Annotated in this window: 168 protein-coding genes, 2 tRNA genes and 1 other RNA gene (1 of these 171 cut by a window edge); 91 read left to right on the forward strand and 80 right to left on the reverse strand. The window is 69.9% G+C overall.

Going from position 1 to position 164,589, the window contains the following annotated elements; all coding sequences use genetic code 11:
• The 6 genes from ACFVTX_RS17165 to ACFVTX_RS17190 all read left to right on the forward strand — a co-directional run.
• Positions 1–94: the final stretch of a fumarylacetoacetate hydrolase family protein gene (locus tag ACFVTX_RS17165; protein WP_386902264.1), read on the forward strand. Its footprint begins 794 nt before the window's first position; the window shows 94 of its 888 coding nt (coding positions 795–888); its start codon lies beyond the left edge, outside the window; the stop codon is at positions 92–94.
• Positions 91–495, forward strand: a complete 405-nt coding sequence (locus tag ACFVTX_RS17170; protein WP_386902269.1) for a RidA family protein — start codon at positions 91–93, stop codon at positions 493–495. Before ACFVTX_RS17165 ends, ACFVTX_RS17170 begins: the two co-directional genes overlap by 4 nt.
• A 125-nt stretch (positions 496–620) precedes the next feature.
• The gene (locus ACFVTX_RS17175; RefSeq protein ID WP_386902271.1) at positions 621–1,634 is read left to right on the forward strand and encodes an ABC transporter permease; all 1,014 of its coding nucleotides are present in this window, start codon (positions 621–623) and stop codon (positions 1,632–1,634) included.
• 93 nt (positions 1,635–1,727) lie between these two features.
• Entirely contained in the window at positions 1,728–2,897 is a 1,170-nt protein-coding gene (locus tag ACFVTX_RS17180) for a sugar ABC transporter substrate-binding protein (RefSeq protein ID WP_386902273.1), read from the forward strand.
• On the forward strand, positions 2,894–4,570 hold the full coding sequence (locus ACFVTX_RS17185) for a sugar ABC transporter ATP-binding protein (RefSeq protein ID WP_386902275.1): 1,677 nt from the start codon (positions 2,894–2,896) through the stop codon (positions 4,568–4,570). The genes ACFVTX_RS17180 and ACFVTX_RS17185 overlap by 4 nt, the downstream gene beginning before the upstream one ends.
• A complete protein-coding gene (locus ACFVTX_RS17190) occupies positions 4,563–5,882 on the forward strand; it encodes a DUF3500 domain-containing protein (RefSeq protein WP_386902277.1) in 1,320 nt (439 codons plus the stop codon). The genes ACFVTX_RS17185 and ACFVTX_RS17190 overlap by 8 nt, the downstream gene beginning before the upstream one ends.
• A gap of 147 nt (positions 5,883–6,029) precedes the next feature.
• On the opposite strand, the gene ACFVTX_RS17195 is transcribed toward ACFVTX_RS17190, so the two are convergent.
• Genes ACFVTX_RS17195 through ACFVTX_RS17205 form a run of 3 tightly spaced genes read right to left on the reverse strand, consistent with a single transcriptional unit; the run spans position 6,030 to position 8,125 of the window.
• Positions 6,030–6,446, reverse strand: a complete 417-nt coding sequence (locus tag ACFVTX_RS17195) for an SMI1/KNR4 family protein (protein WP_386902279.1) — start codon at positions 6,444–6,446, stop codon at positions 6,030–6,032.
• Between the two features lie 24 nt (positions 6,447–6,470).
• Complete coding sequence (locus ACFVTX_RS17200) at positions 6,471–7,151, reverse strand: GntR family transcriptional regulator (RefSeq protein ID WP_386902281.1); 681 nt, start codon at positions 7,149–7,151, stop codon at positions 6,471–6,473.
• Complete coding sequence (locus ACFVTX_RS17205) at positions 7,151–8,125, reverse strand: LysR family transcriptional regulator (RefSeq protein ID WP_386902283.1); 975 nt, start codon at positions 8,123–8,125, stop codon at positions 7,151–7,153. Before ACFVTX_RS17205 ends, ACFVTX_RS17200 begins: the two co-directional genes overlap by 1 nt.
• 125 nt (positions 8,126–8,250) lie before the next feature.
• On the opposite strand from ACFVTX_RS17205, the gene hpaD reads away from it, so the two are divergent.
• On the forward strand, positions 8,251–9,246 hold the full coding sequence (gene hpaD / locus ACFVTX_RS17210) for a 3,4-dihydroxyphenylacetate 2,3-dioxygenase (protein ID WP_386902284.1): 996 nt from the start codon (positions 8,251–8,253) through the stop codon (positions 9,244–9,246).
• 15 nt (positions 9,247–9,261) lie between these two features.
• Here hpaD and ACFVTX_RS17215 read toward each other — a convergent pair whose 3' ends face one another.
• Entirely contained in the window at positions 9,262–10,053 is a 792-nt protein-coding gene (locus tag ACFVTX_RS17215) for a metal-dependent hydrolase (RefSeq protein ID WP_386902286.1), read from the reverse strand.
• Positions 10,054–10,121: 68 nt separating this feature from the next.
• Here ACFVTX_RS17215 and ACFVTX_RS17220 point away from each other — a divergent pair, with 68 nt between their 5' ends.
• Both ACFVTX_RS17220 and ACFVTX_RS17225 read left to right on the forward strand, forming a co-directional pair.
• A complete protein-coding gene (locus tag ACFVTX_RS17220) occupies positions 10,122–10,619 on the forward strand; it encodes a glutathione peroxidase (protein ID WP_386902288.1) in 498 nt (165 codons plus the stop codon).
• A 93-nt stretch (positions 10,620–10,712) separates the two neighbouring features.
• On the forward strand, positions 10,713–11,240 hold the full coding sequence (locus tag ACFVTX_RS17225; RefSeq protein ID WP_386902290.1) for a hypothetical protein: 528 nt from the start codon (positions 10,713–10,715) through the stop codon (positions 11,238–11,240).
• 115 nt (positions 11,241–11,355) lie between these two features.
• On the opposite strand, the gene ACFVTX_RS17230 is transcribed toward ACFVTX_RS17225, so the two are convergent.
• From ACFVTX_RS17230 to ACFVTX_RS17255, 6 genes are all read right to left on the reverse strand, one after another.
• The gene (locus ACFVTX_RS17230; RefSeq protein ID WP_386902292.1) at positions 11,356–12,810 is read right to left on the reverse strand and encodes a dihydrolipoamide acetyltransferase family protein; all 1,455 of its coding nucleotides are present in this window, start codon (positions 12,808–12,810) and stop codon (positions 11,356–11,358) included.
• The gene (locus tag ACFVTX_RS17235; RefSeq protein ID WP_386902294.1) at positions 12,807–13,829 is read right to left on the reverse strand and encodes an alpha-ketoacid dehydrogenase subunit beta; all 1,023 of its coding nucleotides are present in this window, start codon (positions 13,827–13,829) and stop codon (positions 12,807–12,809) included. Before ACFVTX_RS17235 ends, ACFVTX_RS17230 begins: the two co-directional genes overlap by 4 nt.
• Positions 13,826–14,953, reverse strand: coding sequence for a pyruvate dehydrogenase (acetyl-transferring) E1 component subunit alpha (gene pdhA, locus ACFVTX_RS17240; RefSeq protein ID WP_386902295.1), 1,128 nt, complete (start codon positions 14,951–14,953; stop codon positions 13,826–13,828). Before pdhA ends, ACFVTX_RS17235 begins: the two co-directional genes overlap by 4 nt.
• A gap of 109 nt (positions 14,954–15,062) precedes the next feature.
• Complete coding sequence (locus ACFVTX_RS17245; RefSeq protein ID WP_386902297.1) at positions 15,063–15,557, reverse strand: Lrp/AsnC family transcriptional regulator; 495 nt, start codon at positions 15,555–15,557, stop codon at positions 15,063–15,065.
• Positions 15,558–15,565: 8 nt separating this feature from the next.
• A complete protein-coding gene (locus ACFVTX_RS17250; RefSeq protein WP_386902299.1) occupies positions 15,566–16,411 on the reverse strand; it encodes an oxygenase MpaB family protein in 846 nt (281 codons plus the stop codon).
• On the reverse strand, positions 16,411–17,568 hold the full coding sequence (locus ACFVTX_RS17255) for a hypothetical protein (RefSeq protein ID WP_386902301.1): 1,158 nt from the start codon (positions 17,566–17,568) through the stop codon (positions 16,411–16,413). The genes ACFVTX_RS17250 and ACFVTX_RS17255 overlap by 1 nt, the downstream gene beginning before the upstream one ends.
• 79 nt (positions 17,569–17,647) lie before the next feature.
• On the opposite strand from ACFVTX_RS17255, the gene ACFVTX_RS17260 reads away from it, so the two are divergent.
• Together ACFVTX_RS17260 and ACFVTX_RS17265 are read left to right on the forward strand one after the other, a co-directional pair.
• Entirely contained in the window at positions 17,648–18,799 is a 1,152-nt protein-coding gene (locus ACFVTX_RS17260; RefSeq protein WP_386902303.1) for a glycoside hydrolase family 3 N-terminal domain-containing protein, read from the forward strand.
• Positions 18,800–18,934: 135 nt separating this feature from the next.
• Entirely contained in the window at positions 18,935–19,498 is a 564-nt protein-coding gene (locus ACFVTX_RS17265; protein WP_386902305.1) for a YceI family protein, read from the forward strand.
• Between the two features lie 89 nt (positions 19,499–19,587).
• Here the strand turns inward: ACFVTX_RS17265 and ACFVTX_RS17270 are convergent, their stop codons facing one another.
• On the reverse strand, positions 19,588–20,706 hold the full coding sequence (locus ACFVTX_RS17270; RefSeq protein WP_386902307.1) for a winged helix DNA-binding domain-containing protein: 1,119 nt from the start codon (positions 20,704–20,706) through the stop codon (positions 19,588–19,590).
• A 114-nt stretch (positions 20,707–20,820) separates the two neighbouring features.
• Between ACFVTX_RS17270 and ACFVTX_RS17275 the strand changes: the two genes are divergently transcribed.
• Positions 20,821–22,419, forward strand: coding sequence for an ABC-F family ATP-binding cassette domain-containing protein (locus tag ACFVTX_RS17275; RefSeq protein WP_386902309.1), 1,599 nt, complete (start codon positions 20,821–20,823; stop codon positions 22,417–22,419).
• 162 nt (positions 22,420–22,581) lie between these two features.
• Here the strand turns inward: ACFVTX_RS17275 and ACFVTX_RS17280 are convergent, their stop codons facing one another.
• From ACFVTX_RS17280 to ACFVTX_RS17290, 3 genes are read right to left on the reverse strand one after another with little or no spacing between them, the layout of a single operon-like run.
• A complete protein-coding gene (locus ACFVTX_RS17280) occupies positions 22,582–23,421 on the reverse strand; it encodes an SURF1 family protein (protein ID WP_386902310.1) in 840 nt (279 codons plus the stop codon).
• A complete protein-coding gene (locus ACFVTX_RS17285) occupies positions 23,418–23,672 on the reverse strand; it encodes a hypothetical protein (RefSeq protein WP_386902312.1) in 255 nt (84 codons plus the stop codon). Before ACFVTX_RS17285 ends, ACFVTX_RS17280 begins: the two co-directional genes overlap by 4 nt.
• Positions 23,669–23,995, reverse strand: a complete 327-nt coding sequence (locus ACFVTX_RS17290; protein ID WP_386902314.1) for a DUF3099 domain-containing protein — start codon at positions 23,993–23,995, stop codon at positions 23,669–23,671. The genes ACFVTX_RS17285 and ACFVTX_RS17290 overlap by 4 nt, the downstream gene beginning before the upstream one ends.
• A 134-nt stretch (positions 23,996–24,129) precedes the next feature.
• On the opposite strand from ACFVTX_RS17290, the gene ACFVTX_RS17295 reads away from it, so the two are divergent.
• Positions 24,130–24,840, forward strand: coding sequence for a beta-ketoacyl-ACP reductase (locus ACFVTX_RS17295; protein ID WP_386902316.1), 711 nt, complete (start codon positions 24,130–24,132; stop codon positions 24,838–24,840).
• Positions 24,841–24,923: 83 nt separating this feature from the next.
• Here the strand turns inward: ACFVTX_RS17295 and serB are convergent, their stop codons facing one another.
• Both serB and ACFVTX_RS17305 read right to left on the reverse strand, forming a co-directional pair.
• Entirely contained in the window at positions 24,924–25,571 is a 648-nt protein-coding gene (gene serB, locus ACFVTX_RS17300; RefSeq protein WP_386902580.1) for a phosphoserine phosphatase SerB, read from the reverse strand.
• A gap of 11 nt (positions 25,572–25,582) precedes the next feature.
• Complete coding sequence (locus ACFVTX_RS17305; RefSeq protein WP_386902318.1) at positions 25,583–26,830, reverse strand: glucose-1-phosphate adenylyltransferase; 1,248 nt, start codon at positions 26,828–26,830, stop codon at positions 25,583–25,585.
• A gap of 81 nt (positions 26,831–26,911) precedes the next feature.
• Between ACFVTX_RS17305 and glgA the strand changes: the two genes are divergently transcribed.
• The 3 genes from glgA to ACFVTX_RS17320 all read left to right on the forward strand — a co-directional run bounded on the left by glgA (position 26,912) and on the right by ACFVTX_RS17320 (position 29,351).
• Positions 26,912–28,099 (forward strand): glycogen synthase, encoded by a 1,188-nt coding sequence (gene glgA, locus ACFVTX_RS17310; RefSeq protein ID WP_386902320.1) that lies wholly within the window; start codon positions 26,912–26,914, stop codon positions 28,097–28,099.
• A 60-nt stretch (positions 28,100–28,159) separates the two neighbouring features.
• Positions 28,160–28,951: an ABC transporter ATP-binding protein gene (locus tag ACFVTX_RS17315; protein ID WP_386902322.1), complete on the forward strand. Its 792-nt coding sequence runs from the start codon at positions 28,160–28,162 to the stop codon at positions 28,949–28,951.
• Between the two features lie 151 nt (positions 28,952–29,102).
• Positions 29,103–29,351 carry a type B 50S ribosomal protein L31 gene (locus tag ACFVTX_RS17320; protein WP_386902324.1) on the forward strand — a complete coding sequence of 83 codons (249 nt, stop codon included), beginning with the start codon at positions 29,103–29,105 and terminating at the stop codon, positions 29,349–29,351.
• 84 nt (positions 29,352–29,435) lie between these two features.
• On the opposite strand, the gene ACFVTX_RS17325 is transcribed toward ACFVTX_RS17320, so the two are convergent.
• Complete coding sequence (locus ACFVTX_RS17325) at positions 29,436–30,137, reverse strand: 3'-5' exonuclease (protein WP_386902326.1); 702 nt, start codon at positions 30,135–30,137, stop codon at positions 29,436–29,438.
• A 122-nt stretch (positions 30,138–30,259) separates the two neighbouring features.
• On the opposite strand from ACFVTX_RS17325, the gene ACFVTX_RS17330 reads away from it, so the two are divergent.
• Both ACFVTX_RS17330 and ACFVTX_RS17335 read left to right on the forward strand, forming a co-directional pair.
• The gene (locus ACFVTX_RS17330; protein ID WP_386902328.1) at positions 30,260–31,156 is read left to right on the forward strand and encodes an alpha/beta fold hydrolase; all 897 of its coding nucleotides are present in this window, start codon (positions 30,260–30,262) and stop codon (positions 31,154–31,156) included.
• Entirely contained in the window at positions 31,153–32,259 is a 1,107-nt protein-coding gene (locus tag ACFVTX_RS17335; protein ID WP_386902329.1) for a glycosyltransferase family 4 protein, read from the forward strand. The genes ACFVTX_RS17330 and ACFVTX_RS17335 overlap by 4 nt, the downstream gene beginning before the upstream one ends.
• A gap of 39 nt (positions 32,260–32,298) precedes the next feature.
• Here the strand turns inward: ACFVTX_RS17335 and ACFVTX_RS17340 are convergent, their stop codons facing one another.
• Positions 32,299–32,904, reverse strand: a complete 606-nt coding sequence (locus ACFVTX_RS17340; protein WP_386902331.1) for a histidine phosphatase family protein — start codon at positions 32,902–32,904, stop codon at positions 32,299–32,301.
• A gap of 31 nt (positions 32,905–32,935) precedes the next feature.
• Positions 32,936–33,718 carry a Sir2 family NAD-dependent protein deacetylase gene (locus ACFVTX_RS17345; protein WP_386902582.1) on the reverse strand — a complete coding sequence of 261 codons (783 nt, stop codon included), beginning with the start codon at positions 33,716–33,718 and terminating at the stop codon, positions 32,936–32,938.
• Between the two features lie 156 nt (positions 33,719–33,874).
• Between ACFVTX_RS17345 and ACFVTX_RS17350 the strand changes: the two genes are divergently transcribed.
• Positions 33,875–34,693 carry a TrmH family RNA methyltransferase gene (locus tag ACFVTX_RS17350; RefSeq protein WP_386902333.1) on the forward strand — a complete coding sequence of 273 codons (819 nt, stop codon included), beginning with the start codon at positions 33,875–33,877 and terminating at the stop codon, positions 34,691–34,693.
• Positions 34,690–36,006: a D-alanyl-D-alanine carboxypeptidase family protein gene (locus tag ACFVTX_RS17355; RefSeq protein WP_386902334.1), complete on the forward strand. Its 1,317-nt coding sequence runs from the start codon at positions 34,690–34,692 to the stop codon at positions 36,004–36,006. The genes ACFVTX_RS17350 and ACFVTX_RS17355 overlap by 4 nt, the downstream gene beginning before the upstream one ends.
• Here ACFVTX_RS17355 and ACFVTX_RS17360 read toward each other — a convergent pair.
• A complete protein-coding gene (locus ACFVTX_RS17360; protein WP_386902336.1) occupies positions 35,988–36,773 on the reverse strand; it encodes an SGNH/GDSL hydrolase family protein in 786 nt (261 codons plus the stop codon). The two genes, ACFVTX_RS17355 and ACFVTX_RS17360, sit on opposite strands and share 19 nt — an antisense overlap.
• A gap of 88 nt (positions 36,774–36,861) precedes the next feature.
• Here ACFVTX_RS17360 and ACFVTX_RS17365 point away from each other — a divergent pair, with 88 nt between their 5' ends.
• The 4 genes from ACFVTX_RS17365 (at position 36,862) to ACFVTX_RS17380 (ending at position 41,964) form a co-directional block, all read left to right on the forward strand.
• Entirely contained in the window at positions 36,862–38,697 is a 1,836-nt protein-coding gene (locus tag ACFVTX_RS17365) for a DEAD/DEAH box helicase (protein WP_386902338.1), read from the forward strand.
• 7 nt (positions 38,698–38,704) lie between these two features.
• On the forward strand, positions 38,705–39,160 hold the full coding sequence (locus tag ACFVTX_RS17370; protein WP_386902340.1) for an RrF2 family transcriptional regulator: 456 nt from the start codon (positions 38,705–38,707) through the stop codon (positions 39,158–39,160).
• An 84-nt stretch (positions 39,161–39,244) separates the two neighbouring features.
• A complete protein-coding gene (locus tag ACFVTX_RS17375; protein WP_386902342.1) occupies positions 39,245–40,417 on the forward strand; it encodes a globin domain-containing protein in 1,173 nt (390 codons plus the stop codon).
• A gap of 152 nt (positions 40,418–40,569) precedes the next feature.
• Positions 40,570–41,964 carry an MFS transporter gene (locus ACFVTX_RS17380; protein ID WP_386902344.1) on the forward strand — a complete coding sequence of 465 codons (1,395 nt, stop codon included), beginning with the start codon at positions 40,570–40,572 and terminating at the stop codon, positions 41,962–41,964.
• On the opposite strand, the gene ACFVTX_RS17385 is transcribed toward ACFVTX_RS17380, so the two are convergent.
• Entirely contained in the window at positions 41,907–43,130 is a 1,224-nt protein-coding gene (locus ACFVTX_RS17385) for a trans-sulfuration enzyme family protein (protein ID WP_386902346.1), read from the reverse strand. The genes ACFVTX_RS17380 and ACFVTX_RS17385 overlap by 58 nt on opposite strands.
• Before the next feature lie 111 nt (positions 43,131–43,241).
• Here ACFVTX_RS17385 and ACFVTX_RS17390 point away from each other — a divergent pair, with 111 nt between their 5' ends.
• Positions 43,242–43,718 (forward strand): Lrp/AsnC family transcriptional regulator, encoded by a 477-nt coding sequence (locus ACFVTX_RS17390; RefSeq protein WP_386902348.1) that lies wholly within the window; start codon positions 43,242–43,244, stop codon positions 43,716–43,718.
• Between the two features lie 183 nt (positions 43,719–43,901).
• Positions 43,902–44,996 carry a VIT1/CCC1 transporter family protein gene (locus tag ACFVTX_RS17395; protein ID WP_386902350.1) on the forward strand — a complete coding sequence of 365 codons (1,095 nt, stop codon included), beginning with the start codon at positions 43,902–43,904 and terminating at the stop codon, positions 44,994–44,996.
• On the opposite strand, the gene ACFVTX_RS17400 is transcribed toward ACFVTX_RS17395, so the two are convergent.
• Together ACFVTX_RS17400 and ACFVTX_RS17405 are read right to left on the reverse strand one after the other, a co-directional pair.
• Positions 44,957–45,625: a VanZ family protein gene (locus ACFVTX_RS17400; RefSeq protein WP_386902351.1), complete on the reverse strand. Its 669-nt coding sequence runs from the start codon at positions 45,623–45,625 to the stop codon at positions 44,957–44,959. The two genes, ACFVTX_RS17395 and ACFVTX_RS17400, sit on opposite strands and share 40 nt — an antisense overlap.
• Positions 45,622–46,314, reverse strand: a complete 693-nt coding sequence (locus ACFVTX_RS17405) for a M15 family metallopeptidase (protein ID WP_386902353.1) — start codon at positions 46,312–46,314, stop codon at positions 45,622–45,624. Before ACFVTX_RS17405 ends, ACFVTX_RS17400 begins: the two co-directional genes overlap by 4 nt.
• Before the next feature lie 88 nt (positions 46,315–46,402).
• Here ACFVTX_RS17405 and ACFVTX_RS17410 point away from each other — a divergent pair, with 88 nt between their 5' ends.
• From ACFVTX_RS17410 to ACFVTX_RS17420, 3 genes are read left to right on the forward strand one after another with little or no spacing between them, the layout of a single operon-like run.
• Positions 46,403–47,167: a response regulator transcription factor gene (locus tag ACFVTX_RS17410; protein ID WP_386902355.1), complete on the forward strand. Its 765-nt coding sequence runs from the start codon at positions 46,403–46,405 to the stop codon at positions 47,165–47,167.
• The gene (locus ACFVTX_RS17415) at positions 47,160–48,239 is read left to right on the forward strand and encodes a sensor histidine kinase (RefSeq protein WP_386902357.1); all 1,080 of its coding nucleotides are present in this window, start codon (positions 47,160–47,162) and stop codon (positions 48,237–48,239) included. Before ACFVTX_RS17410 ends, ACFVTX_RS17415 begins: the two co-directional genes overlap by 8 nt.
• A gap of 35 nt (positions 48,240–48,274) precedes the next feature.
• Positions 48,275–49,045 (forward strand): SDR family oxidoreductase, encoded by a 771-nt coding sequence (locus ACFVTX_RS17420; protein ID WP_386902359.1) that lies wholly within the window; start codon positions 48,275–48,277, stop codon positions 49,043–49,045.
• 43 nt (positions 49,046–49,088) lie between these two features.
• On the opposite strand, the gene ACFVTX_RS17425 is transcribed toward ACFVTX_RS17420, so the two are convergent.
• From ACFVTX_RS17425 to ACFVTX_RS17450, 6 genes are read right to left on the reverse strand one after another with little or no spacing between them, the layout of a single operon-like run.
• A complete protein-coding gene (locus ACFVTX_RS17425) occupies positions 49,089–49,958 on the reverse strand; it encodes a DUF3097 domain-containing protein (protein WP_386902361.1) in 870 nt (289 codons plus the stop codon).
• A complete protein-coding gene (locus tag ACFVTX_RS17430) occupies positions 49,865–50,941 on the reverse strand; it encodes an MFS transporter (RefSeq protein ID WP_386902363.1) in 1,077 nt (358 codons plus the stop codon). Before ACFVTX_RS17430 ends, ACFVTX_RS17425 begins: the two co-directional genes overlap by 94 nt.
• Positions 50,938–51,294 (reverse strand): MFS transporter, encoded by a 357-nt coding sequence (locus ACFVTX_RS17435; protein ID WP_386902365.1) that lies wholly within the window; start codon positions 51,292–51,294, stop codon positions 50,938–50,940. Before ACFVTX_RS17435 ends, ACFVTX_RS17430 begins: the two co-directional genes overlap by 4 nt.
• Positions 51,295–51,332: 38 nt before the next feature.
• Complete coding sequence (locus ACFVTX_RS17440; RefSeq protein ID WP_386902367.1) at positions 51,333–54,779, reverse strand: error-prone DNA polymerase; 3,447 nt, start codon at positions 54,777–54,779, stop codon at positions 51,333–51,335.
• 27 nt (positions 54,780–54,806) lie between these two features.
• On the reverse strand, positions 54,807–56,351 hold the full coding sequence (locus tag ACFVTX_RS17445; RefSeq protein WP_386902369.1) for a DNA polymerase Y family protein: 1,545 nt from the start codon (positions 56,349–56,351) through the stop codon (positions 54,807–54,809).
• Positions 56,348–57,127: a hypothetical protein gene (locus ACFVTX_RS17450; protein WP_386902371.1), complete on the reverse strand. Its 780-nt coding sequence runs from the start codon at positions 57,125–57,127 to the stop codon at positions 56,348–56,350. Before ACFVTX_RS17450 ends, ACFVTX_RS17445 begins: the two co-directional genes overlap by 4 nt.
• A 96-nt stretch (positions 57,128–57,223) precedes the next feature.
• Here ACFVTX_RS17450 and ACFVTX_RS17455 point away from each other — a divergent pair, with 96 nt between their 5' ends.
• Positions 57,224–57,934 carry an SOS response-associated peptidase gene (locus tag ACFVTX_RS17455; RefSeq protein ID WP_386902373.1) on the forward strand — a complete coding sequence of 237 codons (711 nt, stop codon included), beginning with the start codon at positions 57,224–57,226 and terminating at the stop codon, positions 57,932–57,934.
• An 86-nt stretch (positions 57,935–58,020) separates the two neighbouring features.
• Here the strand turns inward: ACFVTX_RS17455 and ACFVTX_RS17460 are convergent.
• Positions 58,021–58,104: transfer RNA gene (locus ACFVTX_RS17460), tRNA-Leu, on the reverse strand.
• A 192-nt stretch (positions 58,105–58,296) separates the two neighbouring features.
• Here ACFVTX_RS17460 and ACFVTX_RS17465 point away from each other — a divergent pair.
• A complete protein-coding gene (locus tag ACFVTX_RS17465; protein WP_386902374.1) occupies positions 58,297–59,655 on the forward strand; it encodes a M20/M25/M40 family metallo-hydrolase in 1,359 nt (452 codons plus the stop codon).
• A 64-nt stretch (positions 59,656–59,719) separates the two neighbouring features.
• Positions 59,720–60,538 carry an undecaprenyl-diphosphate phosphatase gene (locus ACFVTX_RS17470; RefSeq protein ID WP_386902376.1) on the forward strand — a complete coding sequence of 273 codons (819 nt, stop codon included), beginning with the start codon at positions 59,720–59,722 and terminating at the stop codon, positions 60,536–60,538.
• 34 nt (positions 60,539–60,572) lie between these two features.
• Here ACFVTX_RS17470 and ACFVTX_RS17475 read toward each other — a convergent pair whose 3' ends face one another.
• On the reverse strand, positions 60,573–61,478 hold the full coding sequence (locus ACFVTX_RS17475) for a PAC2 family protein (protein WP_386902378.1): 906 nt from the start codon (positions 61,476–61,478) through the stop codon (positions 60,573–60,575).
• Between the two features lie 75 nt (positions 61,479–61,553).
• Between ACFVTX_RS17475 and ACFVTX_RS17480 the strand changes: the two genes are divergently transcribed.
• The 9 genes from ACFVTX_RS17480 (at position 61,554) to lnt (ending at position 71,555) form a co-directional block, all read left to right on the forward strand.
• The gene (locus ACFVTX_RS17480) at positions 61,554–62,234 is read left to right on the forward strand and encodes an HAD family hydrolase (protein WP_386902380.1); all 681 of its coding nucleotides are present in this window, start codon (positions 61,554–61,556) and stop codon (positions 62,232–62,234) included.
• Entirely contained in the window at positions 62,231–63,289 is a 1,059-nt protein-coding gene (locus ACFVTX_RS17485; RefSeq protein ID WP_386902382.1) for a tRNA (adenine-N1)-methyltransferase, read from the forward strand. The genes ACFVTX_RS17480 and ACFVTX_RS17485 overlap by 4 nt, the downstream gene beginning before the upstream one ends.
• A 43-nt stretch (positions 63,290–63,332) precedes the next feature.
• Positions 63,333–64,277: an FKBP-type peptidyl-prolyl cis-trans isomerase gene (locus ACFVTX_RS17490; RefSeq protein WP_386902384.1), complete on the forward strand. Its 945-nt coding sequence runs from the start codon at positions 63,333–63,335 to the stop codon at positions 64,275–64,277.
• A gap of 49 nt (positions 64,278–64,326) precedes the next feature.
• Positions 64,327–65,343: a helix-turn-helix transcriptional regulator gene (locus tag ACFVTX_RS17495; protein WP_386902386.1), complete on the forward strand. Its 1,017-nt coding sequence runs from the start codon at positions 64,327–64,329 to the stop codon at positions 65,341–65,343.
• Positions 65,343–66,341: a helix-turn-helix transcriptional regulator gene (locus ACFVTX_RS17500; protein WP_386902388.1), complete on the forward strand. Its 999-nt coding sequence runs from the start codon at positions 65,343–65,345 to the stop codon at positions 66,339–66,341. Before ACFVTX_RS17495 ends, ACFVTX_RS17500 begins: the two co-directional genes overlap by 1 nt.
• Positions 66,342–66,454: 113 nt before the next feature.
• Positions 66,455–66,676, forward strand: a complete 222-nt coding sequence (tatA, locus tag ACFVTX_RS17505) for a twin-arginine translocase TatA/TatE family subunit (RefSeq protein ID WP_386902389.1) — start codon at positions 66,455–66,457, stop codon at positions 66,674–66,676.
• A gap of 50 nt (positions 66,677–66,726) precedes the next feature.
• Entirely contained in the window at positions 66,727–67,485 is a 759-nt protein-coding gene (gene tatC, locus ACFVTX_RS17510) for a twin-arginine translocase subunit TatC (RefSeq protein ID WP_386902584.1), read from the forward strand.
• A gap of 12 nt (positions 67,486–67,497) precedes the next feature.
• Complete coding sequence (locus ACFVTX_RS17515) at positions 67,498–69,930, forward strand: DEAD/DEAH box helicase (RefSeq protein ID WP_386902391.1); 2,433 nt, start codon at positions 67,498–67,500, stop codon at positions 69,928–69,930.
• A gap of 29 nt (positions 69,931–69,959) precedes the next feature.
• Complete coding sequence (lnt, locus tag ACFVTX_RS17520) at positions 69,960–71,555, forward strand: apolipoprotein N-acyltransferase (RefSeq protein WP_386902393.1); 1,596 nt, start codon at positions 69,960–69,962, stop codon at positions 71,553–71,555.
• Positions 71,556–71,640: 85 nt separating this feature from the next.
• Here the strand turns inward: lnt and ACFVTX_RS17525 are convergent, their stop codons facing one another.
• The 4 genes from ACFVTX_RS17525 to ACFVTX_RS17540 form a co-directional block, all read right to left on the reverse strand.
• Positions 71,641–72,003 carry an RNA polymerase-binding protein RbpA gene (locus ACFVTX_RS17525; RefSeq protein WP_386902395.1) on the reverse strand — a complete coding sequence of 121 codons (363 nt, stop codon included), beginning with the start codon at positions 72,001–72,003 and terminating at the stop codon, positions 71,641–71,643.
• Between the two features lie 88 nt (positions 72,004–72,091).
• Positions 72,092–72,847 carry a glycerophosphodiester phosphodiesterase gene (locus ACFVTX_RS17530; RefSeq protein WP_386902396.1) on the reverse strand — a complete coding sequence of 252 codons (756 nt, stop codon included), beginning with the start codon at positions 72,845–72,847 and terminating at the stop codon, positions 72,092–72,094.
• A 10-nt stretch (positions 72,848–72,857) separates the two neighbouring features.
• Complete coding sequence (locus tag ACFVTX_RS17535; RefSeq protein WP_386902397.1) at positions 72,858–73,802, reverse strand: SPFH domain-containing protein; 945 nt, start codon at positions 73,800–73,802, stop codon at positions 72,858–72,860.
• Entirely contained in the window at positions 73,802–74,269 is a 468-nt protein-coding gene (locus tag ACFVTX_RS17540; protein WP_386902585.1) for an NfeD family protein, read from the reverse strand. The genes ACFVTX_RS17535 and ACFVTX_RS17540 overlap by 1 nt, the downstream gene beginning before the upstream one ends.
• A 138-nt stretch (positions 74,270–74,407) precedes the next feature.
• On the opposite strand from ACFVTX_RS17540, the gene ACFVTX_RS17545 reads away from it, so the two are divergent.
• A complete protein-coding gene (locus ACFVTX_RS17545) occupies positions 74,408–75,175 on the forward strand; it encodes an SDR family oxidoreductase (RefSeq protein WP_386902398.1) in 768 nt (255 codons plus the stop codon).
• Positions 75,176–75,254: 79 nt separating this feature from the next.
• On the opposite strand, the gene ACFVTX_RS17550 is transcribed toward ACFVTX_RS17545, so the two are convergent.
• The gene (locus tag ACFVTX_RS17550; RefSeq protein ID WP_386902400.1) at positions 75,255–75,866 is read right to left on the reverse strand and encodes an HdeD family acid-resistance protein; all 612 of its coding nucleotides are present in this window, start codon (positions 75,864–75,866) and stop codon (positions 75,255–75,257) included.
• A 133-nt stretch (positions 75,867–75,999) separates the two neighbouring features.
• Between ACFVTX_RS17550 and ACFVTX_RS17555 the strand changes: the two genes are divergently transcribed.
• The 3 genes from ACFVTX_RS17555 to merB all read left to right on the forward strand — a co-directional run bounded on the left by ACFVTX_RS17555 (position 76,000) and on the right by merB (position 79,333).
• Positions 76,000–76,176: a hypothetical protein gene (locus ACFVTX_RS17555; RefSeq protein WP_386902402.1), complete on the forward strand. Its 177-nt coding sequence runs from the start codon at positions 76,000–76,002 to the stop codon at positions 76,174–76,176.
• Positions 76,173–78,533: an ATP-binding cassette domain-containing protein gene (locus ACFVTX_RS17560; RefSeq protein WP_386902404.1), complete on the forward strand. Its 2,361-nt coding sequence runs from the start codon at positions 76,173–76,175 to the stop codon at positions 78,531–78,533. Before ACFVTX_RS17555 ends, ACFVTX_RS17560 begins: the two co-directional genes overlap by 4 nt.
• A gap of 119 nt (positions 78,534–78,652) precedes the next feature.
• Complete coding sequence (gene merB, locus ACFVTX_RS17565; protein ID WP_386902406.1) at positions 78,653–79,333, forward strand: organomercurial lyase; 681 nt, start codon at positions 78,653–78,655, stop codon at positions 79,331–79,333.
• Positions 79,334–79,350: 17 nt separating this feature from the next.
• Here merB and ACFVTX_RS17570 read toward each other — a convergent pair whose 3' ends face one another.
• Positions 79,351–79,806, reverse strand: coding sequence for an Lrp/AsnC family transcriptional regulator (locus ACFVTX_RS17570; RefSeq protein ID WP_386902408.1), 456 nt, complete (start codon positions 79,804–79,806; stop codon positions 79,351–79,353).
• Between the two features lie 125 nt (positions 79,807–79,931).
• Here ACFVTX_RS17570 and ACFVTX_RS17575 point away from each other — a divergent pair, with 125 nt between their 5' ends.
• On the forward strand, positions 79,932–80,567 hold the full coding sequence (locus ACFVTX_RS17575) for a LysE family translocator (RefSeq protein WP_386902410.1): 636 nt from the start codon (positions 79,932–79,934) through the stop codon (positions 80,565–80,567).
• A gap of 857 nt (positions 80,568–81,424) precedes the next feature.
• The gene (locus ACFVTX_RS17580; RefSeq protein WP_386902412.1) at positions 81,425–81,586 is read left to right on the forward strand and encodes a hypothetical protein; all 162 of its coding nucleotides are present in this window, start codon (positions 81,425–81,427) and stop codon (positions 81,584–81,586) included.
• Here the strand turns inward: ACFVTX_RS17580 and ACFVTX_RS17585 are convergent, their stop codons facing one another.
• A complete protein-coding gene (locus ACFVTX_RS17585) occupies positions 81,587–81,889 on the reverse strand; it encodes a hypothetical protein (protein WP_386902414.1) in 303 nt (100 codons plus the stop codon).
• 287 nt (positions 81,890–82,176) lie between these two features.
• Between ACFVTX_RS17585 and ACFVTX_RS17590 the strand changes: the two genes are divergently transcribed.
• Complete coding sequence (locus ACFVTX_RS17590) at positions 82,177–82,626, forward strand: NUDIX domain-containing protein (protein ID WP_386902416.1); 450 nt, start codon at positions 82,177–82,179, stop codon at positions 82,624–82,626.
• A gap of 52 nt (positions 82,627–82,678) precedes the next feature.
• Here ACFVTX_RS17590 and ACFVTX_RS17595 read toward each other — a convergent pair whose 3' ends face one another.
• The gene (locus tag ACFVTX_RS17595) at positions 82,679–83,329 is read right to left on the reverse strand and encodes an HAD family hydrolase (RefSeq protein WP_386902418.1); all 651 of its coding nucleotides are present in this window, start codon (positions 83,327–83,329) and stop codon (positions 82,679–82,681) included.
• Positions 83,330–83,491: 162 nt separating this feature from the next.
• Between ACFVTX_RS17595 and ACFVTX_RS17600 the strand changes: the two genes are divergently transcribed.
• From ACFVTX_RS17600 to ACFVTX_RS17620, 5 genes are all read left to right on the forward strand, one after another.
• Entirely contained in the window at positions 83,492–84,025 is a 534-nt protein-coding gene (locus ACFVTX_RS17600) for an NUDIX domain-containing protein (protein WP_386902420.1), read from the forward strand.
• A gap of 78 nt (positions 84,026–84,103) precedes the next feature.
• The gene (locus tag ACFVTX_RS17605) at positions 84,104–84,631 is read left to right on the forward strand and encodes a 2'-5' RNA ligase family protein (protein ID WP_386902422.1); all 528 of its coding nucleotides are present in this window, start codon (positions 84,104–84,106) and stop codon (positions 84,629–84,631) included.
• 223 nt (positions 84,632–84,854) lie between these two features.
• Positions 84,855–85,400 carry a hypothetical protein gene (locus ACFVTX_RS17610; RefSeq protein WP_386902424.1) on the forward strand — a complete coding sequence of 182 codons (546 nt, stop codon included), beginning with the start codon at positions 84,855–84,857 and terminating at the stop codon, positions 85,398–85,400.
• 139 nt (positions 85,401–85,539) lie between these two features.
• Entirely contained in the window at positions 85,540–86,415 is an 876-nt protein-coding gene (locus tag ACFVTX_RS17615; protein ID WP_386902426.1) for a serine hydrolase domain-containing protein, read from the forward strand.
• A gap of 229 nt (positions 86,416–86,644) precedes the next feature.
• Positions 86,645–87,190, forward strand: coding sequence for a hypothetical protein (locus ACFVTX_RS17620; protein WP_386902427.1), 546 nt, complete (start codon positions 86,645–86,647; stop codon positions 87,188–87,190).
• A gap of 405 nt (positions 87,191–87,595) precedes the next feature.
• Here the strand turns inward: ACFVTX_RS17620 and ACFVTX_RS17625 are convergent, their stop codons facing one another.
• Entirely contained in the window at positions 87,596–88,198 is a 603-nt protein-coding gene (locus tag ACFVTX_RS17625) for a helix-turn-helix domain-containing protein (RefSeq protein ID WP_386902429.1), read from the reverse strand.
• A gap of 76 nt (positions 88,199–88,274) precedes the next feature.
• Here ACFVTX_RS17625 and ACFVTX_RS17630 point away from each other — a divergent pair, with 76 nt between their 5' ends.
• From ACFVTX_RS17630 to ACFVTX_RS17665, 8 genes are all read left to right on the forward strand, one after another.
• Positions 88,275–89,201 (forward strand): NAD(P)/FAD-dependent oxidoreductase, encoded by a 927-nt coding sequence (locus ACFVTX_RS17630; RefSeq protein WP_386902431.1) that lies wholly within the window; start codon positions 88,275–88,277, stop codon positions 89,199–89,201.
• A gap of 20 nt (positions 89,202–89,221) precedes the next feature.
• Positions 89,222–89,506, forward strand: a complete 285-nt coding sequence (locus ACFVTX_RS17635; protein WP_386902433.1) for a hypothetical protein — start codon at positions 89,222–89,224, stop codon at positions 89,504–89,506.
• Positions 89,507–89,719: 213 nt separating this feature from the next.
• Positions 89,720–90,796, forward strand: coding sequence for a sensor histidine kinase (locus ACFVTX_RS17640; RefSeq protein WP_386902434.1), 1,077 nt, complete (start codon positions 89,720–89,722; stop codon positions 90,794–90,796).
• Between the two features lie 14 nt (positions 90,797–90,810).
• Positions 90,811–91,410 (forward strand): response regulator, encoded by a 600-nt coding sequence (locus tag ACFVTX_RS17645; protein ID WP_386902436.1) that lies wholly within the window; start codon positions 90,811–90,813, stop codon positions 91,408–91,410.
• A gap of 146 nt (positions 91,411–91,556) precedes the next feature.
• Entirely contained in the window at positions 91,557–92,084 is a 528-nt protein-coding gene (locus ACFVTX_RS17650; protein WP_386902438.1) for a hypothetical protein, read from the forward strand.
• A 122-nt stretch (positions 92,085–92,206) separates the two neighbouring features.
• Positions 92,207–92,341: a hypothetical protein gene (locus ACFVTX_RS17655; RefSeq protein ID WP_386902440.1), complete on the forward strand. Its 135-nt coding sequence runs from the start codon at positions 92,207–92,209 to the stop codon at positions 92,339–92,341.
• A gap of 5 nt (positions 92,342–92,346) precedes the next feature.
• Positions 92,347–92,826, forward strand: a complete 480-nt coding sequence (locus ACFVTX_RS17660) for a hypothetical protein (protein WP_386902442.1) — start codon at positions 92,347–92,349, stop codon at positions 92,824–92,826.
• A gap of 91 nt (positions 92,827–92,917) precedes the next feature.
• Positions 92,918–93,208 carry a hypothetical protein gene (locus ACFVTX_RS17665; RefSeq protein WP_386902444.1) on the forward strand — a complete coding sequence of 97 codons (291 nt, stop codon included), beginning with the start codon at positions 92,918–92,920 and terminating at the stop codon, positions 93,206–93,208.
• A gap of 787 nt (positions 93,209–93,995) precedes the next feature.
• On the opposite strand, the gene ACFVTX_RS17670 is transcribed toward ACFVTX_RS17665, so the two are convergent.
• Both ACFVTX_RS17670 and ACFVTX_RS17675 read right to left on the reverse strand, forming a co-directional pair.
• A complete protein-coding gene (locus tag ACFVTX_RS17670) occupies positions 93,996–94,562 on the reverse strand; it encodes a hypothetical protein (RefSeq protein WP_386902446.1) in 567 nt (188 codons plus the stop codon).
• 590 nt (positions 94,563–95,152) lie between these two features.
• Positions 95,153–95,731, reverse strand: coding sequence for a GrpB family protein (locus ACFVTX_RS17675; protein ID WP_386902448.1), 579 nt, complete (start codon positions 95,729–95,731; stop codon positions 95,153–95,155).
• Between the two features lie 96 nt (positions 95,732–95,827).
• On the opposite strand from ACFVTX_RS17675, the gene ACFVTX_RS17680 reads away from it, so the two are divergent.
• Both ACFVTX_RS17680 and ACFVTX_RS17685 read left to right on the forward strand, forming a co-directional pair.
• A complete protein-coding gene (locus ACFVTX_RS17680) occupies positions 95,828–96,490 on the forward strand; it encodes a hypothetical protein (protein WP_386902450.1) in 663 nt (220 codons plus the stop codon).
• A 29-nt stretch (positions 96,491–96,519) separates the two neighbouring features.
• Positions 96,520–97,275, forward strand: a complete 756-nt coding sequence (locus ACFVTX_RS17685; RefSeq protein ID WP_386902452.1) for a YcnI family protein — start codon at positions 96,520–96,522, stop codon at positions 97,273–97,275.
• 118 nt (positions 97,276–97,393) lie between these two features.
• Here ACFVTX_RS17685 and ACFVTX_RS17690 read toward each other — a convergent pair whose 3' ends face one another.
• The 5 genes from ACFVTX_RS17690 to ACFVTX_RS17710 form a co-directional block, all read right to left on the reverse strand.
• Positions 97,394–98,722 carry a DUF1254 domain-containing protein gene (locus ACFVTX_RS17690; protein ID WP_386902453.1) on the reverse strand — a complete coding sequence of 443 codons (1,329 nt, stop codon included), beginning with the start codon at positions 98,720–98,722 and terminating at the stop codon, positions 97,394–97,396.
• Positions 98,723–98,887: 165 nt separating this feature from the next.
• The gene (locus ACFVTX_RS17695) at positions 98,888–99,709 is read right to left on the reverse strand and encodes a hypothetical protein (RefSeq protein WP_386902455.1); all 822 of its coding nucleotides are present in this window, start codon (positions 99,707–99,709) and stop codon (positions 98,888–98,890) included.
• Positions 99,699–100,268: an RNA polymerase sigma factor gene (locus ACFVTX_RS17700; protein ID WP_386902457.1), complete on the reverse strand. Its 570-nt coding sequence runs from the start codon at positions 100,266–100,268 to the stop codon at positions 99,699–99,701. The genes ACFVTX_RS17695 and ACFVTX_RS17700 overlap by 11 nt, the downstream gene beginning before the upstream one ends.
• Before the next feature lie 96 nt (positions 100,269–100,364).
• Positions 100,365–100,766: a hypothetical protein gene (locus ACFVTX_RS17705; RefSeq protein ID WP_386902458.1), complete on the reverse strand. Its 402-nt coding sequence runs from the start codon at positions 100,764–100,766 to the stop codon at positions 100,365–100,367.
• Between the two features lie 38 nt (positions 100,767–100,804).
• Positions 100,805–101,107, reverse strand: coding sequence for a hypothetical protein (locus ACFVTX_RS17710; protein ID WP_386902460.1), 303 nt, complete (start codon positions 101,105–101,107; stop codon positions 100,805–100,807).
• 115 nt (positions 101,108–101,222) lie between these two features.
• Between ACFVTX_RS17710 and ACFVTX_RS17715 the strand changes: the two genes are divergently transcribed.
• Entirely contained in the window at positions 101,223–102,020 is a 798-nt protein-coding gene (locus tag ACFVTX_RS17715; RefSeq protein WP_386902462.1) for a thioesterase family protein, read from the forward strand.
• 24 nt (positions 102,021–102,044) lie between these two features.
• On the opposite strand, the gene ACFVTX_RS17720 is transcribed toward ACFVTX_RS17715, so the two are convergent.
• The 3 genes from ACFVTX_RS17720 to ACFVTX_RS17730 form a co-directional block, all read right to left on the reverse strand.
• Positions 102,045–102,383: a YciI family protein gene (locus ACFVTX_RS17720; RefSeq protein ID WP_386902464.1), complete on the reverse strand. Its 339-nt coding sequence runs from the start codon at positions 102,381–102,383 to the stop codon at positions 102,045–102,047.
• Between the two features lie 3 nt (positions 102,384–102,386).
• Positions 102,387–102,899: a GNAT family N-acetyltransferase gene (locus ACFVTX_RS17725; protein ID WP_386902466.1), complete on the reverse strand. Its 513-nt coding sequence runs from the start codon at positions 102,897–102,899 to the stop codon at positions 102,387–102,389.
• Positions 102,900–102,965: 66 nt separating this feature from the next.
• A tRNA-Gly gene (locus ACFVTX_RS17730) sits at positions 102,966–103,041 on the reverse strand.
• Between the two features lie 167 nt (positions 103,042–103,208).
• Here ACFVTX_RS17730 and ACFVTX_RS17735 point away from each other — a divergent pair.
• Positions 103,209–103,589, forward strand: a complete 381-nt coding sequence (locus ACFVTX_RS17735; RefSeq protein ID WP_386902468.1) for a YybH family protein — start codon at positions 103,209–103,211, stop codon at positions 103,587–103,589.
• 105 nt (positions 103,590–103,694) lie between these two features.
• Here ACFVTX_RS17735 and ACFVTX_RS17740 read toward each other — a convergent pair whose 3' ends face one another.
• Positions 103,695–104,222, reverse strand: a complete 528-nt coding sequence (locus ACFVTX_RS17740; protein WP_386902470.1) for an RNA polymerase sigma factor — start codon at positions 104,220–104,222, stop codon at positions 103,695–103,697.
• A gap of 96 nt (positions 104,223–104,318) precedes the next feature.
• On the reverse strand, positions 104,319–104,657 hold the full coding sequence (locus ACFVTX_RS17745) for a hypothetical protein (protein ID WP_386902472.1): 339 nt from the start codon (positions 104,655–104,657) through the stop codon (positions 104,319–104,321).
• A 71-nt stretch (positions 104,658–104,728) separates the two neighbouring features.
• Here ACFVTX_RS17745 and ACFVTX_RS17750 point away from each other — a divergent pair, with 71 nt between their 5' ends.
• Positions 104,729–105,493, forward strand: coding sequence for an SDR family NAD(P)-dependent oxidoreductase (locus tag ACFVTX_RS17750; protein WP_386902474.1), 765 nt, complete (start codon positions 104,729–104,731; stop codon positions 105,491–105,493).
• 31 nt (positions 105,494–105,524) lie between these two features.
• Here ACFVTX_RS17750 and dhaM read toward each other — a convergent pair whose 3' ends face one another.
• The 3 genes from dhaM to dhaK are packed head-to-tail and all read right to left on the reverse strand — an operon-like array spanning position 105,525 to position 107,931.
• The gene (gene dhaM, locus ACFVTX_RS17755) at positions 105,525–106,262 is read right to left on the reverse strand and encodes a dihydroxyacetone kinase phosphoryl donor subunit DhaM (RefSeq protein ID WP_386902476.1); all 738 of its coding nucleotides are present in this window, start codon (positions 106,260–106,262) and stop codon (positions 105,525–105,527) included.
• Complete coding sequence (dhaL, locus tag ACFVTX_RS17760) at positions 106,259–106,906, reverse strand: dihydroxyacetone kinase subunit DhaL (RefSeq protein ID WP_386902478.1); 648 nt, start codon at positions 106,904–106,906, stop codon at positions 106,259–106,261. Before dhaL ends, dhaM begins: the two co-directional genes overlap by 4 nt.
• Before the next feature lie 23 nt (positions 106,907–106,929).
• Complete coding sequence (gene dhaK / locus ACFVTX_RS17765) at positions 106,930–107,931, reverse strand: dihydroxyacetone kinase subunit DhaK (protein ID WP_386902480.1); 1,002 nt, start codon at positions 107,929–107,931, stop codon at positions 106,930–106,932.
• Positions 107,932–108,138: 207 nt separating this feature from the next.
• Between dhaK and ACFVTX_RS17770 the strand changes: the two genes are divergently transcribed.
• Positions 108,139–108,897, forward strand: a complete 759-nt coding sequence (locus ACFVTX_RS17770) for an MIP/aquaporin family protein (RefSeq protein ID WP_386902482.1) — start codon at positions 108,139–108,141, stop codon at positions 108,895–108,897.
• Between the two features lie 99 nt (positions 108,898–108,996).
• A complete protein-coding gene (glpK, locus tag ACFVTX_RS17775) occupies positions 108,997–110,511 on the forward strand; it encodes a glycerol kinase GlpK (protein WP_386902484.1) in 1,515 nt (504 codons plus the stop codon).
• Between the two features lie 96 nt (positions 110,512–110,607).
• On the opposite strand, the gene trpD is transcribed toward glpK, so the two are convergent.
• Complete coding sequence (trpD, locus tag ACFVTX_RS17780; protein ID WP_386902486.1) at positions 110,608–111,660, reverse strand: anthranilate phosphoribosyltransferase; 1,053 nt, start codon at positions 111,658–111,660, stop codon at positions 110,608–110,610.
• A 138-nt stretch (positions 111,661–111,798) separates the two neighbouring features.
• On the opposite strand from trpD, the gene ACFVTX_RS17785 reads away from it, so the two are divergent.
• Genes ACFVTX_RS17785 through ACFVTX_RS17810 form a run of 6 tightly spaced genes read left to right on the forward strand, consistent with a single transcriptional unit; the run spans position 111,799 to position 117,648 of the window.
• On the forward strand, positions 111,799–112,434 hold the full coding sequence (locus ACFVTX_RS17785; protein WP_157424496.1) for a heme-copper oxidase subunit III: 636 nt from the start codon (positions 111,799–111,801) through the stop codon (positions 112,432–112,434).
• 49 nt (positions 112,435–112,483) lie between these two features.
• Positions 112,484–113,278, forward strand: coding sequence for a c-type cytochrome (locus ACFVTX_RS17790; RefSeq protein ID WP_386902488.1), 795 nt, complete (start codon positions 112,484–112,486; stop codon positions 113,276–113,278).
• A gap of 37 nt (positions 113,279–113,315) precedes the next feature.
• Positions 113,316–114,392 (forward strand): Rieske 2Fe-2S domain-containing protein, encoded by a 1,077-nt coding sequence (locus tag ACFVTX_RS17795; RefSeq protein WP_386902490.1) that lies wholly within the window; start codon positions 113,316–113,318, stop codon positions 114,390–114,392.
• Positions 114,389–115,996, forward strand: coding sequence for a cytochrome bc complex cytochrome b subunit (locus ACFVTX_RS17800; RefSeq protein ID WP_386902492.1), 1,608 nt, complete (start codon positions 114,389–114,391; stop codon positions 115,994–115,996). Before ACFVTX_RS17795 ends, ACFVTX_RS17800 begins: the two co-directional genes overlap by 4 nt.
• Positions 115,997–116,028: 32 nt before the next feature.
• Positions 116,029–116,919, forward strand: coding sequence for a methyltransferase domain-containing protein (locus tag ACFVTX_RS17805; RefSeq protein ID WP_386902494.1), 891 nt, complete (start codon positions 116,029–116,031; stop codon positions 116,917–116,919).
• A gap of 21 nt (positions 116,920–116,940) precedes the next feature.
• Complete coding sequence (locus ACFVTX_RS17810) at positions 116,941–117,648, forward strand: SAM-dependent methyltransferase (protein WP_386902496.1); 708 nt, start codon at positions 116,941–116,943, stop codon at positions 117,646–117,648.
• 107 nt (positions 117,649–117,755) lie between these two features.
• Here the strand turns inward: ACFVTX_RS17810 and ACFVTX_RS17815 are convergent, their stop codons facing one another.
• The 5 genes from ACFVTX_RS17815 to ACFVTX_RS17835 all read right to left on the reverse strand — a co-directional run bounded on the left by ACFVTX_RS17815 (position 117,756) and on the right by ACFVTX_RS17835 (position 122,913).
• Positions 117,756–118,187, reverse strand: a complete 432-nt coding sequence (locus tag ACFVTX_RS17815) for a cytochrome c oxidase subunit 4 (RefSeq protein WP_386902498.1) — start codon at positions 118,185–118,187, stop codon at positions 117,756–117,758.
• Complete coding sequence (ctaD, locus tag ACFVTX_RS17820; RefSeq protein WP_386902500.1) at positions 118,187–119,923, reverse strand: cytochrome c oxidase subunit I; 1,737 nt, start codon at positions 119,921–119,923, stop codon at positions 118,187–118,189. Before ctaD ends, ACFVTX_RS17815 begins: the two co-directional genes overlap by 1 nt.
• On the reverse strand, positions 119,920–120,822 hold the full coding sequence (gene coxB / locus ACFVTX_RS17825) for a cytochrome c oxidase subunit II (RefSeq protein ID WP_386902502.1): 903 nt from the start codon (positions 120,820–120,822) through the stop codon (positions 119,920–119,922). Before coxB ends, ctaD begins: the two co-directional genes overlap by 4 nt.
• 198 nt (positions 120,823–121,020) lie before the next feature.
• Entirely contained in the window at positions 121,021–121,371 is a 351-nt protein-coding gene (gene erpA, locus ACFVTX_RS17830) for an iron-sulfur cluster insertion protein ErpA (protein WP_386902504.1), read from the reverse strand.
• Positions 121,372–121,470: 99 nt separating this feature from the next.
• Entirely contained in the window at positions 121,471–122,913 is a 1,443-nt protein-coding gene (locus ACFVTX_RS17835) for a dipeptidase (RefSeq protein ID WP_386902506.1), read from the reverse strand.
• Positions 122,914–122,949: 36 nt separating this feature from the next.
• Here ACFVTX_RS17835 and ACFVTX_RS17840 point away from each other — a divergent pair, with 36 nt between their 5' ends.
• Entirely contained in the window at positions 122,950–123,534 is a 585-nt protein-coding gene (locus ACFVTX_RS17840) for a DUF3043 domain-containing protein (RefSeq protein ID WP_386902508.1), read from the forward strand.
• A gap of 67 nt (positions 123,535–123,601) precedes the next feature.
• Here the strand turns inward: ACFVTX_RS17840 and ACFVTX_RS17845 are convergent, their stop codons facing one another.
• Complete coding sequence (locus ACFVTX_RS17845; protein ID WP_386902510.1) at positions 123,602–124,750, reverse strand: alkaline phosphatase family protein; 1,149 nt, start codon at positions 124,748–124,750, stop codon at positions 123,602–123,604.
• Positions 124,751–124,825: 75 nt separating this feature from the next.
• Here ACFVTX_RS17845 and ACFVTX_RS17850 point away from each other — a divergent pair, with 75 nt between their 5' ends.
• Complete coding sequence (locus tag ACFVTX_RS17850; protein WP_386902512.1) at positions 124,826–127,303, forward strand: DNA topoisomerase (ATP-hydrolyzing) subunit A; 2,478 nt, start codon at positions 124,826–124,828, stop codon at positions 127,301–127,303.
• Positions 127,304–127,426: 123 nt separating this feature from the next.
• Here the strand turns inward: ACFVTX_RS17850 and ACFVTX_RS17855 are convergent, their stop codons facing one another.
• Positions 127,427–129,505 (reverse strand): type IIA DNA topoisomerase subunit B, encoded by a 2,079-nt coding sequence (locus ACFVTX_RS17855; RefSeq protein ID WP_386902514.1) that lies wholly within the window; start codon positions 129,503–129,505, stop codon positions 127,427–127,429.
• Between the two features lie 141 nt (positions 129,506–129,646).
• On the opposite strand from ACFVTX_RS17855, the gene ACFVTX_RS17860 reads away from it, so the two are divergent.
• Positions 129,647–129,883 (forward strand): hypothetical protein, encoded by a 237-nt coding sequence (locus ACFVTX_RS17860; protein ID WP_022887733.1) that lies wholly within the window; start codon positions 129,647–129,649, stop codon positions 129,881–129,883.
• Between the two features lie 70 nt (positions 129,884–129,953).
• On the opposite strand, the gene ACFVTX_RS17865 is transcribed toward ACFVTX_RS17860, so the two are convergent.
• From ACFVTX_RS17865 to ACFVTX_RS17880, 4 genes are all read right to left on the reverse strand, one after another.
• Positions 129,954–130,691 (reverse strand): type 1 glutamine amidotransferase, encoded by a 738-nt coding sequence (locus ACFVTX_RS17865; protein WP_386902516.1) that lies wholly within the window; start codon positions 130,689–130,691, stop codon positions 129,954–129,956.
• A complete protein-coding gene (locus ACFVTX_RS17870) occupies positions 130,688–131,959 on the reverse strand; it encodes a Mur ligase family protein (protein WP_386902518.1) in 1,272 nt (423 codons plus the stop codon). The genes ACFVTX_RS17865 and ACFVTX_RS17870 overlap by 4 nt, the downstream gene beginning before the upstream one ends.
• A 7-nt stretch (positions 131,960–131,966) precedes the next feature.
• Entirely contained in the window at positions 131,967–133,265 is a 1,299-nt protein-coding gene (locus ACFVTX_RS17875; protein ID WP_386902520.1) for an RNA polymerase sigma factor, read from the reverse strand.
• Between the two features lie 269 nt (positions 133,266–133,534).
• A complete protein-coding gene (locus ACFVTX_RS17880; RefSeq protein ID WP_386902522.1) occupies positions 133,535–134,461 on the reverse strand; it encodes a proteasome assembly chaperone family protein in 927 nt (308 codons plus the stop codon).
• An 88-nt stretch (positions 134,462–134,549) separates the two neighbouring features.
• Here ACFVTX_RS17880 and ACFVTX_RS17885 point away from each other — a divergent pair, with 88 nt between their 5' ends.
• From ACFVTX_RS17885 to sucB, 3 genes are all read left to right on the forward strand, one after another.
• Entirely contained in the window at positions 134,550–136,022 is a 1,473-nt protein-coding gene (locus tag ACFVTX_RS17885) for a leucyl aminopeptidase (RefSeq protein ID WP_386902524.1), read from the forward strand.
• Between the two features lie 98 nt (positions 136,023–136,120).
• Positions 136,121–137,494 (forward strand): dihydrolipoyl dehydrogenase, encoded by a 1,374-nt coding sequence (gene lpdA / locus ACFVTX_RS17890; protein ID WP_386902526.1) that lies wholly within the window; start codon positions 136,121–136,123, stop codon positions 137,492–137,494.
• 70 nt (positions 137,495–137,564) lie between these two features.
• Positions 137,565–139,034: a 2-oxoglutarate dehydrogenase, E2 component, dihydrolipoamide succinyltransferase gene (sucB, locus tag ACFVTX_RS17895; protein ID WP_386902528.1), complete on the forward strand. Its 1,470-nt coding sequence runs from the start codon at positions 137,565–137,567 to the stop codon at positions 139,032–139,034.
• On the opposite strand, the gene ACFVTX_RS17900 is transcribed toward sucB, so the two are convergent.
• Entirely contained in the window at positions 139,031–140,692 is a 1,662-nt protein-coding gene (locus tag ACFVTX_RS17900; protein ID WP_386902530.1) for a hypothetical protein, read from the reverse strand. The two genes, sucB and ACFVTX_RS17900, sit on opposite strands and share 4 nt — an antisense overlap.
• 108 nt (positions 140,693–140,800) lie before the next feature.
• On the opposite strand from ACFVTX_RS17900, the gene lipB reads away from it, so the two are divergent.
• The 3 genes from lipB (at position 140,801) to ACFVTX_RS17915 (ending at position 143,233) form a co-directional block, all read left to right on the forward strand.
• Complete coding sequence (gene lipB / locus ACFVTX_RS17905; protein WP_386902532.1) at positions 140,801–141,442, forward strand: lipoyl(octanoyl) transferase LipB; 642 nt, start codon at positions 140,801–140,803, stop codon at positions 141,440–141,442.
• The gene (gene lipA, locus ACFVTX_RS17910) at positions 141,439–142,428 is read left to right on the forward strand and encodes a lipoyl synthase (protein ID WP_386902534.1); all 990 of its coding nucleotides are present in this window, start codon (positions 141,439–141,441) and stop codon (positions 142,426–142,428) included. Before lipB ends, lipA begins: the two co-directional genes overlap by 4 nt.
• A 91-nt stretch (positions 142,429–142,519) precedes the next feature.
• Positions 142,520–143,233, forward strand: a complete 714-nt coding sequence (locus ACFVTX_RS17915) for a DUF4191 domain-containing protein (RefSeq protein WP_386902536.1) — start codon at positions 142,520–142,522, stop codon at positions 143,231–143,233.
• Between the two features lie 155 nt (positions 143,234–143,388).
• Here the strand turns inward: ACFVTX_RS17915 and ACFVTX_RS17920 are convergent, their stop codons facing one another.
• Positions 143,389–143,823 carry an RDD family protein gene (locus ACFVTX_RS17920; RefSeq protein ID WP_386902538.1) on the reverse strand — a complete coding sequence of 145 codons (435 nt, stop codon included), beginning with the start codon at positions 143,821–143,823 and terminating at the stop codon, positions 143,389–143,391.
• Between the two features lie 137 nt (positions 143,824–143,960).
• On the opposite strand from ACFVTX_RS17920, the gene glnA reads away from it, so the two are divergent.
• Positions 143,961–145,385, forward strand: coding sequence for a type I glutamate--ammonia ligase (glnA, locus tag ACFVTX_RS17925; RefSeq protein ID WP_386902540.1), 1,425 nt, complete (start codon positions 143,961–143,963; stop codon positions 145,383–145,385).
• A gap of 174 nt (positions 145,386–145,559) precedes the next feature.
• Here the strand turns inward: glnA and ACFVTX_RS17930 are convergent, their stop codons facing one another.
• Entirely contained in the window at positions 145,560–148,574 is a 3,015-nt protein-coding gene (locus ACFVTX_RS17930) for a bifunctional [glutamine synthetase] adenylyltransferase/[glutamine synthetase]-adenylyl-L-tyrosine phosphorylase (RefSeq protein WP_386902542.1), read from the reverse strand.
• A 4-nt stretch (positions 148,575–148,578) separates the two neighbouring features.
• Positions 148,579–149,934 (reverse strand): glutamine synthetase family protein, encoded by a 1,356-nt coding sequence (locus ACFVTX_RS17935; RefSeq protein ID WP_386902544.1) that lies wholly within the window; start codon positions 149,932–149,934, stop codon positions 148,579–148,581.
• 100 nt (positions 149,935–150,034) lie between these two features.
• On the opposite strand from ACFVTX_RS17935, the gene panB reads away from it, so the two are divergent.
• Entirely contained in the window at positions 150,035–150,916 is an 882-nt protein-coding gene (gene panB / locus ACFVTX_RS17940) for a 3-methyl-2-oxobutanoate hydroxymethyltransferase (protein WP_386902546.1), read from the forward strand.
• Positions 150,917–150,920: 4 nt separating this feature from the next.
• Here the strand turns inward: panB and ACFVTX_RS17945 are convergent, their stop codons facing one another.
• The gene (locus tag ACFVTX_RS17945) at positions 150,921–151,106 is read right to left on the reverse strand and encodes an SPOR domain-containing protein (protein WP_386902548.1); all 186 of its coding nucleotides are present in this window, start codon (positions 151,104–151,106) and stop codon (positions 150,921–150,923) included.
• An 11-nt stretch (positions 151,107–151,117) separates the two neighbouring features.
• On the opposite strand from ACFVTX_RS17945, the gene map reads away from it, so the two are divergent.
• Together map and ppgK are read left to right on the forward strand one after the other, a co-directional pair.
• A complete protein-coding gene (gene map, locus ACFVTX_RS17950; protein WP_386902550.1) occupies positions 151,118–151,990 on the forward strand; it encodes a type I methionyl aminopeptidase in 873 nt (290 codons plus the stop codon).
• A gap of 43 nt (positions 151,991–152,033) precedes the next feature.
• Positions 152,034–152,786: a polyphosphate--glucose phosphotransferase gene (ppgK, locus tag ACFVTX_RS17955; RefSeq protein ID WP_386902552.1), complete on the forward strand. Its 753-nt coding sequence runs from the start codon at positions 152,034–152,036 to the stop codon at positions 152,784–152,786.
• Positions 152,787–152,811: 25 nt separating this feature from the next.
• On the opposite strand, the gene rnpB is transcribed toward ppgK, so the two are convergent.
• The 4 genes from rnpB to ACFVTX_RS17975 all read right to left on the reverse strand — a co-directional run bounded on the left by rnpB (position 152,812) and on the right by ACFVTX_RS17975 (position 155,220).
• An RNA gene (gene rnpB, locus ACFVTX_RS17960) (RNase P RNA component class A) lies at positions 152,812–153,189 on the reverse strand.
• Between the two features lie 20 nt (positions 153,190–153,209).
• On the reverse strand, positions 153,210–153,947 hold the full coding sequence (locus tag ACFVTX_RS17965; protein WP_386902554.1) for a zinc ribbon domain-containing protein: 738 nt from the start codon (positions 153,945–153,947) through the stop codon (positions 153,210–153,212).
• Positions 153,948–153,984: 37 nt separating this feature from the next.
• On the reverse strand, positions 153,985–154,803 hold the full coding sequence (locus ACFVTX_RS17970) for a Nif3-like dinuclear metal center hexameric protein (RefSeq protein ID WP_386902556.1): 819 nt from the start codon (positions 154,801–154,803) through the stop codon (positions 153,985–153,987).
• 27 nt (positions 154,804–154,830) lie between these two features.
• The gene (locus ACFVTX_RS17975; protein ID WP_386902558.1) at positions 154,831–155,220 is read right to left on the reverse strand and encodes a DUF1304 domain-containing protein; all 390 of its coding nucleotides are present in this window, start codon (positions 155,218–155,220) and stop codon (positions 154,831–154,833) included.
• A 104-nt stretch (positions 155,221–155,324) separates the two neighbouring features.
• On the opposite strand from ACFVTX_RS17975, the gene ACFVTX_RS17980 reads away from it, so the two are divergent.
• From ACFVTX_RS17980 to sph, 3 genes are all read left to right on the forward strand, one after another.
• Positions 155,325–155,912 carry a TetR/AcrR family transcriptional regulator gene (locus ACFVTX_RS17980; RefSeq protein WP_386902560.1) on the forward strand — a complete coding sequence of 196 codons (588 nt, stop codon included), beginning with the start codon at positions 155,325–155,327 and terminating at the stop codon, positions 155,910–155,912.
• A gap of 65 nt (positions 155,913–155,977) precedes the next feature.
• Positions 155,978–156,427 carry a GNAT family N-acetyltransferase gene (locus ACFVTX_RS17985; protein ID WP_386902562.1) on the forward strand — a complete coding sequence of 150 codons (450 nt, stop codon included), beginning with the start codon at positions 155,978–155,980 and terminating at the stop codon, positions 156,425–156,427.
• Positions 156,428–156,632: 205 nt separating this feature from the next.
• Positions 156,633–157,610, forward strand: coding sequence for a sphingomyelin phosphodiesterase (gene sph / locus ACFVTX_RS17990; protein ID WP_386902564.1), 978 nt, complete (start codon positions 156,633–156,635; stop codon positions 157,608–157,610).
• A gap of 104 nt (positions 157,611–157,714) precedes the next feature.
• Here sph and ACFVTX_RS17995 read toward each other — a convergent pair whose 3' ends face one another.
• The gene (locus tag ACFVTX_RS17995; protein WP_386902566.1) at positions 157,715–157,978 is read right to left on the reverse strand and encodes a hypothetical protein; all 264 of its coding nucleotides are present in this window, start codon (positions 157,976–157,978) and stop codon (positions 157,715–157,717) included.
• Positions 157,979–158,367: 389 nt separating this feature from the next.
• On the opposite strand from ACFVTX_RS17995, the gene ACFVTX_RS18000 reads away from it, so the two are divergent.
• Complete coding sequence (locus tag ACFVTX_RS18000; protein WP_386902568.1) at positions 158,368–160,296, forward strand: glycoside hydrolase family 5 protein; 1,929 nt, start codon at positions 158,368–158,370, stop codon at positions 160,294–160,296.
• A 110-nt stretch (positions 160,297–160,406) separates the two neighbouring features.
• On the opposite strand, the gene ACFVTX_RS18005 is transcribed toward ACFVTX_RS18000, so the two are convergent.
• From ACFVTX_RS18005 to rffA, 3 genes are read right to left on the reverse strand one after another with little or no spacing between them, the layout of a single operon-like run.
• Positions 160,407–161,453 carry a glycosyltransferase family 2 protein gene (locus ACFVTX_RS18005; RefSeq protein WP_386902570.1) on the reverse strand — a complete coding sequence of 349 codons (1,047 nt, stop codon included), beginning with the start codon at positions 161,451–161,453 and terminating at the stop codon, positions 160,407–160,409.
• A gap of 4 nt (positions 161,454–161,457) precedes the next feature.
• Positions 161,458–162,699 carry a glycosyltransferase family 1 protein gene (locus tag ACFVTX_RS18010; RefSeq protein ID WP_386902572.1) on the reverse strand — a complete coding sequence of 414 codons (1,242 nt, stop codon included), beginning with the start codon at positions 162,697–162,699 and terminating at the stop codon, positions 161,458–161,460.
• Entirely contained in the window at positions 162,696–163,853 is a 1,158-nt protein-coding gene (gene rffA / locus ACFVTX_RS18015; protein ID WP_386902574.1) for a dTDP-4-amino-4,6-dideoxygalactose transaminase, read from the reverse strand. The genes ACFVTX_RS18010 and rffA overlap by 4 nt, the downstream gene beginning before the upstream one ends.
• Positions 163,854–164,589 lie beyond the last annotated feature (736 nt).

Consider the following 164,589-nt stretch of genomic DNA (forward strand, 5'->3'; position numbering starts at 1 on the left):
CGTGCGGGCCGAGATCGAAGGGCTCGGCGCGATCGAGAACCGCGTGGTGCCGGAGCGCCGTGTCGAGGAGCCTGGCGTGGGGGAGCATCGATGACCCGCATCACGATCGAGATCGACGGATTCGCGCACGAGAACCCGGTCCCGGCCGCGTGCCGCATCGGCCCGCTCGTGCAGTCGGGCGTGCTCACGGCGCGCGACCCGGTCACGGGCGAGATCCCGGCCGACCTCGACACCCAGGTGACGCTCGTGTTCGCCCGGGTACGAGAGGTCATGGCCGCCGTGGGCGGGGGAGTCGGAGACATCCTGAAGCTGACGCTCTGGGTGGCGGACCACCGTGATCGCGAGGCCATCAATCGCGAGTGGATCGCGATGTTCCCGGATGCCGCAGACCGGCCGGCTCGCCAGGTGATGGCAGCGCCGCTCGACCGGGGCTGCCTCGTGCAGGCCGAGCTGACCGCGGTGATCGAGGAGCGCGCGGGAGGCGGCATCCGATGAACGCCGTCAAGCAGGAGATCGCATATGATCTCACACACGAAACTCACACCGGGCACCAGCCCGGCACGACCGACCGCACGACGAACGTGCGACGCAATGGCGCGAGGACGGGAGCAGGAACCCCCATGACGAACACGAAGACGAGCCCCAACGAGACCGTCGCCATCGCGACGGCCCGGGAGACGCAGCCCCGATCGTGGGTCGGCTGGGCATCGTCCCGCTTCTCGGTGATCGCCGTCTGGATCCTCCTGATCGCGATCTTCGCCGCGCTGCGGCCTCAGAACATGTTCCACGCCGGCACCTGGGCGTCCATCTTCGGCGGGCAGTCCGACCTCGTGTTCCTCTCGGCCGCCCTGCTGTGCACGATCATCGTCGGCGAGTTCGTCGACATGTCGGTCGCGTCGAACTTCGGCCTCGCGTCGATCCTCACGGTCGTGCTCAACGTGAACCACGGCTGGAACGTCTGGCTCGCCGCGCTCTTCGCCATCGCGATCGCGACCCTCGCCGGCCTCGTCAACGGGCTGCTGGTCGTACGGCTCGGCGTCAACACCATCGTCGTCACGCTCGGCATGGGCACGGTGCTGCTCGGCATCGCGAGCTGGGCGAGCAACCTGCAGCCCGTGAGCGGCCTGCCCGCCGAGTTCTCGAAGGTCGCCACGACCACGTTCGGCGGCCTGCCCACGACGTTCTACCTCGCACTCGTGCTCATGCTCGGCTTCGCCTACCTGCTGCAGTTCACGCCCCTCGGCCGCAACATGCGCTTCGTCGGCGAGAACCGCGAGGTCAGCCGCCTGGCCGGCGTGCGCGTCAACCGCATCCGCATCGGCGCGTTCGTCTCCGCGGGCATCATCGCAGGCCTCGGCGGCGTGCTCTCGGCCGCCTACTTCGGCGGCGCCGAGGCGATGACCTCGCAGACGTACATGCTCCCCATGTTCGCCGCGACGTTCCTCGGCACCGCGATCTTCCAGCCGGGGCGGTTCAACCCGCTCGGCACGCTCGTGGCCGTGTACTTCCTCGCAACCGGCGTGCTCGGCCTCAAGTTCCTCGGCGCGAGCCCCGCCATCTCGAACATCTTCTACGGCGGTGTGCTGATCATCGCGGTCAGCATCTCCACCGTGCTCCATCGCCGCACCAGGTAGGCGAGCCGCACCACCCCGCACCATCCCTGCACCACCTGGCACCCCCGCAAGTCCATGTCCGAACTGTCAACGTCGTCACGTAAGGAACACCGCATGAACGCATCATCCGCCCGCCGCATCAAGGGCCTCGTGGCCGCCGGCGCGGTCGCCGTCAGCGCCCTCGCTCTCGTCGGCTGCGCCGACTCGGGCAGCGCCACCTCGCCCTCCGCGTCGGCCTCCGCCGGCAGCGGCGACTCCGACCTCGACGCCGCGCTCGCCGCCGTGGAGGCGCCGCTCGACGCCTACCCCGTGCCGACCGAGGCGGTCGACGGGATCGACGCCTTCAAGGGCGAGACCGTCTACTACGTGCCCGTCACGCTGCAGTCGCCGCAGTTCAGCATCGTGAGCGCGCAGCTCACCGAGGCCCTCGAGACCGTCGGCATCTCGGTGCAGGTATGCGACGGAAAGGGCAACCCGAGCGACATCGGCTCGTGCATCGGCCAGGGCACCCAGGCCGGCGCCGCCGCCATCGTCACCGACGCGGTGCCGTACGGCCTCGCGGCCAACGCGCTCGATGCGGCCCAGGCGGCCGGCATCCCCGTCGTCATCTCGAACCAGATCCCCGACGACAGCCACCCCGCGTCCGAGACGCTCGGCTACGTGCCCGCCGGCGGCTCCGACCAGGAGATCGCGATCGCGCAGTGGATCACGAAGGACTCCGGCGGCACCGCGAACATCCTCATCAATCGCACGGCCGACGGCCCCTCGCAGAAGGCGTACGTACAGGCCGGGACCGACGAGCTCGACGAGATCTGCCCCGACTGCACGTACACGATCAACGACGTGTCGTCGTCGAACTTCCCCCAGGTCACCCCGTCGGTGAGTGCCGCGCTGCTGAACGACCCGACCATCGGCTACGTCGTGAACGACTTCGCGCAGTTCCTGCAGCCGACCCAGGGCGGCGTGCAGGCCGCGGGCATGATGGAGTCCGTCAAGGGCGTGACCGGCTCGGCCGGCATCGGCGCCCTCCAGGCGCTCGCGTCGAACACGTACCTCTACGCCGCGACGGGGCAGGCCAACGCCTACCAGGGCTGGGTCGAGGCCGACCTCGCGCTGCGGCTCATGACCGGCTCGACGGTGCCCGAGTACACCATCCCGGTTCGCCTCTTCACGCGTGAGAACATCGGCGACGTGACCCTCACCGAAGAGGCAGAGGCATCGGGCGAGTGGTTCGGCCCGACGACGTTCCGTGAGGACTTCGAAGCGCTGTGGGGTGTTGCATGACCCTCGGCACCGCGGTCGGGGAGCGGGCGGCATCGCCCGCTCCCCGGGGCGCCCGCCTCACGGTCGAATCGCTCTCGAAGACATTCGGCCGCACGCGGGTGCTGAAGGACATCACGTTCGACGTGCGCCCCGGCGAGGTGCACGCGCTCGTCGGGCAGAACGGGTCGGGCAAGTCGACCGTCGCGAAGATCCTGTCGGGCCTCTACACGCCCGACGAGGGCGGCGTCGTCTCGTTCGAGGGCAGCCCCTTCGACCTGCCCGTGACCCCGCACGACGCCCGCACCCGCGGTATGGCGATCGTGCACCAGAGCCTCGGCCTCGTCGACTCGTTCACGGTGCTCGAGAACCTGCGCGTCGGCCGCCTGTCGCCTACCGGCCCGTTCCGTCGCATCGACTGGAAGCGCGAGCGCGCGGCATCCCAGGCGGTGTTCGACCGCATCCAGCGCTCGGTACCCCTCGATGCGCTCGTCGGCGACCTCGGCGAGGAGGATCGTGCGATCGTCGCGATCGCCCGCGCACTGCAGGATGCCACGCCCTGCAAGGGCCTCATCATCTTCGACGAGTCGACCCGTGCCCTCGGCCGCCGCGCCCTCGAGGGCTTCTTCACGCTCCTCGACGAGATCGTCGCGACCGGCACCGCGGTGCTGCTCATCACCCACCGCCTCGAGGAGGTCGTCGACGCGGCCGACCGCGTGACCGTGCTGCGCGACGGCGCCGTGGTCGAGTCGGGCCGCGAGGTCGCGGGCATGACCGAGGCGACGCTCACGGGCCTGATCCTCGGGCGCGAGCTCATCGACCTCGGCGACCGCGCCCCGCTGCCCGGCCTGACGGGCGAGCCCGTCGCGGTCGCCGACGTCACCGGGCTCGGCGTGCACGACATCGCGTTCGAGGTGCGCCCCGGTGAGGTGCTCGGCCTCACCGGCCTCGCCGGCTCGGGCTACGACGACGTGCCGTACCTGCTCGCGGGCGTCTCGAATGCGACCGCCGGCGAGGTCTCGCTCGCGGGCTCGACCATCGGCCTCGCCGGGCTCACGCCGAGCACGGCGATCTCGAGCGGCATCTCGCTCGTGCCCGAGGGGCGTGAGCACAGCGGCATCGCGGCGGGCATGTCGGTCTCCGAGAACATCGCGTTCCCGCAGACCTCTCGCGCGAAGCGAGGCCTGCTGCCGTTCTCGGCACGCGGTGAGCGCTCGCTCGCCGACGAGTGGATCGAGCGCCTCGACGTGCGCCCGCCGCGCCCCGACGCCATGGTCGGCACGCTCAGCGGCGGCAACCAGCAGAAGGTGTTCGTCGCGAAGTGGCTCGCGACCGACCCGAAGCTGCTGCTGTTGCACGAGCCCACGCAGGCGGTCGACATCGGCGCTCGCCACATCATCGGCGCCGCCATCCGGGATGCCGCCGAGACCGGCACCTACGTCGTGGTCGCGGGTTCCGACGAGAACGAGCTCGCCCTCGTGTGCGACCGCGTGCTCGTCTTCGCCGACGGCGAGATCCAGCGAGAGCTCACCTCGCCCATGACGCCCGACGACATCGTCGCCGCGATCTACACGAACGGCGCGCGTGCGCGGCTGCGGCAGCGCAGCCGGGCGGATGCCGCCGGCTCCGCCGAAGGCGCTGCGCCCGCGGCGCCTGGTTCGAGCGCTTCGCCGACGGACGGCTCCGCTGATGACTGACGACCGCGACCTCGACGGCTTCTTCTCGGAGGCGCGCGTGAGTGCCCGCGACGAGGCCGTGGAACTCGACGACGGCAGCTTCCGCGACCACCTCTATCCGCTCGACGGCGACGAGCTCGCCCCCTGGCGGGGCATGTCCTACGAGGAGTTCACGGCCGCTCGGCAGGGCAACGAGTTCCTGCAGGCGCTGCTGCGCGACTGGGACGCGCTCTACGACGAGCCGTTCGTCGGGATCACGGCCGACGGCGTCGTGCTGGGCGAGGTGTGGGCGGATGCCGCATCCGCATCCGCATCCGCGCCCGCTGGTTCAGGCGACCCCGCCCTCGTGGCCGCCGCCGAGCGCGTGCTCACGTCCTTGCCCGACGACCTGCGCGAGCGCGTTCAGTACGACGTCGACGCCCCCGACTGGCGTGGCTGGAGCAACCCCGAGTTCGTGTTCCACCGAAACGGGCTGCGGCTCGAAGACCTCGCCGACCGGCAGGTCGCGTCGATCCTGGGCCTCGTCGAGGCATCCCTCAGCCCCGAAGGATTCGCGCAGGTCCGCGAGGCGATGGCCCTCAACGGATACCTCGGCGAGCTCACCGAGCTGCCGACGATCATGAACGAGCGCAGCTACTGGTTCTCGCTCTTCGGCACGCCCTCGACCGACGGGCCGTGGGGCTGGCAGCTCTTCGGTCACCATGTCGCGCTGAACTTCGTCACCGTCGGCGGACGCGACGTCATCGCGCCGGTCTTCATCGGCGCCGAGCCCGCGCTCTCCGACGGCGCCCGCCCGCCGCTCTTCGACGATCGCGAGGGCCTCGCGCTCGAACTGGCCGGATCGTTCACGCCCGAGCAGCGGGCCGAGGCCGTGGTGTTCGCCTCGGTGCTCGACCCGGCCATGCCCGATGGGCGCCTGCACCCGGCCGACGAGCGCCACGTCGCGGGCGCCTTCCGAGACAACCGCGTGGTGCCCTACGAGGGCATTCCGGTGTCGCGATTGGATGCCGCGCAGCGGGCGCTGGTGCGCCGCATCGTGGCCGACTTCCATGCGCTGCTGCGCGAGCCCCAGCGCGACGCGATGCTCGCACGCTACGACGCGCACCTCGACGAGACGTGGTTCTCCTGGTACGGCGCGACCGACCGCAGCGAGCCCGTGTACTTCCGCATCCAGAGCCCGGTCGTGATCGCCGAGCTCGACAACCACGCGGGCGTCTGGCTGGCGAACCGCCTGCCGGCGCGCTTCCACGTGCACACCACCCTGCGTCTGCCCAACGGCAACGACTACGCGCGTGCGTGGATCGCGCGGTGGCGAGCGGGCCGAGACGCCTGATCGTCGTTCGGCCGGCGCCGAAAGGCGTTCGGAATCGGTGTCCGGCTCACGACGGGCGCCACCTCGGTACTTCGGTACTGCCGCGCGCGGGCGTGGACTCGCTGGGTGCGACGTCAGAGATCGTGGTTCAGGCTCTTTCTTGCGCAGCTAGTGAGGGGGCAGGTCGCCGCGACACCAGGCTTTCCAGAATGACTCCAAGTCACCTGATAGCCAGGTGGACTCTGCGTTGATCTCGGACCAGTACGCGATGGCGCCGCCTGCGTCGATACAGAACGGGTTCCCGGTTCCGTCGTCTCCGAACGCCAGCCCGAATCTCCTAGCATCGGGATGACCGTTCCGCGCGATGCGTTCCTGCAGAGGCCAGATGACGTCCCACTGCCCGTCGCGATGCCAGACCCCATCCGTTTGAAGATAGAGCGCCCTGAGAGAAGGCGGCATCACTTCGTGAAGTCGGCCTTCCGCGTCATCGATCCGGGTCGGCGTCGCGCCTGGACGCGTCGAGATGTAGGGCAGGTCAAGGAGTACCGCCCAACTCTCGGCCTCGGATCCGCCGCCATTCACCATTCTGTCGTCCGTCGGCTCGGCGCTCTATGCCAGCTGCGACTCGCTCGGCGTGTGGCCCGCGAGGGCGGCGTCATAGGTCGTGACCGCGACGAGGGTGTTGATCTCGTGCTGGCGGGCGGCGGCCTCGATCTCGTCGGGGTCGGCGCCGCTCTCGATGAGGGCGACGAGGGCCTCGTGCTCGGCGACGGAGGCCTGGGCGCGGCCGGGCGCGTGCCAGTAGGCCGAGCGGCGGATGAAGTCGAGCCGCGCCCACTCGTTGGCGAGCAGCTCATTGAGGCGGGTGTCGTCGCTCTTCGAGCACAGCACCTCGTGGAAGCGCCGGTTGAGCAGGCCGAAGAGGTTGGTGTCGAAGTTCGCGAGGGCCTCGGCCATCTGGGCGTTGAACGCGCGGGCCTCTGCGAGGTCGTCGGCGGTGAGGTTCGGTGCCGACACGGCGGTCGCGAGCCCCTCGAGGCGGGCGAGCAGGCGGATGGTGCGCTCGAACGCCTGCGCGTCGAACGTGCGCACGAGGGCGCCGACGTTGGGCACGATCTCGACCCAGCCCTCGGCCTCGAGGCGTCGCAGCGACTCGCGCCACGGTACCGAGCTGATGCCGTGCTCGCGGGCGAGCTGGTCGATGACCAGCCGGTACCCGGGCCCATAGGTGCCATCGGTGATCCGCGCCTTCAGGACGGCGTACGCCTGCTCTGCCTTGCTCGCTGCCATCATCGGTCCTCTCGCGCGTCCTGCGATTGTATGGGAAATCGCACACGATCTGTGAGGTCGACCTCGGAATGGGCGGATGTCGCCCCGACGAGTTCGAGCAACCGGCCGACGACCGGGTCAGCAGCGGCGCCGCGGCGCGCGAGCACGAGCGCCCGCAGGGGTGCGGGGGAGGGATGCGTCGGCCGCACGACGAGGTCGAAGCGCCCGAGGCTCGCCTGGTCGGCGTCTGGCAGCAGAGCGGCCCCGAGGCCGGCCTCGACGAGCGGCACCATGTTCTGGATGGTCGCAACGGTGCGCACCTCGCGCGGCACGACCCCGAGCCGCAGGAACTCGGCGTCGACGAGCTCGGGCAGGCTCGGCACGGCGGCCGTGCGCTGGGGGAGCAGCACGATGCGGTCGTCGAACCAATGCAGGGGCAGCGGGTCGGGCGCCTTCGTGCCGGGCGGCAGCGCCGCCACGAGAGGCACCGCACCCCAGTCGCGGATCTCGAAGGCGTCGCCGTGCCTGGCGACGAATCGCCTGGGGTCGGCGACCAGGACGGCCGCGACATCCGCCCGCCCGTTCACGACGAGGTCGAGCGCGGTCCACGGCGGCGGGTCGACGAGCCGGATCTCGAGGTCGGGGGAGCTGGCCGCGACGTCGCGGAGCAGGCGAGGGATCCGATGCCAGATGAGCGCGGGCACGGCCGCGACCGTGAGCACGCCGTTGCCACGCCCGGCCGAGCGGCGCACGGTCGCGACGATCTCGTCGACCTCGCCGAGCACCCGGCCCGACGACTCGAGCAGCGTCCGGCCGGCGGTCGTCGGCTCGACGCCCCGCGACGTGCGCACCAGCAGCGGCATGCCGAGCTCGGTCTCGAGCTGGGCGACGGCGACGCTGAGCGGCGGCTGGGACATGTGCAGCGCCTTCGCGGCGGCCGTGAGCGAGCCCGCCTCGACGACGGCGTGGAAGTACCGCAGATGGCGAAGTTCCATGTGCGAAGCCTATCGTCGCATCCGTTCGATAGGTCTGGGCTATGACCGGCAGAGCGCATCGGTAGTACCGTGAACCGCCGCGCGTTGCGAGCCTTGAGGTGTTCGACACCCGGAAGGAAACCGCCATGCTGCCCACCTGGAACCAGACCCCGCCGTTCGCGATCACCCGCGCGAGCCACGTCGCGCTCGCCGTGACCGACCTCGCCGCGAGCCGCGACTTCTACCGCGACACCATCGGCCTCGTCGTCACCGAGGAGACCGACGACGTGGTCTACCTGCGCGGTCTCGAGGAGGCCTCGCACCACAGCCTGCGCCTCGAGCTCGCCGCCGAGCCGAAGGCGCTCGCAATCGGTCTTCGCGTGCGCACCGACGACGACATCGTGGCCGCGGAGCGGCACTTCACGGGCTCGGGTATCGACTTCGAGCGCGTCGACGTCGACCACCAGGGGCTGACGATCCGCTTCCGCGACCCGGTGGGCACGCACATCGAGCTCACCTCGTCGATGGACGTCGTCGAGCGCAAGATGCAGCAGTTCGACGAGTTCGTCGCGGGTGCGCCGCAGCGCCTCGACCACTACCAGGTCGTCACCTACGACGTGCAGGCCGCGACCGACTTCTGGACGGGCCTCGGCATGCGCATGAGCGAGTACACCGCGACCGACGGCACCGACGAGCTCTGGGGCACGTGGATGGAGGTCAAGGGCAACACGCACGACCTCGTCTTCACAAACGGCCGGGGCCCCCGACTGCACCACTTCGCGTACACGGTGCCGGATGCCGCGTCCCTCATCCATGCGGCGGATGTCGCGGGCGCGACCGGCTTCGGACAGGAGATCGACCGCGGCCCCGGCCGCCACGGCATCAGCAACGCACTGTTCCTCTACTTGCGCGACCCCGACCAGCACCGCATCGAGCTGTTCACGACGCACTACCAGTTCATCGACCTCGAGGCCGCGCCCATCAGGTGGGATGTCTCGAACCCGCGCCGCGCACAGCTCTGGGGCATGCCGGCGTCACGTCGCTGGTTCTTCGAGGCGAGCGAGTTCCCGGGCGAGACCGTGCACGAACCGTTCGTGACCGCGTCGCCGGCGACGCTCGAGGACTTCCTCGGGGTGCACTGACCGGCTTCGCCCGCCTCAGCCGGCGAAGTACCGGTCGAGCCCGACCCCTCGAAGCACCTCGTACCCGAGGCCGAGCGTGCAGTACAGCGTCAGCAGCCCGCCGAAGGCCTTCTCGCGCCACGAACCCGTGTCGCCGAGGATGGGCAGCGCGACGTAGCCGTTCTGCAGCCAGAGGCGGTTCAGCACGGGGATGTCGTCGACGATGTCGGGCGGCCGGGGCACCCACGGCCAGAAGAGGCCCGGCAGGCCGCCCGTGGTGAGGGCGTCGCCCGCGAGGTGCGCGACGAAGCCGAGGGTGACCGCGAGCGGGAACCAGGCGATCTGCTCGGGCGCGAAGACGACGATGAACAGCCCGAGCGCGACGCCGGCGAGCCACGCGGCGATCCAGGAATCGACGAGGTCGCGCGCCTTCAGGGCGAACGCGGTGAGGGCGGCGGTGCCGAGGCCGGCGCCGATCGCGACCGTGCCGGGATCGAAGCCGCCGATGGGCTCGACCGCCACCGTGAACACCGTGAGCGCCCATGCGGCGGCGGCCACCACGAGGACTCCGACGGGGGAGTGCGCGCCATGCCGGTGCCCGCCCGAGAGCGCCCCGACGAGGCGTGCGGTGAGCGGCCCGAGGACCGGCACCGAGCGTGAGATCGTCGCGCTGTGGTGGTCGGCGTCGGGGAGGAGCGCCGCCCCGGCGCAGACCGTCGCGCCGACGACGACCCCGATCGGGTCGAGGGGGTACACCCCCGTCGCGAGCAGGGGAGCGGCGCCGGTGACGGCGACCCAGGCGGCGGCGCCGCTGATCGCGTGATTCATGCCCATCATCGATCGACGATCGTATCGAGGGCCACCCACATCGCCCGACGGCGTCGTAGGCTCTGAGGGTGGAACTCCGAGACATCCCGCTCACGACCATCGACGGCGCGACCGTCACCCTCGCCGACTACGCCGACGAGGTGGTGATGGTGGTCAACGTCGCGTCGAAGTGCGGGCTCACCCCGCAGTACACGAAGCTCGAGGAGCTGCAGCGCGAATACGGCGACCGGGGGTTCACGGTGCTCGGGTTCCCGTGCAACCAGTTCGCCGGCCAGGAGCCGGGCGACGCCTCCGACATCAAGGAGTTCTGCTCGATGACGTACGGCGTGAGCTTCCCGCTGATGGAGAAGGCGAAGGTCAACGGACGCCACCGTCACCCGCTCTACGAAGAGCTCACCAAGGTCGAGGACGCACGCGGCAAGGCCGGCCGGGTGAAGTGGAACTTCGAGAAGTTCGTCATCCAGCCCGGGGGCGAGGTGTTCCGCTTCCGGCCGACGACCGAGCCCGACGACCCCGAGATCATCGCGGCGATCGAGCGCGGCATCGCCGAGCGGCGCGCCGCCTGAGGCATCCAGCCCGGCCCGGCGCGTTTCCTTGACCGCTCGTCGGGTGCGACCCACAATTGGGGGGTTATCCGATTGCAGGGGAGCGGAGACCCGATGTCCGACGCGTACGCACGTCCGAACCACGACGACCAGCCCACGGTGCCCGATTTCGCGCCGCCGCCGGTCGCCGCTGACGGCACCGCCCTCGCCGGAACGGCGGGCACTGCGCCGGCCGCGTCCGAACCGGGCGACGAGGGCCGGCACTGGAGCCGCGACCTGCGCTTCATGCTCGTCGTGCTCGCCGCGATCGTGGCGCTGTTCCTCGCCTTCGCCCTGCTGATCGCCTTCAGCCCGACGGGTGCCGCGATCAGCGCGCTCGCGATCATCGCCGCCCCCATCGCCACGATGGTCGCCGCCTACTACGGCATCTCGCTCGCGCTGCGGCAGGTGCGCGACGCACGCGACGCGGCCGAGGCGGCCGAGACCCGCGCACGTGCCGCCGAGACGAGCGCACGCGAGTCCGACGCATGGGCCGCGCAGATGGAGTCGGGGCTGCGCGTCGCCGTCGCGAAGCTGCGCGCCGCGGGCGTCGACACGCGCGACGTGGAGCGCGCGGCGGGAACGCCCGACGAGTTCTTCTGAGCGACCGCCTCCACGCAGGCGTACGAAAGGCCCCGCCCATTGGGCGGGGCCTTTCGTCATTGCTCCGGTGCGTTGCGGGCGCGTTCGTGAAGCGACCGCTCAGTGAAGCCGCCGCTCAGAGTTCGGCGAGCAACGACAGCGGCTGCTCGATGCAGCCGGCCACGAAGGTGAGGAACGCGGCCGCCTCCGCGCCGTCGCACACGCGGTGGTCGAACGAGAGCGTGAGTTCGGTGACGGTGCGCACCGCGAGCGCGCCGTCGACGACCCAGGGGCGCTCGACGAGCCGCCCGATGCCGAGCATCGCCGCCTCGGGGTGGTTGATGATCGCCGCCGAGCCGTCGACGCCGAGGGTGCCGTAGTTGTTCAGCGTGAACGTGCCGCCGGTGAGCGCCGCCGGTGCGAACACGCCGGTCGCGGCCGCCTCGGTCTGCGTGCCGATCGCGTCGCGCAGTGCGCGCAGGCTCATGCCGTCGGCGCCGTGCACGACGGGCACCATGAGTCCGCGGGGCGTCTGCGCGGCGAGACCGAGGTTGACGGCGCCGTGCAGCACGAGCTCCTCGCGCTCCGCGTCGAAGCTCGAATTGAGGCGCGGATGCTTGCGGAGACCCGCGACGACGAAGCGGGCGACGAGGGCGGTCGTGCCGAAGCGTTCGCCCGTGGCCGCGTGCAGCTGCTTGCGGGCCGCGACGAGGGCGGTTGCGTCGACGTCCATCCAGACGGTCGCCTCGGGGATCTCGCGGCGCGAGCGCGAGAAGTGGGTGGCCGCGGCGCGGCCGATGCGGTCGAGCGGCACGCGCTCGTCGCCGACGAGCGGTGCGAGCGGCGCAGCCTGCACCGCGGGTGCGGTCGCCGGGCCCGCGGGCTGTGCCATCGCCACGGATGCCACGTCGGGCGCCTGCGGCGCAGCCGCACCCTGCTCGCCGATGAACGACTCGACGTCGCGGCGCATGACGAGGTGGTCGGGGCCGGATCCGTCGAGCTGAGCGGCGTCGAAACCGTGCTGGCGGGCGAGCCGTCGCACGATCGGGGAGACGACGGGGGAGCGACGGGCGGGGTCGAGCCGCGAGGGCGCAGCGGTCGGCCCGCCGCTCGCAGCGGGTGCGCCGGCACCGCCGCGACGACGCCCGAACCGGGCGGGCGCCGAGGCTGCGCGCTTCGTCACCGTCGAGGCGCGGGTGCCGTAGCCGATGAGCACGGCGCCCGACTCCTCGGTCGCGACGTCGGTGGGGGCGGCGACACCGGGCTCGGCCGGAACCGGGCGCGGGGCGTCGTGCGAGGTCGGCGCCGTGGCATCCGGACCCGTGGAGGCGGGCGCTGCAGGCGTAGAGCCGGCCGCGGAGCCGAGGGTCATGAGCACCGTGCCCGCGTGGAGGGTCTCGCCGACCTGGCCGCCGAGCGACTCGACGACGCCCGCGAACGGCGTCGGCAGCTGCACGACCGACTTCGCCGACTCGAGCTCGACGACCGGCTGGTCGATCGCGACCTCGTCGCCGGGGGCGACGAGCCACGCGACGATCTCCGCCTCGGTGAGGCCCTCGCCGAGGTCGGGCAGGATGAATTCGCGCGTCATGCGTCCCACTCCCAGGTGTCGAGCGCGGCCAGGATGCGGTCGGCCGTCGGCAGTTGGTGCTCCTCGAGCTTCGGCGAGGGGTACGGGATGTCGAAGCCGGCGATGCGCAGCACCGGGGCCGCGAGGTGGTGGAAGTTGCGCTCGGTGACCCTGGCGGCGACCTCGGCGCCGTAGCCGCCGAACTGCGCGGCCTCGTGGATGACCGCGGCGCGCGAGGTCTTGCGCACCGAGGCGCCCACCGTCTCGTCGTCGAAGGGCGACAGGGTGCGCAGGTCGACGACCTCGATCGAGAGGCCCTCCTGCTCGGCGGCCTCGGCGGCCTCGAGCGCGGTGCGCACCGTCGGGCCGTAGGCGAGCAGCGTGACGTCCGTGCCGGTGCGCACGACTTCGGCGCGATCCATCGGCGCGGTCGTGACCGGCAGGGCGACGGCCGCCTTCGCCCAGTAGCGGCTCTTCGGCTCCATGAACACGACGGGGTCGTCGCTCTCGATCGCCTCGCGCAGCATCGAGTACGCGTCGGCCGGGTTCGACGGCATCACGACCGTGAGCCCCGGCGTCGACGCCCAGTACGCCTCTGACGAGTCGGAGTGGTGCTCGACGCCGCCGATCGCACCCGCGCACGGGATGCGGATGACCATCGGCAGGGTGACGCGCCCCTTCGTGCGGTTGCGCATCTTCGCGACGTGCGACACGATCTGCTCGAACGCGGGGTAGCTGAACGCGTCGAACTGCATCTCGACGACGGGGCGCATGCCGTACATCGCCATGCCGACGGCCGTGCCGATGATGCCCGACTCCGCGAGCGGCGAGTCCCAGATGCGCTCCTCGCCGAACTCGGCCTGCAGGCCGTCGGTGATGCGGAACACGCCGCCGAGCGGCCCGACGTCCTCGCCGTAGACGATCACGCGGTCGTCGGCGGCCATCGCATCGCGGAGCGCGGCGTTCAGCGCGCCCGCCATGGTGAGCTGCGTCGGTGCGGATGCCGCGGGGCCGGCGTCCTTCGTCGCGGTGGCGGTCATCGGGCGTCCTCCTGGTGGTGGCCTGCTGCGGCGAGTTCTGCGGCGAGCGCGGCGCGCTGGTCGGCGAGGGCGGTGCGGGGCCGCGAGTAGACGTGGTCGAAGATCTCGAGCGGATCGAGCACTGCCTCCGCGGTCATGACCTCGCGGGTCGCGGCGGCGAGCTCCTCGGCGGCGTCGGTGATCTCTGCGCGGAGGGACTCGGTGAGCGCCCCCTCGGAGACGAGGTACTTCTCGAGTCGCTCGATCGGGTCGCGGCGCTTCCAGTGCTCGACGTCGCGCGCGGCGCGGTAGCGGCTCGGGTCGTCGGAGTTCGTGTGCGGTTCGATGCGGTACGTGACGCCCTCGATGAGGGTCGGGCCGCCGCCCGTGCGCGCCCGCTCGACGGCGGCGTGCGTGACGGCGTACATCGCGGCGACGTCGTTGCCGTCGACGTGGAAGCCGGGCATGCCGTAGCCGACGGCCTTGTCGGCGAGGGTCGCGGCGCGGGTCTGCTTCTCGAGGGGGACGCTGATCGCGAACTGGTTGTTCTGCACGACGAAGACGGTCGGCGTCTGCCAGACCGCGGCGAAGTTGAACGCCTCGTGCGCGTCGCCCTCGCTCGTGGCGCCGTCGCCGAGGAAGGTGAGTGCGACGATCGGGTCGCGGCGCAGCCGCGCGGCGTGGGCGAGGCCGACGGCGTGGAGGGCTTGCGTGGCGAGCGGCGTCGCCTGCGCGGCGGTGCGGAACGCGTGCTGGTCGTAGCCGTTGTGCCAGTCGCCGCGGAACGACTGCAGGATGTCGGCCGGCGCGATGCCGCGCGTGAGCAGGGCGATGCTGTCGCGATAGGTCGGGAAGAGCCAGTCGACCGCCTCGAGCGAGGCGACGGCACCGATCTCGCAGGCCTCCTGGCCGTACGCCGAGGGGTAGGTCGCGAGGCGGCCCTGCTTCGTGAGGGCGGTCACCTGCACGTCGAAACGGCGGGCGATCACCATCTTGCGGTAGAGCCCGAGGAGCGTCTCGGTGTCGGGCAGCGAGAAGCCGCCGGTGGCGTGGCCGGTGACGGCGTGACCCGCGTTGTCGAGCAGCCTGAGCGGCTTCTCCGATGGCAGGGTTCGGGTCGGTGCGTGCTCGACATTGAGGCTCATGGAGCCATCGTGCGACATCGTCGACCCACGAGGTCGGGCGTGTCATCCAAGCGTGAACGAACGGCTGGCGAACGGCGAAACCCTTGCCATTCGTCCGCTTCCGCGGCGGTCAGCTGCGCCAGATGTCCAGGGTCTGCGCGGGCGGGTGACCCTCGATCTCCTCGAGGATGAGGTGCGACCTCGTCGACACCACACCGGGCATGTCGTGGATGTCACGCAGGATCGCCTGGCTCAACTGCTCGTGATCGGGCGCACTCACCGTGAGGATGATGTCGATGTCGCCCGACACCGCCTGCACCTTCTCGACGAACGGGAGGGTGGCGAGCTTCGCCGCGATCTCCTCCCAGGAGACCTCGCCGATGCGCACGACGACGAGCGCCGAGATGTGCAGGCCGATGGAACGGCGGTCGATCTGCGCGCCGAAGCCCGTGATCACCCCGCGCTGCTGGAGCTGCTGCAGCCGGTTGTGCGCCGCTGTGCGGGAGATGTGCACGCGATCGGCGAGCGTGCGAACCGAGAGACGGCCGTCACGGCTCAGCTCGGCCACGATTCTGCGGTCGATGCTGTCGAGCGGTTCGTTGCGGTTCGGTGTGTGCGGGGTCATCGTCGTCCTCATGCCTCACGCTCAGCGTAGCGGTTCGGGCGGCGCGCCCGCCGGAGCGAGGCGCGCATCGGGGCGTGCCGTACGACCCGCGGCAGGAGCGGCCAGACGAGGGCGATGGCGCGCAGCCAGGCGGCGCTCACCCGCTCGACGCGCTGGGTCCAGCGGAAGCCGTACGCGTCGCGGATCTGCGCGGGCAGGAGCGCCGCCGTCATGAGCCGGACGAGCGGCAGCAGCAGCCGCGTGCCTGGCGGCAGGGCCGCACCGCCGCCGAGGAGCGTGCGGGCGACCCCGCGCGCCTCGTCGCCGACCGCGAGCCCGGCGAGGCGTGCCGACCACCATGCGTCGAACTCGGCACGGCTCGCCGGCCAGCCCTCGCGGCCCGCCTGCAGGCTCGCGCCGAGCGGGGCGTAGCCGCGGACGATCGCGTCGGCGGTGCGCGTGTCGAGCGGGCCGGACAGGCGCTCCTCCAAGGCGAGCGCCGTGGCGAGCAGCGTCGAGGCGACCCATCGTTGCGCGTCGGCGTCGAACGCCGAGTAGCCGGGGGCCGGGGCGCCGCCTCGCACCGGCGCGTGTCGCGAGTTCACCCGACGCACCGCGGCCCGGACGACCGCCTCGTCGCCGAAGCCGACCGCGTAGACGTAGTCGAGGGTGCCGAACAGACGCTCGAGCGGACGACCCGCGAAGTCGCTGTGCCGCGCCACCCCGTGCGCCACGCGCGGATCCGCGAGCTGCAGCAGGATCGCGGCCCCGCCGCCGAGGAGCAGCACGCCTTCGGCGGCGTGACAGCGGAAGATCGCGGCGTCGGTGTCGGCGGCGTCGGGGTCGGTGTCGGTGTCGGGGTCTGCGTGGGTCATCAGTACCAATTGAACCGCTCGGAGTGCGCCCACGCACCGCACGGCGCCCCGTACCGGTTCGAGATGTACGACAGCCCCCACTCGATCTGGGTCGCCGCGTTCGTGCGCCAGTCGGCGCCGGCCGCCGCCATCTTGCTGCCCGGGAGCGACTGCGGGATCCCGTACGCGCCGCTCGAGGCGTTGTACGCGTCGGCGCGCCAGCTCGATTCGCGCGTCCACAACCTGACGAGGCAGTCGTACTCGCCCGTTCCCCAGCCGTACCGGTCGACGGCGCCGCGCGCGTAGGCCTTCGCCGCGGCGGGGTCGACGACGACGCCGGGCGGCGGGGCGCCCGAGCCGCCGCCTCCGCCGCCTGCTCGGGATGCCGCCGCGGCCGCCTCGGCCGCCGCCCGCTCGCGCGCCTCCGACTCGAGCCGGGCCTGTTCGCCGACCCGATAGCGACGCTCGAGCTCGACCGAGCGGTCGCGCAGGCTCGCGAGCTGCGCGTAGAGCGTGTCGAGCGCCGTCCGCTGCTCGGCGAGACGCGCCTCCGCCGCGGAGTGCGCGGCCTCCGCTTCCGCCGACGCCTGCTCGGCGGCCTCGGCGAGACGGGAGCGCTCCTGCTCGGCGACCTCGGCCTGTTCGCTCACCGCACGGTACTCGGCCCGGGCCGACTCTGCCGCGGCGGCCACGCTCGCATAGAGATCCGCGAGGCGGGCGCTCCGCGACAGTCCGTCGAGGAGCTCGGCGGCGTCGCGCTCGTCTCCCGTGAACAGCAGCTGCAGCGTGACCTCGGCACCGCCCGTGCGCGCGAGCACGGCGGTGAGACGGCCGAACTCCGTCCGCGTCGCATCGGAGGTCTGCGCGGCCTGCTCGGTCGCAGTGCGGAGGGCGGCGGCACGATCTGCGGCGGCGCTGCGCGCCGCCTCCGCGATCGCGGCGACGGAGGCAGCTTCGACGGCGGCGTCGCCGAGCACGGCGGCTTCCCCCTCGAGTCGGTCGACGAGCGACGTGATGCGGGCCGACTCGGCCTCACGGGCGGCGACGCTCGCCTTCGCGGCCTCGACCTCGCCCCAGCTGGGGTACTCCTCGGCGTGCGCCGGGGCGGCGACCGTCACGAGTGCGAGGGCCAGCACGAGCGCGCTCAGTGCGCGGAAGATCGGGCGTCTGCGGTGCATCGACTCACCCCCTCGAGGCCGCGAGTCTACCCACGGGGCCGCTCGGCGGTCGGTCGGACACGCAGCGTACACTCGGCGGGTGCGTCCGCCCCGTTCCGTCTCCTTCCTGCTCGTGCTCGCCTCGGCGATCGTGCTCAGCGGATGCGCAGCACCAGCCCCGACGCACTCGCCGGCGGCGCCCACGACCGCACCGTCACCGACTCCCGCCGACCCGGTCGCGGCCTGGGTCGACGAGCGGATGGAGCACCTCTCGACGGCGCAGAAGGCGGCCGCACTGCTCATGCTGCACGCGCCCGGCACCGACCCGTCGCCCTCGCGGGCGCTCCTCGACACGGGGATCTCGGGCGTCATCCTGATGGGCGACAATGTCGCGGGCGACCCGGCCTCGCTCGCCGCGCTCAGCTCGGCACTCGTCCTCGACCCCGAGCTGCCGCCGCTCATCGCCGTCGACCAGGAGGGCGGCGAGGTCGCCCGCCTCGGCTGGGACACCGCCGCGAGCGCGGCGACGCTGCGCGATGCCCCGCCCGCCGCGACGCAGGACGCGTTCGCCGCACGCGCCGCGGCCGTCGCGCAGGGCGGTGCGAACGTCAACTTCGGCGTCGTCGCGGATGTCACGGCCGACCCCTCCTCGTTCATCGAGGGCCGCGTGCTCGGGACCTCGCCGCAATCCGCCGCCGAACGGGTCGCCGCGGCGGTCGCGGGGGAGCGCGGCACGGTGGCGAGCACCCTCAAGCACTTCCCGGGCCACGGCGCCGCACCCGGCGACTCGCACACGAGCATCCCGGCGGCACCGCAGAGCCTCGCGGAGTGGCGGGCGGGCCCGGCCGTGCCGTTCACCGCGGGCATCGACGCCGGCGCCGATCTCGTGATGACCGGGCACCTCGCCTACCCGGCGGTCGATGCGGCACCGGCCTCGCTCTCGCCCGAGTGGCACCGGATCCTCCGCGACGAGCTCGGCTTCGACGGCGTTGTCGTCACCGACGACCTGCTCATGCTGCAGCACAACGGCCTTCCCGAGTTCGCCGACCCCGGGGAGAACGCGGTGCGGGCGATCGCCGCGGGAGCCGACCTGCTGCTCTACGTGCTGCCCGCCGACCCCTCGGCGTTCGGCATCTCGGTCGACGGGCTCGTCGCCTCGATCACCGCGGCCGTCGATTCCGGTCGCATCTCGGAGGAGCGTCTCGACGACGCCGCCCGGCGCGTGCTCGAGCTCAGGCGGTCGCTCGTCTGAGCGGGCCGGCTGCGGCCGCTTGCAGGTCCGTCGAGAAATTTTCTATGCATGGGAATAGATCTCTTGGTGGTTCGCGTTGACCCCTTGCATGGGCACCGACCGGGCCCACACCGAACATCTGGGAGCAACCGAAACATGACGACCACCGCCTCGACGATCGAGATCCCCGGCTACCGTGCGGGCACTTGGACCATCGACCCCGCCCACAGCGAAGTGGCCTTCACCGTCCGTCACCTCATGATCAGCAAGGTCAAGGGCAAGTTCGAGCGCTTCAACGCGACCTTCGTCACCGCCGAGAACCCCCTCGACTCGAGCGTCACCGCCTCGGCCGAGGTCGCCTCGGTGAACACGAACGAGCCGAACCGCGACGCGCACCTGCGCACCGGTGACTTCTTCGAGGCCGAGACCTACCCGACGATCGACTTCGTCTCGACCGGCGTGCGCGTCGAGAAGGGCGAGTTCAAGGTCGACGGCGAGCTCACGATGCGCGGCGTCACGAAGCCCGTGACCTTCGACTTCGACTTCGGCGGCTTCGGCGGCGACCCGTACGGCAACTACAAGGGCGGCGCCACCGCGAAGACGGTCGTCAACCGCGAGGACTTCGGCCTCATGTACAACGCGGCCCTCGAGACGGGCGGCGTGCTGCTCGGCGACCAGGTCACGATCACCCTCGAGCTGCAGGCTGCGCTCCAGCAGTAAGTCGAGTCCTCACGACGGGTCGGATGCCACGTGCCTCCGGCCCGTCGTCGTGTCTGCGCTCCCCGGGGTCGCCGACGACGGCGGCCGCCTCATCGGGCGCCGACGGTCAGCTCGCCGAGCGTCGTCGACCAGAACGCGGCCCATCGTGCGAACGCGGGCGCGAACTCGTCCACGTCGACCGCGCCGCCGAACGGATTCAGCTCGATCGCCGTCGCGCCTCGCCGCTCGGGCGAACGTCGCCAGGTGCCGACGACCTCGCCGCCGGCGACGAGGATCGGCAGGAACAGCCCGTTCTTGCCGGGCACGACCCGCGCGGCGTCGTCGGGAGAGCAGTACGGAGTGCGGTCGCCGTAGCCGAGGAAGTACTCGTCGAACGGCGCGAGCACGTGCCGGGTCGCGGCAGCGGCCGACACGGGAGCCGCAGCCCGGGCGCCGGCCGCGACGAACCGCTCGTCGTCGACCGCCACGACCGCTTCGCCCGCGGCTGCGACGGCGAGCCGCGCCTGGGTGAGCGTGAGCCCCGACCACCAGGCGAAGTCGCGCACCGAAACGGGGCCGTGCCCGCGCGCGTAGCCGGTGAAGAACCGCGCGAGCGTCTCGTCGACCTCGCCCGGCTCGTCGCGCCCCGCGGGCGACCACTCGTCGAGCAGCACGAAGCGCTGGCGCGCCCGCGTGTCGACCGGGCCGCAGCAGAGCACGCCCTCGATGGCGAGGCGCCAGATGAGGTGGTAGCCGCGCTGCCCCTCGATCGGGATTCCGGCGGCAGCCCACGCCGACTGCAGCTCGTCGCGCGACGCCGAGCGGCCGCCTTCGAGTTCGCGGATCGCCACCGTGCGCGCTGCCGCGTGCACTGTGTCGTCGATGCCCTCGCCCAGGTGGATCTTGGCCGCCCGCTGCATGAGCCGCGCGGCCGTCAGGCGAAGGATCGGCCGCAGCATCGACGGATGGACGAAGTGGAGTGTGCCGCGCATCGGCCACGACCGCAGCAGCGATCGGTCGTCGATCGCCGCATCGATCGTCGCCTCGGTCGCCCCGGGGAGCCGCGCGCCCAGCACCCATTTCGCCGCCGCGAGGTCTTGCGCCTGCACGCACACGAGTCGCTCGACCGCCGCCGCGGGGGAGTCGAAGCCCTGTGCGAGCCCCTGTGCGCTGAGGCGTGCGGCGCGCAGCGCCACGATCGAGGGGTCGCCCGTGGCATCCGTCGTCATGCTGCGATTCTGCCGGATACGACCGACCCTCGACTTGCGCTCGCCCCGCGAACGATAGACTGGTTGGCTGTGCCGTTCGGCACCGAATCCCCATGAAGCCCAGGAGGCCCTGCCGTGCTCGCCGTCCACGATCTCGAGATCCGCGTCGGTGCGCGCCTCCTCATGGAGCACGTGAACTTCCGCGTCTCCGACGGCGACAAGATCGGCCTCGTCGGCCGCAACGGCGCCGGCAAGACGACGCTCACGAAGACCCTCGCGGGTGAGACGATTCCGACCGACGGCAAGATCGACCGTACCGGCGAGATCGGCTACCTCCCGCAGGACCCGCGCTCGGGCGACCCCGAGATGCTCGCGCGCACCCGCATCCTCGACGCCCGCGGGCTCGGATCGCTCGTGCTCGGCATGCACGAGGCCTCCATGAACATGGGCAGCGACGACCCGGTCGTCGCCGAGAAGGCCATGAAGAAGTACGGCAACCTCACCGACCGCTTCAACGCGCTCGGCGGGTACGCCGCCGAGGCCGAGGCCGCCTCGATCGCCTCGAATCTGAACCTGCCCGACCGCATCCTCGACCAGCCGCTGAAGACGCTCTCGGGTGGTCAGCGTCGGCGCATCGAGCTCGCGCGCATCCTCTTCTCCGACGCCGACACGATGATCCTCGACGAGCCGACGAACCACCTCGACGCCGACTCGGTCGTGTGGCTCCGCGAGTTCCTGAAGAACTACAAGGGCGGCGTCATCGTGATCTCCCACGACGTCGTGCTCGTCGAAGAGGTCGTGAACCGCGTCTTCTACCTCGACGCCAATCGCTCGGTCATCGACATCTACAACATGGGCTGGAAGCACTACCAGCGTCAGCGCGCCGCCGACGAGGAGCGCCGCAAGAAGGAGCGCGCCAACGCCGAGAAGAAGGCCGACGTGCTGAAGCTGCAGGCGGCGAAGTTCGGTGCGAAGGCATCGAAGGCGGCGGCCGCGCACCAGATGGTCGCGCGTGCCGAGAAGCTGCTCGCCGGCCTCGACGAGGTGCGCGCCGTCGACCGCGTCGCGAAGCTGCGCTTCCCGACCCCGGCGCCGTGCGGCCGCACGCCCATCACCGCGAGCGACCTGTCGAAGAGCTACGGCTCGCTCGAGATCTTCACCGCCGTCGACCTCGCGATCGACCGCGGCTCGAAGGTCGTCATCATCGGCTTCAACGGCGCGGGCAAGACGACGCTCCTCCGCATCCTCGCGGGCGTCGACCAGCCCGACACGGGCACGGTCGAGGCCGGCCACGGCCTGCGGGTGGGCTACTACGCCCAGGAGCACGAGACCATCGACGTCAAGCGCAGCGTGCTCGAGAACATGGTGAGCTCGTCGCCGAACCTCACCGAGACCGAGGCGCGCAAGGTGCTCGGCTCGTTCCTGTTCACCGGCGACGACGTGCACAAGCCCGCCGGCGTGCTCTCGGGCGGCGAGAAGACCCGTCTCGCGCTCGCGATGATCGTCGTGTCGGGCGCGAACGTGCTGCTCCTCGACGAGCCCACGAACAACCTCGACCCCGCGAGCCGCGCCGAGATCCTCGACGCGCTCGCGCACTACGAGGGCTCGGTCGTGCTCGTCTCGCACGACCCGGGCGCGGTCGAGGCGCTGAACCCCGAGCGCGTGCTCATCATGCCCGACGGCACCGAAGACCACTGGAGCGCCGACTATCAGGAGCTCATCGAGCTGGCTTGACTCCGCGTGACCCCGCGTGACCCCGCGTGGCGCGAAGCACCACGCGGGGTCACGAAAGGCGGCGGCCCCGGCGTTCACGGCGCGACAGCGCCGGGCAGGGTCTTCGGCAGACCATGAACCGGACGTTCGCCCGGAGCCGCGCGCACAGCGAACCGCGCGGCCTCACCGCCGGTCGAGCACCCGGTCCTCGTAGTCGGCGTCCTCGCCGCCCTTGCTCTGCGGCTTGGGTCGCTTCGGCGCGCGAGGCGAGACCTCCGACTGGCCGGATGCCTCGGCGAGCGTCTTGCGCTCCTGGTTCGCCGCCCAGCCGAGCCCGATGAAGGCGAGCAGCGCGAACACGTACCACTGCAGCGCGTACGACAGGTGCGGCCCCTCGTCGCGCTCGGGTCGCGGCGCGGCGAGCGGAGGTTCGGCGGCGTCGTCGCCCGACTGCACGAGGATGCCGTACGCGCCCGTGTAAGAGGGCTCGCCGACGCGCTCGGCGAGTTCGTCGAGGTCGATCGTCGCGAACTCGATGCCGGTGCTCGTGCGTCCTTCGATGCGGCCCTCGCCGGCCTTCAGGCGCGCGGTCACCTCGACCTCGCCCTCGGGCGGAGCCGGGATCTCGCTCGGTCGCCCGTCGGAGTTCTGCGCGATCCAGCCGCGGTCGACCATGAACACGGTGCCGTCGTCGAGCTGGAACGGGGTGATCACCTGGAATCCCGTGCTGCCGCCCATCGGGCGGTTGCGCACGACGACCTCTTCCGCAGGCAGGTACTCGCCCGAGATCGCGACGACCTGCCAGCGCTGGTCGACGTCGAACCCGGCCGGGTCGGGCAGCGCCTCGTCGAGGGGGACGGGCGCGGCGTCGTAGTTCGCGTCGATGCGGGCGACCTCGGCGAGCGCCTCGGCGCGGCGGTTCAGCTGCCAGGTGCCGAGCGCCGAGCAGGCGATGGCGAACACGATCGTGAGCGCGAGATAGCCGGCCCAGCGCGGCGTGAGGAGGAAGCGCCACTCGCTCATGCGCGGGCCTCCGGCGAGGCGCCGGCCGCGTCGGCGGCGGTGTCGAAGGCCGCGACGGCGACCGGGAACGAGCGTGCCTCGAGGAACCCGCGGAGATAGTCGACGTGCTCGTCGCAGGCGAGCCACGTCTTGCCGCGCTCACCCGTGTGAATGCGCGGGTTTCGCCAGTCGATGCGCCATGAGGCCGCCTCGCGGCATCCGGATCGCGAACACGTGCCCTGCTCGGGCGCGCCGCCCAATCCGCCGATCATGCGGCTCCTCGCTCGTCGTCGCGACGGTCGGTGGTGTCTTCGCCGCCGGGAGCGGCGGACGGCGGGGGAGTGCGACGCACGATGCCGCCCGGTCGGAGCACCCGGTTCCTGCGCTTCGGGCTGCCGACGTTCGCGATGACGACCGCGAAGTAGGGCAGGAAGATGGCGCCGGCCGCGCACACCGCGAGCCACCAGCCGTCGACGAAGAGCATCGCGACGATGCAGAGCACGCGGATCGTCATCGCGATCGTGTACTTGATCATGCGCGAACGCCGCTCCGCCTCGGGCGAGGGCGGCAGCGTGGTGATCGACTGCTGCTTCATGCTGGTCGCCGCTGGCCGGGCGGCGCTCCTCTTCATACAAGACTACGTCGCTTCGGGCGGGTCGGATGCCCCGTGGAGCGAGCATCTATGCTGGGACGGGCCGCACGGCCGAACGCAGAGAAACGGAGTCCAGCATGACGACGAGCCGCACTGTCCTCGTGACCGGTGGCAACCGTGGCATCGGCTACGCGATCGCCCGCGAGTTCATCGCGCAGGGCCACCGCGTCGCCGTCACCGCCCGTTCGGGCGAGGGCCCCGAGGGCGCACTCACGGTGCGCGCCGACGTCACCGACTCCGAGTCGATCGACCGCGCCTTCTCCGAGATCGAGGCGGCGCTCGGCCCCGTCGAGGTGGTCGTGGCGAACGCGGGCATCACCCGCGACATGCTCCTCATGCGCATGAGCGACGACGACTTCACGAGCGTCATCGACACGAACCTCACGGGTGCGTTCCGCGTCGTCAAGCGCGCCTCGAAGGGCATGCTGAAGGCCAGGTTCGGCCGCATCGTGCTCATCTCGAGCGTGGTCGGCCTCTTCGGCGGTGCCGGCCAGGTCAACTACTCCGCGTCGAAGGCCGCCCTCGTCGGCATGGCGCGCTCGCTCACCCGCGAACTCGGTGCCCGCAACATCACCGCCAACGTCGTCGCCCCCGGCTTCATCGAGACCGACATGACCGACGAGCTCCCCGAGGCGCAGCAGGCCGAGTACAAGAAGAGCATCCCGCTCGGGCGCTTCGCCTCGCCCGACGAGGTCGCGCGCGTCGTCGCGTGGCTCGCCGGCGACGACGCGGCCTACATCTCGGGCGCCGTCATCCCGGTCGACGGCGGCCTCGGCATGGGGCACTGACCCGCCGCGCACGTCGATCGACGAAGGCCGGGAAGCGTCCGCTTCCCGGCCTTCGTCGTCGGCGAGCGTCCTGTCGCTCGCGTTCAGCCGCGGAGGCCGAGCACCGCGAGCACCGCACTCAGGTCGGGTCGGTCGATCGCGAGATCGGCCTGCGCACGCACCACCGGCTTCGCGCAGAACGCGACGCCGAGCGCGGCCCGGTCGAGCATCTGCAGATCGTTCGCGCCGTCGCCGACGGCCGCCGTTCGGGCGAGCGGGATGCCACCTGCCGCCGCCCACTCCTCGAGCGCCGCCGCCTTGGCCGCGGCATCGACGATCGGGCCGTCCACGAGGCCGGTGAGCCGACCGTCGACGATCTCGAGCCGATTGGCCCGGCAGAAGTCGAGGCCGAGACGCTCGGCGAGGGGGTCGAGCAGCTCGTGGAACCCGCCCGAGACGACGCCGACGAGGCCGCCCGCGGCGTGCACCCCGTCGATGAGGTCCTGGACGCCGTCGGTCGGCGTCATCCGTGCGCGGGCTTCGGCGAGCACCGAGGCATCCAGCCCGGCGAGCGTCGCGACCCGCTCGCGCAGGCTCGCCGCGAAATCGAGCTCGCCGCGCATCGCGCGCTCGGTGACGGCGGCGACGTGCTCGAGGCTGCCGGCCGCCTCGGCCAGTAGCTCGATCGCCTCCTCGCGGATGAGCGTCGAGTCGGCGTCGAGCACGACGAGGGGGCCGCTCGCGCGGCCCATGAGCGCGGCGCTCACGCGGCGCGCCGAACGCGTGAGCCCTTGCCCACGACGGTGATGCCGCTTTCGGTCACGATGAACCCGCGAGCCAGATCTTCGGCGCGATCGACGCCGATGCGCGCGCCGGCCTCGACCACGACCTCCTTGTCGAGGATCGCCCGCTGCACCGTCGCGCCCGCGTCGATCCGGGCGCGGTCGAAGAGGATCGAGTCGGCGACATGGGCTCCCGAGCCGACGACGGCCCACGGGCCGATCACGCTGCGCTCGACATGGGCGCCCGAGATGACCGAGCCGAGCGACACGATCGAGTCGATGACGGTGCCGAGCGTGCCGCGCGCGTCGCGGGTGAACTTCGCGGGCGGCGAGTTCAGCTGCTGGCTGAAGATCGGCCACTCGCGGTTGTAGAGGTTGAAGACCGGCATCACCGAGATCAGGTCCTGGTGCGCTTCGAAGAACGAGTCGATCGTCCCGACGTCGCGCCAGTAGTAGCGGTCGCGGTCGGTCGAACCGGGCACGTCGTTCTGCTTGAGGTCGTAGACACCCGCGTCGCCCTGCGCGACGAACGCCGGGATGATGTCTCCGCCCATGTCGTGGCTCGAATCGGCGCGTTCGCCGTCGCGGAGCACCGCGTCGATGAGCGCGTCGGCGTTGAAGACGTAGTTGCCCATCGAGGCGAGCACCTCGCCGGGGGAGTCGGGCAGACCGATGGGGTCGGTGGGCTTCTCGAGGAAGCGGTTGATGCGACCGGGCCGTTCGGGGTCGACCTCGATGACCCCGAACTGGTCGGCGAGCGAGATCGGCTGGCGGATCGCGGCGACCGTCGCCGAGGCGCCCGACTCGACGTGCGCGTCGATCATCTGCGAGAAGTCCATGCGGTACACGTGGTCGGCGCCGACCACGACGATGAGGTCGGGCCGCTCGTCGTAGATGAGGTTGAGGCTCTGCAGGATGGCGTCCGCCGAGCCCGAGAACCAGCGCTTGCCGAGGCGCTGCTGCGCCGGCACCGAGGCGACGTACGAGTTCAGCAGGCCGTTGAGACGCCAGGTCTGCGAGACGTGGCGGTCGAGCGAGTGCGACTTGTACTGGGTCAGCACCACGACCTGGCGGAGCCCCGAGTTCAGCAGGTTCGAGAGCGCGAAATCGATCAGTCGGTACTGGCCCGCGAAGGGCACGGCGGGTTTGGCGCGGTCCTCGGTCAAGGGCATGAGCCGTTTACCCTCACCGCCGGCGAGAACGATACCGAAGACCTTGCGCGAAACCATGAGGCAACTGTAACCAGCCCGCGCGACTTTGCGGCGTTCGGGTTTCGATGCGTGTCATCGGCGCTGCGCTACCGTTGCAGCATGCGCGTCGACCTCCTCACCCGTGAGTATCCGCCCGAGGTGTACGGGGGTGCCGGCGTGCACGCCGCAGAGCTCGTCCGCGCGCTCCGCACGAGCATCGAGGTGCAGGTGCGATGCTTCGGGGCGCCGCGCGACGAGGCCGACACCACGGCCTACCCCACGCCCGCCGAGTTCGGCGGGGCGAATGCGGCCCTCTCGACGATGGCCGTCGACCTGCTCATGGCCGGCGACGCGGACGGGGCCGACCTCGTGCACTCGCACACCTGGTACGCGAACTTCGCGGGCCTCACCGCGAAGCGCCTGCACGGCATCCCGCACGTCGTCACGGCGCACAGCCTCGAACCGCTGCGGCCGTGGAAGGCCGAGCAGCTCGGCGGCGGCTACCGCCTGAGCTCCTGGGTCGAGCGCACCGCGTTCGGCGACGCCGACGCCGTCATCGCCGTGAGCGGCGGGATGCGACGGGACATCCTCAAGGCGTACCCCGACCTCGACCCGTCGAAGGTCGAGGTCGTCGTGAACGGCATCGACCTCGTCGACTGGGCGCCGGTCCACGACGAAGATCTCGTTCGCTCGCTCGGCGTCGACCCCGACCGCCCCTCCGTGATCTTCGTCGGGCGCATCACCCGGCAGAAGGGCCTCCCGTACCTGCTGCGGGCCGCGCGCATGTTGCCGCCCGAGGTGCAGCTCGTGCTCTGCGCGGGCGCGCCCGACACCGCCGAGATTATGGCCGAGGTCACCGGCCTCGTCGACGGTCTCCGCAGCGAGCGCGACGGGGTGGTCTGGATCGACCGGCATCTGCCGCGCAACGAGCTCTCCGCGCTCCTCACGGCCGCCACGACCTTCGTGTGCCCGTCGATCTACGAGCCGCTCGGCATCGTGAACCTCGAGGCCATGGCGTGCGGCGCGCCCGTCGTCGGCACCGCGACCGGCGGCATCCCCGAGGTCGTCGACGACGGCGTCACCGGCGTGCTCGTCCCGATCGAGCAGGCCGACGACGGCACCGGCACGCCGCTCGACCCCGAGCGGTTCGTCCGTGACCTCGCCGACGCGCTCACCCGGGTCGTCGCCGATCCCGTCCGCGCCGCCGAGATGGGGGCGGCCGGACGCCGCCGCGCCGAGACGCACTTCGCGTGGGACACGATCGCCGCCCGCACGATCGAGGTCTATCAGCGCGTGCTCGCCCGTTGAGCGTGCTCGCCGGTGCCGTGTGCGCCGAACCGGTCTCCGGCTCCCGATAGCATGGTGGACATGGCGAGTGCGAGTACGGTTCTGCAGTTCCGCGACGTGTCGGTGGTCCGCGATGGCAACACCATCCTCGATTCGGTGTCGTGGAGCGTCGCCTCCGACGAACGCTGGGTCGTGCTCGGTCCGAACGGCGCAGGCAAGACCACGCTGCTGCAGATCGCCGCAGCCGCCATGCACCCGACCTCCGGCAAGGCCGAGGTGCTCCAGGAGGCGCTCGGCAAGGTCGACGTCTTCGAACTCCGCCCCATGATTGGCTTCGCCTCCACGGCGATGGCGCGTCGCATCCCGCGCGACGAGACCGTGCTCGACGTCATCCTGACGGCCGCCTACTCGGTGACCGGCCGGTGGAACGAGGAGTACGAGGGCATCGACCTCCGTCGTGCCGAGCGCGTGCTGAAGGAGTGGGGCCTCGACGGCTTCTCGGGCCGCCGCTTCGGCAGCCTCTCCGACGGCGAGCAGAAGCGCGTGCAGATCGCCCGGTCGGTCATGACCGACCCCGAACTGCTCCTCCTCGACGAGCCGGCTGCGAGCCTCGACCTCGGCGCCCGTGAAGAGCTCGTCGGCCTCCTCGGCGGCTACGCGGCGTCGCCCGCGTCGCCCGCGATCGTCATGGTCACCCACCACGTCGAGGAGATCCCCGTCGGGTTCACCCACGCGCTCCTCGTGAAGAAGGGCGGCATCGTCGCGGCGGGCCCCCTCGCCGAGGCGCTCACGGCCGAGAACCTCAGCAGTGCGTTCGACATGACGATCGAGCTCACCGAGCGCGACGGCCGCTACGCCGCGCGCGCCGTCTGAGAGTTCTCGCTGCGATTCTGCTAAACTCGTTAGCTGGCCCTCCGGGCCGCCATGCTTTCCTGTCTGTGAACAGCACCGCGAAGGTGCCACTCGCGGGGCGGGATTCCGAAAACCATCGTCCGCTCCCTATTTGAAATCCAAGGAAGTCTCCATGAAGACCGACATCCACCCCGAGTACAACGCCATCGTCTTCCGCGACCTGGCTTCGGGCGCCACGTTCCTCACGCGTTCGACCGCGACGAGCGACAAGACGATCGAGCTCGACGGTGCCACCTACCCGGTCATCGACGTCGAGATCTCGAGCGAGTCGCACCCGTTCTACACGGGCAAGCAGCGCATCATGGACTCGGCCGGCCGCGTCGAGAAGTTCAACCAGCGCTTCAAGAACTTCGGCAAGTAATTCTGCCGAACGAAGGGGCGGGCGACGCGAGTCGCCCGCCCCTTCGTCGTGCCCGGGAGCCGGATGCCGGGCGGGCCGGCGCGCTCAGCGCACCGGCCACGCCCCAGAAGTCGTGAACTCGGGTTCGCCGTTGCGGCGCCGCCAAGACTGGTAGCTCTCGGCCTGCTCACGGCTCCAGTCGATCTGGCGGGTGTGGAGTTCGGCGACGGCGACCGTCGCGAGCTGCGGGTACGCGCGGGCGATCGCCTGAGCGACCCGACCGGCGGCGATCGCGTCGGCCCCGGCGTTGTGCGCGTCGTCGAGCGTGACGCCGTAGTGCTCGGCAGTGGCCGAGAGGGTGCGCTTGCCGCGGCGGTACTTGTCGACGGCCTTGTCGATGACGAGCGGGTCGATGACGGGGCCGGGGCCTGGCAGCGGGGCATGCCCGTACCGGGCCGCCTCCCGCTCGAGCACCGTGAGGTCGTAGGCGGCGTTGTACGCGACGATCGGCAGCCCGCGGGCCGCAGCGTCGGCGAGCGCCGCGATGATCTCGGCGACGGCGGTCGCGGCCGCCTGCCCCTCGAGGCGGGCGCGCTCGGTCGTCACGCCGTGGATGAGCGACGCCGCCGTCGGGATCTCGACGCCGGGGTCGACGAGCCATTCGCGCTGCTCGAGCACCTCGCCGCCCTCGCCGATCACGCCGACGTGCGCGGTGACGATGCGGCAGACGTCGACGTCGATGCCGGTGGTCTCGAGGTCGAAGACGGCGAGGGTGTTCGCCCACTGGGCGGTGTTCGTGGCATCCATGTGCGAAAGGTTATGCAGCACCACCGTCATCGTCGCGACGCTGCGGCGCGTGTCCGCGGCATCCACCGGCTCGCGGGCGCCGGCGGGGGAGTCGGGCCGCCGCGAAACATAGAATGGCCGGGATGATCGAATCGCCCTACGCCGCCGCGCTCGCCCGCATCCCCGTCAGCGCCCACCGGGTCGAGGTCGACGGCACCGAGACCGCATGGTGGGAGTACGGCGAGTCGGATGCCCCGGTGCTCGTGCTCGTGCACGGCTTCCGCGGCGACCACCACGGCCTCGAGCCCGTCGTCGCGCAGCTGCCCGGCTACCGGATCATCTCGCCCGACCTCCCCGGCTTCGGCGAGTCGGCGACCTTCGCCGATCGTGCGCACGACATCGACGGCTACGCCCGCTGGCTCGGCGCCTTCATCGAGGCGGTCGGGCTCCGCGACGGCGCGTACGACCTGCTCGGGCACTCGTTCGGCTCGATCGTGTCCTCGGCGGCCGTCGCCGGCGGCCTCGCGCCCCGCCGCCTGGTGCTCGTGAACCCGATCGGCGCCCCCGCGCTGCAGGGCCCGCGGGGTGTGATGACCCGGCTCGCGGTGCTCTACTACCGGGCCTCGGCGGCCCTGCCCGAGAAGGCGGGTTTCGCCCTCCTCCGCAACGGTGCCGTCGTGCGCATCATGAGCGTGACGATGGCGAAGACGAACGAACGCGAGCTGCGCCGCTGGATCCACGACCAGCACGACCGCTACTTCTCCGACTTCGGCGACCGCGACCAACTGCTCGAGGCGTTCCGCGCCTCGGTCAGTCACGACGTCAGCGAGTACGCCGAGCGCATCACCGTCCCGACGCTGCTCGTCGCCGCCGAGCGCGACGACGTGACGCCGATCGAGGCCCAGCACCGGCTCGTCGGCCGCTTCCCCGACGCGAGGCTCGAGGTGATCCCCGAGGTGGGGCACCTCATCCACTACGAGACGCCCGGCGACGCGGCCGCGCGCATCGGCCGGTTCCTCCGGGCGGAGGCCGACGCGTGAAGATCGTCGTCGACTGCCGCTACACACGCATCGGGCACCACGACGGCATCAGCCGCTTCACCGCGGGCCTCGTCACCGAGCTCGCGAAGCTGCACCCCGTCACGATGCTCGTGAACGACCACCGGCAGCTCGAGATGCTGCCCGACCTGCCGTGGGAGCTCGTGAGCTCGCCGACGAGCATCCGCGAGCCGTTCGTCGCCCGCCAGGTGCGACGGCTCCGCCCCGACATCGTGTTCTCGCCGATGCAGACGATGGGTTCGTGGGGCCGCGACTACCGTTTGCTCCTGACCCTGCACGACCTCATCTACTACGAGAACCGCACGCCCCCGCGCGACCTGCCGGCGCCGGTGCGGCTCCTGTGGCGGCTCTACCACCTCGCGTGGTGGCCGCAGCGGCTGCTGCTCAACCGCTCGGACGCCGTCGTCACGGTGTCGGAGACGACCGCCGGGCTCATCCGCGAGCACCGGCTCACGCAGCGGCCCATCACGGTCGTCCCGAACGCCTCCGACGACCTCGGCGTGCCCGAACTCCCGCGCCCGAGGCCGCAGGGCCGCCGGCTCGTGTACATGGGCTCGTACATGCCGTACAAGAACGTCGACACCCTCGTCCGCGCCGCCGCGGCGCTGCCAGACCACGAACTCCACCTGCTCAGCCGCATCAGCCGCGAGGAGCGCGAACGGCTCACCCGGCTCGCACCCGAGGCTCGGCTCGTCTTCCACGACGGGGTGAGCGACGCCGAGTACGCCGAGCTCCTCGCCGGCGCGACCGCGCTCGTGCACGCCTCGCAGGCCGAGGGCTTCGGGATCCCGCTCATCGAGGCGATGCGCCTCGGCACGCCCGCCGTCGTGAGCGACATCCCGATCTTCCGTGAGATCGGCGGCGACGCAGCGCTCTACTTCGCGCCGGGCGATGCCGACGACCTGGTGCGTGCGATCGGCGACCTCGAGTCCGACGACGTCTGGCAGGAGCACTCGGCCCGGTCGGTCGAACAGGCCGCGAACTACACCTGGGCGGCGTCGGCCGCCACCCTGTACGAGCTCATGCAGCGCACCGTCGCCGAGCAGGGCGGGCGCAGGGCCGACGCACGGCGCACGCGGCGCTGACGCAGGCCATCGGGCCCCGAGCCCGCAGCTCGCCGGTGCTCAGCCGTCGGTGCCCGTGAGGAGGTCGGGCTCGACGAGCTCGAGCGCGCCGTCGGCGTGCCGCAGCAGGTGCACCGAGCCGTTCGTGATCGTGTAGCCGGCGCCCGGCAGGGTCCAGTCGCTGAGCTCGAGGATCATCGAGTGGATCACGCCGCCGTGCGACACCACGACGACCCGGCCGCCCGGGTGCGCCGCCGCGATCTCGGCGAGCGCGGCGCCGGCACGGGCGATGACGGTCGAACGGGGCTCGAGCCCCTCGATCGTCGCGGCCTGCGCCTCGACGGCCATGCGGCCGGCGTGGTCGAGGCCCTCGAGCACCCCGTGGCTGCGCTCGGCGAGCGGCCCGACGATCGCGGGTGCGGGCAGTTCGAGCACGCCCGCGATGATCTCGGCGGTCTCGGCCGCGCGCGAGAGCGGGCTCGAGTAGACGGCGTCCCACGACTCCTCTGCGAGGCGCTCGCCCGTCTCGGCGGCCTGCCGGCGCCCGGTGTCGTTCAGCGGGATGTCGGTCGTGCCCTGGATGCGACGCTCGCGGTTCCACTCGGTCTCGCCGTGGCGTACGAGCGCGATGAGCGTCGGTTCGAGGTGGGGCGTGGCATCCGTCATGTCGACGACTCTTGCACGTCGTGGGCCGCGTTCACGAACCGAGCGCCTCGGCGAAGGCGCCGAGCGTCTCGCTCGTGCCGGCGTCGATCTTGACGGCGGCACGAGAGTCGCCCTTCGTGGCGCCGCGGTTGACGATGACGATGGGGAGCCGGCGACGGCGGGCCTGCTCGATGAGGCGCACGCCCGAGTTCACGACGAGCGAGGAGCCCGCGACGAGCAGTGCGTCGGCGCCCGCGACGAGGGATGCCGCGGCCTGGAAGGTGGGCACCGGCACGAACTCGCCGAAGAAGACCACGTCGGGCTTCAGGATGCCGCCGCACACCGTGCAGACGGGGATCACCATCTCGTCCACGCCGTCGACGATCACGTCGCCGTCGGGGGCGGGGCGTACGGCCTGTTCGAGATCGATGCCGGGGTTCAGGAGGGTGAGCTCCTCGGCGATCGCCTGCCTGGCGTAGTGCTGGCCGCAGTCGAGGCAGAGCACCCGGTCCATGCCGCCGTGGAGTTCGACGACGTGCCGGCTGCCCGCGCGGCGGTGGAGGCCGTCGACGTTCTGCGTGATGACGCCGGTGACCGCGCCCGACGCTTCGAGCGCGGTGAGCGCGAGATGCCCGGCGTTCGGGCGGGCGCTGCCGAAGTTGCGCCAGCCGAGGTGGCTGCCCGCCCAGTACCGCTTGCGGGCCTCCTCGGAAGCGAGGAACCGCTGCACCGTCATCGGGTTGCGCGCGGGCGCACCCTCGCCCCGGTAGTCGGGGATGCCCGAGTCGGTGCTGACCCCGGCGCCGGTGAGCACCGCGACCCGCGCGCCGCGCATGAGTTCGATCGCCTCGTGCACCGACTGTTCGATGCCGCGTGTCGCGTCGATTCCGATCTCCACAGGAGCTCCCTTCGGCCGGGTGTGACCCTGATTGTAAACACCGTCGTTTTCCGGTTTGTTTCCGAGGCTGGCACTCTTGAGGTGAGGAGATCCATGCACATCGAACGAGTCCGCGACGCGGCATCCGATTCCGTCGCCGACTACGCGCGGCTCACCGACGTGACCCTGCGCAGCGCGCACGAGCCCGAACAGGGGCTCTACATCGCCGAATCGGCCAAGGTCATCGGCCGGGCGATCGCGGCAGGCCACCGTCCGCGATCGGTGCTGATGGAGGAGAAGTGGCTGGCCGGGCTCGAACCCGTGCTCGCGCCCTTCGACATCCCGGTGCACCTCGCCGACCCTGCCCAGCTCGAGGAGATCACCGGTTACCGCGTCCATCGCGGCGCCCTCGCCGCGTTCGAGCGACCCGAACTGCCCGACCCGGCAGCACTGCTCGCGGGCGCCCGCCGGGTGGTCGTGCTGGAGGACATCGTCGATCACACCAACGTGGGTGCGATCTTCCGTTCGGTGGCGGCGCTCGGCGCCGATGCCGTGCTCGTGACGCCCCGTTGCGCAGACCCGCTCTACCGCCGCAGCGTGCGGGTGAGCATGGGCACCGTCTTCCAGGTGCCGTGGACCCGCCTGCCCGAGTGGGGCGAGGCGTCGGTGCTGCTGCGCGAGGCCGGGTTCACGACCGCCGCCCTGGCGCTCGCCGACGACGCGGTGTCGCTGCGGCGCCTCGCCGCCGACCCGCCCGAGCGGCTCGCGCTCGTCTTCGGCGCCGAGGGCGACGGGCTCAGCCGCAACGCACTCGACGCGGCCGACGCGGTCGTCACGATCCCGATGCGTCACGGCGTCGACTCGCTCAACGTCGCGGCGGCCGCGGCGGTCGTCCTCTACGCGCTCGCCCTGCCCGAGGAGGAAGCCCGATGACGGGAGCGAGCGGCAGCACCGCCGGCATCGCGCCCGCAGGCGCGGGCGACGTCGCCGCCGCGCGCAAGCGCGTCTACCGGCGTCGCCGCATCCTGGTCTTCGGCAGCCTCGCGCTCGTGCTCGGCCTCCTCGTCGGCGGCGGGGTGTACACGGCGAACGCGCTCGGCGCCCCGGTTCCCGCCGCGGTCCCCGTCGTCGAGCAGCCGGCACCGATCGTCGCCGCACCGCAGCAGCTCGCCCTGCCCGGCTTCGGCGGGTACGCGGTCGGCGCGATCGGGTTCGACGGGCTGCTCGCCGCGGGCAACGCCGACCAGCAGATGGCCTCGGCGAGCATCACGAAGGTGATCACCTCGCTCGTGATCCTCGAGCAGCACCCGATCGCGGCCGGCGAGAACGGGCCCGACATCCAGTACACCGACGCCGACGTCGACATCTACTGGGACATGATCGCGCAGAACGGCTCGGTCGCCCCGGTCGAGGCGGGCGCCACGCTCAGTCTCCGCGAGAGCCTCGATGCGCTCCTGCTGCCCTCGGGCAACAACTACGCGATCTCCCTCGCGAACTGGGCGTTCGGCTCCGAGCAGGGGCTCGTCGACGCCGCCCGCGTCTGGCTCGACGCGCACGGGCTGGTGAACACGCGCATCGCCGACGCGAGCGGGCTCTCGCTCGACAACGTCTCGACGCCCGCCGACCTCGTGAAGCTCGGCGAGCTCGCCCTCGCCGACCCCGTCCTCGCCGAGATCGTCGCGACGCAGAAGGTCGACATCCCCGAGCTCGGCACTCTCGAGAACTCGAACAAGCTGCTCGGCACGCACGGGGTCGACGGCATCAAGACCGGGACGACCGACGACGCCGCGAACCTGCTGTTCTCGGCCGACTACGCGGTCGGCGACACGACGGTGACGGTCGTGGGCGTCCTCCTCGGCGGCGAGAACCACGCGATGCTCCGTGAGGCGATCGCGACCCTGCTCGACAGCGTCGCCCCCGGGTTCCACCAGGTGACGCCGCTCCAGGCCGGTCAGGAGCTCGCGAGCTACGACACCCCGTGGGGCGACTCGGCGAACGCCCGCGCCGCCGACGGGGCATCCGTCGTGGTCTGGAGCGACACCCCCGTCGAGGTGGAGGTGCGCGCCGAACCGCTCGCCCTCGCCGAGAAGGGCGCGGAGGTCGGCAGCGTGATCGTGCGCGCGGGGGCGCAGGAGATCACGGTGCCGCTCGTGCTCGACGCCGAGATCGACGACCCCGGCACGTGGTGGCGGCTCCAGAACCCCTCAGGGCTCGAAGCGCAGGCCGCTCAGTCGGGCAGCGAGTAGGGGCCGGCTTCGGGGCGCTTCGGCGTCACGTAGTCGCCCGATGACTGGTGCCGGATGCGACGCACCACCCACGGCACGAGGTACTCGCGGGCCCATGCGAGGTCTTCGACGCGGGCCTGACGCCAGGTCGTGTCGGGCAGCGGTTCGGGGCTCGAGGCTTCGAGCTCGTTCTCGACGTTGAGCGCGGCGAGCACCATGCGCGCGACCGTGTGGTGGCCGAGCGGATTGAGGTGCAGCCGGTCGGCCGACCACATGCGCTGGTCCTGGATCTCGGTGAGCGCCCACTGGTCGGCGACGATGCAGTCGTACTTCGCCGCGATCGTGCGGAGGTTCTCGTTGTAGATCGCGACCTTGCCGCGGATGCCGCGGAACACGGGGGAGAAGCCGACGTCGACGCCGGTGAAGATCACGATCGTCGGGTGCGAGCGGGAGAGCCGCTCGATGACGTACTCGAAGCGCGAGGAGATCTCGTCGGGGTCGGTGCCGGGGCGGATGACGTCGTTGCCGCCCGCCGAGATCGTCACGAGGTCGGGGCGCAGCGCGATCGCCGCCTCGAGCTGCTCGTCGATGATCTGCTGGATGAGCTTGCCGCGGACGGCGAGGTTCGCGTAGGCGAAGTCCTCGGTGCCCTGCGAGAGCTCCTCGGCGACCCGATCGGCCCAGCCGCGGTGGCCGCCGGGAACGGAGGGCTCGGGGTCGCCGATGCCCTCGGTGAAGGAGTCGCCGATGGCGACGTAACGCGACCAGGGATGCTGCGGGGTGACCATCACTCCATTCTGCACAAGGTCACGACGACACAGGGTCCGGCGCGGTTCGGTTCGAGGATGTCACCGGCCTCCGCTACCCTCGAATCCAGTGAGTACAGCGACACCATCCGGGGCCCATCCGGGCACCTCGGCGGCCGAACACCTCTCACCCTCGTTCCCCGAACGCGCCGCGTGGGGTACCGCGTCGAAGCTCCGGGCCTGGCAGGCCGAGGCGCTCGAGCACTACCTCGAAGAACTGCCGCGCGACTTCCTCGCCGCGGCGACGCCCGGCGCCGGCAAGACGACGTTCGCACTCCGCCTCGCGGCTGAGCTCCGGTCGCGTCGCGAAATCGACCGCATCACGGTCGTCGCGCCGACCGACCACCTCAAGCGCCAGTGGGCCGACGCCGCGGCGCGCGTGGGCATCCGCCTCGACCCGGGGTTCAGGAACGCGGACGGCGTCCGTACCGCGAGGCACTATCACGGGGTCGCGGTGACGTACGCGCAGGTCGCGATGCGGCCCGCCCTGCACCGCGAGCTGACCCTCTCGGGGCGCTCGCTCGTCATCCTCGACGAGGTGCACCACGGCGGCGACACGCTCTCCTGGGGCGACGCGATCCGCGAGGCGTTCGAGCTTGCGACGAAGCGGCTGTCGCTCAGCGGCACGCCGTTCCGCTCCGACACCGCGCCCATCCCGTTCGTCGAGTACGAGCCCGACGCGCACGGCGTGCGCCTCTCGAAGACCGACTACAACTACGGCTACGGCCGAGCCCTCGCCGACGGCGTCGTGCGCCCCGTCATGTTCATGGTCTACGCCGGGCACATGCGCTGGCGCACGAAGGCCGGCGATGAGATGGAGGCGAAGCTCGGCGAGGACAACACGAAGGACATCACCTCCTCGGCGTGGCGCACCGCGCTCGAGCCGAGCGGCGAGTGGATCCCGGCGGTGCTCCGGGCCGCCGACCGCCGCCTCACCGAGGTGCGCCAGTCGATCCCCGACGCGGGCGGGCTCGTGCTCGCCACCGACCAGACGGTCGCGCGCGCCTACGCCGACATCCTGCAGCAGATCTCCGGCGAGCCGGTGACCGTCGTGCTCTCCGACGACAAGGAGGCCTCGGCGAACATCGAGGAGTTCTCGGGCAACACGCGGCGATGGATGGTCGCGGTGCGCATGGTGTCGGAGGGCGTCGACGTGCCGCGACTCGCGGTGGGCGTGTACGCGACGAGCTCCTCGACCCCGCTCTTCTTCGCGCAGGCCATCGGACGTTTCGTGCGTGCGCGTCGCCGTGGTGAGACGGCGTCGGTCTTCCTCCCGAACGTGCCGGTGCTGATGTCGCTCGCGGCGCAGCTCGAGCGCGAGCGCGACCACGCGCTCGACCGGCGAGGCGGCGCCGACGCCGACGCGGACGGCGAGGGGCTCGACGACAGCCTGCTCGAGTCGGCGAACCGCGAGGAGCGCGCCTCCGAGGAGCTGCTGGAGTTCGGCACCTGGGAGGCGATCGCCTCCGACGCCTCGTTCGACCGGGTCGTCTACGACGGCACCGAGTTCGGCACGCTCGCCGAGCCCGGCAGCGACGAGGAGTTCGACTTCATCGGCATTCCCGGGCTGCTCGAGCCCGAGCAGGTCTCCGAACTGCTGCGCCATCGACAGGCGCGGCAGGCGCGGCGTGCGGGGGACCGGCGCAAGCACGCGGCGGCCGCCCAGGCCGACGGCGACGGCGATGGGGCGTCCGCCGAGCCGGTGGCCCTGTTCCGCACCCTGAAGGAGCAGCGTTCGCTGCTCAACAGCATCGTGGGGCTGTACGCCCGCCAGAGCGGGCAGTCGCACTCGAGCGTGCACGCCGAACTGCGCCGCGCCTGCGGCGGCCCCGAGGTCGCGCAGGCGACGGTGACCCAGTTGCAGTCGCGCATCGAGCTCGTGCGACGGCGGCTCTCGGGGCGATGATGGTCAGGTGAAGATCAACGGTTTCGCCGATGTGTGCCTGCGCACGCTCATGCTGCTCGCCGCGGCACCGGGCGAGCAGCTCACGAGCCGTGAGATCTCCGAGCGCATCGGCATTCCGTACAACCACGTGAGCAAGGCGGTGCTGGAGCTCCGCCGTCGGGGTGCGCTCGACGTCGCCCGGGGTCGCACCGGGGGAGCGCGCATCACCGAAGCGGGCCTGCAGCTCAGCGTCGGCGCCCTGCTGCGTTCGCTCGACGGCCATCAGGATCCGGTGGAGTGCATCACGAGCGACGGCGTCGCCTGCCCGCTCATCGCCGCGTGCCGGCTGCGGAGCGCCCTGCACCGCGCCCGTGAGGCGTTCTACGCGACCCTCGACGACCTGACGGTCGAGTCGCTCTCGGTGGCGCCGTCGTTCGTCGGGCTCCCGATGCCGACGCGGCGCGAGGCATCCCTCGACCGCTGACTTGCGGCGGCTTTTCTACAGGGTGTAGAACTGATCTCGGAATCTCGCATATGAGATGCGAGATACGACGCTCAGAGGAGAAACATGCTTTCCGAGAAGTCCCGCCCCGTGATCGAAGCGACGCTGCCCGTCATCGGCGCCCGCATCGGCGAGATCACGCCCAAGTTCTACGGGCGCCTCTTCGCCGCGCACCCCGAACTGCTCGACGGCATGTTCAGCCGCGCCAACCAGCAGAACGGCACCCAGCAGCAGGCGCTCGCGGGCAGCATCGCGGCCTTCGCCTCCCACCTCGTCGGGCACCCCGAGACCCTGCCCGAAGCGGTGCTCTCGCGCATCGCGCACAAGCACGCCGCCCTCGGGATCCCCGAGTCGGGCTACCCGATCGTGTACGAGCACCTCTTCGCCGCCATCGCCGACGACCTCGGCGAGGCCTGCACCCCCGAGGTCGCCGAGGCCTGGACCGAGGTCTACTGGCTCATGGCCGACGCCCTCATCAAGATCGAGCGCGGGCTGTACGCGAGCCAGGCGAACGAGGTCATGTGGGCCGAGTGGCGCGTCGTCGCGAAGGAGGCGGCCGGTGCGGGTTCCATCACCTTCCGCCTCGAGCCCGCCGACGAGACGCCCGTCACCCGGGCGACGCCCGGTCAGTACGTCTCGGTGCGCGTCAGCCTCGCCGACGGGCTCCGCCAGGCACGTCAGTACTCGCTCTCGGATCGGGTCGACTCGCTCACCGACCGCGTGTTCACCACCAAGCTCGACGAGGGCGGCGAGGTCTCGCCCTTCCTGCACGGTCAGGTGAAGGTGGGCGACGTCGTCGAGCTCTCGAACCCCTACGGCGACATCGAACTCGACGAGAGCGACGCCCCGATCGTGCTCGCCACCGCCGGCATCGGCTGCACGCCGAGCGCCTCCATCCTGCAGTCGCTCGCGGGTGCGGCATCGCACCGCCGGGTGCTCGTGCTGCACGCCGAGCAGCGCGCCGAGAACTGGGCGCTCGAGGCGCAGATGCGCGAATCGGTCGCGGCGCTGCCGAACGCCGAACTGCGCCTCTGGCTCGAGGAGCCCGCCGCCGCGGCCGACGCCGAGACCGGCTTCATGAGCCTCGACGCCGTCGAGATGCCCGCCGGCGCGAAGCTCTACCTCTGCGGGCCGCTGCCGTTCATGCGGTCGATCCGCTCGCAGGCGATCGAGGCGGGCGTCGCCGCGACCGACATCCACTACGAGGTGTTCGGGCCCGACGTCTGGCTCGCCGCGTAGACCAGCGCGTCGCAGGTCGCGCCGAGGGGCGCCGGCTGGCACATCGTGCCGTCGGCGCCCCTCGGCATGCGTGGCGTTCATTCGGCCGGATGCTCCGCCGCCGCGCGCGGGGGAGCCCCGTGACATCCGGGGCCGGGGATAGCATGGCGCACATGGCCCGCCGGACCCGCGTGCTCATCATCGCGATCATCGTCTCGTTCATCGCGTTCCTCGACGGCGCCGTCATCAACGTGGCCCTGCCCTCGCTCGCGGAAGAGCTCGGCGGCGGCCTCGCGCTCCAGCAATGGGCGGTCGACGCGTACCTCCTGACGCTCGGCGCGTTCATCCTGCTCGCCGGCTCGCTCTCCGACTCGTTCGGGCGGGCGCGCATGATCCGGATCGGGCTCTACGGCTTCGGGATCACCTCGATCGCGTGCGCTATGGCGCCCGACGGGGTGTTCTTCGTCGTCGCCCGCGCCCTCCAGGGCGCAGCCGGGGCGCTCCTCGTGCCGAGTTCGCTCGCGCTCATCGTCGCGACGTTCCCGCTCGCCGAGCAGGGGAAGGCCATCGGCCGGTGGACGGCGTGGACGACCGTCGCGTTCCTCATCGGGCCGCTCTTCGGCGGCATCCTCGTCGACCTCGTGTCCTGGCGGCTCGTGTTCTGGATCAACGTGATCCCGATCGTCGTCGCGCTCGTCATGCTGCGGGGCATCGCCCGCGACGAACCCGCCGGCGATCATGCCCCGATCGACTGGGTCGGCGCCGCACTCTGCGTCGTCGGCCTCGGCGGCACCGTGTTCGCGCTCATCGAGGGCGAACGGCTCGGCTGGGGTTCGCCGCTCGTCGTCGTGCCGCTCGTCGTGGGTGTCGTCGCGCTCGTCGTGTTCGTCTGGTGGGAGCACCGCACCCCGCAGCCGATGCTCCCGCTGTCGCTGTTCCGCGCGCGGAACTTCGCCGCCGGCAACCTCGCGACGCTCTTCATCTACGCCGCGTTCTCCCTCGGCCCGTTCGCGATCACGATCTTCCTGCAGGAGTTCGCCGGGTTCACCGCGACGGCCGCCGGGCTGGCGACGCTGCCGCCGACCATCATGCTCGTCCTGCTCGGCTCCTGGTTCGGCGGCCTCTCGACGCGGTTCGGCCCGAGGATCTTCATGACCCTCGGGCCGATGACCGTCGCCGTCGGCTACCTGATGACGCTCGCGGTGAGCGCCGAGCTCGCGTTCTGGACCGAGATGCTGCCCGGCATCGTCGTCTCGGGGCTCGGCATGGCGATCACCGTCGCGCCGCTCACCGCCGCCATCCTCGGTGCGGTCGACCCCGCGAGGGCGGGCATCGGCTCAGCGGTCAACAATGCGGTCGCCCGCATCGCCGGACTCGTCGCGATCGCCTCGATCGGCGTCATCGTCGGCTCCGCCCTCGACGTCGCCGGATACCATCGAGTCGCGATCGCGACGGCGGCGCTGCTCGTCGTCGGGGGCGTCGTCTCCTGGCTCGGGATCCGCAACCCGCCTCAGGCGGCGCGGGCCGCGGAGTCGTCTCCCGCGACGTCGGCATCGCCGGAGGAGTGAGCGAGCGCCGCCAGCAGATCGGCGGCGAGGTCGTCGACGTGCTCGAGTCCGATCGAGATGCGCACCACGGCGTCGCCGGGCTTCGCGTCGCCCGCGACCGGCCGGTGCGTGAGCGAAGCGGGGTGCTGCACGAGCGAGTCGACACCGCCGAGCGACACCGCGTGCGTGACGAGTTCGCATGCCTCGGTGAAGCGCACCGCCGCGTCGAACCCGCCGGCGAGCTCGAGCGCGATGATCGAACCTGGGCCCTCGAACTGCGTGCCGAGGAGGCCGTCCGGATCCTGTCCGGGAAGTCCCGGGTAGTGCACGCGCGCGATGGCTGGATGGCCGTCGAGGCGCTCGGCGAGTTCGCGCGCGGTCTCCTGCTGGGCCCGCACCCGCAGCGGCAGCGTGCGGAGGCCGCGGTGCAGCAGGTATGCCGCCATCGGGTGCAGGAGCCCGCCGGTGAGGGCGCGCACGCGACGGAGCCGCTCGACCCAGTCGCGGTCGGCCGCGACGACGCCCCCCATGACGTCGCCGTGACCGCCGAGGTACTTGGTCGCGCTGTGCAGCACGAGTGTCGCGCCGTGCTCGGCGGGGCGCTGCAGCACGGGGGTGGCGAAGGTGTTGTCGACGAGCACGGGCACGTCACCGGCCGCGGCGGTCAGACGGCGGAGGTCGACGAGCTCGAGCGTCGGGTTCGCGGGCGTCTCGACGATGACGAGTCCGGTGTCGGGGCGGAGGGCGCCGCCGACCTCGTCGATCGTCGCCCAGGTCACCTCGGTGCCGAGGAGGCCGCTCTCGAGCACGTGGTCGGTGCCGCCGTAGAGCGGGCGCACCGCGACGACGTGCGGCTTTCCGGCCGAGGCCGTCGCGATGAGCACCGCGGCGAGCGCGGCCATGCCGCTGCCGAACGCGACCGCGCCGTCGGTGCCCTCGAGGCCTGCGAGCGACTCCTCGAAGCGCGCGACGCCCGGCTGCCAGAGCCGCTGGTACACCGCCGAACGGCCCTCGCCGAGGTCGTGGCCGGTGGCGAGCTCCTCGTACGAGAGGCCCCCGGTCTCGACCGAGCCCAACGGGTTCGTGGTCGAGAAGTCGATGACGGGAACGTGGGATCCGCTCTCCCGGACTCCGCTCATTCCGCCGTGGACGGCGCGGGTCTCGAGGTGCGACGACGATGTCTGCATGGCTCGCACTGAAGCAGATTCTGCTGATTGTCTCAACTCGGCCTGCACGATCATTGCGATAGACTGGATGCCTCGCAGAATCTGCAATCTCAACCCGCTTGGAGTGCGACCGTGGCGCAGAAACCAGAACTCGATCGCGTCGACCGCGCGCTCCTCCAGGCGCTCTCGACGAACGCACGGGCCTCGGGTGCGGCCCTCGCCGCGGAGGTCGGCGTCGCCGAGTCGACGGTGTCGCTCCGGCTCCGCCGCCTGCAGTCGCTCGGCACCGTGCGCGGCTACCGCGTCGAGGTCGATCTCGCCTCGCTCGGGGTCTCGCTGCAGGCGCTCATCGCGGTGCGGCTCGTGAAGCACGATCGCAGCGAGATCGATGCGTTCCGCGCACAGGTGCCGCACCTGCCCGGCGTGCTCGGCGTGTTCCACATGGCCGGCGCCGAGGACTACCTGCTGCACGTCGCCGCCCGCGACGCCGAAGAGCTGCGCGAGTTCGTGCTCGCCCACCTCACCGGGCACCCCGCGGTCGCCCACACCGAGACGAACCTCATCTTCGAACACGTCGACGGCGACGGCTGGAACAAGCTCGTCGGCTGACCCGGCGCCTCCCGCCGGCGGTGGTGTTCGGCGATCCGAAATGCTGTCAATCGGGGCGGATCGGGCCGATCGCGGCTCCGGCGCCCGATAGCGTGAACGAGGCCGTGACCGCGGCCGCGCGATGATGCGGGTGCCGGAGCGGTCTCGACCCCGCCCGCGCGCGCCCGTGACGGAGGAGAGCAGATGACCGACGAGCAGCCCCAGGGCACCCCCGCCGATCGCGACCGCTGGCGCCGATACCTCGCCGCCGAGCGTGCCGAGGCCGCCGTCTACCGCGAGCTCGCCGCCCGTCGCGAGGGCGAAGAGCGCGAGATCCTGCTCGCCCTCGCCGCCGCCGAAGGCCGCCACGAGGCGCACTGGCTGCGACTGCTCGGCGGCGATGACACCGGGGTACCGCGCGCCGATCTCCGCACCCGCATGCTCGCCTCGCTCGCCCGCCGCTTCGGCTCGATCTTCGTCCTCGCGCTCGCGCAGCGCGCCGAGGCGCGGTCGCCGTATGCGAGCGACCCGCACGCGACCCCGGCGATGGCGGCCGACGAGCGCATCCACGGCGAGGTCGTGCGCGGACTCGCCGCCCGCGGGCGTCGCAGCCTCGCCGGCACCTTCCGTGCGGCCGTGTTCGGCGCGAACGACGGGCTCGTCTCGAACCTCGCACTCGTGCTCGGCATCGGCGCGACGGGCGTCGCACCGGGCGTGGTGCTCTTCACCGGCATCGCGGGCCTGCTCGCCGGCGCCCTCTCGATGGGTGCGGGCGAGTACGTCTCGGTGCGTTCGCAACGGGAGCTGCTCGAGGCATCCGCCCCCGACCCGACCGCGCGCGAAGCGCTGCCGCACCTCGACGTCGACGCCAACGAGCTCGCGCTCGTCTACCGCGCGCGGGGCATGAACGAACGGGATGCCGTCGAGCATGCCGCCCTCGTCGTGGCGCGGGTGCAGGCTGCCGAGCAGGTGGCGGCGCCGACCGACGCCCTCGCCGTCGCGGAGCACGACGACGAGGCCGTCGGCACGGGCATGTCGGCCGCGATCTCGAGCTTCTGCTTCTTCGCCTCGGGCGCGCTCATCCCGGTGCTGCCGTACCTCTTCGGCCTGACGGGCATCGCGGCGATCGTCACCGCGACGGTGCTCGTGAGCATCGCCCTGCTCCTCACGGGTGCGACGGTCGGGCTCCTCTCGGGGGCCTCGCCGCTCAAGCGCGCGCTGCGCCAGCTCGCGATCGGCCTCGGGGCCGCCGCCGTCACCTACCTGCTCGGGCTCGCGTTCGGTACGAGCCTCGCCTGATCGGCCGGCTGCGTCGATCCTGACGGGCCCACGGCGGGCAGGTCAGCGGGTGCGCTTCCCGGCCCGCCCTGCGGGCCGTAGCCCAGGGGAGTGACGACGACGACCAGGCTCGCGAGGACCGCGAGCGCGGTCCCGAGCGCGCAGAGCCGCACGACGACCGAGGTCGTTCGCGCCCCGAGGCGACGGCGGGCGAGCGCGAGGAGCGCCACCCCCGCAGCACCGCCCGCGGTGTTCGCGATCACATCCGTCGAGTCCGTGCTGCCGACGGCGAGCGCGTACTGCAGCGCCTCGAGCCCGAGGCTCGTCGCCGCGACGATCGCCGTGACCCGCCACCACCGCAACCCCGGTGCGAGCAGTCCGAGATAGACGCCGAACGGCACGAAGAACACGACGTTCGCGAGGACCTCGCGGGGCGCGCTCGCACCGAACTCCGCGGTGTCGGCGAACGGCACCAGCTTGATCACCCGGCGCGGGCCCTCGCCGATCCACGGCGCCTCGAACTTCCACAGCACGATCCACACGAGCAGCGCGAGGTAGCTCGCGAACAGCGCGACCACGAGTGCGCGGGTCGAGGGGCGCAGCCGGGATGCCCCCGCTGCGGGCGCGGCCGGTCGCGTCGCCGTCGTCATCGCTGCATCCTCGGATCCTCGGTGGGGTCCGCGTAGGGTGCGGGGCAGCCGTCGTCGACCGCCTCGGGGCGCAGCTCGAAGTGCCACGACTCGTTCGCGTAGATCTGGCAGAGGCCGTAGGCGGCGCCGTGCTCCGAGAGCCACGTCGTCGCCTCCCACCAGCCGAGATCGATCGCGTCGCCCTCGACGTGCGGCGAGGTCGTCGCCGTGGCGACCCAGCGCGCCGCCTCCTCGGCCGAGCCGTACTCCGCGATCGCGTCCTGCAGCAACTCGTCCTGGTAGGCGGCCGAACGCCAACCGCTGTTGACGACGAAGGCGATGCCCTCGGACTCGGCGTCCGTCGCCGCCCGGCGCACGGCGTCGAGGAGCGCGGGGTCGAGATTGGCGACGGCGGGCTCATCGTCGTCGAAGACGGTCACCCCGCCGCCGACGCGGCCGTCGCCCTGGTCGCCGAATGCCGACCCGGCACCGGCGCCGATTCCGGCGAACGGACCCCCGCCCGTCACCGGGGCCGCCGACGACGACGGTTCGCCGAGCGATCCGATGACCGCCGTGACGAGCAGCAACGTGCCGATCACGATCGCGCTCGCGATCAGGACGGCGAGCGGGTGGCCACGACGACGGGTGGCGGGGCGGTGCATGGCAGCCGTGCGGTGCGCGGTGGCCGTGGGATGGTGCTTCGAGTTCATGCGCCCCAGCCAACGCGGGCGCGTGTTGCCGGGGCGTATGCGGATTCGGATACGCCGGCGATATGCGCGGCCTCGTACCATCGGAAGCGTGCGCGTGCTGATCGTCGAGGACGAACCCCTCCTGGCCGGGGCGATCCGTGACGGACTGCGGCTCGAGGCGATCGCCGCCGACATCGCGGGTGACGGCGAGACGGCCCTCGAACTACTGAGCGTGAACGCCTACGATCTCGCCGTGCTCGACCGCGACATCCCAGGCCCCTCGGGCGATGAGGTGGCCCGACGCATCGTCGCCTCAGGAAGCGGCGTCCCGATCCTCATGCTCACCGCGGCCGATCGGATCGACGACAAGGCCTCGGGGTTCGAGCTCGGCGCCGACGACTACCTCACGAAGCCGTTCGCACTGCGCGAGCTGGTGCTGCGTCTTCGGGCGCTCGACCGACGGCGTGCGCACAACAGGCCGCCCGTCCGCGAGATCGCGGGCCTGCGACTCGACGCGTTCCGGCGCGAGGTGCACCGCGACGGGCGCTACGTCGCACTCACCCGCAAGCAGTTCGCCGTGCTCGAGGTGCTGGTTGCCGCCGAAGGCGGGGTGGTGAGCGCCGAGGAGCTCCTCGAACGCGCCTGGGACGAGAATGCGGACCCCTTCACCAATGCGGTGCGCATCACCGTCTCGGCGCTGCGGAAACGGCTCGGCGAGCCATGGGCGATCGCCACGGTGCCCGGCGTGGGCTACCGCATCGACACCGGGCCCGCCGCCGACGCTCCGCCCGGCAGCGGATCCGACGAAGGGCCGCACGACGAAGCGCCGCACGACGAAGCGCCGCACGACGGGCCGGATCGATCGCATGGCTAGACCACCGGGAATCAGCGTCCGCCTCAAGCTCACCCTGAGCTACGCCGGCTTCCTCATGGTCGCGGGGGCGCTGCTGCTCGCGGTCGTCTGGCTGTTCCTCCTCCGGTACGTGCCGGCCGAGGCGATCGCGACCATCAGCGGCTTCGTGCCGGGGCGCGACGACCTCATCCGGGCCTTCGCTCCGGCGGTCGCCTGGGCGCTGCTCTTCCTCCTCTTGCTCGGGCTCGGGGGCGGATGGTTCCTGGCCGGCCGGATGCTCGCTCCATTGCACCGCATCACCCGGGCCACACGGCGGGCCGCGAGCGGCTCGCTGTCGCATCGCATCGAGATGGAGGGACGCGGTGACGAGTTCCGGGAGCTCGCCGACAGCTTCGACGCGATGCTCGCCCAGCTCGAGGCCCACGTCGACGAGCAGCGTCGCTTCGCCGCGAACGCCTCGCACGAGCTGCGCACCCCGTTGGCGATCACCCAGACACTCCTCGACGTCGCCCGCGAGGACCCTCAGCGCGACACCTCGGCGCTCATCGAGGGGCTCCAGACCGTCAACACCCGGGCGATCGATCTCATCGAGGCGCTGCTCCTGCTCAGCCGCGCAGACCAGCAGTCGTTCGCGAGGGAGTCGGTCGACCTCTCGCTGCTCGCCGAGCAGGCCGCCGAGACCCTGCTGCCGCTCGCCGAGCAGCGGGGCATCTCGCTCGAGGTCTCCGGCGAGGTCGCCGTCGCCCTCGGTTCGCCGGCGCTCCTGCTGCAGCTCACCACGAACCTCGTGCACAACGCGATCGTGCACAACCTCCGTGCCGACGGCACCGTGCGGGTCACGACCTCGTCGCGCCCCGGCGCGGCCGTGCTCGTCGTCGAGAACACCGGCGAGCCGCTCGACCCCGCGCTCGTCTCGACGCTCACCGAACCGTTCCGCCGCGGCGGTGAGCGCATCAGGACCGATCGCAGCGGCGTCGGTCTCGGCCTCGCTATCGTGAGGAGCATCGTCCGAGCGCACGGCGGCACGCTCGACCTCGCGGGTCGCGACGGCGGAGGGCTGCGCGTCGTCGTGACGCTTCCCGCCGCGCCGTGAATCGGCTGATCCTCCCTTCACCTTCCAGGAGCCCCATGACCCGCCCCGTCGCCCTCATCACCGGCGCAGGCCGGCGCAACACGATCGCCTGGGCGATCGCGACTGCCCTCGCCGCCGACGGCTGGGACGTCGCGATCAGCCATCTCGGCGACTACGACCGGCGGATGCCACTGGGCGGCGACCCCGATCGCGACCCGTCGGCCCTCGTGGCTGAGCTCGAGTCGCTCGGCGCCCGGGCGATCGCGCTCGACGCCGACCTCGCCGACCCGGCGGTGCCCGCCCGGCTCGTCGACGAGACCCGCGAACGCCTCGGCCCCGTCTCCGCGCTCGTGCTCTCGCACGCGCAGGGCGTCGACTCCGGCATCCTCGACACCTCGCTCGAGAGCTTCGACCTGCACTTCGCCGTGAACACGCGGGCATCGCTGCTGCTCGTGCAGGCCTTCGCCGCGCAGGTCCCGAGCGGCGCAGACGTCGACGGCCGCGGCGGCCGCATCGTCGCCCTCACGAGCGATCACGTCGTCGGCAACGTGCCCTACGGCGCCTCGAAGGGCGCGCTCGATCGCATCATCATCGCGGCGGCGCGCGAACTCGCACCGCTCGGCATCACCGCGAACCTCGTGAACCCGGGCCCCGTCGACACCGGGTGGATGGACGAGCCGACCCGTGCCGCGCTCACCGCGCAGCAGCCCACCGGTCGTCTCGGCGCCCCCGACGATGCGGCCCGACTCGTGCGGTTCCTCGTCTCCGAGGAGGCCCGCTGGGTGACCGGCCAGCTGATGCACAGCGACGGCGGCTTCTCGATCTGAGCGGCGGTCGGTCGCGCACGGTCGGGCGCGAGGTGCGGATGCCTCAGGCGGGGGCCGTGACGAAGTCGATGAGCTCTTCGACGCGGCCGAGGAGCGCCGGTTCGAGATCGCCGTAGCCGCGCACCTGCCCGAGGATGCGCTGCCAGGCGCGGGCGATGTCGGCCTGTTCGGCGTGCGGCCACCCGAACGACTCGCAGATGCCGTGCTTCCACTCGGTGCCCCGCGGGATCGTCGGCCACTCGGTCTTGCCGATGCGGGCGGGCTTCACGGCCTGCCAGATGTCGATGTACGGATGCCCCACCACGAGCACGTGCGCCCCGTGCGGGCCGCGCGCGACGGCGTCGGCGATGCGCTGCTCCTTCGACCCCGGCACGAGGTGGTCGACGAGCACGCCGACCTTGCGACCGCGGCCCGGCGCGAACTCGGCGAGCATCTCGGGCAGCAGGTCGACGCCCTCGAGGTACTCGACGACGACGCCCTCGACGCGGAGGTCGGCGCCCCAGATCTTCTCGACGAGTTCGGCGTCGTGGCGGCCCTCGACGAAGATGCGGCTCGGCAGCGCGACCCGCGCCGGTGCCGCCTCGGCGACGAACGAGCCCGAGGCGGTGCGCAGACGCCCGGCGGGCGCCTTCGGCTTCGGGGCGACGAGCTGCACGGCGCGGCCGTCGACCATGAAGCCGTGCCCGAGCGGGAACATGCGGTGCTTGCCGAAGCGGTCCTCGAGGGTCACGGTGCCCTTCGCCACGCCGACGACGGCACCGCAGAAGCCCGACTCGGCGAGCTCGACGACGAGGTCGCGTTCGGCCTCGACGGTGGGGATCACCGTGCGGCCGCGGGCCTTCCAGTCGCCGGAAAGCACGTCGCTGCCGTAGCGGTCGGTGGGGTCTGCGTCGAAGGGAGGCGTTGCGGGCACCGGACGAGGGTATCGGAGGGGACTGCTCGACAGACGCCGACACGGCGAAGTGCGATGGCGCCGCGATGGGCCACCGTGATCCGCGACGTGCCGGTACCTGCTCCCGGGCGCGATCGCCTCAGTCGCCTCCCTGACCCGACGTCCTCGCGCGACGCCGGAGGGCGAGCGTCCAGAGTGCACCCGCGCCCCGCGATCGCAGCTCCCACGCCGAACGCCCACGGGATGCCTGCTGCATCGGCGACGACGCCGAGGATGATCGGCCCGATCCCCAGTCCGAGATCGATCGCCGCACTCGCCGTGCCGGATGCCACGCCGCGCTGCGACGGCGATGCGGTCGCGAAGATCGCGGCGAAGAACGCCGGTGTGCTGAAGGCCACGCCGACCGCGGTGACACCCGCACCGATCACGAGCCCCGCAGGCGTCGACCACGTCGCAGCGATCGCGAGGCCGAGGCCGATCGTCACGAGCGCGGCAGCGCCGAGGGCGAGCGACGGCACCCGATCGGGCACCTTGGCGAAGGCGATGCGGCAGACGACGACGACACCGCCGTACACGAACAGTGCGAGGCTCGCATTCTCGAGGCCGACCCGGATGGAGTGCAACGAGGCGAAGGCGAGGAACCCGCCCATCGCCACGAGCGAGGTGAGGAAGCCGAGCGTGATCGGCAGCGCCGGCCGGTGGATGAGATGGTGATCGGCCGCGCTGCCGCTTGTCGTCACCCGCGTCTCGCCGACGAGGAAGACGAGTCCGGCCGACAGCACGGCGAGGACGGCGGCACCCGCCCAGGCGAGAGGATAGCCGCCGCGTCCGATCAGGGCTTCGCCGATCGGGGGCCCGAGGGCGATGCCGAGGTAGAGCCCGAGCGAGTTGTACGACAGGGCCTCGCCGAGGCGTTCCTCGGGGGCGAGGTCCGCGAGGGCGGCGAACCCGGCGACGAAGAACGCGGCTTCTCCGACGCCCGCGAGCAGCCGCAGCGCGATCACCGCGGGAGATCGACGGCGAGGCTGAGGAGGGCGAGGCTCACGGCGGCGGTCACCGCACCGCCGAGGAGGAGCGGGAAGCGGCCGATCCGGTCGGCCATGCGGCCCGCGAGCGGGCGGAGGACGAGTGCCGACAGGGCGAACGCGCCGAATGCCGAGCCGGCCCACGCCTCATCGCCGCCGATCGGACCGGTCACGTACAACGGGAGGGCGAAGATGGCGACGCCGGTGGCGGTGAAGTAGCAGAGCTCGGCGACGCCGAGCGCGATGAATGCGCGCGTGAACAGGCGAGGAGCTGGGGACCGGCGGGTGGCCCGCCGCCCCGGACCCGACGACGGTGGATCGCGGCCCTCCACGACTTCAGGGTATTCCGATCGGCCCGGGTCGACGAGGTTCAGCGGAAGTCGCGCGACCTGGTCGGCGCTGCGACGCTGAGCGACTCGAAGCGGTCGACGATGAGGTTCGTCACCCCGTCCTTCGAACGCTCGAGGATGCCGCGGAGGACCATCGCAGGCGCCTCCCGGGCGATCCGGCGGTACCGGTTCCATACCCCGACCCCGGCGATGGCGTTGAGCGTGCCCGACTCGTCCTCCAGGTTGAGGAAGGTGATGCCCGACGCGGTCGCCGGTCGCTGCCGGTGCGTGACCACTCCGCCGACCTCGACCCGCCGGCCCGATTCGACCTCGGCGAGCCGGTCGATACGGAGCGCCCCGCGCTCGTCGAGCTGCGCACGGAGGTGCCGCATGGGGTGGTCGTCGGGGGAGATGCCCGTCGACCAGAGGTCGTAGACGACCTGCTCGGCGGGGGAGAGCATCGGCAGGAGCGGCGGCTGCACCACGACCACCGAGCCCGGCAGGAACTCGGCGCGGTCCTGCGCCGCCTCACCCGCGAGCCAGAGGGCCTCGCGACGGGCGAGCCCGAGCCCCTCGAACGCCCCGGCCGCGGCGAGCGCCTCGAGCTGCTCGGTGTCGAGACCCGCCCGCCGCGAGACGTCGGCCAGATCGCGGTACGGGCCGTTCGTCTCGCGCTCGTCGACGATTCGCTGCGCCACCGCCACGCCGATCGCCTGCACGTCGGCGAGGCCGAGCCGCACGGCGAACGCGCCGTCGCGGCGGTGCTCGGCGGAGCGGTCGGGCGCGGAGCGGTCGAACGGGCCGACCGGGGGCTGCTCGTCGGCGGTGCACGTGTGGAGCCCGCTCGGCGGGCGGCGGCGGTCGTGGGGCGACCACGTGGCATCCGGGCCGCCGTCGGAACCGAGCCCCTCGAGCCCCGCGTGCGCGCCCGAACGCTGGATGTCGGGTCGCAGCACCGTCACCCCGTGCCGCCGCGCGTCGGCGGTGAGGGTCTGCGGCGAGTAGAAGCCCATCGGCTGGGCGCGCAGCAGCGCCGCGAGGAACGCCGCCGGGTAGTGCAGCTTCAACCACGAACTCGTGTAGACGAGCAGCGCGAAGGCGAGCGCGTGGCTCTCGGCGAAGCCGAAGTTCGCGAAGGCCTCGATCTTCGCGTAGATCGCCTGGGCGTCGTCGTCGGAGATGCCGTTCGCGGCCATGCCCTCGAAGAGCTTCGCGCGCAGCTTCGAGATCTTCTCGACGCCGCGTTTCGAGCCCATCGCCCGGCGCAGCAGGTCGGCGTCGGCGGCGCTGCATCCGCCGACGGCGACCGCCATCTGCATGAGCTGCTCCTGGAAGAGCGGCACCCCGAGGGTGCGTTCGAGCACCGGCTCGAGGTTCGGGTGCAGGTAGCTGACCTCTTCTTCGCCCGTGCGCCGGCGGATGTACGGGTGCACCGCACCGCCCTGCACCGGGCCCGGCCTGATGAGCGCGATCTCGACGACGAGGTCGTAGTAGCGACGCGGCTTCAGCCGGGGGAGGGTGCCCATCTGCGCACGGCTCTCGACCTGGAAGACGCCGATCGAATCGGCCCGGCAGAGCATGTCGTATACGGCAGCCTCTTCTTTGGGAATCGACTGCAGCTCCCACACCTCGCCCGTGTGCTCGCGCACGAGGTCGAAGGTGTACTGCAGGGCGGCGAGCATGCCGAGCCCGAGCAGGTCGAACTTCACGAGCCCCATCCAGGCGCAGTCGTCCTTGTCCCATTGCAGGACGGTGCGATGCTCCATGCGGGCGTGCTCGATGGGGCAGACCTCGCCGACGGGCCGGTCGGTGAGCACCATGCCGCCCGAGTGGATGCCGAGGTGCCGCGGGAAGCCGAGCACCTGCTCGGCGAGCGCGATCACCGGTGCGGGGATGTCGTGGTCGTCGGTCTCGACGACGGCGCCCCAGCGTTCGACCTGCCGCGACCACGCGTCCTGCTGGCCGGTGCCGTAGCCGAGGGCCTTCGCCATGTCGCGCACCGCGACCTTCGGCCGGTAGCTGATCACGTTCGCGACCTGCGCGGCGTTCTGCCGGCCGTACTTCGCGTACACGTACTGGATGATCTCCTCTCGACGGTCGGAGTCGAAGTCGACGTCGATGTCGGGCTCCTCGTCGCGCAGCGCCGAGAGGAAGCGTTCGAAGGGCAGGTCGAACTTGATCGAGTCGACGGCGGTGATGCGCAGCGCGTAGCAGACCGCCGAGTTCGCGGCAGAGCCCCGACCCTGGCAGAGGATGCCTCGCCGCCGGGCCTCGCTCACGAGGTCGTGCACGATCAGGAAGTACCCGGGGAAGTCCTTCTGCTCGATCACCGCGAGCTCGTGCTCGAGCCGCGCGCGCACCGGTTCGGGCACCCCGGGGTAGAGCTCGGCGGCGCCCTGCCACACGAGTTCGCGCAGCCAGCTCATGGGCGTGTGCCCCTCCGGCACCTCTTGCCGAGGTAGCCGCGGGCGGGCGCTGCGCAGCGTGAAGCCGAGTTCGCGGGCGAGCACGACCGAACGTTCGACCGCCCCCGGGTAGCGGGCGAAGCGCGCCTGCATCTCGGCGCCGCTGCGCAGGTGCTGCCCGTCGGAGGCGGGCAGCCACCCGTCGAGCTCGTCGAGGCTGCGCCGGGCGCGCACGGCCGCGAGGGCGTTCGCGAGGCGATGCTCGGGCGGGGTGGCGTAGTGCACGGCGTTCGTCGCGAGGAGGGCGAGCCCCGTCCGTTCGGCGAGCCCCGCGAGCACGTCGTTCGCCCGCTGGTCGGCCGGCCCGCCGTGGTCGAAGAGCTCGACGACGACCTGCTCGCGCCCGAAGAGCGCGACCAGCCGGTCGAGCTCGCGCCACGCGGCATCCGCACCGCCTGCGTCGAGGGCGCGGCGTACCGCGCCCTTGCGGCAACCCGTGGGGATGACCCATTCGCCCCCCGCACGCTCGGCGAGGGCTTCGAGCTCGTAGACCGGGCGCCCCTTCTCGCCGCCCGCGAGCTGCCCGGCGGTGATCGCCGAGGCGAGCCGGTGATAGCCCTCCTCGCGGCGGGCGAGCACGAGCAGGTGCTCGCCCTCGGGATCGGCGGCCCCCATCTGCGGTGCGCTGAGCCCGAGCGAGAGTTCGGCGCCGAACACGGTCTCGAGCTCGGGGAAGCTCTCGGCCGCCTCGGCGAAGCGCACGATGCCGTAGAAGCCGTCGTGATCGGTGATCGCCATGCCGGTGAGGCCCAGACGGTGCGCCTCTTCGACCAGCTGCTCGGGCGCCGAGGCGCCGTCGAGGAAGCTGTAGTTGGAGTGCGCGTGCAGCTCGGCGTACGGCACCACCGGGCCCTCGGGCGCGGTGAGCCCCTCGCTCGGGCGGTACGGCTGACGTTTGCGGCTGAACGCCGGCCCGTCGCCGCCGTCGGCGATGAGCTTCGACGGGCCCGGGTTCGGGCGTCGCCGGTCGGAAAGGGTGCGCTCGAGCTCGGACCAGGGGATCTCGGGGTTGTTCCAGCCCATCAGGCCCGCTCCATCAGTGCTCGTCCATCAGTCGTACCTCGCCTCGGCCCACCAGCCCTCGGCGTCGCGCACGAGCAGCCACGCGCAGCCGTCGTGGTCGACGAGCTGGAACCGGTGCACGCGCCGTGCCCGCTCGGCGTCCCACCAGCGTTCGACGACGGGCCACGGCCCCGCCCACGCCCGCACCCGCTCGGGGGCGCCGCGGCCGACCGCGAAGCTCTCGGGCGGCGCCGAGACCGCCCCGCGTTCGTCGATCGCGACGGGGGCGCCCTGCGCATCGAGCAGGGCGACCGGATGCCGCTCGCGGAACACGCTCGCCGGTGCGAGTGCGGGCAGGCTGCCGGGCCACGGCGCCTCGCGCTGCTCGGGCGCTCGGTCGCCCCACGGCACGAGCACCTGCCGGTCGGCGAGCATGCGGCCGCCGCCGACCGCCGCTGTCACGACGCCCTCGTGCCCGAGCATGCTCTGCACCCTGGTGAGGGCGTGGTGCACCCGCTCGTCGGGGCCCTGGCCCCAGAGCCCCGTCTCGTGGTTCGCGGTGCCGTCGACCCGCTCGGGGACGACCCGCAGCTTCACGATCGGCGAGGCGAGCCCCGTGTCGGCGGTGCCTGCGCCCTGCAGCTGCCAGCGCACCCGGTCGACGACGTCGGCCGGGGTGAACCAGCGCGGGTGCAGCCAGCTGCGCGCCGAGCGGCCGCCGCGCTCGTCGTCGAGCTCGACCCGGATCGCCGTGCACACGAGCCGCGCCTCACGCAGCCGGTCGATGAACTGCTCGGCCCGCACCCGGAACGCGAACGCCAACTGGTCGATCCGGTCGAGCGGCGGCTCGAACTCGACGGCGACCTCGAACTCGGGCGGCGGGGTGCGGGCCGCGACCCCCGTGGCCTCGCGCCCCGCGGCCCGGTCGTGCCCGAACGCGCCCGCCGCGCCGAACCGCCGCCGCACGTCCTCGTGCGGCAGTGCCGCGAACTCGCCGAGGGTGCGCACCCCGAGCCGATTGAGCAGCGTGCGGGTGCGTTCGTCGACGACGAGCCCCACCGCCAGCGGCGCCAGGAACGCCGCGGAGCCGCCCGGCGCGACGATGCCGACCGGTGAGGAGCGCACCGCCCGTGCGGCCTGCTCGGCCGCGAAGGGCCCGTCGGCGATGCCGACCCGAGCCCCCGTCACCCCGAGCTGCTCGACGGTCGAGAGCAGTGCCCGCGCCGCCTCGTCTTCACCGCCGTAGTAGCGGGCCGGCCCGCGCGCACGCATCGCGAGCGTGCCGGGTCGCACGATCTGCACGCCGGGCACCGTCTCTTCGACCTGTCGCACGACCGGTTCGAAGGCGCGCACGTCGAGCACCGGGTCGTACGGCAGCACCGTGATCGCGGGGGAGCGGTACTGCGCCTCGCGCAGCCGCAGCCCACGCACGACGCCGTCGCGCCGGGCCGCCGCCGAGCACGAGTGCACCGCACCGCCCTCGGTCAGGGCGATGGGCGTCGCGAGGTCGAGCCCGGCCTCGCGGGCGGCCGCGAAGACCGGCCAGTCGGGGCACCAGAGCACGATCGCGCGGGCGGGGGAGACGGCGGTCATGCGAGCCGCCGGAAGTCGGCGCGGAGCACGGGGGCGAGTCCGCCCGCCGCGACGGCCGGATGCCCCGTGCCCGCCGTGTCGTGGGCGTCGGCACCGATTCGGGCCTCGCCCGGCCGCGCCTCCGAGAACCCGAGCCCTCGATCGGGCAGGCGCAGACGCGAACGCCGCCGCTTCGCGAACCCGCCGCGCCCCGCCGCGCTCACCACGACCTCGCGCTCGTCGAGGAGGCCGTGCCCGAGCTCGAGGCCGTGCCACTCGCTCGCCTCGACGTCGAGGCTCGCATCGGCCCCGGGCCAGGCGCCCGCCGCGATGAGCGTGGCCCCGCGCTCGCGCAGCCGTGCCGCGAGCCGCGAGGCCTCGGTCGGGGCGACCCGGGCGGGCGGCCGCACGGCGACCACGGGGATGACGTCGGCGAGGGCCGCGACCACCGCGAGCCACTGCCGCCCCGGTTCGGGCACGAGGACGAGCCGGTCGAGATCGATGCCGAAGCGCAGCGCCGCCTCGACCCCGAACTCGGGCAGGCCGACGACGGCGACCCAGCGCCCGCTCGCGGAGGGGGCTGCGAGCAGCGCCATGACGAGGGTGGTCGAACCGTGCGCCTCGACGACGGTGCCCTCGCGCAGGCTGCCGCTCGGCAGGAGACCCGCGAAGGCCGGGTGGGTGGGCACCGCGCGGGTCTCGAGCCGAGTGGACTGCATGCCCTGGATGCGCGCCTGCAGCTCTTCGACGCGCTCGAGGCGAGCGGTCGGAGCGGAGAGCGGAGCAGTCAGGGTCACCCCTTCAGTTTCGAACATTTGTTCGAATGCGGCAAGTCGGATGCACCGTCCGTCCACCCCTCGGGGAATGTCGCCGGTCGGGGTTAGCCTGACCCCATGTGCGGACGCTTCGTGATCTCAGATACCGCCCCCGACCTGGTGGCGCTCTTCGACATCGACACGGTGGGCGGGGGGCTGCCCGAGCCGAGTTGGAACGTGCGGCCCACCGAGCAGATCCCCGTCGTCATCGAGTCGAACAAAGAGGGGCCGGTCGTGCGCCGGCTCGAATCGGCGCGCTGGTCGCTCGTGCCCTCGTTCGCGAAGGAGCTGAAGCTCAAGTACCCGACCTTCAACGCGCGCTCCGAGGGGGTCGCGACGTCCTCGTCGTTCCGCGCCTCGCTGCAGGGCAAGCGGGCGCTCATCCCCGCCGACGGGTACTACGAGTGGCACACGGTCGACAAGCGCAAGACGCCCTACTTCATCCACTCCGGCGACGGGCCGATCGCCTTCGCCGGGCTGTATTCGTGGTGGCGCGACCGCTCGAAGGCCGACGACGACCCGGCGCGCTGGGTGCTTACTGCGACGATCCTCACGGCCGACGCGACGGGCGAGCTCGCCGGCATCCACGACCGCATCCCGGTGATGCTGCCACCCGAGTTCTGGTCGACCTGGCTCGACCCCGAGACGACGGGCGACCAGTCGCTCGTCGACCAGGCGGTCGCCGCCTCACGGCCGATGGTGCCCGAGCTGCGCTTCCACGAGGTCGCACCCCTCGGCGACAACGGCCCCGAGCTCATCGAACCGGTCGAGCCTACGGAATCGCTCTGAGCGCTGCCGGGCACGCCCGAGAAAGTCGCCCCCGAAACGCAAGAAGGCCGGATCAGAAATCTGATCCGGCCTTCTCGACACAAGCGTGCGCGAGGGGGGACTTGAACCCCCACGCCCGTTAGGGCACTAGCACCTCAAGCTAGCGCGTCTGCCATTTCCGCCACCCGCGCTTGTGTTTCTCCGCTGATCTCTCAGCGGCCGTAGAAGAGATTAGCACGGTTTCAGAGGGGTGTTTGACCAAACGGCCACCTGCGGTGCTCCACCCAGATGAAACCCCGGATGGCACGCCCAAAAACGAGTTTCGAACGAGTTGTTTCGGGCTCCTGGGCCGCGGATCGGGGCCAACGACTAGCGTGGAACGCATGGCCGAGGCATCCGAGAATTCAGTGACGAAGCACGTGACGGACGACGCGTCGACCCCGGCTGCGACCGCACTCGATGAGACGGCGGTGATCGCGCGCGATCTCATCCGCTTCGACACGTCGAACTACGGTTCGGGGCGGGCGAACGGCGAACGAGAGGCCGCGGAGTACGTCGAGGCGCGCCTCGCGGCCCTCGGTCTCGCGCCGCAGCTCTTCGAGCCCGAGCCTCGCCGGACGAGCGTCGTGGCCCGGGTACCGGGCCGCAACCCCGAGAAGCCGGCGCTCGTCGTGCACGGCCACCTCGACGTCGTGCCCGCCGACGCACGCAACTGGAGCGTCGACCCGTTCGCGGGCGAGGTCCGGGACGGCATGCTGTGGGGGCGCGGCGCGGTCGACATGAAGGACATGGACGCGATGATGCTCGCCGCGCTCGGCGACATCCTCGGCGCGGGTCGACAGCCCGAGCGCGACCTCGTCGTCGCGTTCTTCGCCGACGAGGAGGCGGGCGGGGGAGCGGGCTCGAGTTGGGTCGTCGACCACCACCCCGAGCTCTTCGCAGGCGCAACCGAGGCGATCAGCGAGGTCGGCGGCTACTCGATCACCGTCGGCGGTCGGCGGGCGTACCTCCTGCAGACGGGCGAGAAGTCGCTCCTCTGGATCAAGCTCGTCGCCCGCGGCGTCGCCGCGCACGGTTCTCGGCTCATCCGCGACAACGCGATCGCGAAGCTCGCCGAGGCCGTCGCCGCGCTCGGCCGCACCGAGTGGCCGATCCGGCTGACCGACACGACCCGCGAGCTCCTCGGCGAGATCGCGGGGGTGCTCGGCGTCGACCCCGAGCAGGTGTCGCCCGACGAGCTCGCGCTCGCGACGGGCTCGGCCTCGGGGTTCATCACCGCGACGCTCCGCACCACCTCGAACCCGACCCTCCTCGAGGCGGGCTACAAGCACAACGTCATCCCCGATCGCGCCGAGGCGCTCATCGACATCCGCACCCTTCCCGGCGAGGAGGAGGCGGTGCTCGCCGAGGTGCAGGCGATCGTCGGCGACGACATCGAGATCGAGATCGTGCACCGCGACGTGGGGCTCGAGAGCTCCACCTCCGGCCGGCTCGTCGACGCCGTGAAGCAGACCCTCGAGCGGCACGATCCCGGGGCCCCGGTGTTCCCGTACCTGCTCTCGGGCGGCACCGACAACAAGGCCCTCAGCCGGCTCGGCATCGCCGGCTACGGCTTCGCCCCGCTGCGGCTTCCCGAAGGCTTGGACTTCCCTGCGATGTTCCACGGCGTTGACGAGCGAGTGCCGCTCGACGCACTAGTCTTCGGGAGGCAGGTCCTCCGCGACCTGCTCCTCGAGTACTGACCGGCCCGGCCAGGGCCGAAGCAGAGATCCGCCGCGCGCGGAGACGGAAGGCGACAGCACCAACGTGATCGAAGCGCTCATCCTCGGATTCGTCCAGGGCCTGACCGAGTTCCTCCCGATCTCCTCGAGCGCACACCTGCGCATCCTGGGGGAGTTCCTGCCCGGAGCGCAGGACCCGGGGGCGGCGTTCACCGCGATCACGCAGCTCGGTACCGAGACCGCGGTCGTCGTGTTCTTCTGGCGCGACATCGTGCGCATCATCTCGCACTGGTTCGGCTCGTTCACGGGGCGGGTGCCCCGCAACGACCCCGACGCGCGCATGGGCTGGCTCATCATCGTCGGCTCGATCCCGATCGTCGTGTTCGGGCTGCTCTTCCAGGACGCGATCGAGACGACGCTCCGCTCGCTCTGGATCACGGCGACGATGCTCATCGTGTTCGGCCTCATCCTCGGCATCGCCGACTGGGTGGGCGCGAAGCGCCGCAAGCTCGACCAGCTCACGGTGCCGCACGGCGTGCTCTTCGGGTTCGCGCAGTCGCTGTCGCTGATCCCCGGCGTCTCCCGTTCGGGCGGCACGATCACGATGGGGCTCCTGCTCGGCTACGAGCGCGCGGCGGCGGCGCGCTACGCGTTCCTCCTCGCGATCCCCGCGGTGTTCGGCAGCGGCTTCTTCCAGCTCGTGAAGAGCCTCGACGAGCCCTCGGTGTACAACCCGATCGAGACCGCGGCGGCGACGCTCGTCGCGTTCGTCGTCGGCATCCTCGTGATCGCGTTCTTCATGAGCTGGATCTCGAAGCACAGCTTCCTGCCGTTCGTGATCTACCGGATCGTGCTCGGCGGGCTCATCTTCTTCCTGCTCGGCACCGGCGCCATCCAGGCCTGAGCGAGCGCATCGCCCGCGTGCTCGAGGGTGCCCGTCAGGGAGCGGCGGGGCCGCGGCCGTCGGCGCGCCCCTCCGGACCGTCGCCGCGGCGACGCAGGTAGCGTTCGAACTCCTGCGCGATCGCCTCACCGCTCGCCTCAGGGGCGTCGACCGCGTCGCGCGCCTGCTCGAGCTGGGCGATGTACCCGGCCATCTCCTCGTCGTCCGCGGCGAGCGCGTCGACGCCGGCCTCCCACGCCTGCGCATCCACCTCGAGGCTGCCGCGCGGGATCGAGAGCCCGGTGAGCTCCTCGAGCTTGCCGAGGAGCGCGAGCACCGCCTTCGGCGAAGGGGCGTTGTGCACGTAGTGCGGCACGGAGGCCCAGAGCGACACGGTCGGGATGCCGACGCGCTCGGCCTGGTCTGCGATCACGCTGAGGATGCCGACGGGCCCCTCGTACGTCGACCGCTCGACGCCGAGCGCACCGCGCACCTCGGGGTTCTCGCTCGAGGCGAAGACGGTCAGCGGGCGCGTGTGCGGGGCATCGGCGAGCATCGCGCCGAGCAGCACGACGCCGTCGATGTCGGCGGCGAGCGCCGCGTCGACGAGTTCGGCGGCGAAGCCCTTCCAGCTGCGGGCGGGTTCTGCGCCCATGAGCACGTGCAGTTCGGATGCCCCGGGGCCGGTCACCGGCTCGTCGAGCTCCTGCTGCCCGCTCGGGCCGAAGATCGCAGCGCCCGGCCATTCGAGGCGGCGGGTGCCGTCGTCGGCCATGGCGATCGTCGGGCGGGTGAACTGGTAGTCGAAGTAGATCTCGGGGTCGACGGCGGCGATCTCGACGAGACCGAGCCGGTCGCGCAGCAGCTTGGCGGCACCGGTGGCCGCCTCACCGGCGTCGTTCCAGCCCTCGAAGGCGACGACGAGCAGCCTTCGGCCCTCGAATCCGGCCGGCTGATTCACTGCTGGTGCCCCGCTTTCCGCCCCGGACGCCCGGGGTCCTCTCCACAATAGGCCGTGCCCGTAGACTTGGGGGTTGTGACTACACGCCTTCCCGCCGCCGTCCTCTGGGACATGGACGGCACCCTCGTCGACACCGAGCGCTACTGGATGGCCGCCGAGGAGGAGCTCGTCGGGGCGTTCGGCGGCGACTGGACCCACGACGACGCGCTCGCGCTCGTCGGCAGCGGCCTGTGGGAGTCGGCCAAGGTGTTCCAGGCGAAGGGCGTCGACCTCGACGCCGACACGATCGTGAACCGCCTGACCGACCGCGTCAGCGAGATGCTCGCCGACCACGGGGTCCCGTGGCGGCCCGGCGCCCGCGAACTGCTCGAGGCGCTGCGCGAGGCATCCGTGCCGACCGCCCTCGTCACCATGTCGCTTCGTTCGATGGCCGACGAGATCATCTCGGCGATGCCGTTCACCGCGTTCGACGCGATCGTGACGGGCGACTCGGTCGAGCACGCCAAACCGCACCCGCAGCCGTACCTGCAGGCCGCCGCTGAGCTCGGCGTCGACATCGCCGAGTGCGTCGCCTTCGAAGACTCGCCGACGGGCCTCGCCTCGGCGTACGCCTCCGGCGCGATCGCCGTCGGCGTCCCCAACATCCTCGACCTCGACGGCCTTCCGTCGAGGGCCATCTGGCCCACCCTCGACGGCACCACCGTCGCCGACGTCGCGTCGCTCCTCGACGCCCAAGCAGAAGAGATCGCACGATGAACGCGAGCCGTGGCGAGCAGAGCGGGCCCTTCCGCGTCGGAGACCGGGTGCAGCTCACGGGCCCCAAGGGCCGCATGCACACCATCACCCTCGAGCCGGGGCAGATGTTCCACTCGCACAAGGGGCTCATTGCCCACGACGACCTCATCGGCCTGCCCGACGGCTCGGTCGTGGCGAACCAGGTCGGCATCGAGTACCTCGCACTGCGGCCGCTCCTCAGCGACTTCGTGATGTCGATGCCGCGCGGCGCGGCGATCGTCTACCCGAAGGACGCCGCGCAGATCCTCGCGCAGGCCGACATCTTCCCGGGCGCGACGGTCGTCGAGGCCGGCGTCGGCTCGGGCGCCCTCTCGCTGTGGCTCCTGCGCGCGATCGGCGCGAACGGGTTCCTGCACTCCTTCGAACGTCGTGAGGACTTCGCCGAGGTGGCTCGCGGCAACGTCGCGACCTTCCACGGCCAGGTCCCCGAGAACTGGTCGGTCACGCTCGGCGATCTCGCCGAGGCACTGCCCGAGCAGGTCGCCGACGGCGGTGCCGACCGCGTCGTGCTCGACATGCTCGCCCCCTGGGAGTGCCTGCCCGCGGTCTCCGCGGCGCTCAAGCCCGGCGGCGTACTGCTCTGCTACATCGCGACCGCGACGCAGCTCTCGCGCGTGGCCGAGGCGATCCGGGCGACCGGCGAGTACACCGAGCCGCAGTCCTCCGAGACGATGGTGCGCGGCTGGCACGTGCAGGGCCTCGCCGTGCGACCCGACCACCGCATGATCGCGCACACCGGGTTCCTCATCACGGCCCGCCGTCTCGCGCCCGACACCGTGCTGCCCGAGCTCAAGCGCCGCCCGTCGAAGACCGAGTTCTCGGCCGAGGACGTCGAGGCGTGGACGCCCGGGGCGCTCGGTGAACGTCAGGTGAGCGACAAGAGCCTCCGCAAGCGCGTGCGCGCCGCGGCATCGGCCGCGCGCAAGTCCGAGGGCGGGGCCCCGTCCGAGGCTGCCGATCCGTCCGAATCCACAGGCCCCGCCGACTCCGCCGAACCGTCCGCCTCGGACGGGTAGGCTTTCATCGCCCCTCCGCGACCCATCGAAGAATCGAGGATCAGTGCGCTCGTCATTCGCGCTCATCGCCACGGCCGGCCTCGTCGCCGTCGCCCTCACCGGCTGCACCGCCCCGGCACCCGCTCCTGAGGCCACCGAGGGCAACGCCTCGAGCCTCGTCGAGGCGGGCGGCAAGTTCGGCGAGGCGCCGAAGGTCGACTTCCCGACGCCGCTCATGCCGAGCGAGACCGAGTGCACCGAGCTCATCGAGGGCGAGGGGCCGCTGCTCACCGAAGGGCAGATGACGCTCGTCGGCCTCGCGGTCTACAACGGCGCCACGGGCGACGAGCTGCAGGTCACCGGCTTCGGCAGCGAAGACGCCGTGCCGATCACCGTCTCCGACACGACCCTGCCCGGCCTCAAGAAGGGCCTCAGCTGCGCCCGCGAGGGCTCGCGCGTCGCGGTCGTCATCCCCGAGAAGGACGGCTTCGGCCCGAACGGCAACCAGTCGATCGGGATCAACCCCGGCGACAGCATCGTGATGGTGCTCGACGTGCAGCGGGCCTTCCCCTCGCGCGCCGACGGCGCGATCCGACTCAGCCGCGACGGCTTCCCCGCGGTCGTCCTCGCGCCCGACGGCCGCCCCGGCATCACCGTGCCGAAGAACGACCCGCCCGAGCAGACCGAGGTCGAGGTGCTGAAGGAGGGCTCCGGCGAGGTCGTCGAGTCGGGCGACACCGTCGTCGTGCAGTACACCGGCGTGCTCTGGAGCGACAACAGCGTCTTCGACTCCAGCTGGGAGAAGGGCAGCCCGGTGAGCTTCACGGTCGCCGAGGGCGAGGGTTCGCAGGTCATCCCCGGTTTCTCCAAGGCGATCATCGGCCAGACCGTCGGCTCGCAGGTCGGCGTCATCGTGACCCCTGAAGACGGCTACGGCGACCAGGCGAACGCCAAGATCCCCGCCGGATCGACCCTGTTCTTCGTCGTCGACATCCTGGGCGTCCTCTGACCGCGAACCTGCGCCCGGGCGGCCCGAGCGGTTCAGTATGATCGCTCGTGTGACCGGGGGAGAACGCAGGGGCGACGTGAAGGTACCGGTCGAAGACCGACTGTTCAGTCTGGTGCTGGCGCTGCTCGCGACGGAGGCGGGGCTGCTGAAGAGCGAGATCCTCTCGACGGTGCGCGGCTACGCCGAGCGCTTCGACCCCGCGGGGTCGAACGCCAACCTCGAGCGGCAGTTCGAGCGCGACAAGGACGACATCCGCGAGCTCGGCATCCCGCTCGAGACGGTCGAGTCGCCCGATCGCCCCGGTGACAACCAGTCGCTGCGCTACCGCATCCCGAAGGGGCAGTACGAGCTGCCCGACGAGGTGCGGTTCACCCCCGACGAGCTCGCGCTCCTCGGCCTCGCGGCCGAGGTGTGGCGCGAGGCATCCCTCTCGGCGGACTCGCAGCGCGCGCTCACGAAACTGCGCTCGCTCGGCATCGAACCGCGCGAGCCGGTCATCGGCTACGCGCCGCGCCTCCGGGTGCGCGACGCCGCGTTCGAACCGCTGCGGCAGGCGCTCGACCGTCGCCAGGCGGTGCGGTTCCGCTACTTCAAGCCGGGCGAGCAGGCGCCCCGGCAGCGCACGGTGAACCCGCTCGCCGTCGTGCTGCACGAGGGGCGTTGGCACCTGCACGCCTTCGACCGCGACGCGCAGGAGCCGCGCACCTTCCTGCTCTCGCGGATCGTCGGCGAGGTGACCCCGGTTCCCGGCTCGAGTTTCGACGCCCCGCCGCCCGGCATCCAGGACCAGGTGATCGCCGACCTCAGCGCGCTGCGTCTCGCGAACGCCGCCGACCTCGCCGTGACCGCGGGCAGCGATGCCGAGGTGCGTCTCGGCAAGCGCGCGGCCCTCCGCGACGAGGACGCCGGGGTGATTCGCCTGCACTACACCGACGCCGCGATCTTCGCCGACGAGCTCGCCGCCTACGGGCCCGAGGTTCGGGTGCTCTCGCCCGCCTCGCTCCGCGACGCCGTGACCGCACGTCTGCGCACGGTCGCCGACGCCCACCGGGACGGAGGTCGCTGATGGCCGCGAAGCGTGCGCGCCCGCTGAAGGCGCCCGACAAGCTCGTCTTCCTGCTCTCGTTCGTGCCGTACCTCCTCGAGCAGAAGGTCGTCGACGTGCCCGAGGCGGCCGCCCACTTCGGGGTGTCCGCCGAGGAGATCCGCGATGCGGTGCGCCTCATCGCGACCTCGGGCCTGCCCGGCGCGACGGGCACCTATCAGCCGAACGACCTCTTCGACATCGACTGGGGTTCCTTCGAGGAGGACGACGTCATCGTCATCGTGCACCACGTCGCGATCGACGACGCCCCGCGGCTCTCCGCGCGCGAGGCCTCCGCGCTCATCGCCGGGCTCCAGTACCTCTCGGCGCTCCCCGAGAACGCCGGCAGCGCCTCGCTCGCCGCGCTCATGCAGAAGCTCACGGCCGGCGCCTCGGCGGTGCCGAGCCGTCTGGCCGTCGCCGAGACCGAGGCCGACGCCTCGCTCGCACGCATCCGCGAGGCGGTCGCGGGCGGCCGTCAGCTCGAGTTCGACTACCGCAACGCGCTCGGTGTCGCCGGGCGGCGCCGGGTCGACCCGCTGCGCATCCTCTCGCAGGATGCCGACTGGTATCTGCAGGCGTACTGCCACACCCGTGAAGACGTGCGGAACTTCCGTGTCGACCGCATGAGCGGGCTCGTCGTCTCCGAGGTGCCGATCGACGAGCATCCAGAGCGGGAGGTTCCCGACACGCTGTTCCAGTCCTCCGACTCGGACTTCGACGTCGTGGTCGACGTCACGCCCGAGGCGCTGCCCCTGCTCGCCGACTACCTCGCCGATGCGACGACCGCAGCGGTCGACGGGCGGCTGCGCGTGACGCTGCGGCTCGCGCACGTGCACGGCCTCAAGCGGCTCGTCGCCGGGCTGCCTGGGCTCGTGACGGTCGTCGCGCCCGCGGAGGCTCGGGCTGCGGTCGCCGGATGGGCGGAGGCCGGCCTCGCGAACTATGCCGACGCCGAGGCATCCGACCCGCCCGACTGACCCGATCACCGGCCGGCTACCCGCCGTTCACCCATGCGTCCACACAGGTGAACGGGGCGAACCGGCAGACCGGTAGACTGTCGACACCATCCACTGAGAACGGACGAAAACCTATGTGGCAAGGCTTTACCGGTTGGCATGCGCTGATCATCCTCGTGGTCATCCTGCTGCTGTTCGGAGCTCCCAAGCTTCCCGCGCTCGCCCGCAGCCTCGGGCAGTCGATGAAGATCCTGAAGAGCGAGGTCCGCAGCGACAAGACCGACGGCGACGACGCCGCGGCTCCCGCTGACGAGTCGTCGAAGTCGAGCGAGCCGGGTTCCGGCAAGAGCGCCTGACCTCGATGACCGCGGTGAAAGATCGCGGGGAGAAGAACCGCGAGAAGCGGATGTCGCTGGGCGCGCACCTCATCGAGTTGCGCAAGCGGCTGTTCATCTCCGCCATCGCGATCGTCGTCGGAATGGTCGGCGGGTGGGTGCTCACCGACCTCTGGGTCTGGGACGCGATTCAGGAGCCTGTCATCCGCGTCGCGGAGGCCAGGGGCCAGGACGCCTCGACCGCGATCGTCTTCCCGACGATCTCGAGCGCCTTCGACCTCCGCCTGCAGATCGCATTGACGCTCGGTCTCGTGATCTCGAGCCCGGTGTGGCTCTACCAGATCTTCGCGTTCCTCGTCCCAGGTCTGAACAAGAAGGAGCGCAGCTTCACGCTCGCGTTCTTCGCGACCGCGATCCCGTTGTTCTTCGCGGGCTGCGCGGCCGGGTGGTTCGTGCTGCCGAACATCGTGAAGCTGATGACGAGTTTCGTCCCCGAGGGGGCGATGTCGCTGCTGACGGCGAAGGAGTACATCGACTTCGTGTTGAAGCTCGTCGTCGCGATCGGCGTCGCCTTCGTGGTTCCGGTGTTCATCGTGCTGCTGAACTTCGCCGGCGTCATCAGTGCGGCGTCGATCATCAAGTCGTGGCGCGTGGCGATCCTCGTGATCGTCCTGTTCACGGCGGTCGCGACGCCCTCGGCCGATGTCGTGTCGATGTTCATGCTCGCCATCCCGATGATCGGGTTGTACTTCGCCGCCTGGTTCATCGCGAGCCTGCACGACAAGCGTGTCGCGAAGCGCAACCGCTTGGAGTTCGGCGACGCTGTCTAGGCTGGAGGGGTGATGAGCCTCTCGCCGGCCGAACGCTACGCGCGTTCCCGCCAGAATCGCCGGCAGCCCCGGCTCGCCGAGTTCGCCGCAGCGCAGCGCTTCGAGCTCGACCCGTTCCAGCGGGCGGCGTGCGCGGCGCTCGACGAGGGGCGGAGCGTGCTCGTCGCCGCCCCGACCGGGGCCGGCAAGACGGTCGTCGCCGAGTTCGCGGTCTACCTCGCCATGCAGGAGGACGGTGCGAAGGTCTTCTACACGACGCCCATCAAGGCGTTGTCGAATCAGAAGTACCAGGAGTTCGTCGAGGCGTGGGGCGCCGAGAACGTGGGTCTGCTCACGGGCGACACGAACGTGAACTCGAACGCCCGCATCGTCGTCATGACGACCGAGGTGCTGCGGAACATGCTCTACGCAGAGTCGCCGCTGCTCGACCGGCTCGCGTACGTCGTCATGGACGAGGTGCACTATCTCGCCGATCGGTTCCGCGGCGCCGTCTGGGAAGAGGTGATCATCCACCTGCCCGAGCAGGTGCGGCTCGTCTCGCTCAGCGCGACGGTGTCGAACGCCGAGGAGTTCGGCGACTGGCTGCAGGCGGTGCGCGGCGACACCGACGTCATCGTCTCCGAGGACCGACCGGTGCCGCTCGAGCAGCACGTGCTCGTGAAGCAGAAGCTCGTCGACCTCTTCGACTCGTCGGGGCAGGCGGCGACGCACCGGGTGAACCCCGAGCTCAAGCAGCTCGCGCGCGTCGGCGGCGGCCGCAACACCGGGCAGCGTTCGCAGCGCGGTCGTCGGGGCAGTGATCGCGGGCGCTTCCATCAGGGCGGCCCCGGCACGGGCCGTCTCGACCGACCCGAGGTGGTCGCGCTCCTGCAGGGCAAGAACCTGCTGCCGGCGATCGTGTTCGTCTTCTCACGGGTCGGGTGCGATCAGGCGGTGCGGCAGGTGCTGCGCTCGGGCATCCGGCTGACCGAGGCGCACGAGCGCGCCGAGATCCGCGCGATCGTCGAAGAACGGGCACGGATGCTCCGCGACGAGGATCTCGCGGTGCTCGGCTACTGGGAATGGCTCGAGGGGCTCGAGCGCGGCGTGGCCGCCCACCATGCCGGAATGCTGCCCGCGTTCAAGGAGATCGTCGAGGAGCTGTTCCAGCAGAAGCTGTTGAAGGTCGTCTTCGCGACCGAGACCCTCGCGCTCGGGGTGAACATGCCCGCGCGTTCGGTGGTGCTCGAGAAGCTCGAGAAGTTCAACGGCGAGGCACGCGTGCCGATCACGCCGGGGGAGTACACCCAGCTGACCGGGCGCGCCGGTCGACGCGGCATCGACATCGAGGGGCACTCCGTCATCCAGTGGGTCGACGGCCTCGACCCCGAGTCGGTCGCGGCGCTCGCCTCGCGCCGCAGCTATCCGATGAACTCGAGCTTCCGCCCGACGTACAACATGGCGGTGAACCTCATCGACCAGTTCGGCCGTGAGCGCACCCGGCAGATCCTCGAGCTGTCGTTCGCCCAGTTCCAGGCCGATCGCGCCGTCGTCGACCTCGCACGCACCCTGCGCAAGCAGGAGGAGTCGATGGCGGGCTTCGAGGAGGCGATGCGCTGCCATCTCGGCGACTTCGCCGAGTACGCGGGCCTCCGCCGCGAGATCGGGCGTCTCGAACGCCAGTCGTCGAAGGGCAACCCTTCGCACGCGCAGCGCGAACGCATGCAGCGAGAGCTCGTGGCCGCCCGCAAGGCGCTGCGCGCCCACCTGTGCCACGGCTGCGCCGAGCGCGAGCAGCACGCGCGCTGGGCCGAGCGCTGGTGGCGACTCAAGCAGGAGCACGACGAGCTGCTGCGCCAGATCCGCACCCGCACCGGTCAGGTCGCGAAGCGGTTCGACAAGGTCGCCGAGGTGCTGTCGACGCTGGGGTATCTCGAGCGCGACCCGCAAGGTGCGGTCGTGTCGACCGCGGCCGGGCGCATCCTCAAGCGCATCTACGGCGAACGCGACCTGCTCGTCGCCGAGTGCCTGCGCCGCGGCCATTGGAACGGCCTCGATGTCGCCGGCATCGCCGCGATGGCGGCATCGCTCGTGTACGAGCCCCGCCGCGACGACCGCGGCATCGACTACCGGCTGCCGCGGGCCGGGTTCCGCGAGGCCTTCGACCGCACCCTCGACGTGTGGAGCGAGCTCGACGACCTCGAGCACGACCACCGGCTGCCCGGCAGCGACCAGCCGTCGCCGGCGCTCGCCTCGGCAATGCACGCCTGGGCGCGCGGCGCGGATCTGGGTGCGGTGCTCGAGGACACCGAGCTCGCGGCGGGCGACTTCGTGCGGCTCACGAAACAGGTCGTCGACCTGCTCGATCAGATCTCGATCGTCGCCGACGCCGAACTCGGTACGAACGCGCGGGCGGCGATCGACGCCGTCCGCCGAGGCGTCGTCGCGTACGGAACGGTCGTGTGAGCGGCATCCCGTTCGCTTAGGCTGATCTGGTGCCCGAGAGCCCCACGCGTCGCCTGCTGCCCCTGCCGCTCTGGGCAGCCCTGATCGTCGCCGCCGTCGGCGGAACCGTCTACGACCTGGGTTTCCCGGGCGTCGCGATCTGGCCGCTCGCCTTCGTCGGCATCGCCCTCGCCCTCGTGAGTCTCATCGGGCGGCGCTCGTGGGGGGCGGCGCTCGTCGGATTCGTGTTCGGCCTCACGTTCTACCTCCAGCAGGTGTCGTGGACCTCGCTCTACCTCGGGCCGATCCCGTGGCTCGCCCTGTCGTTCCTCGAATCCTTGTTCGTGGCCGGCGGCGGCGTGCTCATCGCGCTCGCCTACCGCTGGGTGCCGCGCGTCAACGACTCGAGGTGGGTGCGGCTCACCGTGCTGCCGCTGCTCGTCGCCGGGCTCTGGATCGTCCGGGAGACCGCGAACGGAACGCTGCCCTATGGCGGGTTCCCCTGGGCGCGCGCGGCGCTCAGCCAGGCCGAGAGCCCCTTCGCCGAGCTCGTCTCGTGGGCGGGGTCGACGGGGCTCGGGTTCGTCATGGTCGCGATCGTCGCCGGGGTCATCGAGTGGGTTCGGCTGCGCGGTTGGCGCGACCTCCGCACCGCCATCCCGGTCGCCGCGGTGCTGATCGTCGCCGTGCTGCTGCCGGCCTGGCCGACGACACCGGTCGGGGAGCTCCGCGTGGCGAGCGTGCAGGGCAACGGTCCGAGCGGCTACTTCGACGAGCGAGAACCGGGAGATGTGCTCGCCGCGCAGCTCGCGGCGACCGAGCCGATCCTCGATGAAGAGGGCGTCGACGTGCTGCTCTGGCCCGAGGGCGGCTCCGACATCGACCCGCTGCGCAGCGAGTCGGTCGCGGGCGTGTTCGACACGCTGAGCGCGCAGCTCGACGCACCCGTCGTGCTCAACACCGTCACGGTGCGCGGCGACGAGTACTTCAACACCTCGCTGCTGTGGCGCGAGGGCGAAGGCGCGGTCGACAGCTACGACAAGCGGCATCCGGTGCCGTTCGGCGAGTACATCCCCGACCGCTGGTTCTACGACGCGATCGTGCCGAACCTGACGGGGCTCGTGCAACGCGGGTACTCGCCCGGCGTGAGCGCTCCCGTGTTCGACCTCGGCCCGGCAGTCGCCGGTCTCGCGATCTGCTTCGACGTGATCTACGACGAGGTCATCTGGGAGGGCGCGCGCGACGGCGCCCAGGTCTACCTGCTGCAGACGAACAACGCCGATTTCCGCGGCACCGACGAGAACCAGCAGCAGCTCGCGATCGCGCGTCTGCGCGCGATCGAGACGGGGCGCTCGGTCGTCAACATCTCCACGGTCGGCACGAGCCAGGTCATCGACCCGTCGGGGCGCACGATCGACGCGTTGCCGGCCGACGAGCCGGGTGCGATGGTAACCGACGTCGAGCTGCGCGAGGGCATCACCCCGTCGGTGGCGCTCGCCGCGTGGGTGCCGACCGCGATCGTGTTCACGGCCCTCCTCGGGCTCATCGCGGCAGGTGTGCTCGCGGCGCGGACTCCGGCAGGTCTCCGGGAGGCGCCCCGCGCCCGACGAGAGGGCGGAGCATCCGCGAAGCCGACGGCGGAGTAGCCCCACCCGGGGCTTTCACGCGAACCGCCCCGAAACGCGACGATGCGCCGCACAGGGCGGCGCATCGGTGGTGCGTGCGTTCGGCTCAGGCCGACTTCTGCTGGCCGCGGCGGGCGCGCAGGTAGGTGAGGCGCTCTTCGAGGAGCTCCTCGAGCTCGGCGCGGGTACGGCGCTCGAGCAGCATGTCCCAGTGGGTGCGGGCGACCTTCTCGCCCGAGCGGTCGATCTCGACCGGCTTGGAGTCGACGAGCAGGGTGGCGGCAGCGCCGCACTGACGGCACTCCCAGGTCTCGGGGAGTTCGGCGTCGGCCGAGAACGTCATGATGGTCTCGTGGCCGCAGGTCTCGCAGCGGTACGTGTGCTCCGCGCGGTCGGCGAACACCACACCGTCTTCGCTCTGCAGGCTCTGTGCTCCGATTCGCATGCCTCGAAGGCTCCGGTCTGCCATGGTGTTCTCCCTTAACTCGATCGTCTGACATTGTCAACGATCAAGCTGGGCATTCCCTTTCCGCAGCCTGAGGTTTTGCGGGGAATTCTCAGCTTCGCTCGGCGAGCACCTGGATCGCGAGGTCGGCGCGGTCGGTGACGAGCCCGTCGACGCCGAGGTCGAGCAGCCGCGCCATGTCAGCGGGGTCGTTCACCGTCCACACGTGCACCTCGGCGCCGACGCGGTGCGCGAGGTCGATGAGGGGCCTCGTCACGAGCCGCAACGGCCCGCTGCGCTCGGGAATCTGCAGTGCGACGCCGCCGTGCAGCGCGCGGGCGGCCGAGCCGGGGGAGCGGAGGTAGGCGGCGCTGCGGAAGCGGAGCACACCGCTGCCGCCGACGGAGGTCACCGCTCCGGGCACGAGCGCCGCGAGACGCTGCCGCCGCCGCTCGGAGAAGCTCGTCAGCAGCACCCGGTTCGCCGAGCGCGTTCGCGCGATCGCGGCGATCGTCGGCTCGACCGCCGCCTCTTCCTTGACGTCGATGTTGAATCGCGCCTCGGGGAAGGCATCGAGCGTGGCCTCGAGCGACGAGAAGGTCTGGTCGTGCCCGAGGTCGACACGACCGAGTTCGGCCATCGTCAACTGCCCGACGGCGACCGCCCGGCCGGCGACCCGGTCGAGACGGGGATCGTGCGAGATCACGGCGATGCCGTCCTGGCTCGCGTGCACGTCGGTCTCGAGGTAGTCGGCGCCGACGGCGATCGCCTTCGCGAACGCGAGCAGGGTGTTCTCGGGGGCGTCGACGGCGAGGCCCCGGTGCGCGAGCACGCGGGGCCCCGACGGTGCGAGATAGGTAGAGCTCACTCGACCGCCCTCACGCCTGCGGCGGCACGCCGCCGGGCGCCTGGTGACCGGGAGCCCCAGGCGCACCGCCGGCGGCCGGGGGAGTGAACGCGCGGCCGATGCCCTTGAGCGCCTCGGTCAGTTCGCTCGGGATGACCCAGAGCTTGTTCGCGTCGCCCTGGGCGAGCTGCGGCAGCATCTGCAGGTACTGGTACCCGAGCAGCTTCGGGTCGGCGTCGCCCTTGTGGATGGCGTCGAAGACCGTGAGGATCGCCTCGGCCTCGCCCTGGGCACGGAGCACCGCGGCCTTCGCGTCGCCCTCGGCCTCGAGGATCGCGGCCTGCCGGGCGCCCTCGGCGGTGAGGATCGCCGACTGCTTCGTGCCCTCCGCGGTGAGGATGAGCGCACGACGGTCGCGCTCGGCGCGCATCTGCTTCTCCATCGAGTCCTGGATGGACACGGGCGGGTCGATCGCCTTGAGCTCGACCCGCGAGACGCGGATGCCCCACTTGCCCGTCGCCTCGTCGAGCACGATGCGCAGCTGGCCGTTGATGTTGTCGCGCGACGTGAGCGCCTCTTCGAGGTTCAAACCGCCGACGACGTTGCGGAGCGTCGTGGTCGTGAGCTGCTCGACGGCGCCGAGGTAGTTCGCGATCTCGTAGGTCGCGGCGCGCGCGTCGGTCACCTGGAAGTAGACGACCGTGTCGATCGAGACGACGAGGTTGTCCTCGGTGATGACGGGCTGCGGCGGGAAGGACACGACGGTCTCGCGCATGTCGACGAGCGGGCGCAGCCGGTCGATGAACGGCACCAGGAGGTTGAGGCCCGGTGAGAGCGTCTTGTGATAGCGACCGAGCCGCTCGACGACGCCCGCGTAGGCCTGCGGGATGATGCGGATCGATCGTGCGATGACGACGATCACGAAGATGACGATCGCGACGACGACGATCGTCACGATGATGCCGGAAACGTCCATTACGCGGAGGTGCTCCTCTCAACCGGCACGACGACGGCCGTCGCGCCATCGATGCCCGTGACGAGCACGCGCCCGCCGACCGGGACATCCGTCTGCTCGGTGGCCGGCGACAACCGCGCCGTCCAGGTCTCGCCGTTCGACAGTCTGACCTGACCGCCCGAGACGCCGAGGGTCTGCACGACCGAGCCCTCCGCGCCGATGAGCGCGTCGATGTTGCTGCGCGCCGGGTCGCCGCCGCGACGCAGTGCGCGGAGCAGAGGCGGCCGGATCAGGAGGATGAGCGCGACCGAGACGACCGCGGCGATCGCGAACTGCGCCCACCAGGGGATGCCGAACAGGCCGGACAGGAGCCCGGCGACGCTTCCGAGGGCGAGCATGAGGAAAGTCATCTCGAGCGTGAACACCTCGATCGTCGCGAAGGCGAGGATCAGCACGAGCCAGGCGATCCATGCGTACTGGGTCAGCACATCCAACTCGGGTCTCCTTCGTACACGTCGGCTGATTCGAAACTATCAGTGCCCGGGCGGGCATGGGTGAGTTGATAGTCTCGGTTCGCCGCGCCGCCGCACGTGCGGCGGCCTGTCCTGAACTTCGAGGAGACCTCTGTGACCACCCCGCTCGCCCCCGGTTCGCTCGACGGCCGCGTCGCCCTCGTGACCGGCTCCTCCCGCGGCATCGGCGCCGACACCGTGCGCCTGCTGGCCGCGGCCGGCGCCAAGGTCGTCGTGAACTACCGCAGCAAGGCCCCGCGCGCCGAGAAGATCGTCGGCGAGATCGTCGCCGCAGGCGGCACCGCGATCGCCGTCGGTGCCGACCTCACCGACCCCGCGTCGGTCGCAGCGATGTTCGAGCGCACCGTCGCCGAACTCGGGCCGATCGACGTCCTCGTGCTCAACGCCTCGGGCGGCATGGAGTCGGGCATGGGCGAGGACTACGCGATGCGCCTCAACCGCGATGCGCAGGTCAACGTCGTCGACGGGGCGCTGCCGCACCTCGCCGAGGGCGCCCGCATCGTGTTCGTCACGAGCCACCAGGCGCACTTCATCCGCACGACACCGACGATGCCCGAGTACGAGCCCGTCGCCCTCTCGAAGCGCGCGGGTGAGGACGCGCTCCGCGCGAAGCTGCCCGAGTTCGACGCCGCGGGCGTCGAGTTCGTCGTCGTCTCGGGCGACATGATCGAGGGCACCATCACGGCGACCCTGCTCGAGCGCGCGAACCCCGGCGCGATCGCCGCCCGCAAGGAGGACGCGGGCAAGCTCTACAACGTCGCCGAGTTCGCGGCGGAGGTCGCGGCCGCCGTCGCCGAGCCCGTTCCAGCCGACCACACCCGCTACGTGGGCGACACCTCGGGCTTCGCCAAGGAGGCGTGAGCCGAACCGCTCGCAGACAGAAGAAGGCCGGCCCCGGAGCATCCGGGGCCGGCCTTCTTCATCGCCGAGAGGCGATCGCTCAGGCGGTCGCGGCCGCGGTCGCGCCGCGCCCGAAGGTGAACGCGCGAACGATCTGCACGATGCCGAGGACGATGAGCGCGATGCCGATCAGCCACCAGAGCGCGACGACGTAGAACGGCGAGAAGACGAGCACGAGACCGGCGAGGATGCTGAGGATCGCGAAGAAGATCGCCCAGCCCTTCGACGGCGCGTCACCGAGCTGCACGAACGCGACGACGCCCTCGACGATCCAGAGCACACCGATCAGGATGCCGATGAAGAGCCCGAGGAACGCGGTGGTCGCGCCGAGGTTCATCAGCGCCAGGATGCCGCCGACGAGGAACAGCAGGCCGAGGATGATGTCGAGCGCCCTCGCGCCGCCCGAGATGCCCTTGGAGAAGATGCCGAGGCCGAGGTAGGCGACGCCCGCGATGAGGAAGTACACGGCGAGGATGCCGGCGAGCACCACGGCCGAGTCCTTCGGCCAGAAGGTGATCAGGAGGCCGACGATGAGCGCCACGGCACCGCTGATGCCGAGGGTGGTGCGGACGGTGTTGATCGCCGACTTCGACAGTTCTTCGGAATCGAGCGAGAACGTGGCGAAGAGCCCGGTGCTCTGCGGGTTCGACATGGTGTGTCCTTTCATGGGCGTGGTGGGGCAAGGCTATTGCCGATCGCCTGCTGTGCAACGGATGTGACCGCGCGCGTCGCGATCGGTCACGAATCGAGAAGCGCAGGATGCCACTGCGCCGTAGCTTGACGACATGTGCCTCATCCTCCGCGCCCGTGAAGTGCCCGCCGACCCGCCGAACGCGGTCTCGAACGTCCTGTCCGACGTCGGCGGTTGCTGCTTAGATCAAGAGATCGACCTCGACCAGGGCGGGCTCGACGGCGCTCGCGCCGACGACCCGGGCCCGCAACTCGCGATGGAGACCCGATGAGCAGCCCCGCAACGCACCAGGCCGACCGCCACGACCTCATCCGCGTCCAGGGCGCACGCGAGAACAACTTGAAGAACGTCAGCGTCGAGATCCCGAAGCGGCGCCTCTCGGTCTTCACGGGGGTCTCGGGTTCGGGCAAGAGCTCGCTCGTGTTCGACACGATCGCGGCCGAGTCGCGCCGCATGATCGACGAGACGTACAGCGCGTTCGTGCAGGGCTTCATGCCCTCGGTGCCGCGCCCCGACGTCGATGTGCTCGAGGGGCTCACGACGGCGATCCTCGTCGACCAGGAGCGACTCGGCGCGAACCCGCGGTCGACGGTGGGCACCGTGACCGACGCGAACGCGATGCTCCGCATCCTCTTCTCGAAGCTGGGCGACCCGTACATCGGCGGCCCGACCGCGTTCTCCTTCAACATCCCGACGCAGAAGGCGAGCGGGGTGATGACGGGGCCGAAGGGCGAGAAGAAGATCGTCCAGGAGGCGATCTACCTCGGCGGCATGTGCCCCCGGTGCGAGGGGCGCGGCTCGGTCTCCGACCTCGATCTCTCGAAGATCGTCGACGAGTCGAAGTCGCTCGACGAGGGCGCCATCATGGTGCCCGGGTACACGGCCGACGGGTGGATGGTGAAGGGCTTCTCGGCGTCAGGGTTCTACCCGGCCGACAAGCCGATCAACGAGTTCACCGAGAAGCAGCGCCAACTCTTCCTCTACGGCGAGGTGACGAAGGTCAAGATCAGCGGCATCAACATGACCTACGAGGGGCTCATCCCAAAGATCACGAAGTCGATGCTCTCGAAAGACCTCGACGCCCTGCAGCCGCACATCCGCGCGTTCGTCGAGCGCGTGGCGACGTTCGCCCGGTGCCCCGAGTGCGACGGCACGCGCCTCACCGAGGGGGCGCGCTCGTCGAAGATCGACGGCATCAGCATCGCCGACGCGTGCCGCATGCAGGTCACCGACCTCGCCGAGTGGGTGCGCGGGCTCGACAAGCCCCAGGCCGGGCCGCTGCTCGACGCGCTCCGCGCGAACCTCGATTCCTTCGTCACGCTCGGGCTCGGCTACCTGAGCCTCGAACGCCCCTCCGGCACGCTCTCGGGCGGCGAGGCGCAGCGCATCAAACTGCTTCGGCACCTCGGCTCCTCACTGACCGACGTCACCTACGTCTTCGACGAGCCGACGATCGGGCTGCACCCGCACGACATCCAGCGCATGAACTCGCTGCTGCTGCAGCTGCGCGACAAGGGCAACACGGTGCTCGTCGTCGAGCACAAGCCCGAGACGATCGTCATCGCCGACCACGTCGTCGACCTCGGCCCCGGCGCGGGCAGCGCGGGCGGCGAGATCTGCTTCGAGGGGACCGTCGAAGACTTGAAGACGAGCGGCACGCTCACCGGGCGTCACCTCGACGACCGTGCGACGATCAAGCCCGCGGTACGTCCGGCGAAGGGCGCGATCGAGGTGCGCGGCGCGACCGAGAACAACCTGCAGAACGTCGACGTCGACGTGCCCCTCGGGGTGTTGACCGTCGTCACGGGCGTCGCCGGTTCGGGCAAGAGCTCGCTGATCCACGGTTCGGTCACCGGCGGCGAAGGCGTGGTCTCGATCGATCAGGGCGCGATCCGCGGTTCGCGGCGCAGCAATCCGGCGACGTACACCGGGCTGCTCGAGCCCATCCGCAAGGCCTTCGCGAAGGCGAACGGCGTGAAGCCGGCATTGTTCAGCGCCAACTCCGAGGGCGCGTGCCCGACATGCAAGGGCGCGGGGGTCATCATCACCGAGCTCGGCTTCATGGACACGATCGAGACGCCCTGCGAAGACTGCGGCGGCAAGCGGTTCCAGGCCGGGGTGCTCGAGTACAAGCTCGGCGGCCTCGACATCACCGAGGTGCTCGACCTGCCGGTCGCGCAGGCCCACCGTTTCTTCGCCGAGGGCGAGGCGAAGCTGCCGGCCGCGGTGAAGATCCTCAGCCGTCTCGAAGACGTCGGGCTCGGCTACCTCAGCCTCGGGCAGCCGCTCTCGACGCTGTCGGGCGGCGAGCGTCAGCGCGTGAAGCTCGCGATCGCGATGGGGGAGCCCGGTGAGGTGTACGTGCTCGACGAACCTACGACGGGCCTGCACCTCGCCGACGTCGAGAACCTGCTCGGCCTCCTCGATCGCCTCGTCGACTCGGGCAAGTCGGTCATCGTCATCGAGCACCATCAGGCCGTGATGGCGCACGCCGACTGGCTGATCGACCTCGGCCCGGGCGCCGGACATGACGGCGGGCTCGTCGTCTTCGAGGGAACGCCCGCCGAACTCGTGGCGGCGCGTTCGACGCTCACGGGGCAGCATCTGGCCGACTACGTGGGGGCGTGACCTTCCACGGGAGGCCGCAGCGCGATGTCGCGACTTCATGATGAACTCGCCTCTGCGCCGAGCATCCCGTCAGCCGTCGCACTGCCACCCTGCCGTCACGGAGGAGGAATAGGAGGAACATGAACACCCCCGAATCACGCCGGCTGCGCGACCTCGTCTACGAGACCTTCGCCGCCGAGGGCCGCGCGCCGTCGCCCGCCGAGCTCGCGCGCCGCACCGACAGCGACGTCGGCGAAGTGCGGCAGCGACTTCACGAACTCGCCGACGCGCACGCCCTCGTGCTCAACCGCGACGGCGACGCCGTGCGCATGGCGCACCCGTTCACCGCGGCGCCGATGGCGTTCGTCGTGACCCCGACCGACGGACTCGACGACCGTCGTTGGTGGGGCGGCTGCGCGTGGGACTCGTTCGGCATCAGCGCGGCGCTCGACCTCGAGGTGCGCATCGACACCGCGTGTCCGCAGTGCGGCGTCGCGCTCTCGTTCGTCGCCGGGCCGTCGACCCCGCCGCCCGCCGAACTCGTCGTGCGCTTTCCGCGCCCCGCGGCCGAGTGGTGGAGCGATGTCGTCGGCACCTGCACGATGATCCGGCTGTTCTGCACGCAGGAGCACGCCGAGGCGTGGACCGACGCCCACGCACCCGGCACGGGTTACCTCGCCCCGGCGACGACCGTCTGGAGCCTCTCGCAGCCCTGGTACGGCGACCGGCTCGCCGCCGATTTCACCCCGCACACGCGCGAGCACAACCAGCGGTTGCTCGACGAGCGCGGACTCGTGGGGGAGTTCTGGCGCCTGCCCTGATCGGTGGCGAAGCGCGCTCAGCCGAGGGGGAGCGGTCGATCTTCGACGACGCTCTTCATCACGAGCGTCGTGCTGAGCCGCTGCACGCCCGGCAGCCTCGTGATGCGCTCGTCGTAGAGGCGCTGGAACGCGGGGAGATCGGCCGCCACGACCCTCAGCAGGTAGTCGGGGTCGCCGAACAGGCGCTGCGCCTGGAGCACCTCCCGGATCTCGGCGACCTGGGTCTCGAAGGCATCGACCGTCTCGTGGTCGGCCGCGCGCATGGTGACGAAGATGAGCGACTCGAAGGTCAGCCCGAGAGCGTGCGCGTCGAGGTGGGCTCGGTAGCCGCTGATGACGCCAGAATCCTCGAGCGCACGCAGACGCCGGTGGCAGGGGGAGATGCTCAAGCGCACGCGATCGGCCAGTTCGGTGACGGTGAGGCGCCCGTCGCGCTGCAGTTCGGCAAGTATTTTCCGGTCGAGGTCATCCACGGTGACATTCTTCCCTCATTCGACCCAATTCGCGAGGAAGATCGAAAACACCTTCCGGCCGATCACCCATAGTCTTCCTTTCGCCCCGCAGCATATGCGTTCCGCGGGGGAGAAGGGGATACACGTTGCATCCGAGTTCGATCGCCGCTTTCTGGATGCTGGCGCTCATGTTCATCGTGATCCCCGGTGCCGACTGGGCGTACGTCATCGCCGCCGGTCTTCGCGGCCGGGTGGCGCCCGCCGTCGCCGGGCTCCTCACCGGGCACCTCGCTGCGACGCTCGTCGTCGCCGCCGGCGTCGGCGCGGTGCTCGCCGAACTGCCGTTCGCGCTCACCGCCCTCACGACCGCCGGCGCTGCGTATCTCGTGTGGCTCGGCATCGGCACGCTGCGCGCGCCCGCCGCTCCGGTCACCGCCGACGGCGACCGCGAGGCCTCCGCCTGGAGCTGGTTCGGGCGCGGTGCCGCGGTGAGCGGCACGAACCCGAAGGTGTTCCTGCTGTTCCTCGCGCTGCTGCCGCAGTTCACCGACCCGTCGGCGGTCTGGCCCCTCTGGGTGCAGATCGTCGCGCTCGGGTTCGTGCACGTCGTGACCTGCGCGGTCGTCTACTCGGCCGTCGGTCTCGGCGCGCGCGCCGTGCTTTCGGCGCGACCACGGGCCTCGCGCATCGTCACCCGGCTGTCGGGCGCCGCGATGATCGGCATCGGCGGGTTCCTGCTCGTCGAGCAGGTGCTGCATCTCGCGCAGCAGACGAGCGCCTGATCGATCGGTAGTGTGTGGCGGGATGGACGCTGACGCCACCCGCACCGACCGAGCGCAGCTCGGATCCATCGAGGTCGACGCCTCCGTGCTCGACTCCCCAGGAGAGAGGCTCGCCGAACTCGCCGAGCGGCTCGGGTTCACGTTCGATGGACCGCCGGTGTCGCCTGAGACCGGTTGGCGGGTGCTCCAGCGGGCCCACGGCGAGATCGCCGTCGGAGCACCTCTCGACGACTCTCGAATGTCGTGGCGACTCGGCACAGGGAGCGAGCACGGGGGAGAACCGGTCAGCTTCCATCCCGATCCGCAGCGACGGCGCCCGGGCCGCGCAGAGCGCCGTCGCGGACTCGCGCTGCGCTGGCCCGCGACGTTCGGCACCCTCGACCCGGCCAACCTCGCGATCGACGTGGTGAACACCGGCGACGAGATCTGGCGGCCCGACGGGCAGGACTCGTTCCGCGTCGCAGGCTTCATCGAGACCGGCGACGCGACGAGCAGTGTCGTACTCGGCTTCGCAGGCGGCGGCGAGCCGGCATTCGCGCTCGGGCCGGGGGAATACGCGCGGGTGAAGACGCATATCTCCCCCTCGCAGTGGGTGAACGTCACGGCGGGGGAGCACCGCATCAGAGCGCTTCTCTTCGACCTCGGGCTTCGCTCTCAGGAAACACTCAGAATAACGGTGGATGCCACTGAGCTCGAGCAGCTGCGACCGCAACGCCGAACCGAGGCAGGAGGGGCGGGCGAGGCATCCGAGCACCGTCGACGCATCGCAGAACGACTCGAAATGCTGCGTGCGCTGCAGGCCGCCGGGCGCTCGATCCACGACGTGATCGATGCGATCTCGGCAGCCGATGATCGTGATGACGCCGTCACGAGCGTCGGAGAGTTGCTCGGGTGCGGATCTGGCCGCAGCAGCGGTCGTCGCGGCGTCGCTCGGGCGGTTCGCGCCGCCCGATGTCGAACGGCTCGAACGCGAACTCACCGAACTGGAGCGCGCGATCGCAGCCGACGAGGAGCCGTGATCAGCCGCCGTACCAGCCGAGCGTGCCCCAGTCCTCATCGGTTGTCACGCAGATGGCGGCGACCTCCTGCGTGGCCACGCTGATCTTCTCCACCTGATCGGCCCACTTCGCGGGATCTTCGCTCATGCTGGCGCGCCGGTTGATGACGCGCGATGCATCCTCGAGCGAAGTGATCTGATCCCTCAGCTCCGACTTCTCCAACGCTGCCCCGATCCGTGCGAACTCCCAAGATGCGGTGAAGTAGAGGCCAGGCACGCTCTGCACGCCGAGCTCGGCCTCCGGTGCTTCGGCGATGTTCTGCACGATCGAGATCGGAGCGACGAGTTGCTCGCACGCCACCGCAGCGGCGTCGACCGCGTCGGCCGACGGGAAGGCCGATGCGGGTGGAGTATCGGCGGTGGCTTGCGTGGCGCTGCACGCCGTGAGGCACCCGAGCGCGAGCAGTGCAGCTGAGAGCGAAGCCGCGGCAGAGCGTCGGCGCAAGTTGGACCTCCAGAGGATGAGTGTGCGTTCACATGGGTATGTCCGGTCGAGCCGAAACGGTTCCGTAATCGCCTGACTGCACAGCCTGAGGAACCACAATGAGAGGCATGTCAGCTGATCGCTCCTACATTCGCGTGAAAGCGATGATCGTCGCGCCGAACGCCGACAGCTCTGCCCATCTCGTCAGCAGGAATGCACCAACCAGCGAGAATCCGCTCGGCTTTGACCGGCTCATCGGCGGCAGTGTCGAACTGGGGGAGACGCACAAGGCGGCGATCATCCGCGAGGTCGACGAGGAACTTGGAGCCCGTATCCTCGACCTCACCCATCTCGGCATGATCGAGAGCATCTTTCGGTACAACGGCGAACTCGGCCACGAGATCGTCGCCCTGTACTCTGGCCGCTTGATTCCCTTGCCGGCAGACGAAGACGGCACGCTCACGGAGTCGGACGGCTCTGTGGTTCCTGTTGTGTGGCGACCATTCGATGACGCCGATGTGGCGGTGCCGCTCTACCCGTCGGGAGCGAACGACTGGATTCGCGATCTGCGCTCGTAGGTCCGACGCGCGTTCGATCCCGGCCGTCCGGGTGCGCGCAGATCCGACCCCATCAGGCCCCGCGTATGGAACCGTTCACCAATGCGAGTACTTCTGCGGAACTGCTCGCCATCAGCGTCGGTGCCCACTGTTCCGACCAAGGCCGTCGGTGAGTCACCCACGCCGTCTCCAGGCCTGCTGCCCGCCCTCCCGCCATATCGGCCTCGACGTGGTCGCCGACCATCCAGGCGACTCCGTCCGTCGCAGACATTTCACGTGCAGCCGCGAAGATTCGTGAGTCAGGTTTCTTGAAGCCAAGTTCGCCGGATATGGCACTCCCAGTCACGATCTCGGCAAGGCCCGTTCGCCGAAGCTTCATCCTCTGCTGGTCGGAATCTCCGTTGGTCACAATCACAAGACGTTCACCGATCGAATCCAGTTCGTTGAGCTGCGACATGACTCCGGGGTAGCACTCGATGTAGTCAACGTGTTCGTAGAGCAGTTGAGCCACGAGCCTGTCGACGTCGGTCCCAGTCGGCCCCAACCTGCCGAGGATCATTCCCGCCAGCTCAGCGCGAGGAGTGTATCCGTGTGCGTCAGCATGGATGAGCCATTCGATGTCCGATGCTTCGCCGCCCCACGCCACGACTGCGGCGTCTGCCCATCGCGCGAACGCGGCGTCTCGATCGACGAGAGTGTTGTCAAGGTCGAGGAACACGGCCATGGATGGATCCTATGAGTCCCGGCGAAGCCACACGAAGCATCCTTGTGTCGCGAGTGCGTGGTTGATCGAACTCGCATCGGTTCACTGGGGGAGAGGCTCGCACTCCGAGGGCTCGAGGTCGTTGCTGACGATCGCGCGTCAACACAGTGAAGAATGTCGCCTATGAGCGGTGAGGACGAATGGTGGGAAGTTGTCGACGCCGACGGTGTTCCCGTGGGTTCCACGTTTCGAAGAGGTGCGCCGAACTGGCCTGTCGGTCGTTTCCACGTGATCGTCGCGGTCTGCGTCCAACGTGACGATGGAGCGGTTCTTCTCACCAAGCGGGCCGCGGACAAGAAGGAGTTTCCGCTTGCATGGGAGTTTCCGGGTGGCAGTGCGTGGGCCGGCGAGTCGAGCCGTGAAGCCGCGAGCCGCGAGTTGGTGGAGGAGACCGGCATCGCTGTGACACCGGAGTCCCTCCAGTGGGTCGGCCGAGTGGTTGAAGCGTCAGCCTTGCTCGACTTCTACGTGGCTCGTCGCCCATCCGAAGCGGATGTGATTCTGCAACTCAGCGAGGTCGCGGCCGCCGAGTGGGCGACCGTGCACGAGGTGGGACGTCTGTTGAGCGCGGGGGAGATGGCCGCACCGTGGACCGCCCGCCTGGGTGCGCTCTGGCCGCGTGTTCTCGAGGCGATCGATTCGGACCTCATCAGCTGATCATCTCGACCTCTTGGGCGCGCTGAAACAGGGGAGGAGTCGGCGGAAACGGCGAGCGCATCGCGCCAAGATGGCTCCATGGCAGATGAGCGGGAGAGTGCGGTCGTTGTCGAGCTACCGGAGCTGGACGCGGTTCTCGACGACCACCGGCTTGCGCTCGATCCCTCACGGCGATGGGGGATGCCGGCACATCTCACCTTGCTCTACCCATTCGTGCCGCCAGCAAGCGTAGATCGCGCCGTAGTCTCCAGATTCGAGGGCGTATCGAAGGGACTGCGTCAGTTCGATGCCGAGTTCGACGATTTCGGATGGTTCGCCTACAAGGTGCTTTGGCTCGCACCATCCCGTCCGGAGCCTTTCGAGATTATGATCTCGCGACTGACCGACGCGTTTCCAGAGTTCCCTCCGTACGGTGGAGTGTTCGACGAAGTCGTTCCGCATGTCACGATCGGCGAGGGCGGCGCCCCGGAGCTCTTGCGCACGGCCATGGACGCGATTCGCCCTCAGCTTCCACTGAAGTCGAGCGTCACTTCACTCAGCCTCATGACCGGGACGACGGAACCCGGATCGTGGCATGTCGTCGAGCGAGTGGCGCTCGGCAAGTAGTGAGGCTGGAACTCACATCCGTTCAAGCCGGTAGAGCCTCGAGTTCGTCGACTCGAAGCGACCGGATGTCGCCGTTCGGCCACCCGGCCGGCGAGGTTCGCTAGCGGGTACGGGGACCTCGGCTGTGCCGCCGGGGGATCGACTTACGGGCTTCGGGCCCGCGTATCGTGATCGATGTTCGGCCCGGCTCGCAGCGTTGGCGGCAGGCGATAGATTCGCCCATATGTTGAAGACCCGAACCGGCCGCGCAGCCCTCACCGCGCTGCTGATGCTTCCCCTGCTCACCGGGTGTACCACTGCGGACGATTCGTTCTTGCCCGGCACCGACACGACCCCGAACGCGGCCGCCACAGCGGCCCCCACACCAATCGAAGGGGACGCGGACGGGGACGGGGAGCTTTCGGAGTTCGAGAAGGAGGTGCTCGCGGGGAAGGCCCCCCGCGACATCACGCTTCACGATGGCACCGTCGTCGTCGTGACACCCGGTCAGCCCCTCCCGCAGCCGGTCATCGACCAGATCGTCGCCGACGCGGCGCCCGGTGCGGCCCAGACCCAGACCGACGACGAGTTTGCGCCCATGGCGGGCGAAAGAAGCATCCGCGAGGTCGCAACCACGTACGCGAACGAGATTGGTCGCACCGTCGTCATCGTCTACTGGGGCTTCGGCGCCTGGGGGCACGATCTCCTCGGTCGACGAATCCGGCGGGACGGGGCTAGCAGGCAGCGGCGACCAAGAAGCGATGGTCGCCGCGGCAACCGAGTGGGCTGAATCGCACGACGCCTACGTAGTCGTTGTCGGGTAGTTGCTTTCTGGGAGGCAGAATTGCAAGCGTGGGCTGACCGGTAGAGGCTCGTATTCGAGGGCTTCGAGTTCTCCCCGGTTCGGCCGACCCGGTTAGCCTCGAGGAGTGACTTCAGCGGCATCCACCCTCGCCCGGATCGTGACCGCCATCGACCGCGAGGAACTCGGCGCTTACGGCGTGCATGTACTCATCGGCGACGATGAGGCGCAGCATCGCTGGCGCAGCGACGATCGCGTGAACGTCTACTCCGTGTCGAAGGGCGTAAGCGCACTAGCAGCCGGGATCGCGGTTGACGCCGGGATCCTCGCCCTCGACACCCGCGTCACCGAACTGCTGCCGACCATGCAGCTCGGCGAAGGCGTCGAGCAGGTGACGTTGCGCCACCTGCTCACGATGACGAGCGGCATCGACTTCGAATGGTTCGGCAGCCAGGAGGCACCGTGGCCCGATCTCGCGCAGGAGATGCTGCGCCGCCCCTCGCGCAGTGCGGGCGAGGTCTACCAGTACTCCGATGCGAGCACCTACGTGGCGATGCGCATGCTCGGTGCGGTCGTCGGCGACGTGCGAGACTGGCTCCTGCCGCGGCTGTTCGAGCCGCTCGGTATCCACAATCCGCAGTGGCACCGCTGCCCACTCGGCTGGATCGTCGGCGGCGCCGGCCTCGAGCTGCGAACGGAGGAACTCGCCCGCATCGGCCGCGTGCTGCGCGACCGCGGAGAGTGGCATGGACATCGGATCGTGACCGCCGATTGGGTCGAAGCAATGCACACCGATTGGGTGCCCACTGGGTGGGACGGAGACTCATCGCTCTACGGCATCGCTGCTTGGTCCGGGCCAGGCGAAGGCTGGCGACTCGATGGCCTCTACGGTCAGTACATCTACGTCGACCGAGAACGAGATGCCGTCATCACCATCACAGCGCACGAGGAAACCCGCGACCATCGCCTTGTCCAGATCGCGTCAACGAGCCTGGCAGGCTGAGTTCTCGCATCAGATACAACTCGCACGGGTTTACCGGTAGAGCCTCGTATTCGAGAGCCTCGAGTTCGTCGGCTCGACACGCTGGCAAGAGTAGTGGGGCTGCTCAACGCTCGTCGCTGGGCACGAACTGCACTCCTGATTCGTGCCAATCGTCGCGCTGGCTGCCCGGTATCGTTCATGTGATGATCACGTTGGACTCTCGCCTCGCCACCCCGATGGGGTACGGGGGATGACGGTGTCAGTACCTGCAGCCGCCGTGCTTCTGAACGGCTCGTCTGGCGTTGGAAAGTCCCGAACGCTGCTGGAGCTCGGCGTGCTGCTGGGGGAGCGGAATACCTCGCACGCCCTCATCGATCTGGACCATCTCTCGCTGTCGTGGCCGCGGCCGTCGGATGACCCATGGGGCGGCAGGATCGCTCGCGACAACCTGGCCGCGGTTGCCGGAAACTACCGCGGTAGCGGTATCGACCGGCTTGCAATCGCCCATGTATTCACCGACTGGGCGCATCTCAACGGCTGCCGTGCGGCGCTGGGTGCAGCGTCCGCCGGGGAGATCCCTGTCGTGCGACTGCGCGCGTCGCGGCACGTCGTCGAGCAGAGACTCCGATCGCGCCATGCCACCGAGGCGCCGTGGGAACTTGACGCGTTTCTCGCCGGGTACGAGGGACTCACACGCGCACTCGACGACGTTGGCCTCGACGACCACGTCATCGACGTTGACACCCTGAGTCCGCGAGAGGTCGCCGAGCAGGTTGCCGACATCGCGGGTTGGTAGACGTTGCCGCAGTCGAAATCGACACGGACCCGTTCGTGTACGCGCTTGGGCTGAAGCTTGACGAGCAGACCATCGTCACCGCAGTGATCCCACGCGAGCATCTCGACCATGTCCGGATCGCGTTCGCCACTCGGTCAAGCGCGAAATAGGAGTCCACTAACGGATCCCCGAAACATCGAGCACCCTGGCGCGTTCTCGCATCAGATAGAACTCGCGACAACTAGCCGATAATGCACATTATGTCGGAATGGCTTTTGAGAAGGCTCCCCAGGGGCCACGAATGCCGCCCTTCTGCCGGCGACCAACCTCGACGCTCCCGCCATCGATTGCAGAGTTCGGACGTGTCGCCTTCGGATCACTCGCTGAGCGAGGCATCCTCATGGTTATCGAGTTCACGGGATCCACTCACTTCAGCGCTGCACCACCAGCCAGGTCGTCCTCGTCGGTGATGTGCACGCGGGTTCCGCTGCGGTCGAAGAGGCTCAGAATCTCCGCTGGCGTCTCCCCTACGCCGCCGAACCAATGCGGCGTTCGGGTGTCGAACTCAGCAACCTCCCCCGCCTCGAGGACGAGATCGCGCTTCCCGACGATCAGTCGCACGCTGCCGGCGAGCACGTACAGCCACTCCGAACCGTCATGCGTGCGCAGGGTGCCGGGGCCGGGTTCGATAGGAAGAACCATCTTCCAGGCCTGGACGCCACCGGGATTGCGGGTAAGCGGGATCACGATCCGTCCGTTCCGGCTGCGTGGCCGCAGCTGCACGCGTGGGTCGCCGAACTCGGGCGCGCCGACCAGATCGTCAAGACTCAGCGCATAGGCGCGAGCCAGAGGAAACAACAATTCGAGGCTGGCTCGGCGCTGCCCGCCCTCCAAACGAGAGATCGTACTTGCGGATGTCCCCGCCAGCTCGGCGACCTCGGCGAGGGTCATCCCCCGCCGGGTGCGGATCTGTTGCAATCGCGGGCCGATGCCTTCGAGTGCCGCAGCAAGCTCGTCGTTCGCTTCCATGACTTCAGTCCATCACCCGATTGCAGTTTCCGCAAGATCGATTGCGCTTCCATCTGAGCCGCCGCACTCTTGTCTCATGACACTTGATCAATTCGATGTTGCGGTCGTCGGGGGCGGCGCAGCCGGCCTCAGCGCCGCACTCACGCTCGGAAGGTCCCGCCGGTCGGTCGTGATCTTCGATGCGGGTGAACCGCGCAATGCGCCTGCCGCGGAAATGCACGGTTTCCTGTCCCGGGACGGCCTTGCGCCATCTGAGCTCCTCCAGGTCGGCCGAGGCGAGGTCATCTCCTACGGCGTCCGATTCATCGGGCACACGGCCGCCGCGGTCCGAGGCGACGTCGACACCGGGTTCGTGGTGACCGCCGGCAATGGTACTGAGATCGCTGCTCGCCGGCTCATTCTCGCCACGGGTGTGGAGGACCGACTCCCCGCGATTCCGGGTGCCCGCGAAGCCTGGGGCCGATTCCTGCTGCACTGCCCGTACTGCCACGGCTATGAGGTTCGCGACCGACCGCTGGCGATCTTCGGCGGTCTTCCTGGCGCGGTCGGGCAGGCCCTCCTGATCCGCCAGTGGACGACCGACCTCACCTACGTGACCAACGGGATGGCCCTCGCCGAAGAGGACCGGCACAAGCTCCTCGCCCGTGGCATCGACGTTCGGGAAGGCGCGATCACCGCCCTCGTTCTCGATGGCGGTCGATTCGATGGCATCCGTCTCGACGGTGGGCACACGGTCAGGGTCGATGCCGTCTTCATCCGACCCCCGGCACGGCCGCGCACCGAGCTGATCGCCTCACTCGGCGGGACATTGGATGCGAGCGGCTTCGCCCATATCGATCCATCCGGCCGCACTTCGATTCCCGGAGTGTGGGTCACCGGCAATCTCGTCGATCCGCGCGCGCAGGTCATCACCGCTGCTGGGCACGCCAACGCCGTCGCGATGGAGGTCAACGCGAACCTCGTGGATGACGACGTCCATACCGCCCTGCTCGCCCTCGACTGAATGCTCCGGAAGGCAGACCCATGACCAGCACTCCCCCGTCCATACCGAAGCCGCCCAGCCAGCACGAGCTCGCGCTCATGATCTGGATCGCCGTGGCGCCCACCTTGCTGCTCATCAACCTCGTGCTCGGACCCATGATCGCCGCGCTGCCCGTCGTCCCGCGGACGCTCATCGTCGTCACGATCGCCGTTCCGATCGTGATCTATGTCCTCATGCCGATCCTCCACAAGCTCCGCCGGAGGCTCCACGGTCACCGGCGGCCTTCACACCAGATCGATCAACGGCGCACCCGAAAGCACAGGTGAAGCACCCGGTCGCCCTGAATCACCGCGTGAGGATCCTCCACGAGGTGCGGAGCAGGATCAGAAACATCTGCCACTCCCCCGTTCGGCGCCAGATAACTGGATTGATCTTGTGAGAGCTCCGGGGCACGTGATGTGCCGGAGGTCGTATCGATCCGTGGTCCGCTTCGGGGTACCGTCCAGTAGGGCGCCACGCGCTGGAAGGCTGTGATCTGAATGCCTGTGAACGGCAAGTGGGGAAACGATATGCGGAATGACGTGCCCGGAGTCTCCGAGGCGGTGACGACCGAGTTGCATGCGCGGTTGCTGGAGCGGGGAAGTGTGTTGGCGTCCGCCGAGGCGCTCGACGGCGGGCTGGACTTTCAGGTCCAGTCGATCCTTGGAGAGGTCTTCTCGCAGTTGGGCGGCGTCGTCGAATCGCCGCCGGTCGCGGTTGAGTACAGTGACCCCGAGGCGTTGAGCGCGCACGGTCAGCGGTCCGCCGAGTTGGACATCGACCCGTCGGAACCGCTGATGGCCGCAGAGGTGCTTTTCGGCGTGGCGTTGCCGCTCGTTGCAGACGCCGTCGCTCAGAGGTCGGGCCAGCGACGGGACTTGGATGTCGCCCGAGCGTTGCATCATGCGATCTGGCGACGGTTCCCACCCGGTGCCATCGCCTACGTGGAAGTGCTTCGGAATCAGCTGCGGTCGTCCGACCGCGAAGCGCGGTTGCGTCTCGCGCGCGAGCTGCACGATCGGATCGCCCACGGCATTGCGGCCGGCGTGCAGCGGTTGGAAGCGGCCCAGCTACGTCGAACGGATCAGGACGTCGAGACAGCAATCAGGGTCCTCCGCGGTGCGCTCGCAGACACTCAGGACATCGCCGTCGACCTCCGAGCACAAGTCGGCGATAAGGATCTGGCTGAAGCGCTCGAGGACTACGCCTACGCGACGGGCGGGCATGACACGCTGCCCATTCACGTCACGCAGGTCGGTGCAGTCAGGCCGCTGAGCGACCTTGCTCGCGAGGAGTTGTTCACGATCGTCGCCGAAGCGACCCGCAACGCGCGCACCCACGCCCAGCAGGCGACCGCGGTACAGGCGCGTCTCGAGTGGTCGCCGACAGAGCTGCACATCAAGGTCACCGACGACGGGCTCGGGTACACCGACGACACTCACGGACCCACTTCGCTCGGGCTTCGCGGGATGGCCGAGCGTGCTGGCCTGATCGGAGCGACGGTGGAGTTCCTTTCCGCCGCGGGCGCCGCGGGCATCCGGCTCAGGTTGCCGTTCGTCGGCCGGAGCTCGGCGTGACGGGTGTGGCATCCGTGACCGTGGTCATCGCGGACGACCACGAACTCTTCCGAGAAGGGTTGCGGGCGATGCTCACCGCCGCCGATGGAATCCAGGTCGTCGGGGAGGCTGCGACGCACGATCAGGCCTATGAGCAGGCGATCGCTGCCCGGCCCGACGTACTGCTACTTGATGTCGAAATGCCCGGCATCCCAGTGCTGTCGACGATCAGCCGGGTCCGAGCCGAGGCTCCGGACACGCGGATCCTCATCGTCACGATGCACCGGGACCGAGTCCTCGCGAATCACCTGCGCGCCGCGGGTGCGGCCGGGTTCGTATCGAAGTCGGCTCCGGCCAGCGAGCTGGTCGACTCGATCCGCTCTGCGACCGACATTCCGGACACCGATCGCCGGCCAGCGCTCATCGCCTCGATCCTGTCACTGCGTGAGAAGGAAGTGATGCGGCTGATCGCGCAGGGCCTGTCCAACGAGGAGATTGGGCGGTCGTTGTCGATCTCGGTCGGCACGGTCAAACGCCACAACACCAACATCTTCACCAAGCTCGGCGCGACCTCGCGCACCGATGCCGTGGGGAAAGCATCGCGGCTCGGCGAGATCGAATCACCGCGCTCATGAATGAGCCGCCGTCTGATCCGGTCTGGCACACAGGGGGTGGCGTTGCCACAGGCACACGTTCGGCTCAGCCTGCATTGCTGTCTGCTGGATCGGGTCGTGCTCGTCGGGCCATCCGCTGGGCAGCGATGGCGACCGCCGGAGCCTCTGTGAGTGCGCTGCTCATCTTGGAACAACTCCAGCGCCCCGGGTTGCACGTCGTCCTGTTCTCGGTGGATACCTCCCAGTGGCGAGCCATCCTTCACTTCGTCTTCCTCGGCTCGGCGTGTGTGGCGGCGGCGACGATCGCGCATCAGCTGACCAGAGGGCCGCGGAGGCTGGAACGCGCCGCCGGATGGGCGATCGGCCCGATTCTCATCTTGTGCGGAATCGCGATCGGCCTCCTCTTCCTTCTCTTCATCGCGATCGCGTCGGTCGGGCAGTACGTCACGGTCACGGCAGACGACGGGACGCAGTTTCTAGTCCGCGCAATGACGTGGCATCACACCAGCTACACCGTTCTCGAGCCTGGCGAGGAATGGGGCCCGTGGTACTCGGACGGCGCATCGATACTCACTGACAACCCCAACGACGCGCTCGCGGATGGCGAGTACGTCCTGCAACGAACGCCGAGTGGCTACCGCCTGACATTCGATTCGGCGCGTGGAGACGGCCGCTCGTACGAACTCGAGTGGTGAACCGCGGACATCGCACGGGCTGCTCGGGCAGGTGGAATGTTGCGAAGGTCGTATCGACCCGCCGACCGGCCCCGACGTACGTTACCCGTAGCCCTACTGTCACTGACCGGAGATGAGACGACGTGAAACCCTACGCCGCCGCAGTGCCCGATCGCAACGTTCCGCTCGTGGATCCGACCGCGATCAGCATGCCACCACACACCTCGATCGATATCACCGCCTATCTTCCGGCTGCCGACAGCGAACCGACCGCATGAAGCACATGAGGCACGCGAACGAACGAGCGGCGCTGGCGATCGTGCTGACCGTGCTCGCGCTCGCTTTGACGGCCTGCACGGCGAGCCCAGGAGCGAGCGCACCCGGGGGTACCCAGGCAGCGGAGACGACATCTCCCGCCGGCGCCGAATCGATGCCGCCTGGTGCCGACGACCGGCACCTGTGCGGCCAGGTGAGCGCGCTCGAGGGCATCCGGTATCGCTCCGGCTGGGAGCACGACCAGGGTTTGATCGATGATGTCGAGTACGCGTCACGGGTGGCTGCCATCGAGGACGGCTGGAAGACCATGGTCGTCGGAGGCACCGAGGTGTCACCGGCCATCAAGGACGCGCAGCGAGCGCTCTCCTCCGGCGGCACCGGCTACGCGAACACGGAGTTCCAACGTGCCGTGGGCGAGGTTGCGACCGCGTGCGACGATGCCGGCTCGCTCATTTCGGTCAGCGCCCTGCCCGGGCAGGGTGGTTGAGCCGATGCCCGCGGCCCCGACGGAGACCGGCGCACGACGCCAGCGAGCTCGCCGGATTCTCGGCCCTCTCCTCACGGTTGTGCTGAGCTGCATGGCCTTGCCGATCAGCCTGATGGCGATGTTCGGACTCTCGATGAGCCTGAACGACTACGACACCAGCGGTCAGGGTGGTCCGTTCCGGAACTGCACGGCAGATTCCACGGAATGCTCGGGAGTGAACCTGGCAGGGATCGTGCTCAGCAGTGCGGTGCTCGTTGGCATCGCGGTCGCCATCGGCTTCGCCGGACAGGCCACCGCGGCGTTTCCCTCAAGACTGATCGGACGAATTGCGCTGACCGCATTGAGCGCAGTCGTGACCCTGGCGGGCATGGTGCTCATCTGACACGGCCTCACAGAGCCCGGGTTCTGACCCGCCTACTCGATGCCGCCGCATGTTGCTCGCAAACCGGGACGCCCGGCTCACGTAGTCGCAGACAGGACTTCCAATGGAGAGGGGGCTTGAGCCTTTGAGCGAACCGCAGCGGCAGGAAGGCGTTGCCTTCTTTTCGGCCGCGTTCGCCCTCGCTGCCCCTCTTGTAGCGCTGAGCGGCTTCTACGCCCTACTCATTCCATCAATTGCTTCATACCACTCTGCGAGCGCTCAGATTGATGATGCTCGATCGATATACGCCCCGTCGATTGTCATCTATGGAGCGGCTCTTCTCTTCGTTGGCTTTCCGTTTGTACAGGGCACGACCTCTGCGATCGCACCCACGTCTCGCAGCTTGATCGCTTCGATATTCACTGTGACCGTAGCCGCGGCAGTTGTGCTCTTGACGTTTCATTCTCTCTGGGGAGCGGCCGCGATGTCCCCGACGATTGGGGCGCAAGCGGCCTCTTGGGATGCGTTGGTCTCCCGACTCCCCCTGAATTCGGCCACAGCGTGGGCAGTGGCCGTCATCCCAGTCCTTGCCTGGTACGGGTTCTGTTGCTCCGTCCTGCTGTCCAGGAGCACGACCGGCCGTCGGCGGCAGCGAGCGCATGCAACCGCTCTTGGCTGCGCAGTTGTACTTGGACTCGCCAATGTCGCGCTCATTGCGACGATCTCTGTTCAATTCAGTTCGACGTGGTGAGACCGGGTGTCAATTGATCGCAGGTCCTTCTCGACCGTTCGCCGGTCCCCACCGGTGCTACTCGACAACTACGACGTAGGCGTCGTGGGATTCCGCCCAGCCGGTGGCCGCGGCGACCATCGCGTCTTTGTCGCTGGTGCCTGCTAGCCCGGTCCCGCCGGATTCGTCGACGGAGGAGACCGTGCCCCACGCACCGAAGCCCCAGTAGACGATGACGACGGCGCGACCGAACTCGTTCGCGTATGAGGTTGCCACCTCGCGGATGCTTCTGATTCCCGCCATGGGCGCAAACTCGTCGTCGGTCTGTGCCGGGGCTGCGCCGGGCACCGCATCTGCGACGATCTGGTCGATGACCGGCTGCGGGAGGGGCTGTCCGGGTGTCACGACAACGACGGTGCCATCGTGAAGGGTGATGTCGCGGGGTGCGTTCCTCGCGAATACCTGCTTCTCGAACTCGGAGAGCTCGCCGTCCTCGTCCGTGTCCCCTTCGATCGCAGCGGATGCGGCCGTGTTCGGGGTCGTGGCGGTGTCGGGCAGGGACGAGGCGTCCACAGTGGCACAGCCGGTGAGCAGGAGGAGGGTCAGCAGCGCGGTGAGGGCGACGCGGCCAGTCGGGGTCATCATTCGGCGAATCTATCGCCCGCGGCCAACTCTGCAAGCGGGCGACGCAATCAGGGCGTTCCAGACGATCACGGAGCATCGACGTCCCAGTTGGCGCGATGCGCGCGCTTGCCGGTGGCGTGAGAAAGCCCCGCCGGCGCACTATGGCTGGCGCGTCAGTTCGACCGTGAATCACAGGGCAGGCTCGACTGCGACCACTACGAAGACCGGCTCGGGTCGAGCTCGTGCGGACGGGAGCGCGGCCGCTGAGAAGCACCTTCGCGGCAGTCGGCGCCCAGCTCGCGTTGCACGCGACCTTCGCCGTGGCCACGGCGCCGAGGTGCCTGACGATTCCCAGCACCGTGAGCGCGGTGCGAGCGCATGCAGCCGATCTCAGCTGCGCTGCTGTGCTTGGTCTCGCCGAATGTCGCGCTCATCGTGACGATCTGCTGAGTTCAGTTCGGGTTGGTGAGACCGGAATGTCGACTGCGTTGCTCAGGCCGGATGCGGCGGTTCGTGCTGTGCCTGAGCGAGCCAGTAGTCTCGGCGGCCCAACCCGAGAACAGCGGCCGAACTCCCTCACACGGCCGCGAATCGCATTTGCAACGCACGAGCTACGCCGGCCGTCCCCGCCGTTCGACGATGAAGGCCTCCTTGCCGTCGAGGTAGGCGATCCGGTCGTCAGGATGCTGGATGGACAGATCGAGCTTGAGCTCCTGGTACGCATCGCGTTCAGACGGGTGGGCTCGCAGGAAATCGCGAAAGCCGAGGTATTGCTGCCATTCTTGTGACCCGTGCTCCAACACGTGGAGATTTGCGAGCCGAATCATCGGCTGGAGTTCATAGGCATACATGCGATCCGGACGAACTTCGTTCGCGTCACCACGGAACTCGAACCCGAGTTCGGTGAGCCAGTCATGAGTCTCGTCGTGCACGTCGCCATCCCGGAGAGGGTGACCGACGCCGATTCCGATGTCCAGGATCGGCTTCGCCGCCAGCCCAGGGACCGAGGTCGATCCAATGTGCTCGATCGCAACCACGGTAGTGGGCGCGTCGAAGGTCATCAACGCGCGAACATCATCAAACGTGCGCGCCCAAGCATCAGTGGCCGGTGTGATCTGCACGACGCCCCGACGAAGCCCAAGGGCCGAACCGGCGAAGGCGACCGCAAGAGCGCCGACGTGAGAGGACATCCCGCCAGACTAGTCCGGCGAACGACAGCTTCCTCATCAAGAGTGGCGCCCAGCGAAATCCGGCTCGGGCCGAGCTCGTGCGGAACGGTAGGCTACGTGCTCGTGCACAGCGAGCGGGCGAATCGGACTCTGCGGGGGTCCCTGGTCGCGCTCAGCGCGACGCTGCTGGCGTCGCTCGCACACACGATCGGCGGCGGAGCGCCTCCAGGCGCGCTCTCGCTCGTCGTCGCGCTCGCGTTCACGGTTCCGTTCGGCATCGCGATGGTCGGAACGGGAGCGCGGCCGCTGAGAAGCGCCTTCGCGGCCGTCGGCGCTCAGCTCGCGTTGCACGCGACCTTCTCACTCTCGGCCGGCGCGGCGCCGAGCGGTCAGCGCGTCGAGGGCGCGCTCGCTCACAACCGCCACTCCCCCGCGGCCATGAACAGCGCATGGCTCGAGCTCGCGGACACCGGCGCCTCGACCCATGCTGAGCATTTCGGCGGGGCGATGCCACTCGCGCACGTTGTCGCGGCCGTGGTTGCCATTGCGGGAATCCGGCTCGTCGACGGAGCCATTCGTGCGATCGCGGAGGTCTGGCGAAGCATCCTCGTCGTCGTCGCCCTGCTGCTCGCGCCGTCGCTCGCGATCGCGCCACGACGGAACGTACGCGACCGTGCCGCCGTGCGCGTCCGCCCGGTTCTCGCGCGTCTTGAATCGAGTGTGGTGCGGCGCGGACCGCCGCGTGGAATCGGCGCCGCCGTCGCGGCGCATGTGCGCTGAGCATCCGATTCCACACGAAAGAAATCAACATGTCTGAACGACCTTCCGTCCGTCCTGCCCTCGTGACCGCCGCTGCGCTCGGCGCCGGCGCCCTGCTCGCCCTCGGCGCCCCACTCGCCGCGAGCGCGCATGTCGGCGTCGAGTCCACGTCGACCGCGGCGGGCGCGTACACCGTGCTCGGCTTCGGCATCCCGCACGGCTGCGGCGAGAGCCCCACTACCAAGCTCACCTTCACGATCCCCGAGGGGATCGACCGGGTCACCCCGACCGTCAACCCCGGTTGGACGATCGAAAAGGTGATCGAGACCCTCCCCGAACCGAAGACCGACTCGCACGGAGCGAACGTCGTCGAACGGGTGAGCCAGGTCGTCTACACGGCGGTCACCCCGCTGCCGAGCGATCTGCGCGACGTCATCGAGCTTTCACTGCAGTTGCCCGCCGACGCCGAGGGCGAGACCCTCGAGTTCCCGGTGCTGCAGGAGTGCGCCGAGGGCTCGACCGACTGGAGCGCCCCCGTCGTCGAGGGCGAGGAGGAGCCCGAGCACCCGGCCCCCTCCATCACCGTGACCGCGGCGGAGCCCGATGGGCACCACGGCGGAGTGGTGAGCGCCTCCGAGCACGGCGACGCGGATGCCTCGGCCGCGTCATCCGACGCGGCCGCAGCCTCGGCGGATGATGAGGTGGCGCGCGCCCTCGGCATCACCGGCATCGTCGTTGGCGTCGCCGGCCTCGGCCTCGGCCTCGCGGTCGCGCTCGGTGCGCGTCGCTCGCGCAAGTCGGAGTAGACGACCGAGTCCCACCGCAAGATCGCGGCTCCGGTCTCCCGACCGGGGCCGCGATCTCGTGCAGCACTTCCCCACGCACGATGATTCGTCAGGGCCTTGGGGAATGGCTCCCGCGTCGTTACGCCTTGGTGATTGCGGGCGGGACGAGCGCCCCATTGAGGCTTTCTGATGACGGCGAGTAGAGGCGAAGCATCGGCGAGAATGGTCCGGCGGGCGCGGGCAGCCAGTTCGTCTCTCGGTCGCCGCCGGGTGACTCGTGCTGGATGTAGATGTCCAGCGATCCGTCTGCATTGAGTGTGAGTGGGTCGCGATCGCGGATGACGAATCGGTCGATCGGGTTGGGTACCTGGAACCCGTCGCCGTCGTACATGGTGAGGGACCAGAACGCGTCGGCGTCGGGCTGGCTGCCCGCGTCGAAGTGGAGCACGTAGTTGTTGACGCCGGTGAAGGGTTCGCCGTCTGCGTCTGCGAAGGCGTTCGGGTAGATCGCGTCTTCCGGAAGGTTCGCTCCGAGGCCTGCCATCGCAACGAGCGCACGCACACGGTAGGACGTGCCGTACGTTCCGAAGGACTGCTCCCAGTTCCAGCCGTTGCGCCGGATGCCGATGCTCGCTTCGGACATTGCCGTGACGAGGTCTTCGAGCGCCCGGTCCCGCGCAGCGTCGACGGCCGCGGCAGTCTCGGAGTCAAGCGACGACACGTCGAAGCTCTTGCCCGGGGTGATTCCGATGGCGCGCATGCGATGAAGGATCGGGTAGTCGTTGGCGTGCGGCGGATTCACTTTGAGCAGCTCGGCGAACAGGGTGAAGAACTCAACGCTCGAGAGTGCGTTCACCTGCTCCAGCGGAGGGGTGTCGTTGTCGATCGTGGCGTCGGTATCGACGCTGGCCGGCGGCTCGTAGTCGGTGCCCCAGGCGCTGAGTGGGACGATCTGGTACTGGTCCTGGATGGCGTGCACCCGCTCGAAGTCATCGGGCCCGTTGGCCTGGGTACGACCCATGACCCACACGAATGGGGTGGGGGCGACGATGAGGTCCAGCCCATCCGGGACGTCGCCCTGCCAGCCGGGTGCCACGATCAGGAAGTCGCGCGCCTTCCCCAACGTGTTGCGGCTGCCGGGCACCGCGAAGATGTCGGTCCACATGTCCAGCATCGGAGTCAGGTAGTAGCGGTCGCCAGCGTCCGGAACACTGAGCACCACCGGCTCGGCCTGCACGTCGAGCCACGCGAAGGAGTAGAGGGTGTCGAAATTGAATCGCACCACCTCTTTCGAGTCTCCAGCCGGGTACTCGCGTGCGTGCGAGAACTGGTTGAGCGGCGCGCGCAACAGCGCGGAGTGCGCGTCGGGGACATTGGTCATCTGACGACGGGTGAGCTCCATCGTGACGAGTGGGTACGCGTACAGGTAGGCATCCACGGCCACCTTGGTGAGATCGAACTGTGCCATGAATCTAAACTCCGCTCGCTATTGGACCTCCGCTCACCCTATTGGCCGAATACAGCGACGCGAGGCCCACAAGCCGGTCACCCGCGGTGCACGCATTCAAATGAAGCGGCCCGGGGCCGCCAGCCCGCCGAGACGAGGATCGGCACCGATGGGTCCATCGGTGCGCTACTTCGGAAGATTCTCCTGTTGGATTTGCCAGTCAATGTCGAGTTGCTCGAACTCGCTTGCGTAACACCCTTCTTCCTCGCCCGAGTCAACGGCCTCGCTGATGTTCGAGTATCGAATGATGGGTCCGCCTTCATCGACGAACACGAGCGGGTAGCCGGCGTCCCTCATGCACGCCGAGTAGCGTGCATACCCGTCTCGATACTCCGTTTCTGTGACCGTGCCATCTCCGAGCGCCTCCAGCTGGGCTTGGGATGGTTCAGGCTTCGTTGCGGGGGCAGCCCACGAGGCCCAGATGACATAGCTCTGCCGAGGATCTCCGGCGATCCGCAGTGTGTGCTCACCTTCGGAGCTGATGTCGATGAATCCGCCACCATTTGTGTACTGGGTGTCCCGCTCGGTGCATGTCGTGCTGCCGATCGAGAGGTCGTCGAGGGTGTATTCGAAGGTCCCGGGGTCCAAGCAATGGAGCGCGAGCGCGATCGATGTTGCGCCGGCGGGCGCGTTGCCGAGGCCGATGTTCGTGTCGCCGGAGCTGCGAATGATGTACGGGGTGCCGAACAACTGAGTGTCGCCCCGGACCACCATCTCGGTCATGTCGTCGACGCTGATGCTGATGGGTTCGGAATCCGGGGGTGTGTTCAGAGCTGCGGCGGAAATCGCACCGCCCGTCAGTGCACCCGCGAGGCCGAACGCGATGATCGAGCCGACCAGCGTTCGACTTCGTTTCGGCGAGTCCGAGGTCGAGGCAGTGGCCGTTGCGACGAGGAGTTGTCGAAGCTGTGCATCGCGTTCAGTGGGCGGCCGCTGTTCAGAGTTCATCGATCGCTCCTTCCGGGCGGTATTGATTGAGAGGACTCCCGAGGTGCATTCGGAGCTGCGTCTTGGCCCGCGAGAGCCGCGACCGCACCGTCCCTGCCCGAACACCGAGTACACCTGCAGCCTCATCGGCTGAGAGCCCCTCGAGCACGCAGAGCGTGATGACATGCTGATGCTCAAGCGACAGGAGTCTCAATGAACGTGCGGCTGGGCCATCACCGAAATCATCGTCCGCGTGGTCAGGGACTGAGACATCGGTCGGAAGCCTGGCCAGGAGCGCACGGTACCGACGCGTGGAACGCCGGTGGTTGTGGGCAACGTTCGTCGCGGTGCGAAGCAGCCACGGCAGCATCGATCCGCTGGTAAACCGGATCCCGTCGCGACGTCGCCAGGCTTCTAGGAAGGTCGTGGCGACCACGTCATCGGCATCAGCGGCGGCCGGGACGAGCCCGTGCGCGTGTCGGCGGATACGAGCCCGGTGGCGATCGAAGATCAACCCGAACGCCTCGCCGTCGCCGGCAAGCGCCCGGCGCCAGTCATCTTGGTCGTTCTCAGTGCTCACACTATGAACTGTCCGGTCGAGCCGAGAACGTTCCCATTTGAACGGTGAGTTTCGCGCGTGAGCAGCAAGCGGTCAGACGTTCCGCGCGGGCCTCCCTCAGGAGTAGCACTCGACGTTGTTCACACCCAGTTGGAACAGCTCCCCGCCGAGCAAGATCTGAGTGATACCGATTCCGATGACCGACGCGACGAGAACGGCGATGACTGCTCGCATGACGCCGTCCCAGCGATCCTGCCGCCAGCCGAGCGGAACGAGCGCCCCAAGCCCGAGGAGATGAAGAAGCACCAATGGGATGCCGCCGGTGAGCTCCCCGAATCCCGCCATCGTCGTTCCCGCAGCGAGCGCTTTGCATTGCTCGGACTGCGACTCGAACTGGGCGAGTCCGTACCAGAGCCAGGCGCCGGTCGCCGTGAGGATCCCCCATGCTGCGAAGACCCAGAACCGAGTGCTCGCTGAGCGGCCCGTGAGCGCTGCATCGGCCTTGATGGGAGTTGCCACCGTTTGAGACTAGCCACCCAGCGCAATCGAGCGGAACATCAATCGAGTGAGGTGAGTGTGATCGTGACTGCGCTCCCTCGCGGGCGGAAGTCGCCGCCGAGGCGGACGAGTTCGCGTGACCCGGCCGGGTCGACCGTCTCGACGAATAGTTCGTACCGGCGGTCGCCCTGCTCGCGTTGCAGCCACGCGAGCACCTCATCCACCGAGGCAGCACCGGTGATGCGCTGTGGGTCGTGCCGAGCAGCGACCTCGATGTCGTCGCCGGTCCAGAAGCAGACCCAATATGCGGATGCCTCGAGCTGAGCTGCCTCGAAGAACGTCTCGTCCCACTCGACCTGCATGTGCCCTCCTGCTTCAGACAAGCCCCGTCTCGGATCTCCGAGTCTTCCACGCCGGTTCGCGTTCGGCTCCCCCGGCCACGAGACTGGTGCACACGAACGAAAGCGAGCCCGCCCGGTGACATCCGCCAGCTATTTCACTGCCCTCGGCGATGGCCGCTACCGCGCAACCGAGCACGCCGGGAGCGCGTGGGGCGACGACGGCCTGCATTTCAGCCCGGTCGCCGGGCTGCTCACGCATCACCTCGAGCAGTGGCGAGGCGCGCACGCCGACGGCGCGAAGACGATCGGGCGGGTGAGCTTCGACATCCTCGGGCGCATCGCCGACGACGAGATCGAGATCGAGACCCGGGTGCTGCGCCCCGGCCGAACGATCGAGCTCCTCGAGACGACGGCGAGCATTCAGGGGCGGCCGACGATCACGGCGCGTGCCTGGGCACTGTCGGACGTCGACACGAGCGCGGTCGCGGGCGATGAGTGGGCACTGCTCCCCTCCCCCGACGGGCTCACCTCGTCACCGGTCGCCGAGACGTGGCCGGGCGGGTACATCCGCAGCATCGACGTGCGTCACGCCGGCGAACCGCGACCGGGGCGCGCTGCGGCGTGGATCACGACCGAGGTCGCGCTCGTCGACGGCGAGGAGGCCGGCCCGCTCGCCTCCTACGTCGCGCTCATCGACACCGCGAACGGGATCGCAGTGCGCGAGCACCCGAGCGAGTGGATGTTCCCGAACCTCGACCTGACGATCCACTTCTTCCGTCGCCCGGAGGGTCGCTGGAATGGCTTCGACACGACCGTCACCTTCGGCCCAAGCGGGCAAGGGCTCACGAGCTCGGTGCTCTACGACCTCGCCGGGCCCGTCGGGACGGCGCAACAATTGCTGACCGTCAGGCCGAACACCGCTCCGCTGCGCTGAACGGCCAGCCGACCGGGCGACGCGTCAACTCTCCGCGTCCTCCCCGAAGACGGAGACCTCCTGCGCGCAGTGGCATCCGGCGGCGAACCGGGCGGCCCACTCGAGCGCGGACTCACGGTTCGGGAGCTCGAGCACCGTGAATCCCCCGTCGAGCCGGCGCTGCGGGTAGCCGCCCTCGTGCACGGTGCCGTCGGCGTCGACCGTGACGGGTGCGACGCTCTCGTCGATGCCCCCGCCGAACACCCAGACGCCGGCTGCCTGCGCTTCGCGCACGACGGCGTGCGATGATTCGGCGACGGCCTGCAACTCCGCTCCTGTGAGCTGCAGCGCTTCGCTCGGAAACGAGATCAAGTATTTCGTCATCGTTTACTCCTCAGTGGTCTCCGCGCGCGGCGAACCGCCCGCCAATGTCTTGCGCATCTGCTGGGTGCTGACCTCGTACCCGGCGGATTCGTAGAGTCCGATGCCCGCGGCGTTCGTTCCGAACACGTTGAGTTCGAGTGCGCCGGCGCCGGCATCGGCGGTCGCCTGCTCGACGGCGGCGAGCAGGGCGCGCCCGAGGCCGCTCCCCCGCCGTGACGGGAGGACCTCGATGTCGTAGAGGAACGCGAGGTCGGGCGCGCCGCGCGGATGGTCGAGACCGACCCACGCGCGCCCGATCGGCGTGCCGTCGGCGTCGACACCGCGGAGCAGGAGCATCCGCGGGGTGTCGAGACCCTGCGGAAGCCGGGCCGTGTTCTCGTCGCGGGCGCGTTCGACCGCACCGTCGGCCGACCATCGGCCGGCCGCGATCTGATCGCGCGCGTACTCCTCGGCGATGGCCGTCTGCCATTCGTCGAACTCGACCGGCGTCATCGCGCGTACCGTCACCGTCGTCATGCAGCCATGTTGGCACGCGAACGACCCGGCGACGAGGAGAGACGAACCTCGAGAGGAAGAAAGAAATGGAGCGGACGACGGGGTTCGAACCCGCGACCTTCACCTTGGCAAGGTGACGCGCTACCAGCTGCGCTACGTCCGCATCGGGGCAGAAGCCCCGTGCCGCATCTCTCGAAGCGGCCTGAAACGAGTATACCCGATTCGGAATGTACCGATTGACCACTTCGGTCGGTCACATCCCCCGTTCCCCCGCGTCCTTCTCCGTGAGGCCGCATTTCGCGCGCCCCCTCCCCTCCGAAAGGAATCCAGATGTCGACTCCGGTCACCTCCCTCGACCAGCTCAACGTCGCGTTCGCCGAGCGTTTCAACGCGCGCGACGTCGATGACCTCCTCGCGCTGTTCGCACCCGATGCGGTCTTCGTGCCGGCCCCCGGCCAGCCGCTGCAGGGCACCGAGCAGGTGCGCGCCGCGCTCGAGCAGTTCCTCGCGCTGGGGCTGCCGATCTCGATGACCGTGCGCCATGTCTTCGCGAGCGGCGGCACCGGCCTTTCGATCGCCGACTGGTCGCTCCAGGGCGCGGGCCCCGACGGCAGCGAGGTGTCGCTCGGCGGCTCGACCGCCGACGTCGCAGCGTACGACGAGACGCACGGGTGGCGGTTCGTCATCGACAACCCCTTCGGCACCGCCTGATCGGAGGCTCGACGGCGTCGCGCCCGTCGGTCGACCATCAGGGTCGGCAGGCGGGCGCGCACGCGCGGGCGTCGCGCGCGGCACGCCCGTCAGTCCACGCGCGATTCAGACCTGAGGATGCCGCCGAAGCGCCTTGCGCGCACGCGAGATGCGCTGGCGCACCGCATCCGTGCTGAGGTCGAGCCGGGCGGCGATCTCGGCGGCAGGGAGCTCGTCGACCACGCTGAGCAGCAGGGGTTCGCGCAGCTCGGGTGTCAGCTCGCGGATCGCGCGCAGCGCCTCGCTGAGGCGCGCGTGGAGCTCGACCTCGCGCTCGACATCCTGGGCGGCGCGCAGCCGCTCGCACTCGACCTCGCCGTCGCTCGGCGGGCGCCGTCGGGCCAGGTCGATCGCGGTTCGACGGGCGATCACGTCGATCCACGAGCACATCGTTCCGGGCTCGCTCGACTCGAGCGAGTCGACGGCGCGCCACGCGCGGAGCGCCGCGGTCTGCGCGGCGTCGTCGGCCTCGTCGGGGTGCACGCCGAGCGAGATGCTGCGGCGGCGCAGTCGTTGAGGATCGGCCGCGAGCATCGACTCGAGGGCACGGCGGGCGCGCGTTCGCTCCAGCGGGGCATCGACGAGTGCGGGCATCGGGAGCGTCCTTCCGAGTTCACCGAGTTGCATGCATTACGCAGGCTAACCCTTCGGCGAACCGAGGACGAACGAAGCAGCGCTCCCCGTCGGGGCTCAGCCGCTCGACGTCTGCGCGGCCGCCCGTTCGGCTCGTCGGCCGCTCAGCGGCATGCCGAGCTCGTTGAGCGGCACGTTCGTGGCCCGTTCGGGCAATCGCTCGTCGGTCGGGCAGGTCATCACGATGTTGCCCGCGGCGTCGTCGAAATGATGCTCGAAGATCGCGCGACCGCAGACCGGGCAGGGTCTCGCCTGAAGTTCGGCGGGGTCGTCCTGCTCGATGCCTTCGGTGATGGGCGGGGCGCCGAAGATCGGCTCGAGTGCGTGATCGACTCGATCGAAGAACCGGGTGAATGCGTTGCCGTCATCAGGGCGGCTCGCTGCGTCGCGTGCCATACCGAAGATGGTACGCCTGAGGCATCCTCATGACCAGCGACGCGCCCATCGCACCGACGTAGGCTGACTGCATGACGGATGCCACGCTCCCCCGCCCGGTCACGATCGTCACCGGCGCGAGCCGAGGAATCGGCGCCGCGATCGCCGAGCGCCTCGCGGCCGAAGGGCACGACCTCGTGCTCACGTATCGCGAACGCCGCGACGAAGCCGACGCCGTCGCCCAGCGCTGCAGCGACGCCGGGGCGAAGGTGCTCCTCCTCCAGGTCGACTTCGCCGACCTCGATGCCGCGGCGACCGTCCTGCCCGCCGCGATCGACGCCTTCGGCCGCGTCACCGGGCTCGTCAACAACGCCGGCATCACCGGCCGCATTGGACCGTTCCTCGCGGTGCCGCTCGCCGAGGCGGAGCTCGTCCTCCGCATCAACGTGCTCGCCCCCATGATCCTCACGCAGGCCGCGATCGCGCACATGGCCGTCGATCGCGGCGGCGCCGGCGGATCGATCGTGAACATCTCCTCGGGCGCGGCGAAGTCGGGCGCTCCGAACACCTACCTGCCCTACGCGATGAGCAAGGCGGCCCTCAACGCCCTCACCACGGGTACCTCGAAGGAGTTCGGCCCGGCGGGCGTCCGTGTGAACACCGTCTCCCCGGGCACCACGCGCACCGAGATCCATGCCGCGGCCGGTCGCCCCGACGCCCCCGACGAGCGCGCCCCGGGCATCCCCATGCGACGCCCCGGCGAACCCCACGAGATCGCCGGCGCCGTCGCCTACCTGCTCTCGGACGACGCGAGCTACACCTCGGGCGCCGACATCCGCATCGCGGGCGGCAACTGAGGCGACAGCGCCGGCGGCGAGCCTTCGGCCGTCAGTGCTCGCCGAACCCCGATGCGGCGAGCTCGGCCAGGGCGTCGACCGCCGCCGCCCCCGCCGGATCCTCGGCGGCGATCTCGACCTGCGAGCCCTTCGTGAGCCCGAGCGACATGATGCCGAGCAGGCTCTTCGCATCGGCCCCGTTCACCGTCACGCGGTGATCGAAGGTCGCCGCGAGCTTCACGAGTTCGGCGGCGGGTCGCGCGTGCAGTCCGTCGGCGTTCACGAGCGTCACGATCCGCGAATAGCCGGATGCCACGCCGCCGCCCGCAGCGTCGGCGTCCGCGCGGGAGCCCGACCCCGTGGCATCCGCCCCGGTGGCCCCCAGCGCGCTCGCTGCGCCCCGCGCCGACTCCGCCGCCGAGACGACGACCTCGATCGGGTCGCCCGCCTCGGCCGCGACGGCCGCGGCGACGCCGCCCTCGACGAGCGGAGCATCGACGAGCCGCACCCGCTCGCGCAGCTCGTCGTCGAGGAAGTCGAGCGCCGTCTCCGCCGTCAGGATCGCCGAACCGAGGTCGCAGAGCACCACGACGCCGCTGCCCGAATCGGCCGCGGTGATCGCCTGCATGACGAGGTCGAAGCTCGTGCCGATGCGCCCGTCATCGGTGCCGCCCGCCGCCTCGAGGGCCGCGGTCGGCGCCATCTGACGGGCGAGTTCCACGAGCCCCGCCGCGATCTGCGCCGAGTGCGAGACGAACACGAGACCGACCCTGGCGGGTGCGTCGCTCATGCTCCCGCCCCGTCGGCGGCCGCATCGGCGCCCGCTCGCAGGAGAAGTGCGCTCGACTGCGCGCCGGGGTCGCGATGCCCGGCCGAACGCTCGCCGAGGTAGCTCGCGCGCCCCTTGCGCGCCACGAGCGGTTCGGTGGCGACGGCGCCGGCCTCGGCCGCGGCGGCTGCGGCGGCGAACACCTCGGATGCGTCGGCGCCCGCGCTCGCCGCAGCCTCGGCCGCTTCGACCGCCGGCGTCCACGCGTCGACCATGGTCTTGTCTCCCGGCTCCGCCTTGCCGCGGGTGACGACGCCATCACGCGCCGCCGCCAGCAGGGCCGCGACCGCCGGGCCGTCGAGCGAGGTCGCGCCGCCCACCGCCGCAGCCGCCTTGAGATAGGCGGTGCCGTAGAGTGGGCCAGCGGCACCGCCCACGGTGGAGATGAGCGTCGTCGCGACGAGCTTCAACACGTCGCCGGGCGTCGACCCCGCGGGCAGGTCGTCGAGCTTCGCCGCGACCGCCTGGAACCCCCGATCCATGTTCTCGCCATGATCGCCGTCGCCGATCTCGCGGTCGAGCGTGATCAGCTCGACCCGATGCTCCGCGATGCGCTCCGCACTCAGCCTGACCCAGTCGACCGCCCAGGTGATGTCCAGTCCCACCGGTTCGCTCCCGCCTTCCCCGTCTACCGGCCCCATCGCAGTGCAGCCGTCTGCACCGGGGCATCCCACAGTTCGATCATCTCGTCATCGAGCTTCAGGAGCGTGATCGACATCCCCTGCATCTCGAGCGACGTGATGTAGTTCCCGACGAGTGATCGGGCGATCGGGATGCCGCGCTCGGCGAGCACCTCCGCCGCACGACGGTAGGCGAGGTACAGCTCGACGAGGGGCGTGCCGCCCATGCCGTTCACGAAGAGCAGCGTGCGCTCGCCCTCCGCGTACGGCAGGTCGTCGAGGATCGGCTCGAGCAGCCGGTCGACGAGGCGGTCGGCGGGTTCGAGCTGCACGCGTTCGCGGCCGGGTTCGCCGTGGATGCCGATGCCGATCTCGATCTCGTCCTCGGCGAGCGTGAAGCTCGGTTCGCCGGCGTGCGGCACGATGCAGGGGGTGAGCGCGAGGCCCATCGAGCGGGCGCCTGCGTTCACGCGTTCGGCGACCGCGGCGACCTCGTCGAGCGAGTCGCCCCGCTCGGCGGCCGCACCGGCGATCTTCTCCACGAGCACCGTGCCCGCGACGCCGCGCCGCCCGGCCGTGTAGAGCGAGTCCTTCACGGCGACGTCGTCGTTCGTGACGACCGCGCGCACGGTGATGCCCTCGGCCGCGGCGAGGTCGGCCGCGGTCTCGAAGTTCAGCACGTCGCCCGTGTAGTTCTTCACGATGTGGAGGACGCCCGAGCCGCCGTCGACGGCCTTCGTCGCCGCCAGGATCGGATCGGGCGTCGGCGAGGTGAACACGGCACCCGGCACCGCGGCATCCAGCATTCCGAAGCCCACGTACCCGGCGTGCAGCGGTTCGTGCCCGCTGCCGCCGCCGCTCACGATGCCGACCTTGCCGGCGATGGGCGCATCGGCGCGCACGACGTGGATCGGGTCGGTCTCGACCCTCACCAGGTCGGCGTGCGCGAGCGCGAACCCTGCGACCGATTCGTCCACGACCCGCTTCGGGTCGTTGATGATCTTCTTCACGGACACCCCTTCCGCCAGGCTGCCTGCGGCCGCGCGACCGTGCATCGACCCCGACGCAGCACTCCCTCGCCAACCTACGCCCGCGGGCGCCCCGCATGTAAGAGGCATTCCGACGATTCCGGCCCAGCCATTCCCCCAGAAGGGGCCACGAGACTATCGTGACCCTTGAGCGGGGGCGACGAAGCTCCCGCGTCGAAGGGGGTTGCAATGAATCTCGGAGTCATCTTCCTCTCGGAGATGGTCGGCACGGCGATGCTGGTGCTGCTCGGTTGCGGCGTGGTCGCCAATGTCGCGCTCATCAGGACGAAGGGCCACAACGGCGGGTTCCTCATGGTGAACATCGGCTGGGGCCTCGCGGTCTTCTCCGGCGTCATCGTGTCGTACGCGTCCGGGGCCCACCTCAACCCGGCGGTCACGCTCGGGATCACCGCGAACTTCCTCGGCAAGGGCGAGACGGACTTCGTGCCCGGAATCCCCATCGACGGAGCATCCATCGGAACCTACATCGGCGCGCAGATGGTCGGCGCGTTCCTCGGTGCGATCTTCTGCTGGCTCGCATACAAGCAGCACTTCGACGAGGAGCCGGAAGCGGCGGCGAAGCTCGCCGTGTTCTCGACCGGTCCCGCGATCCGCTCCTACGGGTGGAACCTCGTCACCGAGATCATCGGCACCTTCGTGCTGGTGTTCGTCATCCTCGGATTCAGTTACGGCGGCACGCCGGCCGAGCTCGGGGCGATTCCCGTCGCGTTCCTCGTGATCGCGATCGGTGCGTCGCTCGGTGGCCCGACCGGCTACGCGATCAACCCGGCCCGTGACCTCGGTCCTCGCATCGCGCACGCCATCCTGCCCATCAAGGGCAAGGGGTCGTCCGACTGGTCCTACTCGTGGGTGCCGGTCGTCGGCCCCATCATCGGCGGTCTCATCGCCGGGTGGGCGGCGCTCGCGCTGCTGCCCGTCCTCGGATGAGTACCGGTGGCGGGGCGCCTGCGCCCCGCCACCGACCGCTCGATCATCGAACCGAACGTGCGCCACGACCGTTCGCGCACGACTGAATGAGAGGAAGTCATGGCCGACTACATCCTGGCGATCGACCAGGGCACGACCAGTTCCCGCGCGATCATCTTCGACAAGGCCGGCTCGATCGTGTCGACCGGGCAGCTCGAGCACGAGCAGATCTTCCCGAAGGCGGGCTGGGTCGAGCACGACCCGCTCGAGATCTGGCACAACGTCAGCGAGGTCATCGGGCAGGCGCTCGGCAAGGCTCACCTGACCCGCCACGACATCGCCGCGATCGGCATCACGAACCAGCGCGAGACCGCCGTCGTGTGGGACAAGACCACCGGCCAGCCGGTGTACAACGCGATCGTCTGGCAGGACACCCGCACCCAGCCGATCGTCGACCGCCTCGCGGCCGACGGCGGCGTGGAGCGGTTCAAGCAGCAGGTGGGCCTCCCGCTCGCGACGTACTTCTCGGGCACGAAGATCGTCTGGATCCTCGAGAACGTGCCAGGCGCGCGTGAGAAGGCCGAGGCCGGCGACCTGCTGTTCGGCACGACCGACACCTGGGTGCTGTGGAACCTGACGGGCGGCGTCGACGGCGGCGTGCACGCGACGGATGTCACGAACGCGAGCCGCACGATGTTCATGGACCTCGAGACCCTGCAGTGGGACGACGAGATCCTCGCCGCGTTCGGCGTGCCCCGCTCGATGCTCCCCGAGATCAAGCCCTCCTCGGGCGTGTTCGGCATCGCCCACACGTCGAGCCTCGTGCGAGAGGTGCCCATCGCGGGCGACCTCGGCGACCAGCAGGCGGCGACCTTCGGCCAGGCCGCGTTCGACGCAGGCGAGTCGAAGAACACCTACGGCACCGGCAACTTCCTCATCTTCAACACGGGCGAGGAGATCGTGCACTCCAAGAACGGACTGCTCACAACCCTCGGCTACCAGATCGGAGACGAGAAGCCGCACTACGCGCTCGAGGGCTCGATCGCCGTCACCGGCTCGCTGATCCAGTGGCTGCGCGACAACCTCGGCCTCATCTCGAGTGCACCCGAGGTCGAAGAGCTCGCGAAGTCCGTCGAGGACAACGGCGGTGCGTACTTCGTGCCGGCGTTCTCGGGCCTGTTCGCGCCGTACTGGCGGGCCGATGCCCGCGGCGCCCTCGTGGGACTCACCCGCTACGTGAACAAGGGGCACATCGCACGGGCCGCACTCGAGGCGACGGCGTTCCAGACGCGCGAGGTGCTCGACGCCGTCAACGCCGACTCCGGTGTCGACCTGACCGAGCTGAAGGTCGACGGAGGCATGATCGCGAACAACACGCTCATGCAGTTCCAGGCCGACATCCTCGGGGTTCCCGTGGTGCGCCCCGTCGTCGCCGAGACGACGGCGCTCGGCGCCGCGTACGCGGCAGGACTCGCCGTCGGCTTCTGGAGCGATCTCGACGACCTGCGCAAGAACTGGCAGGAGGACTCCCGCTGGGAGCCGCAGATGGACGCCGCCGAGCGGGACCGCCAGCTCCGCCTCTGGAAGAAGGCGGTCTCGAAGACCTTCGACTGGGTCGACGAAGACGTGAGCTGAGCGGCTCGCGCTGCTCGCGCGCCCGAGAACGAAGAGAACGGCCCCGTGGATGCCACGGGGCCGTTCTCGATGCGGGTGGGGCGAGTTCGTCGCGCCTCAGCGCTTCGTCGCTGCGATCCACTCCTCGAGCTTCGTCGCGGCGGCGCCGCTGTCGATCGTCGCCTCGGCGACGGCCATCTTGTCGCGGAACCGGTCGAGGATCGGCCGCTGGAACTGGGACGGGTCGTTCGCGAGCTCGAACGACACGAGCCCCGCGGCCGCGTTCAGCACGACGATGTCGCGCACCGGGCCGCGCGCCCCGCCGAGCACCTCGTGGACGACCGCGGCGTTGTGCGCGGCGTCGCCGCCCATGAGGTCGTCGATGCTCGCTCGGGCGATGCCGAGATCGCGGGGGTCGAGATCGTGCTCCTTGACCGTGCCGCCCGAGACCTCCCAGACGTGGCTGTGGCCGGTGGTGGTGAGCTCGTCGAGCCCGTCGTCGCCGCGGAACACGAGCGCGGTCGCGCCGCGGGTCTGGAACACGCCGACGATGAGCGGCACCCGGTCGAGCTGTGCCACGCCGACGGCGGAGGCTTCCGGGCGCGCCGGGTTGCAGAGCGGGCCGAGGAAGTTGAAGACGGTCGGCACGCCGAGCTGCGCACGCACCGCGCCCGCGTGGCGGAAGCCGGGGTGGAACGCCGCGGCGTAGGCGAAGGTGATGCCGGCCTCGTCGAGCACCTGCGTCACCCGCTCGGCCGGCAGGGCCAGGTCGAGCCCGAGCGCGGCGAGCACGTCGGAGGAACCCGAGGCGCTGCTCGCCGCCCGGTTGCCGTGCTTGATCACGGGCACACCCGAGGCGGCGGCCACGATCGAGGCCATCGTCGACACGTTGACCGTGCCGAAGCGGTCACCGCCGGTGCCGACGATGTCGAGCGCCATCGGGTCGGCGTCGAGCGGCACGGCGTGTTCGAGCACCGCATCGCGGAAGCCCACGATCTCGTCGACCGTCTCGCCCTTGATGCGGAGCGCGATGAGGAACGCCGCAAGCTGCGCCTCGGTCGCCTCACCCGTCATGACCTGTTCCATGCACCACGCGGCATCCGAAACGCTGAGATCTACCCCCTGTAGAAGCGAGTTCAGGACATCGGGCCAATTCTGGTGAGCGGGCATGACCCGATCCTATCCGCCCGATTCACGGCGGATTCCCGGGCTTCCCACAGCGCCACTTAGGGTTCCCTTACCGACCTCGAACGACACGGCGCCCCCGGATGACGAAAACTCAGGCCTGATTTCGGCCATAATGGGAGGGTGACGAGCACCTCAATCACTTATCAGGCGAGCGCGCCCGTGATCAATCGACCGAACACCGTTGCCGTGGGCACGATCGTGTGGCTGGGCAGCGAGGTCATGTTCTTCGCCGGCCTCTTCGCGATCTACTTCACGCTGCGGTCGACGTCGCCCGAGCTCTGGGCGTTCGAGGCCGATCGACTCAACTTCCCGTTCTCGCTGACGAACACGATCATCCTCGTGCTGTCGTCGTTCGCTTGCCAGTTCGGCGTGTTCGCGGCGGAGCGCATGCAGCCGTACGCGACCGGCGCGTGGTACAACGTCGCGAAGTGGGGCATGGTCGAGTGGTTCTTCCTCACCTTCGCCATGGGCTCGATCTTCGTCGCCGGCCAGGTCTGGGAGTACGCGACCCTCGTCTCCGAAGGCATCGCGATCGACTCCAACGCCTACGGCTCCGCCTTCTACCTGACGACCGGCTTCCACGGCCTCCACGTCACCGGCGGCCTCATCGCGTTCCTCCTCATCATCGGCCGCGTGTTCGCGGTCAAGAACTTCGGACACCGCGAAGCCACGAGCGCGATCGTCGTCTCGTACTACTGGCACTTCGTCGACGTCGTCTGGATCGGCCTCTTCCTCGTCATCTACGTCCTGAAGTAAGCCGCCCCGAGAAGCGTCAGCCCCTATGCCCGTGAACAGGAAGAACCACATGACTCGCTCGAAGCGACGCGCCGGCCGCCGGCACCCGCTCGCCACCGCCGCGCTCCTCGCGCTCGGCCTCGTCTTCACCGGCGGCGCCTACGCAGCACTCAGCACCGGCACCGTCGCCCAGGCCGAAGTCGACCCGAACTCGCAGCAGACCATCGAAGAGGGCAAGAAGCTCTTCCAGGCGAACTGCGCCACCTGCCACGGCCTCGAGGCCCAGGGCACCGAGAACGGCCCCAGCCTCGTGGGCGTCGGCGCCGCCTCGGTCGACTTCCAGGTCGGCACCGGCCGCATGCCGATGCAGATGCAGGGCCCGCAGGCTCAGCAGAAGCCCGTGCAGTTCACCGACGAGCAGGTCAAGCAGCTCGCGTACTACGTCGCCTCGCTGGGCCCCGGCCCCGAGATCCCGAGCGACCACCTCGTCAACGGCGGCGGCGACGCCGCGAACGGTGCCGAACTCTTCCGCATCAACTGCGCGATGTGCCACAACGTCGCCGGTGCCGGCGGTGCGCTGACCGAGGGCAAGTTCGCTCCCCCGCTCACCGACGTCTCGGGCGTCCACATCTACGAGGCCATGGTCACGGGCCCGCAGAACATGCCGGTGTTCAACGACCTGAACATCTCGCCCGAAGACAAGCGCGACGTCATCACGTACCTCAAGTACGTCCAGGACAACCGTTCACCCGGCGGATTCGAGCTCGGCTCGCTCGGCCCGGTCGCGGAGGGTCTGTTCATCTGGATCTTCGGTCTCGGCGCGATCGTCGCGATCACCGTGTGGATCACGGCGAAGTCCAACTAGCGCACACCCGGCACTGAAGAAGCTACGAAGGAGAACCATGGCACAGGACGACCACAGCGGCGCGGAAATCGCCGCTGCCGACTCGTCGCACGCCGCGCACGATTCAGCCGTCTCGCCGGGTACTGCGGTCATCGCCGCCGACGCGTTCGAGAACCCCGGATTCCCGCCGCACCGACCCCGCGTCACTGACGAAGACCCCAAGCGCGAGAAGCGCGCCCAGCGCACGGTCTACACCCTGTTCTACCTTTCCATCTTGGGCAGCGTCTGGGCGATCGCCGCCTACATGCTGTTCCCGATGGAGTCGAACAACGTCGGCGACGTCCGCCTGAACAACATGTTCATCGGCCTCGGCGCGACGCTGGCCCTGTTCGGCATCGGTTTCGGTGCGGTGCACTGGGCGAAGGCGATCATGACCGACGTCGAGCTCGCCGACGAGCGTCACCCGATCGGCGGCTCCCCCGAGACGCAGGCGGCGGCCGCGAAGGTCTTCGCCGACGCCGACCGCGAGTCGGGCTTCACCCGTCGTGCGGCGATCCGCAACAGCCTCATCGGCGCCCTGCTGGTGTTCCCGCTGCCGGCCGTCGTGCTGTTCCGCGGCTTCGCCCCGCAGGACCAGATCCCCGTCGAGCTCCTCAGCCACACCATGTGGAAGAAGGGCACGCGCCTCGCGCTCGACCCCTCCGGCACCCCGATCAAGGCCTCCGACGTCACCATCGGCAGCGCCTTTCACGTGATCCCCGAGGGCCTCAGCGAGCTCGAGCACGGCAAGCTCGAAGAGAAGGCGAAGGCAGCCGTGCTGCTCATGCGCCTCAACCCCGATGAGCTCAACGAGCTCCCCGACCGCGAGTCCTGGTCGTACGAGGGCATCGTCGCGTACTCGAAGATCTGCACCCACGTCGGCTGCCCGGTGGCGCTGTACGAGCAGCACACGCACCACCTGCTCTGCCCCTGCCACCAGTCGCAGTTCGACGTGGCGAACCACTGCGAGGTCATCTTCGGCCCGGCCAAGCGGCCGCTGCCGCAGCTGCCCATCGCCGTCGACGACGAGGGCTACCTCATCGCGCAGAGCGACTTCACCGAACCCGTCGGCCCGAGCTTCTGGGAGCGCCATTGAGCACCGCACCGTCCGCCACCGCGCCGCAGAAGCGGTCGTTCACCGCGGCAGCCTCCGTCTACGTCAACGAACGGACGAGTGTCGCCGGCTTCGTCAAGGAGCTCGGTCGCAAGGCGTTCCCCGACCACTGGTCCTTCCTCCTCGGTGAGGTCGCGCTCTTCGCGTTCGTCGTGGTGCTCATCTCGGGTACCTTCCTGACGTTCTTCTTCCAGGCCTCCATGGCCGAGGTCCACTACGACGGCTCGTACGTGCCGCTCAAGGGCGTCGAGATGTCGGTCGCGATGGCGTCGACCCTCGACATCTCCTTCGACATCCGCGGCGGTCTCTTCGTCCGTCAGATGCACCACTGGGGCGCGCTGCTCTTCGTGGCGGCAATCGGCCTGCACATGCTCCGCATCTTCTTCACGGGCGCATTCCGCAAGCCGCGCGAGCTGAACTGGGTGATCGGCTTCATCCTCTTCATCCTCGCGATGGCCGAGGGCTTCACCGGCTACTCGCTCCCCGACGACCTCCTCTCGGGCAACGGCCTCCGCATCATCGACGGCATGATCAAGGGCATCCCCCTGATCGGCACGTGGACCTCGTTCCTCCTCTTCGGCGGCGAGTTCCCGGGCACCGCGATCGTCGGCCGCCTCTACACGCTGCACATCCTGCTGCTCCCCGCCCTGGTGGTCGCCCTCGTGGCCCTCCACCTCGTGTTCGTGGTCGTGCACAAGCACACCCAGTACGCGGGCCCCGGCAAGACGCAGCAGAACGCGGTCGGCCCGCCCATCCTCCCGATCTACGCGGCCAAGGCCGGCGGGTTCTTCTTCATCGTCTTCGGTGTGCTCGCGCTCATCGCCTCGATGTTCACGATCAACCCGATCTGGAACTACGGCCCGTACGACCCGTCCCCCGTCTCCGCCGGTACCCAGCCCGACTGGTACATCGGCTTCGCCGACGGCGCCCTGCGTCTCATCCCGCCGGGCTGGGAGTTCGTCTGGCTCGACCGCACCTGGTCGTTCAACATCATCGTGCCGCTCGTCGTGCTCGGCGGGTTCATCGTGACGGTGCTGATCTACCCGTTCATCGAGGCCTGGGTGAAGGGCGACAAGCGCGAGCACCACATCGCCGACCGTCCGCGCAACGCCCCGACGCGTACCGCGATCGGTGCCGCGGGCGTCACGTTCTACGCCGGCCTCTGGGCAGCGGCGAGCTCCGACATCCTCGCGACGCACTTCTCGCTCACCATGGAGGGCGTGATCCACGCACTCCAGGCGACCGTCATCATCGGCCCCTTCATCGCGTACTTCATCACGAAGCGCGTCTGCATCGCCCTGCAGAAGAAGGACCGCGAGATCGTGCTGCACGGCTTCGAGTCGGGCCGCATCGTCAAGCTCCCCGGTGGCGAGTTCATCGAGGTGCACCAGCCGCTCGACGAGTACGAGCGCTGGCGCCTGGTGAGCTTCGAGAGCTACGAACCGCTCATGATCCGCCCGAACGCTCGCGGCAAGATCACGGTCGGTCAGCGCATCCGCGCCTCGCTCTCGCGCTGGTTCTTCGAGGACCGCATCGCGCCGGTCTCGAAGGGCGAGCTCGAAGCCGGCCACGGCGAGCACCACTGACGCACGCACCACACAGTTCCGGGCACCGAACCATGTCGATCGACTCGACCTGGCTTCGGTGCCCGAACTGTTTCCACGACCTCTCACCCGTCGACGAGCGCACCCTCGGCTGCGACTCGGGGCATCGATTCGACCGCTCGAAGTACGGGTACGTGACGCTGCTGCCTCCGAAGGCGCCGCGCACGATCGGCGACGACCCAGCGATGCTTCGCGCCCGCGCCGAGCTGCTCGGCAGCGGCGCCTACTCCCCCATCTCCGACGCCATCATCGACGTCGTCCGCGGCGCAGCGGCGACGAGTGCGGCCCCCGACGACGCTCTCCGCATCGCCGACCTCGGCTGTGGCACCGGACACTACTCTGCGGAGCTCGCGACCGCGTTCCCCTCAGGCGAGTTCCTCCTGGCCGACCGTTCACCCGATGCGGTGCGCGCGAGCCTTCGGACGCTGCCCTCGGCGACCGGCGTCGTGCTCGACATCTGGCGCCCGCTCCCGGTACGCGACCGCAGCGTCGACGTCATCCTCAACGTGTTCGCTCCGCGCAACCTCGAGGAGTTCGCACGCGTCCTCCACCCCGACGGAGTGATCGTCACCGTCGTGCCGACCGAACGGCATCTCGCCGAGCTGCGCCGCGACGGACTCGTGCTCGACATCCCGAGCGGCAAGTCCGACCGGCTCGTCGATCAGTTCGCCGAACTCGAGTTCGCCGTGCGCGAGCGGCGCGTCGTCGAGTACCGACTCGACGCCGGCGAGGCCACCAGACTCCGAATCGCCGAGATGGGACCGTCGGCCCACCATCGCCCCGACGACGATGGCGCTGCGTCGGGTACCGAGGTTGCCCCCGCCGGTTCGTCTGCGCCCGACGTCGAGCCCGTGACCATCTCGGTCGACGTGCTCGTGTTCGCGCGCACACTCGCCGCAGGCTGAGACGACTGGCTGCATTCGCCCGTGCGGCGGCGGCAGGTGGCCCAGACTGATCCTGTGGACGACTGCTGCGGATCTCCCGCGCCCGACGAACACCCCGGCGTCGATCGCTACGATGCCGTCTTCGATGCGCGCTTCGCGCAGCGGATGGCCCGTCGCTACACGAGACACGGCCCGAGCGAGCCCGAGCGCCGAATGCTCGCCTTCCTGACCGACGAGGTCGGAGTCGTCGGGTCGCGCGTCCTCGAGATCGGCGGCGGCGTCGGTGAGTTGCAGCTTGCGCTGCTCGCCCGAGGCGCCACAAGCGCTGAGAATCTCGAACTCTCCTCGGCATACGAATCACAGGCTGCCAGGCTTGCGAACGAGGCCGGGGTCGCCGATCGGGTGACGCGAAAGGTCGGCCTGGACCTGGCCGAACACCCCGATGCCGTCGATCGCGCCGACATCGTGCTCCTGCACCGGGTCGTCTGCTGCTATCCCGACGCAGACCGACTGCTCGCAGCTGCCGCCGACGCCGCCCGCCGCGCGCTCGTCTTCACCCACCCGCCGGTGACGCGCATGACCAGGTTCGCGGTGGCGGCGGAGAACCTGATGATGAGACTCATCGGCCGGAGCTACCGCGGCTACGTCCACTCCCCCGAGTCGATGATCGACGTCCTCGCCCGCCATGGTCTGCGCACCGAGCTCCGGGAACGGGACGGCGCCTGGTGCGTCGTCGGCGCCCGGCGCTGAGGTCAGTTCCGCAGCAGGCGGTCGCCGACCGGAGGCCGCCGAGTGCGCCTGAGTACGACGAAGCCCCCGGCGCCGTGAGGCGACCGGGGGCTTCGAGGTATCGAGGCTCAGCGGGCGAAGTTGCCGCGGTAGTACTCGTAGACCCAGCCGACGAGGCTGATGAGGCCGATGCCGACGGCGATGAACGAGATCCAGAACCCGACCGCGAGGCCGAGGAACAGGAGCGCGGCCGCACCGGCGAGCATGATCGGCCACCAGCTCCACGGGCTGAAGAAGCCGAGTTCGGCGTCACCGTCGTCGATGTTGGCGTCGAGGCGGTCCTCAGGGAGCTCAGCGCCCTGCGCCTTGTGCACGCGGCCGAGGTAGAAGGCGATGAAGCCCGACAGGATCGCGGTCAGCGTGATCGTGACGGTGCCCGCCCACTCGGGGTGGTTGAGCCCGTGCGCGGCGTTGTCGGCCCAGCTCCAGGCGGCGTACACGCCGGCCATGATCACGAAGAAGACCGTCAGGATCCAGAACAGGATGACGTTGGCGCGCATTACTTGATCTCCTCCGTGGCGGCGTCGTACGTCGGTGCCTCAGGGGCGTCCTTCGCAGGGCCGATGCCGACCGGGATGCCGGCCTCGGGGTGGTTCAGGTCGAACGCGGGACGCTCGGAGCGGATGCGCGGGATCGACGTGAAGTTGTGGCGCGGCGGCGGGCAGCTGGTCGCCCACTCGAGCGAGCCGCCGTAGCCCCACGGGTCGTTGACCGTGACCTTCGGCGCGCGACGTGCCGTGATGTAGACGTTCAGGAAGAACGGGATGAGCGAGATGGCGAGGATGAAGGCGCCGATCGTCGACAGCTGGTTCATCCAGGTGATGTTGTCTTCAGGCAGGTACGAGTAGTACCGGCGCGGCATGGCGACGACACCGAGCCAGTGCTGCACGAGGAACGTCGTGTGGAAGCCGATGAACAGCAGCCAGAAGTGCCACTTGCCGAGCGTCTCGTTCAGCATCTTGCCGGTCCACTTGGGCCACCAGAAGTAGAAGCCGGCGAACATCGCGAACACGACGGTGCCGAACACCACGTAGTGGAAGTGGGCGACGACGAAGTACGTGTCGGACACGTGGAAGTCGAGCGGCGGCGACGCGAGGATGACACCGGTCAGACCACCGAACACGAAGGTGATGAGGAAGCCGAGCGACCAGATGAGCGGCGTCTCGAAGGTGATCGAGCCTCGCCACATCGTGCCGACCCAGTTGAAGATCTTCACACCCGTCGGAACGGCGATCAGCATCGTCATGAGGGCGAAGAAGGGCAGCAGCACCGAGCCGGTGACGTACATGTGGTGGGCCCACACGGTGACCGAGAGCGCAGCGATCGCGATCGTCGCGTAGATGAGGGTCTTGTAGCCGAAGATCGGCTTGCGGCTGAAGACCGGGAAGATCTCGGAGACGATGCCGAAGAACGGCAGCGCGATGATGTACACCTCGGGGTGGCCGAAGAACCAGAAGAGGTGCTGCCACAGGATGACGCCGCCGTTGGCGGGGTCGTAGATGTGGGCACCGAACACGCGGTCGGCGGCGGCGGCGAGCATCGCGGCGGCGAGCACCGGGAACGCCATCAGCACGAGGATCGAGGTGACGAGCGTGTTCCAGGTGAAGATCGGCATGCGGAACATGGTCATGCCGGGGGCGCGCATCGTGATGATCGTGGTGATGAAGTTCACCGCACCGAGGATGGTGCCGAAGCCCGAGAGGCCGAGGCCGATCATCCAGAGGTTGCCGCCGACACCCGGTGAGAAGGTGGTCGACGCGAGCGGCTGATATGCGAACCAACCGAACGAGGCGGCACCCTGCGGGGTGAAGAAGCCGGCGACCGCCATGAGCGAACCGAAGTTGAAGAGCCAGTACGCGAAGGCGTTGAGTCGCGGGAACGCGACGTCGGGCGCACCGATCTGCAGCGGCATGAGCACGTTCGCGAAGCCTGCGAAGAGCGGCGTCGCGAACATGAGGAGCATGATCGTGCCGTGCATCGTGAACAGCTGGTTGTACTGCTCGCGGGTCTGGATGAGCTCCAGGCCGGGCTCGAAGAGCTGCGCGCGGATGATGAGGGCCATCACGCCGCCGATGCAGAAGTAGATGAAGGCGGTGATCAGGTACATGTACCCAATGACCTTGTGGTCGGTGGACGTGATCCACTTCACGAGGACGTTGCCCTTGCGTTCGACCTTCGAGGCGCCGAACGGCAGGCTGCTCGACTGAGGTCGAGCCGGTGCGGTCGTGGTGCTCATTCGGCTTCGTGCTCCTCGTTCAGTTCGGGCGCGCCCGTACCGGGCAGGTTCTGGTTGCGGTCGTACTCGCTCGACAGCTGGCCCTCCTGGCCGGCGTCGCGCAGCGACTCGATGTACTTCTCGTACTCGGCCTCCGACACGACCTCGACGTTGAAGAGCATGAGCGAGTGGTACTCGCCGCAGAGCTCGGCGCACTTGCCGGCGTAGGTGCCCTCGCGCTCGGGGACGAACGACATGTAGTTCGTCTTGCCCGGGAACATGTCCTTCTTGTAGAGGAAGTCGACGACCCAGAACGAGTGGATCACGTCGCGCGACTCGAGCTCGATCTCGACGTTCTTGCCGACGGGCAGGTACAGGGTCGGCAGCTCCGACTGGACGAGCGAGCCCTTGGGGCCCTCGTCGTCGAGCTGGCCCTGGATGCCGGGCGAGTACACGTCTTCGTTCACGTAGTTGAAGTCCCACGCCCACTGCTTGGCGATGACCTCGACCTTGACGTCGATCTCGTCTTCCGCGAAGCGCTGCTCGATCGCCTGCTGGTCACGCGCGGTGAACGCGAAGAACCCCAGCACGAGGATGAGCGGGATGATCGTGTAGAACACCTCGATGGGCATGTTGTACCGCAGCTGCACGGGCAGGCCGGTCTGGCCCTTCCGGCGGCGGTACGCGATGACGGCCCAGATCGTGAGACCCCAGGTGATGACACCGACGATGAGGAGCACGATCCACGAAGTGACCCACAGACCCGAGATGCGCTCGGTGTGGTTCGTGACGGGGGCTTCACCCTCGACGAAGCCTGGGAGGAATCCGTTCAACTGAGCCTGCGTGCACCCGGCGAGGACGAGGCTGAGTGACGCTGCGATCGGAATAGCAGCCCATCGGAGACGGCGATTGTGGCGCACCGGTGACCTTTCGGGAGACTCGAAGGCGCTTCACAGCGAAGCGCATTGATCGTTGTCTAGCCTACTCCGACTCCACGCCCGAGGTGTGCACCGAAGGGCGGTGTCGGGCGCGCCGCGCCCTGAAAACACCCTTCGATCTGCAGAAAACACGAAAGGAGGCCGCTTTCACGGCCTCCTCTCGGGATGTTGTGCGAGCGCTCAGTGGAACGAGTCACCGCATGCGCAGCTGCCCTGCGCGTTGGGGTTGTCGATCGTGAAGCCCTGCTTCTGGATCGAGTCCTCGAAGTCGATCGAGGCGCCGTCGAGGTACGGCACGCTCATCTTGTCGACGACGACCTCGACGCCCTCGAAGTCGACGACCGCGTCTCCGTCGAGCAGTCGCTCGTCGAAGTAGAGCTGGTAGATCAGCCCGGAGCATCCGCCGGGCTGCACCGCGACGCGGAGGCGCAGGTCTTCGCGACCCTCCTGCGCGAGCAGGCTGCGCACCTTGTCGGCGGCGGGGTCGCTCAGCTTCACGCCGTGCGTGCTGTCGGTGATCGTGTCGCTCATGTCTCTCCTTGATGCGTCAGGAAACGCCTGATCTCATCCAATGGTAACCGCCGTGAGCTGCACGGCGGCAGGGAACGGCCGGGAATATCCCGGCCGGCCTCACTCCCCCGTGCGCGCGTCGAGCCGTGCGAGGAACAGGGCCTCCGCGAGCAGCGCGCGCTGGAAGACACCGAGGTGCAGCGACTCGTTGGGGCTGTGGGCCCGCGAGTCGGGGTCTTCGACGCCCGTCACGAGGATCTGCGCCTGCGGGAACTCGTCGACGAGTTCGGCGATGAACGGGATGGAGCCGCCGACGCCGATCTCGACGGCGGGCTTGCCCCAGGCGTCCTCCATGGCGCCACGGGTCTCCTCGACCGCCCAGCCGCTCGTGTCGACGAGGAAGGGCTGACCGGTGTCGACGTCCTCGAAGGTGAGGCGGGCGCCGAAGGGGGCATTCCGCTCGAGGTGGGCGCGGATCGCCTCGTACGCCTCGCGGGCGTCCTGTCCGGGGGCGACCCGGGCGCTCACGCGCACGCGCACACCGGGCACGAGCGTGTTCGAGGCGTTCGCGATGTCGGGCGCGTCGATGCCCGTGATCGTGATCGCCGGCTGCGACCAGATGCGCGAGAGGATCGTGTCGTTGCCGATGGGGGCGACGCCGTCGAGCAGGCCCGTCTCGGCGCGCAGCTGCGCCTCGTCGTACGCGGGCGTCTCGAGCCCGGCCGAGGTGAGCCCGTCGACCGCGACCGAGCCGTCGGCGGCCCAGAGCGTGTCGAGCAGACGGATCGCCGCGAGCATCGCGTCGGGCACCGCGCCGCCGAACATCCCCGAGTGGGAGGCGTGCGCGAGCGTGTCGATACGCAGGTTGAAGGCGACCGCGCCGCGGAGGGCGACGGTGATGGCGGGGGTCTCGAGGTCCCAGTTGCCGGAGTCGGCGACGATGATCGCGTCGGCCGCGAGCAGTTCGCGGTGCGCGTGCAGGAAGTTGCCGAACGACTGCGAGAGGTACTCCTCCTCGCCTTCGATGAAGAGCGCGATGCCGAGGTCGAGGTCCGTTCCGAGCACCTCGGTGAGGGCGCGGATCGCGCCGACGTGCGCCATGATGCCGGCCTTGTCGTCGGCTGCGCCGCGACCGTAGAGGCGGTCGCCGCGAAGGGTCGGCTCGAACGGCGCCGAGTCCCAGTCCTCGTCCTTCCCGGGGGGCTGCACGTCGTGGTGCGCGTAGAGGAGCACGGTCGGGCGGCCGTTGCGGGCGGCGCGGTGCGCGATGACCGCGGGCGAGCCGAGCTGCGGGTCGGCGTCGTGCTCGGCGCCCGCGACGGGCGCGCGGCGCACGTCGACGAGGTCGAACACCCCGAGTCCGCGCACGAGCTCGGCGACGGCGTCGGCGCTCGCCTGCAGGTTGGCGGGATCGAAGGCGGGCCACGAGACGGAGGGGATCTTCACGAGTCGCGTCAGGTCGGCGATCGTCGTGGGGAACCCGGCTTCGACGGCGGAACGGATCGCGTCGACCTGCGGGTTCGCCGCATCGGTCTCAGCGGCGTTGGGGAGAGAGTCGGTCATGCCGGTAATCTTAAAGGCAACCGATTCGAGGACCCCGTGGCAAAGCAACCCAACAGCACCGAGCCGAGCGCCGAGACGCTCGAAGAGACCCAGGCCCGCCTGAAGAGCGGCGGCAAGGGCACCCCCACCCCGACCCGCGCCGAGCGCGAGGCTGCGAACAAGCGCCCACTCGTGCCGAACGACCGCAAGGAAGCGGCGAAGCAGGCGCGCGTCAAGGCGGCCGACGCCCGCGAGCGCGCCCGTGTGGGCATGGCGATGGGCGATGAGAAGTACCTGCCCATGCGCGACCGCGGCCCGCAGAAGAAGTACGTGCGCGACTACGTCGACGCGCGGTTCAGCATCGGCGAGGTGCTCATCCCCGTGATGTTCGCCGTCATCATCCTGACGTTCATCCCGAGCGCCGAGGTGCAGGCCATCGGCATCATGTCGCTGTGGGCCTTCTTCCTCGTCGCGGTGCTCGACGTCGTGATCCTCGGCTTCATCCTCACCAAGAAGCTCAAGGCGAAGTTCGGCGAGGACAAGGTCGAGAAGGTGCGCTGGTACGCGGCGATGCGTGCGCTGCAGCTGCGCCCCCTGCGCCTGCCGAAGCCCCAGGTCAAGCGACGCCAGTACCCCGCCTGATCGATTCGCACATCGAGGATGCCATGTGGCCGGCCGGCCACGTGGCATCCTCGCGTTTCGGGCTCGATCAGGCGCGCTGGTAGGCGCCCCGCCTGATGAGCGGCACCCGGACCTCTTCGTCGCTGAGCGAGCCGTGCTGGCCGATCATGGCCTCGGCCTGCCGGTCGGCGACGCGGCGGTCGTAGTAGGCGATGCCCGAGCGGGCGGCGACGAGGAGGTCGCCGATGCGGGGCGCGGCGACCGGGTCGACGTCGCCGAAGAGGCCCGTGGCGATCGCCTCGTCGCGGGTGGCGACCCAGCTCCGCTGCGACTCCGACTCGCGCCAGCGCTCGACGAGCTGCGCCCGCGCGGCGTCGTCGAGCTCGGGTTCGAAGTAGAGGTGGAGGAACCGCGGCTCTCCCCCGACATGCCTGACGCCGTCGACGAGCTCGGGCTTCTGGTCGACGAAGACCTGCCGATGGGCCGGGACGTCGACCACGCCGTGGTCGGCGGTGACGAGGAGGCCCGTGCCCCGTGGCATCCGCTGCTCGAATCGTGAGATCTCGCCGTCGAGCTGTTCGAGGAGGCCGAGCCAGCGGTCCGACTCCCAGCCGTACGCGTGGGCGGCCTGGTCGAGTTCGGGGATGTAGAGGTACATCAGCGCAGGCGCACCGGAGTCGAGCACCTCGAGCGCGGCGTCGAAGCGGTCGCCCATGCTCGTGCCCGGCAGGTAGCGCGCACCGCGCAGCACCGCCCGGGTGAAGCCCGAGTCGGCGTACCGGGGGGCGCCGATCGCGACGGCGTCGATGCCGGCGGCCGTCGCCTCCTCGAAGATCGTGGGGCGCAACTGCCAGGTCTCGGGGCGCATGCCGGCGTCCCAGCCGTTGAGCTGGTTCACGAGGCGGTCGTGGGCGGCGTCGAGGGTGCGGTAGCCGACGAGTCCGTGGGCTCCCGGCATGGTGCCCGTGGTGAGGCTCGCGAGGGCCGCGGCCGTCGTGGAGGGGAAGACGGTGTGGATGACGTCGCGCTTCGCCATCGCTCCGGCGAGGTGGCGGGCGTGTCCGGCGCGCTGACGGAGGTTCGCGGCGCCGAGCCCGTCGACGAGCACGACGACCGCGCTGCGGGCCGGCGCGAGGTCGAGCGGATTCGGCACCCCGGCGAGGCTCGCGAGCGAACTGCCGAGCACCGCGGTGAGGCGCGGGGCGGTGTCGGCGGGCACGGGTAGCATGGCAGACATCGCGCCCAGTCTGGCACAGGCCGGGCGCGCCCCCGTTCCCCCGCGTGCCCCGCACGCACGGCACAGAAACCACGGATGACCCGAGCCAGATCGCAGTCCGCCGACGAACCCATCGTCGAGCACATCGAAGACGTCGACGTCGCCACCGAGATGCAGGGATCGTTCCTCGAGTACGCCTATTCGGTGATCTACTCGCGGGCGCTCCCCGACGCCCGCGACGGGCTGAAGCCCGTGCAGCGGCGCATCCTCTACCAGATGAGCGAGATGGGCCTGCGGCCCGACAAGGGCCACGTCAAGTCGGCCCGCGTCGTCGGCGAGGTGATGGGCAAGCTGCACCCGCACGGCGACACCGCCATCTACGACGCGCTCGTGCGCATGGCGCAGGCCTTCACCCTCCGCGTGCCGCTCGTCGACGGCCACGGCAACTTCGGTTCGCTCGACGACGGGCCCGCCGCCCCGCGCTACACCGAGGCGCGCCTCGCCTCGACCGCGCTCGCGATGACGGACGGCCTCGACGAAGACGTCGTCGACTTCGTGCCGAACTACGACAACCAGCTCACCCAGCCCGAGGTGCTGCCCGCCGCCTATCCGAACCTGCTCGTGAACGGCGCCGCCGGCATCGCGGTCGGCATGGCGACGAACATGGCCCCGCACAACCTCATCGAGGTCGTCGGCGCCGCCCGTCACCTCATCGCGAACCCCGACGCGACCCTCGACGAGCTCATGGAGTTCGTGCCCGGCCCCGACCTGCCGACGGGTGGCACGATCGTCGGCCTCGCCGGCATCCGCGACGCGTACGCGACGGGCCGCGGCAGCTTCAAGACGCGTGCGAAGGTCTCGGTCGAGCAGATCACCGCTCGCAAGACCGGCCTCGTCGTCACCGAACTGCCCTACCTCGTCGGCCCCGAGAAGGTCATCGAGAAGATCAAGGACGGGGTGAACGCCAAGAAGATCAACGGCATCTCCGACGTCACCGACCTCACCGACCGCACGAACGGGCTGCGGCTCGTCATCGGCATCAAGACCGGGTTCAGCCCCGACGCGGTGCTCGAGCAGCTCTACCGGCTGACCCCGCTCGAGGACTCCTTCAACATCAACAACGTCGCCCTCGTCGACGGCGGCCCGCAGACCCTCGGTCTCCGCGAGCTGCTGCAGGTGTACGTCGGCCACCGCATCTCGGTCGTCACGCGGCGTTGCGAGTACCGTCTCGCACGTCGTCGCGAACGGCTGCACCTCGTCGAGGGCCTGCTCATCGCGATCCTCGACATCGACGAGGTCATCCAGCTCATCCGCGGCTCCGACGACACGGCCGCCGCCCGCAGCCGCCTGATGGAGGTCTTCGACCTCAGCCAGGTGCAGGCCGAGTACATCCTCGAGCTGCAGTTGCGCCGCCTCACGAAGTTCTCGCGCATCGAGCTCGAGGCCGAGCGCGACAAGCTGCGCGCAGAGATCGAGGAGCTCGAGGCGCTGCTCGCGAGCCGCCACCGCATCGAGGCGCTCGTCTCCGACGAGCTCGCCGAGACGGCCGAGCGGTTCGGCACCCCGCGCCGCACGCTCCTCACCGATGCCCGCCCGTCGATCGCGGGCGCTGCAGCCAAGCGGGCGGCGGCCGCTGCGCTCGAGGTGGCGGATGTCCCGTGCCGCGTCTTCCTCTCGGTGACGGGCCGCATCGCCCGCGTCGACCTGCCCGAGGGCCCCGAGGGCGCGCCGTCGATCACCGTCCCCGCGCGCCGCAGCAAGCACGACGCGATCCTCTCCTCGCTCGACACGACGAGCCGGGCGGAGATCGGCGCCGTCACGAGCCGCGGGCGCCTGATCCGGTTCACCCCGGTCGACCTGCCGATGCTGCCGCCCACCTCGGTGCAGCTCGGCGCCGGCGTGAAGGTGGCCGACTATCTCGCGCTGCCGAACCGCGACGAGCACATCCTCGCGCTCGTCTCGCTCGGCTCCGATCGTTCGATCGCCATCGGCACGAAGCAGGGCGTCGTCAAGCGCGTCGCGACCGGCGCGTACCCGAACAAGCCCGAGTTCGAGGTCATCGGCCTCAAGGCGGGCGACGAGGTCGTCGGCGCCGTTCAGGGCGACGAGAGCGATGAACTCGTGTTCGTCGCCTCCGATGCGCAGCTGCTGCGCTTCTCCGCGAGCTCGGTGCGCCCCCAGGGCTGCCCTGCCGGCGGCATGGCCGGCATCAACCTCGGTTCGGGGTCGCACGTCATCCACTTCACGAGCGTGCCCGCCGAGACGGCGGCCGAGTCGGTCGTCGTCACGGTGGCCGCATCGACCGACACCCTGCTCGGCACCGACCCCGGCAGCGCGAAGGTGAGCGACTTCGCCGAGTTCCCGGCGAAGGGCCGGGCGACCGGCGGGGTGCGAGCCCAACGGTTCCTCAAGGGCGAAGACGCACTGCACCTCGCCTGGGTCGGCCCTGCCCCCGCTCTCGCGGTCGGGCCCGACGGCTCGGCGCGCGAGCTGCCCGACTCGGGCGCGAAGCGCGACGGGTCTGGGCAGCCGCTCGAATCGGTCGTCGCCGCGGTGGGCCGCCGGGTCGGCTGACCCGGCCGACGCCTCCGACGAACGCTGAAGGGCGGGCACCCGATCGGGTGCCCGCCCTTCTCGCGCTCGCTTTCGCGTTCGCGGTCGTTCGCGCTCGTTTCGCGAGCGAGCGTACGCCGCGCCTCAGGCGTCGATGCGGTCGCGCTCGAGCGCGTCGGCGCTCTCGATGATGAACTCCTTGCGGGGGGCGACCTCGTTGCCCATGAGCAGTTCGAACACGCGGCCGGCGTTCTCGGCGTCGCCGATGCCGACCCGGCGAAGGGTGCGGTGACGGCGGTCCATCGTGGTCGTGGCGAGCTGGTCGGCGTCCATCTCGCCGAGACCCTTGTACCGCTGGATCGGGTCTTGGTACCGCTTCTTCTGCTTGTCGAGCCCGGCGAGCACGCCCTTCAGCTCGGCCTCGGAGTACGTGTAGATCGTCTCGTTCGGCTTCGAACCCGGGTTCATCACGACGACGCGGTGGAGCGGCGGCACGGCGGCGAAGACGCGCCCCTCTTCGATCATGGGTCGCATGTACCGGAAGAAGAGGGTGAGCAGCAGCGTGCGGATGTGCGCACCGTCGACGTCGGCATCGGCCATCAGGATGACCTTGCCGTAGCGCGCCTGCGACAGCTCGAAGCTGCGCCCCGAGCCCGCGCCGATGACCTGGATGATCGAGGCGCACTCGGCGTTGCCGAGCATGTCGGAGACGCTCGCCTTCTGCACGTTGAGGATCTTGCCGCGGATCGGCAGCAGCGCCTGGTGCTCGCTGTCGCGCGCGAGCTTCGCGGTGCCGAGGGCCGAGTCGCCCTCGACGATGAAGAGCTCGCTGTGCGCGACGTCGTTCGAACGGCAGTCGACGAGCTTCGCCGGCAGCGAGGAGCTCTCGAGCGCGTTCTTGCGACGCTGGGTCTCTTTGTGGGCGCGCGCGGAGATGCGCGACTTCATCTCGGCGACGACCTTGTCGAGCAGGAGCGCCGCCTGCGTCTTGTCGTCGCGCTTCGTCGACGAGAAGCGGGTGCCGAGCTCTTTCGTGAGCACGGACGAGACGATGTTGCGCACGGCGGGGGTGCCGAGCACCTCCTTCGTCTGGCCCTCGAACTGCGGCTCGGGCAGGCGCACGGTGATGACCGCGGTGAGGCCGGCGAGCACGTCGTCCTTGTCGAGCTTGTCGTTGCCCGCCTTGAGGCGGCGCGCGTTCTGCTCGACCTGCTGGCGCAGGAACTTCAGCAGCCCCTGGTCGAAGCCGGCCTGGTGGGTGCCGCCCTTCGGGGTGGCGATGATGTTGACGAACGAGCGCACGACCGTGTCGTAGCCGGTGCCCCACCGCAGCGCGATGTCGACCTCGCAGGTGCGGGTGAGCTCGGTCGGCACCATCGCACCGCCCTCGGTCAGCACGGGCACCGTCTCGGTGAAGTTGCCGCTGCCGGTGAGCCGCCAGATGTCGGTGATGCCCGAGTCGGGAGCGAGGTGGTCGACGAACTCGGAGATGCCGCCCTCGAACTGGAACGAGGTGGTGTGCGGGGTCTCGCCGCGCTCGTCGGTGACGTCGATCGCGAGGCCGGGAACGAGGAACGCCGTCTGCCGGGCGCGCCCGAGCAGCTCGTCGGTCTGGAACTCGGCGCCCTTCGTGAAGATCTGCCGGTCGGCCCAGTAGCGGATGCGCGTACCGGTGACGCCCTTCTTGACCTTGCCGACGACCCGTAGCTCGCTGCGCTCCTCGAACGGCGTGAACGGCGCGTCGGGCGAGGGCGCCCCCGAATCGGCGAAGATGCCGGGCTCGCCGCGGTGGAACGACATCGCCCAGGTCTTGCCGTCGCGGTCGACCTCGACGTCGAGCCGCTCGGAGAGGGCGTTCACGACCGAGGCGCCGACGCCGTGCAGGCCGCCCGACGCGGCGTAGGAGCCGGACCCGAACTTGCCGCCGGCGTGCAGCTTCGTGAAGACGACCTCGACGCCGGTGAGCCCCGTCTTCGGTTCGACGTCGACGGGGATGCCTCGGGCCTGGTCGCGCACCTCGACGCTCCCGTCGGGGTGGAGGAGCACGCCGATGTCGGAACCGTGGCCGGCGAGCGCCTCGTCGACGGAGTTGTCGATGATCTCCCAGAGGCAGTGCATGAGACCGCGCGAGTCGGTCGAACCGATGTACATGCCGGGTCGCTTGCGCACCGCCTCGAGCCCTTCGAGGACGGAGAGATGGCGTGCGGAATAGTCGGAGCTCACGTCGAACAAGCCTAGTGAGCGCGACCGACACCGAAGTGCAGGCGCTACGCGCTGAGCGAAATGCCCTGTCGCATGGAAGGGAGGTGCTCCCCCACGTGTTTTCATTGATGAACGGACATTCATGAGCACGGAGGAGGAGCCATGACCCAGTACACCGAGACCACCGGTGCGGTCGATGAACTCGAGACCCCCTACGAGCTCACCGCGCTCGACCGCTGCGACGCCTGCGGCGCGCAGGCCTATATCCGCGTCGTCGTCGCGAGCGGCGAACTGCTGTTCTGCGCCCACCACGGCCGCAAGCACCAGGAGAAGCTCTCGCAGATCGCGCACTCGTGGCACGACGAGTCGTCGCGCCTCCTGGCCGACGACAAGCGCTGAACGGCCGACCGACCATACGCGAAACGCCCCGGGTGACCGGGGCGTTTCGTCGTTTCGGGGGTGGGTCGATTCAGAGGGCGGATGCCTCGACCCCAGCCGCACGCGTCTGCGCGTCGCGGGCCGTCGCGGCGTAGGCGTCGACCTCGGCCGTGCGCCCGCCGGGTGAGTACACCTCACCGGCGCGCTCGGCCATGACGCCGAGGAGGTGGTCGGCGAAGCGGGGGTTCTTCGCGAGGACCGGCCCGTGCAGGTGCGTGCCGAAGACGGCGCCCATGACGACGCCCTCCTGACCGGAGTCGCGCCCGTTGCCCTCGCCCGAGCGTACGCGGCCGAGCGGCGATCCCTCGGCGCCGAGGTAGTCACGGGCATGGTTCTCGAACCCGACGAGCGCGCCGAAGAGCGGCGACTTCACAATGAGGTCGCCCGTGACGCGGCCGTCGCGGGGCACCGCGCGCCCCGGCAGGATGCCGAGACCTTCGATGCTGCGGCCGCCGGCCGTCTCGATGCCCCAGCTGAGCAGTTCCCATCCGGTGCCGACCGCGAGGATCGGCACGCCCTCGGTGCCCCAGCGGCGGAGCTCGTCGTGCATGCCGAGGAGCAGCTCGCGGCTCGTCTCGAGGGAGGCGTCGCTGCCCGAGCCGAGCACGACGGCGTCGACCCGCTCGGGCAGCGCCGAGCCATCGTCGACCGCGATCACCTCGGCGTCGAGCCCGGCCCAGCGGGCGCGCTGCGCGAGCACGGCCGCGTTCTGCGCGTCGCCGTTCGTGTTCTGCAGCGTCGGCAGGAGGGAGACGATGGTGAAGGTCATTCCGTTCCCGTCAGTCCGAGGTGGGCGCGCGTGCGGCGCATCGAGTCGGCGGAGAAGACGATCGTCTTCACCCCGCGTTCGGGTGCGGGGGCCGCGAGGAAGTCGTCGAGCGCGACGCCGAGCTCGGGCTCGACCCGGTCGATCTCGACCCCGTCGTACGCGAGCATCAGTGCGGCCTCGGCGGCCTTCGAGCCGCTCACGATCTTCACGCGGTCGAGCGACGAGGCGTCGGCGGGCCAGAAGTAGGACGGGTCGCGCACGTCGGAGCCGATCGCGAACAGGATGTCGCTCGTGCCGGGCTCGATGCTGTCGACGTTCAACTGGTAGCTGGCCGGGTTCTGCACGAGCACGAACTCGACCTCCTGACCGCGCACGGTGACCCGCTCGCCGCGGCCGAACACCGCCGGGATCGCGCTGAGCGCACGTGCCGCCGTCTCGGCGGAGAACCGCTCGCCGAGGACGGCCTGCGCCGTCGCGTATGCGGCGGCCGCATCGACGGCGTAGTGGATGCCGCGTGCCGGAAGCCCCGCCCGCACCTCGGCGCCGCGGTCGTCGAGCACGACCTGGCGCCCCTCGACCGCGTCGATGACGAGCCCGTCGCCGGGCTGCAGACGTCGTTCGGCGGTCTCGGTGTACCCGAGCCCGCGAGGAGCCGAGTCGAGCACCGCCTGCGATACGCCGAAGCGGCGCACCGAGACCTCCGGCCGGAGCTTCTCGGCCAGACGCTCGAGGTACGCGTCGTCGGCGTTCACGACGACCGCCTCACCGGCGCGGGCCGCGATGCGGCCGAGCATGTCGGCCACCATCTCCGAGTCGTGGAACCGGTCGATCTGGTCGACCATGACGTTCGTGAGCGCGACGACACGGGCGTCGACGCCCTGCATGACGAGGGCGCCGTGGCCCTCGTCCATCTCGAGCACGGCGACCTCACCGGGCACGCGGCCCAGCCAGTCCGCCTGCTCGAGCAGCGCCGAGGTGAGGCCCTGGCTGATGTTCGCCGTCGACGGATTCGTGAAGACGTCGACGCCGTGCTCGCGGAGGATCGCGACGAGCATCTTCGTCGTCGTCGACTTGCCCGCCGACCCCGAGACCACGACGAGCCCCTGCGGGAAACCCGACAGCGTGCGCTTCAGGTAGTTCGGGGCGATGCGGTTGACGACGAGCCCGGGAACCGCAGAGCCGCCGCCCGGCTTGCGCAGCCGGGCGGCGAATCTGGTGAGTCTGCCGACGAGGATCGCCGGCCCGTAACGCAGGGATCCAGATGGCACCGGCGGCCTACTCGAGGTAGTCGCGCAGCGACTGCGACCGCGACGGGTGGCGGAGCTTCGCCATCGTCTTCGACTCGATCTGGCGGATGCGCTCGCGCGTCACGCCGAAGGTGTCGCCGATCTGGTCGAGGGTCTTCGGCATGCCGTCGCCGAGGCCGAAGCGCATGCGGATGACGCCCGCCTCGCGCTCGCTCAGCGAGTCGAGCAGCGACTCGAGCTGCTTCTGCAGCATCGTGAAGCCCACCGCGTCGGCCGGGACGACCGCTTCGGTGTCTTCGATGAGGTCGCCGAACTCGCTGTCGCCGTCTTCACCGAGCGGGGTGTGCAGCGAGATCGGCTCGCGGCCGTACTTCTGCACCTCGATGACCTTCTCAGGGGTCATGTCGAGTTCGCGGCTCAGCTCTTCGGGCGTGGGCTCGCGCCCCAGGTCCTGCAGCATCTGACGCTGCACGCGGGCGAGCTTGTTGATGACCTCGACCATGTGCACGGGGATGCGGATGGTGCGGGCCTGGTCGGCCATCGCGCGGGTGATCGCCTGACGGATCCACCACGTCGCGTAGGTCGAGAACTTGAAGCCCTTCGTGTAGTCGAACTTCTCGACCGCACGGATGAGACCCAGGTTGCCCTCTTGAATCAGGTCGAGGAACTGCATGCCGCGACCCGTGTAGCGCTTGGCGAGCGAGACGACGAGACGCAGGTTCGCGCCGAGCAGGTGGCTCTTCGCACGCTGGCCGTCCTTTGCGACCCACTGCAGCTCGCGACCGAGCTGCGAGCGCTTCTCGGCGTCGGTCATCGCCGACAGCTTCTCCTCGGCGAAGAGGCCCGCCTCGATGCGCATCGCGAGCTCGACCTCTTCGGCCGCGTTCAGGAGCGCAACCTTGCCGATCTGCTTCAGGTAGTCCTTGACGGGGTCGGCCGTCGCGCCGGTGATCGCCGACGAGTACACGGGCACTTCGTCTTCGTCGTCGGTCGCGCGCAGCACGAGTGCGCCCGTCGGGTGCGGGTCGACCGCGATGGGCTTCGCGTCCTCGTCGGACGCGTCATCGGCGTCGTCGGCGACCTCGACCTCGTCGAGCTCGGCCGGGTCGACCTCGTCCTCGTCGTCGTCGGATGCCTTCGCCTTGCCGCGGGGCTTCGCAGGGGCCTTCGCCTTCGCCGTCGCGGTGCGCGGCGTCTTCGATGCCGTCGTCGTCTTCGCCGCGGTCTTCGCGGCGGGCGCCTTGCTCGCGGTCGACTTCGCGGCGGTCTGGCGCTTCGCGGCGGGCGCCTCGGCCTCGTCGGCCGCCTTCGCCTTCGTCGTTGCCATACGTATGAACCTCTCCTACCGTCGGCCGGCGTGCGCCCTCGTCGGAGGGTGCGGCTCGTGCTGTCGGTCCGGTCGTTTTCGGACACTATGAGGACCCATGTCAAGTCCGCGTGAATGGTTCGACCGATATCGAACCCGCGAACCCGAACGGGTCCTGCCTTAATTATACAGACGCGCAGCCGCGTCCGTGCACGTTCGACACCCCGGCGTTCAGGATCTTCAACACCGATCGGAAGCGGAGAATTCCCGCGTGCCGGCTCGTCGGGCCGTCAGGCGGTTCTCGGCGGTTCGTCGTCGCGCGAACGACGGAAGGCGAGGAACTTCTCGAGCTCTGCGGCGATCTCGTCGGCGCTCGGCAGCTCGCCGTCCTCGTCGGTGAGGGGCGAGCGCAGCGTCGTTCCCTCCATGTAGGCGTCGTGGCGCTCCTCGAGCGTGCCGACGAGCTTCGCGAGCTCGCCGTTCTCGGCGACCTGCTCGTCGATGCGGGCGAGGAACTCGCGCCCCTGCGCGCGCAACGCGTCGGTCGGGAAGATCCGGCCGGTCGACGCGCTGATCGCCTCGAGCGCCGCGACCGCCGCCGACGGGTACTCGGCGTCGGCGAGGTAGTGCGGGATGAGCAGCACGAAGCCGGTCGTCGGATGGCCGAGCTCGGCGAGCTTGAACTCGATGAGGTGCAGGGCGTTCGACGGCACCTGCGTCGTGGGCCGCCACACCGACATGGTCTCGATGAGCTCCTCACGGTTTCCGCTGACGGTGACCCGGATCGGCCGGGTGTGCGGCACGGGCATGGGGATCGAGTTCACCCAGGTCGTCGACGCGACTTGCAGTTCGTCGATGAGCTGCAGCACCGCGGTGCTGAACGCCTCCCAGCGGAAGTCCGGCTCGAACCCGGTGAGGAGGAGGAACGGCCGGCCGAGCTCGTCGCGCGCGAGTTCGAGCGCGAGCCGCGGCGGCGTGTAGTCGGTCAGGTGGTCGCCGTCGAAGAGGATGATCGGGCGCCGCGCGCGATAGTCGAGGAGCTCGTCGATGTCGAAACTCGCGACGACCGTCGTCTCGAGGGTCTCGCGCAGGTACTCGGTCGTCTGCGCGACCGCGCCGCCCGCGTCGGCCGAGCCGGTGAGGCCCGCGACGAGCGGCAGCCCCGGGGGAACCGAGACCTCGGCGTTCAACTCGTACAGGGAACGGGGATCGCGCATGATTCCAGCCTACTGACGCCGCTCGCGCCCCCTCCCGCCGGAGGCGCAGGGCGTTGATGCCCAGAGCGAACACGTACCATCGGGAGACATGACCGTTCCCACGCTCTCCGTCACCACCTCCCCCGCTCCCGCAGCCGACGCCGACGTCGTGCTGCTCGTCGCCACGAAGGGCGCCGACCGCGCCGAGCTCCTCGGCGCCGACGGTTTCGAGTGGGTCGGACCCCAGCTCGTCGCGCTCGGCGCGACGGGCGCGAGCGACGAGCTGACGCGCCTGCCGGGCATCGAGGGCGGCCCCCGCGTCGTCGCAGTGGTCGGCGTCGGCGAGCAGGCGGATGCCTCGGGCCTCCGCCGTGCGGCCGGCTCCGCCGTGCGCCGCCTCACCGACACCGCCTCGGTCGCGATCGGCTCACTCGTCGACGACGCCGCGCAGGCCGCAGCCCTCCTCGAGGGCGCCGCGCTCGGCGCGTACGCCTACGACGAGTACCGCACCGAGGCGAAGCCGTCGGTCTCCCGCATCGCGCTGCACAGCACCTTCGACGCCGAAGCGATCGGCCTCGACCGCATCACCTCGGTCGTCGCCGCGGTCGCCCGCACGAAGGACCTCGTGAACGCCTCGCCCTCCGAGCTCTACCCCGAGAGCTTCGCCGCGCTCGCCGTCGAAGCGGCCGACGCCGTCGGCGTGACGAGCCGCGTGTGGGACGAAGCAGGGCTCGTCGAAGACGGCTTCGGCGGCATCACCGGGGTCGGGCAGGGCTCCAGCCGCGGCCCGCGGCTCGTGCGCCTCGAATGGGCTCCCGACGGGGCATCCACCCATCTCGCCTTCATCGGCAAGGGCATCACCTTCGACTCGGGCGGCCTCTCGCTGAAGCCGGCCACCTCGATGGTGGGCATGAAGACCGACATGGCGGGCGCCGCCGCCGTGCTCTCGTCGATCGTCGCGATCGCGGAGCTCGGCCTGCCCGTCCGCATCACCGGCTGGCTCTGCCTCGCCGAGAACATGCCCTCCGGCACCGCGATCCGCCCGAACGACGTCCTCCGCATCCGCGGCGGCAAGACCGTCGAGGTCACCAACACCGACGCCGAGGGCCGCCTCGTCCTCGCCGACGCCCTCGTCGCCGCGAGCGAGGAGCAGCCCGACGCGATCATCGACGTCGCCACCCTCACCGGCGCCCAGGTCGTCGCGCTCGGCCACCGCATCACCGGCCTCATGGGCGACGACGAGCTCGTCGCCCGCGTGCGCTCCGCGGCCGATGCCGTCGACGAGAGCACCTGGCCGATGCCGCTGCCCGGCGACCTCCTCCCGCTCCTCAAGTCCGACGTCGCCGACCTCATGAACACGAAGCTCGGAATGACGGTGCCCGGCATGCTCCTCGCGGGCGTGTTCCTGCAGCAGTTCGTCGGCAAGCAGGGCGACTCCGACCGCCGCATTCCGTGGGCGCACCTCGACATCGCGGGCCCCGCGCACAACAGCGGTTCGGGGTGGGGATTCACCGGCACGGGCGCGACCGGAGCCGCCGTTCGCACGCTCGTCGCACTGGGCGAGGACTTCTCAACCAAGTAGTAAGGTCGTATGGGCGAGAACGTCGCCCATACGCCCTGCCGCGGCGACACGCCTGCGGTGGTCCGTGACGCAGATCAGATGCGCAAGGGAGATTGCGGTTGTCCGAGCAGAACTTTGACATGGTCGTCCTCGGCGGAGGCAGCGCGGGTTATGCCGCTGCGATTCGCGCCGTCGAACTCGGACTCACCGCGGTGGTGATCGAGAAGGGCAAGCTCGGCGGCACATGTCTCCACCGCGGCTGCATCCCGACGAAGGCGCTGCTGCACGCGGCCGAGGTCGCCGAGGTCTCGAAGGACACCGCCAAGTACGGCGTCAAGACCGCGTTCGAGGGCATCGACATCAACGCCGTCTCGGCGTACCGCGAGGGCATCGTCGCGAGCAAGTGGAAGGGCCTGCAGGGCCTCCTCAAGGCCCGCGGCATCCCCGTGGTCGAGGGCGAGGGTCGCCTCGTCGCACCCAACACGGTGCAGGTCGGCGACGACCGCTACGTCGGCAAGAACGTCGTGCTCGCCACCGGCTCGTACTCGCGCTCGCTGCCCGGCCTCGAGATCGGCGGCCGCGTGATCACGAGCGAGCAGGCTCTCGAGCTCGACTTCGTCCCGAAGAAGGTCGCCGTCCTCGGCGGCGGCGTCATCGGCGTCGAGTTCGCGAGCGTCTGGCGCTCCTTCGGCGCCGAGGTCACGATCATCGAGGCGCTCCCCCACCTCGTCCCCAACGAGGAGGAGTCGATCTCGAAGCAGCTCGAGCGCGCGTTCCGCAAACGCGGCATCGACTTCTCGCTCGGCATCCGCTTCCAGAGCGTCACCCAGAACGAGCAGGGCGTCGTCGTCACCCTCGAGAACGGCGCGACGTACGAGGCCGAGCTGCTGCTCGTCGCCGTCGGCCGCGGCCCCTCGACCCAGGGACTCGGCTTCGAAGAGGTCGGCGTCTCGATGGACCGCGGCTTCGTGCTCACGAACGAGCGCCTCGCGACGAACGTGCCCGGCGTCTACGCCGTCGGCGACATCGTCCCCGGCCTCCAGCTCGCGCACCGCAGCTACCAGCAGGGCATCTTCGTCGCCGAGGAGATCGCGGGGCTCAACCCGATCGTCGTCGACGACGTGAACGTCCCGAAGATCACCTACTGCGAGCCTGAGGTCGCTTCGGTCGGCTACACCGAGGCCAAGGCGGCCGAGAAGTTCGGCGCCGAGCAGATCAGCTCCTACGACTACAACCTCGCGGGCAACGGCAAGTCGAGCATCCTCGGCACCGGCGGCTCGGTGAAGGTCGTGCGCGTGAACGACGGCCCCATCGTCGGCGTGCACATGATCGGCGGCCGCGTCGGCGAGCTCATCTCGGAGGCGCAGCTCGCCGTGAACTGGGAGGCGTACCCCGAGGACATCGCCCCCTTCATCCACGCGCACCCGACGCAGGCCGAGGCCTTCGGCGAGGCCGTGCTGAAGCTGGCGGGCAAGCCGCTGCACGCCATCTGAGTCCCGCTGCCCGCCAATTACGACTGCAATAAGCTAGAAAGCGTTCCCACGCTGTGAAGGAGACAAGCGCATGAGCGAATCCGTCAGCCTCCCGGCACTCGGTGAGAGTGTCACTGAAGGCACGGTCACCCGCTGGCTGAAGAATGTCGGCGACCGTGTCGAGGTGGACGAGCCGCTGCTCGAGGTCTCGACCGACAAGGTCGACACCGAGATCCCGTCGCCCGTCGCGGGTGTCATCGAGGCGATCCTCGTCCAGGAGGACGAGACCGTCGAGGTCGGCACCGCGCTCGTGACCATCGGCGACGGCTCCGGCGCCGCGGCCCCCGAGGCCGCTGCACCCGCACCCGCCGAGGCGCCCGCCGCTCCGGCCGAGCCCGTCGCGGCACCGCCCGCACCCGAGCCCGTCGCTGCTCCCGAGCCCGTCGCACCGGCCGCTCCGGCCGCCGCGCCCGAGCCCGTTGCGGCCCCTGAGCCCGTCGCCCCCGCCGCTCCGGCCGCAGCTCCTGCTGCACCCGTGGCCGCGCCCGCTCCGGTCGCCGCACCCGAGCCCGTCGCGCCGGCCGCGCCGGCCGCACCGGCTCCTGCAGCCGCACCCGCTGCTCCGGCTCCGGCTCCGGCCACCGGTGGCGCGCACGCTGGCCCTTCGGGCTACGTCACGCCGATCGTGCGCAAGCTCGCGAACGAGCAGGGTGTCGACCTCGCGAGCGTGACCGGCACAGGTGTCGGCGGCCGCATCCGCAAGCAGGACGTCATCTCGGCCCAGGCTGCCCCGGCGGCCGCTGCCGCCGCGGCTCCGGTCGCGCGTCAGCCGCTCGAGACCTCGCCGCTGCGCGGCACCACCGTCCCGATGACGCGCCTGCGCAAGGTCGTCGCGGAGCGCGCGGTCGTCTCGATGACCTCGACGGCTCAGCTCACCACGGTGGTCGAGGTCGACGTGACCCGCGTTGCGCGTCTGCGCGACCGCGTCAAGGGCGACTTCCTCGCGAAGACGGGCAACAAGCTCTCCTTCCTGCCGTTCTTCGCGCTGGCCGCGGCCGAGGCGCTGCGCGCCTACCCGATCATCAACTCGACCGTCGACGGCGACAGCATCGTCTACCCGGCGCAGGAGAACATGAGCATCGCGGTCGACACCGAGCGCGGCCTGCTGACGCCGGTCATCCGCAACGCGGGTGAGCTCGACATCGCCGGCCTCGCCGCGCAGATCGCCGACCTCGCCGACCGCACCCGCAACAACCAGCTGAAGCCCGACGAGCTCGCCGGCGGTACCTTCACGCTGACGAACACGGGTTCGCGCGGTGCGCTGTTCGACACGCCCGTCGTGTTCCTGCCGCAGTCGGCGATCCTCGGCACGGGTGTCGTCGTGAAGCGTCCGGTCGTCATCTCGCAGGACGGCGCCGACGCGATCGCCGTGCGCTCGATGGTGTACCTCGCACTGTCGTACGACCACCGCATCATCGACGGCGCCGACGCCGCGCGCTTCCTCACGGCGATCAAGGATCGCCTCGAGGAGGGCGCGTTCGACGCCGACCTCGGCATCTAGTCGAACAGCTCTCGAAGACGCCAACCGGCCTCGCTCCTCATCACGAGGAGCGAGGCCGGTTCGCTTTCCGGCGCGGTGCGCGGCACCGCCATGAGCACGGCATCGCCCATCTCGGCGGTGACCGTGATCGCATCGAGCACGTACTCCCCCGGTTCGATCGCGACACCCTCGCGTGCACCGGCGAGGAGGGCGAGGTCGGCGCGCTCGATCGCCGAGCCGGGCTGATCGACCTGCTCGAGGCAGCCGGCGTCGAGCGCGGCGAGGCACGCGTCCCGGAGTTCGAGGAGCGCGGTGGAGGCGCCGACCGGGTCTGCGACGGTCGTCGCCGAAGCATCCTCGGGCGACGGTGCTGCGCTCGTCGCCGTCCCGGGCGCGTTCGGGGAGCCGTGGGCACCGCCCTCGAGCTCTGCACCGCCCGCCTGCACCGAATCGCCCGAAGCCGGGGCCGCCTGCGGGTCGGCGGGCGGCACGAGCGTCAACATGAGCACGAGCGCGGCGCCACCGATCAGTGCGGCGACGAGCACGGCCCGACGTCGCGCGACGAGTGCGCGCCGCACCCGACCGAGCAGTGACACGGCGGGGTCGACGTCGGCGAGCTCCGCACCGTGTTCGACGGCCTCCGACGGGAACTGCGCGAGCGACGCGAGCGTCCCGAGGAGCCCACGGCGAGGCGGCGCAGCCGTCGTCGGATCGTGCAGGACGCCGCCGTGCTCGGTCAGCGCCACGACCCCGGGGCCGAACCCCACGGTGGCGTCGCCGCACACCTCGCCGCTCGAGCCGTCGCCGACGGCGAGACGTGCGGGAATCGGGCCGGGCGCACTCGGCGCGCGGAGCCCGCGGACGGCGATCGCGGCCGCCGACTCGAACAAGGCGCGCTCGAGGAGGGCTTCGCTGCGCACGAACGGCCGTGCCGCGGCCGCCCCCGTGATCAGGGCGACCGCCCGATCGAGGCTCCCGTGAGGGCGGGTCGCCGCTGCGACCCCGGCGACGAGCTCGGCGAGTGCGACGTGGCCCGCGCGGAGCAGCTCGGTGCGTTCGATCGCGCTCGGCACCTCGTCGAGTCGGCGGATCGCACCGAGTCCGATGAGCCTCGGTCGGCCCACGCCGTCGATCAGCACGTCGTTGGGCGCGAGGCGAGTGTGCACGAACCCGGCTTCGGCGAGGTTCGCGACGGCGACGGCGATGGGGGCGAGCAGCGTGACCGCCTCCCCCGGCTCGAGCGCACGTTCGGTGAGCAGCCTGGCGAGCGTCGGGCCGCCGATGCGTTCGACGGCGAGCACGCAGCGGCCGTCGCCGAGCGCGGTGACATCGTGGAGCGCAGGCAGCGTGCCCGTGGCATCCGCCGTCATCGCCGAGATCTCTGCGGCGATGCGCGCGTCGTCGCCGCCGGCTTCGTAGATGCGCAGCGCCACGACCGACCGCGGCGACGCCGGGTCGCTCGCATGCGCGCCGCTCGCGAGGTACACCGAGGCACGATCGCCGGAAGCGATCCGTCGGAGCAGTCGATAACCCGAGACGAGCGCACGGTCGCCCGCGTCGCCCTCGTGCGTCGCACCCGCTCCGGCCGCTGCGCCACCGGCACCGGCGCCACCGGGTTCTGTCGCGGCGGGAATCTGCGCAGCATCGGGCGTGCGTCGGCCTCGCGAGTGACGTCTCATGCCGCCACTCTCCCGCCGACACGACGCCCCCGCGGCCGTCGGAGGGAGAACTGGCCCGAGGCCGCCAACGCTGCCGACTGTGGAGGACGAGTCGCCTAGACTGGCCGAATGCTCGACATCGTCGACACGGGGCTAAGCGCCAACTCCGTGCCGTACATCGAAGGCCTCGACCTTCAGCGCGCCGTCCATCGCGCGGTCGTCGCGGGCGAACGCCCCGACACCGTCCTCCTTCTGGAGCACCCCTCCGTCTACACCGCCGGGAAGCGAACCGCTCCCGACGAACGACCCGATGACGGAACACCCGTCATCGACGTCGATCGAGGCGGCAAGATCACCTGGCACGGCCCCGGGCAGCTCGTCGGCTACCCGATCGTGCGTCTCGCCGAGCCGATCGACGTGGTCGACTACGTGCGCCGTCTCGAGGGCGTGCTCATCGACGTCGTCGCCGGCCTCGGTATCGACGGTCGCCGGGTCGACGGACGCTCGGGCGTCTGGGTCGGCCCCGAAGGCCGTGAGAACAAGATCGCCGCGATCGGCATCCGCGTCGCCGACGGCGTCACGATGCACGGCTTCGCCCTCAACTGCTCGAACTCGCTCGAGCCGTACGAGAAGATCGTCGCCTGCGGCATCCGCGACGCCGGCGTCACGACGATCTCGCGCGAGCTCGGTCGAACCGTCACGCCGTCCGACGTCGCCGACGCGGTCAGCGATCGGCTCCGCCGCGAGCTCGAGGGGGCGTTGGTCGCGTGAGCACCGCACCCGAGGGGCGCAAGATGCTGCGCCTCGAAGTCCGCAATGCCCAGACGCCGATCGAACGCAAGCCCGAATGGATCAAGACCCGGGCGAAGATGGGGCCCGAGTACCGTGCGCTGCAGTCGCTCGTGAAGAGCGAAGACCTGCACACGGTCTGCCAGGAGGCCGGCTGCCCGAACATCTACGAGTGCTGGGAGGATCGCGAGGCGACCTTCCTCATCGGCGGTTCGCAATGCACGCGACGCTGCGACTTCTGCCAGATCGACACCGGCAAGCCGGCCGACTTCGACGCCGACGAGCCGCGCCGCGTGGGCGAGTCGGTCGTGCGCATGCAGCTGCGCTACTCGACCGTGACCGGCGTCGCCCGCGACGACCTGGCCGACGGCGGTGCGTGGCTCTACGCCGAGACGATCCGCGAGATCCACCGCCAGTCGCCCGGCACCGGAGTCGAGATCCTCGTCCCCGACTTCAACGGCATCCCCGAGCTGCTGCAGCAGGTCTTCGACGCACGGCCCGAGGTGTTCGCGCACAACGTCGAGACGGTGCCGCGCATCTTCAAGCGCATCCGCCCGGCGTTCCGCTACGAGCGATCGCTCGACGTGATCACCCAGGGTCGCGATGCGGGGCTCATCACGAAGTCGAACCTCATCCTCGGCATGGGAGAGGAGCGTGCGGAGGTCTCGCAGGCGCTCCGCGACCTGCACGAGGCGGGCACCGACATCATCACCGTGACGCAGTACCTGCGCCCGAGCCCGCGCCACCTGCCGGTCGCGCGCTGGGTTCGCCCCGAGGAGTTCCTCGAGATCAAGGCGGAGGCCGAGGAGATCGGCTTCCTCGGGGTCCTCGCCGGTCCGCTCGTGCGGTCCTCGTACCGCGCCGGCCGCCTGTGGGCGCAGTCGATGCAGGCGAAGGGTCGCGAACTCCCGGCCGAGCTCTCCCACCTCGCCGACACCTCGCTCGGTTTCGCGCAGGCGGTCGGCTGAGGCATCCGCCCTGCCGAGTCCATCCCGGCTGCTCGGATCGCGACGTCCCACGCGGTCCGAGCAGCCCCTCACCGCCGGTATCCTAGGAACCATGGCACGCACCAAGGACGCATCGAAGGCTCAGAAGGAGCCCGGCCGCCTCAAGCAGATGTGGCAGGTCTTCCAGATGACCCGCCGCTACGACTCGACCGCGCAGTGGCTGATGCTCCTGGCCTTCCTCGGGCCGATCATCGTCGGTCTCGCGCTCGCCCTGTGGCTGAGCGAGGGCAACGGGTTCACGATCGCGCTCTGGATCATCGCGGGTGTGCTCGCCGGTCTCCTGCTCGCGCTCCTGGTGCTCGGCCGTCGCGCCGAGCGCGCCGCCTACTCGCAGATCGACGGCCAGCCCGGTGCGGTCGGTGCGGTGCTCCGCAGCGGCCTGCGCGGCAGCTGGGTCGGCAACGAGATGCCCGTCGCCGTCAACGGCAAGACGCAGGACGCCGTGTACCGTGCCGTCGGCCGCGGCGGCGTCGCCCTGATCAGCGAAGGCCCGATCTCGCGCACGCAGCGCATGCTCGACGACGAGCAGCGCAAGGTCGCCCGCGTTCTCCCGAACGTGCCGATCACGCTCATCTCGGTCGGTCACGACGAGGGCTCGGTCGAGCTCTACCGACTCCCCGCAACCCTCCGCAAGACGAAGAAGGCCCTCACGAAGCCCGAGGTGCTGGCCGTCTCGAACCGCCTCAACTCCCTGCAGTCGGCCCTGCCGATCCCGAAGGGCATCGACCCGATGAAGGCTCGGCCGCAGCGCGGCAAGATGCGCTGAGCGCGCCCCCTCCGCACACGACGCCACGCGGCATCCGTCTCGATCGACGGGTGCCGCGTTCGTCGTTCAGGGCGAGGACGAGGCGAGGGGTCGGGGCGAAGCCTCCGAACGGATGCCTCGACGGCGACCCGCTCGTGCGGATGCCGCGCCGGCGGCTAGGAGCGGATGAGCACCGTGCGGGCGACCTTGTCGTGGAAGCCGCGCTGGTCCGAGTCCCACACGAGCGCGGGGATCACGAGCAGCAGCAGGCCCGTGCGCACGATCGGGCGGACGAAGCCGACCCAGCCGCCCTCGACGGCGACGACGTGCATGCCGAACAGGCGGTGACCGAGGCTGCCGCCGATCGTCGGGATGAACACGATCTGCAGCACCGCGAAGACGAGCGGCGTCACCCAGGTGTACGCGACCGACTCGTAGGGGGTGACGAGCAGCGAGAGCAGCATCGCGCTGCCCCAGTCGACCATCAGGGCGAGGATCCGTCGGCCCGCTCGGGCGACCGAACCGCGCCCCTGTTCGGGGAGCCCGAGTCGTTCGCCGGGCCACCGGCTGGGTTCGAGATCTCCGAATGTCTGAGGTTTCGCGTCGGGCACCGAATGATTCTACCGAAGCCCGAGTCGCGTAACATGGCCGAAACATTCCGGTCATGGTCGGGAAACGGCGCGCGGATAGCGTCACTCGTGGCTGTGCAAGACCGTTCCGCTACCCGCCCCCTTGGAGACGCCGAAACATGTTCACTGATTCGTCCGAAGTGCTCAAGTTCATCAAGGAGACGGATGTCAAGTTCCTCGACATCCGCTTCACCGACCTTCCGGGTGTGCAGCAGCACTTCAACATCCCGGCCTCCACGGTCGACGAGGAGTTCTTCACGGTCGGTCAGCTCTTCGACGGCTCCTCGATCCGCGGCTTCGCGAACATCCACGAGTCGGACATGCAGCTCATCCCCGATGTGACGACCGCGTACGTCGACCAGTTCCGCGCCGAGCGCACGCTCGTCATGGTCTTCGACATCTACAACCCGCGCAACGGCGAGATCTACTCGAAGGACCCGCGTCAGGTCGCCAAGAAGGCCGAGAAGTACCTCGCCTCGACCGGCATCGCCGACACCGCGTACTTCGCCCCCGAGGCCGAGTTCTACATCTTCGACGACGTCCGCTACGAGGTGAACCAGCACTCGAGCTTCTACTCGGTCGACTCCGAAGAGGGCGCCTGGAACAGCGGCCGCAAGGAGGAGGGCGGAAACCTCGCCAACAAGACCCCCTTCAAGGGCGGCTACTTCCCGGTCAGCCCGGTCGACAAGACGGCAGACCTGCGCGACGACATCTCGCTGAAGCTCATCGAGGCGGGCTTCCACCTCGAGCGTTCGCACCACGAGGTCGGCACCGGCGGACAGCAGGAGATCAACTACCGCTTCGACACCATGGTGCACGCGGCCGACGACATCCTGAAGTTCAAGTACATCGTGAAGAACACCGCCGACCTGTGGGGCAAGACGGCGACCTTCATGCCGAAGCCGCTCTTCGGCGACAACGGCTCGGGCATGCACACCCACCAGTCGCTCTGGAACGACGGCAAGCCGCTGTTCTACGACGAGGCCGGCTACGGCGGGCTCTCCGACCTCGCCCGCTGGTACATCGGCGGCCTGCTGAAGCACGCTCCGGCCGTGCTCGCCTTCACCAACCCGAGCGTCAACTCGTTCCGCCGCCTCGTCCCCGGCTTCGAGGCTCCCGTCAACCTGGTGTACTCGGCCGGCAACCGCTCGGCGTGCATCCGCATCCCGATCACCGGCACCAACCCGAAGGCCAAGCGCATCGAGTTCCGCGTGCCCGACGGCGCGTCGAACCCGTACCTCGCCTTCGCCGCCCAGCTCATGGCCGGCCTCGACGGCATCAAGAACCGCATCGAGCCGCACGAGCCCGTCGACAAGGACCTCTACGAGCTCCCGCCCGAGGAGGCGAAGGCCATCCCGCAGCTGCCGGGTTCGCTCGGCGAGGCGCTCGACGCGCTCGAGGCCGACCACGACTTCCTCCTCGAGGGCGGCGTGTTCACCAAGGAGCTCATCGAGACCTGGATCGACTACAAGCGCGAGAAGGAGCTGAAGCCCCTCGCTCAGCGCCCGCACCCGTTCGAGTTCGAGCTCTACTACGGCGTCTGATCCACCCGCAGCCCCCTGCTGCTCACCGAAAGGCCGTCCCGCGCACGCGGGGCGGCCTTTCGGCCGTCACGGGCACGGCGGGCGAGCTCGCGTTCGGCGCGGCCGTCACGTCGACGGCGGTGCGGATGCCACGCGGCCGGCCACGTGGCATCCGCACCGCCGAACGGGCCGTCGTCAGATCGTCGGTTCGCGCTTCGGCTCGAGCCCGTAGAACCCGCGCTCGAACACCGCCCGAGCCCGGCGGGTGAGTTGCAGGTAGTCGTGCTCGAGCGCGGTCGCCGAGCCGGCCGGGTAGCCCATGATGCGGGCCACGCCTTCGAGCTGGGAGCGTTCGACGGGCAGAACGTCGGTCGTGCGGTCGAGCCAGAGCGTGAGCGCCGATCGGGCGCGCGACGAGAACACCCATGCAGCGCGAAGCGTCTCGGCGTCGGGCGGGGTGATGAGCTCGGCCTCCGTCGCCGCTTCGAGGGCACCGAGCGTCGACGTGGTGCGGAGCGCCGGGATCTCGGCGCCGTGCTGCAGCTGGACGAGCTGCACGAACCATTCGACGTCGGAGATCGATCCGCGGCCGAGCTTCAGGTGACGGGTCGGGTCGGCACCCTGCGGGAGCCGCTCGTTCTCGACGCGAGCCTTGATGCGTTTGACCTCTCGCACCGCCTGCTCGGTGATCTCCTGGGGGTATCGCACGGTGTCGGCGAGTGCCGTGAAGTCGTCGATGAGCGCACGGTCGCCGGCGACGCCGCGGGCGCGCAGGAGCGCCTGCGCCTCCCAGGTGAGCGACCAGCGCGAGTAGTAGGCGCGATAGGCGTCGAGCGAGCGGGCCACGACGCCGTTGCGCCCCTCGGGGCGGAGGTCGGCGTCGAGCTCGAACGGCAGGCGGGCGTCTTCGGAGAGGCGCACGAGTTCGCTCACGATGCGCAGCGCCCGGGAGTGGGCGGCATCGGCCTCGGCGCCCTGCATGCGGTACACGTAGATGATGTCGGCGTCGGAGCCGATGCCGAGCTCCCGCCCGCCGAAGCGGCCCATGCCGATCACCGCGAACTCGATGCCGTCGGGCTCCTCGCCGCGGATCGCCGCGACGAGCGCGGCGATGTGGTTCTCGGTCAGGTCGCTGAGGCCGTGCCCGAGCTCCTCGACGGTGCACACGTCGAGGATGCCGGCGAGGGCGAGGCGCAGCATCTCGCGTCGCCGCATGGCGCGGAAGATCTTCGCCGCGTCGTCGGCATCGCCGTGACGGCGGAGGACGGCACGGGTCTCGTCCTGGAGGGCGCCGAGCGATCGCGGGCGCAGTTCGTCGAGGTCCTCGAGCCAGGCGACCGCCTCGGGTGCGCGCTCGAGGAGGTGGGCGGCGTACCGCGATCCCGACAGCACACGGGTGAGGCGCATCGCCGCGTCGGACGAATCGCGGAGGAGCCGCAGGTACCAGTGCGTCGTGCCGAGCGTGTCGCTCAGTCGGCGGAACGACAGCAGCCCGAAGTCGGGGTCGGTGCCCTCGGCGAACCAGGAGATGAGCACCGGCATGAGGTGCCGCTGGATCGTCGCGCGACGCGAGAGCCCGCTCGTGAGCGCCGCGATGTGCGCGAGCGCCCCCTTCGGATCGCGGAAGCCGATGGCCGCGAGGCGGGCCTCGGCCTGCGCGCTCGTGAGTTCGAGACCGGACGCCGGGAGCGCTGCGACCGCGGAGAGCAGCGGCCGGTAGAAGAGGCGTTGGTGCAGGCCGCGCACGCGCTGACGCGTCGACTGCCAGACCCGGGTCAGCTCGGCGGCGTCGCGACCCAGCCCCGAGGCGCGCGCGAGCACCCGCAGCCGGTCGGCGTCGCGGGGCATGAGGTGGGTTCGCCGCAGGCGTTCGAGCTGCAAACGGTGCTCGAGCACCCGCAGTACCCGGTAGTCGCGCGAGAACTCCCCCGCCTCCTCGCGCCCGACGTAGCCGGCGTCGGCCAGCGCGGTGAGGGCGAGCAGCGTGCCGCCCTGCCGGATCGAGTCGTCGCTCGCGCCGTGCACGAGCTGCAGCAGCTGCACCGTGAACTCGATGTCGCGGAGGCCGCCGGGGCCGAGCTTCAACTGCACGTCGACCTCGTCGGCGGGGATGTGCTCGGTGACGCGCTCGCGCATGCGCTGCACGGACTCGACGAAGCCTTCGCGGCTCGAGCTCGACCAGACCATCGGCGCGACGCCGGCGGTGTAGCGACCGCCGAGTTCGAGGTCGCCCGCGAGCGGGCGCGCCTTCAGCAGCGCCTGGAACTCCCAGCTCTTCGCCCAGCGCTCGTAGTACTGCAGGTGCGAGTCGAGGGTGCGGACGAGCGCGCCGTCCTTGCCCTCGGGGCGCAGGTTCGGGTCGACCTCCCACAGCGGCGGCTCGATGCCGGGCTCGCCGATGAGACGCATCGCGATGACCGCGAGGCGCGTCGCGATCTCGAGCGCCCGCGGCGTCGAGACGACCTCTTCGTCGGCAGACTCCGCCACGAAGATCACGTCGACGTCGCTCACGTAGTTGAGCTCTCGTGCGCCGGCCTTGCCCATGCCGATGACGGCGAGGCGGGTCGCCGCGACCTCCGCGGCGGGGTACCTGCCGGGTGCGGCGGGTTGCCCCTCGCCACGTGCGACGAGACGACGCGCGCCTGCGATGGCCGCGTCGAGGGCTGCGCCGGCGAGATCGGCGAGCCCCGCGGCGACGACGTCGACGACGTCGACCGCGCTGTGCCGCGTGACATCGTAGACCGCGATCCCGGTGAGCAGCCGGCGGTAGCGTGCGCGGACGAGGGCGGCCACGGCCTCGGAGTCGGCGGCGGCCGAGTCGGGCAGATCGTCGACCGCGGCGAGGAGGAGCGCTCGGCCCTCGCCCGCCGACGGCGGCGGAACCGGGACGGCGCGCAGCAGCGCGAGGTCGGCGGGGTGGCGGCTCAGGAAGTCGGCGAGCCCGCGCGAGACCCCGACGAGGCGTGCGAGCCGCTCGGCGGCCGCGGGTTCGGCGAGCACGGCGACGACCTCGGCCGGAGCCCGATCGTGCAGCCGTCGCAGCTCGACGAGTGCCGCATCGGGGTCGGCCGCGGTCGCGAGCGCCTCGAGCAACGACTCGACCTCGACCCCGGTCGCCTCGGCGAGCTCGGCGAGACCGGCCGACGCCCGGTCGAGTTCATCGAAGCCCGCCCGCGCGAGCCGACCGAGCGTCGGAGCCTGTCGAGACACGCGGTCAGAGGATCTCGAGGTTGCGCTGCAGCTCGAACGGCGTCACCTGCGAGCGGTAGTCGCGCCACTCGGCCCGCTTGTTCGCGAGCACGTAGTTGTAGACCTGCTCGCCGAGCGTCTCGGCGACGAGCTCTGAGCCCTCCATCTGCTCGATCGCGTGATCGAGGCTCGCCGGCAGCGGGTTGTACCCGAGGGCACGACGCTCCCGGTCGGTGAGCGCCCAGACGTCGTCTTCCGCCTCGGGCGGCAGCTCGTACCCCTGCTCGATGCCCTTCATGCCCGCCGCGAGCAGCAGCGAGAAGGCGAGGTAGGGGTTCGCCGCCGAGTCGATGGCGCGGTACTCGACGCGTGCGCTCTGGCCCTTGTTGGGCTTGTACAAGGGCACGCGCACGAGCGCCGACCTGTTGTTGTGGCCCCAGCAGATGTAGCTCGGCGCCTCGGCCAGACCCGAATCGCCGACGCTGCCCCAGAGGCGCTTGTACGAGTTCACGAACTGGTTGGTGACGGCGGTGATCTCCGGCGCGTGCCGGAGCAGCCCGGCGATGAACTGCCGGCCGATCTTGGAGAGCTGGTACTGCGCGCCCGGCTCGTAGAACGCATTGGCATCGCCCTCGAAGAGCGACAGGTGGGTGTGCATGCCGGAGCCGGGCTGGTCGGCGAGCGGCTTGGGCATGAACGTCGCGTAGACACCCTGCTCGATCGCGACCTCCTTGATGACGGTGCGGAACGTCATGATGTTGTCGGCCGTCGTCAGGGCGTCGGCGTAGCGCAGGTCGATCTCGTTCTGACCCGGTCCGGCCTCGTGATGGCTGAACTCGACCGAGATGCCCAGATCTTCGAGCATGCGCACCGAACGCCGACGGAAGTCGTGGGCGGTGCCTCCCGGCACGTTGTCGAAGTACCCGGCGGAATCGACGGGCTCGGGGCCGTTGGGGCCGTACTTCGACGACTTGAGCAGGTAGAACTCGATCTCGGGGTGCGTGTAGAACGTGAACCCGCGATCAGCCGCGCGCTCGAGCGTGCGCTTCAGCACGTTGCGCGGGTCGGAGACCGCCGGCTCCCCGTCGGGGGTCGTGATGTCGCAGAACATGCGCCCGGTGGGGTCGACGTCGCCGCGCCAGGGCAGCGTCTGGAAGGTCGACGGGTCGGGGTAGGCGAGCAGGTCGGACTCGAAGGTGCGGCTGAGGCCCTCGATCGCGGAGCCGTCGAAGCCGATGCCCTCGGTGAACGCGCCCTCGACCTCGGCCGGCGCGATCGCGACCGACTTCAGGGTGCCGACGACGTCGGTGAACCAGAGCCTGACGAACTTGACCCCTCGCTCCTCGATCGTGCGAAGAACGAAGTCGCGCTGCTTATCCATCCACACCCTCTCTCGCACCCTCCAGCGTACTGGCTCGCGCGGGCCTCACCGCGACGTTCGCGGGCCGGATGCCACGGCGCCGATGTGCGAGGATGGCGACATGTCAGGCGAGCCGCAGAACGCTGCATCCGACCACCAGCCCGTTGAGCAGAACCCCTACGGCGCCGCTCCCGTGGCGGGGGCGCCGAAGCGGGTGCGTACGCGCCACTTCCAGAACGCGAAGCGCGACGGCATCAAGATCACCGGGCTGACGAGCTACGACCAGCTCACGGCGCGCATCTTCGACGAGGCCGGCATCGACTTCCTGCTCGTGGGCGACTCGGCCGGCAACAACGTGCTCGGCTACGAGACGACGCTCCCGGTCACGGTCGACGACCTCATCCCGCTCACGCGGGCCGTGGCCGGCGCCGTGAAGCGGGCGTTCGTCATCGCCGACATGCCGTTCGGCTCGTACGAGAACGGCCCCGAAGAGGCGCTGCACACCGCCGTGCGGTTCATGAAGGAGACCGGTGCGCACGCCGTGAAGCTCGAGGGCGGTGAGCGCAGCCACAAGCAGATCCGCCGCATCGTCGGCGCCGGCATCCCCGTGATGGCGCACATCGGGTACACCCCGCAGAGCGAGCACGGGCTCGGCGGCCACGTCATCCAGGGCCGCGGCGAGGGCGTCGCGAAGCTCCTCGCCGACGCGAAGGCCGTGCAGGACGCCGGCGCGTTCGCCGTCGTCCTCGAGATGGTCCCGGCCGACGCCGCGCGTCAGGTGACCGAGCTCCTCGACATCCCGACGATCAGCGTCGGCGCGGGCCCCCACACCGACGGCCAGCTGCTCGTCTGGACGGACTGGGCCGGGCTCACGATCGGCCGCGTGCCGAAGTTCGTGAAGCAGTACGCCGACCTCTCGGGCATCCTCAGTCAGGCCGCGACGGCCTGGCGGGCCGATGTCGAGTCGGGCACCTACCCGAACGCCGAGCACTCGTACGAGTAGGGGCTCAGCTCTCTTCCGCCTCTTCCTCGGCCCACTTCGCACTGTTCGCGCGGAGGATCTCGAGCGCCCGCTCGGCTTCGGCGTGCGTCTCGAAGGGGCCCACCCGATCGACCGACGGAGAGACGAATCCCTGCTCGACCTCACCCGTCTTCAGGTTGTACCAGTACCGGTGCTCGATGTCCTCGGCCATAGGCTGATCCTATGCCCAAGGATGCCTCCGGCCACCTGATTCCCGGACGACTCTCCCCCGCGCGAACCGTACCCGCGTCGATCGCCCGCCCCGAGTACGTCGGCCGACGCGGCCCGGCGGCGAACCTCGACGGCGACCGCTACACGCCCGAGGAGGTCGAACGCATCCGCGCGGCCGGGCGTGTCGCGGCCGGCGCGATCGAGGCGGCCGCCGCCGCGATCCGCCCGGGTGTCACGACCGACGAACTCGACCGCATCGCCCACGAGTACGTCGTCGCGCACGGCGCCTACCCCTCGACGCTCGGCTACCGCGGCTACCCGAAGTCGAGCTGCACCTCGGTCAACGAGGTCATCTGCCACGGCATCCCCGACGACACCGTGCTCGCCGACGGCGACCTCGTGAACATCGACGTCACGGCGTACCTCGACGGCATGCACGGCGACCTCAACCACACCTTCCTCGTCGGCGACGCGGGCGGCGCCGACAGCGAGGCGGCCCTCCTCGTCGAGCGCACGCGCGAGGCGCTTGCGCGTGGCATCCGCGCCGTCGCCCCCGGCCGGCAGGTGAACGTCATCGGGCGCGCGATCGAGGCCTACGCGAAGCGCTTCGGCTACGGGGTCGTGCGCGACTACACGGGCCACGGGGTGGGGCGTGCATTCCACACGGGCCTCGTGATCCCCCACTTCGACGACCCGAACGCGACGACCGTCATCGAGCCGGGCATGGTGTTCACGATCGAGCCGATGCTCACCCTCGGCGGCATTGAGTGGGACGTCTGGGCCGACGACTGGACGGTCGTCACGCGCGACCGCTCGCTCACCGCGCAGTTCGAGCACACCCTCGTCGTCACCGAGCGCGGCACCGAGATCCTGACGCTGCCCTGAGCCGTCGGCATTCACGAAGCGACCGCCGGATAGGGTGATTCGCATGAGCACGCAACTCGCGATCGGCATCGACATCGGCGGCACGGGCATCAAGGGCGCGGTCGTCGACCTCGCGACCGGCGAGCTCGTGTCCGATCGCATCAAGGTGAAGACGCCCGAGGGCGGTCGCCCCGACGACATCCTCGCCGCGACCGACGAACTGCTCACCCAGCTCTCCGCGGACTTCGACGACTCGCTGCCCCTCGGCGTCTGCTTCCCCGCGATCGTGAAGCGCGGGCGCACGCTCTCGGCGGCGAACATCTCGCACGAGTGGATCGGCCTGCCCGCCGAAGAGCTGTTCGAGCAGACCTTCGGTCGCGAGATCCACTTCATCAACGACGCGGATGCCGCCGGCTACGCCGAATCGCGCTACGGCGCGGCGGTCGACGCCGACGGGCTCGTCATCCTCACGACGCTCGGCACCGGCATCGGTTCGGCGTTCCTCTACGACGGCGTGCTCGTGCCGAACACCGAGCTCGGGCACATCGAGCTCGACGGCATCGAGGCCGAGAAGCGCGCCGCGTACTCGGCGATGGAGCGCGACGGCCTCGACTGGGCGCAGTGGGCGGAGCGCCTGCAGCGGTTCTACGCGCACGTCGAGTTCATCTTCTCCCCCGACCTCTTCGTGGTCGGCGGCGGAGTCTCGAAGCACCACGAGCAGTTCCTGCCGCTGCTCGAGCTGAAGACGCCGATCGTCCCGGCCGTACACCGCAACAACGCGGGAATCCTGGGGGCGGCGTCGCTCGCGGCGAAGTAGCGCTTCGCCGCGAGGCGAGATGGTGCGAGTGGGCCGGCTGATACGCCGGGTTCTGTTCACCGGGCGCTTGCGCGACACCGGCTGGACGGCCATCTCTCTCGGGGGCACGTTGCCGTGACCCTCTAGCGGCCTACCCGGAGACGGGACGGGCAGCCCCATGGTCTCCTGTCTGGCCTTGCTCCGGACGAGGTTTACCGAGCCGATCGCGTCACCGCGACCGCTGGTGGGCTCTTACCCCACCGTTTCACCCTTACCCGGTGCTCGCGCACCGGGCGGTCTGTTTTCTGTGGCACTGTCTCGCGGGTCGCCCCGGGTGGGTGTTACCCACCGTCCTGCCCTGTGGAGCCCGGACGTTCCTCGGCGCGGAGCCGAAGCCCCGCGACGCGACCGTCTTGCCGACCCACTCGCCCCTGAAGTCTAGCGTCAGAGGCCCGACTCGTCGGTGCGCACGAGGATGCGGTCGCACTCGGGGCACTGGATCACGTCGTCGGGTGCCGAGCGTCGAACCTGCTCGAGGTCGGATCCGGTGAGGGTCATCGTGCAGCCGCCGCAGGTGCGCTGACGCAGCAGGGCCGCCCCGACACCGGCACCGCGCACGCGACGCTGCTCGTAGAAGGCGAGGAGCTCGGCGGGCACGCCCGCGGCGACGGTCTCGCGGTCGCGTTCGGTCTGCTCGCGCTCGACGGAGAGGGTGCCGGCCGCGGCGTCGCGCTCGGCCTCGAGCGCTTCGACCTCGGTGACGATCGCCGCACGCTGCAGGTCGATGCTCGAGACGGCGACCTCCGCCTCCTCGACGCGTTCCATGACGACGAGCTCCTGGTCTTCGAGGTCGGAGCGGCGCTTCGCGAGCGAGGCGAGCTCGGACTCGAGGGCCTGCACGTCCTTCACGGAGGAGGTGTGCTGGAGCCGGTCGCTGTCGCGGGCGATGCGCGCCTCGACGAGTGCGACATCGGACTCGAGGCGCGAGAGCTCGGCCTTCGCGTCTTCGAGGGTGCCGATCGCTTCGGCGCGGGTGCCGCGCACGGCCGTGTCGCGCTGCGCCAGCTCGGCGAGCGGAGCGGTCTGCGGCAGCGAGGAGAGGCGATGCGCGAGCTGCGCCACCCGGGTGTCGATCGACTGCAGGCGCAGCAGCTCTTGCTGCTCGGCGGGGCTTGCCTTCACGTGTTGCTCCTCGTGGGGGTCGGGGTGGAAGAAGTCATCATTGCACGACCTGGAAGTCCCAGGGGTCGGTGCGGATCTCGCTCACGGCCACCTCGACGCCCGGCAGCGCGGCGCGAAGTTCGGCGGCGGCGACGTCGAGCCAGAGCCACTCGCTCGCCCAGTGCGAGACGTCGACGAGGGCGGGGCCGCCGCCGAGGAGGGCCTGCTCGCGCGCCTCGGAGGCGGGGTGGTGCCGGAGGTCGGCGGTGACGTACGCGTCGGCGGCCCGGACGAGCGGGTGGGCGAGCAAGGAGTCGCCGGCGCCGCCGCACACGGCGACCGTCTCGACGGGGTCGTCGAAGCCGCCGGCGACGCGAACACCGGTCGCGGTCGCGGGCAGCAGCTCGGCAAGATCACGGGCGAGCCGCCCCAACGTGGTCGGCTCGGCGAGACGGCCCACCCGGCCGATGCCGGTCGCACCGTCGGCGGATGCCTCGATCGGCTGCGTCTCGACGAGCCCGAGCCGCTCGGCGAGCACCGCCGAGGTGCCCGTCGCGACGACGTCGGCGTTCGTGTGCGCCGCGAGCAGTGCGCAGTCGGCGCGGATCAGTCTCGCGAGGAGGGAGCCCTTGTAGCGGTCTTCTGCGACCGTCGTGATGCCGCGGAGCAGCAACGGGTGGTGAGCGATGAGGAGGTCGGCGCCCTGTTCGACCGCTTCGTCGACGGTCGCGGCGACCGCGTCGACGGTCAGCAGGATGCGCCGGACGGGCGCGCCCTGCGCGCCGGAGACGAGCCCCGAGGCATCCCATGCCTCTGCACCCGCCGCAGGCCAGAGTCGTTCGGTGACGGCGAGGACGTCGGCGAGTTGCTGGGGCACTCGCCCAGCCTACCGCCGGGTCGCTCGCTACAGGGCGAGGCCGATTGCGAGCACGAGGACGCCGAGCGCGGGGATGACCCCCTGCTTGAGCGCGGCGCCCGCCTTGTCGGGGCTCGACAGCAGCAGCACGAGGCTCGCGGCGACCATCGAGCCGGCACCGGTGAACACGAGCGTCGCGCCGATGACGGGCTCCCCCGTTGCGAAGAACACGATACCGATGGCGACCACGACGGCCAGGAAGAGGTTGTAGAACCCCTGATTGAACGCGAGCTCCTTCTGCACGGCGGCCTGCTCGACCGTGCCGGTGTCGAAGATGCTCCGGGCCCGCTTGCTCGTCCAGGCGATGGACTCGAGATAGAAGATGAAGACGTGCACGAGCGCCGCGATGCCGGCGAGCACGAGTCCCGCGATGACCATATGGGGAGTCCTTTCGAAGCGGCAGCGTGCCGACGATGATTACTGTACCGTTCGATCCAATATATACTGGACCGACCGGTACGCAAATCGAGATGGAGTCGCCGATGGGCCGCACGCAGACGTTCGACACGGGCGACGTCGTGCGCGCCGCACGCGCGGTGTTCTGGGAGCACGGATTCGAGAGTGCGGCGCTGCCCGAACTCGAGCGCGTGACGGGCCTCAGCCGATCGAGCATCTACCACGCGTTCGGCTCGAAGCGGGGCCTGTTCGACGCAGCCCTCGACAGCTACCTCGACGAGGTGATCCGCCCCCGGCTCGCGCCGCTGACCGTCGAATCCGTCGCCCCGACCGCACTCGAGGAGTACCTGACCGGCCTGCGCGGGGCGCTGACCCGGCACGGTACGCTGCTGGCATCGAGCGGCTGCCTCCTCGTCAACGCCTCCTCCTCCCCCATCGGGCACGACGACGCCGTCGCGCGCACGATCGCCTCCTACCGGGCGGAGCTCCGCGCGGCATTCGGCAACGGCGTACGAGCGCGCGTCGCCGCCGCGACGCCCGATGAGCAGCGGCTCCTCGCCGACATCTGCACGGGGCTCGTCGTCTCGGCCTTCGCGTCGGTGCGCGTCGACCCCGAGGCCGCGGTCGGATACCTCGACAACGCGATGGCCCTCATCGCCGCGCACTCCGCCTGAGACACGACTTCGACGGTGGAGCGCCGTACTCGCGATCGGGGCCGTGGATCCATAGGCTCGTACAAATGAGCGCTCCCGATCTCGTCGACACTTCCATGATCACCTTCTTGCTCGAGAATCGTCTGCCGACTCCGACCGAACATCGACGGCTCGCCGAGGCAGTGGGGTGGCACGAAGCGTTCGATTGGGCCACCATGCCCGGCTCATTGGCGGGGTCCACTCTCGGCGTCGTCGCGTCCGTCGGGTCTCGCGCAGTCGGCATGGTGCGAGTTGTCGGCGACGGCGTCAAGTACTTCTACATCCAGGATGTCGCCGTCGATCCGGAGTACCAGCGGGCCGGAATCGGCCGCGCCATGCTGCGGCGCACGCTCGATCTGATCGCCGACCGGGCACCGAGTCCCGCTTTCGTCGGGTTGTTCGCGACTGCGGATGGCGCGGCACTCTACGAGTCCTTCGGCTTCTCGCAGGGAGACATGACGGGGCTCGCCCTGATCGTCGCACCGACCTCCGAGTAGTCGAACGCGAGACGAAGTCGCGGCATCGACTCCACGAGATCTGCCATTGCCGTGACCAGGCGGCTCGATGCACGGAGTCGAGTAGTCCGATCCAGCGCGCGGCTACTGGCGCCGAGATGTCATCCGCTGTTCCCTCATCGGTCGTCTTCGCCTGCTTGCGTCGTCGGTGCGCCTGATCGGGCGCACCGAGACAGGAGGAACACCTATGCCACGTATCATCCGCAGTATCGGTCTGACCGCGACCGTCGCGGTCGCCGCTCTCGCCGTCACTTCGCTGGCAGTCGCGCCGGCGCAGGCATCCGAACCCGTGCCAGAGTCCATCTTCGAGTCGGCCGACGCGCCTGCGCTCAGCGTGCTCACGCACAACGTGATGATGCTGCCGCCGATTACCGGCTCGTTCGATAATGGCACGCGCGCGCGTTTGATCGCCGAGTCCGACTATGTTCGTGGCCACGACGTCGTGGTGTTCGAGGAGGCATTCGACAATGGGCCATCCGACCGGCTGAAGTCGGGGCTCGCGGCGCAGTACCCGTACCAGACTCCGGTCATGGGCCGCTCGAAGTCAGGCTGGGACCAGACGCTCGGCGACTACTCCTGGGCGACCCCCGAAGACGGCGGCGTGACGGTACTCAGCAAGTGGCCGATCACCCGCAAGGTGCAGTACGTCTACGACGACGCCTGCGGCGCCGACTGGTTCTCGAACAAGGGCTTCGTCTACGTGCGCCTCGATGTGGACGGGTCGCCCGTCCACGTGGTCGGCACGCACGGGCAGGCGGAGGACACCGGATGCGTCGATGCGGAGTCGGTGCGCGCGAGCCAGTTCGGTGAGCTCGACGCGTTCCTCGATGGCCTCGCCATCCCTTCGACGGAACCGGTCGTCGTGACCGGCGACCTGAACGTCATTCGCGAGTCTCCCGAGTATGCCCAGATGCTCGCGACCCTCGATGTCGTCGAGCCTGCCTACGCGGGGCCCCGTTACACGTTCGACCCCGCCACGAACTCGATGACCTCCACGAGGTACCCGGGGCACGCCCCCGAACATCTCGACTACGTCCTCTACCGCACCGGAAACCAGGGTGCGCCCTGGACGAACACGACGATCACGCCCGTCGCCCCGCCGAGCTCGTTCGGCGGCGTGACCCACAACGACTACGCAGACCACTACCCCGTCGTCGCCCGATGAGCTTCGGGGCGGGTGGGCGCAACCCACCCGCCCGCGAAGCTGATGATGGGGTGCTGAGCGAGGGCTTCATCGCGTAGCCGGGTCTTGGTCGCGGAGCCATGCGCCTAAGCGGCGCGGGCCGACTCGCCGAGGCCTCGGTAGAGCTCGGCGAGAAGCGCGTGCGCGACAGCGGCGCCGGTTCGGGTCAGCGCGGGCGCCGCGATGCTCCTCGCCCTCTCGTCCTGGCCCTCGGCATGGACGATCCAGGCTGATGCCACCCTGCGCAGGGGGTCCCACGGGATACCGTGATTGTCCGTCTTGCTCACGCCGTGGAGCAGCCCGGCGGCCGCGAAGTACTGATCTTCGCGATTCAGGGCGATGAGGTTCATCACGAAATACAGGCGTGCGAGGCTTCGCGAGAGCGTCGTCGTCGACGACGACGACGATGTCGAGTCGGGTGATCGTTTCCTCGAAGTCGCCTCGCCAGTAGGCGATGCATGCTCGATTTGCCTCGGGGAGCCCTACCTCGATCGTGGTCAGCCCGGGCCCCGATGTGCTGGATTACCACGGGCGACCCATGGAGGCGCTTGGGCACGGATGAGCCGACCGCAATCCGTGATCACCTGGGTGGTCGGGAATGTTTACGTTGCCTTAACAGACGATGTTTACGTTGACATGACTTCGCTCCCGCCAATAGCCTGACCGCTCAGGAGCCGGGTCGGCGCCCGCGCAGACCTGCGACGGTGACCGCCGACGGCAGGACAGAGAGGTTCGCAGAATGCAACGTCGCACCCTACGGGTCGCGGTCGGACTCACGACCGCAGCCCTCGCGATATCAGTCGCGAGTCCCGTGTACGCAGCAACACCGGAAGATCCGATCCCCGTGCTCACCGGCCCCGAACTCGCCGCCTCGTGGACGGCGCCGCTCAGCACCGTCGGCCGCTACATCGTCGACGCGAACGGCGACCGGTTCAAGCTCGAATCCGCCAACTGGGACGGCGCGCAGGGCCACTGGACCGGCAACGGCGACAAGAACGACCCCGCCAACCACAACAGCGGCATCAGCTACGACATCCCCATGGGCCTCGACCGGGTGCCGATGGCGACCCTCATGAGCGACTTCCACGCGCTCGGGCTCAACAGCATCCGGCTCTCGTTCTCGAACGAGATGCTCGGCATGACGGCTCCGGTGCCCGATGTCGCGGTGGACGCGAACCCTGAGCTTCTGGGCAAGACCCCGCTCGAGGTCTTCGACGCCGTCGTCGAAGCCCTCACCGCCGACGGCTTCGCCGTGATCCTGAACAACCACACCACCACGTCGCGCTGGTGCTGCGGTAACGACGGCAACACGAAGTGGTACAGCAGCCAGACCACCGAGAAGTGGATCAGCGACTGGGTGATGCTCACCGAGCGCTACGCCGACAACCCCCGGGTCGTCGGCATGGACCTCCGTAACGAGGTGCGCCGCGACACCTGGAACGACCCGAACTGGGGCTGGGGCGACGGTAACGACCTCTACCAGGCGTTCCAGAAGGCCGGCATCGCCATCCAGCAGACGAACCCCGACGTGCTCGTCATCATGGAAGGCATCAACTGGGTCGGCATCCCGACCGACATCACGCACCACGAACGGCCACTCCTGAAGCCGGTCGCGAACCTCTCGAACGCCCTCCCGTACACCGACAAGCTCGTCTACGCCGCCCACATCTACGGCTTCACCGGTCCGTACCACACCGGCGGGACCGGATTGAGCGGGGGCGAGACGCACGACGCCCGCTACCGCGATATGACTGCGGACGAACTCAAGTTCTCGGTCACCCATGACGTGCAGTTCGTGAACACGGCCGGCCAGCACTACACGGCCCCGGTGTGGTTCAGCGAGTTCGGTACGACCGGCGCCGGCCAGACGAACGAGCAGGAGAAGGCGTGGTGGGTGAACTTCACCGACATCCTCATCGAGAACGACAGCGACTTCGCCGCGTGGCCCCTCGTCGCACACGCCAAGGATGACGGCACCTTCGTCGACAGCTTCTCGCTGCTGGCCTACAAGGCCGACGGCACGAAGCTCAGCATCGCCGACGACTGGCGCTACCCGCAGTGGGTGAAGCTCGTGAACGCCGACGGCAAGACCGGCCAGGTGGACTCCGTGCCCCGCTGGAACATGATCGGCAGCGGCAGCTTCGTCGACAGCCAGTCCTCGATGACGATGCTGCAGCGGCCCGACTGGTCGCCCGGCCAGTGGAAGGGCACCTGCCCCGACACCCAGCGCCTGCAGGGCATCGCCCGGAGCACGAACCGCGGACTGTGCACGGACATCGGCGGCATCAGCACCTCGAACCCGCGCGTGCAGAGCGGGGAGGGGAACATCACGAACGACTGGGCCTCGGGCTACAGCAAGCTGCAGTGCAACCCCGGCGAGGTCGCGGTCGGCTACAGCCTCGGCACCGGCGGCGGCACCAAGGCGGCGATGTGGAACCTGCTCTGCGCGACGAGCACCACCGCGCTGCCCGCGAGCCAGGGCCGCCTGATCTGGTTCGACCAGGGCGACAACCGCCCGGCCGGCGGCGGCTCGACCGCGAGCGACTGGGCGCCCGGCAACTACAAGGGCCAGTGCAAGGACACCGAATACATCGCCGGCGTGGCATTCACGTACCGGTGGAACCACGGCGGTGTGCCCGACGCGCTGCTCTGCAAGCCGCTCCGCTGAGCCGAGCCCAGCCGCGCTGAACGACGAAAGGGCCGGGTCGCGACAGCGACCCGGCCCCTCCGCGTCACGGGGCATCCATGCGAGTGAATCCACTGCTCAGCGCCGGGTCTCTACAGCGCTGTCGAGTGCGGACCGGCTGGAAGGTCGGGTTCCGTCGTCGAGCGAGCCGCCGACTCCCGCCGCGTGGCCTCGAGGGAGGCCCGGTCGAGCGCCGCGAGATCGTCGAGCGCGGCGCGAGATCCCGCCGACATGCCTCGCCAGCGGGCGAGGTGGTACCAAGGGTTCACGATCAGCCAGCGCAGGGACGCGCCAGGGCCGTAGTCGCGGTCACGCAGGATTCGGATGCTGTCCCGCAGCGCGCCGGCGCCGGCATGGGCCACGGCTGTGCGAAGCGGGAGAGGCGGGAGTTTCGAGCCCGATCTCCGCTGCCCGACCGTCTCGTCGAACATCCGCCGACGGTACTCGCGAATCGTCGCATCGTTCGAATGCAGCACCGCGCCAGCAGGCGCGTACGCGATCGAGAACCCGGCCGTCAACGCGTCGCGCGCGAAGGCCAAATCCTCCGAGTACGCGATGTCTCGGTACGGCAGCACCTCTGTGAGGAACGCGCGAGTGCTCGCTGAGTTCACGTCTGAGTAGAAGGCGAGCCGATCGAGGCCGTCAGGCGTGCCGCCGGCAAGGCTCCGGAGTGAGACCCGGTCGGGCGGACCCTGCATCTCGAATGCACGCCCGATGTCGTACTTCTGCAGCGGGAAGGCATGCGAGCGGGGCAGTTGCCGGCCGAAGACGCCGACGACGCTCGGGATCGAGAGCGGGAGGATGAGCTCGCGCAGCCAATGCGGGCCCGCGGGGGTGGCGTCCTGAGTGAGGAACGCGACGACGCGACCAGAGGCCAGCCGGGCGCCGAGATTGCGTGTGCGGCCGTGGCCGAATTCATCGTTCGGGATCTCGTGCAGGCGGACGCCGGGGCGAGCGCGCACGAGCCCGAGCGAGGCGTCAGTCGACCCTGAGTCGATGACGAGGATTTCGACGGTTCCGGCGCCCTGCTGAGCGGCGACCGCATCGAGGACCTCGGCGAGGTAACGCTCCCCGTTCAAAACCGGGATCACGACGGTGACCTCGATGTCGCGGGCAGATCCGTGCATCCCGTGGATCATGCCATCACAACGAGGTCTGCATCGCGCGGTCGAAGGCGGTCACGAACTCGACGCCGGGATCGTTCCAATCGGTGTCGGCGACCGCCTTCGCGATGCGAGCCGCGTGTGCGGCTTGGTCGGGACGGTCGAGGACTGAGATGAGCCGGTCTGCGAGTGCGCCCGGCGCCATGGGGGTGAACTCGATGTGCTCGCTGTCGAGCACGCCGCGGGTGTTGGGCGCATCGTTCACGACAGGCACGACGCCTGCGCCCATCACTTCGATCGGCAACAGTGACATGTTCGTGAGCGAGAGGATGAGCGCCGCCGCGCAGCGATTGTAGATCGCGTTCAGCTCGGCGATGTCGACCGCTGCGTGGTTGACGTACGGGAACGGCACGTCGAAGCCGGACATGTCCCAGCCGACCAGGTTGATCGTGACGTCGGGTCGGCGACGGTGCAATTCGAGGAGCGCGAGCAGACCGAACTCGGTCGCGCGCCGCGGTGTGGGCGGGCGGGCGTAGAACAGGACCTCGCGCCGCGGCTTCGTATTGAGGTACGAGTAACGGCCCGGGTCGATCGCGTAGTCGTAGTGGTCGCATGACATGCCGTAGTCGCGACGGAGCTTCTCTGCGAGCCATCCGCCGGCCGAGAAGGCGTGGAAACCCAGTCGATAGCTGTTCTCGGCGGCGGCATAGTCGCTGCCCCAGGCGAAGAAGGCGGGCTCGAAGTCCTGCGCGAAGATGAAGCGCTTCGCCGTGGCCGGGTAGCGGTGGGCTGCGTAGGCCGCTTCCCAGTCGCAGGCGATGATCGCGTCGTACTCGCCCTCGATCCCTATCGCGGGGTCGTAACGACGGAACTCGCCTCGGATCTCGGGGTACGCCGTCGTATCGCGCATCATCTGACGGATTCCGTCGATGCTCAGTACCGGGTACTTGGCGGGGGAATACAAGAGCACCGTCGTCGGGTTCCCGGCTTGTTCGAGGAAGCTCATGAATCGGAAGGCGTTCTGGTGTCCCCCACTCGTGCGACTCGGCGGGGAGATGATCCAGGCCACCCGATAGCCGCGCAAGGGTCGATCGACCGTATGCGTGTTGAACCGGACGGGGTGCGACCAGTCGACCGCGACGAGGTCTTCGGAGTGGATGCTCGAGAGCGGCTTCACCCGAAAGGGGTCCCACCGTCCGTTCAGCCACTTGGCACCGCGCCAGGCGGTCGAGCGCAGACCTCCTTGCCGGAGGCTCTGCATGGCGGTCTGGATTCTGCTCATCTGTTCTCCTTCGTCGGGGTCCAGCGGGTGACGGCGTCGATCACTCGGTCGATCTCGTCATCGGTCATCCCGGCCCAGAGAGGGAGACGCACGAGGCGGTGCGACAAGTCCTCCGCGCGGGCCAGGGGGTGCAGTGATCGCCCGAAGCGCCGACCGGCGAGACTCGAGTCGAGCGGCACATAGTGGAAGGCGGCCACGACATCTGCTGCGCGGAGCGTCCGGATGAGGTCCGACTGATCGTTCCAATCCGGCACGAGCAGATAGAACAGGTGGGCGGCGTGTATCCCACCAGCAGGCTCCATGAGCTCGACCCCGACGCGTCCCGCCCACTCGGCGAGCCCCTCGGCGTACCGTTCCCAGGTGCGATGACGATGGCTCTGGATCTGGTCGAAAGCGTCCAGCTGAGCATCGAGAACGGCAGCGCAGTACTCGCTCGGCAGATAGCTCGATCCCCAATCCACCCAGCTGTACTTATCGACCTCCCCCCGGAGGAACTCGGAGCGGTTCGTGCCCTTCTCCCGCATGACCTCCGCGCGCAGCAGGTCACGCTCGCGGTTGACGAGGAGCGCGCCACCCTCGCCGGCGTGGACGTTCTTCGTGTCATGGAAGCTCTGCACCCCGACATCGCCGATGCGGCCGAGGGGTCCGTACTCGCTCATGACGCCGAGACCGTGCGCGTTGTCCTCGATGACCGCGAGTCCGCGCTCGGCGGCGATCGACATCACCGCGGACATGTCGACGGGCTGGCCTCCATAGTGCATCACCGAGATGGCCCTGGTATTCGGACCGACGGCATCGGCGACCTGACTGACGTCGAGATTGCCCGACGGTCCTTCGACGTCGATGAAGACGATCGACGCGCCCGTCATCGCGACGGCAGCGGCAGCGGAAGAGAACGTGAACGTCGGCAGCACGACTTCGTCCCCCGGCCCGAGATCGACGAGTCGACTGGCCATTTCCAGCGCATGAGTGCCCGACGTCGTGAGCAGCACATCACCTCCGGTCAGCGCACGGAGCTTCGCGCTCGCAGCCGCCGTGAACGGTCCATCGCCGTGGGCGTGATCTGACTCGACGACGAATTTCAGGCGCTCGAGGGTTGCGGCAGCGCGATACGGACGGGAGAACGGGATCACTGCTCGTGCCTGTGCTCCCATGCGCTCCCCCCTCCTGGCCCGCGTTCGTCGCGTCGCACGAGGTCGTCGAGGTCCCCAACTCCGTGAGCGAAACCGAATCTGTGTCCGACTGCCGCGCCGACAGCGACACCGCCCCCAGCGTCAGCGGTTCTGCCGGCCTTGAGGACGGTTGGGATGTGCACCTGCGAACGATCGTCAGATGCCTCGATTCCGATGCCCTCGGAGTCGGTTGTGCTCATGGGCGAGACCGTACGAGATGAACCTAAGGCGCAGATAAGCGCCGTCAGGAGGAACCGCCGAGCGGCAGACGGTCTCACCGTTGCTGGCTCACGGATGGTTCACCTCTGACTCCGCCGTGTGGCGCAATCGTGATCACACCAGAGCGCAGCTTGGCCTTGGACGTCATCGAATCCCCTTCGATCGTGTTATTCGGCAATACCGACACACAGGGATGTCCGCCCGACCGCAGAAGGTTGCAAACACGCCTGCAGCCGATCCGAAGGGCGGCGGAGGCGTGGCCTGAGCAGGTTCGCGGAGATTGCCTCGAGGGCCCCGCCGTTGTCCGCGCACACGCCAAGACACGCGACTCGGGGATGAGTAGAGAACTCTGGGTTGACCAGTACTTTCAAACGGTGGGCCCTGCCGGGCTCGAACCGACGACATCCACGGTGAAGTCCCGTCGGTTCGGGCGCATCATCGCGTTCCCGGTGCACCACGTTTCCGAACATCTTGCCACGGTCACCACGCTGCAGCCGGC

It is taken from the genome of Agromyces sp. NPDC058136, from assembly GCF_042884375.1.
GTDB lineage: Bacteria > Actinomycetota > Actinomycetes > Actinomycetales > Microbacteriaceae > Agromyces.

What these genes read in the sequence shown, in the direction of transcription:
- ACFVTX_RS17805 (WP_386902494.1), top strand. Translation starts at nt 116,029, where the DNA reads ATGTCGATCGACTCGACCTGGCTTCGGTGCCCGAACTGTTTCCACGAC.
- ACFVTX_RS17170 (WP_386902269.1), top strand. Translation starts at nt 91, where the DNA reads ATGACCCGCATCACGATCGAGATCGACGGATTCGCGCACGAGAACCCG.
- ACFVTX_RS17400 (WP_386902351.1), bottom strand. Translation starts at nt 45,625, where the DNA reads ATGACGACGGCGACGCGACCGGCCGCGCCCGCAGCGGGGGCATCCCGG.
- ACFVTX_RS17395 (WP_386902350.1), top strand. Translation starts at nt 43,902, where the DNA reads ATGACCGACGAGCAGCCCCAGGGCACCCCCGCCGATCGCGACCGCTGG.
- ACFVTX_RS17915 (WP_386902536.1), top strand. Translation starts at nt 142,520, where the DNA reads ATGGCACGCACCAAGGACGCATCGAAGGCTCAGAAGGAGCCCGGCCGC.
- ACFVTX_RS17290 (WP_386902314.1), bottom strand. Translation starts at nt 23,995, where the DNA reads ATGAAGCAGCAGTCGATCACCACGCTGCCGCCCTCGCCCGAGGCGGAG.
- ACFVTX_RS17605 (WP_386902422.1), top strand. Translation starts at nt 84,104, where the DNA reads ATGGCAGATGAGCGGGAGAGTGCGGTCGTTGTCGAGCTACCGGAGCTG.
- ACFVTX_RS17875 (WP_386902520.1), bottom strand. Translation starts at nt 133,265, where the DNA reads ATGGCAACGACGAAGGCGAAGGCGGCCGACGAGGCCGAGGCGCCCGCC.
- ACFVTX_RS17880 (WP_386902522.1), bottom strand. Translation starts at nt 134,461, where the DNA reads ATGCGCGATCCCCGTTCCCTGTACGAGTTGAACGCCGAGGTCTCGGTT.
- ACFVTX_RS17185 (WP_386902275.1), top strand. Translation starts at nt 2,894, where the DNA reads ATGACCCTCGGCACCGCGGTCGGGGAGCGGGCGGCATCGCCCGCTCCC.
- ACFVTX_RS17255 (WP_386902301.1), bottom strand. Translation starts at nt 17,568, where the DNA reads ATGCACCGCAGACGCCCGATCTTCCGCGCACTGAGCGCGCTCGTGCTG.
- ACFVTX_RS17600 (WP_386902420.1), top strand. Translation starts at nt 83,492, where the DNA reads ATGAGCGGTGAGGACGAATGGTGGGAAGTTGTCGACGCCGACGGTGTT.
- ACFVTX_RS17720 (WP_386902464.1), bottom strand. Translation starts at nt 102,383, where the DNA reads ATGACGAAATACTTGATCTCGTTTCCGAGCGAAGCGCTGCAGCTCACA.
- ACFVTX_RS17560 (WP_386902404.1), top strand. Translation starts at nt 76,173, where the DNA reads ATGAGCAGCCCCGCAACGCACCAGGCCGACCGCCACGACCTCATCCGC.
- ACFVTX_RS17270 (WP_386902307.1), bottom strand. Translation starts at nt 20,706, where the DNA reads ATGACGACGGATGCCACGGGCGACCCCTCGATCGTGGCGCTGCGCGCC.
- ACFVTX_RS17345 (WP_386902582.1), bottom strand. Translation starts at nt 33,718, where the DNA reads ATGCGCGGCGCGCGGGTCGCGGTGCTCACCGGCGCCGGGGTCAGCACC.
- panB (WP_386902546.1), top strand. Translation starts at nt 150,035, where the DNA reads ATGTCAGGCGAGCCGCAGAACGCTGCATCCGACCACCAGCCCGTTGAG.
- hpaD (WP_386902284.1), top strand. Translation starts at nt 8,251, where the DNA reads ATGCTGCCCACCTGGAACCAGACCCCGCCGTTCGCGATCACCCGCGCG.
- ACFVTX_RS17315 (WP_386902322.1), top strand. Translation starts at nt 28,160, where the DNA reads ATGGCGAGTGCGAGTACGGTTCTGCAGTTCCGCGACGTGTCGGTGGTC.
- ACFVTX_RS17200 (WP_386902281.1), bottom strand. Translation starts at nt 7,151, where the DNA reads ATGGCAGCGAGCAAGGCAGAGCAGGCGTACGCCGTCCTGAAGGCGCGG.
- ACFVTX_RS17245 (WP_386902297.1), bottom strand. Translation starts at nt 15,557, where the DNA reads ATGACCCCGCACACACCGAACCGCAACGAACCGCTCGACAGCATCGAC.
- ACFVTX_RS17190 (WP_386902277.1), top strand. Translation starts at nt 4,563, where the DNA reads ATGACTGACGACCGCGACCTCGACGGCTTCTTCTCGGAGGCGCGCGTG.
- ACFVTX_RS17860 (WP_022887733.1), top strand. Translation starts at nt 129,647, where the DNA reads ATGACCCAGTACACCGAGACCACCGGTGCGGTCGATGAACTCGAGACC.
- glnA (WP_386902540.1), top strand. Translation starts at nt 143,961, where the DNA reads ATGTTCACTGATTCGTCCGAAGTGCTCAAGTTCATCAAGGAGACGGAT.
- trpD (WP_386902486.1), bottom strand. Translation starts at nt 111,660, where the DNA reads ATGCCCGCTCACCAGAATTGGCCCGATGTCCTGAACTCGCTTCTACAG.
- ACFVTX_RS17325 (WP_386902326.1), bottom strand. Translation starts at nt 30,137, where the DNA reads ATGGATGCCACGAACACCGCCCAGTGGGCGAACACCCTCGCCGTCTTC.
- ACFVTX_RS17630 (WP_386902431.1), top strand. Translation starts at nt 88,275, where the DNA reads ATGACACTTGATCAATTCGATGTTGCGGTCGTCGGGGGCGGCGCAGCC.
- ACFVTX_RS17675 (WP_386902448.1), bottom strand. Translation starts at nt 95,731, where the DNA reads ATGTCCTCTCACGTCGGCGCTCTTGCGGTCGCCTTCGCCGGTTCGGCC.
- serB (WP_386902580.1), bottom strand. Translation starts at nt 25,571, where the DNA reads ATGGGCCGCGCGAGCGGCCCCCTCGTCGTGCTCGACGCCGACTCGACG.
- ACFVTX_RS17725 (WP_386902466.1), bottom strand. Translation starts at nt 102,899, where the DNA reads ATGACGACGGTGACGGTACGCGCGATGACGCCGGTCGAGTTCGACGAA.
- ACFVTX_RS17515 (WP_386902391.1), top strand. Translation starts at nt 67,498, where the DNA reads ATGAGCCTCTCGCCGGCCGAACGCTACGCGCGTTCCCGCCAGAATCGC.
- ACFVTX_RS17225 (WP_386902290.1), top strand. Translation starts at nt 10,713, where the DNA reads ATGTCCGACGCGTACGCACGTCCGAACCACGACGACCAGCCCACGGTG.
- ACFVTX_RS17175 (WP_386902271.1), top strand. Translation starts at nt 621, where the DNA reads ATGACGAACACGAAGACGAGCCCCAACGAGACCGTCGCCATCGCGACG.
- ACFVTX_RS17885 (WP_386902524.1), top strand. Translation starts at nt 134,550, where the DNA reads ATGACCGTTCCCACGCTCTCCGTCACCACCTCCCCCGCTCCCGCAGCC.
- dhaM (WP_386902476.1), bottom strand. Translation starts at nt 106,262, where the DNA reads ATGAGCGACGCACCCGCCAGGGTCGGTCTCGTGTTCGTCTCGCACTCG.
- ACFVTX_RS17670 (WP_386902446.1), bottom strand. Translation starts at nt 94,562, where the DNA reads ATGATGACCCCGACTGGCCGCGTCGCCCTCACCGCGCTGCTGACCCTC.
- ACFVTX_RS17740 (WP_386902470.1), bottom strand. Translation starts at nt 104,222, where the DNA reads ATGCCCGCACTCGTCGATGCCCCGCTGGAGCGAACGCGCGCCCGCCGT.
- ACFVTX_RS17205 (WP_386902283.1), bottom strand. Translation starts at nt 8,125, where the DNA reads ATGGAACTTCGCCATCTGCGGTACTTCCACGCCGTCGTCGAGGCGGGC.
- ACFVTX_RS17665 (WP_386902444.1), top strand. Translation starts at nt 92,918, where the DNA reads ATGGCCTTGCCGATCAGCCTGATGGCGATGTTCGGACTCTCGATGAGC.
- ACFVTX_RS17340 (WP_386902331.1), bottom strand. Translation starts at nt 32,904, where the DNA reads ATGACGGATGCCACGCCCCACCTCGAACCGACGCTCATCGCGCTCGTA.
- map (WP_386902550.1), top strand. Translation starts at nt 151,118, where the DNA reads ATGCCCAAGGATGCCTCCGGCCACCTGATTCCCGGACGACTCTCCCCC.
- ACFVTX_RS17360 (WP_386902336.1), bottom strand. Translation starts at nt 36,773, where the DNA reads ATGGTCACCCCGCAGCATCCCTGGTCGCGTTACGTCGCCATCGGCGAC.
- ACFVTX_RS17485 (WP_386902382.1), top strand. Translation starts at nt 62,231, where the DNA reads ATGAACGCGAGCCGTGGCGAGCAGAGCGGGCCCTTCCGCGTCGGAGAC.
- ACFVTX_RS17710 (WP_386902460.1), bottom strand. Translation starts at nt 101,107, where the DNA reads ATGCAGGTCGAGTGGGACGAGACGTTCTTCGAGGCAGCTCAGCTCGAG.
- ACFVTX_RS17750 (WP_386902474.1), top strand. Translation starts at nt 104,729, where the DNA reads ATGACGGATGCCACGCTCCCCCGCCCGGTCACGATCGTCACCGGCGCG.
- ACFVTX_RS17535 (WP_386902397.1), bottom strand. Translation starts at nt 73,802, where the DNA reads ATGGACGTTTCCGGCATCATCGTGACGATCGTCGTCGTCGCGATCGTC.
- ACFVTX_RS17795 (WP_386902490.1), top strand. Translation starts at nt 113,316, where the DNA reads ATGGCACAGGACGACCACAGCGGCGCGGAAATCGCCGCTGCCGACTCG.
- ACFVTX_RS17975 (WP_386902558.1), bottom strand. Translation starts at nt 155,220, where the DNA reads ATGGTCATCGCGGGACTCGTGCTCGCCGGCATCGCGGCGCTCGTGCAC.
- ACFVTX_RS17865 (WP_386902516.1), bottom strand. Translation starts at nt 130,691, where the DNA reads ATGACCTTCACCATCGTCTCCCTCCTGCCGACGCTGCAGAACACGAAC.
- ACFVTX_RS17850 (WP_386902512.1), top strand. Translation starts at nt 124,826, where the DNA reads ATGACCCGAGCCAGATCGCAGTCCGCCGACGAACCCATCGTCGAGCAC.
- tatC (WP_386902584.1), top strand. Translation starts at nt 66,727, where the DNA reads ATGTCGCTGGGCGCGCACCTCATCGAGTTGCGCAAGCGGCTGTTCATC.
- ACFVTX_RS17635 (WP_386902433.1), top strand. Translation starts at nt 89,222, where the DNA reads ATGACCAGCACTCCCCCGTCCATACCGAAGCCGCCCAGCCAGCACGAG.
- ACFVTX_RS17265 (WP_386902305.1), top strand. Translation starts at nt 18,935, where the DNA reads ATGACGACCACCGCCTCGACGATCGAGATCCCCGGCTACCGTGCGGGC.
- ACFVTX_RS17685 (WP_386902452.1), top strand. Translation starts at nt 96,520, where the DNA reads ATGTCTGAACGACCTTCCGTCCGTCCTGCCCTCGTGACCGCCGCTGCG.
- ACFVTX_RS17980 (WP_386902560.1), top strand. Translation starts at nt 155,325, where the DNA reads ATGGGCCGCACGCAGACGTTCGACACGGGCGACGTCGTGCGCGCCGCA.
- ACFVTX_RS17845 (WP_386902510.1), bottom strand. Translation starts at nt 124,750, where the DNA reads ATGTCTGCCATGCTACCCGTGCCCGCCGACACCGCCCCGCGCCTCACC.
- sucB (WP_386902528.1), top strand. Translation starts at nt 137,565, where the DNA reads ATGAGCGAATCCGTCAGCCTCCCGGCACTCGGTGAGAGTGTCACTGAA.
- ACFVTX_RS17320 (WP_386902324.1), top strand. Translation starts at nt 29,103, where the DNA reads ATGAAGACCGACATCCACCCCGAGTACAACGCCATCGTCTTCCGCGAC.
- glpK (WP_386902484.1), top strand. Translation starts at nt 108,997, where the DNA reads ATGGCCGACTACATCCTGGCGATCGACCAGGGCACGACCAGTTCCCGC.
- ACFVTX_RS17375 (WP_386902342.1), top strand. Translation starts at nt 39,245, where the DNA reads ATGCTTTCCGAGAAGTCCCGCCCCGTGATCGAAGCGACGCTGCCCGTC.
- ACFVTX_RS17690 (WP_386902453.1), bottom strand. Translation starts at nt 98,722, where the DNA reads ATGGCACAGTTCGATCTCACCAAGGTGGCCGTGGATGCCTACCTGTAC.
- ACFVTX_RS17380 (WP_386902344.1), top strand. Translation starts at nt 40,570, where the DNA reads ATGGCCCGCCGGACCCGCGTGCTCATCATCGCGATCATCGTCTCGTTC.
- ACFVTX_RS17995 (WP_386902566.1), bottom strand. Translation starts at nt 157,978, where the DNA reads ATGAACCTCATCGCCCTGAATCGCGAAGATCAGTACTTCGCGGCCGCC.
- sph (WP_386902564.1), top strand. Translation starts at nt 156,633, where the DNA reads ATGCCACGTATCATCCGCAGTATCGGTCTGACCGCGACCGTCGCGGTC.
- ACFVTX_RS17620 (WP_386902427.1), top strand. Translation starts at nt 86,645, where the DNA reads ATGACGGTGTCAGTACCTGCAGCCGCCGTGCTTCTGAACGGCTCGTCT.
- ACFVTX_RS17985 (WP_386902562.1), top strand. Translation starts at nt 155,978, where the DNA reads ATGAGCGCTCCCGATCTCGTCGACACTTCCATGATCACCTTCTTGCTC.
- erpA (WP_386902504.1), bottom strand. Translation starts at nt 121,371, where the DNA reads ATGAGCGACACGATCACCGACAGCACGCACGGCGTGAAGCTGAGCGAC.
- ACFVTX_RS17295 (WP_386902316.1), top strand. Translation starts at nt 24,130, where the DNA reads ATGACGACGAGCCGCACTGTCCTCGTGACCGGTGGCAACCGTGGCATC.
- ACFVTX_RS17250 (WP_386902299.1), bottom strand. Translation starts at nt 16,411, where the DNA reads ATGACCCACGCAGACCCCGACACCGACACCGACCCCGACGCCGCCGAC.
- ACFVTX_RS17625 (WP_386902429.1), bottom strand. Translation starts at nt 88,198, where the DNA reads ATGGAAGCGAACGACGAGCTTGCTGCGGCACTCGAAGGCATCGGCCCG.
- ACFVTX_RS18000 (WP_386902568.1), top strand. Translation starts at nt 158,368, where the DNA reads ATGCAACGTCGCACCCTACGGGTCGCGGTCGGACTCACGACCGCAGCC.
- ACFVTX_RS18010 (WP_386902572.1), bottom strand. Translation starts at nt 162,699, where the DNA reads ATGAGCAGAATCCAGACCGCCATGCAGAGCCTCCGGCAAGGAGGTCTG.
- glgA (WP_386902320.1), top strand. Translation starts at nt 26,912, where the DNA reads ATGCGCGTCGACCTCCTCACCCGTGAGTATCCGCCCGAGGTGTACGGG.
- ACFVTX_RS17215 (WP_386902286.1), bottom strand. Translation starts at nt 10,053, where the DNA reads ATGAATCACGCGATCAGCGGCGCCGCCGCCTGGGTCGCCGTCACCGGC.
- ACFVTX_RS17415 (WP_386902357.1), top strand. Translation starts at nt 47,160, where the DNA reads ATGGCTAGACCACCGGGAATCAGCGTCCGCCTCAAGCTCACCCTGAGC.
- ACFVTX_RS17230 (WP_386902292.1), bottom strand. Translation starts at nt 12,810, where the DNA reads ATGACGCGCGAATTCATCCTGCCCGACCTCGGCGAGGGCCTCACCGAG.
- ACFVTX_RS17440 (WP_386902367.1), bottom strand. Translation starts at nt 54,779, where the DNA reads ATGGGCTGGAACAACCCCGAGATCCCCTGGTCCGAGCTCGAGCGCACC.
- ACFVTX_RS17465 (WP_386902374.1), top strand. Translation starts at nt 58,297, where the DNA reads ATGGCCGAGGCATCCGAGAATTCAGTGACGAAGCACGTGACGGACGAC.
- ACFVTX_RS17770 (WP_386902482.1), top strand. Translation starts at nt 108,139, where the DNA reads ATGAATCTCGGAGTCATCTTCCTCTCGGAGATGGTCGGCACGGCGATG.
- tatA (WP_386902389.1), top strand. Translation starts at nt 66,455, where the DNA reads ATGTGGCAAGGCTTTACCGGTTGGCATGCGCTGATCATCCTCGTGGTC.
- ACFVTX_RS17420 (WP_386902359.1), top strand. Translation starts at nt 48,275, where the DNA reads ATGACCCGCCCCGTCGCCCTCATCACCGGCGCAGGCCGGCGCAACACG.
- ACFVTX_RS17235 (WP_386902294.1), bottom strand. Translation starts at nt 13,829, where the DNA reads ATGACCGCCACCGCGACGAAGGACGCCGGCCCCGCGGCATCCGCACCG.
- ACFVTX_RS17580 (WP_386902412.1), top strand. Translation starts at nt 81,425, where the DNA reads ATGACGCCGTCACGAGCGTCGGAGAGTTGCTCGGGTGCGGATCTGGCC.
- ACFVTX_RS17945 (WP_386902548.1), bottom strand. Translation starts at nt 151,106, where the DNA reads ATGGCCGAGGACATCGAGCACCGGTACTGGTACAACCTGAAGACGGGT.
- ACFVTX_RS17935 (WP_386902544.1), bottom strand. Translation starts at nt 149,934, where the DNA reads ATGGATAAGCAGCGCGACTTCGTTCTTCGCACGATCGAGGAGCGAGGG.
- ACFVTX_RS17815 (WP_386902498.1), bottom strand. Translation starts at nt 118,187, where the DNA reads ATGCGCGCCAACGTCATCCTGTTCTGGATCCTGACGGTCTTCTTCGTG.
- ACFVTX_RS17640 (WP_386902434.1), top strand. Translation starts at nt 89,720, where the DNA reads ATGCCTGTGAACGGCAAGTGGGGAAACGATATGCGGAATGACGTGCCC.
- ACFVTX_RS17330 (WP_386902328.1), top strand. Translation starts at nt 30,260, where the DNA reads ATGATCGAATCGCCCTACGCCGCCGCGCTCGCCCGCATCCCCGTCAGC.
- ACFVTX_RS17660 (WP_386902442.1), top strand. Translation starts at nt 92,347, where the DNA reads ATGAGGCACGCGAACGAACGAGCGGCGCTGGCGATCGTGCTGACCGTG.
- lipB (WP_386902532.1), top strand. Translation starts at nt 140,801, where the DNA reads ATGCTCGACATCGTCGACACGGGGCTAAGCGCCAACTCCGTGCCGTAC.
- ACFVTX_RS18005 (WP_386902570.1), bottom strand. Translation starts at nt 161,453, where the DNA reads ATGATCCACGGGATGCACGGATCTGCCCGCGACATCGAGGTCACCGTC.
- ACFVTX_RS17835 (WP_386902506.1), bottom strand. Translation starts at nt 122,913, where the DNA reads ATGACCGACTCTCTCCCCAACGCCGCTGAGACCGATGCGGCGAACCCG.
- ACFVTX_RS17455 (WP_386902373.1), top strand. Translation starts at nt 57,224, where the DNA reads ATGTGCGGACGCTTCGTGATCTCAGATACCGCCCCCGACCTGGTGGCG.
- ACFVTX_RS17555 (WP_386902402.1), top strand. Translation starts at nt 76,000, where the DNA reads ATGTGCCTCATCCTCCGCGCCCGTGAAGTGCCCGCCGACCCGCCGAAC.
- ACFVTX_RS17500 (WP_386902388.1), top strand. Translation starts at nt 65,343, where the DNA reads ATGGCCGCGAAGCGTGCGCGCCCGCTGAAGGCGCCCGACAAGCTCGTC.
- ACFVTX_RS17790 (WP_386902488.1), top strand. Translation starts at nt 112,484, where the DNA reads ATGACTCGCTCGAAGCGACGCGCCGGCCGCCGGCACCCGCTCGCCACC.
- ACFVTX_RS17285 (WP_386902312.1), bottom strand. Translation starts at nt 23,672, where the DNA reads ATGATCGGCGGATTGGGCGGCGCGCCCGAGCAGGGCACGTGTTCGCGA.
- ACFVTX_RS17595 (WP_386902418.1), bottom strand. Translation starts at nt 83,329, where the DNA reads ATGGCCGTGTTCCTCGACCTTGACAACACTCTCGTCGATCGAGACGCC.
- ACFVTX_RS17385 (WP_386902346.1), bottom strand. Translation starts at nt 43,130, where the DNA reads ATGCAGACATCGTCGTCGCACCTCGAGACCCGCGCCGTCCACGGCGGA.
- ctaD (WP_386902500.1), bottom strand. Translation starts at nt 119,923, where the DNA reads ATGAGCACCACGACCGCACCGGCTCGACCTCAGTCGAGCAGCCTGCCG.
- ppgK (WP_386902552.1), top strand. Translation starts at nt 152,034, where the DNA reads ATGAGCACGCAACTCGCGATCGGCATCGACATCGGCGGCACGGGCATC.
- ACFVTX_RS17900 (WP_386902530.1), bottom strand. Translation starts at nt 140,692, where the DNA reads ATGAGACGTCACTCGCGAGGCCGACGCACGCCCGATGCTGCGCAGATT.
- ACFVTX_RS17180 (WP_386902273.1), top strand. Translation starts at nt 1,728, where the DNA reads ATGAACGCATCATCCGCCCGCCGCATCAAGGGCCTCGTGGCCGCCGGC.
- ACFVTX_RS17305 (WP_386902318.1), bottom strand. Translation starts at nt 26,830, where the DNA reads ATGGTTTCGCGCAAGGTCTTCGGTATCGTTCTCGCCGGCGGTGAGGGT.
- ACFVTX_RS17735 (WP_386902468.1), top strand. Translation starts at nt 103,209, where the DNA reads ATGTCGACTCCGGTCACCTCCCTCGACCAGCTCAACGTCGCGTTCGCC.
- ACFVTX_RS17355 (WP_386902334.1), top strand. Translation starts at nt 34,690, where the DNA reads ATGACGGGAGCGAGCGGCAGCACCGCCGGCATCGCGCCCGCAGGCGCG.
- ACFVTX_RS17745 (WP_386902472.1), bottom strand. Translation starts at nt 104,657, where the DNA reads ATGGCACGCGACGCAGCGAGCCGCCCTGATGACGGCAACGCATTCACC.
- ACFVTX_RS17525 (WP_386902395.1), bottom strand. Translation starts at nt 72,003, where the DNA reads ATGGCAGACCGGAGCCTTCGAGGCATGCGAATCGGAGCACAGAGCCTG.
- ACFVTX_RS17590 (WP_386902416.1), top strand. Translation starts at nt 82,177, where the DNA reads ATGTCAGCTGATCGCTCCTACATTCGCGTGAAAGCGATGATCGTCGCG.
- ACFVTX_RS17280 (WP_386902310.1), bottom strand. Translation starts at nt 23,421, where the DNA reads ATGAGCGAGTGGCGCTTCCTCCTCACGCCGCGCTGGGCCGGCTATCTC.
- merB (WP_386902406.1), top strand. Translation starts at nt 78,653, where the DNA reads ATGAACACCCCCGAATCACGCCGGCTGCGCGACCTCGTCTACGAGACC.
- ACFVTX_RS17405 (WP_386902353.1), bottom strand. Translation starts at nt 46,314, where the DNA reads ATGAACTCGAAGCACCATCCCACGGCCACCGCGCACCGCACGGCTGCC.
- ACFVTX_RS17445 (WP_386902369.1), bottom strand. Translation starts at nt 56,351, where the DNA reads ATGACCGCCGTCTCCCCCGCCCGCGCGATCGTGCTCTGGTGCCCCGAC.
- ACFVTX_RS17350 (WP_386902333.1), top strand. Translation starts at nt 33,875, where the DNA reads ATGCACATCGAACGAGTCCGCGACGCGGCATCCGATTCCGTCGCCGAC.
- pdhA (WP_386902295.1), bottom strand. Translation starts at nt 14,953, where the DNA reads ATGAGCCTCAATGTCGAGCACGCACCGACCCGAACCCTGCCATCGGAG.
- ACFVTX_RS17550 (WP_386902400.1), bottom strand. Translation starts at nt 75,866, where the DNA reads ATGTCGAACCCGCAGAGCACCGGGCTCTTCGCCACGTTCTCGCTCGAT.
- ACFVTX_RS17610 (WP_386902424.1), top strand. Translation starts at nt 84,855, where the DNA reads ATGTTGAAGACCCGAACCGGCCGCGCAGCCCTCACCGCGCTGCTGATG.
- ACFVTX_RS17695 (WP_386902455.1), bottom strand. Translation starts at nt 99,709, where the DNA reads ATGAACTCTGAACAGCGGCCGCCCACTGAACGCGATGCACAGCTTCGA.
- rffA (WP_386902574.1), bottom strand. Translation starts at nt 163,853, where the DNA reads ATGGGAGCACAGGCACGAGCAGTGATCCCGTTCTCCCGTCCGTATCGC.
- ACFVTX_RS17195 (WP_386902279.1), bottom strand. Translation starts at nt 6,446, where the DNA reads ATGGTGAATGGCGGCGGATCCGAGGCCGAGAGTTGGGCGGTACTCCTT.